Annotated in this window: 196 protein-coding genes and 7 pseudogenes (2 of these 203 only partly in view); 104 read left to right on the plus strand and 99 right to left on the minus strand. The window is 64.7% G+C overall.

Features of this window, described 5'->3' with window-relative positions; all coding sequences use genetic code 11:
* Positions 1-356 carry the 5' portion of a Maf-like protein gene (locus NYR97_RS00225; protein ID WP_006449950.1) on the minus strand. 217 nt of this gene lie to the left of the window's left edge, so the window shows 356 of its 573 coding nt (coding positions 1-356); it begins with the start codon at positions 354-356; its stop codon lies beyond the left edge, outside the window.
* A 122-nt stretch (positions 357-478) separates the two neighbouring features.
* On the opposite strand from NYR97_RS00225, the gene NYR97_RS00230 reads away from it, so the two are divergent.
* From NYR97_RS00230 to NYR97_RS00240, 3 genes are all read left to right on the plus strand, one after another.
* Positions 479-1,213 (plus strand): SIMPL domain-containing protein, encoded by a 735-nt coding sequence (locus NYR97_RS00230; RefSeq protein ID WP_205394312.1) that lies wholly within the window; start codon positions 479-481, stop codon positions 1,211-1,213.
* Between the two features lie 329 nt (positions 1,214-1,542).
* Positions 1,543-4,662: a TonB-dependent receptor gene (locus tag NYR97_RS00235; protein WP_316695916.1), complete on the plus strand. Its 3,120-nt coding sequence runs from the start codon at positions 1,543-1,545 to the stop codon at positions 4,660-4,662.
* 307 nt (positions 4,663-4,969) lie between these two features.
* The gene (locus NYR97_RS00240; protein ID WP_425613018.1) at positions 4,970-5,641 is read left to right on the plus strand and encodes an energy transducer TonB; all 672 of its coding nucleotides are present in this window, start codon (positions 4,970-4,972) and stop codon (positions 5,639-5,641) included.
* Between the two features lie 238 nt (positions 5,642-5,879).
* Here the strand turns inward: NYR97_RS00240 and rlmH are convergent, their stop codons facing one another.
* Positions 5,880-6,350 carry a 23S rRNA (pseudouridine(1915)-N(3))-methyltransferase RlmH gene (gene rlmH, locus NYR97_RS00245; RefSeq protein WP_168957765.1) on the minus strand — a complete coding sequence of 157 codons (471 nt, stop codon included), beginning with the start codon at positions 6,348-6,350 and terminating at the stop codon, positions 5,880-5,882.
* 121 nt (positions 6,351-6,471) lie between these two features.
* Between rlmH and NYR97_RS00250 the strand changes: the two genes are divergently transcribed.
* Positions 6,472-8,019: an alkaline phosphatase PhoX gene (locus NYR97_RS00250; protein WP_316695919.1), complete on the plus strand. Its 1,548-nt coding sequence runs from the start codon at positions 6,472-6,474 to the stop codon at positions 8,017-8,019.
* 326 nt (positions 8,020-8,345) lie between these two features.
* Here the strand turns inward: NYR97_RS00250 and NYR97_RS00255 are convergent, their stop codons facing one another.
* The 7 genes and pseudogenes from NYR97_RS00255 to NYR97_RS00285 all read right to left on the minus strand — a co-directional run bounded on the left by NYR97_RS00255 (position 8,346) and on the right by NYR97_RS00285 (position 16,196).
* A complete protein-coding gene (locus NYR97_RS00255; protein ID WP_316695920.1) occupies positions 8,346-9,461 on the minus strand; it encodes a J domain-containing protein in 1,116 nt (371 codons plus the stop codon).
* A gap of 12 nt (positions 9,462-9,473) precedes the next feature.
* A complete protein-coding gene (rsfS, locus tag NYR97_RS00260; protein ID WP_023903364.1) occupies positions 9,474-9,884 on the minus strand; it encodes a ribosome silencing factor in 411 nt (136 codons plus the stop codon).
* A 60-nt stretch (positions 9,885-9,944) separates the two neighbouring features.
* Positions 9,945-10,664: pseudogene (gene nadD, locus NYR97_RS00265) on the minus strand (nicotinate-nucleotide adenylyltransferase); the annotation flags it as partial.
* Positions 10,665-10,843: 179 nt separating this feature from the next.
* On the minus strand, positions 10,844-11,872 hold the full coding sequence (holA, locus tag NYR97_RS00270; protein WP_316695921.1) for a DNA polymerase III subunit delta: 1,029 nt from the start codon (positions 11,870-11,872) through the stop codon (positions 10,844-10,846).
* 21 nt (positions 11,873-11,893) lie between these two features.
* The gene (locus tag NYR97_RS00275) at positions 11,894-12,529 is read right to left on the minus strand and encodes an LPS-assembly lipoprotein LptE (protein WP_316695923.1); all 636 of its coding nucleotides are present in this window, start codon (positions 12,527-12,529) and stop codon (positions 11,894-11,896) included.
* Positions 12,530-12,869: 340 nt separating this feature from the next.
* Entirely contained in the window at positions 12,870-15,512 is a 2,643-nt protein-coding gene (gene leuS, locus NYR97_RS00280) for a leucine--tRNA ligase (RefSeq protein WP_316695924.1), read from the minus strand.
* 72 nt (positions 15,513-15,584) lie between these two features.
* On the minus strand, positions 15,585-16,196 hold the full coding sequence (locus tag NYR97_RS00285) for a DUF998 domain-containing protein (protein ID WP_316695926.1): 612 nt from the start codon (positions 16,194-16,196) through the stop codon (positions 15,585-15,587).
* Positions 16,197-16,449: 253 nt separating this feature from the next.
* Here NYR97_RS00285 and trxA point away from each other — a divergent pair, with 253 nt between their 5' ends.
* The 4 genes from trxA to NYR97_RS00305 all read left to right on the plus strand — a co-directional run bounded on the left by trxA (position 16,450) and on the right by NYR97_RS00305 (position 19,600).
* The gene (trxA, locus tag NYR97_RS00290; protein WP_316695928.1) at positions 16,450-17,307 is read left to right on the plus strand and encodes a thioredoxin; all 858 of its coding nucleotides are present in this window, start codon (positions 16,450-16,452) and stop codon (positions 17,305-17,307) included.
* 331 nt (positions 17,308-17,638) lie between these two features.
* Positions 17,639-18,088 carry a DUF4442 domain-containing protein gene (locus NYR97_RS00295; protein ID WP_104549671.1) on the plus strand — a complete coding sequence of 150 codons (450 nt, stop codon included), beginning with the start codon at positions 17,639-17,641 and terminating at the stop codon, positions 18,086-18,088.
* A gap of 171 nt (positions 18,089-18,259) precedes the next feature.
* Positions 18,260-18,499 (plus strand): DUF378 domain-containing protein, encoded by a 240-nt coding sequence (locus NYR97_RS00300; protein WP_316695929.1) that lies wholly within the window; start codon positions 18,260-18,262, stop codon positions 18,497-18,499.
* 192 nt (positions 18,500-18,691) lie between these two features.
* Positions 18,692-19,600, plus strand: a complete 909-nt coding sequence (locus NYR97_RS00305; RefSeq protein ID WP_316695930.1) for a peptidylprolyl isomerase — start codon at positions 18,692-18,694, stop codon at positions 19,598-19,600.
* A gap of 111 nt (positions 19,601-19,711) precedes the next feature.
* On the opposite strand, the gene NYR97_RS00310 is transcribed toward NYR97_RS00305, so the two are convergent.
* Positions 19,712-20,599 (minus strand): DMT family transporter, encoded by an 888-nt coding sequence (locus NYR97_RS00310; RefSeq protein WP_115040495.1) that lies wholly within the window; start codon positions 20,597-20,599, stop codon positions 19,712-19,714.
* A gap of 170 nt (positions 20,600-20,769) precedes the next feature.
* On the opposite strand from NYR97_RS00310, the gene NYR97_RS00315 reads away from it, so the two are divergent.
* Positions 20,770-21,762: a LysR substrate-binding domain-containing protein gene (locus NYR97_RS00315; RefSeq protein ID WP_023903351.1), complete on the plus strand. Its 993-nt coding sequence runs from the start codon at positions 20,770-20,772 to the stop codon at positions 21,760-21,762.
* A gap of 376 nt (positions 21,763-22,138) precedes the next feature.
* Positions 22,139-22,432, plus strand: a complete 294-nt coding sequence (locus NYR97_RS00320) for a hypothetical protein (protein ID WP_023903350.1) — start codon at positions 22,139-22,141, stop codon at positions 22,430-22,432.
* Positions 22,433-22,655: 223 nt separating this feature from the next.
* On the opposite strand, the gene NYR97_RS00325 is transcribed toward NYR97_RS00320, so the two are convergent.
* Positions 22,656-23,462, minus strand: coding sequence for a DUF4349 domain-containing protein (locus NYR97_RS00325; RefSeq protein WP_316695935.1), 807 nt, complete (start codon positions 23,460-23,462; stop codon positions 22,656-22,658).
* Positions 23,459-23,815, minus strand: coding sequence for a GFA family protein (locus NYR97_RS00330; protein WP_316695937.1), 357 nt, complete (start codon positions 23,813-23,815; stop codon positions 23,459-23,461). The genes NYR97_RS00325 and NYR97_RS00330 overlap by 4 nt, the downstream gene beginning before the upstream one ends.
* Before the next feature lie 98 nt (positions 23,816-23,913).
* Between NYR97_RS00330 and NYR97_RS00335 the strand changes: the two genes are divergently transcribed.
* Positions 23,914-25,719, plus strand: a complete 1,806-nt coding sequence (locus NYR97_RS00335) for a DUF885 domain-containing protein (protein ID WP_316695938.1) — start codon at positions 23,914-23,916, stop codon at positions 25,717-25,719.
* Between the two features lie 193 nt (positions 25,720-25,912).
* On the opposite strand, the gene NYR97_RS00340 is transcribed toward NYR97_RS00335, so the two are convergent.
* The 6 genes from NYR97_RS00340 to rraA form a co-directional block, all read right to left on the minus strand.
* Positions 25,913-27,745, minus strand: a complete 1,833-nt coding sequence (locus NYR97_RS00340) for an ABC transporter ATP-binding protein (protein WP_210763205.1) — start codon at positions 27,743-27,745, stop codon at positions 25,913-25,915.
* 121 nt (positions 27,746-27,866) lie between these two features.
* Positions 27,867-28,466, minus strand: a complete 600-nt coding sequence (locus tag NYR97_RS00345; protein ID WP_316695940.1) for a plasmid pRiA4b ORF-3 family protein — start codon at positions 28,464-28,466, stop codon at positions 27,867-27,869.
* Positions 28,467-28,716: 250 nt separating this feature from the next.
* On the minus strand, positions 28,717-29,982 hold the full coding sequence (locus NYR97_RS00350; protein WP_316695942.1) for a cation:proton antiporter: 1,266 nt from the start codon (positions 29,980-29,982) through the stop codon (positions 28,717-28,719).
* 331 nt (positions 29,983-30,313) lie between these two features.
* The gene (locus tag NYR97_RS00355; protein WP_316698455.1) at positions 30,314-31,885 is read right to left on the minus strand and encodes a serine hydrolase; all 1,572 of its coding nucleotides are present in this window, start codon (positions 31,883-31,885) and stop codon (positions 30,314-30,316) included.
* 199 nt (positions 31,886-32,084) lie between these two features.
* Entirely contained in the window at positions 32,085-33,668 is a 1,584-nt protein-coding gene (locus NYR97_RS00360; protein ID WP_316695945.1) for a serine hydrolase, read from the minus strand.
* A gap of 22 nt (positions 33,669-33,690) precedes the next feature.
* Positions 33,691-34,191, minus strand: a complete 501-nt coding sequence (rraA, locus tag NYR97_RS00365; protein ID WP_316695947.1) for a ribonuclease E activity regulator RraA — start codon at positions 34,189-34,191, stop codon at positions 33,691-33,693.
* A gap of 324 nt (positions 34,192-34,515) precedes the next feature.
* Between rraA and NYR97_RS00370 the strand changes: the two genes are divergently transcribed.
* On the plus strand, positions 34,516-35,349 hold the full coding sequence (locus NYR97_RS00370; protein WP_316695948.1) for a DUF72 domain-containing protein: 834 nt from the start codon (positions 34,516-34,518) through the stop codon (positions 35,347-35,349).
* A 109-nt stretch (positions 35,350-35,458) separates the two neighbouring features.
* Positions 35,459-36,406 carry a DMT family transporter gene (locus NYR97_RS00375; protein ID WP_316695949.1) on the plus strand — a complete coding sequence of 316 codons (948 nt, stop codon included), beginning with the start codon at positions 35,459-35,461 and terminating at the stop codon, positions 36,404-36,406.
* A gap of 115 nt (positions 36,407-36,521) precedes the next feature.
* On the opposite strand, the gene NYR97_RS00380 is transcribed toward NYR97_RS00375, so the two are convergent.
* The 4 genes from NYR97_RS00380 to NYR97_RS00395 form a co-directional block, all read right to left on the minus strand.
* Positions 36,522-37,655 (minus strand): GGDEF domain-containing protein, encoded by a 1,134-nt coding sequence (locus NYR97_RS00380; RefSeq protein WP_205394804.1) that lies wholly within the window; start codon positions 37,653-37,655, stop codon positions 36,522-36,524.
* A 61-nt stretch (positions 37,656-37,716) separates the two neighbouring features.
* Complete coding sequence (locus tag NYR97_RS00385) at positions 37,717-38,439, minus strand: pseudouridine synthase (RefSeq protein ID WP_176341416.1); 723 nt, start codon at positions 38,437-38,439, stop codon at positions 37,717-37,719.
* Between the two features lie 44 nt (positions 38,440-38,483).
* Complete coding sequence (locus NYR97_RS00390) at positions 38,484-40,892, minus strand: putative bifunctional diguanylate cyclase/phosphodiesterase (RefSeq protein ID WP_316695951.1); 2,409 nt, start codon at positions 40,890-40,892, stop codon at positions 38,484-38,486.
* A 274-nt stretch (positions 40,893-41,166) separates the two neighbouring features.
* The gene (locus tag NYR97_RS00395; protein WP_316695952.1) at positions 41,167-43,101 is read right to left on the minus strand and encodes a DEAD/DEAH box helicase; all 1,935 of its coding nucleotides are present in this window, start codon (positions 43,099-43,101) and stop codon (positions 41,167-41,169) included.
* 171 nt (positions 43,102-43,272) lie between these two features.
* Between NYR97_RS00395 and NYR97_RS00400 the strand changes: the two genes are divergently transcribed.
* The 4 genes from NYR97_RS00400 to NYR97_RS00415 all read left to right on the plus strand — a co-directional run bounded on the left by NYR97_RS00400 (position 43,273) and on the right by NYR97_RS00415 (position 45,165).
* Positions 43,273-43,773, plus strand: a complete 501-nt coding sequence (locus NYR97_RS00400; RefSeq protein ID WP_316695954.1) for an RNA polymerase sigma factor — start codon at positions 43,273-43,275, stop codon at positions 43,771-43,773.
* A 28-nt stretch (positions 43,774-43,801) separates the two neighbouring features.
* Complete coding sequence (locus tag NYR97_RS00405; protein WP_316695956.1) at positions 43,802-44,449, plus strand: hypothetical protein; 648 nt, start codon at positions 43,802-43,804, stop codon at positions 44,447-44,449.
* Positions 44,450-44,605: 156 nt separating this feature from the next.
* Positions 44,606-44,848 (plus strand): RNA-binding S4 domain-containing protein, encoded by a 243-nt coding sequence (locus NYR97_RS00410; protein WP_205394285.1) that lies wholly within the window; start codon positions 44,606-44,608, stop codon positions 44,846-44,848.
* Positions 44,845-45,165, plus strand: a complete 321-nt coding sequence (locus NYR97_RS00415; protein WP_316695960.1) for a hypothetical protein — start codon at positions 44,845-44,847, stop codon at positions 45,163-45,165. Before NYR97_RS00410 ends, NYR97_RS00415 begins: the two co-directional genes overlap by 4 nt.
* A 281-nt stretch (positions 45,166-45,446) precedes the next feature.
* Here the strand turns inward: NYR97_RS00415 and ubiM are convergent, their stop codons facing one another.
* The 5 genes from ubiM to NYR97_RS00440 all read right to left on the minus strand — a co-directional run bounded on the left by ubiM (position 45,447) and on the right by NYR97_RS00440 (position 49,443).
* Positions 45,447-46,625, minus strand: a complete 1,179-nt coding sequence (gene ubiM / locus NYR97_RS00420) for a 5-demethoxyubiquinol-8 5-hydroxylase UbiM (protein WP_316695963.1) — start codon at positions 46,623-46,625, stop codon at positions 45,447-45,449.
* Positions 46,626-46,801: 176 nt separating this feature from the next.
* Positions 46,802-47,203: an MAPEG family protein gene (locus tag NYR97_RS00425; RefSeq protein ID WP_316695964.1), complete on the minus strand. Its 402-nt coding sequence runs from the start codon at positions 47,201-47,203 to the stop codon at positions 46,802-46,804.
* Positions 47,204-47,228: 25 nt separating this feature from the next.
* The gene (locus NYR97_RS00430) at positions 47,229-47,771 is read right to left on the minus strand and encodes a DUF4019 domain-containing protein (RefSeq protein ID WP_205394281.1); all 543 of its coding nucleotides are present in this window, start codon (positions 47,769-47,771) and stop codon (positions 47,229-47,231) included.
* 168 nt (positions 47,772-47,939) lie between these two features.
* Entirely contained in the window at positions 47,940-48,188 is a 249-nt protein-coding gene (locus NYR97_RS00435) for a hypothetical protein (RefSeq protein ID WP_205394280.1), read from the minus strand.
* A gap of 64 nt (positions 48,189-48,252) precedes the next feature.
* Entirely contained in the window at positions 48,253-49,443 is a 1,191-nt protein-coding gene (locus NYR97_RS00440) for a COG3904 family protein (RefSeq protein ID WP_316695967.1), read from the minus strand.
* A gap of 147 nt (positions 49,444-49,590) precedes the next feature.
* Between NYR97_RS00440 and NYR97_RS00445 the strand changes: the two genes are divergently transcribed.
* From NYR97_RS00445 to NYR97_RS00460, 4 genes are read left to right on the plus strand one after another with little or no spacing between them, the layout of a single operon-like run.
* Positions 49,591-51,054: a DNA-3-methyladenine glycosylase 2 family protein gene (locus NYR97_RS00445; protein WP_316695968.1), complete on the plus strand. Its 1,464-nt coding sequence runs from the start codon at positions 49,591-49,593 to the stop codon at positions 51,052-51,054.
* Positions 51,051-51,596, plus strand: coding sequence for a methylated-DNA--[protein]-cysteine S-methyltransferase (locus NYR97_RS00450; RefSeq protein WP_210763196.1), 546 nt, complete (start codon positions 51,051-51,053; stop codon positions 51,594-51,596). Before NYR97_RS00445 ends, NYR97_RS00450 begins: the two co-directional genes overlap by 4 nt.
* Positions 51,597-51,632: 36 nt before the next feature.
* Positions 51,633-52,931, plus strand: a complete 1,299-nt coding sequence (locus NYR97_RS00455) for an alkaline phosphatase family protein (RefSeq protein WP_316695969.1) — start codon at positions 51,633-51,635, stop codon at positions 52,929-52,931.
* A 43-nt stretch (positions 52,932-52,974) separates the two neighbouring features.
* Positions 52,975-54,312 (plus strand): chloride channel protein, encoded by a 1,338-nt coding sequence (locus tag NYR97_RS00460; RefSeq protein ID WP_316695970.1) that lies wholly within the window; start codon positions 52,975-52,977, stop codon positions 54,310-54,312.
* 86 nt (positions 54,313-54,398) lie between these two features.
* Here NYR97_RS00460 and NYR97_RS00465 read toward each other — a convergent pair whose 3' ends face one another.
* On the minus strand, positions 54,399-54,692 hold the full coding sequence (locus tag NYR97_RS00465; RefSeq protein WP_425613019.1) for a 30S ribosomal protein THX: 294 nt from the start codon (positions 54,690-54,692) through the stop codon (positions 54,399-54,401).
* Between the two features lie 26 nt (positions 54,693-54,718).
* On the minus strand, positions 54,719-55,135 hold the full coding sequence (locus tag NYR97_RS00470) for a MerC domain-containing protein (protein ID WP_023904520.1): 417 nt from the start codon (positions 55,133-55,135) through the stop codon (positions 54,719-54,721).
* A 178-nt stretch (positions 55,136-55,313) separates the two neighbouring features.
* Here NYR97_RS00470 and NYR97_RS00475 point away from each other — a divergent pair, with 178 nt between their 5' ends.
* From NYR97_RS00475 to NYR97_RS00510, 8 genes and pseudogenes are all read left to right on the plus strand, one after another.
* Positions 55,314-57,380 (plus strand): TonB-dependent receptor, encoded by a 2,067-nt coding sequence (locus NYR97_RS00475; RefSeq protein ID WP_316695973.1) that lies wholly within the window; start codon positions 55,314-55,316, stop codon positions 57,378-57,380.
* Between the two features lie 361 nt (positions 57,381-57,741).
* Positions 57,742-58,164, plus strand: coding sequence for a MarR family winged helix-turn-helix transcriptional regulator (locus tag NYR97_RS00480; protein ID WP_205394273.1), 423 nt, complete (start codon positions 57,742-57,744; stop codon positions 58,162-58,164).
* On the plus strand, positions 58,161-59,384 hold the full coding sequence (locus NYR97_RS00485) for an MFS transporter (protein ID WP_316695975.1): 1,224 nt from the start codon (positions 58,161-58,163) through the stop codon (positions 59,382-59,384). The genes NYR97_RS00480 and NYR97_RS00485 overlap by 4 nt, the downstream gene beginning before the upstream one ends.
* 198 nt (positions 59,385-59,582) lie before the next feature.
* Complete coding sequence (locus tag NYR97_RS00490; RefSeq protein ID WP_316695976.1) at positions 59,583-61,958, plus strand: TonB-dependent receptor; 2,376 nt, start codon at positions 59,583-59,585, stop codon at positions 61,956-61,958.
* Positions 61,959-62,874: 916 nt separating this feature from the next.
* On the plus strand, positions 62,875-64,623 hold the full coding sequence (locus NYR97_RS00495) for a S8 family peptidase (protein ID WP_316698460.1): 1,749 nt from the start codon (positions 62,875-62,877) through the stop codon (positions 64,621-64,623).
* A 1-nt stretch (position 64,624) separates the two neighbouring features.
* Positions 64,625-65,239, plus strand: a complete 615-nt coding sequence (locus tag NYR97_RS00500) for a hypothetical protein (RefSeq protein ID WP_316695978.1) — start codon at positions 64,625-64,627, stop codon at positions 65,237-65,239.
* Positions 65,240-65,337: 98 nt separating this feature from the next.
* Positions 65,338-66,947 (plus strand): annotated as a pseudogene (locus NYR97_RS00505) (S8 family serine peptidase).
* A 1-nt stretch (position 66,948) separates the two neighbouring features.
* Positions 66,949-67,542 (plus strand): hypothetical protein, encoded by a 594-nt coding sequence (locus tag NYR97_RS00510; RefSeq protein WP_316695980.1) that lies wholly within the window; start codon positions 66,949-66,951, stop codon positions 67,540-67,542.
* A 97-nt stretch (positions 67,543-67,639) separates the two neighbouring features.
* On the opposite strand, the gene NYR97_RS00515 is transcribed toward NYR97_RS00510, so the two are convergent.
* On the minus strand, positions 67,640-68,671 hold the full coding sequence (locus NYR97_RS00515) for an aldo/keto reductase (RefSeq protein WP_205394267.1): 1,032 nt from the start codon (positions 68,669-68,671) through the stop codon (positions 67,640-67,642).
* Between the two features lie 58 nt (positions 68,672-68,729).
* On the minus strand, positions 68,730-69,941 hold the full coding sequence (locus tag NYR97_RS00520; RefSeq protein WP_316695984.1) for an MFS transporter: 1,212 nt from the start codon (positions 69,939-69,941) through the stop codon (positions 68,730-68,732).
* Between the two features lie 100 nt (positions 69,942-70,041).
* Between NYR97_RS00520 and NYR97_RS00525 the strand changes: the two genes are divergently transcribed.
* Positions 70,042-70,956: a LysR family transcriptional regulator gene (locus tag NYR97_RS00525; protein WP_316695986.1), complete on the plus strand. Its 915-nt coding sequence runs from the start codon at positions 70,042-70,044 to the stop codon at positions 70,954-70,956.
* Positions 70,957-71,623: 667 nt separating this feature from the next.
* Here NYR97_RS00525 and NYR97_RS00530 read toward each other — a convergent pair.
* The gene (locus NYR97_RS00530; RefSeq protein WP_316698461.1) at positions 71,624-71,827 is read right to left on the minus strand and encodes a hypothetical protein; all 204 of its coding nucleotides are present in this window, start codon (positions 71,825-71,827) and stop codon (positions 71,624-71,626) included.
* 236 nt (positions 71,828-72,063) lie between these two features.
* Between NYR97_RS00530 and NYR97_RS00535 the strand changes: the two genes are divergently transcribed.
* Entirely contained in the window at positions 72,064-72,972 is a 909-nt protein-coding gene (locus tag NYR97_RS00535; protein WP_210763187.1) for an AraC family transcriptional regulator, read from the plus strand.
* Positions 72,973-73,081: 109 nt separating this feature from the next.
* On the opposite strand, the gene NYR97_RS00540 is transcribed toward NYR97_RS00535, so the two are convergent.
* Entirely contained in the window at positions 73,082-73,555 is a 474-nt protein-coding gene (locus NYR97_RS00540; protein ID WP_205394262.1) for a (R)-mandelonitrile lyase, read from the minus strand.
* A gap of 188 nt (positions 73,556-73,743) precedes the next feature.
* On the opposite strand from NYR97_RS00540, the gene NYR97_RS00545 reads away from it, so the two are divergent.
* Entirely contained in the window at positions 73,744-74,643 is a 900-nt protein-coding gene (locus NYR97_RS00545; RefSeq protein ID WP_316695990.1) for a LysR family transcriptional regulator, read from the plus strand.
* 443 nt (positions 74,644-75,086) lie between these two features.
* On the opposite strand, the gene NYR97_RS00550 is transcribed toward NYR97_RS00545, so the two are convergent.
* From NYR97_RS00550 to NYR97_RS00570, 5 genes are all read right to left on the minus strand, one after another.
* The gene (locus tag NYR97_RS00550; protein WP_316695991.1) at positions 75,087-76,070 is read right to left on the minus strand and encodes an aldo/keto reductase; all 984 of its coding nucleotides are present in this window, start codon (positions 76,068-76,070) and stop codon (positions 75,087-75,089) included.
* A gap of 242 nt (positions 76,071-76,312) precedes the next feature.
* A complete protein-coding gene (locus NYR97_RS00555; protein ID WP_316695993.1) occupies positions 76,313-77,005 on the minus strand; it encodes a TetR/AcrR family transcriptional regulator in 693 nt (230 codons plus the stop codon).
* A complete protein-coding gene (locus NYR97_RS00560) occupies positions 76,998-78,512 on the minus strand; it encodes an efflux transporter outer membrane subunit (RefSeq protein ID WP_316695995.1) in 1,515 nt (504 codons plus the stop codon). The genes NYR97_RS00555 and NYR97_RS00560 overlap by 8 nt, the downstream gene beginning before the upstream one ends.
* Before the next feature lies 1 nt (position 78,513).
* A complete protein-coding gene (locus tag NYR97_RS00565) occupies positions 78,514-81,657 on the minus strand; it encodes an efflux RND transporter permease subunit (RefSeq protein WP_316695997.1) in 3,144 nt (1,047 codons plus the stop codon).
* A gap of 16 nt (positions 81,658-81,673) precedes the next feature.
* Positions 81,674-82,897 (minus strand): efflux RND transporter periplasmic adaptor subunit, encoded by a 1,224-nt coding sequence (locus NYR97_RS00570; protein WP_316695999.1) that lies wholly within the window; start codon positions 82,895-82,897, stop codon positions 81,674-81,676.
* A gap of 131 nt (positions 82,898-83,028) precedes the next feature.
* Here NYR97_RS00570 and NYR97_RS00575 point away from each other — a divergent pair, with 131 nt between their 5' ends.
* Positions 83,029-83,649 (plus strand): TetR/AcrR family transcriptional regulator, encoded by a 621-nt coding sequence (locus tag NYR97_RS00575; RefSeq protein WP_316696001.1) that lies wholly within the window; start codon positions 83,029-83,031, stop codon positions 83,647-83,649.
* 666 nt (positions 83,650-84,315) lie between these two features.
* On the opposite strand, the gene NYR97_RS00580 is transcribed toward NYR97_RS00575, so the two are convergent.
* From NYR97_RS00580 to creD, 7 genes are all read right to left on the minus strand, one after another.
* On the minus strand, positions 84,316-84,810 hold the full coding sequence (locus NYR97_RS00580; RefSeq protein ID WP_064630624.1) for a transcriptional repressor: 495 nt from the start codon (positions 84,808-84,810) through the stop codon (positions 84,316-84,318).
* Between the two features lie 15 nt (positions 84,811-84,825).
* Positions 84,826-86,229 (minus strand): glutamate--tRNA ligase, encoded by a 1,404-nt coding sequence (gltX, locus tag NYR97_RS00585; RefSeq protein WP_316696005.1) that lies wholly within the window; start codon positions 86,227-86,229, stop codon positions 84,826-84,828.
* Positions 86,230-86,296: 67 nt separating this feature from the next.
* A complete protein-coding gene (locus NYR97_RS00590) occupies positions 86,297-87,388 on the minus strand; it encodes a DUF3616 domain-containing protein (protein ID WP_316696006.1) in 1,092 nt (363 codons plus the stop codon).
* A gap of 162 nt (positions 87,389-87,550) precedes the next feature.
* Complete coding sequence (locus tag NYR97_RS00595; RefSeq protein WP_316696007.1) at positions 87,551-88,438, minus strand: carbon-nitrogen hydrolase family protein; 888 nt, start codon at positions 88,436-88,438, stop codon at positions 87,551-87,553.
* 59 nt (positions 88,439-88,497) lie between these two features.
* Positions 88,498-89,100: a GNAT family N-acetyltransferase gene (locus NYR97_RS00600; protein ID WP_316696009.1), complete on the minus strand. Its 603-nt coding sequence runs from the start codon at positions 89,098-89,100 to the stop codon at positions 88,498-88,500.
* A 43-nt stretch (positions 89,101-89,143) separates the two neighbouring features.
* Positions 89,144-89,566, minus strand: a complete 423-nt coding sequence (locus NYR97_RS00605) for a hypothetical protein (RefSeq protein WP_316696011.1) — start codon at positions 89,564-89,566, stop codon at positions 89,144-89,146.
* Positions 89,567-89,573: 7 nt separating this feature from the next.
* Positions 89,574-90,893, minus strand: a complete 1,320-nt coding sequence (gene creD, locus NYR97_RS00610; RefSeq protein WP_316696012.1) for a cell envelope integrity protein CreD — start codon at positions 90,891-90,893, stop codon at positions 89,574-89,576.
* A 439-nt stretch (positions 90,894-91,332) separates the two neighbouring features.
* Here creD and NYR97_RS00615 point away from each other — a divergent pair, with 439 nt between their 5' ends.
* Positions 91,333-92,145 carry a C1 family peptidase gene (locus NYR97_RS00615; protein WP_316696013.1) on the plus strand — a complete coding sequence of 271 codons (813 nt, stop codon included), beginning with the start codon at positions 91,333-91,335 and terminating at the stop codon, positions 92,143-92,145.
* A 136-nt stretch (positions 92,146-92,281) separates the two neighbouring features.
* On the opposite strand, the gene creC is transcribed toward NYR97_RS00615, so the two are convergent.
* Positions 92,282-93,730, minus strand: a complete 1,449-nt coding sequence (gene creC / locus NYR97_RS00620) for a two-component system sensor histidine kinase CreC (protein WP_316696014.1) — start codon at positions 93,728-93,730, stop codon at positions 92,282-92,284.
* Between the two features lie 48 nt (positions 93,731-93,778).
* Positions 93,779-94,483, minus strand: a complete 705-nt coding sequence (gene creB / locus NYR97_RS00625) for a two-component system response regulator CreB (protein ID WP_316696015.1) — start codon at positions 94,481-94,483, stop codon at positions 93,779-93,781.
* 34 nt (positions 94,484-94,517) lie between these two features.
* Here creB and NYR97_RS00630 point away from each other — a divergent pair, with 34 nt between their 5' ends.
* The 3 genes from NYR97_RS00630 to mfd all read left to right on the plus strand — a co-directional run bounded on the left by NYR97_RS00630 (position 94,518) and on the right by mfd (position 100,455).
* Positions 94,518-95,426, plus strand: coding sequence for a 23S rRNA (adenine(2030)-N(6))-methyltransferase RlmJ (locus NYR97_RS00630; protein ID WP_316696016.1), 909 nt, complete (start codon positions 94,518-94,520; stop codon positions 95,424-95,426).
* 193 nt (positions 95,427-95,619) lie between these two features.
* Positions 95,620-96,162 (plus strand): GNAT family N-acetyltransferase, encoded by a 543-nt coding sequence (locus NYR97_RS00635; protein WP_006450344.1) that lies wholly within the window; start codon positions 95,620-95,622, stop codon positions 96,160-96,162.
* Positions 96,163-96,984: 822 nt separating this feature from the next.
* On the plus strand, positions 96,985-100,455 hold the full coding sequence (gene mfd, locus NYR97_RS00640) for a transcription-repair coupling factor (protein WP_316696018.1): 3,471 nt from the start codon (positions 96,985-96,987) through the stop codon (positions 100,453-100,455).
* A gap of 76 nt (positions 100,456-100,531) precedes the next feature.
* Here mfd and NYR97_RS00645 read toward each other — a convergent pair.
* The 6 genes and pseudogenes from NYR97_RS00645 to NYR97_RS00670 form a co-directional block, all read right to left on the minus strand.
* A pseudogene (locus NYR97_RS00645) lies at positions 100,532-101,197 on the minus strand (hypothetical protein); the annotation flags it as partial.
* An 11-nt stretch (positions 101,198-101,208) separates the two neighbouring features.
* Complete coding sequence (locus NYR97_RS00650) at positions 101,209-105,720, minus strand: phospholipase effector Tle1 domain-containing protein (protein ID WP_316696019.1); 4,512 nt, start codon at positions 105,718-105,720, stop codon at positions 101,209-101,211.
* Positions 105,721-105,733: 13 nt separating this feature from the next.
* Complete coding sequence (locus NYR97_RS00655) at positions 105,734-106,294, minus strand: hypothetical protein (protein ID WP_023904555.1); 561 nt, start codon at positions 106,292-106,294, stop codon at positions 105,734-105,736.
* A gap of 310 nt (positions 106,295-106,604) precedes the next feature.
* Positions 106,605-106,724, minus strand: a complete 120-nt coding sequence (locus NYR97_RS00660) for a SymE family type I addiction module toxin (RefSeq protein ID WP_316696021.1) — start codon at positions 106,722-106,724, stop codon at positions 106,605-106,607.
* A 554-nt stretch (positions 106,725-107,278) separates the two neighbouring features.
* Entirely contained in the window at positions 107,279-108,259 is a 981-nt protein-coding gene (locus NYR97_RS00665) for an IS5 family transposase (protein WP_316696022.1), read from the minus strand.
* Positions 108,260-108,663: 404 nt separating this feature from the next.
* Positions 108,664-109,302, minus strand: a complete 639-nt coding sequence (locus tag NYR97_RS00670) for a hypothetical protein (RefSeq protein ID WP_316696023.1) — start codon at positions 109,300-109,302, stop codon at positions 108,664-108,666.
* Between the two features lie 193 nt (positions 109,303-109,495).
* Here NYR97_RS00670 and NYR97_RS00675 point away from each other — a divergent pair.
* From NYR97_RS00675 to NYR97_RS00710, 8 genes and pseudogenes are all read left to right on the plus strand, one after another.
* A pseudogene (locus NYR97_RS00675) lies at positions 109,496-109,627 on the plus strand (hypothetical protein); the annotation flags it as partial.
* A 506-nt stretch (positions 109,628-110,133) separates the two neighbouring features.
* Complete coding sequence (locus NYR97_RS00680) at positions 110,134-110,463, plus strand: STAS domain-containing protein (protein WP_006451387.1); 330 nt, start codon at positions 110,134-110,136, stop codon at positions 110,461-110,463.
* 18 nt (positions 110,464-110,481) lie between these two features.
* Positions 110,482-112,497: a chemotaxis protein CheA gene (locus NYR97_RS00685; RefSeq protein ID WP_316696027.1), complete on the plus strand. Its 2,016-nt coding sequence runs from the start codon at positions 110,482-110,484 to the stop codon at positions 112,495-112,497.
* A gap of 68 nt (positions 112,498-112,565) precedes the next feature.
* On the plus strand, positions 112,566-114,722 hold the full coding sequence (locus NYR97_RS00690) for a methyl-accepting chemotaxis protein (protein ID WP_316696028.1): 2,157 nt from the start codon (positions 112,566-112,568) through the stop codon (positions 114,720-114,722).
* 10 nt (positions 114,723-114,732) lie between these two features.
* Positions 114,733-115,251 carry a chemotaxis protein CheW gene (locus NYR97_RS00695; protein ID WP_316696030.1) on the plus strand — a complete coding sequence of 173 codons (519 nt, stop codon included), beginning with the start codon at positions 114,733-114,735 and terminating at the stop codon, positions 115,249-115,251.
* 28 nt (positions 115,252-115,279) lie between these two features.
* Positions 115,280-116,563 (plus strand): EAL domain-containing response regulator, encoded by a 1,284-nt coding sequence (locus NYR97_RS00700; RefSeq protein WP_316696032.1) that lies wholly within the window; start codon positions 115,280-115,282, stop codon positions 116,561-116,563.
* A gap of 2 nt (positions 116,564-116,565) precedes the next feature.
* Complete coding sequence (locus NYR97_RS00705) at positions 116,566-117,372, plus strand: CheR family methyltransferase (RefSeq protein WP_316696033.1); 807 nt, start codon at positions 116,566-116,568, stop codon at positions 117,370-117,372.
* The gene (locus NYR97_RS00710; protein ID WP_316698464.1) at positions 117,369-118,508 is read left to right on the plus strand and encodes a protein-glutamate methylesterase/protein-glutamine glutaminase; all 1,140 of its coding nucleotides are present in this window, start codon (positions 117,369-117,371) and stop codon (positions 118,506-118,508) included. Before NYR97_RS00705 ends, NYR97_RS00710 begins: the two co-directional genes overlap by 4 nt.
* Positions 118,509-118,532: 24 nt before the next feature.
* Here the strand turns inward: NYR97_RS00710 and NYR97_RS00715 are convergent, their stop codons facing one another.
* From NYR97_RS00715 to gpmA, 4 genes are all read right to left on the minus strand, one after another.
* The gene (locus NYR97_RS00715) at positions 118,533-120,095 is read right to left on the minus strand and encodes a phospholipase D family protein (RefSeq protein WP_316696035.1); all 1,563 of its coding nucleotides are present in this window, start codon (positions 120,093-120,095) and stop codon (positions 118,533-118,535) included.
* A 154-nt stretch (positions 120,096-120,249) separates the two neighbouring features.
* Positions 120,250-122,352, minus strand: a complete 2,103-nt coding sequence (locus NYR97_RS00720; protein WP_316696037.1) for a M13 family metallopeptidase — start codon at positions 122,350-122,352, stop codon at positions 120,250-120,252.
* Between the two features lie 221 nt (positions 122,353-122,573).
* On the minus strand, positions 122,574-122,891 hold the full coding sequence (locus tag NYR97_RS00725; protein WP_316696038.1) for a hypothetical protein: 318 nt from the start codon (positions 122,889-122,891) through the stop codon (positions 122,574-122,576).
* A 156-nt stretch (positions 122,892-123,047) separates the two neighbouring features.
* Entirely contained in the window at positions 123,048-123,797 is a 750-nt protein-coding gene (gpmA, locus tag NYR97_RS00730) for a 2,3-diphosphoglycerate-dependent phosphoglycerate mutase (protein WP_316696039.1), read from the minus strand.
* A 103-nt stretch (positions 123,798-123,900) separates the two neighbouring features.
* On the opposite strand from gpmA, the gene nfi reads away from it, so the two are divergent.
* From nfi to NYR97_RS00745, 3 genes are all read left to right on the plus strand, one after another.
* Complete coding sequence (gene nfi, locus NYR97_RS00735) at positions 123,901-124,614, plus strand: deoxyribonuclease V (protein ID WP_316696040.1); 714 nt, start codon at positions 123,901-123,903, stop codon at positions 124,612-124,614.
* Between the two features lie 111 nt (positions 124,615-124,725).
* A complete protein-coding gene (locus tag NYR97_RS00740) occupies positions 124,726-125,616 on the plus strand; it encodes a pirin family protein (RefSeq protein ID WP_316696041.1) in 891 nt (296 codons plus the stop codon).
* A 255-nt stretch (positions 125,617-125,871) separates the two neighbouring features.
* Positions 125,872-126,333: a hypothetical protein gene (locus NYR97_RS00745; RefSeq protein WP_316696042.1), complete on the plus strand. Its 462-nt coding sequence runs from the start codon at positions 125,872-125,874 to the stop codon at positions 126,331-126,333.
* Between the two features lie 108 nt (positions 126,334-126,441).
* Here NYR97_RS00745 and NYR97_RS00750 read toward each other — a convergent pair whose 3' ends face one another.
* Complete coding sequence (locus NYR97_RS00750; RefSeq protein WP_316696043.1) at positions 126,442-126,873, minus strand: OsmC family protein; 432 nt, start codon at positions 126,871-126,873, stop codon at positions 126,442-126,444.
* A 33-nt stretch (positions 126,874-126,906) separates the two neighbouring features.
* Positions 126,907-127,761, minus strand: coding sequence for a pirin family protein (locus tag NYR97_RS00755; RefSeq protein WP_316696045.1), 855 nt, complete (start codon positions 127,759-127,761; stop codon positions 126,907-126,909).
* A 254-nt stretch (positions 127,762-128,015) separates the two neighbouring features.
* On the opposite strand from NYR97_RS00755, the gene NYR97_RS00760 reads away from it, so the two are divergent.
* Both NYR97_RS00760 and NYR97_RS00765 read left to right on the plus strand, forming a co-directional pair.
* A complete protein-coding gene (locus NYR97_RS00760; RefSeq protein ID WP_316696046.1) occupies positions 128,016-130,088 on the plus strand; it encodes a carbon starvation CstA family protein in 2,073 nt (690 codons plus the stop codon).
* Positions 130,088-130,312 carry a YbdD/YjiX family protein gene (locus NYR97_RS00765; RefSeq protein ID WP_005926176.1) on the plus strand — a complete coding sequence of 75 codons (225 nt, stop codon included), beginning with the start codon at positions 130,088-130,090 and terminating at the stop codon, positions 130,310-130,312. Before NYR97_RS00760 ends, NYR97_RS00765 begins: the two co-directional genes overlap by 1 nt.
* Positions 130,313-131,034: 722 nt before the next feature.
* Here the strand turns inward: NYR97_RS00765 and NYR97_RS00770 are convergent.
* Positions 131,035-131,739: an HAD family hydrolase gene (locus tag NYR97_RS00770; protein WP_316698468.1), complete on the minus strand. Its 705-nt coding sequence runs from the start codon at positions 131,737-131,739 to the stop codon at positions 131,035-131,037.
* Positions 131,740-131,973: 234 nt separating this feature from the next.
* Here NYR97_RS00770 and NYR97_RS00775 point away from each other — a divergent pair, with 234 nt between their 5' ends.
* Entirely contained in the window at positions 131,974-132,738 is a 765-nt protein-coding gene (locus NYR97_RS00775; protein WP_316696076.1) for an ankyrin repeat domain-containing protein, read from the plus strand.
* A gap of 36 nt (positions 132,739-132,774) precedes the next feature.
* Positions 132,775-133,968, plus strand: a pseudogene (locus tag NYR97_RS00780) (Tle-like phospholipase domain-containing protein).
* A 175-nt stretch (positions 133,969-134,143) separates the two neighbouring features.
* Here NYR97_RS00780 and NYR97_RS00785 read toward each other — a convergent pair.
* From NYR97_RS00785 to paoA, 7 genes are all read right to left on the minus strand, one after another.
* A complete protein-coding gene (locus NYR97_RS00785) occupies positions 134,144-135,394 on the minus strand; it encodes a DUF819 family protein (protein WP_104591554.1) in 1,251 nt (416 codons plus the stop codon).
* A 231-nt stretch (positions 135,395-135,625) separates the two neighbouring features.
* Positions 135,626-135,841 carry a hypothetical protein gene (locus NYR97_RS00790; RefSeq protein WP_205394227.1) on the minus strand — a complete coding sequence of 72 codons (216 nt, stop codon included), beginning with the start codon at positions 135,839-135,841 and terminating at the stop codon, positions 135,626-135,628.
* A gap of 521 nt (positions 135,842-136,362) precedes the next feature.
* Positions 136,363-136,971 (minus strand): nucleotidyltransferase family protein, encoded by a 609-nt coding sequence (locus NYR97_RS00795; RefSeq protein ID WP_316696079.1) that lies wholly within the window; start codon positions 136,969-136,971, stop codon positions 136,363-136,365.
* Between the two features lie 555 nt (positions 136,972-137,526).
* Positions 137,527-138,573: an XdhC family protein gene (locus tag NYR97_RS00800; protein WP_316696080.1), complete on the minus strand. Its 1,047-nt coding sequence runs from the start codon at positions 138,571-138,573 to the stop codon at positions 137,527-137,529.
* Positions 138,570-140,777: an aldehyde oxidoreductase molybdenum-binding subunit PaoC gene (paoC, locus tag NYR97_RS00805; protein ID WP_316696083.1), complete on the minus strand. Its 2,208-nt coding sequence runs from the start codon at positions 140,775-140,777 to the stop codon at positions 138,570-138,572. The genes NYR97_RS00800 and paoC overlap by 4 nt, the downstream gene beginning before the upstream one ends.
* Position 140,778: 1 nt before the next feature.
* A complete protein-coding gene (locus NYR97_RS00810; RefSeq protein WP_316696085.1) occupies positions 140,779-141,729 on the minus strand; it encodes an FAD binding domain-containing protein in 951 nt (316 codons plus the stop codon).
* Positions 141,726-142,385 carry an aldehyde dehydrogenase iron-sulfur subunit PaoA gene (gene paoA / locus NYR97_RS00815; protein ID WP_425613020.1) on the minus strand — a complete coding sequence of 220 codons (660 nt, stop codon included), beginning with the start codon at positions 142,383-142,385 and terminating at the stop codon, positions 141,726-141,728. The genes NYR97_RS00810 and paoA overlap by 4 nt, the downstream gene beginning before the upstream one ends.
* A gap of 358 nt (positions 142,386-142,743) precedes the next feature.
* Between paoA and NYR97_RS00820 the strand changes: the two genes are divergently transcribed.
* Positions 142,744-144,309, plus strand: coding sequence for a GGDEF domain-containing protein (locus NYR97_RS00820; protein WP_425613021.1), 1,566 nt, complete (start codon positions 142,744-142,746; stop codon positions 144,307-144,309).
* 584 nt (positions 144,310-144,893) lie between these two features.
* Here the strand turns inward: NYR97_RS00820 and NYR97_RS00825 are convergent.
* The 3 genes from NYR97_RS00825 to ssb all read right to left on the minus strand — a co-directional run bounded on the left by NYR97_RS00825 (position 144,894) and on the right by ssb (position 151,343).
* Positions 144,894-148,211 (minus strand): amidohydrolase family protein, encoded by a 3,318-nt coding sequence (locus NYR97_RS00825; RefSeq protein WP_316696089.1) that lies wholly within the window; start codon positions 148,209-148,211, stop codon positions 144,894-144,896.
* Positions 148,212-148,309: 98 nt separating this feature from the next.
* Positions 148,310-150,508, minus strand: coding sequence for a TonB-dependent receptor (locus NYR97_RS00830; RefSeq protein ID WP_316696090.1), 2,199 nt, complete (start codon positions 150,506-150,508; stop codon positions 148,310-148,312).
* Positions 150,509-150,815: 307 nt separating this feature from the next.
* Entirely contained in the window at positions 150,816-151,343 is a 528-nt protein-coding gene (gene ssb / locus NYR97_RS00835; RefSeq protein WP_316696091.1) for a single-stranded DNA-binding protein, read from the minus strand.
* Positions 151,344-151,616: 273 nt separating this feature from the next.
* Here ssb and NYR97_RS00840 point away from each other — a divergent pair, with 273 nt between their 5' ends.
* Positions 151,617-152,615, plus strand: a complete 999-nt coding sequence (locus tag NYR97_RS00840; protein WP_316698471.1) for a polyprenyl synthetase family protein — start codon at positions 151,617-151,619, stop codon at positions 152,613-152,615.
* A 202-nt stretch (positions 152,616-152,817) separates the two neighbouring features.
* Here the strand turns inward: NYR97_RS00840 and murD are convergent, their stop codons facing one another.
* The 4 genes from murD to NYR97_RS00860 are packed head-to-tail and all read right to left on the minus strand — an operon-like array spanning position 152,818 to position 158,611.
* Positions 152,818-154,227, minus strand: a complete 1,410-nt coding sequence (gene murD / locus NYR97_RS00845; protein WP_316696093.1) for a UDP-N-acetylmuramoyl-L-alanine--D-glutamate ligase — start codon at positions 154,225-154,227, stop codon at positions 152,818-152,820.
* Positions 154,208-155,563 (minus strand): UDP-N-acetyl-alpha-D-muramoyl-L-alanyl-L-glutamate epimerase, encoded by a 1,356-nt coding sequence (gene murL, locus NYR97_RS00850; protein WP_316696094.1) that lies wholly within the window; start codon positions 155,561-155,563, stop codon positions 154,208-154,210. The genes murD and murL overlap by 20 nt, the downstream gene beginning before the upstream one ends.
* Complete coding sequence (locus NYR97_RS00855; protein WP_316696095.1) at positions 155,560-156,018, minus strand: hypothetical protein; 459 nt, start codon at positions 156,016-156,018, stop codon at positions 155,560-155,562. The genes murL and NYR97_RS00855 overlap by 4 nt, the downstream gene beginning before the upstream one ends.
* A complete protein-coding gene (locus tag NYR97_RS00860) occupies positions 156,002-158,611 on the minus strand; it encodes a bifunctional aspartate kinase/diaminopimelate decarboxylase (protein ID WP_316696096.1) in 2,610 nt (869 codons plus the stop codon). The genes NYR97_RS00855 and NYR97_RS00860 overlap by 17 nt, the downstream gene beginning before the upstream one ends.
* A 183-nt stretch (positions 158,612-158,794) precedes the next feature.
* Between NYR97_RS00860 and NYR97_RS00865 the strand changes: the two genes are divergently transcribed.
* Complete coding sequence (locus tag NYR97_RS00865) at positions 158,795-159,673, plus strand: PhzF family phenazine biosynthesis protein (protein WP_316696098.1); 879 nt, start codon at positions 158,795-158,797, stop codon at positions 159,671-159,673.
* 31 nt (positions 159,674-159,704) lie between these two features.
* Positions 159,705-160,586 (plus strand): PhzF family phenazine biosynthesis protein, encoded by an 882-nt coding sequence (locus tag NYR97_RS00870; protein WP_316696099.1) that lies wholly within the window; start codon positions 159,705-159,707, stop codon positions 160,584-160,586.
* Between the two features lie 142 nt (positions 160,587-160,728).
* Here NYR97_RS00870 and NYR97_RS00875 read toward each other — a convergent pair whose 3' ends face one another.
* The 5 genes from NYR97_RS00875 to NYR97_RS00895 all read right to left on the minus strand — a co-directional run bounded on the left by NYR97_RS00875 (position 160,729) and on the right by NYR97_RS00895 (position 164,111).
* Entirely contained in the window at positions 160,729-161,331 is a 603-nt protein-coding gene (locus NYR97_RS00875; RefSeq protein WP_316696100.1) for a glycine zipper 2TM domain-containing protein, read from the minus strand.
* A 153-nt stretch (positions 161,332-161,484) separates the two neighbouring features.
* Complete coding sequence (locus NYR97_RS00880; RefSeq protein ID WP_316696101.1) at positions 161,485-161,919, minus strand: OsmC family protein; 435 nt, start codon at positions 161,917-161,919, stop codon at positions 161,485-161,487.
* 201 nt (positions 161,920-162,120) lie between these two features.
* The gene (locus tag NYR97_RS00885; protein WP_205394209.1) at positions 162,121-163,068 is read right to left on the minus strand and encodes an aspartate carbamoyltransferase catalytic subunit; all 948 of its coding nucleotides are present in this window, start codon (positions 163,066-163,068) and stop codon (positions 162,121-162,123) included.
* Positions 163,069-163,084: 16 nt separating this feature from the next.
* Positions 163,085-163,552, minus strand: a complete 468-nt coding sequence (ruvX, locus tag NYR97_RS00890; protein ID WP_210763159.1) for a Holliday junction resolvase RuvX — start codon at positions 163,550-163,552, stop codon at positions 163,085-163,087.
* A complete protein-coding gene (locus tag NYR97_RS00895; protein ID WP_006448880.1) occupies positions 163,545-164,111 on the minus strand; it encodes a YqgE/AlgH family protein in 567 nt (188 codons plus the stop codon). Before NYR97_RS00895 ends, ruvX begins: the two co-directional genes overlap by 8 nt.
* A gap of 333 nt (positions 164,112-164,444) precedes the next feature.
* On the opposite strand from NYR97_RS00895, the gene NYR97_RS00900 reads away from it, so the two are divergent.
* Complete coding sequence (locus NYR97_RS00900; RefSeq protein ID WP_316696105.1) at positions 164,445-164,990, plus strand: DNA-3-methyladenine glycosylase I; 546 nt, start codon at positions 164,445-164,447, stop codon at positions 164,988-164,990.
* A 140-nt stretch (positions 164,991-165,130) separates the two neighbouring features.
* On the opposite strand, the gene NYR97_RS00905 is transcribed toward NYR97_RS00900, so the two are convergent.
* From NYR97_RS00905 to NYR97_RS00915, 3 genes are all read right to left on the minus strand, one after another.
* Positions 165,131-165,805 (minus strand): YitT family protein, encoded by a 675-nt coding sequence (locus NYR97_RS00905; RefSeq protein ID WP_316698474.1) that lies wholly within the window; start codon positions 165,803-165,805, stop codon positions 165,131-165,133.
* A gap of 295 nt (positions 165,806-166,100) precedes the next feature.
* A complete protein-coding gene (locus tag NYR97_RS00910; RefSeq protein WP_006448884.1) occupies positions 166,101-167,231 on the minus strand; it encodes a PilT/PilU family type 4a pilus ATPase in 1,131 nt (376 codons plus the stop codon).
* 122 nt (positions 167,232-167,353) lie between these two features.
* Complete coding sequence (locus tag NYR97_RS00915) at positions 167,354-168,391, minus strand: type IV pilus twitching motility protein PilT (protein ID WP_003489919.1); 1,038 nt, start codon at positions 168,389-168,391, stop codon at positions 167,354-167,356.
* Positions 168,392-168,931: 540 nt separating this feature from the next.
* On the opposite strand from NYR97_RS00915, the gene NYR97_RS00920 reads away from it, so the two are divergent.
* From NYR97_RS00920 to NYR97_RS00955, 8 genes and pseudogenes are all read left to right on the plus strand, one after another.
* A complete protein-coding gene (locus tag NYR97_RS00920) occupies positions 168,932-169,648 on the plus strand; it encodes an NPP1 family protein (protein WP_316696133.1) in 717 nt (238 codons plus the stop codon).
* A gap of 156 nt (positions 169,649-169,804) precedes the next feature.
* Positions 169,805-170,497, plus strand: coding sequence for a YggS family pyridoxal phosphate-dependent enzyme (locus tag NYR97_RS00925; protein ID WP_316696134.1), 693 nt, complete (start codon positions 169,805-169,807; stop codon positions 170,495-170,497).
* A 47-nt stretch (positions 170,498-170,544) separates the two neighbouring features.
* On the plus strand, positions 170,545-171,399 hold the full coding sequence (gene proC, locus NYR97_RS00930) for a pyrroline-5-carboxylate reductase (protein ID WP_316696136.1): 855 nt from the start codon (positions 170,545-170,547) through the stop codon (positions 171,397-171,399).
* Between the two features lie 437 nt (positions 171,400-171,836).
* Complete coding sequence (locus tag NYR97_RS00935; RefSeq protein ID WP_115040574.1) at positions 171,837-172,262, plus strand: HU family DNA-binding protein; 426 nt, start codon at positions 171,837-171,839, stop codon at positions 172,260-172,262.
* A gap of 135 nt (positions 172,263-172,397) precedes the next feature.
* Positions 172,398-173,015 (plus strand): M23 family metallopeptidase, encoded by a 618-nt coding sequence (locus NYR97_RS00940; protein WP_316696138.1) that lies wholly within the window; start codon positions 172,398-172,400, stop codon positions 173,013-173,015.
* Positions 173,016-173,106: 91 nt separating this feature from the next.
* A complete protein-coding gene (locus NYR97_RS00945; protein WP_006448891.1) occupies positions 173,107-173,415 on the plus strand; it encodes a DUF3861 family protein in 309 nt (102 codons plus the stop codon).
* A 75-nt stretch (positions 173,416-173,490) separates the two neighbouring features.
* Positions 173,491-174,022: pseudogene (locus NYR97_RS00950) on the plus strand (hypothetical protein).
* 55 nt (positions 174,023-174,077) lie between these two features.
* Positions 174,078-174,674, plus strand: coding sequence for a DUF1439 domain-containing protein (locus NYR97_RS00955; RefSeq protein WP_316696140.1), 597 nt, complete (start codon positions 174,078-174,080; stop codon positions 174,672-174,674).
* Between the two features lie 269 nt (positions 174,675-174,943).
* Here the strand turns inward: NYR97_RS00955 and NYR97_RS00960 are convergent, their stop codons facing one another.
* Positions 174,944-175,411: an SET domain-containing protein gene (locus NYR97_RS00960; RefSeq protein WP_006448894.1), complete on the minus strand. Its 468-nt coding sequence runs from the start codon at positions 175,409-175,411 to the stop codon at positions 174,944-174,946.
* 176 nt (positions 175,412-175,587) lie between these two features.
* On the opposite strand from NYR97_RS00960, the gene NYR97_RS00965 reads away from it, so the two are divergent.
* From NYR97_RS00965 to NYR97_RS00995, 7 genes are all read left to right on the plus strand, one after another.
* Positions 175,588-176,046, plus strand: a complete 459-nt coding sequence (locus NYR97_RS00965) for an SUF system Fe-S cluster assembly regulator (RefSeq protein WP_023904615.1) — start codon at positions 175,588-175,590, stop codon at positions 176,044-176,046.
* Positions 176,047-176,061: 15 nt separating this feature from the next.
* On the plus strand, positions 176,062-177,519 hold the full coding sequence (sufB, locus tag NYR97_RS00970) for a Fe-S cluster assembly protein SufB (RefSeq protein ID WP_316696142.1): 1,458 nt from the start codon (positions 176,062-176,064) through the stop codon (positions 177,517-177,519).
* 155 nt (positions 177,520-177,674) lie between these two features.
* Positions 177,675-178,439, plus strand: coding sequence for a Fe-S cluster assembly ATPase SufC (sufC, locus tag NYR97_RS00975; RefSeq protein ID WP_316696144.1), 765 nt, complete (start codon positions 177,675-177,677; stop codon positions 178,437-178,439).
* Entirely contained in the window at positions 178,439-179,701 is a 1,263-nt protein-coding gene (gene sufD, locus NYR97_RS00980; protein WP_316696146.1) for a Fe-S cluster assembly protein SufD, read from the plus strand. The genes sufC and sufD overlap by 1 nt, the downstream gene beginning before the upstream one ends.
* Positions 179,698-180,942: a cysteine desulfurase gene (locus NYR97_RS00985; RefSeq protein WP_205394198.1), complete on the plus strand. Its 1,245-nt coding sequence runs from the start codon at positions 179,698-179,700 to the stop codon at positions 180,940-180,942. Before sufD ends, NYR97_RS00985 begins: the two co-directional genes overlap by 4 nt.
* Positions 180,943-181,148: 206 nt before the next feature.
* A complete protein-coding gene (locus tag NYR97_RS00990) occupies positions 181,149-181,688 on the plus strand; it encodes a GNAT family N-acetyltransferase (protein ID WP_205394197.1) in 540 nt (179 codons plus the stop codon).
* Positions 181,685-182,014, plus strand: coding sequence for a non-heme iron oxygenase ferredoxin subunit (locus tag NYR97_RS00995; protein WP_316696148.1), 330 nt, complete (start codon positions 181,685-181,687; stop codon positions 182,012-182,014). Before NYR97_RS00990 ends, NYR97_RS00995 begins: the two co-directional genes overlap by 4 nt.
* 87 nt (positions 182,015-182,101) lie before the next feature.
* On the opposite strand, the pseudogene NYR97_RS01000 reads toward NYR97_RS00995, so the two are convergent.
* A pseudogene (locus tag NYR97_RS01000) lies at positions 182,102-182,297 on the minus strand (hypothetical protein); the annotation flags it as partial.
* A 525-nt stretch (positions 182,298-182,822) separates the two neighbouring features.
* Between NYR97_RS01000 and NYR97_RS01005 the strand changes: the two are divergent.
* The 8 genes from NYR97_RS01005 (at position 182,823) to NYR97_RS01040 (ending at position 191,576) form a co-directional block, all read left to right on the plus strand.
* Positions 182,823-185,141: a TonB-dependent receptor gene (locus tag NYR97_RS01005; protein ID WP_316696149.1), complete on the plus strand. Its 2,319-nt coding sequence runs from the start codon at positions 182,823-182,825 to the stop codon at positions 185,139-185,141.
* Positions 185,142-185,189: 48 nt separating this feature from the next.
* Entirely contained in the window at positions 185,190-185,876 is a 687-nt protein-coding gene (locus tag NYR97_RS01010; RefSeq protein ID WP_316696151.1) for a Fe2+-dependent dioxygenase, read from the plus strand.
* A complete protein-coding gene (locus tag NYR97_RS01015; RefSeq protein ID WP_316696152.1) occupies positions 185,869-186,627 on the plus strand; it encodes a tetratricopeptide repeat protein in 759 nt (252 codons plus the stop codon). The genes NYR97_RS01010 and NYR97_RS01015 overlap by 8 nt, the downstream gene beginning before the upstream one ends.
* Positions 186,628-186,634: 7 nt before the next feature.
* A complete protein-coding gene (locus NYR97_RS01020; protein WP_316696153.1) occupies positions 186,635-187,273 on the plus strand; it encodes a PepSY-associated TM helix domain-containing protein in 639 nt (212 codons plus the stop codon).
* Between the two features lie 22 nt (positions 187,274-187,295).
* Positions 187,296-187,811 (plus strand): DUF2271 domain-containing protein, encoded by a 516-nt coding sequence (locus NYR97_RS01025; protein ID WP_210763151.1) that lies wholly within the window; start codon positions 187,296-187,298, stop codon positions 187,809-187,811.
* 180 nt (positions 187,812-187,991) lie between these two features.
* A complete protein-coding gene (locus tag NYR97_RS01030; protein ID WP_316696157.1) occupies positions 187,992-188,795 on the plus strand; it encodes a DUF4198 domain-containing protein in 804 nt (267 codons plus the stop codon).
* A 67-nt stretch (positions 188,796-188,862) separates the two neighbouring features.
* Positions 188,863-189,837 carry an FAD:protein FMN transferase gene (locus NYR97_RS01035; RefSeq protein WP_316696158.1) on the plus strand — a complete coding sequence of 325 codons (975 nt, stop codon included), beginning with the start codon at positions 188,863-188,865 and terminating at the stop codon, positions 189,835-189,837.
* A complete protein-coding gene (locus NYR97_RS01040) occupies positions 189,834-191,576 on the plus strand; it encodes a flavodoxin domain-containing protein (RefSeq protein WP_316696159.1) in 1,743 nt (580 codons plus the stop codon). The genes NYR97_RS01035 and NYR97_RS01040 overlap by 4 nt, the downstream gene beginning before the upstream one ends.
* 617 nt (positions 191,577-192,193) lie before the next feature.
* Here NYR97_RS01040 and NYR97_RS01045 read toward each other — a convergent pair.
* Both NYR97_RS01045 and NYR97_RS01050 read right to left on the minus strand, forming a co-directional pair.
* On the minus strand, positions 192,194-192,934 hold the full coding sequence (locus tag NYR97_RS01045) for a HutD/Ves family protein (RefSeq protein WP_316696161.1): 741 nt from the start codon (positions 192,932-192,934) through the stop codon (positions 192,194-192,196).
* A 358-nt stretch (positions 192,935-193,292) separates the two neighbouring features.
* Complete coding sequence (locus NYR97_RS01050) at positions 193,293-193,667, minus strand: ComEA family DNA-binding protein (RefSeq protein ID WP_006452365.1); 375 nt, start codon at positions 193,665-193,667, stop codon at positions 193,293-193,295.
* 179 nt (positions 193,668-193,846) lie between these two features.
* Between NYR97_RS01050 and NYR97_RS01055 the strand changes: the two genes are divergently transcribed.
* The 4 genes from NYR97_RS01055 (at position 193,847) to murU (ending at position 197,622) form a co-directional block, all read left to right on the plus strand.
* Positions 193,847-195,340: a M20 family metallopeptidase gene (locus NYR97_RS01055; protein WP_316696163.1), complete on the plus strand. Its 1,494-nt coding sequence runs from the start codon at positions 193,847-193,849 to the stop codon at positions 195,338-195,340.
* Positions 195,341-195,562: 222 nt separating this feature from the next.
* On the plus strand, positions 195,563-195,835 hold the full coding sequence (locus NYR97_RS01060; RefSeq protein ID WP_006452367.1) for a GlsB/YeaQ/YmgE family stress response membrane protein: 273 nt from the start codon (positions 195,563-195,565) through the stop codon (positions 195,833-195,835).
* A gap of 57 nt (positions 195,836-195,892) precedes the next feature.
* A complete protein-coding gene (locus NYR97_RS01065) occupies positions 195,893-196,915 on the plus strand; it encodes an aminoglycoside phosphotransferase family protein (protein ID WP_316696167.1) in 1,023 nt (340 codons plus the stop codon).
* Positions 196,912-197,622 (plus strand): N-acetylmuramate alpha-1-phosphate uridylyltransferase MurU, encoded by a 711-nt coding sequence (gene murU, locus NYR97_RS01070; protein WP_316696169.1) that lies wholly within the window; start codon positions 196,912-196,914, stop codon positions 197,620-197,622. The genes NYR97_RS01065 and murU overlap by 4 nt, the downstream gene beginning before the upstream one ends.
* Positions 197,623-198,716: 1,094 nt before the next feature.
* On the opposite strand, the gene hda is transcribed toward murU, so the two are convergent.
* Genes hda through NYR97_RS01090 form a run of 3 tightly spaced genes read right to left on the minus strand, consistent with a single transcriptional unit; the run spans position 198,717 to position 201,693 of the window.
* Positions 198,717-199,418, minus strand: a complete 702-nt coding sequence (hda, locus tag NYR97_RS01080) for a DnaA regulatory inactivator Hda (protein ID WP_205394184.1) — start codon at positions 199,416-199,418, stop codon at positions 198,717-198,719.
* Positions 199,415-200,584: an AI-2E family transporter gene (locus NYR97_RS01085; RefSeq protein WP_023904621.1), complete on the minus strand. Its 1,170-nt coding sequence runs from the start codon at positions 200,582-200,584 to the stop codon at positions 199,415-199,417. The genes hda and NYR97_RS01085 overlap by 4 nt, the downstream gene beginning before the upstream one ends.
* Complete coding sequence (locus tag NYR97_RS01090; protein ID WP_316696173.1) at positions 200,581-201,693, minus strand: DUF2066 domain-containing protein; 1,113 nt, start codon at positions 201,691-201,693, stop codon at positions 200,581-200,583. The genes NYR97_RS01085 and NYR97_RS01090 overlap by 4 nt, the downstream gene beginning before the upstream one ends.
* Positions 201,694-201,715: 22 nt before the next feature.
* Here NYR97_RS01090 and purM point away from each other — a divergent pair, with 22 nt between their 5' ends.
* The 5 genes from purM to NYR97_RS01115 all read left to right on the plus strand — a co-directional run bounded on the left by purM (position 201,716) and on the right by NYR97_RS01115 (position 205,271).
* The gene (purM, locus tag NYR97_RS01095) at positions 201,716-202,849 is read left to right on the plus strand and encodes a phosphoribosylformylglycinamidine cyclo-ligase (protein WP_316696174.1); all 1,134 of its coding nucleotides are present in this window, start codon (positions 201,716-201,718) and stop codon (positions 202,847-202,849) included.
* A gap of 13 nt (positions 202,850-202,862) precedes the next feature.
* On the plus strand, positions 202,863-202,997 hold the full coding sequence (locus tag NYR97_RS01100) for a hypothetical protein (RefSeq protein ID WP_316696175.1): 135 nt from the start codon (positions 202,863-202,865) through the stop codon (positions 202,995-202,997).
* Positions 202,998-203,033: 36 nt separating this feature from the next.
* The gene (gene purN / locus NYR97_RS01105) at positions 203,034-203,687 is read left to right on the plus strand and encodes a phosphoribosylglycinamide formyltransferase (RefSeq protein ID WP_316696176.1); all 654 of its coding nucleotides are present in this window, start codon (positions 203,034-203,036) and stop codon (positions 203,685-203,687) included.
* 69 nt (positions 203,688-203,756) lie between these two features.
* Positions 203,757-204,584 (plus strand): DUF3108 domain-containing protein, encoded by an 828-nt coding sequence (locus NYR97_RS01110; RefSeq protein ID WP_316696177.1) that lies wholly within the window; start codon positions 203,757-203,759, stop codon positions 204,582-204,584.
* A gap of 3 nt (positions 204,585-204,587) precedes the next feature.
* Complete coding sequence (locus NYR97_RS01115) at positions 204,588-205,271, plus strand: DUF3108 domain-containing protein (RefSeq protein WP_205394178.1); 684 nt, start codon at positions 204,588-204,590, stop codon at positions 205,269-205,271.
* 857 nt (positions 205,272-206,128) lie between these two features.
* On the opposite strand, the gene NYR97_RS01120 is transcribed toward NYR97_RS01115, so the two are convergent.
* The 3 genes from NYR97_RS01120 to NYR97_RS01130 all read right to left on the minus strand — a co-directional run bounded on the left by NYR97_RS01120 (position 206,129) and on the right by NYR97_RS01130 (position 208,068).
* Positions 206,129-206,452 (minus strand): EF-hand domain-containing protein, encoded by a 324-nt coding sequence (locus NYR97_RS01120; RefSeq protein WP_316696181.1) that lies wholly within the window; start codon positions 206,450-206,452, stop codon positions 206,129-206,131.
* On the minus strand, positions 206,449-207,723 hold the full coding sequence (gene murA, locus NYR97_RS01125) for a UDP-N-acetylglucosamine 1-carboxyvinyltransferase (RefSeq protein ID WP_316696183.1): 1,275 nt from the start codon (positions 207,721-207,723) through the stop codon (positions 206,449-206,451). Before murA ends, NYR97_RS01120 begins: the two co-directional genes overlap by 4 nt.
* 117 nt (positions 207,724-207,840) lie before the next feature.
* Positions 207,841-208,068: a BolA family protein gene (locus NYR97_RS01130; RefSeq protein WP_016905061.1), complete on the minus strand. Its 228-nt coding sequence runs from the start codon at positions 208,066-208,068 to the stop codon at positions 207,841-207,843.
* A 53-nt stretch (positions 208,069-208,121) separates the two neighbouring features.
* Here NYR97_RS01130 and NYR97_RS01135 point away from each other — a divergent pair, with 53 nt between their 5' ends.
* The 15 genes from NYR97_RS01135 (at position 208,122) to NYR97_RS01205 (ending at position 221,051) form a co-directional block, all read left to right on the plus strand.
* Entirely contained in the window at positions 208,122-209,123 is a 1,002-nt protein-coding gene (locus NYR97_RS01135; RefSeq protein ID WP_316696184.1) for a KpsF/GutQ family sugar-phosphate isomerase, read from the plus strand.
* A gap of 48 nt (positions 209,124-209,171) precedes the next feature.
* A complete protein-coding gene (locus tag NYR97_RS01140) occupies positions 209,172-209,720 on the plus strand; it encodes a KdsC family phosphatase (protein ID WP_128417093.1) in 549 nt (182 codons plus the stop codon).
* Complete coding sequence (gene lptC / locus NYR97_RS01145) at positions 209,717-210,292, plus strand: LPS export ABC transporter periplasmic protein LptC (RefSeq protein WP_316696187.1); 576 nt, start codon at positions 209,717-209,719, stop codon at positions 210,290-210,292. Before NYR97_RS01140 ends, lptC begins: the two co-directional genes overlap by 4 nt.
* Positions 210,270-210,833, plus strand: a complete 564-nt coding sequence (gene lptA, locus NYR97_RS01150) for a lipopolysaccharide transport periplasmic protein LptA (protein WP_316696189.1) — start codon at positions 210,270-210,272, stop codon at positions 210,831-210,833. The genes lptC and lptA overlap by 23 nt, the downstream gene beginning before the upstream one ends.
* Positions 210,833-211,552, plus strand: coding sequence for an LPS export ABC transporter ATP-binding protein (gene lptB / locus NYR97_RS01155; protein WP_006451272.1), 720 nt, complete (start codon positions 210,833-210,835; stop codon positions 211,550-211,552). Before lptA ends, lptB begins: the two co-directional genes overlap by 1 nt.
* Positions 211,553-211,592: 40 nt before the next feature.
* The gene (locus NYR97_RS01160; protein ID WP_486684777.1) at positions 211,593-213,032 is read left to right on the plus strand and encodes an RNA polymerase factor sigma-54; all 1,440 of its coding nucleotides are present in this window, start codon (positions 211,593-211,595) and stop codon (positions 213,030-213,032) included.
* A gap of 87 nt (positions 213,033-213,119) precedes the next feature.
* Entirely contained in the window at positions 213,120-213,437 is a 318-nt protein-coding gene (gene hpf, locus NYR97_RS01165) for a ribosome hibernation-promoting factor, HPF/YfiA family (RefSeq protein ID WP_006451270.1), read from the plus strand.
* A gap of 21 nt (positions 213,438-213,458) precedes the next feature.
* Complete coding sequence (locus tag NYR97_RS01170; RefSeq protein ID WP_316696192.1) at positions 213,459-213,917, plus strand: PTS sugar transporter subunit IIA; 459 nt, start codon at positions 213,459-213,461, stop codon at positions 213,915-213,917.
* The gene (hprK, locus tag NYR97_RS01175) at positions 213,914-214,864 is read left to right on the plus strand and encodes an HPr(Ser) kinase/phosphatase (RefSeq protein WP_055823267.1); all 951 of its coding nucleotides are present in this window, start codon (positions 213,914-213,916) and stop codon (positions 214,862-214,864) included. The genes NYR97_RS01170 and hprK overlap by 4 nt, the downstream gene beginning before the upstream one ends.
* A gap of 23 nt (positions 214,865-214,887) precedes the next feature.
* On the plus strand, positions 214,888-215,736 hold the full coding sequence (gene rapZ / locus NYR97_RS01180; RefSeq protein ID WP_110090264.1) for an RNase adapter RapZ: 849 nt from the start codon (positions 214,888-214,890) through the stop codon (positions 215,734-215,736).
* A gap of 303 nt (positions 215,737-216,039) precedes the next feature.
* Positions 216,040-216,432: a PTS sugar transporter subunit IIA gene (locus NYR97_RS01185; RefSeq protein ID WP_128417100.1), complete on the plus strand. Its 393-nt coding sequence runs from the start codon at positions 216,040-216,042 to the stop codon at positions 216,430-216,432.
* Positions 216,425-216,694, plus strand: a complete 270-nt coding sequence (locus tag NYR97_RS01190; protein ID WP_016904613.1) for an HPr family phosphocarrier protein — start codon at positions 216,425-216,427, stop codon at positions 216,692-216,694. Before NYR97_RS01185 ends, NYR97_RS01190 begins: the two co-directional genes overlap by 8 nt.
* 58 nt (positions 216,695-216,752) lie before the next feature.
* Complete coding sequence (gene ptsP, locus NYR97_RS01195) at positions 216,753-218,483, plus strand: phosphoenolpyruvate--protein phosphotransferase (RefSeq protein WP_205394171.1); 1,731 nt, start codon at positions 216,753-216,755, stop codon at positions 218,481-218,483.
* Between the two features lie 291 nt (positions 218,484-218,774).
* Positions 218,775-220,136, plus strand: coding sequence for a magnesium transporter (mgtE, locus tag NYR97_RS01200; RefSeq protein ID WP_023904639.1), 1,362 nt, complete (start codon positions 218,775-218,777; stop codon positions 220,134-220,136).
* A 54-nt stretch (positions 220,137-220,190) separates the two neighbouring features.
* Positions 220,191-221,051, plus strand: coding sequence for a prolyl oligopeptidase family serine peptidase (locus NYR97_RS01205; RefSeq protein WP_205394170.1), 861 nt, complete (start codon positions 220,191-220,193; stop codon positions 221,049-221,051).
* A gap of 37 nt (positions 221,052-221,088) precedes the next feature.
* Here NYR97_RS01205 and cydB read toward each other — a convergent pair whose 3' ends face one another.
* The 7 genes from cydB to NYR97_RS01240 form a co-directional block, all read right to left on the minus strand.
* Entirely contained in the window at positions 221,089-222,105 is a 1,017-nt protein-coding gene (gene cydB / locus NYR97_RS01210; RefSeq protein ID WP_205394169.1) for a cytochrome d ubiquinol oxidase subunit II, read from the minus strand.
* Positions 222,105-223,502: a cytochrome ubiquinol oxidase subunit I gene (locus tag NYR97_RS01215; RefSeq protein WP_316696203.1), complete on the minus strand. Its 1,398-nt coding sequence runs from the start codon at positions 223,500-223,502 to the stop codon at positions 222,105-222,107. The genes cydB and NYR97_RS01215 overlap by 1 nt, the downstream gene beginning before the upstream one ends.
* 440 nt (positions 223,503-223,942) lie before the next feature.
* On the minus strand, positions 223,943-225,172 hold the full coding sequence (locus NYR97_RS01220) for a membrane dipeptidase (RefSeq protein WP_316696206.1): 1,230 nt from the start codon (positions 225,170-225,172) through the stop codon (positions 223,943-223,945).
* A 331-nt stretch (positions 225,173-225,503) separates the two neighbouring features.
* Complete coding sequence (locus tag NYR97_RS01225) at positions 225,504-226,892, minus strand: amino acid permease (RefSeq protein WP_316696208.1); 1,389 nt, start codon at positions 226,890-226,892, stop codon at positions 225,504-225,506.
* 277 nt (positions 226,893-227,169) lie between these two features.
* Positions 227,170-228,231, minus strand: a complete 1,062-nt coding sequence (locus tag NYR97_RS01230; RefSeq protein ID WP_210763139.1) for a pectate lyase family protein — start codon at positions 228,229-228,231, stop codon at positions 227,170-227,172.
* A gap of 775 nt (positions 228,232-229,006) precedes the next feature.
* Positions 229,007-229,948, minus strand: a complete 942-nt coding sequence (locus NYR97_RS01235; protein WP_210763138.1) for a proline iminopeptidase-family hydrolase — start codon at positions 229,946-229,948, stop codon at positions 229,007-229,009.
* A 185-nt stretch (positions 229,949-230,133) separates the two neighbouring features.
* A protein-coding gene (locus NYR97_RS01240; protein WP_316696211.1) for a LuxR family transcriptional regulator crosses the window boundary here: on the minus strand, positions 230,134-230,686 show its 3' portion. 212 nt of this gene lie beyond the right edge of the window; 553 of the gene's 765 nt are visible here — the last part of the coding sequence; the start codon falls outside the window, past its right edge; the stop codon is at positions 230,134-230,136.

The following is a 230,686-nucleotide window of genomic DNA, read 5'->3' on the forward strand; positions in this document are numbered from 1 at the left end:
TGTGCCGGGGCGCGTTGTGCGCAGACTAGAACCACCGCCGTGAGCACCTGGTGGGTGCGCCCTGACAGCAAGCTCAACATCGCGATCGCATCGGCCACATCGACCGGCTTGCCGAACACCCGCTCGCCCAACACCACCTCGGTATCGGAGCCCAGCACGATCGCATCGGGGTCGCTGGCCTGCACCTGCGCCAGCCCGGCGCGCGCCTTGTCCAGCGCAACGCGTTGCACGTAGTGCGCGGGCGATTCGTCGGGAGCGCGCAGCTCGGGCACGTCCAGTTGCAAGGTCTGGAACGGCACATCCAGGCGTTGCAGGAGTTCTTGTCGGCGCGGCGATCGGGAGGCGAGATAAAGCATCCTTCCAGCATACCTGTTGCCCATGCTCGCCCGCTTGCTTGCATGGCACACAGTGGTCGCGTTCGACTCACAACATGTTCATCGAACTCACAACACGCTCTGCAGACAGACAAGGAGATCTCATGCGTACCACCTTCAAGCCGTTGTTGCTGGCCCTCTCGATCGCTGCCGGAACCGCCATGACCGCCCATGCTCAACCTGCGTCGAGTTACACCATTCCCAACGACGGCACCTTGCTCAATGTGTCGGCCGAAGCGGAAGCCAAGCGCGTGCCGGACATCGCCACGCTGTCTGCCGGCGTGGTCACCCAGGCTGCCGACGGCAACGCCGCCATGCGTCAGAACGCCGAGCAGATGAACAAGGTGCTGGCCGCCGTCAAGGCCGCCGGCATCGCCGACAAGGACGTGCAGACCAGCGGCATCAACCTCAGCCCGCAGTACACCTACAAAGAGAACGAAGCACCCAAGATCAACGGCTACCAGGCCAGCAACACGGTCAACCTCAAGGTCCGCGACATCACCCGCCTGGGCAAGGTGCTCGATGCCCTGGTCGCCCAGGGCGCCAACGACATCAACGGCCCCAGCTTCTCGATCGACCAGCCCGAGCCGGTCTACGACGAAGCGCGCGTGGCCGCACTGAAGAAGGCCCAGGCCCGCGCCGACACCTACGCCAAGTCGCTCGGCCTGAAGGTGCGCCGCATCGTCAGCATCTCCGAAGGCCGCAGCGGCGGCGGCGTGCGCCCGATGATGATGGCCGCCTCGATGCGCTCGGCCAAGGCCGAGATGGACACCCCGGTCGCCCCGGGCGAAAGCACGCTGTCGATCAATCTGGATGTGACCTTCGAGCTGGGTCGCTGAAGAAGCAGAGATGCCGTCACGGACGCGTCCCGCACTGACCTCTTCGGAGGGCAGTGTCGTTTTGTGGACTGCTGTTGCAAAAGCCACCCGCAAACACGTGAAACCGGAGCGTGATACAGGGCGGCAACGTTCTTCCAAAACTTGAATACTTGGCAACTTGCAAGTGCCCCATGCCACACTTTATGGAGATGAATAGGCGCTTTGTTAGGTTTGTGCTTAAAAAAACATGAAATTTAGAGAAATCATTCTTTAAGCAGGCTCTACAGCTCTCTAGCATCGGTTGTCAGCGTACCGTCATATTCGTGATGGCGCTCCTCTGGAGAGAGATGATGACCGGCCACGCCGCTTCGAAGCGCACATTCCATCCCCCCTCGCGTCCTGCACCTTCGCGTGCACGCTATGCGCGCATCAGCGTGCTTGCGCTTGCGCTGAGCGGCGCCGTCGGTGGACTGGTCTCCGGCACTGCCGCCGCGCAGAGCACAACTGCAGGAATCTATGGCAGCGCGCCCGCTGCCGCCGGTGCAACCGTCACGGCGCAAAGCGATACCGGCTTTGCACGCACGGCGACCGTCGACGCCAACGGGCGCTACACCATCGGCAATCTTCCCGTCGGTACCTACACGGTCACCTTGCAACGGGAAGGCCGGGCCGTGGAGACACGCAAGAACATCGCCCTGCGCGTCGGTGCCGGCACCGATGTGTCGTTCGGCGGTGCTGACGCTAGCGATACCGCCACCCTTGGCACGATTACGGTGACCGGCAAGAACATCTCGCCGGTGGATGTGTCCGCCACTGCCTCGCGTATCGTGATTACCGCCGAGCAGTTGCAGCGCTTGCCACTGGCGCGCTCGGGCGAAGCCATCGCATTGTTGTCGCCGGGGGCCGTGCAGGGCAGCGGCTATTTCGGCAATGCGATTTCCTTTGGCGGCGCCGGCGTCACCGAAAACGCCTATTACCTCAACGGCTATCTCACCTCCAATCCGCTCTCCAACATCGGCGGCGTGACCCTGCCGTTCGGTGCCATCGACCAGCAGGAAACCTACACCGGCGGTTACAGCGCCCGTTATGGGCGTTCGGCCGGTGGCGTGCTCAGCCAGGTCGGCAAGCGCGGCACCAACGAGTGGCACTTCGGCGCGCAGGTGCTGTGGCGTCCGAAATCGCTGTCCAGCGACTACAAGAACGTGTTCTATCCCTCGACCACGCCGCCAGACGGTTATGAGTACAGCGACCCGACCCTGCCCGGCACCTTGTACCGCAGCCGCAAGGACGACCAGCTCTGGAACACGGTGTACAGCGTCTACGCTGGTGGGCCGCTGATCGAAGACCGCCTGTTCGTCTTCGTCGCCGCCGAGCAGGAACGCAGCGAAGGCGTGTCGACGGCGCGCCGCGACGACCCGGTGATCGGCCGCAACAACTACCGCATCGACGAGCCGAAGCTCTACGCCAAGATCGACTGGAACATCAACGACAGCAACATCCTCGAACTGACCGGCATCAAGAACAATTACCGCGAAGGCGGCGCCTACAGCGACTTCCTTGGCTACGAAGGCCTCGGCGGCGATGCCGCCGGCGCGTTCGCCGACACCGTCAAGGTCAACGACCGCTACTACATCGGCAAGTACACCAGCTACATCACCGATGACCTCACCCTGAGCGCGACCTACGGTAAGAGCCGCCAGACCGACTTCCGCAATAACCCCAGCACGGCACCCCAACTCAACAACACCAATCTGCAGGACCCGGCAATCACCGGCGGCAGCGAGATCCGCAACAACCAGACCTCCAGCCAGGCACGCGACGGCGAAAACACCACCCGCGGCCTACGGGTCGATCTGGAGTACGTATTGGGCACACACACGCTGACGGCGGGCGTGGACAACATGCACTTCGATGCCAGCAACGAAGGCGTGATCACCACCGGCCCCGGCTATACCTGGAGCTACGGACGCTCCTCGCGCCCCACCTCGCCGATCCGCGCCGGGCTCGGCGTTGGCCCGGCCGGTGGCAATGGTTATTTCGTCAACCAGACCGTGTTCAACACGGCCACCAGCATGTCGGTCGAACAGAAGGCGTATTTCCTTGAAGACAAATGGCAGATCACCGACACGCTACTGCTGACGCTGGGCATTCGCAACGACAAGTTCACCAACTTCAATGACGTTGGCGTCCCCTACGTGCGCAGTGGCGACCAGTGGGCTCCGCGCCTGGGCGTGAGCTGGGACGTGTTCGGCGATTCCTCGCTCAAGGTGTACGGCAACGCCGGCCGTTATTATCTGGCGCTGCCCAACAGCGTGGCGATCCGTGGCGCCTCGCCGTCCACGTTCACCAACGAGTACTTCACCTACAGCGGCATCGATGCACAAGGCAATCCCACTGGCCTGACGCCGGTAGCGGTGGATGCATCGGCAGGCTTTACCTGTTCCGGCAATGTGGTCTCCGCCGGGCTGGAATGCGGCCAAGCCCCGGATGCGGCCGGTATCGCCGCCACCGATCTGAAGTCGATGTACCAGGACGAGTTCATGCTTGGCTTCGACAAGACGCTTGGCGAGAACTGGGTGACTGGTGCCAAGGCCACCTACCGCACGCTGGGCGCCACCATCGACGATGTCTGCGATGCCGACCGGATGCGGACCAAGTTGACCGCGATCGGCGTGGATCCGAGCACCGTCAACGTGCCCGGCTGCATCATCTTCAATCCCGGCGAAACCAACTCTTTCAGCCTGGCCAACCTGGACGGTTCCGGCCGTACGTCGGTGTCGATGTCGCCGTCGGACTGGGGCTTCGACAAGAAGGCCAAGCGCACCTATCTGGCGGTTGACCTGTTCCTGCAACACCCGTTCGACGGCAAATGGGAAGGCCGCATCGACTACACCTGGTCGCGTAACTTCGGCAATACCGAAGGCCAGATCAAGTCCGATATCGGCCAGACCGATGTCTCCAAGACCCAGGATTGGGATGCCGCTGCGCTGATGTGGTATTCCGGCGGCTATCTGGCCAACGATCGCCGGCACCAGATCAAGATCTACGGCTCTTACCAGATCGCACCGGAATGGCTGATCGCAGGCAATATCCGCGTGCTCTCCGGCACGCCGAAGTCCTGCCTGGGCTATGTCAGCATCAACGGCATCAGCGAAGATTCCGACGCTGGCGACCCGATCGGTTATGGCTCCGCTCACCACATCTGCAACGGGCAGCCGTCGCGTCCGGGCGATGCCGGCCGCTTGCCGTGGACCAAGATCGTCGACCTGGGCCTGACCTATCGCCCGGCGTTCGCGGACAACAAGCTGGCCATGACCCTGCAGGCCTTCAACATCTTCAACGAGCGCAAGCCGCTGCAGGTCGATTCCACCTGGGAAGACGGCGCGTTCACGCTGTCGAACACCTACAACATGGGCAGGTTCTTCACCCAGCCCCGCTATGCCATGTTCTCGGTGTCGTACGACTACTGACGCACTCTCCCGTCAGCGTCGTTTCCCCAGCCCCGCAACGGGCTGGGCTTTTCTACCGCGAACGCCCAGCTTCGGCTGGGCGCTTGCATGCCAGTGCTCGTGCGTAACGGTGCCTTGAAAGGCAAGCCGGTCATCGATACCGACATGACGGCGAAATCGCTCCGGCATCCTTCGCAATATGGCGCGTCCCTGGCAGATGCACGCCGTGCTTGTGCAGCCACGCGCGCTGCGGTAAACCTACGCTACCGGATGGTGTACTGCGTCCGGGTCGCGCTGGTACTTTCCGCAGTTCCGTTCGAGGAGGTGGATGATGGTTCGCACGCAATCGCAGGTTTTCCCCCGATCCACAGGCATCGACACCTCGCGCGTTCTGGCGATGAGTACGGCCGTGGCGTTGCATTTGCTGGCCGGTGGGTTGTTGTTGATTCCGCTCTCGTACCGGGCGATTCCGCAGCAGCCCGCACCGAAAGAACGCTGGGTCATGCCCATCACCATCGAGACGCCGCCGCAACCGGTGTTTCCGATCGAGGTGAAGTTCAAGCCGAAGGCAACGCACACACCGCCGACCACGGCGCCGGTGCAGGTGCAGACCCCGGTGGTCAGTGAGCCGGCCGTGGTCGACAGCGCAACGTTCGCCTTACCTGCGGCCTCGGATGCGGTGTCTGACAGCGCACCGGCGATTGCCGCACCCAGCGGCCCGGTCGAGGCAGGCCAGCTGCAGTATCTGAGTTCACCGGCGCCGAGTTACCCGGTGGCAGCACTGCGTGCCGGGCAGAAGGGCACGGTGCTGCTGCGCGTGTTGGTCGGCACCGATGGGCGCCCGGCCGAGGTGAGCGTGCAGACCAGCAGCGGTCATCGTGCGCTCGATCTGGCGGCACGTAGCCAGGTGCTGCGCAACTGGCGCTTCCAGCCGGCGACGCAGAACGGCCAGGCCGTGCAGGCCTACGGTCTGGTGCCGGTGAGTTTTTCGTTGAACTGATGCGTCATCACCTGCGGCGACTCGGATGCCCGGTCGCCGCATGGTCTGGCGTTGCGCAGCCGGCTGCTGCGAGGCCACGGTTTCAGCTGTTGCATGCGCATCATTGCATCGCGCCTTGCGTGCACACGACGACGTGCGGTCTCGCGGATCGGGTTGAGGATGCGCCCGGCTACTCGCCCGCACACCCATCTCGAAAGCGCAGCGGCTACGCGCGGATTCCTGCCGTCGCGCATGCCGATTACGCACGGTGATACGGATGATTGGCCAGCATCGCCGCAGCGCGATACAGCTGCTCGGCGACGATCAGGCGAACCAGCATGTGCGGCAGGGTCAACGGGCCGATCGACCAGCTCTCGCTGGCGGTTTTCAGCACATCGGCGGAGTGACCTTCGGGACCACCGATCAGGAAGGCCAGATCGCGGCCCTGCCCGCGCCAGTGCTCCATGCGTTGGGCGAGCTGCTCCGAACTGAGCGGGCGACCCGGGATATCGAGCGCAACCACGTAGGCGTTCTTGGGCAGCGCGGCGAGCACGCGGCGGCCTTCGTCGTCGGTGGCGCGTTGCGCGTCGCGGCCCTTGCCGCGCAGGCCGGGTTCGATCTCGACCAGCTCCAATGGCATCCAGTGCGAAAGACGTTTCTGATATTCGGCAAAGCCCTGCGCCACCCAGGCCGGTGCGCGCTCGCCGGTAGCGATGAGTCGGCATTTCATCGCGACATGATATCCGCGTCACAGCCTGGGTATCGGAACCGGGTCGATCACAGCGGTGTCATGGTGCGGTTACAGCGGGCATCTAGCGTCGGCGCACTACCCAGCCAGCAGGAGTCGTTCGATGCCGATTTTCGATCCCGCCCGCCGCCAGGTGCTCAAGGGCAGCGCCGCCGTGATGGCCGCCGGTGCGCTTGGCAGCTTGAGCGCACTGCAATCGCGCCAGGCCCAGGCCGCCAACAGCGCCTCGTTGCCGCTGCAGCTTGCCCCGGTGCCCAGCCGGTATGGCCCGCTCGCCCCGGTCGCCGACCAGAGCACCGGGCTGCCGTTGCTGCAGCTGCCGCGTGGTTTCAGCTACCGCTCGTTCGGCTGGAGCGGCGATCGCATGGACGATGGCCAGCCCTGCCCCGACCGTCATGACGGCATGGCCGTGGTCGGCCTGCGTCGGCCCGACTGGCGCCCCGGCAGCGATCCGCTGCGCGGCCTGGAATATGTGCTGATCCGCAACCACGAGCGCGGCGCGACCACCCCGTTCCGCGCACCAGCGATGTACGACACCGGCATCGGCAGCGGCAGCGGCAGCCAACTGGCCGGTGGCGGCACCACCACCTTGAGCTACGGTCGCCGCGGCTGGGGCAGCCTGGAGCCGAGCCTGGGCGGCACGCTGGTCAACTGCGCTGGCGGCCCCACCCCCTGGGGCACCTGGCTGAGCTGCGAAGAGATCAAGACCAATGCGGTGTCCAGCACCGGCCGCAAGCACGGCTACGTGTTCGAAGTGGACCCGGACAGCCAGCGCACCACCGGCCGCCCGCTGGTCGGGCTGGGCCGCTTCAGCCATGAAGCGGTGGCGATCGATCCGCGCACCGGCATCGTCTATCTCACCGAAGACGACCGCAACAAGGCCGGCCTGTATCGCTTCATCCCCAACGACCGTCGCGGCCGCAATGGCTCGCTGGAAAATGGCGGCCGCCTGCAGGCCGCACGCGTGCGTGGGCGGCGCAATGCCGATCTCATCGTCGCCAGCATCGGCCAGCAGTTCCAGCTGGAATGGGTGGATATTTCCGAGCCCGATCTGGATGGCATCGCCGCACCGGCCGGCTTCCCCGATATCGGCGCCAACGACACCCTGAGCGGTCCGTTTGCGCAGGCGTGGGCCGATGGCGCGCTGCGCATGAGCCGTGGCGAAGGCATCTGGTACAGCTACGGCAAACTCTTCATCGTCGACACCAGCACCGGCGTGGATGCGCAGGGCCGCCGCGGTTACGGCAACGGCGCGGTATGGGTGCTGGATCTGTTTACGCAGCGCTTGAGCGCATTGTTCGTCAGCGGCAACCAGCTGGCCGCGCACAACCCGGACAACGTCACCGTCAGCGCGCGCGGTGGCGTGGTGCTATGCGAAGACGGCGGGGAGAGTCCGGACGAATATGGTCCCGGCGCGCGCCTGCTCGGGCTCACCCGTGGCGGCGAATCGTTCTATCTGGCCAAGAACAACGTACAGCTGACCTCGCAACAGATCGCCGATGCCGGCAAGACCATTGCCGAGGGCGATTACCGCGATACCGAGTTCTGCGGCGCCTGCTGGGACCCGCTGGCGCGCACCTTGTTCGTCAACATCCAGACGCCGGGCATCACGCTGGCGATCACCGGGCCGTGGGAGCGCGGGCCGTTGTAGGCGGTCCTTGCCAGACAAACGGCCGACGCCGCTGCCGGACGGACCGTCGTTCGCTCGGCAGTTTTCCATGATGCCGGAGCAGGCCTCACGCGGCCGGCAGAGACAACCTGCGCGAATGCAGATCTGCGGGAATACGGGCGCTCGAAGCATCACGCCCTAGCTGCAGGACAGCTGCGCGCTCACCACTAGCGGTCGCTGCGACGCAAACGCGACGACTGCGGCCGCTCGCTCCATGTGCACGGCTGGCACCACCGCCTGATGAACCGCTCAGCGGCGTGCGCTTTCAGTCGAGCGTGCAGGCAGCGCGCGAGTCGTGGGCCTGCGTGTCAGAACCAGGGCGCGTCTTGCGCGCTCGACATGGCGCGCTGCAATTTCAGCCAGCGCTTGAGCGAGTGCGGGTCGGCCAGTTCGCGCAGGCCCTGCCGCGCTTCCATCAGATCGTCTTCGACGTCGCGCTTGAGTTGGGCCATCAATCTACCCAGTCGCTCGGGCTTGAGCCGCGACGGCAGGTCCAGAGCATACTCTGCGCAAAAGTTCTCCGACTGCTCCTGCACCCGCTGTTGCAACTCCCTGCACTGCCGGTCCAGTTCGCGGTTGTAATCCTGCAGCCGCGCCGCGCTCATCGCATCCACACCTTGCGCGTCCAGCAGGCCGATCTCGGCCTGCAGTTCGAGCAGGCCGAGCAGATCGCCGGCCTTGTAAGCCGCATTGAGCCGTTGCATCAGGATGGTGCGCGAGGCGTGGTCGTCGGGGTCCTTGGCGCGGTCCGGATGCAGATTGCCGGCCAGTTTGCGATACAACTCGCGCAACGGTGGCGGCTCGGCATTCCCGGCAACCGCTTTTTTTTCGGCACGCTTGCGGCGCTGGGCGTTGCGCTGCTGTTGTTGCGCGTGTTCCTGCTCGAGACGCTCGCTGACGCGTTCGAAGAGTTCTTCGGGCGAATCGATGCCGTCCAGTTCGTCGGCATCCAGCCCATAGGCCTGGCCGAGAATCTGCTTCATCAGTGCATCGGATTCGGCCACTTCCTGGTCGTAGCCCATGACACTGTGGCGATCGTAGATCGGCCGCAATGCTTCATGTCCCGCTTCGATCAGCGGGCCGGCGATATCGCACAGCAGCTCTGACAGAAACGCACGCTCGGCCTTGCTCAGCTTGACCGTGGCATGCGCGCGATCGAGCTCTTCGACCAGCGCCACATCGGCCGCGCGCCGATGATCGAGCAAGGGCTGCAGCTCGGTGTGATAGCGCTCGCGCCAACGCGTGAGCGCCGTTTGCCAGGCCTGCAGTTCGTTGCGATGACGCTCCAGATCGCGCAGCAAGCGGTCGAAGCGTTTGCGCGCCGGCGACAACGGCTGCGCGGCGGCCTGCGCCGGCTGGCTGCGCAGTTGCTGCAGCGCCGGCGAGGCAGGTGTCTCCGTCTGGGCTTGGGATTTTCTCGCCATGCCGTGGGTCAGTTACGCCTCGGGATCGGCATCCACATCGTCCGGACGCTGGTCGCCTACGGTCCACAGGCGCTCCAACGCGTAAAACTCGCGCACGCGCGGCAGCATCACGTGTACCACCACATCGCCCAGGTCGACCAGCACCCATTCGGCTTCGCGCTCGCCTTCCACGCCCAGGGGCATCACGTCCAGACGCTTGGCGAACTTCACCACTTCTTCGGCGATCGACTTGACGTGGCGGGTCGAGGTGCCCGAGGCAACCACCATGTAATCGCAGACGCTGGACTTGCCACGCACATCGATTTCGACCACGTCCTTGGCTTTCAGCTCCTCCACGGCCTCGCGCACGGTGGCCAGCAGGGCCGGCACGGACGGCGGCGGGTTCGGAATGGAGGTCTTGATGACTTGGGCTTGGGTGGTCAAAGCGGGCAACTCGATGGAATTCGCGTGAATTATAGGCCGGTCCGGCCGGATGCGTGTTGAGCTAGACGGCTGCGCGCTGCCGTAAGGGCATTCGCGCGCGATAAACGCTGCCACCGACGGCGGCACCAGCGCCTGCCAGTCGCCGCCGGTGGCGATGCGCGAACGCACCGCGCTGGCCGACTCGCCGCGCAACGGTTGATGCAACCGCCACAGGCGGCCGGCCGGGGTGGTGCCCAGTTCGCCAGCGCTGGCAGCCCATCTGCCCTGCACCGCCTGGGCAAGCTGCGGCACATCTGCCAGATCCAGCGGCACGCCTGGACGCTCGGCAACGACGAAATGCGCCAGCTCGAACAGCGCCTCCCACCGATGCCAGCTGCTCAGGCCGACAAAGGCATCGGCGCCCAGCAACCAGGCGATCGGCGTCGCAGTGCCGAGTTCGGCGCGCAGTTCGCGCAAGGTATCGACGGTATAGGACGGTGCGCCACCCTGGCTGGCGCGGCGTAGCTCGCGGGTGTCCAGCACCAGCCCGGGCGTGTCGGCGAGCGCCAGTTCCAGCATGCGTGCGCGCTGCGCCGCAGTGGCGCCGGGTGCGGGGCGATGCGGCGGGTCGGCGGCTGGCACCAGATGCACGAGGGCGCCCAGTTCGTCGCGCGCGGCGCAGGCGATGGCGAGGTGGCCCAGGTGGATCGGATCGAAGGTGCCGCCGTAGTAGAGGTGGAGCCGGGATGGGGGATGGGGGATTGGGGATTCGGGGTGAAGCTGGGAATCGGAAATCGGGATTGGAGATTCGAAAAAGCGGGCATCCAGCGCTGGGGACTGCGAATCGAGGTTCGGTGAGATGGGAACAGCGAAAGCCTCAATCGCAGTCGCCTGCGTATCCTGGCTTGGGATTGCGCTGTTCTGAAGCTCCCGGTTCTCGGTCTCGACCTTCTGGTCTCCAGTTCCGGCATCCACCGCTTTCACGCCAGCAATCTCACCGCACGCGCTTCGGCCACAGCCACCAGCAGGCGTTCCAGGCCGACCCAGGCGTCGCCGTCGGCGCGGCCTTTGGCCATGCGATCGACCAGCCCGGCTTCGGCGACGAAGCGTTCCCAGCGGCGCGGTTCCGGGTGCCGTTGCAGCGCGCGCTTGAACGGGGCCTGGCGCGATTCCCACAGCCCTTGCGCCTTCATTTCGGCGGCGAGGTTGCCGCCATTTGCCTGCACTTTCGCCAGCGATGCGGTGCGCAGCAGTTCCTTGATCAGGATCGGCATCAGTGCAGCCACCGCCTCACCCTCGGCGCGCAGGCCGGCGAGCATGCGGATCACCGCCGTCGGCTGCCCGGAGAAGGTGGTTTCGGCCAGCCGGAACACGTCGTAGCGGGCGGCATCGGCGACCAGCGACTCCATCGCCTCCAGGTCCAGCACCCTGCCATCGGCCAGCAGCACCAGCTTGTCGATTTCCTGCGCGGCGGCGAGCAGATTCCCCTCCACCCGCTCGCTCAGGCGCTGCACTGCGGCAGCGTCCGCACGCAGGCCGTGGCTGCGCAGGCGGCGCTCGATCCAGTCGGACAATTCGTGCGGCTTGATCGCCCAGGCCACCGAGATGGTGCCGATGCGGCCGACCGCATCGGCCCACTTGCCCTGGTGCGCCTTGCTCCAGTCGTTGGCGGTGATCAGCAGCACCACGTCCGGCGGCGGATTGGCGCAGAAGCGGGTGATGACATCGGCACCGTCCTTGCCCGGCTTGCCGCTGGGCAGGCGTATTTCCACCAGCCGGCGCGGACTGAACAGACTGGGCGCGTTGAAGGTCGCATCCAGCTGGTTCCAGTCGAACTCGCGGCCATCGGCGTCGAAGACTTCGCGTTCGCTAATGCCTTCGGCACGCGCTCGGGCGCGCACCGCATCGGCCGCCTCCAGCACGCGCAGCGTCTCGGGGCCGGCGATCAGATAGACCGGCTGCAACGGCTGGTTGGACTGGCCGGCAAGCTGCTCGGGGCGGAGTTCCATGACTGCGAGCGCGCGCGACGCTTAGTTGTTCGACGCAGGCGGCAACGCGGCCGGCACGCTCGACTCAGGCGGGGTCGGCTGCACTGGCGGCGTGGGAGCCTGCGGTAGCGGCGCGGTCGGCGTGCTTTCCAGCGTCTCGCCACGCTGCACGCGCGCGCGCACCACGCTGTCGATACGACGCAGGATCGAGGCCGACATGTCCTTGCGCAACTCGTCGGCAAGGATCTCGCGCTCGGTCGCGGTACCGGTGGCGTCCACCGGCGGCGACACGTAGTCGCGCGACAGCTCGATCACCTGCTGCGGCACCAGCACCGCGCCATTGGCGGTGGTGACGGTGAAGATGGCGGCGTAGCGCAGGCTGTATTCCTGCGCACGGCCCTGGCTGTCGATGGCGATCGGCAGATCGCCCCAGCGCTCGGACAACACCTGCACCTGCGCAAAGCCGGTCTTGGCGTCTTCGTCGGCCAGGGTGGCGCCGGCAGCCTTGAGGCCACGCCGCAGCAACTTGGCCAGCTCGCTGTACTGCACTGCAGACTGCACCTTGACCGCTGGCGTGTCCGGCGGCAACGCCAGCGAATTGCGCAGATGGAAGCCGCAGGCGGTGAGGCTCGAGACGAGCACGAGGGACGCAGCGAAGGCAGTAGGAAATCGAATCATGGGCACAGTCTGGATGAGCGCCCCGGCGGCGGCAACAGGCGGCTAGCCTGACCGACACCGCGTGAATGGGGCTTGAGAGGCGCCGCAGTAAAACTGCGGCGCCCAGGATGAAAAACGCGTCGCCACGCGCCAGTGAAATGAATGACCAGAAGCCACCCCAGCAATCTCACCGGCGCGTCGTCACGCGCCGGTGCAGTGAATTGACCAAGACCGCTGCGGCAACCACCACACGCCTGTGTAACACATTGCCAAATTGCCGCAGCAGCCTTGCAACCGCGTTGCCACGCCGAGCCGGCGAACTACCCGGAACGGCGATGGCAACGCGACCGATCAACAACGATCACCCCGCCACGATGTTCACGATCTTGCCGGGCACGATGATGATCTTGCGCACGCTCATCCCTTCCAGGAACTTGGCCGCGTTCGGCTCGGCCTGCGCCAGCGCTTCGAGTTGCTCGCGCCCGGCATCGGCAGCCACCTCGATGGTGCCGCGCAGCTTGCCGTTGATCTGCACCGCCAGGGTTAGCGCGTCGCGCACCAGCGCGGCGGCATCGACCTGCGGAAACGCGACATCTTCCAGCAACGTTTCGCCACGGCCCAGCACCTGCCACAGCGCGTGGCTGGCATGCGGGGTAATCGGGTTGAGCAGCAGCACCATCGCCTCCAACGCTTCCTGGCGCACCGCCCTGCCCTGGTCGCTGGCGTCGTCGAACTTGGCCAGCGCGTTAGAGAGCTCCATCACCGCGGCAATGGCGGTATTGAAGCTGTGGCGGCGGCCGTAGTCGTCGCTGACCTTGCCGATGGTTTCGTGGGTCTTGCGGCGGATCGCCTTCTGCTCGGCGCTCAGGCTGGCAGCATCCAATGCAGCGGCGGCGCCCTCGCCTACATGCTTGTGCACCTGCACCCACAGCCGGCGCATGAAGCGTGCCATGCCGTCGACGCCGGCCTCGTTCCATTCCAGCGACTGCTCCGGCGGTGCGGCGAACATCGAGAACAGGCGCACGGTGTCGGCGCCGTACTTGGCCACCATCGACTGCGGGTCCACGCCGTTGTTCTTGGACTTGGACATCTTCTCGGTGCCGCCGATATGCACCGGCTGGCCGTCGGCGATCAACACCGCGCCGGTGACGCGGCCGCGCTCATCGCGCTGGATCTCGACATCGGCCGGGTTGATCCAATCCTTGCCGCCGTTGTCGGCATCGCGATAGAAGGTGTCGGCGATGACCATGCCCTGGGTCAGCAGGTTGGTCACCGGCTCGTCGCTGTCCACCAGCCGCGCGTCGCGCATGAGCTTGTGATAGAAGCGGAAATACATCAGGTGCAGGATCGCGTGCTCGATGCCGCCCACATACAGGTCGGCCGGCATCCAGTAATTGGCGCGGCGGTCGACCATGTCGCGTGCATTGGGGCTGGTGTAGCGCGCCACGTACCAGCTGGACTCCATGAAGGTGTCGAAGGTATCGGTCTCGCGCTCGGCCGGGCCGCCGCACTCCGGGCAGGTGGTCTGGCGCCAGGTGGGGTCGGTCTTGATCGGCGAACCAGTGCCGGCAAATTCCACGTTTTCCGGCAGCACCACCGGCAGCTGGTCTTCCGGCACCGGCACCGCGCCGCACTTGGCGCAATAGATCACCGGAATCGGGCAACCCCAGTAGCGCTGGCGGCTCACGCCCCAGTCGCGCAGGCGATAGTTGACCCGGCGCTGGCCCTGGCCCTTGCGCTCGAAGCGCTCGGCCAGCGCTTCGAAGGCGCCGCCGAAATCCAGCCCGTCGAATTCGGCCGAATTGATCAGCTCCAGTTCGCGGCTCTTGTCGGTGTACCAGTCGCGCCACTGGGTGGCGTCCCAGGTCTGCTCGTCGTCATTGCGCGGCTCGCGCAGCTTGACCACCTGCACGATCGGCAGAGCGTACTTGTTGGCGAATTCGAAATCGCGCTGGTCGTGACCCGGCACGGCCATCACTGCGCCGGTGCCGTAGCCCATCAGCACGAAGTTGGCCACCCACACCGGCACCTGCTCGCCGCTGATCGGATGCACCGCGGTCAGGCCGGTGGCCATGCCGCGTTTTTCCTGGGTTTCCAGTTCGGCTTCGGAGACGCCGCCGTGCTTGAGCGTTTCCAGCAGCGCGGCCAGTTCCGGATTGGATTTGGCCGCATGCAGCGCCAGCGGGTGCTCGGCGGCGATCGACACGAAGGTCACGCCCATCAGCGTGTCCGGGCGGGTGGTGAACACGCGCAGCGGATCCAGCGCAGCGCCATTGGTGTCGCGCACGTCGAACTGGATCTCCAGCCCTTCCGAACGGCCGATCCAATTGCGCTGCATGGTCTTGACCGAATCCGGCCAGCCGTCCAGCTGATCCAGGCCGTCGAGCAGTTCCTGCGCGTAATCGGTGATGCGCAGGAACCACTGCGGGATCTCGCGTTTTTCCACCAATGCACCGGAGCGCCAGCCGCGGCCGTCGATGACCTGCTCGTTGGCCAGCACGGTCTGATCGATCGGGTCCCAGTTCACCACCGCATTGCGGCGGTAGGCCAGGCCCTTGCGCATCAGCCGGGTGAACATGCGCTGCTCGTGCACGTAATAGTCCGGCGAGCAGGTGGCGAACTCGCGCGACCAGTCAATCGCATAGCCCAGCGACTTGAGCTGCCCGCGCATGTGTTCGATGTTGGCGTAGGTCCACTTGGCCGGCGCGGTCTTGTTCTTTATCGCGGCGTTTTCCGCCGGCAACCCGAACGCGTCCCAGCCCATCGGCTGCATCACGTTGTGGCCGGTCATGCGCTTGTAGCGGCTGACCACATCGGAAATGGTGTAGTTGCGCACATGGCCCATATGCAGCGCACCGGACGGGTACGGCAGCATCGACAGGCAATAGAACTTCGGCTTGTCCGAGTTCTCATCGACCTGAAAGGCGCGGGTGGCATCCCAGAACTGCTGGGCGGAGGTTTCGACCTGCTGCGGGTCGTAGACGTTCGGTTCGACGGTGGACATTGGGAGCGGATGCTCGGGCGGTGCAAAGCGGCACAGGGTACCGCAGTGCAGCAGGCGCTCCAAACGCGCGCGTCAGAAGGCGGCTTTGGCCGGCCAGCTCCAGCCGGCAACCGCCAGCCAGCCTACCCAGGCCAGGAACGCCACACGCTGGGCGATTGCCTGGCGCAGCAACCCCGGCGGCCCGAATGCCAGCACCGCCACCAGCAGCCCGGCGCCCAGACTTAGCAACGCCAGCGCGCGGGTATCGGACTGGTTGAGCAGCGCGGCGGCGATCAACAGCATGGCCGGCACGAACGCCACCGCCCATAGCAGCCAGGCGGTGGCGTGGGCCTGGCTGGCGCGGCCATCCAGGTCGGCGGGATCCAGCGGCAGCAGACCCATGCCCAGGAACGCCAAACCTGCCAGCACGATCAACTGCCCGCCCACGCGCAGGCTCCAGCCGGACTTGGCCGGCATGCGCGCCAGCAGACTGATGCCGGTGGCCATGCCCAACCCACCCACCAGCGCGAACGCCAGCAGATTGAAGCCCAGCGCGTGCGGAACGCCGTCTGCGCCCAATAACGCCACCGGGTGGCTGGCCTGCAGATAGCCGGGCAATGCCAGCCCGAAGCCGGCCACCGCCAGCACGAACACAGTTGCCGCGATCAGGCCCAGGGTGCGCTGCATGCCATCGATGCTCGCCATTCGTCTTGCTCCAACGCGGGCGCAGGTTGCGCCGCCATGACGCGGCATTGTGGTGCCGGGGGCGGGTGGCGTGAACCCCTTGTCTGATCCCGGCTGGCGTGATTGCTGGCGGCCTGGTCGTCGCCGGCCTCGGCCGGCCTTGTCATGACCGGCCTGGCGATAACCGCCGGTTGGCCCGATCCCGGCCAGCCTTGTGTCGGCCGGGTTTGCCACCATTACGTCCCACTGTTGCCGTCATCTTTTCAGGAAGCCCATGTCCGACAAGCCGCACGTATTCGATGCCACCACCGACACCTTCGAGACCGAGGTCCTGCAGAAATCGTTGACGACACCGGTACTGGTGGATTTCTGGGCCACCTGGTGCGGCCCGTGCAAGTCGCTGACGCCGATCCTGGAAAAGCTCGCCGCCGACTACAACGGTGCGTTCGAGCTGGCCAAGGTCGATGTGGACAAGGAACAGCAGATCGCTGCCGCGTTCCAGATCCGCTCGGTGCCGACGGTCTTCCTGGTCAAGGGCGGCGAGTTGGTGGATGGTTTCCCCGGCGCGATGCCGGAAGGCCAGATCCGCGAATTCCTGACCCAGCACGGCGTGTTGCCGGCCGAGGCGCAGGCGGTCGAAGAACTCCCGCCGGCGCCGCTCGACCCGCAGGACCAGGCCGCCGCGCTGCGCGAGGCGATCGCCGCCGAGCCGGACAAGGACGAACTCAAGCTGGACCTGGCGCTGGCACTGCTCAAGACCGGCGACACCGCCGAGGCCGAGCAGCTGATCGACGCCCTGCCCGCCAACCTGGCCACCGACGACCGCGCGGTGCGTGCCAAGGCGCGGCTGAGCTTTGCCAACGTCCTGAAAGACGCGCCGGATGCGGACGCGCTGCAGGCCGCCGTGGCCGCCAACGGCGCCGACCTGCGTGCGCGCCATCTGCTCGGCGTACGCCATCTGCTCGACGGCAATGACGAAACCGCGCTGGAGCAGTTTCTGGAAATGCTGCGGCAGGACCGCGCCTTCGACGACAACCTGCCGCGCCGCAGTCTGATCGATGCATTCCGCGTGATCGAGGACGAAGACCTGGTCGGCCGCTATCGCCGAAAGATGTCGTCGTTGGTGTTCTGACAGCCGATGGCGCTGCGGCGCCACATGGATACGTAGGAGCGGACCCGGCCGCGACGAGGCGTTACCCGCCAGTCGCCGATAAGGTGTTCCCGGGTAGCGCGCCGTCGCGGCCAGGTCCGCTCCTACGAAGGCTGCCCCGCAACGGCGGGCCCTTGCCCGGGTGTGCACCAAGCGGCGAGGCACAGCGCGCGACTGCTCGGCCGGCGATGACGCGCCGTCTGGACCGGCTCGCAGCACGGACACGACTGCTTCGATGTCGACCTGCGGCACGCCACCATACGCATGCGAATGTTATGCTGAGGTATCTGCCCTTGCCATGGAACCTGGCCGCATGCGCGCTTCACTGTTCAAGCTCGGCATCAACCTGTGGCCGCCGTATCTGTTCGCCGGCATCCACGTCACCGTGCTGTCTGCCGATTACCGCTATGCACGCGTGGAGTTGCGCCAGCGCCCGTGGAATCGCAACTACGTCGGCACCCATTTCGGCGGCAGCCTGTTCGCAATGACCGACCCGTTCTGGATGCTGCTGACCATGCAGAACCTGGGGCGCGACTACTACGTCTGGGACAAGGCCGGCAGCATTGAATTCATCAAACCCGGGCGCGGCACGGTGAGCGCGGATTTCGTCATCGACGACAGCATGCTCGCCGAAGTGCGCCAGGCCACGGCCAGCGGCGAAAAACATCTGCGCTGGTTCGAAAACGACGTGCACAACCGTGCGGGCGAGGTGGTCGCGCGGGTGCGCAAGCAGTTGTACGTCAAGCGCAAACCTGCACGCTGAAGCGCGCATCCACCGCATCACTGGCTGGCGCAAACACACGTACCGGTTCCAGGCGCGTCCGCGCGATGTGATCGTGGCGTGCGCAACACCGTCATCGCAGCGCGCACGCTCACGAGCTGTTGCGCACTGCCTGCAGATTCTGAGGGCTCTCAACCCACATGGACTGCCTGCATGAAAGCGATCAACGTCATCACCCTGGTGCTTCTTATCATCGGCGGCATCAACTGGGGCCTGGTTGGCCTGTTCCAGTTGGATCTGATCGCCACGCTGTTTGGCGGGCAGGACGCGCTGCTGTCGCGTGTGGTTTACACGCTGGTCGGCGTCTCTGCGTTGTGGCAGCTGGTCCCGCTGTTCCGCAACGACCACACCGCGACCGATCACCACACCAGCCCGCACGTGCGTAATTCGTAAGCGTGCATCACCCGGCATGCAGCGTTGAGATGTCGCTGTCAGCCTGCAGCTTTCAATCCGCAATTGCAGTAGGCAACTGATCGATGACACGACGCCGGCACACTCGCCGGCGTCGTGCTGTGTGGCGCACGTGCTTTGCGTCTTGGCGCGTGGTCGGCAAGAATCAGTCACCTTCTCCGCTTGGCTGCCTTCATGCTCCTGCGCACCTTAGCTTCCGCCTGCCTGCTCGCGTTGTTGTTGCCCGCTGCCGCCAATGCGGCCTATCGCAGCCCGCAACAGATTCTGGACAGCTCGCCGGCCAGCGCATGGCGTGTGCTCGATCCGGATCGCACGCTGTACATGGAACTGGACGGAGGCCGGGTGATCATCGAATTGGCGCCGCAATTTGCGCCCGCGCATGTGGGCAACATCCACACCCTGGCGCACGAGCGCTTCTGGGACGGGCTGACCATCTATCGCTCGCAGGACAACTTCGTGGTGCAGTTCGGCGACCCGGACGGCGAAACCCCGGCCAAGGCCAAATCGCTGGGCTCGGCGAAGACGCATCTGCCGGCCGAATTCGAACGCGCATCGCAGGGCCTGGATTTCCAGCGCCTGCCCGATAGCGATGGCTGGGCGCCGCAGGTCGGCTTTGTCGATGGCTTTCCGGTCGGGCGCGACAGCGCCAGTGGCAAGACCTGGCTGGCGCATTGCTACGGCACGCTGGGCGCTGGCCGCAACAACGACGAAGACAGCAGCATCGGCGCCGAGTTGTATGTGGTCACCGGGCAGTCGCCGCGCCAGCTGGACCGCAACATCACCGTGGTTGGCCGCGTGGTCAAAGGCATGGAATTATTGAGCGTGACACCGCGTGGCCCGGACCCGATGGGTTTCTACGAAGACCCTGCGCAACGCGCACCGATCCGCGCCATTCGCCTGGCCAGCGAAGTGCCGCTGCCCGAGCGCACGCCATTGCAGTTATTGCGCACCGATAGCCAGACCTTCCGCGATGTGGCCGAAGCGCGCCGCAATCGCAAGGACGATTTCTACAAGCGCCCTGCCGGACATATCGATCTGTGCAATGTGCCGTTGCCGGTGCGCGCGCCGCACGCGGCCGGCTGATTCGGGATTCGGGATTCGGGATTCGGGATTCGGGATTCGGGATTCGGGATTCGGGAAAGCATAGCCAAGCTCAGATATTTTCAGACCTGCGCGCCCGCTTGGCGTGCTCGCTCAGCGGGCGCGCTGACTGAAGGCCACGCTGCCCAGGATCAGCACCGCGGCCACCAGCATGGTCCAGGTCAACGGCTCGCCCAGCAGCGACCACGCCAGTAATGCGCCGAACACCGGCACCAGATAGGTCACCGTGGAGGCCCGCGCCGGGCCGATGCGCTGGATCAACCGGTAATACATCAAAAACGCCAACCCGGTGCACACCACACCGAGTGCGGTGGCGCAGGCCCAGGCCACCGCCGGCACCGGCGTGGTCGGCCACTGCCACCACGCCAGCGGTGCCAGCAGCAAGGCGCTGCAGCCCAGCGTGGATGCCGCCGATGCGGCAGGTGGCAGATCGCCCATATGGCGCTTCACCAGGTTGTAGCCGATGCCGTACAGCAGCGACGCGGTGGCGCCAGCCAGTGCCGCAGGCCCCACGCTCAACCCGGCCGACTTGCCGGTGGCCAACACCAGCACGCCGATGAAACCGATCAGCAACGCCAGCGCGCGACGCGTGCCGATCTTCTCGCCGAAAAACAGAAACGCGATCAATGCGGTGAACAACACCGTCATTGCATTGCAGATCGCACCGACCGCGGCCGGCGCGTGTTGCGCGCCCCAGGCGAACAACAAAAACGGCAATGCCGAGTTGAGCACGCCGATCGCTGCCAGCATCGGCCAGCGCTGCAAGGGGAAGCGCTCGCGCGCCAGCCACAGAAACGGCAACAACACCAACGCACCCAGCGCCAGGCGAATTTCCACCAGCACCACGGTGCCGAACTTCGGCGCGGCTACGCGCATGAACAGGAACGAGCAGCCCCAGACGATGCCGAGGAAACCCAGTTCCAGCGGGGTGCGCCATTCGCGTGTTACCGCTCCCGGCTGTGTCGACGGTTGCGCACTCATGAACGTGCCTCCGGACGCTGCCTTGATGTGCTGAAACCGCAGGAAACAACACCAGGCAGGCAAACGGACATGGCACGATCATCGCGAGGGGGTGATGCAGCATCGGCTGCAACCGCAGGCACGACAAGCGCGTAGTATCGAGGCGAGCCACAAATCTCACTCATGCCTCGATGAATCTGCGTCCGACCCTGTTACCTGCGCTGGGCGTGTTTGTCGCCGCTGCGCGCCACCAGAACTTCGCGCATGCCGCCGAAGAACTGCACCTCACCGCCAGTGCGGTCAGCCACCACGTACGCAAGCTCGAAGCGTTGCTTGGCGCAACCTTGTTCCAGCGGCTGCCGCGCGGGGTCAAGCTCACCGCCGAGGGGCGTCAACTGGCCGATGCCGCCAGTGCCGCGCTCGCAGAAATCGCTGCAGTCGCCGGCAACCTGCATCCACGCGAAGACGCCATCCCGCTGCGCGTGACCACACTGCGTTCGCTATCGTATTGCTGGCTGTTGCCGCGGCTGCCGCGCTTTTGTCGCGCGCACCCGCATATCCGCATGGACCTGCAATCGGACGCGGCGTTTTCGCGCTTCGAAGAAGGTGGCCCGGACCTGGGCATTCGCTATGGCCAGGGCGCATGGCCCGGGTTGACCTCGCATCATCTGATGGACGACGAGTTGTTCCCGGTGGCCTCGCCGTCCTTGCCGGAGGTCGCCGCACTGCGTACACCGGCGCAGATCGCGCAATTGCCACTGCTGAGCGACATGTCGCCGCAAGGCTGGCGCGACTGGTTCCGCGCCGCGCAGGTGCGCGGCACCACGCTGCCGCCGATGCACACCTTCAACGACAGCACCGATGCCATGCGCGCCGCAGTCTATGGCCTGGGCGCAGTGCTGGCGCGCAAGCACATCGCGCAACCATATCTGCAGCGCTACGAACTGGTACGCCTGCCCGGCCCCACCCTCAAGGCACGCTACGCCTACTACATCGTGCACCCCAGCCATCGCGTCCCCAGCCCTGCGGCAACCGCCTTTATCGACTGGCTCAAACGCGAAGCACTGGACGAACGCACGCCGATGCCGGCGCTGCCGGCCGAGTTGGTGACGTTGCCGGAAAGCGAGACCTTGAGTGAGGCGCGTGTGGGTCGACGATCGCGCAAAGCGTCGGCGTCGGAATGAGGTCGCGCAGGAATCGTCTTTGCATACAACACGGCGCGAGCATTCCTTCTGCCTCCGGGACATTGCCTTCTTCATGGGAAAAGGTGCCCGAAGCAGCAGCAGCGAAGTCTGGAGCGGCTGTCCCTTCTCCCTCCGGGAGAAGGTGCCCCGAAGGGGCGGATGAGGGTACGAGCGAAGCCTGGTGGAGTTTGAGTGCAAGTGTGGCTTCGCCCCGTACCCTCACCCCAACCCCTCTCCCGACGGGAGAGGGGCTTTATCTCGAGCGGCAAAAGCGCTCGATGAATGGAACGGTAGATGGAGCATCTAACGCGCACCATCACCTCGTTTTTTCCTCTCGATGCCTAGGCTTTAGCTCCCAAACCCCTAGGACATTCCCATGCCAACTCTTCGCATGCGTATCACCGGCACCGACGACGACGCGCGTGCCATCGCCAATCTGCTGCAAAGCATCGAAGGCATCGAGCACGTGGAAGAAGTCGACGATCTGATGCCGCATCTGGACGACGACGATTCCAGCTCCGCCGGTCTGTCCGACGACGAAGGTCCGGGCAGCCACGAATTCGAAGTGGAAGCCGGCAACGAAGCCACCGCGCAGAAGGTGCGCGATGCCGTGCAGGAACTGGCGCTGCAGCTGGATGTGTTTGTCGAGTACGAAGTCGACGAAGGCTGAGCACGCCGTAGCGACGACTGCGCGGCCATGGCGCACGCGCGGTCGTCGCTCAGCGGCGTTGCATCACAGCGTTCGCTGCAATGCCGCCTGCGTCAGGCGGGCGGCGCGCACACGCACTCTCGCTTTCTAAATAAAGCCGAGCACGTGCAAGCTGGTGCAGCATCGTCGACCAGCTTGACCACCAGACCGAAAATGCTGCGCTGAGCCCAGCAGCTTCTCGACGTCACCGCGTAATGCGGCGCCGCCGCGCGCGCCAGCGCCAGGCCTGCAGCAGCAACCAGCCGGCAATCAGCGCGACCACCACGACCGGCAGCAATGCCGCAACCGCGCGAATCACGAAGGCCACGCTGGACGCGAACACCTGGCCGAACTCGGCGCCCGCTTCGGCAATCTCGCCCCTGCCCTGCTCGCCGCCGGTGCTGCGGAAATTGAGCGTGAGCAGTTGCGTGCGCACACGGCGTTGTTGCTGCGCCGCTTCTTGCTGAGTCTGTTGCGCTTCGGCTTCGATTTCGGCCAGGCGCTTGGACAACGCCAGCAGATCGGTCACCGCCAGATCGCGGCGTTGCTGCAATTCCAGCAAGCGTGCGTGTTCTTTCTGCAGACGCGCCTGCGCCAGGCCGGTGTCGGCGATCTGCTGCGCCAGGTCCTCGGCGCGCGTGCTGCGCGCGGCGACATCGCCGTGCTGGCCGGCCAGTTGCACCATCGGCTCGATGCCATCTGGCGCCAGCCGCACGCTGACGCTGCCGCTGGGGTCGCGACCACCCGTTTGTTCGACCGCCAGCAACGCGCAATCGCCGAACTGCGCCGCCTGGCAGGCATTGCGCACCGCCACGATGCGTTGGCCGATCTGGTCGGCGGGCAGCTCGATGCGCACATCGTGCTCATACGCCAATGCATTGCCTTGCGCGGCGGGCGGTGCCGGCGCCGGAGCGCCACCGTCTGCGGCCATGTCCGCCGAGTGCCTGGCGCACCCGCTCAGCGCCCAGCCCAGCAGCAGGCCGACCGCGTAACGCTGCACGCCGCGCCTCATCGGCTGGCTCCATCGACCGCATGTACCTGCAACGCGGACAGATCCAGAGTGGGAAGGCAGCGCACATTGACCGCCACACTAGACTCGCCGGTTCGGGGATTCATGCCCTCGCTGAACGGGGCAATGCCGCAGTGCGGGCAATGATGATGGTCGAGATGATGTTGATTGAAGCGGTAGGTTCCCAGCGCCTCCGGCTCACTCTGCAGACGCAGTTGCGTGCGCGTCCCGAACCACAGCAGGCCGCCGCGGCGGCGGCACAACGAACAATTGCAGTCGTACGCCTCGGTGATCGGCGCATCGGTCTGAAGATCGAACGCGATGCGTCCGCAATGACAGCTACCGGCGTAGTGCATGGTGATCCTCCTTGGAATCAGGCCACTCTAAACCAATGGCGGATGCGGACAAGCGCATAGCTGCCTATGCTTGCGCTTTGATTCCATCAGGATCCACGATGCGTCAACGCCTGCTCGTCCTCGCCCTGCTCGCCGGCCTCGGCGCCTGCCAACAGCAACCCGAATCACCGCGCGCCGGCACCAGTGATGCCGGCACCCAGGAGGCGCAGACGCCGGACGCGCGCTTTGCCGCACTGTCCAGGCGTGCACTCGACACCTGGATGCAGCTGTCGCCTGTCACTGCCACCCAGACCGGCGATCACCGCTTCGACACGCAGATCGACGACCTCAGCACCGCCGGCCGTCAGCGCAGCCTGGATGCGGGCAAACAACTACTGGCCGAGCTGGATGCCATCGAGGTGGCCAAGCTGTCGCGCGAGAACCAGGTCGATGCAGCCATTTTGCGCAATCAGCTGCAATCGGAAATCTGGAATACCGAGGTGCTGCAGAGCTGGGCCTGGGACCCGCAGGTCTACAACGGCCTGGCCGGCAGCGCGCTGTACGGCCTGATGGCGCGCGAATTCGCGCCGCTGCCCGAGCGGCTGACCTCCGCCACCCAGCGCATGGAGAAGATTCCAGGCATCTTTGCGCAGGCCCGCGAAAACCTGGACCCGGCCCGCGTGCCCAAGATCCATGCCGAAACGGTAGCCAAGCAGAACAAGGGCATCCTCAGCATCGTCGATACCTTCATCGCGCCCAACATCGGCCAGCTCGGCCCGATCGAAGCCGCCCGCGCGCAGGCCGCCATCGACAAGCTGCGCAAGGCCGTGGCCGAGCAACAGACCTGGCTGGATACCGTGCTGGTGCCCAATGCCAAGGGCGATTTTCGCGTCGGTGCGCAGATATACGATCAGAAGCTGAAATTCGCGCTGCTGTCGTCGCTGTCGCGCGCCGAGATCAAGCAGCGCGCCGAGTCCGAACTCAAGCGTGTGCGCAGCGAGATGTACGGCATCGCCCGCACGGTGCTCAAGGACAGGCCCGGCGCACCGAAGCTGCCCGAGACGCCCAACGACGACCAGCAGCAGGCCGCCATCGAGGCGGCGCTGGAACTGGCCTATGCCGACAAGCCGGCCCGCGACAAGGTGGTGGACGACGCCAAGGCCGCACTGGCGCAGTCCACCGAGTTCGTGCGCCAGAAGGATCTGATGACGCTGCCCGATTCGCCGGTGGACATCATTCTGATGCCGGAATTTCAGCGCGGCGTGGCAGTGGCGTACTGCGATTCGCCCGGCCCGCTCGACAAGAATCTCAAGACCTTCTACGCGGTGTCGCCGATTCCCGACGACTGGAACGAGAAGCAGGTCGACTCCTTCCTGCGCGAATACAACAGCCGCATGATCCACCTGCTCAGCATTCACGAAGGCACCCCTGGCCATTACCTGGAAGGCTGGCATTCGGGCAAATTCCCCTCCACGCTGCGCGCAGTGCTGCGCTCGGGCATGTTCGCCGAAGGTTGGGCGGTGTATACCGAACGCATGATGCAGGAGCAGGGGTATCTGGATAACGACCCGTTATTCCACCTGGTGCAGCTCAAGTTCTACCTGCGCACCATTGCCAACGCCATCCTCGACCAGGGCGTGCATGTGGACGGCTGGGAGCGCGACAAGGCGATGCACCTGATGACCCACGACACCTTCCAGCAAGAGAGCGAAGCCTCGGGCAAATGGGTGCGTGCGCAGCTGTCTTCCGCACAATTGCCGACCTATTTCGTCGGCGTGCAGGAACATCTGGATACGCGCAAGGCAGTGCAGGCCAAGCTGGGCGACAGCTTCAATCTCAAGGCCTACCACGACCAGATGCTGTCGTACGGCGCACCACCGGTACGCTTTGCGCGCGAGTTGATGCTGGATCAGCCGATCGAGTGACCGCGTCCTTCTTCCCTCGGGAGAAGGTGCCCTAAAGGGGCGGATGAAGGTACGGGCGAAGCTTCGTGTAGTCCAACTAGCGAGTGGCTACGCCCCGTACCCTCACCCCAACCCCTCTCCCGGCGGGAGAGGGGCTTGCCAGTGTCGTCGCTGCCGTTGTTGCGCGTTTTAAGCAATCTACCAACCAACTACATCACCCATCCGCCGCAACGAACCCTCCCGTCTGCCGCGCCCACAACCGCGCATACAGCCCGCCCTGCGCGATCAATTCCACATGCGTGCCGGTTTCAACGATGCGTCCCGCATCCATCACCACCAGCCGGTCCATGCGCGCGATGGTGGAGAGCCGGTGCGCGATCGCGATGACGGTCTTGTTGCCCATCAACGCATCCAGGCTGTCCTGGATCGCCGCTTCCACTTCCGAATCCAGCGCCGAGGTGGCTTCGTCCAGAATCAGGATCGGCGCGTCCTTCAGCAGCACGCGCGCAATCGCGATGCGCTGCCGTTGACCGCCCGACAGCTTGACCCCGCGTTCGCCCACATAGGCATCGAAGCCGCGCCGGCCTTCGCCATCCACCAGCGTGTCGATGAAGCTCTCGGCGCGCGCCTTGCGCACAGCCTCCAGCATCTGCGCTTCGGTGGCCTGCGGCCGCCCGTACAACAGGTTGTCGCGGATCGAACGATGCAATAACGAGGTGTCCTGGGTGACCAGGCCGATCTGCCCGCGCAGGCTTTCCTGCGTCACCTGCGCGATGTCCTGCCCGTCGATCAGGATGCGCCCCTGCTCCAGGTCGTACAGCCGCAGCAGCACGTTGACCAGGGTCGACTTACCCGCGCCGGACGGCCCGACCAAACCGATCTTTTCGCCGGCGCGCACCTGCAGATCCAGCCCGGCAATCACGCCGCCGCGCTTGCCGTAATGGAAATGGATGTGCTCGAACTGCACCTGCCCCTGCGTTACCTGCAGCGGCACCGCATCGGGCAGGTCCTGCACCAGCACCGGCTGCGAGATGGTCTGCATGCCGTCCTGCACGCTACCGATATCTTCGAAGATGCCGTTGACCGTCCACATGATCCAGCCGGACATGTTGTGGATGCGGATCACCAGGCCGGTGGCCAGCGTGATCGCGCCCACGCTGATCTGGCCGCGGCTCCACAGCCACAACGCCAGCCCGCAGGTGCCCACGATCAGAAAGCCATTGGCCACCGCAATGGCGGTATCCATCGCGGTGGTCACGCGCGTCTGCCTGCGATGCTTCACCGCCAGCTCGTCGATCGCATCGCGCACATACGCCTGTTCGCGGCCGGCATGTGCGAACAACTTGAGCGTGGAGATATTGGTATAGCCATCGACGATGCGCCCGGTCGCCTTGGAGCGCGCATCCGAGGCGATCCAGGCACGCGCCTTCATGCGCGGCACGAAAAACGCCATGAGCGCCACATACACCACCAGCCAGATCAGCAGCGGCACCATCAACCACGGGTCGGCTTGCGCGAACAACCACAACGCGCTGCCGGTATAGACCACGATGTACCAGAGCGCATCGACCATCTGCACCGCCGATTCGCGCAGCGAGGTGCCGGTCTGCATCACGCGATTGGCAATGCGGCCGGCAAAATCGTTGTGGAAAAAGCCCAGGCTTTGCCGCACCACGTAGTTGTGCATCAGCCAGCGCGAGCGGTTGCTCAAGCCCGGCACGATCGCCTGATTGACCAGCAGGTTATGCAGGCCGGTGAACAGCGGCCGCGCCACCAGCGTGATCAGCGCCATCCACACCAGTTCGCTGGCATGGCGACGGAAGAACGCCGGTCCCGGTCGCTCGGCCAGCATGTCGACGATGCGGCCGAGGAAGTCGAACATCGCCACTTCCACCAGCGCCAGCAACAACCCGGCGATCAGCGTGGCCAGCAGGATCGGCCACAACGGCCGCAGATAATGCAGATAGAACCGCCACACGCTGCGTGGCGGCATCTGCCGCTCGATCGGCGGGAAGATATCGATCAGGGATTCGAACCAGCGGAACATTGCAACCACGTCACTGACACCGGGACGTCAGGCTAGCCGATCGCGCGTCAAGCCGCAGTGGCGTCGGCGCTGGATGGCAGTGTCATCCAGGGTGCCGTTCGCTACGCGGTGTCAGCCACGTTCAGTCGCGGACGCGCGCAAGCAACCGATTGACTTCGTCCAGATCGAAATGCGCCGGATCGAAGCGGCCACCCAACGTCGCCAGTACTTGCACGTGTTGCGCGTGGCCTGGGTCGGCGATGATCTGCAGAAATTCCAGGTAGTGCTCGATGCCTTCGCTGTTTTCCGGCGGGCAGGCATTGGCGCCGTCCACACAACGGGCGCCACGCAGGCCCGCATCCGGCGGCAGGATCGCCTCGACCTGCAGGCGATGCTGCCAGCCCGCGCCGCTGCCGTAGAAATAGTCGAACCACTCCAGATCGCCCACCGCACTTTCCAGCGTGACGCGGGCGGCATGCTTGAGCCGTGGGCGGTCGGGAACATCCAGCCCGGACTCGCCGTAGCGGCCGCCCCCCAGGTCGAACTCGTACGGGTGCGCGCTACTCCAGCCCATCGCCGGCTGCAGCACGCGATGCAGCGCGGCCAGGCGCAGCGACCCGGCCACCAGCAATCGGCGCCACACCAGCGGCGTGCTGCCCACCAGCGCGAGATGCAACTGATAGATCGGCACAGGCGTTTGCACCACCTGCTGTGCGGCTTTCTTTTTTTTGGCCTTGCTCATCGTGTCTTGGCTACCTGTCTGCGGTGCAAGTATGCAGCGATGCGCCACCGGCTGCATCGCAGCATACTTGCAGCTGCCCAATTGCAGGCGGCCACTATCGATGACGCATGCAAGGACGCAAGCAAGCGCACGCAGGTGGCAGACGCGCTCTCAGGACCTCGCAGCGTGGCGTGGCGGCATCAAGTAATTCCACTGCACTACAGCGCCACGTCACTTTTTCCCCTGTATCTGCAGGAGCTGCGAAGAACCCTCAGCGCTGCTGCAGACTCGGCACCGCATCGCTCACGTGCGCGTGGCGGCGCATGATCCAGTTGAACAGCGGCGTGGCCATCAGCGTGGACAGGATCGCCATCAGCACCAGCACCGAGAACAGGCCTTGTTCGATCACACCGGCCTGCAAGCCGATGTTGATGATGATCAGCTCCATCAAGCCACGTGCATTCATCAACGAACCGATCGCCATCGCATCGCGGTTGTTCTCGCCGGTGGCACGTGCAGCCGCCCAGCAGGCCAACCCCTTGCCGATGAACGATGCGGCCAGAATCGCCACGCCCGCCAGCATGATCTGCGGCTGCAGCAGCACGCTGAGCTGGGTCTTGAGACCGGAATAGGTGAAGAACATCGGCAGCAGAAAGACCACCACGAACGGCTGCATCGTCTCGCGCAGTTTTTCGGTCAACGCGCCCCTGGGCAGGCAAACGCCGAGCAGGAAGCCGCCGAACACTGCGTGGATGCCGATCGCATCCATGGCCCAGGCGCTGAGACAGAACAGCATCAGGATCACCGCCAACACGCCATTGCTCAGCGGTTGGTCCGCCACCACGTAATTCTCGAGCCGCAGCAGCAGATGGCGGCCGACAAAAATCATGAACAACGCGTAGGCCACGCCACCACCGATGGCCAGATACGCGCCCCCCCAACTGCCGCCGAAACTGGCCAACACGATCGCCAGAATGCACCACGCCGCCGCATCGTCGAACGCGCCGGCCGTCAACGCCAGCGTGCCCAACGGGCTGTTGGTCAGACCGCGCTCGTGAATGATGCGCGCCAGCATCGGGAAGGCAGTGATGGCAATGGCCGCGCCCAGAAACAGCGAAGCTTCCGTCAACTTGGCTTTTTCCGAAAACAAGCCATCCACGTTGATCAGCCACGGACACATCGCAAAGGCCAGCGCGAACGGCACCGCGATCCCCGCCAACGACACGCTCATCGCGCTGCGATAGCGCGCGCGGAAATGATCGCTGCGGAAGTCGGTACCGACCAGGAACATGTACAGCCCCACGCCGAACTGGGCCAGCACGTAGAGCACGTCCAGCGTCTGCTTGGGAAACAGCGCCGCCTGCACATCCGGCAGCAACATGCCGAACAACGAAGGGCCCAACGCCACGCCGGCAATCATCTCGCCCACCACTTGCGGCTGCCCCACCCGCTTGGCCAACAAACCCACCAGACGACAGATCAGCAGGATCACTGCAGCCTGCAAGAAGAAATACACCGACATCTGCGGAGTGGTCATGCGTTCGGCAACATCCCTGAAAAGTGTCGGGATCATAACGAGCCATGCCGGCAGGCGATAGCCATCGTGCCGCTGGCGCCCGGGCATCATCTGCCGTCGGCACGCCAGCCTGCTCCGGCAGGCAGCACCAAGTGATGCGCGCGCGCCGAGCTCGGTTGCCGGCACGCGCCGTGATCAATACCTACCGCAGTCCGCATTGCGGCGCAGATGGCACCCCAACGCACTGCAATCGGTTGGGGACAGGGTGGACGCTGCGCCGATGCTGCCGTGGCCGCCGGCCACTACGCGCTCCGTGCAGTGAGCGTGACCCGCTTGCAGGACGGATGATGTGTCACTTGCGCCCCGGCTGCTCAGGCTGCCCCGCTGCCACCGGCGTCAACACCAGATCCTGGAAATCGAAGCTGAAATCGGTCAGCGGCGAGATTGCCTCCATGCGCATCTCGCGCACCGCGCCATCCGGGGTCAGTACGAAATTGACGAAGGCATCGGCATTCAAGCTGCGGTCGTCCCAGCGCACGATGAAGGTATCGTGTTGCCAGTGCTCCAGCGTGCCGACCAACTGCGCGGTCTTGGAAAACTGCATCCGCAGGCGCTTGCCGTTCTGGCGAATCACCACATCGCCGTACCACGGGTCGCGATAGTTCGCTGCATAACTGCGCAACGGCAACGACGGCGTGGAGCGCGCCGCGCGTGCATCGAGATGCGTCTTCCAACTGGCCTGCGCATTGTCCTTCGCCATACCCTCCGCCTTGGCATAGGCGGCAGTCCAGTCGGTCGGCGGTGCCTGCAAGAACGCATCCAGCACCTCCAGCGTCACTGCCTGGAATGCCTCCCCGGACTCCTGGTTGGTCAGTACCACCACCCCCAGCTTTTGATCGGGCAGCATGGTCACCCGAGACAACATGCCTGGCATGGCGCCGGAGTGCAGGATCATCCGATGGCCGCGGTAGTCGCCGACCATCCAGCCCTCGCCGTAGCCGGCGAAGTTGGGCCGTGCCGCAGCAAGTTCGGGCAAGCGCGGCTCGGGAACGCTGATCGGGGTGATCATCGACCACATCTCGCGCTGGCGCGTGGGACTGAACAACGGTTTGCCGTTGGCAAGTGCGCCACCGGCCAGCTGCACCTTCATCCACAACGCCATGTCGTGTGCGCTGGAATAAATGCCGGCGGCGCCGGAGTTGTTGGACAGCGTCATCGGTGGAACCGTGCGCAGTTTGCTGAAATCGTACTTGGCATGCGCCACCGCAGCGACATCGCCCGGCTGCAGATGATCGGCATTGAAGCGGGTACCACGCATGCCGACCGGCGCGAAGATGCGCTGCTGCAGGAAGTCCGCATACGACATGCCGGATGCCTGCTCGACCAGTTTCTGCGCCACCGCATACAGGATGTTGTCGTAGGCGTAGCGGTCGCGGAATCCGCCCTTGAGCGGCACCTTGGCAAGCCGTTGCACCACCTCTTCGGTGGTGTAGCTGGTGGCCGGAAAGTACAGCAGATCGCCGGCGCCCAGGCTCAAGCCGCTGCGGTGCGCGAGCAGGTCGCGTACGCGCATTTCCCCGGTGACGTAGGTGTCGGACATGCGGAACCACGGCAGGTGGTCGATGACCTTGTCGTCGAGCGAGAGCTTGCCCTCGTCGGCCAGGATCGACAGCGACGCGGCAGTGAACGCCTTGGTGTTGGACCCGATGGCGAACAAGGTATCGGCTTGCACTGGCGCAGGCTTGCCGATCTCGCGCACGCCATAACCGCGCTCCAGCACCACCTTTCCATCCTTGACGATGGCCACCGCAATACCGGGCACATCGAACTGTTTGCGCACCCGTTCCACCTGCGCATCGAACTGCTGCATGCCGGCCGGCAACGCGCCCGCCTCCACCGCTGCGGTGACCCCGCTCGCGGTCATGCCTGCCAGTGCGATCGCTGCCGACACCATCCACGTCGTCAGTGTCATGCTTCGCTGTGTTTGCATCGATTGATTCCCCAAGCTGGCGCTAACCGGTGACATAAACGTCCGAGAGCCAATGGTAGCTGCGGCTTGGGGATGCACGGGCAGAGGGTTCCGTTTGCGCACCACGGCTTCGCTTCGACTCCGTCGGCAGCGATCAGCGCAGCTCTGCCACCGGCGTCAATACCAGATCCTGGAAATCGAAGCTGAAATCGGTCAGCGGCGAGATTGCCTCCATGCGCATCTCGCGCACCGCGCCATCCGGGGTCAGTGCGAAATTGACGAACGCATCGGCATTCAAAGAGCGGTCGTCCCAGCGCACGATAAAGCTATCGTGCTGCCAATGCTCCAGCGTGCCGATCAGCTGCGCGGTCTTGGAAAACTGCAGACGCAGGCGCTTGCCGTCCTGGCGAATCACCACATCGCCGTACCACGGGTCGCGATAGGTCGCTGCATAACTGCGCAGCGGCAGCGATGGCGTGGAGCGTGACGCGCGCGCGTCCAGATGCTTCTTCCAGCTGGCATCGGCATCGCCGTCGGCCTTTTCCAAGGCCTTGGCATAGGCAGCAGTCCAGTCGGTGCCCGGCACCTGCAAGAACGCATCCAGCACCTGCAAGGTCACCGCATTGAACGCGGCGCCGACTTCCTGATTGGTCAGCACCACCACGCCCAGGTGTTGATCGGGCACCAGGGTCAGCCGCGACACCATGCCCGGCCAGCCACCGGTGTGCCACACCAGCCGATGCCCGCGATAATCGCTCAGGCTCCAGCCCTCGCCGTAGCCGGCGAAATTGGGGCGCGCCGCGGCCAGCTCCGGTACCGCCGGCTCGGTGATCGCAATCGGCGTGATCATCGACCACATGTCCTGCTGCCGCTTGGCACTGAACAACGCGGTGCCATCGGGCAACGCGCCAGCGGCCAGTTGCAGCTTCATCCATAGCGCCATGTCGTGCGCGCTGGAATAGATACCGCCGGCACCGGAGTTATTGGACCAGGTCAACGGCGCAACCGTGCGCAGCTCGGTGAAGTCGTACTTGGCATGGCCCACCGCCACGTTGTCGCCAGGCTGCAGGTGATCGGCATTGAAACGCGTACCGCGCATGCCGACCGGGGCAAAAATGCGTTGCTGCAAAAACGCCGCATAGGTCTGACCGGACACCTGCTCGATGACCTTCTGCGCAACTGCATACAGGATATTGTCGTAGGCGTAGCGATCGCGAAAACCGCCTTTCAACGGCACGTTGGCCAAGCGCTGCACGACTTCTTCGGTGCTGTAGCTGGTGGTCGGCCAGAACAGCAAATCGCCCGCGCCCAGGCTCAACCCACTGCGGTGCGCAAGCAGATCGCGCACGCGCATCTCGCCGCTGACATACGGGTCGGACATGCGAAACCACGGCAAATGATCGATGACCTTGTCGTCGAGCGACAGCTTGCCCTGGTCGGCCAGCATCGACAGCGAGGCCGCAGTGAACGCCTTGGTGTTGGATGCAATGGCGAACAAGGTATCGGCCTGCACCGGCGCGGCCTTGCCGATCTCGCGCACGCCGTAGCCGCGCTCCAGTACCATCTGTCCATCCTTGACGATGGCCACCGCAATCCCGGGCACATCGAACTGTTTGCGCACGCGCTCCATCTGCGCATCGAACTGCTGCATGCCGGCCGGAAGCTCGGCTGCCTGCGTTGTCGTCATCACGCCTGCCAGCATCAGCACGCCTCCACTCAGCCATCGGTTCAAGGTCACTGCCACGTCCTTATTTTCTCGATCAAATCGGTCCGCCGGCACTGTCCAACGACAGCGGCAGCGCTGCCACCAACACGCCGTTGGCATCGGCGTACAGCCAATGGCCCGGCACGAACGCCACCCCGGCGAAATTTACCGGCACCTCCACCTCGCCCAGATCGCGCCGCTCGGTGCGGCGCGGGCAGGCTCCCAGTGCCAGCACGCCCAGCGACAGCGTGGCGAGAATCTCCACATCGCGCACGCAGCCATGGATCAACACACCGGCCCAGCCATTGGCCACTGCCTGCGCGGCGATCTGGTCGCCCAGCAACGCGTGCTTCAACGAGCCTTGCCCGTCCACCACCAGCACGCGACCATCGCCGGGCGTGGCGGCCAGCTCGCGCACCCGCGAGTTGTCCTCGAAGCAGCGCACCGTCACGATCGGCCCGGAAAACGCCGCACGCCCGCCGAAGTGGCGAAACAGCGGCTCGGCGACATGCACCTCTGGGAAGCGGTCACACAGATCGGGCGTGGTCCAGGTCATCGGTGCGATCTCGAGCGGCGATATCCGATGGTAGCGGCATGGCAACGTCCGTGTAAGCCGATGGTCGGCTGGTAGGCAGAAGGTGTGGCTGCGGCGCTTACGCCTTGCAAGTGCGCGTCGCCGTTTTTTTGAATGGCCACAACGATGCATGACGTCACCGGACCAACTCGATCACCCGTGCATGCCACATGCGCACTCAACAGTCCCTGGCCGCAGCGGACTTCATCCCTGCACGCCGGGCGACGCTATCATCCAGCCAGGCATGCCTCGATCTACCCGCAGCTGGGCACACGTGGCTGTCATTACGCCACTGTGGAGTCCGCCATGACCGACCTATTTGACGCACCCCCGCCCGCGCTCGATGGCATCCATGTCGGCATTGGCGGTTGGGTGTATGCGCCGTGGCGTGCCGGAATGTTCTATCCGCAAGGGTTGGTGCAGCGGCGCGAGCTGGAATACGCCAGCCGCCACGTCACTGCGATCGAAATCAACGGCACTTACTACGGCGCGCAAAAACCGGCCACGTACGCGAAGTGGCGCGATGAAGTGCCGCCGGGATTCATGTTCTCCGCCAAGGCGCCGCGCCGTATCACCCAGTCGCGCAAGCTGGCGGGCACCAAGGCGCAGGTGGAAGACTTCATCGGCGGCATTGTCGAGCTTGGCGCCACGCTCGGCCCGTTGGTGTGGCAGTTCGAGCAGGGGCATTGCCTGCAGGCCGATGACCTGGATGGTTTTCTGTCGCTGCTGCCCAAACGCGCCGGCAAGCGCATGCTGCGGCATGTACTCGAAATCCGCGACCACGCTGCGGTGGATGCATCGTTGCTGGCATTGGTGCGCCGGCACGGCGTGGCCACGGTGTTCACCGATTCGCAGGAGCATCCATCCTTTGCCGATCTGTCCACCGATTTTGTCTATGCGCGCCTGATGCGCAGCCAGGCGCGTCTCGCTGCAGGTTATCCGGCGCCGGCGATGGCGCGCTGGGCCGAGCGTATCCAGGCCTGGCGGCGTGGCGAGGATCCGGCGGATCTACCGCACATCGAAGCCGAGCCTCAAGCCAAAGCCACACCGCGCGAGGTGTTCGTATTCTTCATCAGTGCCGCGAAAGAGCGTAATCCCGCTGCTGCGATGGCGTTGCTGCAGACGCTGGGTGCGCGCTAGTCCCGCCAGCGCGTGCCGCCGTCGGCAACCCCCGTGCATGGCCGCTCGACGTGGTTGGCGCGCAACCGGCGCGTGTTTGGTGGCATGACGAATTAGGCGACAATGGCGCATGCCCACGACCGATCTGCGCAAGGCGCAACTGCAAATCCATTTCTGCGTCCTGCTCTGGGGCATCACCGCGATCCTGGGCAAGCTGATCACGCTGCCGGCGTTGCCGTTGGTGTGGTGGCGGATGTTGATCGTGGTGGTGGCATTGGCACTGTTGCCGCGGGTGTGGCGCGGGCTGCGCGGCTTGTCCGGGCGGGTTGTGCTGGGCTATTGCGGCATCGGCGCACTGGTGGCCTTGCACTGGCTGACCTTCTACGGCGCGATCAAGCTGGCCAATGCCTCGGTGGCAGCGACCTGTATCGCCCTGGCGCCGGTGTTTACCGCCGTGATCGAGCCGTGGGTGACGCAGCGGCCGTTCCGCCCGCGCGAATTGCTGTTCGGGCTGGCGGTGTTGCCGGGCGTGGCGCTGGTGGTCGGCGGCGTGCCGGACGGCATGCGTGCCGGCGTGGTGGTTGGCGCGATTTCGGCGGTATTTGTCGGATTATTCGGCTCGCTCAATAAGCGCATGGTGGCGCATGCCGACCCGCTCACCGTCACTGCCTTGGAGCTCGGCGCCGGCACGTTGACCTTGACCTTGCTGGCACCGGCAATGCCGCTGCTGTTGCCGTCGTTGCATGGCGATCTGCTGATTGTTCCCGGCGTGCACGATGGCGTGCTGCTGCTCGTACTGTCGCTGGCCTGCACCTTGCTGCCGTTTGCACTGGCGCTAGTGGCCTTGCGCCATCTCAGCGCCTACTCGGTGCAGCTGGTGACCAACCTGGAACCGGTCTACGCCATCGTGCTGGCAATCGCGCTGCTCGGCGAACAGCGCGAGCTGACCCTGCAGTTCTATCTGGGCGTGACGATCATTCTCGGCGCGGTGTTCCTGCATCCCATGCTGGAACGCCGGCGCAAGATCGTGCACCCGGAACTGCTCGGCACCGCCGAAGCGAAGAACATCGTCGAGTGACTGCGCAGCGCAGTGCGTCCGAGCATCGACAACTCCCATCGAACGCCATCGTAGGAGCGGCCCAGGCCGCGACAGGCGTTATCGATGAAGCATCGGCGCGCGCAGCAGCACCGCCCTACCCCAATGCCACCACCTGATCGCGCCCACCGCGCTTGGCCGCATACAACGCCTGGTCGGCACGCTTGATCACCGCTTCCACGTTTTCCTGCGGATGCAGCGTTGCCACGCCGATGCTTACCGTCACCGGCAGCGCGATCGTCATCACCGCCACGCTCTGGCGCAGGTATTCGCATTGCACGCGCGCCTGCAGCAGATCCACATTGGGCAGCAGCAACACGAATTCCTCGCCGCCGTAACGGGCGATGGTGCCGGCACCGGCGACATGCGCGCGCAGCAACGCCGAGAGCTCACGCAGCACCACATCGCCCTGGTCGTGCCCATGCACGTCGTTGACGGTCTTGAAGTGGTCCACGTCCAGCAACGCCACCGACAACGGCTGGCCTGCCGCACGGGTCTGCTCGGTCGCCGCCGCCAAGGCAGCCGCAAAGGCACGCCGGTTGGGCAAGCCGGTCAATGGATCGGTGCGGGTCTGTTCGACCAGATCCGCGTTCAACGCATCCATCTGCGCGTAATAACCGGCCATCTGCTGCTCGTACCATTCGCGCTCATGCAACTGCTGACGCAGGCGCTTGCCGGCCAGGCGCAGCTCCAGCAGATACGAAGCCTGGCGCGATAACGCCTGCAAGGCGTTACGCTGCTCATCGCGCAGATGCGTCGGGCTCTGGTCGAAGACGCACAGCGAGCCCAGCGCCATCCCTTCGCTGGTCACCAACGGTGCACCGGCGTAGAAGCGCACCGCAGAAGTACCGGTCACCATCGGGTTGTCGTGGAAGCGCGGGTCGAGCAAGGTGTCGTCGACCATCAACACCTCGTCCGGACGCAGGATCGCGTGCGCACAGAACGAGATGTCGCGCGGTGCTTCGCCGCGTGGCGCGCCATGCGCAGACTTGAACCACTGGCGGTCTTCGTCCACCAGCACCACGGCCGCCATCTGCGTCTCGCACAGCGTCGACGCGATCATGGTGAGGTCGTCGAACGCGCGCTCAGGCGGCGAATCCAGCACCTCGTACTGGCGTAGCGCTGCAAGCCGCTCGGCCTCGTTGTCCGGCAATTCCGGTTTGATCACCTGCCCGCTCCCCAGCTGGCTATTTGCGGCGAAAGTATGACCGAGCGCGTCAAGCTCGACTATCGGGGTGCGCCGGACCACCCGAGACACTGTGTCGCTTCCGTTCAGCCCATGCCTTGCGGCGTCACCACTCGGTGCGCTGCGGCAGCAAACCGCGCAGTTCCGCATCGCTGAGGTTGCGCCATTGCCCCGGCTTGAGCGCAGCCAGCTTGATGTTGTCGATGCGCACCCGACGCAGCTGGGTCACGCGGTAGCCGAATTCGGAGGCCATCAGGCGGATCTGCCGATTCAAGCCCTGCTCCAGCACGATGCGGAAGCCGAACTTGGCGATGCGCGCGGTGCGGCACGGTAACGTGGTCTCGTTGTGGATGCGCACGCCGCGTGCCATGCCACGCAGGAATTCGTCGGTGACCGGCTTGTTGACCGCCACCAGATATTCCTTCTGGTGACGATTTTCCGCACGCAGGATCTCGTTGACGATGTTGCCGTTGCTGGTCATCAGGATCAGCCCCTCGGACTCCTTGTCGAGCCGGCCGACCGGGAAGATGCGCTGCTCGTGGCCGACGAATTCGACGATATTGCCCTTGACCGAGCTCTCGGTGGTGCAGGTGATGCCGACCGGCTTGTTGAGCGCGATGTAGACATGCTTGCGGCCACCGGGCTTGCTGGCAGCGCGGGTGCGCAGCGGCTGGCCGTCCACCAGCACGGTATCTTCCTCGCCCACCACCGCACCGGTGCCGGCTGGCACGCCGTTGACGGTGACGCGGCGTTCGCCGATCAGCCGATCGGCCTCACGGCGGGAGCAGAAGCCGGTTTCGGCGATGTATTTATTGAGTCGGGTTGTCATTTGCCGATTATCGGCGATTTGTCGGCGATCGTGAGCCATCGCACCTAGCCGGTCACCACCTGCAGCGGCATCGAGACGTGCAACAGGTCTTCCAGCGGGCATGGGCGATGCAGGCTGAAGCCCTGCACCTGGCCCACGCCGGCCTCGCGCAGGCCGGCAATATCGGCCTCCGACTCCACCCCTTCGGCCACCACTTCGATCCCCAGCGCCAGGCCGACCTGCGCGATCGAATGCACTGCGGCGCGATCGACCGCGTCGTGCGCGTAATTGCGCACGAAGCCGCAATCGATCTTGAGTACGTCCACGGTGAACTGCTTGAGGTAACCGAACGAGGCCAGACCGCTGCCGAAATCGTCCAGCGCCACATGGCAGCCACGCGCCCGCACGCTCTGCACGAAGCGCTGCGCCTGCTCCAGATTGCCGATGACCGCGGTCTCGGTGATCTCCATGCACAGCTTGGGCACCAGCGTGGGGTAGCGCTCGAACAAGGCGCACACGAAGTCGAGAAAATCCGGCTGGGCGATCGATTGCGCCGACAGGTTCACATGGCACAGATCCAGTCTCGCCACATGCAGCGGGTTGGCCGCCAATTGCGCGCACAAGGTTTCCAGCACATGCACATCGACCATGCGACCCAGGCCATAGCGCTCCACCGCAGGCAGGAATTCGCCCGGGCTCAACACGCGGCCGTCGCGCGCGCGCATGCGCACCAGCACTTCGTACTGCAGGCGTCCCGGTTCGCTCAGCACCTGGATTTTCTGCGCATACAGCAGCAAACGCTGTTCGGCGATGGACTGCTGCACCGCGCTGATCCAGCCACCGTCGTGGCGGCGCCGCGCCAGCGCCAGATCGTTTTCGTCGAAACAGCGAATGCGGTTGCGCCCTTCTTCCTTGGCCGCATAACAGGCCAGATCGGCGGCGGTCATCAAGGCGTTGAGATCACTGGCGCCCTGGCGGATTTCCACCACGCCGAAACTGCAACTGGGCGTCAGCGGCTTGCCGCCCTGATGGCTCCACGGCTGCCCGAGCACCCCGTGCATATGGGTAAGCAAGGCCTGCGCCTGCAGCAGATCGGTATTGGCCAGCAGGATCGCGAACTCGTCGCCGCCCAGCCGCCCCAGCCAATCGCCGGGGCGCAACTGCATGGTGATCACGTCGGCGAAATGGCACAGGAATTTGTCGCCGACCGCATGCCCGAAGGTGTCGTTGACCAGCTTGAAATGATCCAGGTCGACAAAGCACAGCGCATGGCACAGCTGCGGCGATTGCGGTGGCTCGATCAGGCGCAGCAGCCGGCGTTCGATCTCGTGGCGATTGATCAAGCCGGTCAAGGCATCGTGGCGCGCGTGGAAGGACACTTCGTCGGCCAGCTCGTGCGCATGCGAGACATCTTCGATCACCGCCAGCACCAGCGTCGGTTCTTCCGGGCCCGGCTCCACCAGCGAGGCGCTCCAGCGCCCCCACATCACCCCGCCGTCGGCGCGCAGAAAGCGCAGTTCGCCGGACTGCATCAATCTGGGCCAGTCGATCATGCCGCGGCTGTCCAGCGCGATATCGTCCGGGTGCATCACCTCGGCCAGCGTGCAGGCCTGCAGTTCCTCAGGCCGGTAGCGCAGGATGTTGGCCAGCGAGGTGTTTGCATCGAGCACGCGACCGCGCAGGTCGAACTTGACCATACCCAGCGCCGCCTGCTGAAACGCAGTGCGGAAGCGGCCTTCGTGCGAGAGCAGATAATCGCGGATGCGGCGCATCGCCAGCATGCAGGTGGTCAGCACCAGCAGCAAGGTGGCCACGCTGCAGAACACCATCACATCGTGCAGCAGTCGTGCGCAGCGGATCAGCAAGGCCTGAAATTTTTCGGCATCGCCGCGCATGCGCGCATCCAGCAGATGCAGGTCCTCGCGCAGGTTCTGCAGTGCGCGCGGATCGGGCCGGCTGGTGGCTTGCGCCGATGCCGCCCTGTCGGCCAGTACGCTCAGCTGCAGGATGTCGGCATCGGTGTGTTTCCACAGTGCGATCGCCTCGCTCAGGTACGGAAACACCTGGCCGTAGCGGTACAGTCGCACCATTTGCGGCATGTCCTGCCGGGCATTGCGCCCTGCGGCCAGACCGGCGTACACCGCGTCCCAGTCGATCACCGGCTGTTCGACCGCCTGACGCGCCGCACGATCGCCCAATGGCACCTCCAGTGCGCGACAGGCGGCCTGCAGGTCGGCCGGATCGCCGCTGACGAGATAGCGCTCCAACCAGTACACCGACTCCTGCTGGGCATTGGACCAATGGCTTTGGCCGACGATCCAGGCGGTGGCGCCGGACTGGACCTCGATCATCAGCGCCGAGAGCATCGCCATGCCGACAGCCACACCGATCAGCAGTGCCAAGGGAAGTGTCAGCCAGCCGCGCACCATGTGCATGGTCCGACCACCGCTTTTGCCGCGTGCCGCCTGCGCCATCGCCATCCTCGTCCCCCACCGCTGCCCAATGCGATTCAGGCGCCCAGTGGGCGCCTGAAGGCAGTAGCGGCCGCAACGACCGAGTCTGTATGGCAATGCGCACCCGGCGAGCGCAACTGCCTCACGGACTTAGCATGACTAACAAAGCATGGCTGGCGATGGACGCCTATTGAAGAACAAGACGCGGGAACCGGTATGCGTCAATAAACATATCGACTCCGGACGCCGACTGCGTGGACCGGGCGGCCGCACGCAGCGGGTTTGTCAGCTGCGCTTACTCGCCGCGCGGCTTGGGCGGACCCTTGCGATGCGGTGCGCCGGCACGGTCCATCGGACGACCCGGGCCATTCGGACGACCGGCCGGCTTGCCGCTACGCGGGAAGCGCGGCTTGGAGGGCGACGCAGCGGCCTCGCCCTCTTCCAGCTTGCGCATGTTGAGCTGCTGACCGGACACCCAGACCTTTTTCAGGTGGGTCAGCAATTCGCGCGGCATGTCGGCCGGCAGATCCAGAATCGAATAATCGTCCTGGATGTCGATACGGCCGATGTAGCGGCTTTCCAGACCCGCTTCGTTGGCGATCGCGCCGACGATATTGGCTGGCTTCACGCCGTGGGTGTGGCCCACTTCGATGCGGTAGCTCTCCATGCCGACCTCCGGCTCGCCACGCGGGGCGACCGGCTCGCGACGCGGACGCTCGGCGCCAGCGCCGTCACCGCCAAACGCAGGGCGCTCGGCACGCGGCGGACGCGCAGCGCGCTCGCCATCGGCACGCGGGCCACGCTCGAACTTCGGCTCGAAGCGTGGACGCTCGCCACGCTCGCCGCGATCGCCGCGCTCGTTGCGCTCGCGCGGTGCGAATTCCTCGCGTGCGCCACGCACCGGTGGGGTCAGCAGGAACGGCGAGTCGCCTTGCAGCAACTTGGCCATTGCCGCGGCGATATCGATCGCCGGCACGTTGTTCTCGCTCTCGTAGCGCTGCAGCAGATCGCGGTACATCTCGATCTGGCCGCCGGCCAAGGTCTCGGTGATGCGGGTCATGAAACGCGCCACGCGGGTGTCGTTGACCGCGTCCACGCTGGGCAGCTGCATTTCTTCGATCGGCTGGCGGGTCGCGCGCTCGATCGAACGCAGCATGCCCTTCTCGCGCGGAGTGACGAACAGGATCGCATCGCCGGTGCGGCCGGCACGGCCGGTACGGCCGATGCGGTGCACATAGCTTTCGGTGTCGTACGGGATGTCGTAGTTCAGCACGTGGCTGACGCGCTCCACGTCCAGGCCGCGTGCGGCCACGTCGGTGGCGACCAGGATGTCCAGCTTGCCGTCCTTGAGCTGGGCAATGGTCTTCTCGCGTGCCGCCTGCTGCATGTCGCCGTTGATGGCGGCAGCGGCCAGACCGCGCGCCTGCAGCTTCTGCGCCAGTTCTTCGGTACCGGCCTTGGTGCGCGCGAAGATGATCATGCCGTCGAACGGCTCGACCTCGAGAATGCGGGTCAGCGCATCCAGCTTGTGCAGGCCGCTCACCCACCAGTAGCGCTGGCGGATGTTGGCCGAGGTAGTGGTCTTGGCCGCGATGGTGACTTCGGCCGGATCCTTCAGGTATGTCTGCGCGATACGGCGGATCGCCGGCGGCATGGTCGCGGAGAACAGCGCCACCTGGCGCTTTTCCGGCAGCTTCTTCAGCACCGCTTCGACGTCGTCGATGAAGCCCATGCGCAGCATTTCGTCGGCTTCGTCCAGCACCAGCGTCTTGAGCTGGGACAGATCGAGCGTGCCGCGATCCAGGTGATCGATCACGCGGCCGGGAGTGCCCACCACCACATGCACGCCGCGCTTGAGCGCGCTCAGCTGCTGGGCGTAGGGCTGGCCGCCGTAGACCGGCAGCACCCGGAAGCCGGGAATGGCTTCGGCATATTTCTGGAATGCCTCGGCAACCTGGATGGCCAGCTCGCGGGTCGGGGCCAGCACCAGCGCCTGCGGCTTGAGCTGGTTCAGATCGGCGTTGGACAGCACCGGCAGCGCGAACGCGGCGGTCTTGCCGGTACCGGTCTGCGCCTGGCCGAGGACGTCGCGGCCGGCAAGCAGCGCGGGAATGGTGGCAGCCTGGATCGGCGACGGCGACTCGTAGCCAACGTTGGCTACGGCTTTCATCACAGCGTCCGAGAGGCCGAGGTCTGCAAACAGCAGCGGCGCGGAAGATTCTTGGGTCATTGGTAACTCCGGAGGCGCCGCACGGATCCGGCAGGCGCAAAGCAGCATAGTGTGCGCCTTCAGGCCCCCTGCTGTCGAAATTTCCGTAACAGTCCGTTCAGGTTGTGAGGATTCGCCCTGTCTGGCGAATCATCTCTTCGAACCTTCTTATCTCCTTGCGCGGCCGGAGCCATGTCCCTGGAAACAGACCTGCACACCCGCTTCAACGCCTTGCTGCAGCATCACCGCGGCATCGTCGTGAAGGTCGCGGCCAGCTATTGCTGGAACCCGGACGACCGCGCCGAGCTGGTGCAAGACATCACCGTGCAGTTATGGCGCGCGTTTCCTGGCTACGACCCAAACCGGCGTTTTTCCACCTGGATGTATCGCATCGCATTGAACGTGGCGATCAGCGATCTGCGCGGCCGCAGCCGGGCTGCGCACAACCCGGTGCCGCTGGAGGCGGTGGCCGACAGCATCGCCGATCCACTGGCACGCGACCCGGCGCACGAGCAGCAGATCGCCGCGCTCTACCGCTTCATCGCGCAACTGCCGCAGCTGGAGCGCGCACTGATGCTGCTGTACCTGGACGACCACAGCTACCGCGAGATCGGCGAGGTGCTCGGCATCAGCGAGACCAACGTCGCCACGAAACTCAGCCGTCTGAAAGCGCGCATCCGCGCCGAACTCTGACCCACACGACCCGCAAGAGGACCAGCACATGGAACTGGACGACATGCAACGCACCTGGCACGCAGTGCACCAACGCCTGGATCAGCAAACCGCACTTACCGGCCAACTGCTCGGCGAGGTGCGCGGCCACGCAGCGGGCGCCAGCCTGCGCCCGCTATGGGCGAGCCAGACCGCGCAATTGCTGTGCGCCATCGCGCTGAACATCGTGATCGCCCGCAGTTGGCTTGCCCACGCGGACCAGGCTGCGGCGATCATCGGCGGCGTGCTGCTGCAGGCGTGGAGTATTGCGCTGGCGATCTCCGCACTACGTCAACTGCAATTGGTGTCGCAACTGGATTTCGCCGGACCGCTGCTGCAGACGCAGCAGGCGCTCGCGCAACTGCGGCGCTGGCGAACGCGGGTGGCGCCGTGGCTGGGCATCGCGTTCTGGGTACTCTGGGTCGCAGTGGCCGATGGCCTATGGCGCACGCTCACCGGCATGACGCTGCCGCACAGCTGGCTGCTGATCAATGCGCTGGTGGGCGTGGTCGGCGCCATCGGCACCTGGCTCGGCTACCGTCGACTGCAACGCACCCAGCATCCGTGGCTGGAGCGCATCGACAACGCGCACGCCGGAGCTGGCGTCATCCGTGCCCAGAGCATGCTGGACGAAATTGCACGCTTTCGACGCGAATAAATCCACTGGCGCCACGCGCGAGCCACAGCGTGTTGGATGCTGCCGACGCGCTTGCGTGGTGACGGATTGATCCAGCCGCCGCCCTTCACCTTGCCGCAGTGGTGTTGTCGCCAGCGACAGGCGGATAATCGCCGTCTTCCTGTTAGCGAGCGCACCATGCAATTCCTGGAATTCGACCTGGACGGCGAGTACATCGAACTCAACCAGCTACTCAAGCTGGCCGGCATTGCCGACAGCGGCGGCCAGGGCAAGGCGATCGTCGCCAGCGGTGCGGTCAGCGTCGATGGCGTGCAGGAACTGCGCAAGACCGCCAAGATCCGCCCCGGCCAGCTGGTGCAACTGGACGATGTGGAAATCCGCGTACTGGCGCTGGACCCTGATGCGGACCCGGCAGAATGAAGGTGGTGGAGGTCAGCTGGCGCAATATCGCGCCCTCGGCAGAAGATCCGGACCACGATGTCTATATTTTCTCGATCGATGCCGATTCGGCGACGCCGTTCTGGTTCGAGCAATCCATCCGTGGCGGCCACGCCGAGCGCGGCGGTTGCAGCATGCTGGCCTTGCACGAGCTGGAGGGCTGGCGCGGCGACTGGCGCGCAGATGTGACCAAAGCCGGCTGCGCCTGGGTGATTCCCCTGCTGGAAGAAGCCTTGCGCAGCGGCGATGCGCAGACCGCGATCGATGCGATTCTTGCGCGGGTGGGCGCAGCTGCCTGAGTGCAGTCTGTTTGGCGGCAGTGAGCATGCGTGCATCACGGGCAACCCCGGATGATCGGCCGATCATGGTGTCCGCTCACGCATTGAAAACCCTTGCAACGCAATCTCGCAGCGCGGTGGAACCCCCTTGCGTAATGCGTGACGCCTACATGGCGACAGCCTGATGATCGCCTGACACCGCTGTCCGCTCACGCATTGAGAGCCATCGCAACACAACCTGGCGCAGCGATGCACCAACGTGGCAAGGCAGGTACTGCTTCCACCGTGACCCCTTCAATGCATCAAACGCTCCGCTGCGTCAGATGCGCCGCAATTGCCTGTTTGAACGGTGCCACCGCATGCGCCGCACGCAAGGCACCACGTCGCAGCAGGCGGGCCGGCGCACGATCGTCGGTATACAGCGCGGCCAGTGCATTGGTCGCTTCGTACAGCGGCCGTGTTGCCAGCCGATGCGCGCGTTCGTAGCCGTGCAACAGCGACGCAGCGCCGATATCGCGCCCTGCACCTGCGGCGGCACGCACGCGCTCGGCCAGGCGTGCCTGGCCCTGCAAGCCGAAGTTGAAGCCATGCGCAGTGACCGGGTGCATGCCCACTGCCGCATCGCCGATCAGTGCGGCACGCTCAGCCACGAAACGCTGCGCGTACGCCGCCACCAACGGATACGCATGCCGGCTGCCGTCCTGCTGCATCGGGCCAAGCCGATGTTCGAATGCCTGGGTCACCGCCGCGCTGAAGTCCGCCTCGTTCATCGCCAGCAAGGCCTCGATCTGTCGCGGCGGCAATGTCAGCACTGCGCCAGCGCTGTTGCCCTGCAGCGGCAACAGCGCCAACGTCTTGCCATAGCCGAACCACTCCCATGCCGCCTGCCGGTGCGGCAGCGCATGCCGCATGCGGCACACCAGCATGCTCTTGCCGAAATCGCGCAGCTGCGCGCCGATACCAAGCAGGCGCCGGGTGCTGGAAAATCGACTGTCGGCCGCCACCAACAGGCGCGCCGACAGTGTTGCCCCATCGGATAACTGCAGCACCACGCGGTCGCCACGCTGCTCTACAGCCTGCAGCGTGCATGCGCAACGGATGTCCAACCCAGGTTGTGTCTGCACGGCCTGCCAGGCGGCGCGACGGATCAGATGATTCGGAACCAGCCAGCCCAGATCGCCAGCACCGGGCGCGGAGGCCGCAAAGGTCAATGCGAACTGCGAATGCCCATCCATGACGCGTGCATCGCGCAGCGGGGAGATTGCATCTGCGGAAAACTGCTGCCAGATCCCCAGCTGTTCCAGCAGCGCACGCGAGGCGTGCGTCAATGCGATCTCGCGCCCGTCGAATGACGGATCGGCGAGTTGCGCGCGCGGCTGTTGGTCGACCAACACCACCGACAGGCCACTGCCGGCCAACGACCGCGCAAAACTCAGGCCCACCGGCCCCGCACCAATGACCGCGATATCCACCGATTGCATGCTGCGCTCCGCCACCACCGATACGCCTAGTTTAGCGGCAGCGGTGTTGGCGGCCCTTTGATCAGGATCAAGGAGACTGAAAGCCGCCGGCGACATCGCTGCAGCGGCCAGGCGACGGCTTGCAACGTTCCGTCAGCAACGCCTCAGCGGTCTGCGTGAACGCAACCTACGGCACATCACCAGCCCAACAGCGCCCGCACCAGCTTGACGATGCCCCAGAACGACACCACCCAAATCGCACTACGCAGGTAAGGGATGCCTGCTGCATAAACCGGCACATAGGCAACGCGCGCCCACAGATACAGCTGCACGGCGAGCGCGGTCTCTGCGTTGGTGCGTCCGGCAACACTCACCGCCAGCACTGCAGCCGCGAAGATCGGAAAGGTTTCCTGATAGTTGCGGAAGGCGCGGTCCAGCCGCGCCGCAACGCCGGTCAACGGCTTGATCTCGCCATCGCGCGCGCTGGCGTTCCACTTGCTGCCGCGCTGGGCGGTCATGCTGGCCGAGGCGGCCAGCAATTGCACCAGGCCGAGCACCATCGCCCAGCCCAGCATCTTTAGTTCGATTGTCAGTTCCACTCAGAGTCTCCGGTTGGCAGCTGCATCACTTGATCGACGCGCGCAGGCTGTAGCCGGCAAGCCGCCAGGTCTTGTCCTCGTCCAGCCGAAACGACACCAGCTCGCGCACCGGTTGCTGGGCCTTGGCAAACCGGGTCGGGAAGCTGACGTTGACGTACAGCCCTTCCGGCACCTGCGCGCCGGGGCCGTACTTGACCCGTGTCACCGAGCCCTGCCCGCGGCCGACCACTGCGCCCAGGCGCGTGCGCTCGGCGCCGATCTGGCTGACGAACACATCGCGCTTGACTGCCGTCTTGGCCACCGTGGAGGCGCCATCCCATAGCGGTGCGACCTGATTGGTATCGACCATCTGCGCCACACGCAATGCGGCCTGGGTCATTTCGGTGTTCTGCTTGACCAGCTGCGCCTGCTGCGCGGTAGTGGCTGCAGGCGTGCCTGCGGTTGTTCCGGAGGCCGTTGTTCCGCCAGCAACCGGTGCGGCGGCCGGGCGCGCGCCGGTCTGAGGGTGTTGTGCGAAGGCAAGCGACGGAGCCAACACCAGCACGGCAAGCAAACGGGGACGGAACATTGGGTAGATGACCTTGTGCGTATATCGACGGAGAGAGAACAGTCGCACGCTGGGTGCGCCCGGAACGGCAGTCTAGTGCGTGTTGCGTCTATGACGTTGAGCGAGCAGCGCCATGGCACATCGACATCAGGCGTGCCGGCAACAAGCTTCACTGCATGACCGGCAGCGTCAGGCGTCTCCGCTCGGCGGGACCGTCGCAACGCTGCGCGGCCGCCACAACCGCCAGCTGATCCACAGCGCACGCGCCGTGGCTGCAATCAACGCGACCAGACTCAGCCAGACCGCCAGCGTGGCCGGCCATTGCACCTGTTTGGCTGCGGCGAGCATCTGCAGGAGCTCGGCAATTCCGAATCCACCCAGCACCAGCAGGGCCGATGGCAGGTACGCCAGCATCACGCCTTTCGTTTTCCCGATCATGTTGCCCCCCGGCGCCGTTGTCTGCAGCGACGATAGGCAGCGGACGGTGCGGTGCGCGTGAAGCTCAGCCTTCGCGATGAACAGGGGCCGGCGCCGGCTCGGAGACCGATTCGGCAGCGGACGGTGCCGGGGCCGGCGTGGCGAGCTGGGTGTCGCCCGCAGCCGCGTCCGCCGCCTCCGCCGGGTCGGAAGTCGCAGGCAAGGCGGCGGCATCGGTTTCGGCCAGCGGGCTTTCTTCCGGGCAGGTGGCATCCGGGAAACCGAAGCGCTGCTTCAAGGCCAGGCCGCAGGCGTTGACCGCCTCCAGATCGGCGCCGGCGCCCTTGCACTTCTGATCGAAGGCGACCAGAAACGCATCCTTGCGCCGCACGAAGGCGTCGCCGCACTTGCGCATCTGGCGGATGCGCTCCAGATCGTCCTGCACCGCGTTGGTGCCATCCAGGCCGTACTCGCGCAGCTCGTCCATCGTCAGCAGGCGCAGGCTGCGGTTGGGCACGGTCATCATCAGGTCGGCCACTGCCACCGCCACGCCGTTGCGCTCCAGATAATCCTTGACGTTGCCGTAGACCTCGCGCAGTTCGCGATTGAGTTCCGCGCGCGAGGTGGCCTTGGAACTGATCCGCATCATGCGATGGATGCCGATCTTGCCGGCCACCAACCGGTTGTCGCCGGCAGCCAGCACGAACACGCAGGCGCTGTGGCAGATCGAGCCTTCGCGCACCCAGATGGTCCAGTTGGATTCGCCGATCGTATCGCCGGCGCGGATCGCCGCTTCCACCTGCCCGCCGCTGGAATCCAGATCCAGGATGCGATGCGGCAGCTGCAGTTGCTCGGCCACTGCCGCCAACCGCCATACCAGCGCAGCGAAACCGGCGTTGATCTTGCCGGCGTAACGCACCCGCAGCAGCGCGGTGTCGCGACACGGCGCCAGCGCCGCTTCCACACTGGCGCGATCCAGCGCCGGCAGCAGCGTGCCGTCGCCGGCGGCGCTGCTGTAATCGGTGGCGCAGCTGATCCAGGCCTTGCCTGCGTCCAGCTCCGCCTGCGGCCACCCCGCCTCGCCTGTTTGGGCGGCACGCGGGCGCGGGGGCGTCGCCACCGGTTCGGGCGTATCCACCGAGACCATATGGTCGCCATCGCCGGCCTGCCCCGCGCCGTTCTGCTGCGCACCCGCAGCATCGGCCGACGTGCCGGTGCGATCGCAACCGGACAGCGCAAGCACGCAGCAAAGAGAGAGGCAAAACAGTTTCAGCATGAGGTAGGACACAGACCGCGACCGAGATCACCCTCAGTCTATGGCTGAATGGGCCAACCGGTTGACCCTGCCATGAACACGCATACCCTACGCAGCGTTGTCCGAAAACGGCCAGCCCGGGTCGGAACGAGCGCATAGACTGGGACCATGCAAACCGCCTCGCCCGACCGAATTCAATGCGACCGCGCCCGCTTGGCGCGCGATGCACGCTTCGACGGGCTCTTCTTCACCGCAGTGCGCAGCACCGGTATCTACTGCCGGCCAGTATGTCCGGCGCCGCCGCCCAAGCCGGGCAATATCAGTTACTACACGACTGCGGCAGCGGCCAGTGCGGCCGGCTACCGGCCATGCCTGCGCTGCCGGCCGGAACTGTCGCCGCAGGCGCAGCAGCATCTGGGCGAAGAAAGCGTGCAGCGTGCGCTGGCGATGATTGTCGAAGGCGCCCTGCAGGAGCAGCCGGTGCAGACGCTGGCCAATGCGGTCGGTTTAAGTGCGCGCCAGCTGCAGCGGCAGTTCGTGCAGCAGCTCGGCGCCACGCCGATCCAGGTGCATGGCACGCGCCGGCTGCTGCTGGCCAAGCAACTGCTGACCGAAACCGCATTGCCGGTCACCGAAGTCGCACTGGCGGCCGGCTTCAACAGCCTGCGGCGCTTCAACGCGGCGTTTCTGGATGGCTGTGGGATGCCGCCGTCGGCGTTGCGCAAGCAGCGTGCCGAGGTGCCGGGTGGCGAGCTGACCTTGCGACTCGGCTATCGGCCGCCGCTGGATCTGCCCGCAATGCTGGCGTTTCTGCAGCGGCGTGCGATTCCCGGCATCGAGCAGGTCGACGACTGCAGCTACCGGCGCGTGATCGGCACACCGGGCAAGGCGACGCTGATCGACGTCAGCGCAGCGCCGCAGCGTGCGGAGTTGTTGTTGCGCATCGGTGCGACCGACCCGCGCCAGATTCCGCAGATCGTGCGACGCGTGCGCCGGTTGTTCGATCTGGATGCGGATCTGCAGGCGGTGCACGCCACGCTGGCGTCCGAACCGTTGCTGGCCGAGGCGATCGCGCGCCGCCCCGGCCTGCGCGTGCCGGGTGGCTGGGACGGCTTTGAAGTGGCGGTGCGCGCGGTGCTGGGCCAGCAGATCAGCGTGGCCGGTGCGGCGACGCTGGCGGCGCGGCTGGTCGAGCGCCATGGCGGCCATCATGTCGACATGCCGCCGGGCCTGGATCGCATCTTTCCCACGCCGGAACAGCTGGCCGAGGCGCCACTGGAACACCTCGGCCTGCCGCGTGCACGCGCCGCCACGCTGCGTGCATTGGCATCGGCATGCGCGCAAGGCCAGCTGCATTTTGGCGCCGGCCAGCGCCTGCCCGAGTTCGTCGCCGCCTGCACTGCGTTGCCCGGCATCGGGCCGTGGACAGCGCAGTACATCGCCATGCGTGCGCTATCGCATCCGGATGCGTTTCCAGCCGGCGACCTGATCCTGCAACAGGTGCTCGGCACGCCCGAGCGCCTGAGCGAACGCGCCACCGAAGCGCGCTCGCAGGCATGGCGGCCGTGGCGCGCCTACGCCGTATTGCACCTGTGGCATCTCGCCGTCGATCGCAAGGACACCCGTTCATGAGCACGTTGTATTACGACACCTTCCCCTCGCCGATCGGCGCACTCAGCGTGGCCGCCGATCACGCCGGCGTGCACCACATCCTGTTCGCGCAGAATCGCTACGACGCGCTCGGCCGCGCGCGTTGGTTGCACGATCCCGATGCACCCTTGGTGCGCGAGGCGCGCGAGCAATTGCTCGATTATCTGTACGGCGGGCGGCGCAGTTTCGATCTGCCGTTGATACCGACCGGCACGCCATTTCAGCTGCAGGTCTGGCACACGCTGGCGCAGATTCCGTTCGGGCAGACCTGGAGCTATGCGCAACTTGCACATGCGGTGGGACGGCCGGCCGCCAGCCGCGCAGTCGGTGCCGCCAATGGCCGCAATCCGCTGCCGATCGTGCTGCCCTGCCATCGCGTGATCGGCGCCAACGGTGCGTTGACCGGCTTCGGCGGCGGCCTGCCGACCAAGCAGGCGTTGTTGCAGCTGGAAGGGTGGTCGCCGCGCCAGAGCGCACCTGCCGACGATCTATTCGCCGAACTCTCTGCAACCAAGGTGCGCTGACTTCGCCAAGTCATTGCCACGCCGTAAACTGGCGCGATGATCGATCGACGTTTTGTGTTTGCCGCCACCGCGTTTGCGCTGCTCACGGCCTGTACCAGCACTATGCCGCGCAGCGCGCCACCGGCCGCCTCCAGCGAATCGGCATCGGCGGAAGCGCCATCCAGCGACACGCCGCATCCCTTGCTGCTGATTTCCATCGACGGCCTGCGCGCCGACATGCTCGATCGCGGCATCACGCCCAACCTGTCGCAGCTCGCGCACGACGGCGTGCGTGCGCGCTGGATGACCCCGTCGTATCCGTCGCTGACCTTTCCCAATCACTACACGCTGGTCACCGGCCTGCGCCCGGACCACCACGGCATCGTGCACAACAGCATGCGCGACCCGGTGCTCGGCAGCTTCTGGCTGAGCAAGCCCGACGCCGTGGGCGATGCACGCTGGTGGGGCGGTGAGCCGATCTGGGTGGGTGCCGAAAACAACGGTCTGCATGCAGCGACCTGGTCGTGGCCCGGCAGCGAGGCAGCGATTGCAGGCGTGCGCCCCACGCGCTGGCGCCACTACGAAGAAGGCACCGGTCTGGACGCGCGCGTGGACGAGGTGCTGGGCTGGCTGGACGCATCAGGCGCCGCAACCAACCGCCTGGTCACGCTGTATTTCGAACACGTGGACGAAGCCGGCCATGACCATGGCCCGGAGTCGCGCGAGTACGCCGACAGCGTGCGCGCGGTGGATGGCGCGATCGGCCGCCTGCTGGCCGGCATGCAGCGCAACGGCACGCGCAGCCGCACCAACATCATCGTGGTCTCCGACCACGGCATGGCCGAGGTGCCGCCCGGGCATGCGCTCAGCGTGGAAGACCTGGCGCCGCCCACCATCGCCACTGCAATCACCGAGGGCCAGGTGATTAGCTTCGATCCCTTGCCCGGGCAGCAGGCGCGCGCCGAAGCCACCCTGCTCGGTGCGCATGCGCAGTACGACTGCTGGCGCAAGGCAGCGCTGCCCGCACGCTGGCAGTACGGCACGCATCGGCGTATTCCGCCGATCGTGTGCCAGATGCACGAAGGCTGGGACGCACTGTTTCCGGACAAACTGGCCAAGCGCGTGCCCGGTCAGATGCGCGGCTCGCACGGCTTCGATCCGGCGCTGCCGTCGATGCGCGCGGTGTTCCTGGCGCAAGGCCCGGATCTGGCGCAGGGCAAGACCTTGCCGGGTTTCGATAATGTCGATGTGTATTCCCTGATGACGCGGCTGTTGGGAATTCCCGCCGCGCCCAACGATGGCAATCCCGCCAACTTGTTGCCGGCCTTGCGCGTGCCGCCGGCCGACGCACGCTGAGTGACGCGTCGCGGCTACGGCGCGCCGATGCGACAATAGCGGCATGTCTGCTTCCGATCCCTCGCCGCGCCGGCTGCGGCCGTTGTTATCCAGCGAAGGCTGGCGTCGCCGCGCCGCACTCTGGGGTGGCGCCATTGCGGTGGCGCTGGTGGCGATCGTGTTCGCCAAGGCCAGCGATGCGGCCTTCCAGTTGTTTCAGGGCATCACCGCGCATTCGATCTGGTGGGCGCTGCTGCTGACGCCGGGCATCTTCGCCTTGCTGGCCTGGCTCACCTCCGGCGCGATGCGACCCACGCGCGGTAGCGGCATCCCGCAGGTCATCGCCGCGCTGGAACACAACGGTCCGGCGTTTCGCGAAACCAATCTGTCGTTGCGCGTGTCGATCGGCAAGCTCGCCCTGACCACCTTGTCGCTGTTCGGTGGCGCATCGGTGGGCCGCGAAGGTCCCACCGTGCATGTCGGCGCCAGCCTGATGCATGTGTTCGGGCGCTGGTTCGGATTTCACGATCCGCGCGAGCTCTCGCATTTTCTGCTTGCCGGCGGCGCGGCCGGTATCGCGGCGGCGTTCAACACGCCACTGGCCGGCGTGGTGTTCGCGATCGAAGAATTGAGCGGGCGTTTCGAGCACCGCTTCTCCGGCACCTTGCTCACGGCGGTGATCGTCGGTGGCGTGGTGTCGCTGGGCCTGTTGGGCAACTACACCTATTTCGGCAAGGTGGCGGTGGCGTTGCCGCTGGGTCAGGCGTGGTTGGCGATTGCGCTGTGCGGCGGCGTGGCCGGTCTGCTTGGCGGGGTGTTCGCGCGCCTGGTGCTGGCCAGCGTCAGTGGCAAGCCGCGCTGGCTGGCGACGCTACGCCAGCGCCATCCGGTGCTGCTGGCCGCGCTGTGCGGGGTGGCCCTGGTCGGCCTGGCGCTGGTGTTCGGGCAAGGCGCGTTCGGCACGGGCTACGAGCAGGCGCGCAGCCTGGTGCAGGGGCATGCGGTGGTCGGTCACGAATTCGGGCTGATGAAGCTGGTGGCCAATCTGGTCTCGTATCTGGCAGGCATCCCAGGCGGATTGTTCTCGCCGGCACTGGCGGTGGGCGCCGGCATCGGCCACAACCTGTCGGTGCTGATGCCGGGCGTGGACCCGCGCACCTTCGTGCTGCTGGGCATGTGCGCCTATCTGACCGGCGTGACCCAGGCACCGCTGACCTCGGCAGTGATCTCGCTGGAACTCACCGACACCAGCCAGATGCTGCTGCCGATCCTGGCCACCGTGCTGATTGCGCGTGCGGTGTCCGGGCTGGTGTGCAAGACGCCGATCTATCGCGGACTGGCCGAACAGTTGCTGGCGCCGGCGGCGGCCAGCCAATCGCCGGTTGCGGAAACGACGCGCTAGCAACGACGCGGGCGTTTGCGCTGACCTCGGACATAAAAAAACGCGGCGCAAGCGCCGCGTTCTGGTGTCGCGAAGCGGGCTAGGAATCAGCCGGCCTTGGCGACGGTCTTCTTGGCTACAGCCTTCTTGGCCGGGGCCTTGACCACGCCCTTCTTGGCAACCGGGGAAGCTGCACCCACGACAACCTTGCTCACCGCGTGCGAACGCGAATTGCCGTAGCTGGAATTGTAGCGCTTGCCCTTGGCGGTCTTGCGGTCACCCTTACCCATGTTCGTCGACTCCTGAATGTGAATACTGAATACAAAAATCCCCGCGCTGAACACGGGTCTGGCGAGGTTTACGCCGGCGGCGCCCTCGCGCAAGGCCGGCAAGCCTACCACGACGGCCGCGGCCAGCGCAGCCTGGGCTAGTGTGCGCAGCTGGCGTCGTGAACGTGGGCATGCCCGTGGTTCAGGCGCAGATTGACCAGATGGGCGATGCCGACCAGCGCACCGCCCAGCGTCATCACTACCGCATGCGGGATCGCCGAATGGTGCAGCGGGTCGTACAGCAGGCCGGCCCACAGCAGCAGCAACCCCGGCAGCAGCAGCGCCAGCGCATGCAGCGCCTTATGGCGGCGATAGCCCAATACCAGGCTGAAAAGACCCAGCAGGCTCACGAACACCACAATCGCCAGCTCGACGCCATCGCCCAGCCAGAACGACAGGCCTAACGACGGCGCCAGCGCCAGCACCAACGGCAGCACGGCGCAATGCACGGCACACAGCAGCGAACCGGTCGCACCGAAGCGGTCGAGCACATGGCGAAGGGACGGTAGAGGCATGACTTCCAGCAGGTGTTCGCGGCGACGTGGAATAATATAACATCTTGCTTGTTCCAGAGCTTACTCGCTTCCGGATCCGCGTCACTGCACTGTGCAGCCGCAGATCTCGCCGTCGGCCCAGCAGCCAAGCTGCGCCTTATCATTGATATAAAGTAACAATCACAGAGTCCGGCCCGCCATGCATCCTCGCCTCGCTTCCTCGTTCCGCCGCTCCACGCTCACGCTGGCCCTGACCAGCCTGCTGACCCCTGTCCTGGCCATGGCCGAGGACGCGCCGGCCCCGGCCGACCCGCAGACCCCGCCCAGTTCGGACACGCGCCACGACGCCACCGCTTCCAGCGGCCGCCACATCAAGGACCTGGACAAGGTCGTCGTCACCGCCAGCCCGTTGCGCGATGCGGCCGGCGAGTTGAGCCGCCCGGTCGAAGTGCTGGCCGGCGAGCGTCTGGACGAAGTGCGTAGCGAGAGCCTGGGCGAAACCGTGTCCAGCCTGCCCGGCGTGCAGAGTTCCAACTTCGGCCCCGGCGTCGGCCGGCCGATCATCCGCGGCCTGGACGGCCCGCGCGTGGCGGTGCTGCGCGATGGCCTGTCCACACAGGACGTGTCAACGGTCAGCCAGGATCACTCGCCGGCGATCGAGCCATTCCTGGCCAACCAGATCGAAGTGTTGAAAGGTCCCTCCACCCTGCTGTACGGCTCCGGCGCGATCGGCGGCGTGGTCAACGTGGTCGACGGGCGCATTGCCGAAACCCCGGTGGACGGCTTCAGCGGCCGCGCCGAAGTGCGCTTCGACGGCGGCGACAAGGACGGCAACACCGACATGTTCCGCGTCGATGCCGGCAATGGCAGCGGGCTGTCGATCCATGCCGACGGCGTGTATCGCAACCAGAACGATTACGACACCCCGCAAGGGCGCCAGGCCAACTCCTGGATCGACTCCAAGGTGGGCTCGATCGGCGCCTCGCTGTCGGGCGATTGGGGCTTTGTCGGCCTGTCGGCGTCCCGCTTCCGCGACAACTATGGCAACCCCGGCGAACCGGGCGATCTGTCGATCGGCGAGCGCGGCGTGTCGTTGAAGCTGCAGCAGGACCGCTACGACCTCAAGGGCGGGCTGACCGATCCGTGGGGCGAAGGCAGCGCGTTGCGCTACAGCTTCGGCCATACCGATTACGCGCACACCGAATTCGAAGGCGACGAAGTCGGCACCGTATTCACCAAGCGGGCAAACGAAGGCCGCGTGGAAGCGTCCTTCACCTTCAGCGGCGGCTGGCAGACGGCGTTCGGCCTGCAGGGCAGCGACACCACCTTCCAGGCAGTGGGCGAAGAATCCTTCGTGCCCAAGACCGACACCCGTTCGCTCGGCGTGTTCGGCGTTGCGCGCAATAGCTGGGATCGCGTTACTGCGGAACTCGGCGCACGCGTGGACAAGGTCAAGTACCAGACCGACATCGGCGTGGACCGCGACTTCACCCCGACCAGTTTCTCGCTCAGCGGTGGTTTCCGCTTCAACGAACAATGGCGCTTGACCGCCAACCTCGACCACGCCGAACGCGCGCCGGCCGAAGAAGAGCTGTTCGCCAATGGCCCGCATATCGCCACGCTGGCCTTCGAGATCGGCGATGCGAATCTGAAGACCGAAAAGGCCAACCAGGCCGAGCTGGGCCTGAACTTCCAGAACGAGTGGGTGGATGCCAAGGTCGCCGCGTACTACAACCGCTACAACGACTTCGTCTACATCGTCGACACCGGCAACCAGTGGTTCAATGAGGAAGACAACGACTTCCTGCCGATCCGCCAGTGGACCCAGGCCGATGCGATCTTCCACGGTTTCGAAGGCGAGGCCACCTTCCATCTGGCCAACAACGACACCGGCGCGTGGGATCTGCGCGTGTTCGGCGACACCGTGCGTGCGCGCCTGAACGATGGCGGCAACCTGCCGCGTATCGCCCCGGGCCGCGTCGGCGCTCAGATGCGCTGGAATGCCGACCAGTGGCGCGCTTCGCTCGGTGCCACCCGCACCATGAAGCAGGACAAGATCGCCGTGAACGAAACCGCGACCGATGGCTATACGTTCGTCGATGCGCATCTGGCCTACCACGTGGACCGCGGCAGCAATGCGTGGGAAGTGTTCCTGGATGGCAACAACCTGACCAATCAGGACGCACGCGTGCACACCTCCTTCCTCAAGGACGACGTGATGCTTCCTGGCCGCAGCGCTTCGTTCGGCGTGCGGATGTTCTTCTGACGGCGCACTCTCTCCCGCCGTCATAAGCGAGGCCGCCTTCGGGCGGCCTCTTTTTTGGCGTTGCCTATCCGATCGCTGCGCCAACATTGCATCGCGTACCGAAAAGTGCATCGTGCCGCTGCGACCTGCTCAGCGCCCGAGGCCGGCCCGCTGCGGGCTCTGCTGCCTGGTGGGTCGGTGGGTCGGCGTCGGACGCAGTACTGGACCTCTCACGCACAACCAGGCGACACGGCTGGAGACCGCAAGCCATCGACAGCGGCCAGCGTTCGCATGGATGGCGACAGCATCCTGGAACGTTCCAACTGGAACTTGCCAATAGGTGCATATACACGCATTCTGCTTGCCACTGTGGAGGCATCCCATGTCCAAGCTCAGCGGCTGTACCTGCTTTCATCTGCGCCGTGCTGCACGGCGTACCTCCCAACTGTACGACCGCGCGTTGGCGCCGGTGGGTCTGAGCCTCAACGAGTACTCGATCCTGCGCCGGCTGGACGCGGCGCAATCGCTGGGCGCGCTGGCACACACGTTGGGCATGGACCGCACCACCCTCACCCGCAACCTCAAACCGCTGCTGGCGGCCGGATGGATCAAGACCCAGCGTGGCGAGGATGCCCGGCAGAAATGGCTGGTCCTGAGCCGCAGCGGCCGTGGGCTGCTGGTGCGCGCACGGCCGCACTGGTTGGCGGCGCAGGAACAGCTCCAGGCGCTGTTCGGTGCGGCACCGACCGCACAGTTGCATGCGACGCTGGAACGCCTGGATGCCTTGCTGGAGACAGCCGCATGAGCGCCCCGGTGACAGCGCGTGCCAGCGCGCATTGGGGGTTGCTGCTCACCGCCTCGGCGATGCTGATGCTGACGATGGGCGCGCGCCAGACCACCGGCTTGTTCGTGGAGCCGATCCATCGGCAGGCCGGGATCGGCATCGCGTCGATCAGCTTCGCGCTGGCGGTGGGGCAATTGGTCTGGGGCGCGGTGCAACCGGTGTTCGGAGCGATTGCCGACGAGCGCGGCCCGTTGCCGGTGCTGCTGTTCGGTGGCGTGTTGTTGTCGCTGGGCTTGGGGCTGAGCCCGTGGATGGCCAGCGAATGGGGGCTGATCGTCTCGCTCGGCATTCTGGCTGCCGCCGGCGCGGGCGCAGGCAGTTTTTCGGTGCTGATCGGTGTCACCGCCGGGCGTATTGCGCCGGAGCGGCGTTCGTTCGCGGCCGGGCTGATCAATGCCGGCGGCTCGCTCGGGCAGTTCGTGTTTGCGCCGCTGGTGCAGTTGATGATCGGCGCAGCCGGTTGGGCCAGGGCGATGACCGGGCTGGCAGTGATCTCGTTGTTGACCTTGCCGCTGGCCTGGCCGCTGCGACGCCGATCATCGCCGTCAGCCACGCGCAGTGCGGTCGCAAACGACGACATCGGTTTGCGTGCGCAGTTGCGCCTGGCAGTGCGCGATCGCAGTTACTGGTGCCTGCATCTGGGCTTTTTCACCTGCGGGGTACACATCGCGTTTCTGGTCACGCACCTGCCCGGCGAAATCGCACTGTGCGGCCTGCCCGCCAGCGTGTCGGCGGTATCGATCGCGCTGATCGGCTTGTTCAACGTGGCCGGCAGCCTGGTCGCCGGCAAACTGGGCGAACGCATCCGCATGAAGTGGTTGCTGTGCGCGTTGTACGCCAGCCGTGCGGTGTTGATCGGCCTGTACCTGATTGCGCCGCCAACGCCGCTGACCTTCTACCTGTTTGCCGCGGCACTGGGCTTTACCTGGCTGGGCACGGTGCCGCCGACGGCAGGATTGATCGGCAAACTGTTCGGCCCGCGCTATCTGGGAACCTTGTTCGGCCTCACCTTGCTGTCGCATCAGGTAGGCGGTTTCTTCGGCGCGTGGCTGGGTGGGCTGGCGCTGGAGCGCTTCGGCGATTACAGCTGGATGTGGTACGCCGACATGGCGCTGGCAGTGGTCGCCGCACTGATCAATCTGCCGATTCGGGAAGCGGCACCGGTACGCGCAGCGGTGTGAAGCGCGGCAAGCGCGCGCGGGCATCGGTTGACGCGGCGCACAACAGCTTTTGCTGGCAACTCCGTTAGAACAGCAACGCAACGTGCGTTACCGCGTTGCGCTACCGGCGCGGTGATGTGCTGCCGGTCACTTTGTTGGCAGAGCGCGCGCGACTGCACGCATCGCTGCCAGTTGCGACGCTATCTCAGGAGAGCTTTCATGTCGTCATCGATGCCACGCTATGCCTTGTCCCTTGCCATTGGCGCACTGCTTGCGCCCGCTGTGCATGCGCAAACCTCGACAGCAGAACCGCACAGCGACGCCACCACATTGGATGCAGTGATCGTCAGCGGCACAGCGCGCTTCAAGGGCCTGGCCAAGCGCGATGCCAGCTTTTCGATCACCACCGCCAGCGCAGAACAGATTCAGCAGGCGGTGCCGCAGAGCACCGCAGACCTGTTGAAGATCGTGCCGGGCGTGTGGGCCGAGCCCAGCGGCGGTGGCACTGGTGCCAACATCTTCGTGCGCGGCATGCCGTCCGAAGGCGACGCGCCGTTCGTGACCATGCAACTGGATGGTTCGCCGTTGTTTCCGCCGCCGACCTTGTCGTTTCTGGAAAATTCCACCTTGTTCCGCGTCGACGACACGGTCGAGCGCATGGAGGTGTTGCGCGGCGGTTCCAGCCCGATCTTTTCCAACGGGCAGCCGGGGCTCACGGTCAATTTCATCCAGAAAAAAGGCCAGGACGAACCCGAGGGTAGCGTGCGCCTGACCGGCGGCAACAACGACCTGCGCCGCATCGACATGTTCAACAGCGGGCCGATGGGCAACGGTTGGTACTACAGCGTGGGCGGTTTTTTCCGCGAAACCGATGGCGTACGCGACCCGCAGTTTTCCGCCGACAAGGGCGGCCAGTTCAGCGCCACCTTGAGCAAGCGCTGGGACAGCGGCGAAGTGTCGTTGTACGCGCGGCATACCGACGACAACAACGCCTTCTATACCGCCATTCCACTGCTATCGCGCAACAACGGCAACGACCTGTCCAGCTTCCCCGGCTTGAATGCGCAGACCGGCACCCTGCTCGGCAGCGACTTCCGCAATGTCGATCTGCTGGTCGGGCCGAATGGACAGACCATCCGACGCGATCTGGCCGACGGACGCGGCGTCAATATCGATGTGTTCGGTGGCGAATTGAACTGGGAAACCGGCGCCTGGACCATCGCCGATCGCTTCAACGTGATGAGCGGCAGCGCGCCCACCTATGCGCTGTTCACCGGCGACGCACCGCAGCGCTTGAGCGATTTCATCGCCAGCTACGGCACCACCGGCAGCGGCAGTTTCACCACCGGCGGCGGCGCGGTCGATCCGAATCAGCAGGTGCTGGAAGCCGGCCGGTGGTCGGTGGACAAGCGCTTGAACTCGGTCACCAACGACCTGCGCCTGAGCCGCGAACTGTTTGCCGGCAATACGATTACCGTGGGCACGTACTACGCCAAGTATTCCTCGGCCGACACCTGGTATCTGGGCAACACCATGTTGCTCACTGCACAGAACAACGCGCGGCGTATCGATCTCACTCTGGACAATGGACAGCAGGCCACGCGTCAAGGCTTCACCAGCACCGCATTCTTCAACCTGCGCGCGAACTACGACGGCGAGAATATCGCCGCCTTCGTTGCCGACGAATGGGAACTCAACGAGCGCTTGCGCCTGGACCTGGGTGCCCGTTACGAACGCCAGAGCGTGACCGGCGACGTGCACGATACCGCCAGCGTCGATCTGGATGCCAACCCGGCCACGTTGTACGACAACGCCACCTCGCTGGCACTGGCCAGCACGCGCCGCATCGATCAGGACGACGAAGCGTTTTCGTGGACTGCGGGCCTCAACTTCACACTGGATGATCGCAACAGCCTGTTCGCGCGCATCAACTCCGGGGTGAAGTTTCCCGGCTTCGACAATCTGCGCGATGGACAGAATCGCGTGCAGGAAGTGGATCAGTACGAACTCGGTCTCAAGTCCGGCGCCAGCAACTACGATCTGTACCTGACCGCGTTCTATAACACCTTCAAGAACTCGCCGTTTCAGGCGTTCCTGGCCGATGGCACCAACTTCACCGCAGTCGGCGATTCGCGCGCCTACGGCATGGAAGTGGAAGCGGCAGTCCGCCCGTTCGGCGGTTTCGAGCTGGCCGGTACCGGCGTCTGGCTGGATGCCAAGTACCGGGATTATCAGAACTTCACCGGCAACCAGGTGATGCGCCAGCCCAAGCGCCAGTTCCGCATCACGCCCAGCTATTACTGGATGCTGCCGTTCGGCGATCTCAAACTGTTTGCCACCTATTCCTACGTGGGCGAGCGCTTTGCGGATCTGGCCAACAGCCAGCGCCTGCCCTCCTACGACATGGTGGATATCGGCGCCAACCTGCATGTGGGCGAGCATTGGGAAGTGACTGCCAGCGGCAGCAATATCACCGACACGCTGGGCCTGACCGAAGGCAATGTGCGCGTGCAGGGAGCGGCAACCGGCGGCGTGTTCATGGGCCGGCCGATTGCCGGGCGGCAGTACCAGATGTCGGTGGCGTATCGCTGGTAGGCGGTGCAATCGAGAAGTGCAGGCGCTGACGCCTCGCCACGCGCGGCATCGGCGCCTGCGTTGGTCCTGCTGGCAACCGACGTTGTCACGTTGGAGGTGCGTGCACGTGCGCAGCGCTGAACGGTGCGAGATGCATGGCGGCGCAGGTACTAGCGACCGTTCTTCATAAAGCACGACAGGAGCGACGCAGCTGATGCGTGCATGCTGCGACCAGGGCGCATTGCCTTCGCAATCGGCGTAGCGCATCGATCCAAATGCGAAGCAGATTCGCGCATTATGATGTTTTCTATCAATAGATTCCGGATAGATCGCAAAATATAGCAGCCAATCTCGTGCCGAAAACTTCGCATTGCGCGCGTGAGTCGGCATGCCTTGCATAAACTGCGCAGCGGGTCACGTGCATGTCACCTGGTGCCTGGCTTGCGAACAAGAATTGACCAGTCTTTAATCGGATCGCTGCCGATGCATGCGCATCGCCAGCGTCGGTTGCGCGGACGCGTACAGGGGAGCCGACGGACGACCTGGTCGCATCCATCCAGCGTTTCGGACGGATGCGTTTCACTGGCTCTTTCGGGATACACGGACATGCACCTTGTTGCTGCCTGTTGGCATTTTTCTCTTGCACGCTGCATCCAACCCGACCTGGTACTGACGGCTTGCCCGTACTGCCAGGCGCATGCCTCCGGCGTTGCCTGATCGGGTTTCCTCAACGCGGCCATTGCCGCGTGAATTCACTTTTCAACGTCTACTGACTCTGCCGATTCGGGCTTGATAGGCACGGCCCGAATGTGTTGAAGCAGTTGCACTGGCCGATCGCCTGATCGACCGGACGGGGAACTGTGTCGCTTTGACCGTGCCTACCCTTTGACCGGAATCAAACGGAATGAACCTTTTTCACAGGCGACACCTCGCACTGCTGATCGGCGCCGTGCTGATCGGCAGCCCACCAATCGCTGCGCTTGCCGCACAGCCGGCGACCGCTGCCCGGGCCAACGCAGGCGATCCGCTGCTGCGTTATCAATGGCACATCTCCAACCAGGGACAGGCCGTGATCGGCGACAGCCGCCCGGTCCCTGGCGTGGATATGGATGTGGATATCCTGCACGCCATCGACATTCGCGGCCGCGGCGTGCGGGTTGGCGTGGTGGATGACGGCCTGGAACTGCGCCACGAGGATTTGGCCGACAATATCCTGCCGAATGGCTCGCACAATTTCGAAGACGGATCGCACGACACAACTCCCATCGATCCCGAGAATGCGCATGGCACGTTGGTGGCCGGCATCATCGGTGCGGTCGGCTGGAACGGCCGCGGTGGGCGCGGCGTCGCACCGGAAGCGCTGCTTGCCGGCTTCGATTTGTTCGGGCGGGCGTCGTCCATCTCCGATGCCAGCGTGCGCTATGCGTGGGGCGATGGACCCGAGGCGCGCAACATCGATGTGTTCAACAATAGCTGGGGGTCGGTTGCGCCGATCTACTTCGACTTTCCGGTAGAGGAGCAGCAGTCCTGGGAAGCCTTGATGCGATCGACCCGCGGCGGTCTTGGCGGTATCTACGTCAAGTCTGCGGGCAACAGCTTCAGGCGCCTGCGCGTGCCGGACCAGACAGGAAAGCCCGTCAACATCTGCAGCGCGCTATCGCGCACATTGAATGTCGGCTGCGCCCTGGCCAACATCGATCCGCTGGCCAACCTGCCGGGCACCATTGTCGTTGCCAGCGTCAATGCCAAGGGGCAACGCGCCTCGTATTCGTCGTCGGGTTCTGCATTGTGGGTGTCCGGTCTGGGTGGCGAGTTCGGGCGACAGCGCAAGTTCTATCCCAATGCAGCGCAGATTTTCGCGCCGGATACCGCACCGTTCGCTTACGACCCGGCCATCGTCTCCACCGATCTGAGCGGCTGCCAGGCAGGCTATAACGTCGACAATCCCGAGGCGGTCTTGAACGCGCTGGACGGTAGTGCTTCCAGGATCGATGCATCGTGCAATTACAGCGGCATCATGAATGGCACCTCGGCAGCGGCGCCTACGGTCTCCGGTGTGGCCGCGTTGATCCTCAGTGCCAATTCCAGCCTGAGCGCGCGCGACGTCAAGTACATCCTGGCCACCACCGCGCGGCAGATCGATCCGTGGCAACCACGTGTGGCCTATCAGGGCAGCGTGATCGATCCGGGCTGGATCACCAATGCCGCCGGGCATCGCTTCAGTAACTGGTATGGCTTCGGGTTGGCCGATGCGGCGGCGGCCGTTTACAAGGCCAGCAACTTCACGCCACTGCCGCCGATGCGCGACACACGCTGGGTCAAGTCCGGCAATGCAGGCAGCCAGATCGGGGGCCCGGCCCGGCCGGCCACGCAGCGGATTCGTATCAAGCAGGCAATGAAGGTCGAATCGGTGCAACTGTCGCTGGAAACCGCGCATCTGACGCCCAGCAATCTGCGGGTGGTGCTGGTATCGCCCAGTGGCACACGCAGCTATGTGCTCACGCCGTTCTCGGCGTTGGATGCCGATGCCTATGCCAAGACCGGGTTCTACATCGACCTTACCTCCAGCAACGCGTTTCTGGACGAAACCTCGCAGGGCGTGTGGACGCTGGAAGTCACCGACATGAGCGAGCCCAGGACCACTGCTGCACTCAAGACGTTCAAACTCCGCATCGTGGGGCACTGACATGAAGAACACACTTGTTGTTTCGTTGTTGCTCGGTTGCGTTGCAATGTCCGGCCTGGCGCAAGCCGCACAGTACATGGATGCCAATACGCTCAGCGCCGCGGCCACCGGCGAGCGTTTCAAATCCGGAGCCGACATGTTCCGCATGCTGCCAGGCTCGGTGGTCGCCGAGACCCTGCCGGCTGACGATGCGGAACGCTCAGCGCCTTTTTCCGGCAAGGCGCGCGCAGGTGCTACTTCTTCAGTCGCCACAGGCAAGGTTGCCGCACGCATCGGCCCGTATGCCGTGGTGCTGGACAACACCGCGGGCGCTGCGCGCAGCGCTGGCGTCTCCGGCACCGAACGCACATTGGCAGCGGCAGTGAACGAGCGCACCGGACGCGTGGTGCTGGTCAGGCCGCAACTGAAATTGACCGGCACCACGCCAGCCACCGCAACCTCGCTGGCAGGCAGCTCCGGCGGAATCATCGCCTATGCCTCCGAGGTGGATGGCAGCGCGGTGATCACCTATCCCTCGATCGAACAGGCACAGCGGGCGGTGGCCCGTCTGCAAGGCAGCAGCGGCATCGCGCAGGTATCGCTGGTGGTGATGCAGGCGGTCATGCAACCGATGTGAGTGCAACGGCCGCAGGCACACGCCTGCGGCCTGGTTGCATGACGGCGCTGTCCGCGGTGTCGGCGCCGCATCCTCCTTTCTCCTTCCGATGAGACCTCATGACGACTCCCGCTTCCAGGCGATCCGCGCTGTGCTCGGCTGTGGCATTGGCGCTGTGCCTCTGCGCATGTACCGCTACCGCCGTGGCGCAACCGGCTACCACTACCCCGCCCTCTCCCAAGGCGAAACAGGGCGACGACCCGCTGTTCCGTTATCAATGGCATCTGCGCAATCAAGGCCAGCCGGTGTTCGGCGATGGCAGACCGGTCGCGGGTGTGGACCTGGATGTCGACATACTGCATTCGCTGGGAATTCGCGGCGCAGGTGTCAAGGTCGCGGTGATCGATGACGGCCTGGAGATCGCGCACCCGGACCTGTTCGACAATATCTTCGCTACGCCTGGGGCGACGGGCCGGAAGGGCGCGCCATGGAGGTGTTCAACAACAGTTGGGGCGGTGCGTCGCGCGTGTATCCCTACACCGAGGTCGACGAACAACAGTCGCTCGAAAGACTGATGCAGGCGCAGCGTGGCGGGAAAGGCGGGGTGTATGTCAAAGCTGCCGGCAACGAGTTCTTTGCCCTTATCGAGAACGATGCACAAGGCAATCCGGTGGATCGCTGCGCAGACCGGACCCGCAAGCTCGGTGTCGGCTGCGCACTGGCCAACACCGACCAGTTCAACAACCTGATGACCACGATCGTGGCCGGTGCCGTCAACGCCGATGGCGTGCGGGCGTCGTACTCATCTTCAGGCTCTGCGCTGTGGGTCTCCGGGCTGGGTGGCGAGTATGGGTTTCAGCGCGCCTTCGATCCGCACCCGGAAACAGCCCGGCCCTCTTATGGGCTCACCAACCTTCTGCCACTGCGGCGCTTCTATAAAGCCGCAATCGTCACCACCGACCTCAGCGGCTGTGCAGCGGGCAACAACCGTGATCGCACCCGCCAGATGCAGAACGCGCTCGACAGCAGCCGCTCCAAGATCGATGCGTCGTGTAATTACACCGCGCGCATGAACGGCACCTCGGCGGCATCGCCCACCGTGGCGGGCGTGGCGGCGTTGATGTTGGGCGCCAATCCGCAACTGACCCTGCGCGATGTCAAATACATCCTGGCCACGACCGCGACCCAGGTCGACCCGGCTCAACCCAAGGCCGTCTACAACGGCACCGTGATCGACCCGGGTTGGGTCACCAACGCGGCAGGCCATCGTTTCAGCAACTGGTATGGCTTCGGGCTGGTCGACGCCGCTGCGGCTGTGGAACGTGCAGTGCATTTCACCTCGCTGCCCACCCAGCAGGACACCAGCTGGAAAGTGTATGAAGGCAACAGCAGCACCATCGGGGGTGTCGCGGCACCGGCCAGGTTGTCACTGAACATCACCCAATCCTTCAAGGTGGAAGGCGTGCAACTGTATTTCTCGGCCACCCACAAGGACCCCAGTCACCTGCGCGTGGTGCTGGTGTCGCCCAGCGGCACGCGCAGCACGGTGATGACGCCGTTTTCCACACTCGATCAGACCCCCGACGGCACCGTGGTCTGGCTGACATCGAGCAACGCCTTCCTGGACGAACCCTCGGCCGGGCGCTGGACCCTGGAGGTCGACGACATGCTCGCCGACCAGGGCAAGGAACAACTGGAGGAATTCGAAATGCGCGTGGTGGGCCACTGACATGAAGACATCCTTGCTCACTCTGCTCGCTGTCGTTGCAGCCGGCGTCTGCGCTCCCGCATCGGCGCAGCTGGTCGAAAGCAAACGCCTGCACGCTGCGGCGACCGGGCCGACCATCACTGCAGGTCGTACAAGCTTCCGGCTGATTCCCGGCGCAGTGGTCAGGCTGGCCGACGGCGCGCCGGCAACGACCGCCGCACGCGCGGTGCCGGCGTCGCAAACCACCACAGACGCCCCGGTTGGACTCTTCGACCGCTACGCGATCTATCTCGATGCCGGCACTGCCGCACGCAAGGCCGCCGCGGTTCCGGCCGGGCAACAGCCGCGTGTGGCCGCAGCGCTCGAAACCCGCAGCGGCCAACTGATCTTGCTGGGCTCCTCAATCAAACTGTTCAATACCACGCCCGCTATCGCCGGTGCATTGGCCGCACGTACCGGCGGCACACTGGTATATGCCTCGGCCATCGATGGCAGCGCGATGATCGGCTACGACTCGGTGGCTACCGCGTTGGACAACTGCAGGCAGCTGCAGGGCAGCAAGGGCGTGGGATCGATCATGCCCGAGGTGATTCCGCGGGCGGCACGGCCGTTGTGATGCGTCACTTATGACGCGGCCGTTATGAAGCGGCTGTGGTGACGCAGGCCACGCTGCAGCGATCGGGTTGCAGCGTGGTGCAATGACGCAGCCCGGGTTACACCTGCAGCGGGCTGCGTTCGGCAAAGTGCCCGCGCCAATAGGGGTAGTACGGATACGGCGGCTCCACCGCACTCACCGCATCCAGGCGCGCACGCTGCTCCGGTGTCAGCGACCAACCGACCGCGCCCAGGTTCTGGCGCAGCTGCGCCTCGTCGCGCGCACCGATCAGCACCGTGCTCACGGTCGGCCGTTGCAGCAGCCAGTTGATGGCAAGTTGCGGCACGCTGCGGCCGGTTTCTTCGGCAATGGCGTCGAGCACATCGACGATGTCGAACAGGCGTTCGTCGCTGATCGCCGGGCCAGCGGCGGCAGTGGCATGCAAGCGGCTGTGTTCCGGTAGCGGTTGGCCGCGGCGCACCTTGCCGGTCAGCCGGCCCCAGCCCAGCGGGCTCCACACCACCGCGCCCACGCCTTGATCGATACCCAGCGGCATCAGCTCCCATTCGTAATCGCGCCCGGCCAGCGAGTAATAGGTCTGATTGGCGACGAAGCGGTTCCAGCCCTGCGCATCGGCCACTGCCAACGACTTCATCAGCTGCCAGCCGGCATAGTTGGATGCGCCCAGGTAACGCACCTTGCCGGCGCGCACCAGCGCATCGAGCGTGGACAGGGTCTCTTCCACCGGCGTCATCGCATCGAAGGCATGCAGCTGCAGCAGGTCGATATAGTCGGTGCGCAAGCGTCGCAATGAAGCATCCACGGCACGCAACAACCGGAAGCGCGAAGCGCCTGCATCGTTGGGCCCATCGCCTAACCGCAAGCCGGTCTTGGTGGAGATGATCACCTGATCGCGGCGGCCCTGCAGTGCCTGACCGAGGATGTCCTCAGAAGCGCCATCGGAATACACATCGGCGGTGTCGAACAGGTTCAGGCCTGCCTCCAGACATAGATCGATCATGCGCCGTGCCTGCGCCACATCGGTGTCGCCCCATGCGGAAAACAGCGGCCCCTTGCCGCCAAACGTGCCGGCACCCAGACCAAGCACCGGCACCTTGAAACCGGAACGGCCGAGAAAACGTGTGTCCATTACATGCTCCTGGAAATCGAAAGAAACGCGCGCAGTGCCGGTCGATCGAAGGATCGAATCAACCCGCCTGTACGCATGCGGCGGGCGCGTTCGCCCCACGACGCTGCAGATGCACGCTCCACAACGCGATGCCCAGGCCCACGGCGGTGAGCAATGCGGCAACCCACGGCGTCGCCACCAATCCGGCGCGCGTGGCGATGACCAGCCCGCCCAGCCACGCACCCAGTGCATTGCCCAGATTGAACGCGGCGATATTGAGGCTGGAGGCCAGGTTCTGGCCGGCGCCGCGTGCATGCTCCAGCACGCGCAACTGCAGCGGCGCCACGGTGGCGAACGCGGCCACGCCCAACAGGCCGACGAACATCACCATGGCGATCTTGCTATGCAGGAAAAAGCCCATCGCACCGAGTACCACCACCAAGGCGGCCAAGCTGCCCAGCAGGGTTGCGGTGGGGCGCCGATCGGCCAGGCGACCGCCCAGCAGATTGCCGACGATCATGCCCATGCCGAACACCAACAACACCGGCGACACCGCCGCCTGCGCGAAGCCGGTGACATCCACCAGCAGTGGCTGGATATAGGTGAACACCGCAAACACACCGGCATAGCCGATCACCGTCATCGCCAATGCCAGCAGCACCTGACCGCGTGCCAGCACCGCCACTTCCTGCCGCCACGGCACCGGCGCGGCAGCGCCTGCGGCCGCCGGCACCCATAGCGCCACCGCAGCCGTGGCCAGCACGCCGATCACCGTCACTGCCCAAAACGTCGCGCGCCAGCCCAGTTGCAGACCCAGCCACGCGCCGGCCGGCACGCCCAGCAAGGTGGCGACGGTGAGACCGGCAAACATCAGCGAAATCGCCGAGGCGCGGCGGTCGGCCGGCACCAGCGAGGTCGCCACCACCGCGCCCACGCCGAAGAAGGTGCCGTGGGCGAGCGAAGTCAGCACGCGCGCGGCCATCAGACTGGCGTAACCGGGCGCCAGCGCGCAAGCCATGTTGCCCAGGGTGAAGATCGCCATCAGCCCGACCAGCACCGCTTTACGCGGCAGCCGCGCACTGGCCAGGGTCAGCACCGGCGCGCCGACGAACACGCCCAGCGCGTAGCCGCTGATCAACAGGCCGGCGGCGGTCAGCGACACATTCAGATCGGTGGCCACCTGCTGCAGCAAGCCCATGATCACGAACTCGGTGGTGCCGATGCCGAACGCACCGATGGTCAGCGCGAGCAACGCCGGAGGAAAACGGGAAGAACGCACGGAAGCGGACATGGGAGTGGGCCAAGGAGGACTGCGCACAGCCTGCGCCGCTGCGTCTTTCGTAAAAACCCCTAGTATCCTGATTCACTATCAACGCAGCATTGAGAATCGTATGGACCGTCTCGGCGACATCGCCCTGTTCGTGCGCGTGCTCGACGCAGGCTCGATCACCGCCGGCGCACGTAGCCTGGATCTGTCCGTGGCCGTGGCCAGCCAGCGCCTCAAGCGGCTCGAACGCGATCTGGGCGTGCGCCTGCTGCACCGGACCACGCGCCGCCTGCACCCCACCGCCGAAGGCCAGCAACTGGCCGAACGCGGCCGCGTGCTGGTGGAAGATCTGGATGCGCTGGCCGACGATCTGCGCGAGAGTGCGCACGATGTCGGCGGCACCTTGCGGGTGACGCTGTCGGCCTCGTTCGGGCGGCAATACGTCTCGCCGTTGCTGCCGGAGTTCCAGGCCCGCCATCCACGGGTGCGCATCAGTGCGCACCTGAGCGACGACTTGGTGGATCTGGTCAAGCAGGGTTTCGATCTGGCGATCCGCATCGGTACGCTGGACGACTCCGGGCTGGTGGCGCGGCGCATCGCCGACAACCGCCGCACCCTCGCCGCCTCGCCCGACTATCTACGCCGCCACGGTACCCCGCGCACGCCGGACGATCTCGCCGGGCATGCCGGCGTGCTGCTGATGGGCCGCGACGGCCGCCAGGACGTCTGGACACTGCAGACGCCCGAAGGCGGTCTGGTGCGGGTGCGCATGCAGAGCCGCTTCGAGAGCAACTTCGGCGAGCTGATCCGCGATGCGGTGCTCGCCGGCCAGGGCATCGCGCTGCATTCGTACTGGCATATCGCCGATGAGCTGCGCGCCGGCAGCCTGGTCGCAGTGATGCCGGATTACCCACCGCCCACCTCGCAGATCAGCGCGGTGATGCCGGCACGCCAGCTGCAACCGCCGCGCGTGCGCGCGTTCGTGGAGTTTCTGCTGGAGCGCCTGGGCGAGGTGCCGCCATGGGAAGTGGCTACTTGAGCGTTGGCGCGGTGGTCGCTTCGGCAGATGCTGGCAGGGTGTGGATCGATGCGTGCTGTTAGAGCCGGATGCTTTCAACAATCGCAGCCTTGCGCTCGCCTTGGGAGGTGAGCGAACGGTGTGGATTGGTTGGTTGTAGAGCGGATGATTTGCGGGTTTGCTTCAGGGCCCTTTCCCGCCCACCGTCGCGGGACACGCCGCAAGTACGTCCGTGTAGGCTCTTACGCGGCATCCATGCCGCGTAAGGTCCCGCGACGGTGGGCGGGCAAGGACCAGTGGAGATGGTCGGTGTGCATGTTGTAAGCAGGGCATGACGCCCGTTGTTCGGATAACGGCGCGTTCGGTCATCTTCCCAATACAGGTCGAGCAACGCACAAGCTTTTAAGAAAGCAGCCGACCAACTCTCTGGTGCGGTGTCCTCGCCGATTGCGGGACCGTGTGGCGGCATGGATGCCGCCACCGAGCCTACATGGACGTACTTGCGGCGTGTCCCGCGAGCGGCGAGGACACCGCGCACTCGACCAACCAAGCTTTTGATCGCAGCTAAAACGGCGCAACGACTCAAAATCTCTGTATTTGATCTCTGCACTTCATTCGTCAACAAAGGCGAGTGTGACCAACATTCGCGGCCATCGATGCAGCACTCCAGAGGCCTGACTAGCCGCTCTTAGCGCCCGGCACGCAACAGGCGCTTGTGCAATCCGCGCCGCTGCGCGTCGCTGAGCAGATGCCCATGGGTGGTCAACAATCCCAGGATCTGCTGATGCGCCTGCTCCGTGCGCCGGGCCAGTTCAGCGCTGGCGGCGGCCTCGAGCGCCTTCCAGTCGGCGGGGCTCGTCGGTGCGGGGATGGTCGAACGTTTTGCGGGCATGGGCGAGACGATCACGGAAACAGACGCCCATGATACGGCGCGCGCGTGAGCGCCCTATCAGATCGTGGCCGACCCTTCATTTTTGAGGCGCTGGGCGCGCGAGGGCCTGAACGCAGGTGCCGGCGCCAAGCGGCGCTGCCGTGGCCTGCCGCTGCTACGGACATGCCGGCTGCATGACATCCGGTCTTGTACGATCGACGGCATCGCGGCCGCCTGGTGCCACTGCCGAGTCCTGCATGTCCGCATTGACCGAGATGACCGACATCCTGCTGCGCCACGCCCCCGGCGACGGCATGCACGCCACCCGGATTGCCGGGTTGCAGATCATGCGCAGCGCCTCGCCAACCGTGTCGGTGCCCACGGTCTATACGCCGATGCTGTGCCTGGTGGCGCAGGGCCGCAAGCAGGCGATGCTGGGTGCGGCAGCGTATCTCTATCACCCCCAGATGTATCTGGTGGCCTCGGTCGATCTGCCGATCGTCGGCTCGGTAATCGAGGCCAGCGCCGCGCAGCCATATCTGTGCTTCTGCCTGGATCTGGACACCGCTGTACTCAGCGATCTGGCCATCAATCACCCGGAGCTGGTGGAGCCACGGCGCGATGCGGCGCAGGCAGGACTATTGCTTAACCACAGCACCCCGCAATTGCAGGACGCTGCATTACGGCTGGCGCGTCTGCTCGATCAAGCGCACGAGATCGCCGCGCTCGCGCCGCTGATTATCCGCGAAGTGCTGTACCGCCTGATGGCCGATCCGGCCAATGCTGTGGTGCGCCAAATGGCCATCGCCGATAGCCGCCTCAACCAGATTTCCAAGGCCATCGCGTGGCTGCGCGAACACTACGCGCAGCATTTCAGCATCGAGCAGATTGCCGATCTGTCGGCGATGAGCCGCTCCACCTTTCATGCGCATTTCAAGACGGTCACCTCGATGACGCCGCTGGAATACCGCTCGCATCTGCGTGTGCAGGAGGCGCGCCGGCTGATGCTGGCCGAAGCGCTCAACGCCGCCGATGCCGGCTTCCGCGTCGGCTACGAAAGCGCATCGCAGTTCAGCCGCGACTACGCGCGCATTCTCGGCGTACCGCCTGCGCGCGATGCGCAGCGGCTACGTGCAAGTGGGCAGGATGCGACCGAGGCGGCGTAAATCCTGCGCGCACGCAGCGGAGCGTCGTCACACGTGCGGCGCGAGACATCAAACAGGGCGCCAGCGATGACGCGGCGATCTGATCGCACGCCTCATCGCCGACGACCGTTCACTCCGCCGCGTACTGTGCCTCGCTGACCTGCTCCAGCCAGGTCACCGGCGAGCCGTCCTGCGCTTCGGCGATGGCGATATGCGTCATCGCCACTGTCGCGTTGGCGCCGTGCCAGTGCTTGACGCCCGGCGGAATCCACACGATATCGCCGGGGCGGATCTGCTGCGCCGGCTTGCCCCATTCCTGCACACGCCCGGCACCGGCGGTGACGATCAGCGTCTGGCCCAATGGATGGGTGTGCCAGGCAGTACGCGCGCCCGGCTCGAAGGTCACCGTGGCACCGCCCACCCGCGCCGGCGCGTCGGTCTGGAATGGCGCATCGATACGCACCTTGCCGGTGAAATACCCGGCCGGGCCGACTGCAGAGGCCACGCCACCGGCCTTGCTCACCCTGATCGGTTGTTGCTCTTCGCCGCCGGGCACGGTAGCAGCCATCATCGACAGCGACATCGCAGTTGCGAACAGATTCATTGCAGTGCTCCTTGATCCAGTGCTTGAACTGTAGCGCGCATGCGTACACCGACTACTCACCCGATTGCGCATGCACCTAGAAACACAGCGCATCAATGCGGGCAATGCACTCGGATTTGAAGCCATCACGTACTATCACGCATGATGCAGCCGCATGAATGGCATGCCTGACGCCGGCATTCGCATCGATGGCGCGTGAAAATCTCAACGATTTGCAGGTCTTCGTCACCGTGGCACGCGAAGGCAGCTTCACCCGCGCCGCCGCGCAACTGGGCGTCTCGCAGTCCGCGCTGAGCCATACGGTGCGCGCGTTGGAAACGCGCCTTGGCATTCGTCTATTGACTCGTACCACACGCAGCGTGTCGATGACCGAAGCCGGTGCGCGCCTGTTCGACACCGTGGCACCGCGCCTGGAAGAAATCGACGACGAACTCTCGGCGCTCACCGAATTTCGCGACAAACCGGCCGGCACCATCCGCATCACCACCGCCGGCCATGCCGCCGATGCCTACATCTGGCCGGCGCTATCGAAGGTGCTGCCCGACTATCCCGATCTCAAAATCGAGGTCACCGTCGATTACGGCCTGGCCGATATCGTCGCCGAACGCTACGACATCGGCATCCGGCTCGGCGACCAGGTGGCCAAGGACATGATCGCAGTGCCGATCAGCTCGATGCAGCGCATGGCGGTGGTGGCGGTGCCGAGCTACTTCGTGCATCACACCATCCCGGCGGTGCCGGCCGAGCTGGCGCAGCACAACTGCATCGGCTTGCGCCTGCCCACGCACGGCGGCTTGCTGCCCTGGGACTTCGAAAAAGACGGCCGCGAAGTCAAGGTGCGGGTGGACGGGCAATGGACCTTCAACGGCAGCAGCGCGATCCTGCGCGCCGCGTTGGCTGGCGGTGGACTGGCGTTTCTGCCGGAAACCATGGTGCTGGAGCATATCGCCGCCGGCCGGCTGCGCCGCGTGCTGGACGACTGGTGCGACCCGTTCGACGGTTATTACGCCTATTACCCCAGCCGCCGCCAATCCTCCAGCGCTCTCAAGGTGGTGATCGATGCGCTGCGGCACGATCTGGTGCGTTGACGCGGGCACAAGGGGCGCCATGGGTGCCGCCCTGGAGACAAGCACGTACTTACGGCGTGTCCTGCGATGGTGCGCAGGCATGACTCTGCAGCCACGCCGCAGATCAGCCGCTCTACACCTGATTTATCCGCACTGCTCAATCACTCCAAGACAACCGAGACTTCGCGTCGTCGCGTCGTTTGGATGTAGCCGAATACTCAATCGCCTGGTTAGTCGAGCGCGCGGTGCCCTCGCCGCTCGCGGGACACCGCACCAGAGAGTTTCCTGGCTGCTTTGTTCAAAGTCATGCACCGACCAACTCGACTGGTCCTTGCCCGCCCACCGTTGCGGGACCTTACGCGGCATGGATGCCGCGTAAGAGCCTACATGGACGTACTTGCGGCGTGTCCCGCGATGGTGGGCGGGCAAGGGCCCTGCAGCAAACCCACAAATCAGCCGCTCTGCTAATTACCAACCAGTTTCTGCCGCTCGGGGCTGTACCGCTCACCGATAATCGCCACGGCATCCAGCGCCTGTTGAATCCGCGCAAGATCCTCGCCGCTCAACGCCACAGCAGCGCCGCCCAGATTCTCTTCGAGTCGATGCAGCTTGGTGGTGCCGGGAATCGGCGCGATCCACGGCTTGCGCGACAGCAACCACGCCAACGCGACCTGTGCCGGCGTTGCGCCCTTGTCGGCGGCGATGGCCTGGATGCGTTCGACCAACGCCTGATTGGCCTGACGCGCCTCGGCAGCAAAACGCGGCACGCTGTTGCGGAAATCGTCATCGGCAAACTGCGTGTCGGCCTGGATGGCACCGGTCAAAAATCCCTTGCCGAGTGGGCTGAACGGCACAAACCCGATGCCGAGTTCTTCCAGCGTCGGCAGCACGCTGGTCTCCGGCTCGCGCCACCACAGCGAGTATTCGCTTTGCAACGCGGTCACCGGTTGCACCGCGTGCGCGCGACGAATGGTGTCGGCACCGGCTTCGGAGAGGCCGAAGTGTTTGACCTTGCCTTCGGCGATCAAATCCTTGACGGTCCCGGCGACCTCTTCGATCGGCACCGCCGGGTCCACGCGATGTTGATAGAACAGGTCGATACGGTCTGTCTTCAGGCGTGCAAGGCTGGCCTCGGCCACAGCACGAATCCGTTCGGGGCGGCTGTCGAGGCCGGCATCGGCATGTCCGTTCTTGAAACCGAACTTGGTCGCAATCACCACCTTGTCGCGATGCGCGGCCAATGCCTCGCCCAACAGTTCCTCGTTGACGAAGGGCCCGTAGGCTTCGGCAGTGTCAAAGAAGGTCACGCCCTGCTCCACCGCCGCATGCAGCAGCGCAATGGCGTCCTTGCGCGCAGTCGCCGGCCCGTAGCCGTAGCTCAGGCCCATGCAACCCAGGCCCAATGCGGACACCTGTAGCCCACTGTTTCCCAACTGTCGTGTTTGCATCGTTTACTCCCGCAGCACACGGCCGCATTGGATGAGTCGGCCGCAGGCGGCATCACCGCTGCAGCACCGATGCCACACCATAATCCCGCGCCACGCGCACATTGCACAGCGGCTGGCGCTAACGGTTATGAGCGCGCTTCATCAACGCAATGGTCGGCATGCGTGTCGTGAAGCGAGTGATGGCCGTATACAAACGCGATGGACACGCGCAAACAGACCCCGCAAGCGCGGTTCCAGCGCGCCTAGAACCCGCTCGGCACTTCGCGCCTGGTTGTGCCCACCGTGCGCGCAACATCCAGCCGATACGCACGCAAGAACAGCGCGACCGCACCGCTCACATAGCGATCCTGCTGCACAAAATCCGCATCCACGCCACCGCCACGCATCGCCGCATTTGCAGGCAAGCCGGTCATCAAGCCGAAAAAATGCACCGAGGCATCGGGCAGATTGTCGATGACCAGGCTGCCCCGCTCCACTTCGCGCGCCAGCAGCGCGCGCATCATGTTGTCGTAGCGCTCGAAGGACAGTGTCCACATCTCTTCGCGCATCTGGCTGGGCAACAACGGCGGCCGCACCAGGCCATACGCCGCATCGTCCAGCGCGCCGCTGGTGGAGATCCGCAGCACCACCTTGGCGACCGCCGCCAGGCGCTGCTCCAACGGCGCCTGCATCTCCAACAACGCGTCCCATCGATTGGGCGATGCATGCGCCAGCGCTTCCAGCGTGGTGCGGAACAGCACCTCCTTGGACGCGAAATGCGCATACACCGTGGCCTTGGACACCATCGCACGCTCGGCGATGGTGTCCATGCTGGTCCTGTCGAAGCCTAGCTGCGGAAACAACTGCCGCGCCGCCGCCAGAATCGCGTCACGTTTGTCGTGTGGCGCGCGTCTGGGCGGGCGTGCAGGCGCGGCATCAACGTCCGTCTCAGCCATTGGGCTGACCTGTCGCGGTGGTGGCCACACTGGGCTCTGCCGATTGCAGCCAGCCGCCGCCCATCGCCTTGTAGAACGTCGCCAGGTTGGTGAAGCGCGACAGCTGCGTGGTGATCAGGGTCTGCTGCGCGCTGTAGAGCGAACGCTGCGCATCCAGCGCCTGCAGATAGCTGTCCACGCCGCGTTCGAAGCGCGCCTGCGACAGCCGGTAGCTGTCGGCAGTGGCATCCACCAGCGCCTGTTGCGCCTGCAATTGCCGGCCCAGGGTCTCGCGCTGCGCCAGCGCATCGGACACTTCGCGGAATGCGCTCTGGATCGCCTTTTCGTACTGCGCCACTTCGATAGCGCGATTGGCCTTGGCCATGTCCAGGTTGGCGCGGTTACGCCCGGCGTTGAAGATCGGCAACGTCAGCGTAGGCACGAAACTCCAGGCGCGGGTACCGGAATCGAACAGGTTGGACAGACTGCTGGTGGACGAGCCCTGCGATGCGGTCAGGCTGATGCTGGGAAAGAACGCCGCGCGCGCCGCACCGATATTGGCATTGGCCGCACGCAAGTTGCGCTCGGCTTCCAGGATGTCCGGGCGGCGTTGCAGCAACTGCGACGGCAATCCGGCCGGCACGCTGGCCAGCACGTTGCCGTCCACGCTGGCGCCATCGGGCAAGGCACGCGGCAACAGGTCCACCGGCACCTGCGTGCCCACCAGCAGCACCAGGGCATTGCGATCCTGCGCCACCTGCGCGGTATAACGCTCCACATCCACGCGCGCGGTTTCCACCGTGGTCTGCGCCTGGCGCAGGGTGAGCTGCGAGGCCACGCCCAGCTCGAAGCTGCGTTGCTGCAGGCGATAGCTGTCGCTCTGGCTGCTCAAGGTGGACTGCGCCAGTTGCAGCAACTGCTGATCGGCCGCCAGCGTCAGATAGGCGGTGGCCACTTCGGCCACCAGGCTGATGTGCGTGCTGCGGCGGGCCTCGGCGGTGGACAGAAACTGCTGCAGTGCCTGTTCCTTCAGGCTGCGCACGCGCCCGAACAGATCCAGTTCGTACGCACTGACGCCGATGTTGGCGCTGTAGGTGCGAAACACCTGCGGCTGGCCCGGAATCGCCAGCTCCGACGGTGTACGCGCGTTGTTGGAAGTGCCGGTGCCCTGCACCGACGGCAGCAGCGCAGCGCGCTCCACCCGGTACTGCGCGCGTGCCACTTCGATGTTGAGCGCAGCCACGCGCAGATCGCGATTGTTCTCCAATGCCAACGCGATCACCTGCTGTAGCGCGGGGTCGGTAAACACCTGGCGCCAACCGATGTTGGCGATATCAATCGCCTCGCCGGTGCCGGTGCCGGTGCCGGTGCTGGCGGCGTCGGTGGCGTGCGAAGCAATCGTGATATCGGTGCCGGCAAAATGTTCCGGCACCGGCGCGTCGGGCCGTGCATAGCGCGGCATCAGCGTGCAACCGGACAGCACGCTGGCCACCGCGATCGCGGTCAATGTCATGCGAATCGGGGTCATCTCAGTGTCCTGTCGGTTGCGGGGCGGGTGAAGTGGGCTGGGCGCGGCGCTTGAACAGGCCCATCACCAGGACGAAGAACAACGGTACGAAGAAGATCGCCAGGACCGTGCCGGACAACATGCCGCCGATCACGGCCGTGCCCAACGCATGCTGCGCGCCTGCACCGGCACCACTGCCGAGCACCAACGGCACCACGCCCAGGATGAAGGCCAGCGATGTCATCAGGATTGGCCGCAAGCGCATGCGTGCCGCTTCCAATGCCGAGTCGATCAGGCTCTTGCCGCTTTCATGCAGCTCCTTGGCGAACTCCACGATCAGGATCGCGTTTTTCGATGCCAGGCCAATGGTGGTGAGCAACCCAACCTGAAAGTACACATCGTTCATTTTCCAGGTCAGCATCGCGCCCAGCAGCGTGCCGAACACACCCAGCGGCACCACCAGGATCACCGAGAACGGAATCGCCCAGCTTTCGTACAACGCGGCCAGACACAGGAACACGATCAGGATCGACAATCCGTACAACAAGCCGGTCTGACCGGTGGAAGATTTCTCCTGCCGCGACAAGCCGGTCCACTCGAAGCCGATGCCCGGCGGCAACTTGGCCGCCGCCGCTTCCACGATCTGCATCGCTTCGCCACTGGATGCCGCGCCGGGCAGCGCCATGCCAAGGATTTCCACCGACGGCACGCTGTTGTAACGCTCCAACCGCGGCGAGCCCGACTGCCAGCTGGCGGTGGCGAAGGCGTTGAACGGCACCATGGTGCCGGCGCTGTTGCGCACGAACCAGCGGTCGATGTCCTGCGGATTCATGCGGTACACCGCATCGGCCTGCAGCATCACTTTCTTGACACGTCCCTTGTCGATGAAGTCGTTGACGTACACGCTGCCCCACGCACTGGAGAAGGTGTTGTTGATGTCGGCGATCGACACGCCCATGGCCTGCGCCTTGTGCGCATCGATCTCCAGCTTGAACTCGGGCGTGTCTTCCTGCCCGTTCGGGCGTACCGCCACCAGGCGCTTGTCCTGCGACAGCTCGCCCAACAATTGATTGCGCGCCTGCATCAAGGCGGCGTGACCAAGATTGGCGCGGTCCTGCAGCATCAGGTCGAAACCGGTGGCATTGCCCAACTCGGACACCGCCGGCGGTGCGAACGCGAACACCCTGGCATCGCGGATGCCGGCGAAAAAGGCACCGGCCTTGGCCGCAACATCGGTGACGCTCTGCCCCTTGCCGGTACGTTCGTCCCACGGCCGCAATTTGACGAAGGCAAAGCCCACGTTCTGGCCGGTACCGGCAAAACTGAAACCGGACACGGCGAACACGCCGGCGACCGAGTCTTTTTGGTCGACCAGAAAGTGATGTTCCACCTGCTTGAGCACCTCACCGGTGCGCGCATCGGTGGCACCGGGCGGCAACTGCACCAGCACGAACAGCGTGCCCTGGTCTTCGTCCGGCAAAAACCCCACCGGCAATTTCATGAAACCGAACACCACCAACGCCAGCAACACCGCGTAGGCCAGCATGTAGCGCCAGCCCTTGCCCAGCATGTGCCGCACCACGCCCTGATAGCCGTTGTTGCCGCGATCGAACACGCGGTTGAACCAGCCGAAGAAGCCGGTGGTCGCCAGGCCATGGCCTTTTTCCACCGGCTTGAGCAAGGTGGCGCACAAGGCCGGGGTCAGGATCATCGCCACCAGTACCGACAAGGTCATGGCAGAGACAATCGTGATCGAGAACTGCCGATAGATCACACCGGTGGAGCCACCGAAGAACGCCATCGGCACGAACACCGCCGCCAGCACCAACGCCACACCCACCAGCGCCCCAGAGATCTGATCCATCGACTTGCGCGTGGCTTCCTTGGGCGACAGGTGTTCTTCGCCCATCACACGCTCGACGTTTTCCACCACCACGATGGCATCGTCCACCAGCAGGCCGATCGCCAGCACCATCGCGAACATGGTCAGGGTATTGATGGTGAAACCGAACACCGCCAGCACACCGAACGTGCCCAGCAACACCACCGGCACCGCAATGGTGGGGATCAAGGTGGCGCGGAAGTTCTGCAGAAACAGATACATCACCAGGAACACCAGCACCACCGCTTCGATCAGCGTATGCACCACCTGCTCGATGGAGATCCGCACGAACGGCGTGGTGTCGTACGGCTTTTGCACCTTCATGCCGGGCGGGAAGAATTTCTCCTGCTCCTCCAGGCTCTTGTCGATGGCGCGTACGGTATCCAGTGCATTCGCGCCGGTGGCCAGCTTGATCGCCAGACCGGCCGCCGGCTTGCCGTTGTAGCGGCCCACCGTGTTGTAGCTCTCGCTGCCCAGTTCGATGCGTGCCACGTCGCGCAGGCGCACCTGCGCGCCATCGGACTGCGTGCGCAGCAAAATGTTCTCGAACTCCTCGGCGGTCTTCAGCCGGGTCTGCGCGGTGATGGTGGCATTGAGTTGCTGATTGGCCACCGCCGGCAACGCGCCCAACTGACCCGCCGAGACCTGCGCGTTCTGCGCCTGAATTGCGGTGCGTACATCCACCGGAGTCAGGCTGAAGTTGTTCAACTTGTTGGGGTCCAGCCACACCCGCATGGCGTACTGCGAACCGAACAAGGTGGTGTCGCCCACGCCTTCGACGCGGCTGATGGTTTCCTGCACGTTGGCAGCCACATAGTCGGACAGATCCGAATCGCTCATGCTGCCGTCTTCGGAAGTGAAGGCCAGCACGTTGAGGAAGTTGGTGGCCGACTTGGTCACGGTGACGCCTTGCTGCTGCACTTCCTGCGGCAACAACGGGGTGGCCAGCGACAACTTGTTCTGCACCTGCACCTGCGCGGTGTCCGGATCGGTGCCGTTGTCGAAGGTCAGCGTGATGGTCACCGCACCGCTGGATTCGCTGGTGGAGGCCATGTAGCTGAGGTGGTCCAGCCCCTTCATCTTCTGCTCGATGACCTGGGTGACGGTGTCTTCCAGGGTCTGCGCCGAGGCGCCCGGGTAGTTGGCGGTGATGGCGACGGCGGGCGGTGCGATGCTGGGGTACTGCGCAATCGGCAGTGTGGCGATGGACAGGATGCCGGCCAGCATCACGATGATGGCCAACACCCAGGCGAAGATCGGACGATCGATAAAGAAACGTGCCATGACGTGTGATCCCGCCTCAGTTGGCCGCACGCGGTGCGGTCGGGGCGGAAGCGGTGCCGGCTGCATTACCACCAGCAGTCGCGGGCTTGCCCTTGGGCTGCCACGGCACGGTCTTGACCTCGATGCCGTCGCGGGCGCGCGAGACGCCTTCGACCACCACTTGCTCGCCGGTCTTCAGGCCGCTGCGCACCAGCCACTGGTCGCCGACCTCACGGTCGGTTTCCAGCACGCGCAGCTGCAGCTTGCGGTCGGCACCGACCACGAAGGCGGTCGGCTTGCCGGCGCCATTGCGCGAGACCGCCTGCTGCGGCACCAGCACGCCCTGCTCCTTGATGCCCTCCTGCAGCACCGCACGCACGTACATGCCCGGCAGCAACTCCGCATTCGGGTTCGGGAACACCGCGCGCAAGGTGATCGAGCCGGTGTTCTGGTCGACGGTGACATCGGAGAACGCCAGCTGGCCCTGCAGCGGATAGGTGCTGCCGTCTTCCAGCAGCAGCGACACCTTGGCCGCGTCGTCGCCGGCCTTTTCCAGATCGCCGCGCGCCATCGCCTGCCTGAGCCGCAATAACGCCGCGCTGGGCTGGGTGACGTCGATATAGATCGGGTCCAGCTGCTGGATGGTGGTCAGCGCGGTGGCCTGGTTGGCGGTCACCAATGCACCGGGGGTCACACTGGAGCGGCCGATGCGACCGGAGATGGGTGCATCCATGCGCGCGAACGCCAGGTTGATGCGGGCAGTCTCCACGCTGGCCTTGCCGGCGGCCACATCGGCCTCGGCCTGGCCCAGCGCAGCATCGGTGTCGTCGCCCTCCTGCTGGCTGATCGCCTTGATCTGCACCAGTTCGGTATAGCGCTGGGCCTTGAGTTTGGCGGTGCGCAGATTGGCCTGCGCCTTGGCCAGGGTGGCCTGGGCGCTGGCGTAACTGGCGCGATAGGTCGCCGGGTCGATCTGGTACAGCGTCTGCCCGGCCTTGACGTCGCCGCCCTCGGTGAACTGGCGCGTCTGCACGATTCCGCCCACTTGCGGGCGAACTTCGGCGATCAGGTAAGGAACGGTGCGTCCGGGCAGCTCGGTGGTGAGCGTCACCGGCTGCGGTCTGACGGTCAGCACGCCCATCTCGGGCATGCCCTCAGCCGGCGGCGGACCTCCCGGCGGGCTGCCGCAGGCACTCAGCAGAACGGTGGCGGCAACGGCAGCGGCAAGCACAGGCAGGCGAAACGAAGCATGAGGACGCACAAGAAGGTCTCCGACGGAACGGATGAGGAATAAATCTAAACGGTACGGTTTGGTATCCTAATAAGCTCATCCGTAGCCGTCAAGCATTTCTGCCCAGTCGGTATACTTAAAGTTCAAAGTGGAGTGAGTTGATGCGGGTCAGAACCGAAGAAAAACGCGACGCCATCGTGCAGGCGGCCAGCGAGGTCTTCCTCGAGCTGGGCTTCGAAGGCGCCTCGATGTCGCAGATCGCCGCCCGCGTGGGCGGTTCCAAGCGCACGCTGTACGGCTACTTCCCGTCCAAGGAAGAGCTCTTTATCGCCTTCGCCCAGGACACGTCCGACAGCTACATCGATCCGATGCTGGATGCGCTGACGCGCAGCAGCGGCCCTGTCGCCCAGACGCTGCAGCGCTTCGGCGAAGATCTCCTTGGCTTCCTCTGCGCACCCAGCTCGATCACGATCTGGCAGACCATCATCGGGGTGTCAGGACGCTCGGAGGTCGGCGCGTTGTTTTTCAATGCCGGCCCCGAAGAAGGCATGCAGCGCATGGCCGAGTATCTGCAGCAGCAGATGGACCTGGGCCTGATGCGGCGCAGCGACGCGACCCTGGCCGCCAAGCAATTGGGCGCGCTGCTGGAAGCGCAAACCCTGATGCCCTGCCTGTTCGGCGCACTCAAGGATCCCTCACCGGAGTATCTCCGCGATGCGACGCAGCGCGCAGTGGAGCTGTTTCTGGCGGGCTATGGATGCAGGAACACCGCCGCAGCGTGATGATCGGCGGTGTTCGATACGTTGGGTAAGCGATGAGTCGCTAACGCTCTGGCTTCTGCGGCTGCTGCACAGCATTCGTGCACGCGCGTGATGTTCGAGGCCTTGTTGGTGTGACAACAACAGCGCATTTGTCTGCAGCGGATTGCTGCGTCTGCGCACTGCCGGCAACTAAGAGCGGCTAACAAAACTACTTCACGTCAGCCTACTGCAAGCCGGCTGATCTGCTGCCTGGCTGATCTGCGGCCTGGCTGCAGGGCCCTTGCCCGCCCACCGTCGCGGGACACGCCGCAAGTACGTCCATGTAGGCTCTTACGCGGCATCCATGCCGCGTAAGGTCCCGCGACGGTGGGCGGGCAAGGACCTGTCGAGTTGATCGGTGCGCATGGCTTTCAATAAAACAGCCGGCAAACGTTCTGGTGCGGTGTCCTCACCGCTTGCGGGACCGTGTGGCGGCATGGATGCCGCCACCGAGCCTACATGGACGTACTTGCGGCGTGTCCCGCGAGCGGTGAGGGCACCGCGCGCTCGACCCACGCAGCGTTCTGGACCTCTGACTGCATCCACCAAGATACCGCCGACAAAACCAGTGCACTCACTGACAGGCGCTAGCTCGCTAGGTTTTGTCAGCCGCTCCAAATGAACCGCCCTGCGCTTGCCTGGCGATCCTTACTCGGCCACCGCGCACTTGGCGCACAAGCCATGCACTTCCAGCGTCTGCGCCTGCGGCTGAAAACCCAGCGCCTTGGCGCGGGCTTCCAGTTGCGAGACCACGTCGCGGTCTTCCAGCTCCACCGCGCTATGGCAGCGGTCGCAGATTAGAAACGGCACCGAGTGCTGGGCGCTGTTGGGGTGGTGGCAGGCGACGAAGGCATTGACCGATTCGAGCTTGTGCACGAAGCCATTGGCCATCAGGAAATCCAGCGCGCGATACACCGTGGGCGGCGCGTCGGCGCCGACGCCCTTGCCTTCGCGCACCCAGTCCAGCAGCTCGTAGGCCTTGACCGGCTTGCCGGCATCGGCAATCAGGCGCAGCACATTGGCGCGGATCGGCGTCAGCCGCAGGCCGCGCTCGCTGCACGCACGCTCCACCGCGCGCACGAAGCCGTTGGCGTCGTCAACGTGGTGATGCGGTGCAGTGCAGGCGTGTTCGTTGGTTTTCATCACAGGCTCCGGCGGTCAGCCCGCTCCTATCTTGATGAGTGCCGCATCGATGCGTTTCAAGGCGCCCTCGCGTCCGGCCAGGTACACCGTCTGCGAAATGTCCGGGCTGACCTGGGTGCCGGTGATGGCCACGCGCAGCGGCTGGGCGACCTTGCCCATGCCCAGTTCCAGCGCAGCGGCCGCATCGTGCAGCGCGGCCGAAACGTTTTCCACACTCCATTCGCTGACGCTGGCCAGCAGTTCGCGTGCCTTGCCCAGCGGCACTTCGGCGCCCAGCTTCAGGTGCTTGATCACCGCGGCTTCGTCATAGATTTCCAGCGGCTGGTACCAGACCACGGCTTTTTCGGCCATTTCCCTCAAGGTCTGCACGCGCTCGCGCAGCGCCACCACCACATCGGCGGCGGCCGGGCCGGCGGCGACATCAATGCCGAGCTTGGCCAGCTGATATTCCAGCTGCGGGGCGATGCTGGCCGGGTCGTCGGTCTTGAGGTAATGCTGGTTGACCCAGCCCAGCTTGGCCATGTCCAGCCGCGCGGCCTTGGAGTTGACGTCCTTGACGTCGAACAGGTCGAGCAATTCCTGCTGGGTGAACAACTCCTGGTCGCCGTGCGACCAGCCCAGACGCGCCAGATAATTGATCAACACATGCGGCAGATAGCCGGCGTCCCTGTACTGCATCACGTCGGCCGCACCGGTGCGCTTGGACAGCTTGGCGCCCTGCTCGTCCAGGATCATCGGCATGTGCGCGAATTTCGGCACCGGCGCGCCCAGCGCTTCGTAGATGTTGATCTGGCGCGGGGTGTTGTTGATGTGGTCGTCGCCGCGGATCACCTCGGTGATGCCCATGTCCCAGTCGTCCACCACCACCGCGAAGTTGTAGGTGGGGAAGCCGTCCGGGCGGAAGATCACCATGTCGTCGAGCTCGCTGTTGGCGATCTCGATGCGGCCCTTGATCAGGTCGTCGAACACCACCGTGCCGGCTTGCGGATTCTTGAAGCGGATCACCCGGTTGGGGTCGTCGCGGTACGGCAGGTTCTGCTCGCGGGCGGCGCCGTTGTAGCGCGGTTTTTCCTGCCTGGCCATCGCGGCTTCGCGCATGGCGTCGAGCTCGGCGCGGGTTTCGTAGGCGTAATAGGCCTTGCCCTGCGCCAGCAGCTGCTCGGCGACCTCTTGATAGCGGGCCACGCGCTGGGTCTGGTAGATCGGGCCTTCGTCGTAGCCCAGGCCCAGCCACTCCATCGCCTCCAGGATGGCGTCGATCGCCTCCTGGGTGCTGCGCTCACGGTCGGTGTCTTCGATGCGCAGCACGAACTGCCCGCCACGACGGCGCGCCTCCAGCCAGCAATACAGCGCGGTGCGGGCGCCGCCGATGTGCAGGTAACCGGTGGGGCTGGGGGCAAAACGGGTGCGGCAGGTCATGGAGCGCTCGGCGAAACGGGGATCGGCCGATTTTACCTTGACCAGCACGGACCTGCCCGCACGCGGCTCAGCGGTTGCGCAACAGGTCGCCGTAGACCACGTCATCGCCGCCGCTGCGCGCCGGGCCTGGCGCGTCGTACAGCACCAGCCACGTGGGCGCGTTGCCGGCAAGGTGTTTGGGCAGATTGCAGATCGCTTCGGCGCGGTCACTGTCGGTGCCATGCGGCAGCACCGCCGATTCCAGCAGGTCGTGCTGGAAACGCACCGGCGCCTGGTTGGCGGCCAGCACCGTGCGCGCGTCCGGCCATTTGAACAGGCGGATTTCGCCGTTCAGCACCATGGTCGGCCCGGCTAACAGGTACAGATCGTCGCCGGAATAATGCAGGTCGCGGATGCCCAGCCCGCCCAGTTGCAGGAAGTGCTTGCGCAGCAGCGTGCCGTCTTCGTCCAGCGGCGCCAGGCGCAGATGGTCGCCATGCGCCTCGACCCGGATCTCCAGCATTGCCGACCAGCCGCGCAACACCGGCCCACGCAGGCCCAGCAACAAGCGCTGGCCGTCCACCACGATGCCTTCGATATCGAAGCCGTTGTCCTTGCCGGGGATTTTCAGAAACGGGCCGAAATGCGGGTCGTCGGCCAGCAGGTCGGTGAGCTGGTTGTGCTTGGCATCGCCCTTGAGCCGCAGCGCGCGGCGGCCGTCGGCGGCTTCGCGCACCAACCGTGGCGTGCCGTCGGCATCGCGTTCGATCGGCAGACAGGCCAGCAGGCGACGGTTGGCATCGAGTTTGAGCTTGGTCAGGCGCTTGGCGTTTTCGGCATCGTCGCGACTGCGTTTGGCGTTCTTGCGCTTGAGCCCATGCGAGCCGATCACCCACAGAAATCCATCCGACAGCGCCATGCCTTCCAGATCCGCCTCCTCGGCCGCCTCGCCCGGCAGATCCAGCAGCTCGGCCAGCGCAAAGCTCTGGCCTTGACCGAAGCGCAGCGTCTCGCGCTGCACGGGGTCGAGCTTGCGCAGACGATCCACCGCGCAGGCCTCGTCGCCGGCCACCCACAGCCAGTCGTCGGTAAAGGCCGCGCCGGACAGATTGCTGTGCACCAGCGCACCGGGCGCGAATTCGAGACGGACGCTGTGCGGAATCAGGGTTTTCTTGGCCATGGGAACCTGGTGGGTGGCGATGCAAGGAAGGAACGTGGCTGAAATACCGGAGCGCTGCCCGCGTTGGGGCGCGCGCGGAACATTGAGCGTACAGGTGACAGCTGCCGTCGCGAGTACCGACTGCGCGCGCCCGGCGATGCGCATCGTCCGTTGATGGTCGCGCTATCCGTCGAAGCTGGCCAGCGTGGCGCGCGCGAGGTAAGCACCCAACTGCCCATGCCAATCGCGGTCGTTGGCGACCTGCGCGTGTGCGCGGCTGGCTTCGAAGGCGTCGAAGTCCAGCTCCGCATAGGCCCACACCGTATCGCCATGCGTTTGTGCCAGCACGCCATCGGCCGGGAAGCCGACATCCATCGGCGCGAACACCGCCGCCTCGCCGGTATTGACGTCCAGTGCCGGGCTCCATGGCGCCTCGCCGGCGGTGACCGATTGCGCCACGAACACACGATTCTCCAGCGCGCGCGCCAGGCAGCCGACGCGCACCCGCATCGCCCCGGCGGCGGTGTCGGTGCAGCTGGGCACGATCAACAGCCGTGCGCCGGCTTCGTATTGCGCACGCACCGGCAGCGGGAACTCGCTGTCGTAGCAGATCGCGATCGCCGCGCGCACGCCATCCAGCTCGAACACCCTCAGCGCATCGCCGGGATCGATCAGCCCGGTGGCCTTTTCGAAGCCGGTGAGCTGCAGTTTGTCCTGCCAGCCGTGCCGGCCCTCGGGCGTAAACCAGTCGCTGCGATTGCGGTAGCGGCCCTGGCCCAGATCCAGCAGAAAACTGCCGGCAATCAGATGTACCTGATGCTGCCGCGCCAATCCGGCAAACAGCGCCAGCCACGGCGCACGCAGCGCCTGGATCGCCGCCAGCGACTCCGGCAAACCGGCAGAAATATGCGTACCGAAGGTTGCGCCCAACTCCAGCGCCAGATACTCCGGCAGTACCAGCACACGTGCGCCGGCAGCGGCGGCTTCACTCACCAACGCGGATTGACGCGCAGCGAAGGCAGCGAAATCGGCGGGTTTGCCGATCGGGTATTTGGCGACGGCGATTTTCATCTGGTGGCCTTGTTCTGATCGATCGAAGAATGACGACGCGGCGACAGGGTCGTCAGTAATTAAGACGACAACCCCCGCGTCCATACGCTCAAACTGTGGTCGATCTCGCCGTGTTGCAACTCCGCCCACGCGAGCTGCACGCGCATGCCCGGTTGCGGTACATAGCCACGCTTGCGCCAGAACACATCATTGGGTCGGTAGTCGGCCGGCTTGCGCGGATCGTCGAGCGCGCGCTCCACCGAGCAAAACGCACTCAATGCGAAGCGATTCAACGCCCGTGCATGCGCTTCGCGCCGGTCGAAAAAGGCGTGACCGATCCCCTGCCCGCGATACGCCGGCAGCAACACCGATTCGCCGAAATAGAACACGCTGGCCGGGTCGATGCCGGCCGCGCGAAACGGCACGTGAAAAGCCTCGCTGTCGTCGAGCAGCGGCAAACCGGTAGAGGCGCCGATCACCGCATCGCCATCGCGTGCCAGCACGAACACGCTGTCTGGCGAGGCCGCATAGGCAGCCAGATAACCGCGTTCGTAATCGGCATCGCCGTCATACAGATACGGCCATGCGCGGAACACCGCGATGCGCAGCTGCGCCACCGCAGCCAGATGCGGCAACACGTCCGTGCCGCGCACCGTTTCGACGATCAGGGAGGAACCAGTCATGCCTGCATGGTAAGCGAGCCTGACCCGCCTGCCACATCGCGCCTCACCGCAGCCAACGGCCGTTGCCCGGACCCGCCGCATCGGGTTGCTGCCATAGCAGCCACACCGCCGCTTCTTCGGCGGCCAGCAGCACCCCGAGCAGTGCATCGGTACTACGAGTCCAATAGCTGCCGTTGTTCAACCGCTGCCATGGCCCGTAGCGGTGCGTCGGCGCCGTGCTGGGCGGGGCTTTGTGCTGCTGCGCCGCCTGCAAAAAACCGGCTCCGCCCGTGCGCAGCGCCTGTGCAGTGGCTGCATGCAGGCGCAGGCCGATCACGCCGCCGCGCCCCTCACGGCCGAGCGGCAACGCCGACAATGGCGAACATTCCCAGCGTTGCAGTGGCGCTGCGGGAAGCAGCGCCACCGTGTCGATCCCGGCGGGCAGCAAACGCTGCGCCCGCCGGTGTACCTGTGCGTGAGCGAGCATGCCGGCCTCAGCGCAGACTGTTGCCAAGCTCGTACCAATCGAGCTTGCGGGTGACCCACATGATGCTGGCCAGGATGCCGAACAACAGTAACGATCCCATCAGCAGCGCGTTGTCTTCGGAGACCAGCAGGCTGTAGAGCACTCCATACAACGCAGTGAGCATCACCGAGAACCCCGCAGCGCGCGCCCAGCTGCGCAACACCCCGGACAGATAGAAGAACTGCAAACCGATACACGCAGCGGCCGACACCAGATACGCCTGCCAGAACGCGATGTGCTCGGAAAGGCTCAACAACAGCAGGAAGAAGATCGCCAGCGCCAGACCCACCAGCAGGTATTGCAGCGGATGAATCGGCAAACGCTTGATCAGCTCGAACAACACGAACGCCACAAACGTCAGCACCACGAACAGGATGCCGTACTTGCTGGCGCGGTCGGCCTGGGTATACACATCCACCGGATCGACCAGCCGCACTTCCAGCGTATCCAGCGACGATTGGCTGGACTGCAATTGGGTCTGCGCCCCGGTGGCCAGCGACGACAGCGACCAGCTGGCATCGAAGCCCTTCGGCCCGATGCTCGGCGCGTTCGGCAGGAAGCGGCCGCCGAAGGACGGGTGTTGCCAGCTGGAGCGCAAGGCGATCTCGTTGTTGTCGGCGATCGGTGCGATGGCAAGCCGGCGCGTGCCGTCCAGCACGAACTGCATGTCCACCACGTTGCCGTCCTGCACGCGGCCGGCGACCGGGTCGGCCAGCGGGCTCAGTTGGGCGTGGATCCCTGCCGAGCGATCGGCCAATGCGCCTGCGCCGCTTTCCAGTGCCAGCGTGCGTCCATCCACCTGCAGGCGCGGTGTGCCCACCAGCCCGCGCACATCGGAAATGCCCACCGCCAGGTGCGGCCGGCCATACACGCGGGTCGGCGCGGCAGCGTAGTCAAACGGCGCGTACTCGGCATGCAGGGTTGCTTTCCAGGAATACACCTGCACGCGATAGAGGCCCACTTCGCGCACCGACGGCACCATGTTGCCGCTGAGTTTCAGGCTGCGCGGGGTCTGCAGCAGCGCGCCTTCGCGCTTGCGCCACACCTTGCGCTGGTTGCCCTGCTCATCCGGCTCGGTGACCTGCACGTCTTCGGTATACGGCAGCACCCGCACCGGCGCGATGAATTGCTGCTCGCCAGCCTTGCTCTGCGCCACCCGCTCCACCGCCTCGTCGCGGTAACGCGCACGGTCCTGCACCGTGCTGCGGATCAACAGCAACGGAATCAGCAGCAACAGGATCAATCCGCCAATCGTGGCGAAGCGCAACAACAGTTTCAGGGATTTCATCGACCATCCTCATTCGGGGAGGTGGCCAGGGTGCGACGCGCCGGTGTCGGGGGTTTGAGGCGAATTTGAAGCGAATGTGAAGTGGGCGACCGGCAGGATCGGCGACCGGCACTGTGACCCAGTTAGGAAATGCAGTTTTCACACTGCAAAAATGCAACAAAGGCCCAGGACATGCTTCCGTTGCATCGCCAAGGTTTCGCATCACCGCCGCGCGCCTGGCCGCCAGGCGCAACGATGCGAATGCAGTTTCGCATCACGGGGCCATTGCTTTTTTTCGAGTCTGTGTTGATCACGGCGTTCTAGTTCCGTCGTTCTGCGGCGTCCTCATTCAACGTTACGCGCACCGCATCGGCGGTGTCGCACACGCATGCCCGCTTGCCGGCCGTGGTTCCAGAAGTGCGCACCACTGCATTCCTCTCTTGCCTGGAGTTTGCCTTTCATGAACAAGCAACGTTCACTCAGCCTCTGCCTGCTCGCTGCGCTGAGCCTGTCCTCCGCCGCCGCACAGGCGGCAATGCACGGGATGGGCCTGAAACCCTCGGCATTGATGCAGCCGGTCACGCCCTTGTTCGGCATTGCCAGCGCCGCCAAACCCCTGCCCGCCACGGTGGACCTGACTGCCTGGGCCATCACCCCAGGCGACCAGGGCCAGGTGGGGTCATGTGCGTCATGGGCAACCGCCCACACCCTGACCGGTTGGTATGCCAACGCCAACAAGCAGGCGCAAACCCGCTTCGCCCCGATGTATCTCTACAGCCAGGTCAACAACGGCGTCGATGAGGGATCCACGCTGGAAGCGCCGCTGGACGTCGCGCTGGCCCAAGGCATCGACACCGAGCAGCACTACTCGTGGGGCAACTACAACTGGAAGAACCCACCCACTGCAGCCGACCGCGCCAACGCTGCCAAGAACCCCACGCCGTACCGCAAGTACACCGTGCTGTATTCGGGCGACGGCAATGGCGGGCGGGCCCTGATCGAACAGATCAAACTCGCGCTGGCCTCGTCCACGCCGGTGGCCATCGGCTTCTATGTCCGTCAGGGGTTCGAAGACCTCACGCCGAAAAACCAGGTCGACTACGACACCAAGACGCCGATCCTGGGCGGGCACGCGGTGATCGCGCTGGGGTACGACAGCGAGGGGCTGATCGTCGAAAACAGCTGGGGCACCGAGTGGGGCAACAAGGGCTTTGGCAAGCTGTCCTGGTCGGTGGTCGCCAAGGACGTCATCGGGGCCGACGTGGTGCACTAGCACACAGCGGCTGCGCACCGTGGTGATGCGCGGCTGACACGGATGCGGCATGTGCCCTGGCGCATGCCGCTTCAGTGCCACCGCGATGCCGCCGCCATCGGCAGCCGGCCTGTGCACATACGGCATGCAAAGCCGTTTAGCCGATGGGCAGGCGCAGGGTCGCGACCGCACCGCCACCGTCCCGATTGCCCAGTGTCGCCTCGCCGCCGTGCAGGCGCGCGACTTCGCGCACGAACGGCAGGCCAAGGCCGGAGCTGCGTTGTCCGGTCTGCGGGCGGGCCAGCGAGTAGAAACGCTCGAACACCCGTTCCAGTGCGTAATCCGGCACGCCGCTGCCGCGGTCTTCTACCACCAGCTGCACCTGTTCCTTCAGCACCTGCGCACGCAGCTGGATGGTGCTGTCTTGCGGCGAGAACGCGATGGCGTTTTCCAGCAGGTTGATCAGCGCCTGACGCAGCAGGAATCCATCGCCCAGCACGTACTGCCCGCGCGCCGTGTCGGAGCCGGCATCGCTTTCCAGCCGCACGCCGGCCGCTGCCGCGCGCGGCAGCACGGCGTCCATTGCTGCCTGCAGCAGGCCGGCCACCGCGATGCGCTCGCGCGTCTGCAGCCAGCCATGCTGTTCCACCTCGGCCAGCGCCAGCAGCTTGTCGATGGTTTCGGTCAGGCGCAGCTCCTGCGCGCGGATGCTGGCGACGAAGTGTTGGCGATCGGCTTCCGGCAGTGGCTCGCTCAACAGTTCGGACGCCCCGCGGATTGCCGCCAGCGGGCTTTTCATCTCGTGCGTCAGCGACTGCACGTACTGCTCCACGTAGGCCTTGCCTTCGAGCTTGCGCCGCATGCTTTCCAGCGCCTGGCCCAGGTCGCCGATTTCATCGCCGCGCGGTTTTGGCGGCGGCACCGGAATGCCCGCGCTCACCGCCTGCGCGTAGCGATTGAGCCGGCCGATGCCGCGCATCAGCCACCAGGTCATCAAGATGCCGATCAATGCGGAAATACCGATCAACCAGGCACCCCGCTGCAGGATGTTGCGCTGGCTGGCTTCGATAAACGGGTCGATGCTGCGATTGGGCTGGGCCAGCGTCAGCACGCCGATCAATTTGCCTGCATCGTTGGGTGCATAGATCGGTGCGGCCACATGCATCACCGTGGCGGTCGGGTCGCCATCGACCTCGGGGCTGGAGCGCGCGCCGTATTCGCCGCGCAAGGTGCGATAGACATCGTTCCAGCGCGAATTGTCGCGGCCCACATCGCGGCCCAGCGAATCGAAGACGACCATGCCGCGCGCATCTGTCACGGTGACGCGGTATGCCACGTCGTTCTTGCGGAACCGCCACACCCAGGCCTTGGGATCGCGCCGCTGCGCCTGCGCCACGTTGCGCGCAAAGCTGCCGGTGGCGATGGTGCCGACGGCCAATTCGCCGCTGGCCATTTCCGCCAGCACATTGGCCGCATCCACCAGCGTGGATTCCATCGCCTGGCGCACGCCCGGCTTGACCTCGTTGACGAACACCCGCATCACGAAGAACGCGGCCAGCCCGACAATCAGAAAGAAGCCCAGGAACAGCTTGAGACCGAGCCGCATGTCAGACCCCGGCCTGGAGAACAATGCGACGCCTGCGCTCACCCATGCCTACAGCTCCAGCGCGTAGCCAAGGCCACGGTGGGTGCGGATCGGGTCGGCCGGTACGCCGGCCTGGCGCAGCTTGCCGCGCAGCGTCTTGATATGGGTATCGACGGTGCGGTCTGCACTGTCGGCGCTGGCATCCCAGCCGCGATCCATCAGTTGTGCGCGGCTGAGGATCGCGCCGGGGCGCTGCAACAATGCCGACAGCAGCGCGTATTCGTAGCGGGTCAGCGGCAGCAGCGCCTCGCCATAGCGGATGCGGCTGCCCTCGCGATCGATCGCAAACGCACCATGCGGCTGCCAGCCCGCCTCCGCGACTGCGACCACGTTGCGGCGACGCAGCCGCGCGCGCACCCGCGCCACCAGCTCGCGCGGGGAGAATGGCTTGGCCATGTAGTCGTCAGCGCCCAGCTCGAAGCCGAGCACGCGGTCGATCTCGTCGTTGCGCGCGGTCAGGAAGATCACTGGCACGTCGCTGAAACTGCGCAACGCGCGGCACACCTCGAAGCCGTTGATGTCCGGCAGGCCCACGTCCAGCACCACCACATCGGCCGGGTCGGCGCGCAGCCGCGCCAAGGCATCGCGACCCAGCAGGCAATGCTCGGGCGCATAGCCTTCGCTACGCAGCGCGTACAGCACGGGGTCGGCAATGGCGGCTTCGTCTTCGACGACGAGCACGCGGGCGGGGGACTCGGACATGGCGCGCAGCATAGCCGCATGCTGGCGCGGCCCGTACACTGCCGCGATGAACTATCGTCACGCCTTCCATGCCGGCAACCATGCCGACGTGCTCAAGCACATCGCCTTGCTGGCGCTGATCGACACCCTCAAGCGCAAGGACACCCCGTTCTTCGTGCTCGATACCCACGCCGGGCGCGGGCGCTACCAGCTCGGTGGCGAAGAGAGCCGCAAGACCAACGAGGCCGATGCCGGGGTGATGCGGCTGATGGCCGAGTCGACCCTGCCCGAGGTGGTGGAACGCTACCTGCGCGCGGTGCAGGCCGACAACCAGACCGTCGCCCGCCCGGCCACGCCCGGTCAGAAGCCGGCGCGCGCCACCGCGGGCATCCAGATCAATCACTACCCGGGCTCGCCGTTGCTGGCGGCACAGGCGCTGCGCGAGCAGGACCGCATGGCGTTTTGCGAGTTGCAGCCGGAAGAGGCCGAGGCGCTCAAGCGCCTGTTCGCCAGGGACAGCCGCGTGCGCGTGCATGCCGGCGATGGCTATGAGGCGATTCGCGCCTTCGTGCCGCCGCGCGCGGGCGAGACCAGGATCGGCCGCGGGCTGGTGCTGATCGACCCGCCGTACGAGTCGCAGGAGGCCGAGTACCCGCAGGTCATCCACAGCGTGCGCGAGACCCTGGCGCGCTGGCCGCAGGCGATCTGCATGGTGTGGTACCCGATCAAGCTGCGCCGCAGCCTGCAGCCGTTCATGCGCAAGGCCGCCACGCTGCCGGCCAAGTCGGTGCTGGTGGCCGAGCTGCAGGTGCGCCCGGACGACTCGCCGCTGCGCCTGACCGGCAGCGGACTGCTGATCGTCAATGCGCCGTGGCAGTTCGACCAGGTGCTGGCGCCTGCGCTGCCGGTGCTGAAGAAGCACCTCGGCGAGGCAGCTGCCTCGACCCGGCTGGAATGGCTGCGCCAGGACGCCTGAGGTATCAGGGCTGGGCGCCCCTGTGCGCCGGCAACCGCAGCTGCATACTCACGACTGGATCACGGTATCGCTCGGTACAGTGAGGTGGGAAGCACTGCCACCCTCCAAACGGCCCCCAGCGGCGCACCGGATTCATTCACGGTTGTGCGCTGGGCTGGTGCCAGAATCTTCCGATCTTCAAGGAACACCGGTCATGGCCATTCGCAATCGCATGCCTCCCTGGCATGAAAACTTCAGTCTGCCCAATGGCCGCACCCTTCTGCTCCGACCGATCCGTCCCGAGGACGGTCCGCCGCTGCAGGGGGCTTTCAGCCTGTTGGGACCGGAGGAAATCCGCGAGCGCTTCGTGCGCTCCTCCGCCGAAATCACGCCGGAGATGGTGCAGCGTCTGACCCACCCCAATCCCAAGAGCGAGATCGTGCTGGTCGCTGCCGAGCAGTTGCCGCCAGGCGAGGCGCTGGTTGGCGCAGTCGCGCGCGCTGCATTGGTGCCGGGCACCCGCCAGGCCGAGTACACCATCCTGGTCAGCAGCTTCGTCGCCGGCCAGGGCCTGGGGCGGCAGCTGATGCGCAAGCTGGTCAAGTGGGCACGGCGCAAGTATCTGGACTGCCTGTTCGGTGACGTGCTGCAAAGCAACGTGCCGATGCTGCAACTGGCAGAGTCGCTGGGCTTCAAGCCGCAGCCGCATCCGGATTCGCCGGAGCTGGTACGGATGGTGCTCGAGCTGGATGCTTGAGGGGCTGGGATTCGGGATTCGGGATTCTGCCTAAAGCCGATGATCTGTCGCTTGGTTGCAGGGCCCTTGCCCGCCCACCATCGCGGGACACGCTGCAAGTACGTCCTTGTAAGCTCTTACGCGGCATCCATGCCGCGTAAGGTCCCGCGACGGTGGGCGGGCAATGACCAGTCGAGATGGTCGGTGTGCAGAGCTATTTGAAATGCCGCTTGGTGTGTAAGTGATTGAATACTGCGGATAGGGCAGTTGCAGAGCGATTGATCTTCCGCTTCGCTGGAGGGCCCTTGCCCCCACCATCGCGGGACACGCCGCAAGTACGTCCATGTAGGCTCTTACGCGGCATCCATGCCGCGTAAGGTCCCGCGACGGTGGGCGGGCAAGGACCAGTGGAGACGGTCGGTGTGCAGGGTGCAAGCAAAGCACGACCTGCGTTGAGTGGATAACGGCGCGTCCGCTCAGCTTCCCAAAACAAGCCGAGCAACCGACAAGCTTTTAATAAAACAACCGACTGACTGTCTGGCGCGGTGCCCTCACCGATTGCGGGACCGTGTGGCGGCATGGATGCCGCCACCGAGCCTACATGGACGTACTTGCGGCGTGTCCCGCGAGCCGTGAGGGCACCGCGCGCTCGACCAACCGGGCTTTTGACCTACGCTTCCGACTGTATCTTGCACCACGGGGTGCTTTCCAAGGTTTGCCAGGTGCCAGAAAGGCGGTACGTAACGCTAGACCCTGCAGCGCCCTTCTGCGCAGATGGCCAGACGCCGGGTTTCACACCGGATGGACCGGTCGCAGCGGGCGCTCTGATAAAATTACGGGCTGATGCCGTCGCCAACCACCTTCCCCTCTCCGCCGCTGCCCAAGTCCGGCCAGCTTCGTGCCTATTGGCGCGCCCCGTCTTCTCCGACTGCGCTGGCCTGGTCGATCGCGCGCGCCGCCGAGGCGCATGCCGGCCCGCTGCTGGTGATCGCGCGCGATAACCAGAGTGCGCACCAGATCGAATCGGATCTGCACGCCCTGCTCGGCGAACACGCCACGCTGCCGGTGGTGCCGTTTCCCGATTGGGAGACCCTGCCCTACGACCAGTTCAGCCCGCACCCGGAAATCATCAGCCAGCGTTTGGCTGCGCTGCACCGTTTGCCCACACTGACCCGTGGCGTGGTGATCGTGCCGGTGCAGACACTGATGCAGCAACTGGCACCGCTGAGCTACATCGTCGGTGGCAGCTTCGATCTGAAGGTCGGCCAGCAGCTGGATCTGGATGCGGAAAAACGCCGCCTGGAAAGCGCCGGTTACCGCAACGTGCCGCAGGTGATGGACCCGGGCGATTTCGCAGTGCGCGGCGGCTTGCTCGACGTGTTTCCGATGGGAGAGGCCACACCGTTGCGTGTGGAGCTGCTGGACGAGGATATCGATTCGATCCGCGCCTTCGACCCGGAATCGCAGCGCTCGCTGGACAAGGTCGATGCCGTCAAATTGCTGCCCGGCCGCGAAGTGCCGATGGACGATGCCAGCATCGAGCGCGTGCTGGCCTGCCTGCGCGAACGCTTCGATGTGGATACCCGGCGCAGCGCGCTGTATCAGGATCTGAAATCGGGTCTGGCGCCCTCGGGCGTCGAGTATTACCTGCCGATGTTCTTCAGCAAGACTGCCAGCTTGTTCGATTATCTGGACAAGCGCACGTTGCCGTTGATCGCCACCGGCGTGTCCAACGCGGCCGACACGTTCTGGGCGCAGGCGCAGGATCGCTACGAGCAGCGCCGCCACGATGTGGAGCGCCCGCTGCTGACGCCGGACGAGTTGTATCAATCGCCGGATGCACTGCGCGAGCGGCTCAACAAGCTGGCACGCATCGAAGTCTGGGCCAGCGATCACCCGCGCATCGACGAGGCCGCCGCACTCGGCGACCAACCGTTGCCGCCGCTGCCGGTTGCGGCAAAGGACGCCCCGGCCGGTCAGGCGCTGGCCTCGTTCCTGAGCCATTACCCGGGCCGCGTGCTGGTGGCATCGGATTCGGCCGGTCGCCGCGAGGCCTTGATGGAAGTGCTGGCCGCCGCGCAGTTGAAGCCGGAGGTCGTTGCCGACCTGCCCGCCTTCCTGGCTGCCGGCAAGCTGCGCTTCGGTATCACGGTAGCGCCGTTGGAAGACGGCTTTGCGCTGGACACCCCGCAGATTGCGGTGCTGACCGAGCGCCAGCTGTTTCCCGAGCGGGCCAACCAGCCGCGTCGCACGCGACGTGTGGGCCGCGAGCCGGAAGCGATCATCCGCGATCTGGGCGAGCTGTCCGAAGGCGCGCCGATCGTGCACGAAGACCACGGTGTGGGCCGCTACCGCGGGCTGATCGTGCTCGATGCCGGTGGCATGCCCGGCGAGTTCCTGGAGATCGAGTACGCCAAGGGCGACCGGCTGTATGTGCCGGTGGCGCAGTTGCATCTGATCAGCCGTTATTCCGGCGCCTCGGCCGAGACCGCGCCGTTGCATTCGCTGGGCGGCGAGCAATGGACCAAAGCCAAACGCAAGGCGGCCGAAAAGGTGCGCGACGTGGCGGCCGAATTGCTGGAAATCCAGGCCCGCCGACGCGCGCGTGCCGGGCTGGCGTTGCAGGTGGACCGCGCGATGTACGAGCCATTCGCAGCCGGTTTCCCCTTCGAAGAAACCGCCGACCAGTTGGCCGCCATCGATGCGACGTTGCGCGATCTGGGCAGCAGCCAGCCGATGGACCGCGTGGTCTGCGGCGATGTGGGCTTCGGCAAGACCGAAGTTGCGGTGCGCGCCGCGTTTGCTGCGGCCAGCGCCGGCAAGCAGGTCGCGGTGCTGGTGCCGACGACGTTGCTGGCCGAGCAGCATTACCGCAATTTCCGCGACCGCTTCGCCGATTACCCGATGAAGGTGGAAGTGCTGTCGCGCTTCAAGAGCACCAAGGAAATCAAGGCCGAGCTGGAGAAGGTCGCCAGCGGCGATATCGACGTCATCATCGGCACGCACCGCCTGCTGCAGCCGGACGTGAAGTTCAAGGATCTGGGCCTGGTCGTCGTCGACGAAGAACAGCGCTTCGGTGTGCGGCAGAAGGAAGCGCTCAAGGCGATGCGCGCCAACGTGCATCTGCTCACGCTCACTGCCACGCCGATTCCGCGCACGCTGAATATGGCCATGGCCGGCTTGCGCGATCTGTCGATCATTGCCACTCCGCCGCCGAACCGGCTCGCCGTGCAGACCTTCATCACTGCCTGGGACAACGCGTTGTTACGCGAGGCCTTCCAGCGCGAGCTCAGTCGCGGCGGGCAGCTGTATTTCCTGCACAACGATGTGGAAAGCATCGTGCGCATGCAGCGCGACTTGTCCGAACTGGTGCCGGAGGCGCGCATCGGCATCGCGCATGGGCAGATGCCCGAGCGCGAGCTGGAGCGGGTGATGCTGGATTTCCAGAAGCAGCGCTTCAACGTGTTGCTGTCGACCACGATCATCGAATCGGGCATCGACATTCCCAACGCCAACACCATCATCATCAACCGCGCCGACCGCTTTGGCCTGGCCCAGCTGCATCAGTTGCGCGGCCGCGTCGGTCGCTCGCATCACCGCGCGTATGCGTATCTGGTGGTGCCGGACCGTCTCTCGATCACCGCCGATGCCGAGAAGCGTCTGGAAGCGATCGCCTCGATGGACGAGCTCGGTGCCGGCTTCACCCTGGCCACGCACGATCTGGAAATCCGCGGCGCCGGCGAGCTGCTGGGCGAGGACCAGAGCGGGCAGATGGCCGAGGTCGGCTTCAGCCTGTACACCGAGTTGCTGGAACGCGCGGTGCGCAGTATTCGCCAGGGCAACCTGCCCGATCTGGATGCCGGCGACGAGGTGCGAGGCGCCGAAGTCGAACTGCATGTGGCCTCGCTGATTCCCGCAGATTATCTGCCCGACGTGCATACACGGCTGACGCTGTACAAGCGCATCTCCAGTGCGCGTAACAGCGATGCCTTGCGCGAATTGCAGGTGGAAATGATCGACCGCTTCGGCCTGCTGCCGGATCCGGTCAAGCATCTGTTCGCCATTGCCGAGCTCAAGCTGCAGGCCAACGCGCTGGGTGTGCGCAAGCTGGATCTGGGCGAAAACGGCGGCCGTCTGGTATTCGAGGCCAAGCCGTCGATCGACCCGGTGGCGGTGATCCAGATGATCCAGAAGCAGCCCAAGATCTACACCATGGACGGCCCGGACAAGCTGCGCATCAAGCTGCCGCTGCCGGAAGGTGTGGACCGTTTCAACGCTGCGCGTGGCTTGTTGACGATGCTGGCGCCGAGGTAACGCCGGGGCGATGTCTGCAAACAGGCCGGATGCAGATAGATCGGACCTCGTCGGAATCGGAGACGTCTGCGGGCATTTATTGCGAAGTGGATTTGCGAAGCGTGATCTCACGATACTGACCGCGATCACCGTATCGCGGTCCTTTCTTCTCGAACTCGGCACATAGCCTGCCTTCGCCGCAGGCAACGAGGTTGGCGCGGGTCACACGATCCAGATAGTCGATCTCTGCACGACGCTCTTTGGCTTCGGCCAGAATCGGCGTTGCGCTTTTGACAGCGTAACCAGCCGCGCCCACGCACATGATCGCCCCAACGATCATCGCAGCGAATCCGATCCACATGCGTCGCGTGGCTGTTGTTTCCAGGGAGTGCTGTGCCTGAGCATAGTGCCGGGTGGCCTGCTGAAGGGTTTGCTCCGCATGGGCCATCTTCTTGTTGAACCGCTCGGCCGCAGGTTCCAGCGTCTGCGCCAATGCCTGATGGGTCAATTGCGTGAGCCGTGGGAGGGCGTTCTCCACCACCCGATTGACGCGTTGATCGGCGTTATTGATCGCGCTCTGTAGCAGCTGCAGTTGTTGCCGCACGAGATTTTCCAAGGCCTGTTCTCGCTGTTGCAGCACCGCGATCAGTCCTGCCATGGCCTTGATTGATTCTTGCGTCGCATGGTCCAGCTGGCTGGCTTCAGGCAGCGCCGAGGTGTTCTGCATGCCCATGATGTTTTCCTCAATATTCCACCGAGTACAAGGCCTTTCCGCTACCCACCTCCACCGTCGCCACCCCCACCTCCGTCACCCTGCGGGCCGCTTTGCATCGCAGATCCATGGGCGAACTGCGGCAGCGTCATCACCATCACCGGGCCACGGCTGGTCTGCACCTCTGTCGAGACGTCCATGCCCAACGCCTGCTGTGTAGCCACCTGTTCCTGTGCTTCCTGCAGTGCTTTAGCTTCCAGGTGTTCGCGGCCCTGCTGCGCTAACGCATTGGTGTGCGCACTTTTGGCGATCCGGCTCAAGGCGTGCTCGATTGCAAGATCATTCTTGGAGTCGATGGCGTACAACAGATCGTCCACATCCCGATCGCCGGTAATGTTCTTGCGCGTTGGCTGCGGCCGATCGTCCTGCTCGCCAACCGCTTGCGCATCGGCAGCAAAGGCATGACGTTGCGGCACGGCGTCCACCAGCGCGGGGGCTGGTTGTCTTAGCGCAGAGGGGCCGTCCGGATCGTACCCATTACGTAATTCCAGCTCGGTAAACGGCTGCTCACCGCGCTCCACGCGCGCTTGCCGCGCTTCTGCGACGCGGGTTTCTGTTTCGAGATCCTGTTCGATCTGGATGCGGAGCTCACGCATGGTGCGCGTTATTTCCTCCCAGGAGTCTGGATCCGCAGGGACATGGGTGGCAGGCAGATCTTGCTCATCTGCTTGGGACACGGAAGGCAACTGCCGCGCATCGGCCACACCCTCGGGCATATCGGTAGAACGGTCAGCCGTCGGCATGGCCAGGGATGGCGCTGCCGCTCGTGCAAGGTGTGCAAACGATGGCAACGCTGCTGGGGCATTGGGCGCTTCCAGCACGGAAGGCAGCGGCGTCTGTTGCTGTTGCTCGTCGCTGCTTTCTGCAACGATCGATGTAACGAGCGATGACGCAGCAGGTGGCGCGCTTCTCATCTGAGCAAGATGCGCGTGCGCTTGCTCTTCTGTCAGCTGCGCCAACGCTTCATGATGCGCAGCCGAGGCTTGCATCGTCGGCAGCTCTTTGCCGGGATGCGCACCCGCATCCTGCTGCGGATATGCCGGCGATGCATGCGCGGTCGCGGTGGTCTGCTGTGACGGTTGCGTGGCTTCTCGTGTGCCGGACTCTAGCGTTTGCGGGCCTTGCGCCTGTTGCGGAGCGATATCGATCGTATGCAATTGCCCGAGCTGGGCCTGCTGCTCTGGCGTGGTTTGGGCGAGCTCAGTCTGGACCTGACGCTGCTGCTGTTCGCGCGCGTGAATATCCTGCGTTTGTAACTGCGATGGCTGGTACTGCTGTGCGTCCCGTGCCTGATACTGCTCGCGCTCTTGAACACTCTGCGTATGGATGGACGGCAGCTCGCGCTGCTGCGCGTGTTGTACCTGAAGCGATTGCGCCTGCTCGCCTTGCGGCGCCTTCGGACCATGAAGCGGCTGTTGTTCATGCCGTTGAGCGTTCTGCGCTTGTTGCTGTTCCTGCTTGTGTTGCTGGGCTTCCTGCACCTGATGTGTCTGGGTTTCGCGCTGCTGAACCTGGCGCTGTTCTTGTTGGATCTGTTGTGTGTCCTGCGCCTGGCGTTGCTGCTCACGCTGTTGGGTGTGCTGTGTATGCTGTGCTTGCTGTTCCTCTTTTTCCCGTTGCTGCAGCACCTGACCCTGATGCGCAAGCGTTGCGTGGGCTTGCAGCGCCTGTGCGGCGCGCCCACGTTCTTCATGTGCGGACTGCGCTTGCAACATGTGCTCGCGCACCTGCGCAGCCTGCTGCTCCTGTGCCTGGCGCTCCTGCTGCTCGCGTTCCTGACGCGCCTGCGCCGCGCCGGCTGCCTGCATCCGCACCTGCATATCAAGCACCAGCTGGGGGCTGGCAGATGCGTTGGAACTCGACGTGTCGCTGTCGTTCGACCCGTCGGGTGCTTGCGCGGTGGATGTCGGTCGCTGCGCAAGCACATCGGCAGCGGACGAACGCGTTTGTCGTTGCGCCTGCACTTCACTCAGGGCCTGGCGAATATCCTCGGTACTAGTCACGGCCGCAATGCGATCCACGCCATCGGCCCCGCGCTGAAAATGGGCGACGGGGCTGTCGGCCCCGAACGCGCCGCCTGGCCCGCGCTGCAATTGCATCGCGCCATCGCCGGAGAGCCCCGCTGTTTCGCGCGTGCGCTGCATCGCCAACTCGATCGCCTCGCGCCACTGCGGCTGCAACTCCGTTCCAACAAGACGGTAGCGATACAACGTCTGCTCGCGGTGCACGTCCTGCGGCGATGACGGCGATTGCTGGATGAACGCAACCGCCTGTGCATGCTCGGCCAAAGCCGGTTGCAGGATCGCGCGAGTGGTGTCGAGTTCCAGCGCGACATTGCCTGCCGCAGCACCATCCTCACCGGCCCAGCGGCCGTCTGCATCGCGGCGATACTGCTGGCCGTCCGATGCGGTCAGTGCATCTGGATTCGGCAATGCCTTCTGTACCGCTGCCGACATCGCAAGGCCGTCGGCAGCCCAGCCACTGCGGTGATACGCCAGCTCATAACGCGCCGCAATCGCGTCGGGGCTGTTGGCGATGTTGCGGGCGATCACCGCCTCGGCTTGCGCGTCCAGTTCTGCCGCGCGCGCAGGCGCTGCGGTTTCCTGCGCGTAGACGCCGCGATCGTTTGCGCCCGCGATGCCGGTCTTGATCTGGCGATGCCATTGGCCATCCGATGCATCGCGCATCCAGTCGGCGGCGCTTAGGCTCGGGGTGTCGGTGTCGCTCGCAGGAAGGCGATAAGGATTCTGCTGCGGCGGCGCGTCCCGCAACGCCAGTTCTGCCGCCGCATTGGTGGCCTGAAAATTCAGTTCGCGCGCCTTCTCATAACTGGCCACTATCAGGGTGCGGGTCGGGTTGCCCACCGCATCATTGCTAGCATCGGCCATGCCCTCACGCGCCCAGGCGGTGCCGTTGAAGGACCATTGCACGCCCTGGCGATCGGCCTGCTGGTAGATGGCGCGGCTGTCGAACAGGTCGGCAGCCTTCTCGCCGGCCTTGCTCATGAAATACGCATCGGCGGCGATCAGCGCCATCGGCCCAGCGCCGGAGGCACCCAACGCATACGCAGCGGCCGTGCCACCGGCCCAGCCGCCGACATTGCGGCCGGCAAAATGCGCCAGCTCCGAGCGTGAGGCCAAGGGGTTGTCTTGCGAGAGGAATGTGGCGATCTTCTCGCCGGACTGTGTCGCTTCGTAGAGCGTGGCGGCTACGCCCAGCGCCCCGGCGGCTTTGACGCCGGGGCGGTCGAGCATAGGGGGTGGGTAAGGCCTGACTTCGACACCGGGCGCGCGCAACAAGCGTGCCGTCAGCGAATCGCCCTCTGTCAACGCGGCATCGGCCACCTGCGCGCTGCGTTGCACAGGCCGTGCGGTCTGTGCCATAGGCGCAAATGTGCTGTGCAGCGGTTCGGGCATATGCGAAGGCAGTTGCACCACCTCGCCCGGTTGCGCATAACGTGCGTAGTCGGCGGCAAGTTGATGCACCTGCCCGGCGGCCGTGGCTCGGTCCATCTTCGGCGTGCTGCGGAACAGCACATTGCCCTCTTCCGAGCGGTGAATCACATTCATGCGCGCATCGGTGGGCTCGTACATGCGCGGCAGCAATGACTCGCTGAGCAAGCCGTTGTGGTAGTCGGTCATCAGGTTGAGGCTGCGCACGCCCAGCCCACCGCGCAGGTAGCTGCCGCCGATGTCCGAATGCGCACCGGCCACGGTGACATGCAGGAAGCGGCCATCTTCCGAGGCGCCATGCGGAATGATTTGATCCACCGGAAACAAGCCCCGCCGTTCATCCGCGGCGCTGACCTGAAAGCCGGACACCACCGACGGCGGCAGGCGCCGGTCGAACAACTCCATGTAGCCGGTAGGCACCGGATCGTACAGGCTCAGGCTCATCGGCGTCAGACCGGGAGCCTGGTGATAGCGGTTGTAGAGAGGCAGCCCGTTTTCATGGATGCCTCGGATGCCGCCGTCAGGGTTGGGAATGCCCCGCGCATCGATCATGCGGGCCAGCATTGGGACCTGGCTGGCGCCACGGCTGAAACCTTCCAGATGGAAAGCAATCTTGGCTTGCGGGTCGGTCTGGAAGATTTCTTGCGATTGCGTTCTCATCCGCTCATACATCTCCTCTGCACGCGCCAGGCTAGTGCGCCCGGTGGCACCGTCTACGGTGCGCGCCAGTATCTGGTCCTGGGTGCCGGCACCTTCGATGTATTCGACGCGGATGCGTTCCACGCCAGCGTCTTTCAAATCTCTAACTTGCTGACGAAATTTGGCGACATTGGTGGCATGCAACGGATCTTTGTCGGCATCGTTGCCGGTGCCATCCATCAGGCCAACGATCAGATACGAATGCGGGTCGGCACGGTCGAACAGCTGCGGCACCTTGAAGCGATACAGGCCCTGCGCCGCCTGATCGTAGGTTTGCAGATGCTCCGGCGTGGCCGCGTAGTGCGACACATCATCCAGCGGCAGGCCGTCTTCACCCAATTGCAGAACCGTCTTCTTGTCCATGGCGAACGTTCCGTCAGTAGGTCTTGGTCCAGGCCAGGATCAGTTCCCCTCGGCTGATTTTCAGATTGGGATCATGCTCTGGATCAGCCAGGTGTTTCGTCAAAATCCGGCTACGCATATACACATTGATCGTGCGGTCATTGACTTCCAGCAAGATGTAAACGTGATGCCGCCCGTTTGCCGAGTAGCCATAGACCAAGAAAAATTCATCAACATCCTCTTTGGGGACGTTGTGCAAGATCAAATGGCCTGGAAAGATCGTCTCAAAATCGATCTCGACATAGCGCTCCACGCCGTCCATTGCGGTCCAGCGGATATCCACCGTCGATGGAAACCCGCGCGTCTCGAACTCTTCGGTACTGCCGAAGCCGCCTGTCCAGTCATCTTTCCAGTTCGGCTTGGGGGGCGCACCAGAGGGCTTGTCTAGATAACTGGAATGCTGCTGCCGCGCAAAGATGATGCTGCACCGCATAACGTGATAACACCGCGGATCAAACGAATAACTATCAAACCGCAGCGGCCACGGCTCGCCCGGCTTTTTTCTTGCCAGATGCAGATTAGGAATGTTGAACATGTCGGGGGGACTCCATGTCGAGGGGCGCGGGAGTAAATTAGGTGGGTATCAGACAATGCACACTCAGCGGAATATAGCAAAGCGGGCTCTTCCTGCATCCAAGAAACACAACGCTGCGACGCCAGCTCGATCGCCTCGCGCCACTGTGGCTACAACTCTGTCCCCACAAGGCGGTAGCGATACAACATCTGCTCGCGTTGCACTTGCTGCGACGATGGCGGCGAGTGCTGGATGAAGGCAACCGCGTGAGAATGCTCGACCAAGGCCGGTTGCAGGATCGCGCGGGTGGCGATGTTGCACAGCAAGCTGCTCAGTCCTTACGGGCCAAGCTCACCACCAGTTCGCCGTCGCGCATGCGGATATCAAGCTTGCTGCCAATGACAAAGCCCAGTTGCTCCAGCCAGCGGCCGCGCAGGCGCAACGTCGGCACGCGTTGCTGGCTGGCAGCATAGTAGCCATAGCCAATGGTGCACTGCTGTGGTGGACGCGGGCGGCGCGCGGCGCGTTGCTGACGTGCAAGATCTGCGGCATTTGCTGCCCTACTTCGCCGGCTGTGAGCATGCGAGGAGATGATGACTCCACGATGCGCCAGACCGCGTCGCGCTTGGGCTGATGTGGTACACGCTTGCGCGCATTGTTGGGGCTGGACGGCGGTTGACGCATGACAAATCCTCCTTGCCGAACAGGCCCCGCCGCCACGTGGCGACGGGATATCGGGAGGTTAGAAACCGCTAGTAGTCGGCGGGCGTATTTCCCCGAAGGGTGTTGTATTAGCCGCCGTCCCGACGCAGGCATCACGTCGGCTGCACCTGCAAAAAAATGCAGGCACAAAAAACCCACCGGTTTGACGGAGGTGGGTACCGCTACTAGGGATGGTCTGATCAATGAGACCTGAGGACGCGGGACGTGCATTTCTCCAAGGAACTGCGTTTGGATCGTCGGAATTTGCACATTTTTCGGCGCGATCCGGACGTCATATCCCGATTACAGGCGCACGCCCCCCGCGGCGGACAGTAACTGCTTGCGCTTCATCCACAGGTTTGACAGCGCAAACAACGTCAGCACCTGCGCCGTGTTCTTGACCAGGCCGCGATAGCGGACCTTGGTGTAGCCGAACTGGCGCTTGATCACGCGAAACGGATGTTCCACCTTTGCGCGCACACTGGCTTTGAAGTGTTCCCAACGCGCTTCCTGAGCACGCTCACGTTTGTTGCCAATGGCTTGCATCGTCGAGCGTTTAGCGGCAATGAAAAATGCTGCCTCGCAGGTCTGCAGTTCTTCGCGTTTGTCTGCACCGGTGTAGCCGCTGTCGCCAAACACACTGTCTTCCTTACCGTGCAGGAGCGCGTGCGTCACCGTGACATCGGCGACATTGGCCGCTGTGCAATGGACGTGGTGCACCAGCCCGGAAAACTCATCCACGCCGACGTGCGCCTTCATCCCGAAATACCACTGACTGCCCTTCCTGGTCTGATGCATTTCAGGGTCGCGCGCATGGTCGGCGTTCTTGGTCGAACTGGGCGCAGCGATCAGCGTTGCATCGACGATCGTGCCCGACCGTAGGCTCTGACCCTTGCGCGCCAGATGCGCGTTGACGGCCTCCAGCATCTGCGCGGCAAGGCCATGGGTTTCCAGCAGACGGCGAAAGTTGAGAATCGTGGTCTCGTCAGGAACATTGTCCAAGCCGCCGAGCTGGGCAAAACGCCGTAAGGTCGGGATCTCATGCAACGCTTCTTCCATCGCCCGATCGCTCAACACATACCAGTGCTGCAGCAGATGAATCCGCAACATCGTCGCCAGGGCGTAGGGCTGCCGACCCGGCCGACCCGACATCGGGTAGTGCGGCGCGATCAGACCGAGCAATTGCTCCCACGGAACCACCTGCTCCATCTCGGCCAGAAAGATCTCGCGCCGTGTCTGCTTGCGCTTGCCCAGGCCCTCAGCGTCACCGAACGTCAGTTGCATGGATCACTCCTCAACATGAGGCGGGTAGTGTCGCGTATCTGTGGTGCGTTGTTCAGAGGTTACTTAGGTCTCCCCCCTTCTAGGCGTTCGAAAAGTTTGTTGGTTGTTAGCGTTCACCTTGACCCCATAAATGACGATATCGTCATTTAATCTCCTCACAGACATTTGCCGGGCAATCTATTGGACGCAGATACCGTTTAAGCAAGCTTTACCGACATTGAGCGAAAGCGCGATATCGGCCCCTCCTGCGCTGTCAGCAAGCGTGGCCTGCAGCAGGCTCGCCGCTCCGTCAAGCTCAGATACCGCAAACCATCTGCACGGCTTAGCTAGCCACGGAGCTGAGAAAACACATCGCCAGAAGTGCATCACGCGCAGGTACGCGTGAATTTCACCCGGCGATTAGCTCAGTAGGCCTGCCCAATGACATCTGACATGTCCTCGCAAAATCTTTCGAATCCAGCGCCTCCATCGTTCTCGTCAGCGGTCCAGTAGAGCGTGGACGTTGCAGTGAGCGCGAGTATTCTGCCCCCGGCTTTTGCATCGAAGTTTAGCCACTCTGCGTCGGCGTAAAGTTGCTGCAGATGATTGAACACGAGCTCGTTGATAGGGTCGAGACGACGACTCTCTCCAAAGTGGCAGTACTGGTTTCTCGCCCCATGAACGATGACGCCTAGGGGCAGGTGTCCCACTTCTCTGCCAACGCAAAATTTCAGAGGAAGTTCGAACTTCTTCTTGATCCGGGCACCCGGATAATCGTGGATTAGACGGTTGATTTCAGATTCAAAGTGCAGCGCACCTGTTCCCTTAACCGGCGAGGCGCCATGCAGGTCAATGATTTTGTGAGCCAGCACTATCAACGATCCTGCTAGCATTTCGCAGGCCACATACTCAGACCCTGAAGAGTTAAAATCCTTTAAGGAAATCTTAGGCTGGCAAAGTGCGGTGAGCGCTTTGAATTGCGAGGATTGCCGCTGATGCTTGATCGCATCGAACAGTATCTTGGCCGCTACTTTGCTGCCGGCCAAGAACTCGTCCTTTTCCACCGCATGGGTCCAGATCCCTAGTCGTTCCTAATGTTCTCAGTGTCGAGGCTAACGCAAATTTTGCGTGAGAGTGGCGACCTGCGACCTCTGGTCTAGGCGCCTTGCCTGGCGGACCACTGGCTAAGAGCCTGTTCAAAGGCTCGTTAACAGCAACGCCAGAGACGCCGAGTGGATCATCTGTAAGCTGGCATTAGTGGTCCAGAAGCAGCCCAAGATCTACACCATGGACGGCCCGAACAAGCTGCGCATCAAGCTGCCGCTGCCGGAAGGTGTGGATCGTTTCAACGCTGCGCGTGGCTTGTTGACGATGCTGGCGCCGAGGTAAAGGCCTGCTTCATCGGTTGCGTTTGCTTCGCGCACCGATCTCGACAATAGACGACGCAAGGACGCGTCGATCGCGTTGCAATCGCGGAGCAAGGATATGCGAACTCGATGCGGCACTTTCACCAAAACCCATCGCACTCTGCGATGCCGGCCCACGACACGGTTGCCTTTTTAATGCGTATTCTCTGCAATGGCACTGCAGAAAATCCATCCCACACGCATTAAAGAATTCGGCCGGAATGCGGCTATCTGTCCCGCAGGACTGTCCGGGACATTCGACTCCCGAGCCTGCTTGCGACAAACCTGAGCAATTAATGCCCAGGCAGTGATGGATTTCTCAAATCCGTCACCGCACTGAATTTTGCCTAAATATTCCCGCCGCGCGCCGATACCTGCATAGACCGGCATGTCCCCGTGTGCAGAGCTGCCCACGCAAGCCCACGCCGGAGCGACCTTCTTCCGCGTCATGGCGCGCATCCGTGCGCCATCGCATCGCTTGAGGCATCAATGAACACGCCACTGTCCGCTCTACCCGCGCCACTGACACTCGCCCTGGAAGGCGAGATGACGATCCGTCGCGCTGCAGAACTCAAGCCGCTCTTGCAGCCGGCATTGCTGCACCCGGGTGGATTGCATCTGGACCTCGCTGCGGTCAGCGAGATCGACACCACCGGCCTGCAGTTGCTGCTGGCCACCAAGCAGGCGATCCAGGCCGATGGGCGGCCATTTTCGCTCACCGATTCCAGCCGTGCGGTGGTCGATGTGATCGAACTGCTGGGCCTGCTCGAAGCGCTGTACCCGCATGCGGTCGCGTGCCTCGGCGAACGCATTCACTAACGGACAGGTAACACGCGCATGGACATGAACCAGCTGATGCAGACCTTTCTGGCCGAGAGCCGGGATCTGCTCGAAGACATGGAACGCCATCTGCTCGAAGCCGAGCGTGGCGAGTCTTCGCCCGATGCGGTCAACGCGATCTTTCGCGCGGCGCATACCATCAAGGGCTCGGGCGGCTTGTTCGATTTGCCGCAGCTGGTCGGCTTCACCCATGTGCTGGAAAGCGTGCTGGATCTGGTGCGCGATGAAGCGCTGAGCCTGAGCTCTGAATTGATCGCGCTGCTGCTGGTGTGCTGCGACCACATCCATGCCTTGGTGGAAACCGCGGCCGATCCAAGCCACGCCGATGCGGCCGCATTGGCGACCGAGGCCGAGCCATTGCTGGCGCAACTGCAGACCTATCTGCAAGGCAGCGTGTGCGGCGTCACTGAGGCCGCCATCCAGCTCGGCACACCTGAAAAACAAAGTGGTTACTGGCGTATTTCGTTGACGCTGTTTGCCGATGCGCTGCGCTTCGGCAACTCGCCGCTCAAGCTGATTCGCAATCTGCGCGGCCTGGGTTCGGTCGAATCGATCAGCACCGACTACAGCCAATTGCCGAGCTTCGAAGCGCTCGATCCGGAAGCCAACTATCTCGGTTTCCAGATCCTGTTGCGCAGCGATGCCGACCGCGCCGCAATCGAAGACGTGTTCGAGTTCGTGCGCGAGGATTGCGATCTTGAGATCACCTCGGTGCCGGCACCGACCGAGGCTGCCGCCCTTCTCGTCAGCGAGCCTGCGGCTAGTGCACCGGTCGCCAGCACGCTCGCGGCAGTGCCCAATTCAACCTCGGCTGCAACGCCGCCACGCGCCCCCCAGGACCCCGCCTCACGCAACGCCGAAGCGCGCTCGATCCGTGTGGACGCCGACAAACTCGATCGCATGATCGATCTGGTCGGCGAACTCATCATCGCGGTGGCCGGCACCAACGCCAACGCGCAGCGCACCGGCGACGCCCAGTTGTTGGAATCGGCCTCGATCCTGGCCGGCCTGGTGGAAGACGTACGCGAGAGCGCCCTGCAACTGCGCATGGTCAAGATCGGCGGCACCTTCGGCCGCTTCCAGCGCGTAGTGCACGACGTGGCGCGCGAACTCGGCAAGGACATCGCGCTGGTGGTGGCCGGCGAAGACACCGAGCTGGACAAGTCGGTGGTGGAAAAGATCGGCGACCCGCTCACCCATCTGGTGCGCAACGCGATGGACCACGGCATCGAGCCGGCAGATGTGCGTGTGGCGTGCGGCAAGCCAGCACGAGGCACCGTGGGCCTGAACGCCTATCACGACTCCGGCAGCATCGTCATCCAGATCACCGACGACGGCGGCGGCTTGAACCGCGACCGCATCCTGGCCAAGGCGCTGGAACGCGGGCTGATCGAGCCGGGCCGCCAGCTCAGCGACCGCGACGTGTTCGCGATGATCTTCGAGCCAGGGTTTTCCACTGCGGAAAAAGTCACCAACCTGTCCGGGCGCGGCGTTGGCATGGACGTGGTCAAGCGCAACATCACCGCGCTGCGCGGCACTGTGGAGATCGACAGCGCCGCCGGCGTGGGCACCACCATTTCGGTGCGGCTGCCGCTGACGCTGGCCATCATCAACGGCTTCCAGGTCGGTGTCGGCAAGTCGGTGTTCGTGGTGCCGCTGGATGTGGTGGAGGAATGCGTGGAGTTCACGCCCGACTACGCCAGCGACTACATCGATCTGCGCGGCAGCGTGCTGCCGTATGTGCGCCTGCGCGAATTGTTCGCGCTCGGCGGCAAGACACCTGCACGCGAAAGTATCGTGGTGATCCGCCAGGGCGCGCAGCGCTTCGGCCTGGTCGTGGACACGCTGCTGGGCGAATGGCAAACCGTGATCAAGCCGTTGTCCAAGGTCTTCGCACAGGTCAAGGGCATCAGTGGCTCCAGCATCCTGGGCAGTGGCGATGTCGCGCTGATTCTGGATGTGCCCAGCCTGCTCCAGCAATTGCATCCCAACCAGGACGCCCTGGCGGCCTGAGCGTTTACACCATCACTCCCCACATCACCGCGTTATTCGTTGTTCCCTGACCCCAGGAAGCTGCCGCCATGTCACACCGTCTCCCAATCGCCACCCAGTTGTGGTTTACCGCCGCCCTCGCCCTTGTTCTGCCCGTCGTCGTGGTCGTGGCCGGCTTTGCGCTGACGCTGTCGCACGGCGCCCTGCTCGCCGCCAGCGTGGTGGCCGCCCTCGTCAGCGGCGCATTGCTGGCCTGGTCGATCCGCATCGCCAACGACTCGTTGAGTATCGCCACCACCACCCTGGACGCATTCGCACGCGGCAACTTCGATGTGGCCATGCCGCAGGTGCGCGATGAGCAGGCTTGTGAGGTCTTGCGTGCACTGCGCAAGGTGCAAAGCAGCATTCGCCATGTCAACGACGAGATCAACCGCGTCTCGCAGGAACACGACGCCGGCGAGATCGATGTCCGTATCGACGTGGCGCGTTTCGACGGCGACTTCCGCACGATGGGCGAAGGCATCAACCGCATGGTCGCCAACCATATCGCGGTGAAGAAACAGGCCATGGCCTGCGTGGCCGAGTTCGGCCGCGGCAACTTCTCCGCCGAGCTCGAGCGCCTGCCGGGCAAGAAGGCCTTCATCAACGAGATCGTCGACCAGATCCGCGGCAACCTCACCGGCATGGTCGCCGAGGTCAACCGCATGGCGAGCGAGCACGATGCCGGCGATATCGACGTGGTCATCGACACGCAACGTTTCACCGGCGATTTCCGCCGCATGGCCGAAGGTATCAATGCGATGGTCGCCAGCCACATCGCGGTCAAGAAGCAGGCCATCGCCTGCGTGGCCGAGTTCGGCCGCGGCAACTTCACCGCGCAGCTGCCGCTGCTGCCGGGCAAGAAGCGCTTCATCAACGACACCCTGGAACAGGTGCGCGGCAACCTCACCGGCCTGATCCGCGAGATCAACCACATGTCGGCCGAACACGAAGCCGGCGATATCGATGTGGTCATCGACAGCAGCGGCTTCGATGGCGATTTCCGCAGCATGGCCACCGGCATCAACCAGATGGTGGGCGCGCATATCGCGGTGAAGAAACTGGCGATGGGCGTGGTGGCCGAATTCGGTCGCGGCAACTTCGATGCCCCGCTGGCGCAGCTGCCGGGCAAGAAGGCCTTCATCAACGACACCGTGGAGCGGGCACGCGGCAACCTGCGCAGCATTTCCGAGGTGATCCAGGTGATGGGCGCGATGGCCGACGGCGACCTCACCCACACCGTGGAAGGCCGCTACGAAGGCGCCTTCGCCGACATGCAGCGCTACGTCAACACCACCATGAGCCGGCTGACCGAGATCGTCGATGAGGTCAACCGCAACGCCGAGAACCTGGCCAGCGCCTCGGAACAGGTCAGTGCCACCGCGCAGGCGCTTGCACAGGCCGCCAGCGAGCAGGCAGCCGGCGTGGAAGAGACCAGCGCCTCGCTGGAACAGATGACCGCCTCCATCGCACAGAACACCGAGAACGCGCGCGTCACCGACAGCATGGCCGCCAAGGCCGCCAGCGAAGCGGCCGACGGCGGCGACACCGTGCGCGCCACGGTGGTGGCGATGAAGGACATCGCCAAGAAGATCGGCATCATCGACGACATCGCCTACCAGACCAATTTGCTGGCGCTCAACGCCGCCATCGAGGCCGCGCGCGCCGGCGAGCACGGCAAGGGCTTTGCGGTGGTCGCGGCGGAAGTGCGCAAGCTGGCCGAGCGCAGCCAGATCGCCGCGCAGGAAATCGGCGAGGTGGCCGGTTCCAGCGTGGAGCTGGCCGAAAGCGCCGGCCGCGTGCTCGGCGAGATGGTGCCCTCGATCCGCCGCACCTCCGACCTGGTGCAGGAAATCGCCGCTGCCTCCGAAGAACAGACCGCCGGCGTCAGCCAGATCAACACCGCCGTCGGCCAGTTGAACCAGACCACGCAGTCGGCCGCTGCCAATGCCGAAGAACTGGCCGCCACCTCGGAGGAAATGAGCGCGCAGGCCGAGCAGCTGCAGCAGTTGATGGGCTTCTTCCGGCTCGGCAACGGCTCGCGTGCGGCGGCATCGCCCAGCAACAAGCCTGGCCCGCGCCGGATCGCAACGCATGGCAGCAGCACCGCGGTCAGCGCACCGCCGCGTCGCAGCAACGTGCGCCAGATCAGCGCGGTGGCGGCCACCGCCGATGCGATCGACGAATCGCAGTTCGCCAGCTTCTGAGGAACCGACGATGCAATCGCACAGCGCAGCCATCACCACCAGTGCGCCGTCCTCGACGGCACCGCAGCAATACCTGACCTTTCTGCTGGGCACGGAGATGTTCGGCCTGGGCATTCTCGGCATCAAGGAAATCATCGAGTACCGCACGCCCACCGACGTGCCGATGATGCCGCCGGCCCTGCGCGGGGTGATCAACCTGCGCGGCGCTGTGGTGCCGGTGGTGGATCTGCAGCAACGCTTCGGCCGCAGCGCCAGCGCAATCACCAAGCGCAGCTGCATCGTGATCGTGGAGATCGCCCATGGCGGTACGCAGCAGGTGCTCGGCTTGCTGGCGGATGCGGTCAGCGAAGTGCTGGACATCGCGCCCGACGACATCGCCGGCGCGCCCAGCTTCGGCGCCGGCATCGCCCGCGATTTCATCCAGGCCATGGCCAAGATCGGCGAGCGCTTCGTGATCCTGCTCGATGCCGATGCCGTGCTGAGCAACGACACCCTCGCCCAGCTTCCTGTCGCCGAGCTGGCGGCCTGACATGCTCCGCATGCACGCAAGGACTCCCATGCGCCCCACCCTTCTCTCCTGCAGCTGCGCGCTGGACGGCCCGGTATTGGTCGTCGACGACAGCGTGGTCCAGCGCGAGCATGCGATGGCGCTGTGCCGCCAACTGGGTGCCGTTGCGGTCGATGGCGCGGTGGACGGCCACGCTGCGCTGGCCTGGTTGAGCAGCGCCATCGCACCATCGCTGCTGCTGATCGATCTGGAAATGCCAGGCATGGACGGCGTGCAGCTGCTCGACGCGCTGGCGCGCGGCAAGTACAGCGTACCGGTGGTGGTGGTCTCGCAACGCGGTGGCGCCCTGATCGATGCGGTGATGCAGCTCAGCCGCAGCGCCGGCGTACGCGTGCTCGGCGGCATCGAAAAACCGATGCATCTGCAGGACCTGGCCACCGTGCTGGAGTGCGAACCCGAACTCGCCGCCAACCCGACGGTATTTGCGCCGATGCCGATCTCGCCGCTGATGTCCAGCGGTGGCGCGGCCGCGTCGCGACTGGACCGCGCCATGCGCCGCGGCGAAATCCGTGTGGCCTATCAACCCAAACTCGATCTCAAGGATGGCCGCCTGCGCGGTGTGGAAGCGCTCGCCCGCTGGCGCCGCCCGCAAGGCGACATGATCGGACCGGACCGCTTCATCCCGCTGGCCGAACGCGAAGGCCTGATCCACGCATTGACCCAGCAGGTGATCGACAAGGCGATCGCGCAATTGGTGGACTGGCGTGCAGAAGGCTTCGCACTGAGCCTGGCACTGAACCTGTCACCCAATCTGCTCAGCGAGCAGGGTTTTCTCGAACAGCTATGCGCCAAGCTGAGCGACAACGGCCTGAGCCCCGCCGATCTAGTGCTGGAACTCACCGAAAGCGCCATCGTGGAGCCGGCCAATGCCTTGAGCATGCTGGCGCGACTGCGTCTGCATGGCTTTGGTCTGTCGATCGACGATTACGGCACGGGATTCTCCTCGCTGCAGCGCCTGGCCAGCATTCCGTTCACCGAACTCAAACTGGACCGCAGCTTCGTGCATGCCGCGCATCGCAGCCGCAGCCAGCGCACCGTGCTCGAATCCACATTGGAACTGGCGCACCGGCTTGAACTGACTGCCGTGGCCGAGGGCGTGGAAACACCCGAGGACTGGCGCCTGCTGCGCGAGCTCGGCTGCGATCTGGCGCAAGGCTATCTGATGGGCTCGCCGATGCCCGGGCCGATGCTGTCGGAATGGTGGCGCGAACACGCCGTGCGCATCGCGCGCCTGAGCGACAGCGCGCTGGCCAGCGATGCGGATGTCGCCTGACCATGAGCACCGCCACCGCCATCACCGAACAGGAATTCGGCCGCTTCCAGCGCTTCATCTTCGAAGCGGCCGGCATCAGCATTTCCTCCGGCAAAAAAGCCATGTTGTGCGGCCGCCTGGGCAAGCGCCTGCGCGAACATCAGTTCAGCAACTACACGCAGTATCTGCAGTTGCTGGAAAGCCGCCAGGATCGCGCCGAGATCCAGACCGCGATCGACCTGCTGACCACCAACGAAACCTATTTTTTCCGCGAGCCCAAGCACTTCGAGCTGCTGCGCAAGCTGGCTGGCGACCATCGCGGCGGCCTGCCGCTGCGGTGCTGGAGCGCAGCCAGCTCCAGCGGCGAAGAGGCCTACAGCATGGCGATGGTGCTGGACGACACCTTGCAAGGCCGCCCGTTCGAGGTGGTTGGCAGCGACATCAGCACCCGCGTGCTGGCCAAGGCACGCACCGGGCATTACGCCCTGCAGCGCATCGACGGCATTCCGCAGGCGTATCTCAAACGCTATTGCCTGCGTGGCCAGGGCGAGTACGAAGGCACCTTGCTGGTGGAACGCCGGCTGCGCGATCGGGTGAAGTTCGTGCACGCCAACCTCAATACCGCGTTGCCGGCGCTGGGCAGCTTCGATGCGATCTTCCTGCGCAACGTCATGATCTATTTCAATGGCCAGACCAAGCGCGAGGTGATCCTGCGCGTGCTGTCCAATCTCAAATCGGGCGGGCATTTCTGCATCGGCCATTCGGAAAGCCTGAGCGAACTCGACATCGATCTGGTCCAGGTGGCACCCTCGATTTTCCGCAAGGCCTGAGCCAAGGATCGCCCGTGTCGACAGCCTTCAACCGCCCCGCCGCCAGCCCGGCTGCCAGCACCAAGACCATCAAGGCCATGGTCGTCGACGACTCGGCGGTGGTGCGCCAGGTGCTGGTGAGCGTGCTCAATGACGCGGCCGACATCGAGGTCATCTCCACTGCAGCCGACCCGCTGCTGGCGATCGAGAAGATGCGCAAGCAATGGCCGGACGTGATCGTGCTGGATGTGGAAATGCCGCGCATGGACGGCATCACCTTCCTGCGCAAGATCATGAGCGAGCGGCCTACGCCGGTAGTGATCTGCTCCACGCTCACCGAAAAAGGCGCGCGCGTCACCATGGATGCGCTGGCCGCCGGCGCGGTGGCGGTGGTGACCAAACCGCGGCTGGGGCTCAAGCAATTCCTCACCGATTCGGCCGACGAACTGGTCAATACCGTGCGCAGCGCCGCACGCGCCAACGTCAAACGGCTGGCCGCGCGCGTCACTGCGGTGCCGTTGGAAGCGGAGGTCAAGCACACCGCCGATGTGATCCTGCCGGCGCAGAGCGGGCGCGCGCTGGCGCAGACCACCGAGCGCATCGTCGCCATCGGCACCTCCACCGGCGGCACCCAGGCGCTGGAAGAAGTGCTGACCGCGTTGCCGCGCGTGTGCCCCGGCATCGTGATCGTGCAGCACATGCCGGAGAAATTCACTGCTGCCTTTGCCGCGCGCCTGAATGGTTTGTGCCAGATCGCAGTGAAAGAGGCCGCCAACAACGATCGGGTGATGCCGGGCCGCGCGTTGATCGCACCCGGCGGCAAGCACCTGCTGCTGCGCCGCAGTGGCGCGCAGTACTTCGTCGAGGTCATGGAAGGCCCGCCGGTCAACCGCCATCGTCCGTCGGTGGATGTGCTGTTCCGCTCCGCCGCACGCGCCGCCGGCAGCAATGCACTGGGCATCATCATGACCGGCATGGGCGACGACGGCGCTGCCGGCCTGCTGGAAATGCGTCAGGCCGGCGCACGCACCGTGGCGCAGGACGAGCACACCAGCATCGTGTTCGGCATGCCCAAGGAAGCGATCAAGCGCGGCGGCGCCGACCGCATCCTGCCGCTGGGCGCGATGGCACGCGAGATAGTGACGCAGCTGCAGTAACGCGCTGCGCAAAGAGCACGGGCGTTACAACTGCGACTCCAACGGCAACCAGCCCATCACCGTCGCTGCACCACGCCGCCACACGCTCGCTGCCGGCTCTTGCGACCACACCTCGGGCGGTTGCGCCGCATCGTCGTGCCAGCGCAGCTCACCCTGGTCCAGGGTCACGCGATAACTCAGCGCTGCACTGACCTTGTGGCTGTACAAGCGTTCCAACTCTGCGGTCACAGTGCGGTCGTCGAACAGCAAACCCATCTCGGTATTGAGGTTCATCGAGCGCGGATCGAGGTTGAACGATCCGATGAAACCGCTGCTGTCGTCCACCACAAACGCCTTGGTATGCAGGCTGGCACCGCTGGAACCGAACAGGCTGCCGTCCGGCTTGCCCATCGGCTTGAGCTCGTGCAGGCGCACGCCTTGCGTGAGCAAGGGCACCCGGTAATCGGCGTAACCGCTGTGCACCGCCACCACATCATTGGCAGCCAACGAATTGGTCAACACGCTGACGCGCACATCGCGCCGACGCAACGCGCCGATCCAGCGCATGCCTTCTTCACCCGGCACGAAATACGGCGAAATCACTTTCAATTCGCGCTGCGCGTGCGCCATCTCGCCGATCAAGGTCGGCGTCATCCAGTCCGCTTGCGGCGGCGCGCCCTCGGCCTTTTGCGGCGGGTCGGAGACGATGCGCGCCCGATCCAGCCAATGCACCTTGCGCTCGCCCTGCGTCAACGCCTGCACGCTGGGCGATCGACGCAGCCGCTCCACGTAGGGATGCGCGCGTGCCGATTCCAGCCCGGCATCCAGACTGCCGCGCAACGCATCCAGTGCCTGCGGCTTGGCCGTCACCAGCGCGGCCAGCGGCAGCGCATTGGGGCTGTTCCAGTAGGCATCGAACACCTGCTCGGCCTGGCCCACGGCCGGCCCCATCACCGCTGCGTCCATGTCCATGAAGTTGGTGTCGCGCGCCGCGTCGAAATACTCGTCGCCCACATTGCGGCCACCTACAACCGCGATGCGGCCATCGGCGATCCAGGCTTTGTTGTGCATGCGTCGGTTGATGCTGAACATGCGCAGCACCATCTCCACACCACGCATCAACGTGCCTTCGCGCGCGCGGGTGGGATTGAACAAGCGGATCTCGATCAACGGATGACTATCGAGTGCTGCCAGCACCGAATCGCTGCCGTGGATGTTCATGTCGTCCAGCAGCAGGCGCACGCGCACGCCGCGATCGGCCGCGTGCAACAGTTCGTTATGCAACAGGTTGCCGGTGAAATCGGCATGCCAGATGTAGTACTGCAGATCCAGGCTACGCCCGGCCGCACGCGCGGTGAGCGCGCGCACCGCAAACGCATCGATATTGTCGGGCAGGATCACCATGCCGGTTTGATCGGCATGCGCCTGCTGCAACGGCGCGACGACGTGATCGATCGGCGTCGCCAATGCGGTGGCTGGCAACGCATGACTCGCCGGGCCACGCTGGCGATCGGCAAAGCGGCCGTAACCGTACAGCGACAGCACGCTACCCAGCACGAGCACCAGCGCCCCGATGCCGATCCATTTGAAGATGTTTCGCTTTGTCACTGCCGGCCCCGTATTGCAGAGCGCGGCAGTCTAGACGCTGCACATGCATGCCGATGTGCAGACGCTAGCGCACAAGCGAGCTCGACAAACCCCGCAAAAACAGCGGGTTTTCGGCGAGCACTGCCGCAACAGTGCTCGCCGGATGCAATCACGCTTACCAGATCGCGACGCGATCCTTGTCCCCACGCACCATCGCATCGCCCGGCTTGCACTGGAATGCCTGCGCAAACGCCGGCATGTTCGACGGCGCACCATTGGCGCGGAAATTGGCCGGCGCATGCGGGTCGGTGTTCAAGCGCACGCGCAATTCGCCATCGGTGAAGTTGCGGCGCCACACCGTGGCCCAGTTCATGAAGAAGCGCTGATCCTGCGTATAGCCATCGATCTGTTTGTTGGCGTCCGGCTGTTCCTGCAATGCCATCTGCAATGCATCGAAGGCCACGGTCAGGCCACCGAGATCGCCGATGTTTTCGCCCAGGGTCAGCTTGCCTTTGACGTGTACGCCAGGGATCGCCTCGTAGCCATCGAATTGCGTCACCAGCTGATCGGTGCGCTGAGTGAACAGCTTGCGGTCCGCATCGGTCCACCAGGTATCGAAGTTGCCCTTGGCATCGAACTGGCTGCCCGAATCGTCGTAGCCATGCATCATCTCGTGCCCGATCACCGCGCCGATACCGCCGTAGTTCAACGCCGGGTCGGCCTTGGGATCGAAGAACGGCGGCTGCAAAATCGCCGCCGGAAACACGATCTCGTTGCGGGTGGCGTTGTAGTACGCGTTCACCGTTTGCGGGGTCATGTGCCACTCGCGCTTGTCGACCGGCTTGCCGATCTTGTCCAGCATGTAGCGATAGTTGAACGCCTGCGCGGCCTGCATATTGGCCAGAAACCCATCGCCACGGGTTTCCAGGCCCGACCAATCGCGCCACTGATCCGGGTAGCCGATCTTGGGCGTGAAGCTGGCCCATTTTTCCAATGCACGCTGCTTGGTTTCCGCGCTCATCCAGTCGAGTTTTTCCAGCCGCGCCTTGAGCGCGACGGAGAGGTTCTGCACCAGCTGCTGCATCTGCTCCTTCGACTCGGCAGAGAACGCAGATTGCACATAGAGCTGGCCCAGCGCCTCGCCCATTGCCTCGTTGACAGCGTTCAAGGTGCGCTTCCAGCGCGGCAGCATGTCTTTTTGACCACGTAGCGTCTTGGCGTAGAAATCGAAGTTGGCCTGCTCGAACGGCTTGGCCAGATACGGCGCTGCCTCATCCACGCTGTGGAAGCGCAGGTACGCCTTCCAGGTCTCCAGCGGCGTGTCGGCCAGCATTGCATCGAGCTCGGCAAAGTAGCCCGGCTGGCTCAACGAGAAGGTCACTGCCGGTATTTTGAGCGCGCTGAAAAACGCCTGCCAATCGAAGTGCGGCGTCACTGCGTTGGCGCCGGCCACATCGACCGGGTTGTAACGCTTGGCCGGGTCGCGCAGTTCGATGCGCGACAGCGAGGCATTGGCCAGGCGCGTTTCGAACGCCATCACCGCCTTGGCCTGCGTGGCCGCCTGCGCTGCCGGAACGCCGGACAATTCCAGCACGCGTGCGATGTAGGCCACGTACTGCTCGCGGATCCTGGCCTGCGCCGGATCGGTGTAATAGCCCTTCTCGGGCAGGCCCAGACCGCCCTGCCCCGCGTAGGCGATCATCTGCTCGGAATGCTTGTAATCGGCATTGGCGCCGAACGAGAACATGAAGCCCTGGCCCTGCGCATAGCTATTGCGCAACCACGCCGCGATGGCCGGCGCATCGGTCAGCGCGTCGATGGCCTTCAACTGCGGCTGCAGCGGGGCGATGCCGGCCTTGTCGATCGCCGCCTCGTCCGAACCGGTGCGCCACAGGTCGGCGATCTTGGCATCCACCGAGCCGGCCGACAGATTGCCGCGCGCAAGTTGCTCCACCAATGCATGCTGGATGGTCAAGGAACGCTCGGCCAGCACTTCGAAACTGCCCCAGCTGGTGCGATCGGGCGGCACCGGGTTGGCCTTGAGCCACTTGGCGTTGACGAATCCGTTGAGGTCCTGGCACGCGTTGATGGCCGGATCCAGATCGTTGATGCCGAACGCCACGATCGGCGCATCGAGCTTGGAGACATCCACCCTGGTCGGCGCGGCCTGTGGCGCAGTAAACGCCGGCTTTGCAGCGTCATCGGATTTGCCACACGCCGACAGCATCACCGCGATGGCCACCGCAAGCGATAGCGGGGCGAACTTGCTCAACATCATTGAATTCTCCAAGGCACAAGACCGCGTCATGCGCAGTCGAAAAGTAGGCGATCGTCCGAAAGACAACCACGCAAGTCATTGCAGCGACACCACGACGCCCTGACGTCAGAAATCGCGCTTTGGGGAAAAATCATCTATGCCATCCAACCGGGCGCTCACGACGTCCTGTCGTCAACTGATCGAACGCTGCGTTCCGGCGCATGACGCGCCATCGAATGCAGTTACTTGCGTGCGTAAAACGGTGCCATCAACAGGTACACCGGATACGCCAACACCATCAGCACCAGCGCGATCTCATGCCCGGAAGCTGCGTCCGCCCAGGATTCCATCTGCCGCGACGGCCCAAACAGCCCGAACGCCAGCAGCAACACCCCAACGACGCAGATCAGCAGCGCCACCCCCATCGCCGAACCGGACACACGGCCATTGGCCAGCACACCGAACGCACCGCCCCCACCGGCCAACAGCAGCCCCAACGTCACCAGATACGCGCGGCAGTAAGTGGCACTCATCTGCTGCGTTTTACGTTTGCCGGACATCATGTCTCCCCTGCAAGAACACCCGCATGCGGCGCCTGTTCGATCCACGAACAGGCACCGCTCACGCTTCAAACCCGCAGGCCTCATCGACCGCGCGAAGCGAAACCCGCGACGCGCTACGCGCAATGCACGCAGCGCAGCCAGCGAACGCCGCGCTTACTTCGCCTTGCCCTGATTGGCCACCGCTTCGGCAGCGCGCTTGGCCGCTTCCGGGTCGCCCAGGTAGCGAAAGCTCTGCACCTGCAGCTCGTCGTCCAGCTCGAACAGCAAGGGGATGCCGGTCGGGATGTTGAGCTCCAGGATCTGCTCTTTGGAGACAGCGTTGAGGTACTTGTACAGCGCGCGCAGCGAGTTGCCGTGCGCGGTCACCAGCACGGTCTGCCCGGCCTTCAACTGCGGCGCGATCGCGTCGTGCCAGTACGGCAGCACGCGCACCAGCGTGGTCGCCAGCGACTCGGTGCCCGGCAATGCATTGCGATCCAGCGTGGCGTAACGGCGGTCGTGGCACGGATGACCCGGATCGTCGACGTCCATCGCCGGCGGCGGAATGTCGTAGGAACGGCGCCAGATCTTGACCTGTTCCTCGCCGTGCTTGGCGGCGGTTTCGGCCTTGTCCAGGCCCTGCAGGCCGCCGTAATGGCGCTCGTTGAGGCGCCAGCTCTTGGAGACCGGCAGCCAGTCCTGGTCGAGCTCCTTCAAAGCGCCCTGCAGCGTGTGGATGGCGCGCTTGAGCACCGAGGTGTGGGCCGCATCGAACTGCAGGCCCTCGTCCTTCATCAGCTTGCCGGCGGTAGCGGCTTCCTGGCGGCCCTGCTCGGTGAGTTCCACATCCACCCAGCCGGTGAAACGGTTGTCCAGATTCCATTGGCTCTGGCCATGGCGCAGCAGTACGAGTTTGCGGGTCACTCAGGTTCTCCGATGGGGGGCCGATCAGTCTGCGATTGTAGCGGCAGCCAGCGCATCGCTGGCGTGCACGAGATCGCCACCTGCGGCGCGCGATGCTGTGACCATGCAAGCGACGAACACTCCCGTCTTTGCCGGTTGGGACGGCAGCATCCTTCAGGCAAGACAGTTGCAACAGCAACTGGCACAGCGCGTGGTGGTGCAGGATCAAGTCAGTACGGCACCGCGGGTGCTGGCCGGTTTCGACGTCGGCTTCGAAGACGATGGCCAGACCACGCGCGCCGCAGCGGTGCTGCTGGATGCGCACACGCTGCTGCCGCTGGAAACGCATGTGGCGCGCTTGCCCACCTCGATGCCGTATGTGCCCGGCCTGCTCAGTTTTCGCGAACTGCCTGCGTTGCTGCAGGCACTGGCGTTGCTCTCGCGCACGCCTGATCTGGTCTTCATCGACGGCCAGGGCATCGCGCATCCGCGCAAGCTGGGCATCGCCGCGCATTTCGGCGTGGTGACCGGGTTGCCGTGCATCGGGGTGGCCAAGCAGCGCCTGGCCGGCAGCTTTACCGAACCCGGACCCGAACGCGGCGAGCACAGCCCGATCCTGCTCGGCGGCGCGCAGATCGGCTGGGCGCTGCGCAGCAAGCCGCGCTGCAACCCGCTGATCGTCTCGCCCGGGCATCGCGTCTCCATGCAGGGCGCGCTCGCGTGGACACTGCGCACGCTGCGCGCGTATCGCCTGCCCGAGCCCACGCGTCTGGCCGACCGGCTGGCCTCGCGGCGCGGCGAGGTCATGTCCGACGTGCAAGGCGACCTGCTGGGCTGACCGCCGGCGCCGGCAACAACGCGCAACGTACCGTCTTGCCCAACCACTCGGCCGCCATCGCGCGCGCGTGCGAAGCTTGCGTTCTCTTTACGATCGCCACGAGCCGCCGCCATGACCACGATCATCGCTCCACGCGTCCATGACATCGGCGGGCTGGAAGTTCGCCGCGCCGTGCCCACCCTCCAGGCGCGCAGCATCGGCCCGTTCGTGTTCGTCGACCAGATGGGCCCGGCCGTGCTGGAACCGGATCACGGCATCGACGTGCGCCCGCATCCGCATATCGGCCTGGCCACGGTCACCTTCCTGTGGTCCGGCGAGATCGGCCACCGCGACACGCTCGGCTCCGATCAGGTGATTCGCGCCGGCGACGTCAACTGGATGACCGCCGGCCGCGGCATCGCCCATTCCGAACGCACGCCCGGCCCCGAGCGCGCCCGCGCGCATGCGTTGCACGGCATGCAGACCTGGGTCGCGCTGCCGCGCTCGGCCGAAGAAACCGCACCGGCGTTCTATCACCACGCCGCCGCCAGCCTGCCGCAACAACGCCGCGATGGCGCCTTGCTGCGCGTGATCGCCGGACGTGCCTATGGCGAAGAATCGCCGGTCAAGGTCTTCAGCGATACGCTCAACGTGGCGATCGATCTGCAGCCCGATGCCGAAATCGATCTGGACACCGGCCACCTCGAACGCGCGCTCTACATTCTGGAAGGCGATGCGCAACTGGACGGCGCGGATGTTCCCGCCCGCCATCTGATCATTCCCTCGCCCGGCGCGCGCGGACGGCTGCGTGCCAGGACGCCGGTCAAGGCGATGCTGCTCGGCGGCGAGCCGCTGGATGGCCCGCGTCACCTATGGTGGAACTTCGTGTCCAGCTCCAAGGAGCGCATCGAGCAGGCCAAGGACGACTGGCAGGCCGGTCGTTTCGGCAGCATTCCCGGCGACGACAAGGAATTCATTCCATTGCCGGAAACCCCGGCGCCCAAGCCGGTCAACTACCCCTGAAGACAGCGATACGGGCGCGGTGATGCGCCAAGTCTCGAATCGATCCCGAAGCCCGGGTGCCCCTGCGCACAGCCAATTCCAGCCATGCTTGCGACCACGCTTGAGCTTGCAGACAAAACTGTGGTAGTGATGTCGCTCTAGGTCGGGGGCATGTTGCGTGCGAGGCACAGCCGGGCGGGGAGCGCACGGGCTGTGACGACGACACGCTGGAAGGCATCGCCCCTGCGCAGTCATCCATCGCCGGGGAACACTTGAATGAAGTCCGCATCCTGCCTTGTCGGCCTGAGCTTGCTGTTGGCCGCCGTTACCGCTTACGCACAAACCTCGCCGGTCTGCCCGCCACTGCCGCCGGCCTCCGGCCTGCAATGGAACGAACTCGCAGGCGCCGACTATCTGGTCTGCAAGGCCGTGACGGCCGACGGTCGCCAGGTCGTGGGCGTCATGCTCACCACCCGCGACCCGGCAATGACGCTGGCACGTGACCGACGCGCCGAAAAAGGCCAGATCCAGCAGGAAGACTTTTACTGGTACAAGCTCGATCTGGGCGGCCGTCAGCTGCCGGGCATGGAATCGCGCCGCGTCACCGTGGTCGAACTGGGCAAGAAGCGCTACGCACAGCTGTGGATCGACGGCGCCAATACCGAAGAGCTGGCCTTGATGCAGTCGCTGGTGCAGAACATGGATCTGCAGCCGGCCAGCCTGGCGTTACAGCGCTAAACCCATCCGGGCTGCAATCCACGCGGCATGGTACTCAAGCAGCGATGAGCGATGACCAGCGACGAGCTAACCGTCGCTGATCGGCCGGCCGGGCCGCGTCGCGCATTCTCAGGTTTGGGTTGTTCCAGTGTCTGCCACTGTGCCGGTTTGCAATGCGCTGTCGATTTGCAACTGCCCGGTCAGCAGGCGATGGATCGGGCATTTCTCGGCCACTTCCAGCAGGCGCGTGCGCTGATCCTCATCCAGCGCACCGTCGAGCACGATCTCACGCGTGATCACCGTGCCCGCAGCGCCGCGCTGGGCGTAATGCAGATGCACATGCACCGCCGTCAGCGGCCACTGCTTGCGCGTTGCCACCATCGACACCGTGATCGCAGTGCAGGCACCCAACGCGCCCAACACCTGCGACTCGGGATCCGGCCCGGCGTCGGCACCGCCGTTGGCCGGCCGGGTGTCGCCGCTCCAGGTGTGCCGACCATCGTGGATGCTCACGGTGTACGGCACTGCGCCGGTGCTGACGCTGACGGGTCTGTCACTCATGACGCTCTCCCACGGTGGATCGAGCGGGCCGGTTCAAAACCGACCCTCCTGGAAATCGACGAAGGCCTGCATCAATTCCTGCTTGGTATTCATCACGAACGGGCCGTGCCGCATCACCGGCTCGTTGAGCGGGCGGCCCGCGACCAGGATCAGCTGCGCACCGTCTGCACCGGCCCGTAGCGTCAAACGCTCGCCACCGCCCAGCACCGCCAGCTCCTGCGCCGGCAGCGCACGCGCGGCATCGCCCTCGCCCACCGTCAGCGCGCCTTCGAAGGCATACGCAAACGCGTTGTGCCCGCTGGGCAGCACGTAGTCCCAGCTGACGTTCGGCGCGAGTGCGATATCCAGATACAGCGGGTCGGTGGCAGGTTGCACGATCGGCCCGCGCACCTGGCCCACGGTTCCGGCGATCACCTTGACCGTCACACCGGGCGCCGGCTGCGCGACCGGAATGCTCTCCGGTGCGTATTCCTGATACTTGGGCTCGGTCATCTTGTCGCGCGCCGGCAGGTTCACCCACAGCTGGAAGCCGCGCATGCGCCCGGATTCCTGCTCGGGCATTTCCGAATGGATCAGCCCGCGCCCGGCAGTCATCCACTGCACGCTGCCCGGGGTCAGCAGGCCCTCGTTGCCGTGGTTGTCCTTGTGCCGCATGCGGCCGTCGAGCATGTAGGTCACCGTCTCGAAGCCGCGATGCGGGTGGCTGGGGAATCCGGCCAGATAGTCTTCGGCCTTGTCGGTACCGAACTCGTCCAGCATCAGAAACGGATCCAGGTCCGGCAGCTGTTGGGTGCCGATCACGCGGGTCAGCTTGACCCCGGCTCCGTCGGAGGTGGGCATGCCGCGAATCGTGCGCAGCACCGCTGCGGTGGTGGAGGTGGCGCTCATCGAACTCTCCCTGTGCGGATTGAATAGCCTCACATGATGGATGCGCGCGACAGGCGTCCCAACCGCGGCCGGCGCAACCGATCGTTCTATTGCCTGGCTGCCGCGTCCGGCTGCTGCGGCTGACTGCCACGACGCGATCGCCCACTGCAGCCAAGACGCTCTACAACTAAAGTTTTACTCCGGCCCGGAACGGCGCCATTGACCGCAGGCAGGCAGGGGGTGACCCTTAAGTGAATCGTTCCTGAGGGGCATGCATGAAAGGGTTCTCGAAGTTGGCCTGGGGCGCGCTGGCGCTGCTGGCCGCGTTCTGTCTGGGTACCGTGGCGCTCAGGCGCGGCGAACATATCAACGCGTTGTGGATCGTGGTTGCCGCCGTCTCGATCTATCTGATCGCCTACCGGTTCTACAGCCTGTTCATCGCCGACAAGGTGATGCAGCTGGATATCACCCGCGCCACGCCGGCGGTGAGCAATAACGACGGCCTGGACTACGTGCCCACCAACAAGCATGTGCTGTTCGGCCACCACTTCGCCGCGATTGCCGGCGCCGGGCCCTTGGTCGGCCCGGTGCTTGCCGCACAGATGGGCTACCTGCCCGGGCTGCTGTGGCTGGTGGTCGGCGTGGTGTTTGCCGGCGCAGTGCAGGACTTCGTGGTGCTGTTTCTGTCCAGCCGCCGCAACGGCCGCTCGCTGGGCGATCTGGTGCGCGAGGAAATGGGCCAGGTGCCCGGCACCATCGCCTTGTTCGGCGCCTTCCTGATCATGATCATCATCCTGGCGGTGCTGGCGATGGTGGTGGTCAAGGCATTGGCGGAAAGCCCGTGGGGCATGTTCACGGTGATCGCCACGATGCCGATCGCGTTGATGATGGGCGTGTACATGCGCTACATCCGGGTCGGCAAGATCGGCGAGATTTCGGTGGTCGGGCTGATCCTGTTGCTGGGCGCGATCTGGCTGGGCGGCAAGGTTGCCGCCGACCCGAGCTGGGGCCCGGCCTTCACCTTCACCGCCAAGCGGATCACCTGGATGTTGATCGGCTATGGCTTCGTCGCCTCGGTGTTGCCGGTGTGGCTGCTGCTGGCACCGCGCGATTACCTGTCCACCTTCCTCAAGATCGGCACGATCCTGGCGCTGGCGATCGGCATCCTGGTGGTCATGCCGGACCTCAAGATGCCGGCCCTGACACAGTTTGCCTCCACCGGCGACGGTCCGGTGTGGAAGGGCGGCATCTTCCCGTTCCTGTTCATCACGATTGCGTGTGGCGCAGTCTCCGGCTTCCACGCGCTGATCGCCTCGGGCACCACGCCCAAGCTGCTCGCCAACGAAGGCCACATGCGCTACATCGGCTATGGCGGCATGTTGATGGAATCGTTCGTGGCGGTGATGGCGCTGGTAGCGGCCTCGATCATCGAGCCGGGCATCTACTTCGCGATGAACAGCCCTGCTTCGCTGGTCGGCAGCGACACCGTGGCGGTAGCCGCAAAAGTCTCCGAGTGGGGCTTTGCGATCACTCCCGAGATTTTGGAAGCCACCGCAAAGGACATCGGCGAGCACAGCATCCTGGCACGCGCCGGTGGTGCGCCCACACTGGCCGTGGGGATCGCGCAGATCCTGCACCAGCTGCTGCCGGGCGAAGACACCATGGCGTTCTGGTACCACTTCGCCATCCTGTTCGAAGCGCTGTTCATCCTCACCGCGGTGGATGCGGGTACGCGCGCGGGCCGCTTCATGCTGCAGGACCTGCTGGGCAACTTCATCCCGGCATTGAAGAAGACCGAGTCGTGGACCGCCAACATCATCGCCACCGCCGGGTGCGTGGCGCTGTGGGGGTATCTGCTTTACACCGGCGTGATCGATCCGTTCGGCGGCATCCAGACCTTGTGGCCGTTGTTCGGCATCTCCAACCAGATGCTGGCCGGGATCGCGCTGATGCTGGGCACGGTGGTGCTGTTCAAGATGAAGCGCGACCGCTACGCCTGGGTCACCATCGTGCCAGCGCTGTGGCTGCTGATCTGCACCACGTATGCAGGGCTGATCAAGATCTTCGACAGCAACCCGGCGCAGGGTTTCCTGGCGCAGGCGCACAAGTATCAGGACGCGATCGCCAGCAACACCATCACCGCGCCGGCCAAGACGGTGGCGCAGATGCAGCAGATCGTCACCAACGCCTACGTCAACACGGGGCTGACGGTACTGTTCCTGTTCGTGGTGGGCTCGATCCTGATCTACGCGGTCAAGACCATCGTGATTGCGCGCCGCAACCCGCAGCGTAGCGACCGCGAAACCCCCTACGTGGCCTTGCAGCCACATCAGATGGCGGACCTGTAATGGGCACCCAACTCGTCCTTGCCAGCCAATACCAGGTGCATCGCCGCATCTGGCGACGCCTGATCCAGACCGCACGCCTGTGCTGCGGCATTCCCGATTACGATAACTACGTGCGCCACATGCTGGAAAAACATCCCGACAAACCGGTGATGGACTACCCGGCCTTCTTCCGCGAGCGCCAGGACGCGCGGTACGGCGGCAAGAGCGGGTTTCGTTGCTGTTGATCGGTGATCGGTTGATCAAGAAGTAGAAACGCAACAGGGCGCGATGCGAATCGCGCCCTGTTGCGTTGATGTGGACGCGAGATCGCGGTTTTCTTTACGCGATTGGACATTTCGGCAGATTGGTTGCAGAGCGGTTGATCTGCGGATTTGCTGCAGGGCCCTTGCCCGCCCACCATCGCGGGACACGCCGCAAAGCAGAGCGGCTGATCTGTGTCTTGGCTGCAGGGCCCTTGCCCGCCCACCGTCGCGGGACACGCCGCAAGCTGACAGGCTGATCTGTGGCTTGGCTGCAGGGTCCTTGCCCGCCCACCGTCGCGGGACACGCCGCAAGTACGTCCTTGTAGGCTCTTACGCGGCATCCATGCCGCGTAAGGTCCCGCGACGGTGGGCGGGCAAGGGCCGATCAGGATGGTCGGTGTGCATGGTTGCAAGCAGTGCAATACGCGCGTTTTTTAGATGACGGCGCGAATGATGGCGCTCTTGATCAGCGTCGCAACGCGAACGAATAACAAACAGGCTTTCAACGAAGCGGCCTACGAACTCTCTGGTGCGGTGCCCTCGCCGCTTGCGGGACCGTGTGGCGGCATGGATGCCGCCACCGAGCCTACATGGACGTACTTGCGGCGTGTCCCGCAAGCGGTGAGGGCACCGCGCGCTCGACTAACCAGGCTCTTGATCTAACGCATTTGACTGCAGCTAAACCAAACGACGACTCGACCTCCTCAGCCAGCGCGCTTTTGCGCGAGCCGCTCGAACAACGCGGGCAAATCGTGCATATCGTCGAACACCTCCAGCACGCCGATCCGTCGCAGGGTGTCGCCGTGCCCTTGCGGAATATGGCTGGCACCGGTAAAGCCCAGCACCTGCATGCCCGCCGCCAATGCGGCAGTCGCACCGGTGGGGCTGTCTTCGATCACCAGACAGCGCTGCGGCGCCACGCCCAGTGTGCGGGCGGCCAGCAGATAGACATCCGGCGCCGGCTTGGGCCGCTCCACCATATCGGCACTGAAGATATTGCCCGCCGCGCGTGCGGTGAGGCCGACGCGTTCGACCGAGGCGATCACATTGTGACGGCGGCTGTTGGAGGCTACCGCCAGCGGTAACGGAATCTGCTCCAGCGCGGCGCGCGCGCCTGCAATCGGCTGCACCTGCGCCTTGATCAAGGCTTCGCTGCGCGCCTGAATCTGAGCCAGCAACGTCTCTGGCAACTGCACCGAGAAATGCTCCTGCACCCGCAGCAACACCTCACGCGTGGTCTGCCCGAACGTGGTCCCCAGCAAATGCTCCAATGCCTCGGCCGGCACGAATGTAGCCAGTGCCTCACGCATCACTTGGTCTGCCAGTATCTCGCTGTCGACAAGCACACCATCGCAATCGCTGATCAATAAGTCGTAGACCATTGCACCCATCTGCTCGCAAAGCACCATTATGCCGGCCACGTTGTGACCGTTGGCTGTGGCCGGTTGCACGCGTGCGCGATGCCCGTCGTAATGCACAGACCAACGAGCGGCGGCAAGCGGACTGAACAAGTGAAATCCGCAGCGCCGGCCCATGTCACACAATCTTACCGCGCGCCCTTCGGGCAGCTGATAGGATCGGCCCCGCTGCGGAAGGACTTCATGCAGCGTCATCAGGAATGCGATCAGGAGAAGGAGATTTCGATGCAACCGCGATTCCCTGCCCTGCTCGTTCTTGCGACCTCGTTTCTCGCGGTCTCATGCACCGCCTCGCCCGGTGCCAAGGAGCAAACCACCATGTCAGCTACGCTGCAGGACCACACCGTCGCCTTCCGCGACCCCAGTCTGAGCGACATCGCCAAGGCCATCGCCCACGGCGACGTCGCCCGGATTCGTGCACTCGCCCCCACTGTCGATCTCGCCGCACACGGCGATCAGAACGTCACCTTGCTGGAGTGGGCGATCTGGAACGAACAACCACGCGCACTGGCCGCATTGCTCGACGCAGGCGCAGACCCGTCGTTGCCGGGCATGGATCAGGAAACGGTCGTGCATATGGCCGCGATGGCGCAGGACCCGGAGTATCTGCAGATCCTGTTGCAGCACGAGGCGCCGATCGATGTGGTCAGCGCGCGTGCGGGTTGGACGCCGCTATTCCGCGCGGTGCAGAGCAAGCGCGATGCGCAGATCGATTTGCTGATCAAGGCCGGCGCCGATGTGCAGCGCGTCGACCACACCGGCAACAGCGTGCTGCATCTGGCCGCGCAGAGCGGCGCGGCGAGTGCTGCAGTGCTGCAACTGCTCAACGCCGGTGTGGACCCCACGCTGCGCAATGCGCAGCAGAAAACCTTCCAGGCCTATTTCTTCATCACCCCGGATCGCCTGCTCAATGCCAGCGGTCAACAGGTCAGGTCGGATGTGCGCGCGTGGCTGAGCGCCCACAACATTCCCGTGGAAAGCAGCCGCTAAGCGGGCTTTTCGCACGACGAACGCAAGGAGCCGCGCATGAGCCCGTCCAATCCCACTGATTCCTCCACACCGTTCGCAGAGTCGATCCGCGGGCAACAGCCACGCCCGGAAGACCAACAGTTTCCGGCAGTGTTGCAAGACCTCTAAGCCACCGCTGCGCAACGTCGCGCTAGCGGCGCCGAAACTTTTGCCAGCTTGCCCAATGGCTGGTCGCGCATGGACGACAGCGCGCTCCAACAAGCCGGCATCGACCCCGGCTTGCTGCACGACGCGAAAAGCGGTTTCGATGCCGCGTTCTACCGCAACGATCGAGGCAACGTGGTGCTCGGCTTTTGCGGCACCGACGAAGGCAAGGACTGGAAGCACAACATCGGCCAGGGCCTGGGCTTCGACGACGCGCAGTACGCCTCCGCAATTCAACTGGGCAGCCAGGCCAGGCAGGCATTTGGCGACCAGGTGGTGATCACCGGTCACTCGCTCGGCGGCGGTCTGGCGGCGGCATCGGCAATGGTCAACGACATTCCCGCCGTGACCTACAATGCCGCAGGCGTCAACGACCGCACGCTGGAGCGGCAAGGTCTGGATGCATCGGCGGCCAAGGACTATGCCAGCAGCGAATTGATCCGCGGCTATCACGTCAAGAACGAGATTCTCACCCATCTGCAGGAAGACAGCATTCCGCTGAAGTGGACGATGCCCAATGCGGCCGGCCACCAGATCGAGTTGCCGGAGCCGGATCCGTTGTCGTTCGGGCAGCGCCTGGTGCCGGGCATGATGCTCAAGCATCGGCTGGACCTGCATGGCATGGAGTCGGTGATCAAGGCGCAGGACATGCAGTCGCCGGGGCAGGCGCAGGGCACGACCCTGCACACCGGCAGCCAGCTGTTCAACGACGCGGTGGTGCAACTTGACGGCCAGCGCGACCGCCTGGGGCTGCGCGACGATACTGCGTTTCTCAACACGGCCGCCAGCGTAGCCGCGCGCGCAAGCAGCGATGGTCTGCAGCGGATCGATCATCTGGTACCCAACCGTGACGGCGACAGCCTGATTGCGGTGCAAGGCCGGATGGACGACCCGGCGCATCTACGTAGCCAGGTGCAGACTGCGGCGGCAGCCAACGAGCCGGCGTACGGCAATGTCGGTCAGTTGCAGCAGCAGAATCAGCAGCAGGCGCAATCGCAACAGCCTTCCCAGCAGCAGGAAGCGCAGCGGCGCGGCCTTCAGCAGTAATCGCGACCGGGCACTGGCGCTGACCAGTGCCGGCTCGAGATGGCTGCCAACACTCCGCAAGCGGTCCTCGAACGGATACGGCAGTGCATTCGGCGTCACGGCAAACGCGTGATAGCTCTCGCGTAATGCCGACACGCTTCCCCCGACGGCGCCCCAGTCACCGCGACAGGCTTTATCAGCCCGCCCCAGCCATCGCGCGCAAGGTAATCCCAACCAGATAGGCCAGATAGGTGCCGGTGGCATAGCCCATCGTGCCGAGCAGCACACCGACTGGCGCCAATGCCGGATGGAAGGCCGCAGCGACCACCGGCGCGGACGCAGGGCCACCGATGTTGGATTGCGAGCCGATCGCGAAATAGAAGAACGGCACCCGCAGCAACCGGCCCAGACCCCACAGCAGCGCGATGTGCACGGCGATCCAGATCAGCCCGAGCAGGAACAGCCATGGCCGGTCCAGCAGCGCCAGCAGATCCATCTGCATACCGATGCAGGCGATCAGGAAGTACAGCAGCAGCGTGCCGATTTTGGAGGCACCAGCCCCCTCCAGCGTACGGGCGCGGGTGAAGCTCAGCAGCAAGCCCAGGCTGGTCGCCAACACCACCACCCAGACGAACGGGGTGTCCAGACTGAACTGGCTGGCCCAGCTCAAGTTGGCCTTGCACCATGCCGCGAGCGGATTGGCCAGCGCATGCGCCAGGCCGACGCCGCCGAACGCCACCGCCACGATCACCATCAAATCGGCCAACGTGGGAATGCGCGCGTGTTCGGCCTGGAAGCGCGCCATGCGCTCCTGCAAGGCATCCAGCGCGCGGGTATCGGCACCGCTATGCGCATCGATGTTGCGCGCCCGCCCGGCCAGGAAAATCAGCACCGCCATCCACACATAACCGACGCCGACATCGACCACCGCAAACTGGCCGAAGGTGGTGGCATCCACATCGAACACTTCGCGCATCGCCAGCATGTTGGCGCCGCCGCCGATCCAGCTCCCGGCCAGCGCGGCCATGCCGGCCCAGGTATCGCCCGCCACGGTGGCCGGATGCAGCCAGCGCATCACCCAGAACGCGACCACCGCACCCAGCATGATGCTCAGCGAAGCGCCCAGGTACATGGCCACCAGCTTGGGCCCCAGCCCCAGGATCGCGCGCAGGTCGATGCTCAGGGTGAGCAGGATCAGCGCGGCCGGCAGCAGCACGTCGCGGGCGATCGGGTTGTACAGACGGGTGTTGGCACCGTCGATCAGGCCGACGGTGTTGTAGATGCCCGGCAGCAGATAGCACAACAACAAGGCCGGCACCACGGCATAAAAGCTCCGCCACGGGCCGCGCTCGCGCGAGGAGGTCCAGAACACCGCCCCCAAGGTGGCGGCGATCAAGCCGAAGACGACGATATCGTTTTGGATCAGCGCAGAACCGGCGACATTCACTACGGGCGGACATCCAGAAAGTGGCCGCCAATGCGCGGATCGACCTACAGCGGCCGATGGCATGAATCTAGCCGACCCGGGCCTCTACGCACACCCTGGTATCGATGCTGACACCAGCATCGTCACTACGAGCTTGCCGCCGAGATGATTCGTGGGCGTGCGGGAAAGCCAATCGCCGATGTCGCAGATGTAAAGCGAACAGAGGGAGTTCTAGATGTTTGTCAGACGCTCTCAGCCATACCGCCGCACCACGCGTTCGCCCTCGGCGGTCTTCAACACCACGCCGCTGGGCTGGCCAGTGGTCAGGCAATGCAGTCTGGCCATCGCCTCGGCGTTTTCCAACGCGCCCTGCTCGCGCAGATAACGCAGCGGCGACCACTGCGGCCGGGTGACCCACCAGCCGCCCTGCTCGGGATGAATGCGTACAACGTAGCGGGACTCGTCCATCAGGCCTCCGGCCAGTGCGTGCAGCGATCGAACGATGGTGGGTAACGCGTGCGGGCTATCCCAGCGCGCTGCGTGGGAACGCGTTCTTCCATCAGCATGCCGACGTGCCCTTACTCAAGGGGCCGCGGGAGAGTGGCCAAGGGCCCCGCGTCCGGCATAGCCAGAATGTTCTTTCAATTATGGGAATACCGTCGGGTGGACACTGGCAGTGCGGTAGGAAAATTCTTACATGACACCGGTCAGGCGCAGCGCTACAGTCGATCCCGAGCGGCGAACAGACGTCGCGAGCGGCCGTCAGGTAGCGCGGACGGTGGCAGCGGGGAGGTCAATCGCGCTTGGGAAGTGCCTCGGGGGAGGAGTTGCATGCATCTGCTCAGGAAGTTCCAGTTTCCGGTCAAGTCCGCGCTGGTGGTGGGTTATGTCCTGGTGATCCGGGAAGCGATCGTGCTGTGGTCGTGAGTACGTCGGGCCTCTGACGCTCAGGCTGCCGCATCGCACGGACCGAGACCCGTCATGGCGTCTCAGTCCGCATCCACCCAGCCACGCTGTTGTGCAGCTGCCAGGTCGGCGGGCGTGTCCACGTCCAGGGCGAGCGCCGGTGCGCTCACGCAGCCCAGCGTCTGCACGTCCAGGCTGGCGAACAGGCCGCGCAGGCCGCTATCGGCCTGCAACGGCACTTCTGCCCACGCGGCATGCGTCACCACTGCGGGGATGCCGCGTACCCCGGCGTAGCCGCTGGTGGCACACCCCGAGACTGCATGACTGGCCTCTTCGAGTAGCGCACGCAGATGCGGCGCGTCCAGCGCGGGTTGATCGCAGCCCAGGATCAGGCTGCGCCGCAGCGTGGTGTCGTCCTGCACGTAGTGCCGCAACGCGGCCAGGCTGGAGCCCATGCCGGCTGACCAGTTGCCGTGCCGCAGCACTTCCACTTCCAGGCCTTGCAGGACATCGGTCAGTGCATCGGCCTCTGCGCCCAGCACCACCACGCAGCGGCGCGGCGCGGTCTGCAGCGCGAGACGCGCGAAGCGACGCAACAGCGGCTCACCGTCGCGCATCAGCAATTGCTTGGAACGGCCCAGACGACGGCCGGCGCCTGCCGCCAATATCAGTGCAGCATGATCGCTGCTCATGCGCTCGATGCCGTGTGGCGTGGCGACGAATTTCGCGGTGTCGGCTGTGACTCGCGCTGTGGACTGCCGACCTGCACAGTGCAGGCGGGAACTGTGCTTGCAGGCGACGGACATTGGTCAGCGTCGCGAGAGGCGTCGTCATAGTGATCAGAAAATACGGTCATGGCGACGTCGTGCGTATTGGGAATGCGCTCAGCGTAGAGATCCGAATGTGCGTGCGGGGTGACTACGTGCTGCGTGTCTACCGCGCATGTTTGTCAGGAGTACGCATCTCATCGGAATTGCGCTGTGGGCTATAGCGCCACGTTGCTTATCGAGCCGGAAATTCGCTGTATTCGTGCATCCACGCAGCGATTCGACGAATCAGTAGGCAAGCACTGTTGAACCAACCCGGGCCTTACATGCTGACGAATCTAATGCATGCCTATTAATGCATATTAGAAATAATTCGAATCAAGCAACGCGTGGATTGGATGAAATTCGGCGCTTCCGCTTTCAGGCAACCATCGGATCTGGAACGCTCGTGCACCAATTCAAGCGCAGCGGCATATCGCGTTACGCAACACGCGCATCAATACCGCGAGCCGCCGCGTCACTTACCGCGGCCGCCTGCAGATCGGCCACCACCTGTGTCGCCTCGGCGATGATGCCGAGCGCAATGGTGTGCGGCGACGAACGCCCCATGCGCCAGCCGGCCGGCAGTCGTAACCGGGCCAACGCTGCATCGTCGTGGCCGAGCGCACGCAGTGCCTGCAGGCGCGCTTCGCGTTTATGACGGCTACCCAGAATGCCGATACAGGCGACGTTGGATGCCAGCCCGCGATGCGCGACCTGCAGATCGATATCGCTGTCATGGGCCAGGCTGTACAACGCGCTGTCTGCATCCAGCACCAGATCCTGCAACGCCTCGCTCAACGCGCGGCGATCGTAGTGTTCCGGGGCCAGGCCAGGCGGCGGTTCGCTGGGGCCGTGCGGTCGCAGCACGCGCAGCTCGATGCCCATCTGGCTGGCCAGGGTCACCAACACCAGCAGCGCAGGATCGGCGCCGACCAGCACCAATCGCAATGGCGGCCGATGCGTTCGCAGGAATTCGCTGGCGCGTACATCTTGCGTATTCGCCGGGTAGCGCACTGCGCCGGACGCTCGATCCAGCGCGACATGGAACGCGCGGCGATGCTGACGCGCATTGCGCCAGCGCGCCAGATGCTCGCCCAGATCCGGCACCGGCCAGACCAGCACGCCGATGCGTCCGCCACAGCTGAGCTGGATGTCGAGCACCTCGCTGCCCTCGCCGTAATCGAGCCAACGCGGCTGGCCGTCGCGCAGTGCCGCGATGGCTTCGTGCGCCACCGCCGCTTCCACGCACCCGCCGGAGACATAACCGGCCACCCGGCCGTCTGCGCTGATCGCCATCTCGCTGCCCAACGGGCGCGGCGACGAGCCTTGCACGTCGATCAGCGTGGCGATCGCCACCCGCTGCCCTGCCCGATGCCAGGCGGTGAGCATCGGCAGCAAATCGTCGTGCAACGCATAGCTCGGCCATGCCGGCCACGCCGGCTCGACCGGCGTGGCATGCGCGACCGGGGCCACCAACGCACTCACGCGCGCAGCAACTCGGGCATGTGCGGCAGCAGCTTGTCGAGCGTGACCGGATACTCGCGCACGCGCACGCCGGTGGCGTTGTAGACCGCATTGGCGATGGCCGCAGCGACGCCACAGATGCCCAATTCGCCCACGCCCTTGGCCTTCATCGGCGAGGACAGCGGGTCGTTTTCTTCGAGAAAGATCACTTCCTGATGCGGGATGTCCGCATGCACCGGCACTTCGTAACCGGCCAGGTCGTGATTGACGAAAAAGCCCAGTCGCTTGTCGACCGCCAGCTCTTCCATCAAGGCGGCACCTGCGCCCATGGTCATGCCGCCGATCACCTGGCTGCGCGCCGATTTGGGGTTGAGGATGCGTCCGGCCTCGCACACCGCGAGCATGCGCCGGATGCGTACCTCTGCAGTGGCGATATCCACGCCGACTTCGACAAAGTGCGCGCCGAACGTGGAGAGCTGATGCGTCTTGGACAAATCGCCGAATTCGATCTTGTCTTCCACCACCAACGCACCGTTGGCCGCCGCATCGCCCAGCGCGATCCGCTTGCCGCCTGCGCGTACATGGCTGTCGGCGAATTCGGCCTTGGCCGGATCCAGACCGAGTTGCTTGGCAACGGCTTCGCGCAGCTTCACCGACGCTGCATACACGCCGGCCGTCGAGCTATTGGCGCCCCACTGACCGCCGGAACCGGCCGATGCCGGAAAGTTGGAATCGCCCAAACGCACGTCCACCCAATCCAGCGGCACGCCCATCATCTCCGCAGCGGTCTGCGCAATGATGGTGTAGGAGCCGGTGCCGATATCGGTCATGTCGGTTTCCACCACCACGCGCCCGCCCTGCTCCAGGCGCATGCGCGCGCCGGAGGTCATCGCCGGTGAATTACGGAATGCGGCTGCCACCCCCATGCCAACCAACCAGCGACCATCACGGGTGCTGGCCGGCTTGGCCTTGCGCTTGGACCACTCGAAACGCTTGGCGCCGTCTTCCAGACACTTGACCAACTGCCGCTGCGAGAACGGACGCTGCGGATTTTCCGGATCCACCTGGGTGTCGTTGACGATGCGGAACGTGACCGGATCCATGTCGAGCTTTTCGGCCATTTCGTCCATGGCCACTTCCAGCGCCATCAGCCCCGGTGCTTCGCCGGGCGCACGCATGGCGTTGCCTTCCGGCAGATCCAGCACGGCCAGACGCGTGGCAATCAGGCGATTGGCACCGGCATACAGCAACTGCGTCTGCGCAGCGGCGTTCTCGGCACCGCCCTCAGGCAAATCGCCCGACCAGCTCTCATGCGCAATCGCGGTGATCTTGCCGTCGCGCTGCGCACCGATGCGGATGTGCTGCACGGTGGCCGGGCGATGCGTGGTGTTGTTGAAGATCAGCGGCCGCGGCAACATCACCTTGACCGGGCGCCCCACCTGGCGTGCAGCCAACGAGGCCAGCACCGCATCGGCGCGCAGGAACAATTTTCCACCGAAGCCACCACCGATATACGGCGACATCAGGCGGACGTTTTCGCGCGGAATATTCAGCGTTTTCGCCAGATCGCCGGCACTCCAGTTGATCATCTGATTGGAGGTCCAGACGCTGAGCTTGTCGCCTTCCCACTGTGCGATGGATGCATGCGGCTCCATCATCGCGTGCGAATGGTCGGGCGTGGTGTATTCGGCATCCAGCTGCACCGGTGCGGCTGCGAAGGCGCCGGCGAAGTTACCGACCGCACTATTGGGCGCGCCGCCTTCCTTGGTGACCTTGGCGCCATCGCGTGCTTTTTCCAGATCGTAGGCGCCAACATGGCGACCGTAGTCGACCTTGATCAGCTGGCCTGCGGCACGCGCCTGTTCGAAACTCTCGGCAACCACCACGGCAATGGCCTGGTGGTAGTGCTGAATCTCCGGCCCGCCCAGCAATTTGGCCGTGTTGTATTTGCCTTTGTCCAGCTTTCCTGCGTTCTGCGCAGTGACGATGCCCAGCACGCCGGGTGCATTGCGTGCAGCACTCAGATCGATGCTGCGGATGGTGCCTTTGGAGATGCCTGCACCGACGACATGGCCGTAGGCCGCGCGAGCAGGCAGGTCGTGGTGTTCGTACGCATACGGCGCCTGGCCAGTGGTCTTGAGCGGACCATCGATGCGATCGACAGGCTTGCCGACGACCTTGAGTTGATCGATAGGATTGGTACCGGCGGGAGTGTCGAATTTCATATCAGGCCCTCGTGTCGGCCAGGATCGCGGTCAAGGTGCGCTCCACCAGCGGCAGCTTGAATGCATTGTGTTCGGTCGGCTGTGCGCCATCGAGCAGCACAGAGGCGATGGCACGCGCGCCTTGGCGCGACTGCGCTTCGGCGGCTTCGCTGCGCCAGGGTTTGTGCGCAACGCCGCCCACACCCACACGTGCGCTGCCGTCGCGCTGCACGACTGCTGCAACCGACACCAATGCAAACGCATACGACGCGCGGTCGCGCACCTTGCGATAGACATGCGTCCCGCCGATCGGCTTGGGCAAGCTCACCGCAGTGATCAGCTCGCCGCGTTCCAGTACGGTTTCCAGATGCGGTGTCTTGCCGGGCGCGCGATAGAACTCGGACAACGGCACGGCACGCGTCTGCCCATCGGGGCGAACCGTTTCCACCACCGCATCCAGCACGCGCATCGCAATCGCCATGTCGCTTGGATGGGTGGCGATGCAGTCTTCGCTGACACCGATCACTGCAAGCTGACGGTTGAAACCGCCGATCGCCGCGCAGCCGCTGCCAGGCAGGCGCTTGTTGCAGGGCTGATTGGTGTCGTAAAAATACGGGCAGCGGGTACGCTGCAGCAGATTGCCGGCGGTGGTCGCACGGTTGCGCAACTGCCCCGAGGCGCCTGCCAGCAAGGCACGCGACAACAGCGCGTAATCGCGGCGCACGCGCGCATCTGCGGCCAGATCGGTATTGCGCACCAGCGCACCGATCCGCAGGCCACCCTCCGGCGTAGCGTCGATCGTGTCCAGGCTCAGGCCGTTGACATCGATCAGGTGCGAGGGGATTTCGATCTGCAGCTTCATCAGATCCAGCAGATTTGTACCGCCTGCGATGAACTTGGCGCCCGGCTGACGCGCAGCCTTGGCTGCCGCATCGGCTGGCGAGGTGGCGCGCTCGTAGCTGAAGGCCTTCATGCGCGGTCTCCGGCGACATCGTTGATCGCGTCGACTATGTTGGAATACGCGCCGCAGCGGCAGATATTGCCGCTCATGCGTTCCTGAAGTTCGGGAGTGGTGAGCCTGGTCTTGCCAGTGAGATCTTCAGTGACGTGGCTGGGAATGCCGCGCTTGACTTCGTCCAGCACCGCCACCGCCGAACAGATCTGGCCCGGCGTGCAGTAGCCGCATTGATAGCCGTCGTGTTTGACGAACGCGGCCTGCATCGGATGCAGCTTGTCGGGCGTTCCCAGTCCTTCGATGGTGGTGATCTTGCCGCCCTGATGCATGACGGCCAGCGACAGGCAGGCGTTCATGCGCTGCCCATCGACGATGACCGTACACGCACCGCATTGGCCGTGGTCGCAGCCCTTCTTGGTGCCGGTCAGGTGCAAGTGCTCGCGCAAGGCGTCCAGCAACGTGGTGCGATTATCCAACGTCAATGTCACCGGCTTGCCGTTGACCTCGAAGGCAACCTGGCTCGACGGATTGGCCGGTTCGACCGCTTGACGCTGCGACATCGCATTGGCGGCAGTCGCCGCCATCGATTGGGTTGCGGCAACGCTGGCTGCCGACGCCGTGCCAGCGATCAGTACCTCGCGACGGGTCATCTTGATGTCTCTCATGGCTGGCATCTCCAACAATGCTGGCTTATTCAGTTCTTAAATAATGTGAAGCGTGGCCGGTCACAAGCGCGTGAGTAAGTGCCATCGGCGCGGACTGGAACACGGAGGTGAACCACAGGAATGGGCCGAGTTTAGTGCCGGTCTATGCGCACATTGGCGGCATGGGGTGCATGCGCCTATGAACCCCGCTCATCATTGCGGCCAAGGATTTCACGACGTGTTCGCATGCGCGCAGCAGGCGAGTTTCTCGTCATCCAACCACGCGCGTGGCCGCTCGCAGGCAAGCCGGACAGTACAACTTCGGTCGATCAAATGACCGCTGCCGAGCACATGCGGTGACAATCACAGATTGGTGCAGTTCTATTGAATGCCGTACAGCTGCGGTCCAGGGCAACGCGTACGCTGGCACACCCATTGCAGGGTTTTGGTGTCCAGACAGGTAGCCACAGTGACATCAGTCAGCAAGCAACGGCGACAACGTGCACAGCGCATTGCGCTGCACTTCGTGCTGATCGCCTCTTGGCTGCTACTGCTGGGTTCGGAGTACTGGTCGATCCACGAGGAACGCGCCACCGCGTTGCGCACCGCCGAAGCGCAGTCCTCGAACCTGGCCAACTCGCTTGCGCAACATGCCGGCGACACTATGGCGATTGCAGATGCAGTGTTGTCGGGTCTGGTTGCGCGGGTAGAACACGATCAGGCCTCGGCAGCCGCGCGATCGGCGATGCATGGATTTCTGGTGCGCGAGGCACGCCGCTCGGATCGGCTGCATGGCATTTTCATCTACGCCGCAGATGGCAGTTGGGTGAGTTCGTCGTTGAACAGCGCACCTAGAAAGCAGAACAATGCCGACCGCGCCTACTTCAGATATCACCGCGATCATCGCGATGCCTTGTCGCTGGTCGGCCCGCCCGTCCAAAGCCGTTCCGATGGCAGCTGGGTGCTTACCCTGAGCCGGCGACTCAACACGCCCGGTGGCGAGTTTGCAGGGGTGGTATTGGTCACGCTGCAACTGAAGTATTTCCAGAACTACTACAGCACTTTTGAAGTGGGACCCAATGGCACGATCGGCATCATCAACGACGATGGCATCGTGCTGGTACGCCGGCCCGACAAACAGGGCGTGATCGGCACCTCGATCGCCGGCACCGCGATCTACGTCAACATCCGCGCGCACAAACATGGCACTGCGACCTATCGCTCACCGATCGACGGTGTGAAGCGCATTTCCAGCTTCGCTCCCGCACGCCCGTATCCGTTGACCGTGCTGACCGGCGTGTCGGTGGACGATGCATTGGCAACCTGGCGGCAATCCGCACGCCAGCGGATCGTGATCGCCACGCTGGGGTTTGCACTGTTGCTGGCGGTCGGCCTCTGGCTGGATCTGCAATTGCGCCGCATGCATCGCAACGAAGCCAAACTCAGCTCCGAAGCGTGGGTGGACGCGCTGACCGGCATCGCAAACCGGCGTGCATTCGACTACCGGCTGTCGCGCGCGCTGCAGGACGCGGTGCGTCTGCAGGCGCCGTTGTCGGTGCTGATGATCGATGTCGACCACTTCAAGCTCTACAACGACACCTATGGTCACGTGAACGGCGATGCCTGCCTGCGTTTGATTGCGCGTGCGATCGCCGAATGTTCGCGGCGCAGCGACGACGTTGCCGCGCGCTATGGCGGCGAAGAATTCGGCATGATCCTGCCGCACACCGACGCTGCCGGCGCGCTGCGCTTGGCCGATGCCGTGCGCAGCGCGGTCGCCGGACTCGGCCTGATGCACCTGTCCAGCCCCACCAGCGCGCACGTCACCGTGAGCGTGGGCGCGGCGACGTTCGAACCGGGCGAAGCGCCACTGACACCCGACGCGTTCGTGCACGACGCCGACTCGGCACTGTATCGCGCCAAGCAGAGCGGGCGGGATCGGACGTCGGCCTGAGTAAGAGCGGCTAACAAGACTACTTCACGCCAGTCTACCGCAGGCCGGCTGATCTGCTGCCTGGCTGCAGGGCCGTTGCCCGCCCACCATCGCAGGACACGCTGCAAGTACGTCCTTGTAAGCGCTTACGCGGCATCCATGCCGCGTAAGGTCCGGCGACGGTGGGCGGGCAAGGACCAATCAAGATGGTCGTACTCAGCTCTTCTCAAAGCGACCAGCAACCTGTCTGCTGCGGTGTCCTCACCGATTGCGGGATCGTGTGGCGGCATGGATGCCGCCACCGAGCCTACATGGGCGTACTTGCGGCGTGTCCCGCGAGCGGTGGGGGCATCGTGCATTCGACCCACTCAGCGGTGATCTGGACTTCCGACTGCATCCACCAAGATGCGGCTGACAAAACCACTGCACTCACTGACAGGCGAGCGCTCGCCAGATTTTGTTAGCCGCTCCAAGCCGTCGCACGCATCAGATGCCGACAAGCAAGGCAATTGGTGCAAGCCGGTCGGTCGGCTCTCATCGCATGGTTGGGCCACCCCATTGCGGGATTCGCCCGGCCAGAAACACCGCGGCTTGCCACGCTCAACCTAGTTCAATGCTTCGCGGTGATGCCACAGCGGGGGAATGCTGGTTTCTCTAGGCCAGAGTTCATCCAGTGTTGGCACCTCGCGCAAACGGCCGCCCAGCATCACCGCGTCGATCTTTTGCGCGTTACGGATATCCAGGCGCGGGTCGGCTTGCAGGATCACCAGATCGGCCAGCTTGCCCGCCTCCAGGCTGCCCAGTTCCGCACCACGGCCGATGCTGCGCGCACCGCCCAGCGTGGCCGCCTGCAATACCTCGGCCGGGGTCATGCCACCCTCCACATGCGCCTGCATTTCCCAGTGCAGGCCGGGCCCGGCGATCTCGCCATGCGAGCCCATCGCCACCAGCCCGCCCGCACGCTGGATACGCGCCACGTCGCCGGCGATGCGCGGATAAAGCATCAGCGACGGATCGATCCAGCGCTGCGACTGCACCTGCTGCATGGCCACCTCGTACGGGCGGGTTGCGCGGAACGTGGCATCGCCCAGCGGCCGATCGCCAATGACGTAGTTGTTCTGCGCCGCAGGGCCACCGTTGGCGATCATCAGCGTTGCGTCGTAGCTTGTGCCACTGCGTGCCATCAGCTCGATCACGTCGCGGTACAGCGGTGTCGGCAGTGCGTGTTCGTGCCCGGCATAGCCGTCCATGACTTGATTGAGGTCGAGTTTCAGCGCCAGCGAGCCCTCGCTGGTGGGGCGCATGCCCAGCTCGTGCGCCGCCTGCACCAGCCACTGGCGCTGGCGGCGATTGCCGAGCAGATATTGTTTGACGGTGCGTGTGCGGTAGTGGTCGCGATAGCGGTGAAGCAAGGCGCGCGCCTCATCCAGCGAGGCGATGCGGTTGAACGAGAACATCGCCATGCCCGTGGTCGGCGCGCGCGCGCCCACTACCCTCCCGGCATCGACCAGATCCTGGTAGGCCAGCATGTCGATGCTCAGCGACGATGGATCGAAGGCGGTGGTAATCCCGTAAGCCAGTCGCGCGCGCAGGCCCCAAGGCCGCATGTCGAGCAGGTCGCGGCGAAAATCGGCGACGTGGTCGTGCACATCGATCAGGCCCGGAATGATGAAGCGCCCACTGACATCGCGCAGTTGCGCGCCGGCCGGCACTTCCACGCTGCCGCGCGGGCCGATCGCGGCGATGCGTCCATCGCGCACCAGCAGGTCGGCATCGGCAATGGCCTCATCGCCACGCTGCGTGAGCGCAGTGGCGCCCCGCAGCAGCAGCGTGCCGCTGGCCACATCGCGCGGGACGTCCACCCTGGCTTGCACAACCTGCGTGTTCCGCCCTGGCGTTGGCACGTCTGCATCCCAGCCCGGCGCATCGGCAGCATGCAGGGCGATGTCGGCGCGTGCACGGCGGTAGACGCTGGAACCGATCGACCAGGTCATCGTGCGGCCGTCCGCACTCCACCCGAAATAATCCGCGCCGACATCGGTGATGCGCCGATGGCGCATGCCCGGCGCCAGCAGATCGACCGTTGCTCCCTTCTTCGGCACCGGCAGCAGGTGCAACTGCTGGGCGACCTGGGCAAGCAGCCACTGCCCGTCGGGACTGATCCGCAGGTCGTCCACCGGCACGCTGCCGTCCTGGAAGTACCAACCCGGCCCCTTCACCACGATGGGTGCATCGGCAAGGCCGCTGCGCAGATCGATGCCGAGCAGGCCGCCGCTGCCCATCGCGTAGACGCGATCGGTATCCGCACCGAAGTGCAACGTGCCGCCCAACGTCCCGCGATGGAGGACCCTGGCCTGGCCGCCCTGCGCCGACAGCCGTTGCAGCTGCGCCTCACGCACGCTGCCAAACACCATCGAGGCCTGCATGCGCGCCACGTTGTCGGAGGCCACCACCAGCACGTCGCGCCCATCACGGGTGAACACCGGATGGGTGTAGTACGCGCCAGGCCCGCGGCTGAGCTGGCGCGGCGCCGTGCCGCCGGGCTGCAGCGACCAGACCTGACCGCCCTGCCCGCCTTCCCAAGTGACGTAGGTCAGCGCGTTGCCATCCGGCGCCCAGCTGGGATGGAAGGCCGGCACATCGCCGGTGGGCAGCCGCTTCGGCAGCGCGCCATCTTCCATGTCCATCAGATAGAGCGCGCCCAACGCGGAGAACGCCACCCGCCTGCCGTCCGGCGACACCGCAGGATCCTGGATCAGACGCGCCTGTACCGGGCCGGCGTCCTCACGGATGTCAGCGCCGGTCAACGGCCCCAGCTCCAGGTCGACCGAGGCGACGAACGGAATCGCGCGTGAGGCCTGCCGATCCAGCGCGATGCGCTCGAAGCGGCCGTTGCGGCTCAGCAGCAGCGCACGCCCGTCGCGCGTGAAGGCATAGCGCGGCACCAGATCCTGCCAGCTTTGCGCCTGGCTCTGGTCGTGTTCGATCGGGAAGGCGATCCAGCGGTCCTCGCCGGTGGCGAGCGTGCGCAGGCGCAGACCGGTCTGGCCCTGCTGGCGAGTGGCATAGGCCAGCTGCTTGCCGTCCGGCGAGAGCTGCGGTCTGAAATAGGTACCGGGAAACGGCCGGCGCCCCGGAACGCCGGGCACCGGCAAGACCGTTTCTTCCTTGCTGGTGGCCAAATCGCGTCGCACGATCGACCACAGCTCCAGCTCGGCGCTGTCCTTGTCGCCGCTGCGGCGCGCGGCGTAAAGCTGCCTGCCATCTGGCGACACCACCGCGCCCAGCGTGCTCTGCTTGCTGCCGGCGCCCTCCGCGCGGACCGGTGCGACCAGGCGTTCGCTGCCATCCAGTCCGTAGCGCCACAGCTCGTAATCGTTGACCGACCAGCGGAAGCGGCTGGCGTACAGGGCGCTGCCATCGGGCGCCCAGGCCGGCGACACCAACACGGTATCGTCGTTGCCGAAAGTGAGCTGCTGCGCATCGCGGCCATCGGGCCGCATGCGCCACAGGTTTTCCGCACCGCTGCGGTCGCTGACAAAGGCGATCCAGTGTCCGTCCGGCGAAAACGTCGGCTGGCTGTCGAAGCCCAGGCCGCGGCTGATCGCCTTGGCCCGGCCGCCACCAGCGTCCAGCGTGTACAGATCCCCGAGCAGGTCGAACACCAGCCGGCCATCGCGCGGCGACACGTCCAGCCCCATCCAGGTGCCTTCATCGGTCTCGAAGGCGATGCGGCGCGTAGCCTGCAACGGCAGCGTCTGTCCCGGCGCCTGCTGCGGGCGCGGCAGGCTGGGCGTGGCCGCTGCACCGGCCGCATCGGCCAGCAACGGCAGCGGCAGGTGCTCGGCGGGATCGTGGGCAAACGCGGCAGCCGCAGCGATCGACAGATAGCCCATCAGGGCAAGACCGAACCACTGACGCACGCCACGCTCCTTCATCAAGGCGCCACCCTCCTCAGGCGGCGTCGGATCATGCCAGAGTCCTGCGCGGTTGCATGGCGCAGGCCGGTTTCAAGCACGACTCACAGATCGATCGAGAACGAGACGGTGAACGTGCGCGGTGCGGCCAGGACCAGATAATTCGCACCCGAAGCGCCACCGACCGATGACCAGAAGCTGCGGTCGAACAGGTTGTCCACGCGCGCACGCACGCCCCAGGCCTTGCCGGCGGCCTGGAACGCATAACGTGCTCCCAGGTCGAAACGCGTCCAGGACGGAATTTCCAGCACGTTCACCGCATCGGCGTATTGACGATCGGTGTAGACAGCGCGCCCGTCGACCGTCAGGCCCGGCAGCGCAGCGATATCCCATTCCAGGCCCAGATTGGCCTGTTTTTCCGGCACACCGAGCACGTCATTGCCTTCGTTCACGCCGTCCTGGGTCTTGTTGTAGCCGGCATCCAGCAACGTGATGCCGCCCAGTGCGCGCAGGCCCTCGATCGGCTGGCCGTAGAAGCTCAGCTCTAGGCCCTGGTTGCGCTGCTCGCCGTCGCTGGTCAGGCGTGCATTGCTGACCACGGTATTGGGCTGGTTGATGCGGAACAGCGCCGCGGTTGCGCCGTAGCTGCCGGCGTCGTACTTGGCGCCTACTTCGACCTGCTTGGACTTGAACGGCGCCAGCAGTTCGCCGGCATTTTCCAGCGGCGTGCTGCCGGACACGGCGGGCACTTCCTGGCCGGGCAACAGCGCTTCGGCGTAATTGGCATACAGCGACACCGCCCGGCCGAACTTGAAGACGACCGCGCCGACCGGCGTCACCACGCTGTCGCTGTAGCTGCTGAGTTGCGCGCCGGTGTTGTAGTCGTAGCCGTACTGTTCCAGCTTCTGGTGGCGTGCGCCCAGGGTCAGCAGGATGCGGCCGTCATCGAAGGCCAGCGTGTCGGCGATGGCGACGCTGCGGGTCTCGTTCTTGCTGGTGGTCAGCGGCTCGAACAGCACGCCACCGGGGAACAGGCCACCCAGCGGTGCCACCGCCACCGGGTCGTACAGCGTACCGACCGCCGTGCCGTAGCTGCCGAATGCAAAGGCATTCTTGGAGTCCAGCTTGAAGGCCGACGCCGATGCACTCAGGCGATGACCGACGCGGCCGGTGTCGAATGTCGCGCGGATGCCGACATCGCCGGTGGTGACCTTGTCTTCCCGGTAGTTGTCGAAGCGGCCGGTGTTCAAATTGCCGGCAGCATCGGCGTTGGGATTCGCCAACACGTTGTGCTCGTCACTGTCGCGCATGCCGACCGCCGCCCAGGCCATGACGCTATCGGTCAGGTCGTATTCGGCACGGATCACGCCGAAGGTGTCGCGCTCTTGGGCGAAGGTCCAAGGCTGGGCGAAGTTGATATCGGCATCGGGTGCGATCGGAATTCCACCCACCGGAGTGATGCTCGGACGCGGACGGTCGGTACGCTGGTCCTGCCAGCCGATGTCAGCCGACAGGCGCAGCCGCTCGCCACGATAATCCACGCCCAGCGAACCCATGCCCAGCTCGCGATCCTCGTCGGTGGCGTTCTCGCCATCGCGGCGCGCGAGGTTGGCGCGCAGCCCCCAGGCACGGTCCGGGCCGAAGCGGTAGGACGCATCGGCCGCGGCATACACCTGCCCGCCGGTTTCGGTACCCAGCGTCAGCCGGGTGACGTCGCTCTCGCCCGCGCGCTTGGGCACCAGGTTGAACGCGCCACCGACCCCGCTGCCGCCGGGCGCGGCGCCGTTGATGAAGCTGTTGGCGCCGCGAAACACTTCCACCCGCTCCAGGAACTCGGCCGCCACGTATTGGCGCGGCAGCAGGCCGTACAGGCCGTTGTAGCTCATGTCGTCGGAGAACACGGGGAAGCCACGCACCACGTACAACTCCTGGAAGTTGCCGAACCCACGCGCCACCCGCACCGCCGGGTCGTTCTGCACCACGTCGGCCACGCTGCGCGCCTGCTGGTTGCGCATCAACTCGGCGGTGAAGTTCATGCTGTTGAACGGCGTGTCCATCACGTCGAGGTTGCCGAACAGACCGACGCGACCGCCGGTAGCGACCTGGCCGCCGGCATAGTCGGGCGGCAGTTCGACCTGCGAACCGTCGGCAGTGACGGTCAACGTGTCGAGCGTCTTGGCAGTGTCGAGAGGCGTTGCAGCTTGCTGCGACCACGCGATCGGTGCGGCACAGCAACAGGCGATGGCAACGGCAAGTCGCGCGCGCGGACGCAGCGACAGGAAATGCGGGACATAGGCGCGCATGCAGGGGACCTGGTCAGCTTGAAGTGAGACGCTGGCTGGGGACGCGGGTTCCCTGGCTGAGTAGCCGTCCAGAAGCACGCAGACGACGGGCGATTATTGCATCTTTCGCCTGGCGCCCCGACTTGATGACATCGGCGTGGGCAAGACGTTGGGCATCGGCGTTGGGGTTCGAACTGCCTTGGCTGGGCCGCCGCGGCTGCGCGCCACGAGCACGTACCCAGCGCGCGCAATAGCCGGCATCAACAGCAAAAATCCCGGTAGGCGCAAGACGTTATCGGGATTCTGGTGACACAAAGTGCTGTCGAGATCAGAACGGAATATCGTCATCCGCAAAGTCGTCCATCGGCGGCGCGGACTGCTGCTGGGCCGGCTGCTGACGACGCGGTGCGTAATCCTGACCGCCGCCCTGACCGCCACCGCCGCCACCCTGCTGCTGGCGCGGAGCCTGCGCGCGCTGCGGGCGATCGCCGCCCATGCCGCCACCGCCACCGCCGCCTTCACCACGGCCGCCGAGCATCTGCATCTCGTTGGCGACGATGTCGGTGCTGTACTTTTCCACGCCGTCCTGGCCGGTGTACTTGTCGTAGCGCAACTCGCCTTCGACGTACACCTGCGAGCCCTTGCGCAGGTACTCACCGGCGATTTCGCCCAGCTTTCCGAAGAACACCACGCGGTGCCACTCGGTGCGCTCCTGGTTGTTGCCTTCGCGGTCCTTGCGCATGCTGGTCGTGGCCAGGCTCACGCGGGTGATCGCCATGCCGGCCTGGGTGTACTTGGTGTCGGGATCGTTGCCGAGGTTGCCGACGAGGATGACTTTGTTGATGCCGCGGGCCATAGATAGTTCCGAGATGGTGCGCCGGCGCCAATGGGGCGCGGCGGTGAATGTCTTGGCGCCAATGTTACCGCACTCCCCGCGCCCGACACCGGCGCGTTGGCGCACCTGCGGGCCGGGGAATACCGCGCGGACAGGTCGGGATCCTACATCTCTGCGCCATGCCGGCATCAAGTGTCACAAGGGTTTGCGACCGATGTGAAGGCCGGCGACAGCGCCGGCGGGACGGATCTGGCCCAGGCACCTATAATCCACGTACATCACGAACGCCTGCGCATGACCATCGCCGAAGACCTCCCCACCGTTCTGGGCCTGCCCCAGATCCAGTCCCTCGCCGCGCCCGACATGGCCGCGGTGGATGCGTTGATCCGCCGTCGTCTGGCGTCGGACGTCGTGCTGATCAACCAGATTGCCGATCACATCATCTCCGCCGGCGGCAAACGCCTGCGTCCGATGCTGGTGATGCTGGCCGGCCACGCCGCCGGCGGCTCCGGCCCGGAGCACCATCAGCTGGCGGCGATCGTCGAGTTCATCCACACCTCCACGCTGCTGCACGACGATGTGGTGGACGAATCGGATCTGCGTCGCGGCCGCAGCACCGCCAATGCGCTGTGGGGCAATGCGCCCAGCGTATTGGTGGGCGATTTTCTGTATTCGCGCAGCTTCCAGTTGATGGTCGAGCTGGACCGCATGGAAGTCATGCAGATCCTGGCCGACACCACCAACCGCATCGCCGAAGGCGAGGTGCTGCAGCTGCTGCACGTGCACAACCCCGACACCGACGAAGCCGCCTACTTGCGGGTGATCGAGCGCAAGACCGCGGTGTTGTTCGCGGCCGGCACGCGCCTGGGCGCGTTGGCCTCGGGTGCGGATGCGCAGGTGCAGCAACGCCTGTACGACTACGGCATGCAGTTGGGTTTTGCCTTCCAGATCGCCGACGACGTGCTCGACTATGCCGCCGACGCCAGCGACCTGGGCAAGAACCTGGGCGACGATCTGGCCGAAGGCAAGGCCACGTTGCCGCTGATCCACGCCATGGCGCACTCGGATGCAACCACCAGGGAGCGTCTGCGCCAGATCGTCGAACAAGGCGATGCGAGCGCAATGCCTGAGGTGCTGGCGGCGATTCACGCCACCGGTGGTTTGGACTACAGCCGCCAGCGTGCCGCCGAATATGCCGCCGCCGCCGAACAGGCATTGGACGGCTTGCCGCCCAGCCCTGCGGTTGCGGCATTGCGCGGCCTGGCGCGTTACGCCGTGGAACGCACGCATTGATCGAGCGGCGTTGGCGCCGCACCGGTCGCCAGCGCCTTTGTTGAAGAAATCTTCTAGCGCAGGGAATGCGTAGTTGGCTGCGCGCAGGCCCTACAGGCACACGGCGCCAACGCACTCGCCAGAGTGACGCGGGATGGACGAAACCGCGGCTGGTGCGAATGTTGTGATGCGTTGATCGGCACCTGATCGGCGCCGATTGAACCTACTGCACACCCAATCCAGAAATCGCACTGATCGCGGCCGGGTCGAACCCCGCCAGCTGCGCGAAGTGCCGGCCCCGCGCGACGTAGTCGCCATACGCGCCGAAGCTGGGCGCCCCTGGCGATAGCAACACCACTCCGCCCTGCTCTCCCAGCGCATCGCGCGCCAACTGCATGGCGTGCTCCAGATCGTTGGCAGCATGCAAACCGAAGCGACCGGCTTCCGCCAATGGAGCCAGCAGCGCGTGGATACGCGGCCCATTGGCCCCCATGGTGACGATTTCCAGCGGGGCGTGATGCGCCATCTGTTCGGCAAAATCGTGCCAATCCAGCCCCCGATCGTGCCCGCCAATCAGCAAGGCCACGCGACGCTGCGCAAAGCACGCCAGCGCCGCCAACGAGGCATGCGGCGTAGTGCTGATCGAGTCGTTGACGTAGCTGATGCCATCCACGCTGCCAAGCAACTGCAGGCGGTTAGGCAACGGGCGAAACGTCAGTGCGGCCGCTGCCAGTGCTGCGGCGTCCAGACCCAGCGCTTCTATGGCAGCCAACACTGCACACAGATTGCGCCGGTTGTGTTCGCCCGGCAGCGGTACGTCGGCGGTATCGAAGATGGCCTGTTCGCCGCGATAGACCACATCGCCGCGCAGATGCCAGCCATCGGGATGGTTGAACCAGCGCACGTCGCTGTCGGGCAGTTGTAAATGGACAAGATGCGGGTCGGCGGCGTTGAGCAAGGCGATGCGCGGGCGGCCTTCGGTCACCAGCGACAGCTTGTCGCGCACGTAGCGCGCCTCGTCGCCATGCCAGTCCAGATGCTCGGGAAAAAGATTCAAGACCAACGCCAGTTCCGGACGCGCGCCGCTGCGCCCGACTTCGCCGGTCTGGTAACTGGACAACTCGATCGCCCAGTATGCAGGCGGCGGTTGTGGTGCCAACACTTCCAGCAACGGCTGACCGATGTTGCCGACCAACGCGGTGCGATGCCCGGCCGCGCGCAGCAGATGCGCCAGCAACGCGGTGGTAGTGCTCTTGCCTTTGGTGCCGGTGACGCAGATGGCGCCGGACACGCTGCCGTCAGGCTGCGCGTGTTCGGCAAACCACAATGCGGTGCCGCCGATGAACAGCGTGCCGTGCTCGGCTGCCGCAGTTTGCGCTTGCGCGCCATACGGGCTGATACCGGGCGACTTCACCACGATGTCGAACCGGCCCAGCGCCTGCGCGCTGGCCTCGGTTTCTACATGCAACGCGGGGTCGGCCAGCGCATCGAGCTCGCGCGCTTCTTCGGCGTTGCAGAACACTGTCAGCGATTGCGTGGGTAGCACGGCGCGCAGCGCGCGATATGCCGCGCGTCCTTCGCGCCCCCAGCCCCATAACGCAACCGCCCTGCCTTCAAGCTGCGAAATTCGCACGCACGCGCTCCCACAGCGCCGACGGAATACGGTGCTCGCCATCGATGGCCATCAACGGCTCCACTTGCAGCTCCTGCTGGTCCAGTTGCGGCTGTATCTCACGGCTGAAGCGCATCACCAACGCGTCTTCCTTCCACTCGGCACGGCTGGCCAGCACCGCCATCGCCGCGCGCGATTCGCGGCCTTCGCCGACGCATTCGAACGGCTTGTGATCTTCGAATTCCAGCAGCGCATCGTAGCCGCCGGCCTGCGCGGGATCGTCGAGCAGATTGCGCCCGAAGATATTGACCAGGCGCGTCTTCGGCATGAACGGTGCCAACGCCAGAAACACGAAATGGCACTTCGGGCACACCCCGCACCAGCGATGCACCGGGCGCTCGCCCATGATGTGGAAGTTGCGGTTGCAGCTGGAAAAATGTGCGTCGTAGTGGTCGGTCTTGGCGAACTGACGCGCCACCGCCAGCTCCGACAACGGCCGCAGCAACGAGTAATAACGCAGATCCGCGGCCACATGCCGCTGCACGTAATCGCCGAACGCCTGCTCGAACGCCCAGCCCTTGGACCATTGGTGATTGACCTCGCCGGTGCCGGGAATCTGGCTGCCGTAACTGGCCGAACGTTCATTGGAAAACACCACCTGATCCACGCCATTGAGCAACGCAGCCAGCACAAGAATCGCCGAGTTCACCGCAGTGACCGGAATATGCCCGTTCCACGCGCCCTGGCGATTGAGTTCGAACAGCTCCGATGCAAGCACGCGGCCGATATTGAGCACCGGCAAACCGGTGCGCTCGGCGCAGGCGCGGATCAGCTGCGAGCCACCGATCCAGCTCACGGTCTGCTCGATGCCGGCATGCCGCAGCGCTTCGATACTGACCAGCGAATCCTTGCCGCCACCGATCGCGACCAAGGCATGCTCGCGCAGGCCGATCGCAGGCGCATCGCCAGCAGTTCGTGTGCCGACCGGAAAGTTGATCTTGCCGTGCAGGTTCAAGCCATTGCGATAGGCGAACTCGCCCAACCCGTGCAGATAGACGCTCTCCACCAGCGCAGCGGTGTCGGCATCGATCGCATATTCATCGATCTGGATGGTCGGCGGCACCGCCGCCTTGAAATAACTCACGCCCGCGATGAGATGCAGGATGCGCAGCGCCTGCTGCACGGCAACGGCATGCGCACCGTCCAGCGCGAACGGTGCGCCCGGCACCGCGACGGTCTCGACCAGCTCCGGGCCTTGGTCGAAGGCATACACCAGCGTCGCCACGCCGGTCTGCGCATCGAGTGCGCAACGCACGAAACGAAAAGTGGAGATCTGGTGTTTGTCGAAAGCGCTCATGGACTACCTGCAGGAACACGTACGCGACGCAGATAACGTCGGCACAGGACATATTCAATCATGGAAAACGGCACCGCAGCCCACAGCAACGGCAGGCAACCGAACAGCACCGCCAACAACAGCACATCCAGGCGTCCGGCCGTTGCATCGCCAGACACCGCGAAGGCGATTGCGAGATACAGCGCCACCACCGGCACATAACTCAGCGCGCTCAACAACACCGTGCGCACCGCCATCCCGCCGCTGCGACGCGTGGAAATCCGCGCATCGCCTCGACGTTGCCAACGCAAGGCCAACCACGCACCGCTACCGGCGGCGACCAGCGCGGGTAGCGCCCATTTGAGCGTATCGGACCACAGCATGCCAAAGCTCAGTTGTTGGAGCGCGGTGGCGAACATCATCGCAACACCACCGGCCAGCGTGCTGAGCGCGATGAACTCAGCCTGCGGGCGCATCGATCACCTCTTCGCGCGGCAATTCGCGCTGGTTGTAGGTGCTGGCCATCGAATACCCGTAGGCACCGGCATCGGCCAGCAGCATCACATCGCCCGGTGCGGTCGCCGCAGGCAGACGACGGCGCTTGCCGAACACATCGGAGGATTCGCAGATCGGCCCGACGATATCGAATGCGCTATCGGCAGGCGCGTCGAGCTGGCTGAGGTTTTCGATGTCGTGCCAGGCGTCGTACAGCGCCGGGCGGATCAACGTGTTCATGCCCGCATCCAGACCCACGCGCTGCACGCCGTCCTTTTCGATCACCTGGGTCACCTGCGCCAGCAGCACGCCGGCTTCGGCCACCAGATAGCGGCCCGGCTCGATCGCCAGCCGGTAGCCTGGATGCACCGCCTTGACCTCGGCCAGCCCCCTGGCCCACAGCTCCAGATCGAACGGCTCGTCTTCGGCGCTGTATGGAATCGGCAGGCCACCGCCGATGTCGATGGTTTCCACCGTGCCGATGCGTCGCGCAAAGCCGGCCAGTTCGTCGTACATCATCCGCCAGTGTTCGCCGGTCTCCACGCCACTGCCCAGATGCGCATGCACACCAGTGATGGTGACTTCGAGCGTGCGCGCCAACTCGACGAACTCATCCACGCGCGTGGAGGACAGGCCGAACTTGGACGCCTTGCCGCCGGTATTGACCTTCTCGTGATGCCCGTCGCCATGCCCCAGGTCGATGCGCAGCCACACGTTGCGGCCGCGGAACACCTCAGGCCAGCGCTGCAATGCTTCGACGTTGTCCACGGTGACGGTCACGCCCAGCGCGAAGCCGGCTTCGTATTCGGCCTTGGGCGCGAAACTCGGGGTGAACAACACGCGCCGCGGCGACAGCTCGGGCAAGGTGTCGAACACGCGGCGCAACTCGCCGTGCGAGACGCATTCCAGCCCGAAACCGGCCTGCTCCAGCGCCATCAGGATCGCCGGATGCGCATTGGCCTTGATCGCGTAATAGCGCTGGTCCACTGCAGCAATCTGCGCCAGTGCATGCGCCCGCGCACGCACGGTGGGCAGGTGATACACATAACGCGGCGTACCGGCCTTGGACAGCGACAACAGATGCGCGCGCTCGGCATGCCACCACGGTGTGGGCCGCGGGCGCACCGAGCCGATGATCTCGCGCCAACGCGGGCCGAACACTTCGCCTTCGCTCACAGGCATCGCGCCGCTGTCGATCAACTCCGCATGCAGGATCGGCAGCAGGCCATCGGCATCGGCTTCGTCGATGACGAAGGTCAGATTCAGGTCGTTGGACGACTGCGAAATCATGTGCACGCGCTCCTGCCCGAACGTGGCCCACACATCGGAGAGCTTGTGCAGCAGCGAACGCATGCCGCGCCCGACCAGCGTGATTGCCGCGCAAGGAACAATGATCTTGACCTTGCAGATCTGCGACAGATCGGCCGACAGCGCCGCCAGCACATCGGTGTTGACCAGGTTCTCGCTCGGATCCAGCGACACCGTGACATTGGTCTCTGCCGAGCCGATCAGATCCACCGACAACCCGTGTTTCTTGAACAGCGTGAATACATCGGCCAGGAAGCCGACCTGCTGCCACATGCCGATGCCTTCCATCGACACCAGCACGATCCCGTTGCGGCGGCTGATCGCCTTGACGCCCAACACCGGCTCGGCATTGCCGTCGATGCTGGTGCCCGGCAGATCGGGGCGCTCGGTATCCAGAATCGCCATCGGCACGCCGGAATCGCGGCATGGTTTGATCGAACGCGGATGCAGCACCTTGGCGCCGGTGGTGGCGATTTCCTGTGCTTCGTAATAGTCCAGGCGGGTCAGCAGCCGCGCATCCGGCACTTCCTTCGGATTGGCGCTGAACATGCCAGGCACGTCGGTCCAGATTTCCACGCGGCTGGCGCCGAGCAGCGCACCGAAATACGCCGCCGAGGTATCCGAACCGCCGCGACCGAGAATCGCGGTGCCGCCATCGGCGTGCCGCGAAATGAAGCCCTGGGTGATCAGCAGGCGCGTGGGCTGCGCATCGAAACGCGTGCGCCACTGCGCATCTGACTGCCACTGGCAGGATACCGACAAACGCTTGGACCATTCGCTCTGATTGGGCTGCGGCGGCAATGCCGACAGCCACTGGCGCGCGTCCAGCCAGCCCATGTCCAGGCCATTGGCATGCAGATACGCCGCGCCGATGGTGGAGGACAGCAACTCGCCCTGCCCCAGCACCTCGGCCTGCCAGTCCAGCGTGCGTGTTGCCGCGCGCGCATCGCCCAGCAAGGCATGCAGCGCGGCGAGTCGCTTGCCCAGCACCGCATCGGCGTCCAGTTCCAGCTCGGCCAGGAATTCGCGATGACGCTGCTCCAGCGCAGCCACGCGCTGTGCGCTGTCGGCGGCGCCATCGGCGATCGCGGTGAGTTCGTTGGTCACGCCCGACAGCGCAGACACCACCACCAGCACGCGGCCGCCGGTCTCGTTCGCCCGTTTGCTCGCCAGTGTTCCAATCGTGTCCCAGCGATGACGACGCGACACCGAAGTGCCGCCGAACTTGAGGACGATCCAACGATCGGTAGTGTGGGGAGCTGACATTGAGATAGGCGTTTAGAATGGGGGAAAGATGCCCGGTACGCCGGGCGGAACCTCCGATTCTACTGCCAATATCGCCCGCATGACCCCGGGTGCGATCACAGCACGCCGAGCGCTGCGTCCACTGCCGTAACGGTTTGCGCTGCAACCATCGCCGCGCATTCCATCGATCGGAACTCACCCCCCATGAGCAAGTACCGCTACCTGCAACTGGATGTCTTCGGCGGCCAACACGGCAATGGCAATCCGTTGGGTGTGGTCCTCAACGCGCAGACGTTGTCGTCCGCGCAGATGCAGCAGATGGCCGCCTGGTTGAACCTGTCGGAGACGATCTTTTTCCTGCCGGTCAGTGCGCCCGATGCGGACTACCACATCCGCATCTTCACGCCGCGCGCCGAGCTGCCGTTCGCCGGCCACCCCAGCGTGGGTGCGGCATGGGCGGCGGCAACGCACGGGCTGGTCGCGTTCGAGCCGGACGGCCTCATGCGCCAGCAATGCGCTGCGGGCGTATTGCCGGTGCAGGTGATCGACCGGCATGGCGCACTGCTGGTGCGGCTGCGGGCACCGCGCGCGCGGGCGATCGCGACCGGCGAGGTGCATGTTGCGGCGTTACGCAATGCCTGCGCAGGACTGCGTGTGGCCGAACATCCGGCAGCACTGTGGAACAACGGCCCCAACTGGTGGCTGCTGGAACTGGCCGATGCGCAGGCGGTGCGCCAGGCAACGCCCGATCTAACCGCCATCACCCGCCTGACCCAGACCAGCGCAGCCACCGGGCTGGCCATTTACGCGCCGGATCCCCATGGCGACGCCGACCTGGTGGTGCGCGCATTCTGCCCTGGCGACGGCATTCCGGAAGATCCGGTCACCGGCAGCGCCAACGCCTGCATCGCCGCGCGCCTGCACGGCGAAGGTCGCTTGCCGGGCACCGGGTTGCGCTATGTCGCCAGCCAGGGCCGCGAGGTCGGCCGCGATGGGCGCGTCCACATCGACGTCGATGACGAAGGCGAAGTGTGGATTGGCGGAACGACGCGACAAGTGATCGAAGGTCGTATCGATTGGTAAGCTGCCGCGCCCTGTCCGCAGATCAGTCACCATGACCACCCGCCGTTTTCTGCAACTGGATGTGTTCTCCGCCCGCCCCGGCAGCGGCAATCCGCTGGCCGTGGTGCTGGATGCCGAAGGCCTGGACGATGCCGCGATGCAGGCCATCGCACGCTGGACCAAGCTGCCGGAAACCACCTTCGTGTTTGCGGCGCCGGACGTCCACAGCAGTTATCGGCTGCGGATGTTTTCCCCACAAAAGGAAGTGCCGTTTGCCGGCCACCCCAGCGTCGGCACCGCGCATGCGGTGCTGGAGGCCGGCCTGGCCGCGCCGCACGACGGCGTGCTGATCCAGGACGGTATCGCCGGCCAGTTGCCGCTGCGCGTGGAGCAGATCGACGATCACCGCAGCATCGCCATCCGCACCCCGCGCGCGCGCGTGGCCGAGCAGGTGCAGGCCGACGATCCGCGCCTGCGCGATGCCTTGCGTGACTGGCCGCTCGGCAGCCTGCCGCCTGCACTGATGGACGGCGGCCGTACCTGGTGGGTGGTGGAGCTGGCCAGCGAGGCCGCGCTGCGTGGTCTGCAACCGGAGTGGGAGGCAATCGCTGCGCTGGCCGAATCCACCGGCAGCATGGGCGTGTTCGCTTACGCCCGCGCCGCCGCGCCGGGCGCCTACGACCTCGCCGTCCGCGCCTTCGTCGGCAACGGCCGCCGCTTCGAAGATGCCGCTTCCGGCGCGGCCAATGCGGTGCTCGCCGCATGGCTGGACAGCCGCCAGGCATTGCCTGGCAAGGCGCGACGCTATGTGGTCAGCCAGGGCCGCGAGATCGGCTTCGATGCCTTGCTGGAATTGCGCATCGATGCCGATGGCGATGTATGGTCCGGCGGCCAGGTGCAGACGGTGATTCGCGGGACGCTGGATTGGGCTTGATTGCTTGATCGAGCGATCGCACACGGCACTGCATGCGCACCGTGGGTTGCGCAACAAAAAACGCTGCGAACGATCGCAGCGTTTTTTGTTTTCGACAACGCAGCGTTCGTCAATCGACACACGCCACGCCTTCTCGCACCGATCAGTCGGGACGCACGTCCACGCGCACGCGGATGCGATCGCCAGGGTTGTAGTCGCTACGCGTGTGATAGGTGCGGCCCGCATATTCGTATGTCACATCGTAACCTTCCACACGATCGCTCTCACGACGGTAGGACACCGGCTCGCATACGCTGACGTTGCCTTGGTAATTGCGATTGTTGGCTTCGTAGATCGAGCGGCCCGCCGCAACACCGGCCATGGTGCCGACCGCAGTACCGACCAGGCGGCCATTGCCGCCGCCAACCTGGCTGCCAAGCACCGCACCGGCGATACCGCCGATCACGCTGGCCACACCGCGATTGGACACACCCGACTGGCCATAACCGCCACCATCGCGATAGTAGCCATCGTTGCTGGTGTAGTAGCCGTTGGACGGGCGGTTGTAGCAGCGTTCGCTGCTGCGCTCTTGATACGAATCGGTCACGATGATCGGATCGACACGCACCACGCGTGCGTATTCGTAACGTCCGTCCTCGTAGCCACTGCGGCCGCCATCGCGGTAGCCGCTGTCATAGCGCTGTGCCGTTGCGTTGCCCGCAACTGCCAGACCCATCACCAGAGCACCAAGCACAAGAGTTTTCATTGCGGCAGCTTCACAGGGGAGGACACGATGCCGATGCTCGGCCTGCACCGGTGAAACCGCCCTGAACCAAACCGGCCTTGCAAAGCCCTATTCAGGTTGCCGCCAGCTGCGCGCGCCGGCATGCAGCACCGACGCGTCGCAGCCTGCGCTGGATCAGCTGGAGAATTCGGTTTCCAGGCTGATCGGCACTGCGCTCAATGCCTTGGACACCGGGCAATTCTTCTTGGCGACGTCGGCCAGTTCGCGGAACTTGGCTTCGTCGATCCCCGGCACCACGGCCTTGAGCTTGAGGCGAATCTGCGACAGCTGCGGGCCGCCTTCCATCGACAGATCCACGTCGGCGCGCGTGTCCAGCGAGGTCGGCGGAAAGCCGGCTTCGCTCAGCTGTGCGGATAGCGCCATGGTGAAGCAGCCGGCATGCGCGGCGGCGATCAGTTCTTCCGGATTGGTGCCCTTCTCGTCGCCGAAGCGGCTGCTGAAGGCATAACGCGTGTTTTCCAGCAAACCACTTTGCGGCGTGCTGAGCTGACCCTTGCCGGTCTTGAGGTCGCCTTCCCAGTGAGCGGTGGCGTGACGTGAAATACCCATTGCGATCTCCTGCGATGAAAGGAGCTGCCACGATAGGCCAGTGGGTGTTACGGCTTGGTGCCGAGATGGGGGATTGGGGATTGGGGATTCGCAAAGGCGACGCGCGCTGCACGATCTTGGCAGCAAGGTTCTAGGTACTTGCGATGCCTATCCGAGCAACGACCGCGCACTATGGCTACGCGGTCGCCTTGCTGCGTTTGCTTAGCCGAGCAAGGTTTCCAGCACGGCCATGCGCACGGCGACGCCGTTGGCGACCTGGCGCAGCACGCACGACTGCGCGCCGTCGGCAACTTCGTCGGTGATTTCCACGCCGCGGTTGATCGGGCCCGGATGCAGCACCGCGGCATCGCGACCGGCGCGTGTCAGGCGCTCGCGGGTGAGCCCGTAATCGGCGTGGTACTGCTCCAGCGACGGCACCAGGCCTTCTTCCATGCGCTCACGCTGCAGGCGCAACATCATCAGCGCATCGACACCTTCGAGCATCGCGTCGAAATCCTCGCCGACCACGCAGCCGGCCAGCATGTCGTCATCGGGCAGCAGGCTGGCAGGGCCGCAGACGCGGATCTCGCCCACGCCCAGGGTGCGCAATGCGTGCAAGTCCGAGCGCGCCACACGCGAGTGCTTCACGTCGCCGACAATCACCACCTTGAGCCTGGAAAAATCGGTGCCCTTGGCCTGACGCAGGGTGAGCATGTCGAGCAGGCCCTGGGTGGGATGCGCGCTGCGTCCATCGCCGGCGTTGATCAAGGCGGTGCCCTCGCCTGCGGCCTCGGCCAGCGCTTCCACCGCGCCGTCGTCGGGATGGCGCACCACAAAGCCGCGCACGCCCATCGCTTCCAGATTCTTCAAGGTGTCGCGCGCGGTTTCGCCCTTGCGGGTGGACGAGGTGGACGCATCGAAATTGAGCACGTCCGCGCCCAGCCGCTGCGCGGCCAGATGAAACGAGCTGCGCGTGCGCGTGGACGGTTCGAAAAACAGCGTGCACACCGCAGTACCGGCCAGCACGCTGCGCTTGCCGACACGCCCTACCGCCGCGTCGCGGATCTGACCGGCACGATCGAGCAGTTGCAGCAGGGTGGTGCGCGGCAGTCCTTCCAGGGTGAGCAGGTGGCGCAGGCGTCCGTCCGAATCGAGTTGCATGGTGGTCATCGCAGGTCGGGAAATATCAGGAAAGAGGAGTGGCTTGGTCGGGCGCGGCCAACCAGCGTTCGACGATCACCGCCGCCGCCATCGCGTCCAGCGCCTCGGCATCGCGGCGGCGCTTGCGCCCGTCGGCGCGCTCGCGCGCGAAACGCTGCGCGGCCTCGACCGAACTGGAGCGCTCGTCGATCAGCACCACCGGCAGCGCATAGCGCTCGCGCAGTTGGCGAGCAAAGGCATGGGCGCGCTTGCGTGCGGGTTGGTCCTTGTCGTCCAGGGTAAGCGGGTCACCGATCACCAGGCCGTCTGGTCGCCATTCCTTGTGCACACGATCCAGCGCGGCCCAGTCGGGACCGGTGGCATGCACATTGATGACGGCGACCGCGCGCGCGCCGGCACCGAGCGCGGTGCCAACGGCCACGCCAATCCGGCGCGACCCTACGTCGAAGCCCAGCACCGTGCCATCCGGGCGGATCGCGCCCGCCTCAGGCATGCCCGGAATAATCCGTCAGCCGGAACAGATCCACGCCGATGCGCCCGGCAGCGGTCTGCCAGCGATCTTCCAGCGCAGTGGCGAACAGCACATTGGCATCCGACGGCGCGGTGAGCCAGCTGTTCTCGCCCAGTTCGAACTCGAGTTGCCCCGCGCCCCAGCCGGCACAGCCCAGCGCCACCAACGCATTGCGCGGGCCGTCGCCGGCCGCCATGGCTTCGAGAATATCGCGCGAGGTAGTCAGGAACACGCCCTGCCCCACTTCCAGGCAGGAATCCCATTCGCGCGCATCGTCGTGGATGACGAAACCGCGCTCAGGATGCACCGGCCCGCCGCTGAGCACGATCTGCTCGCGCAGGTGCTCGTCGACGGTGTCGATGCCCATCTGCGACAGGACTTCGCCCAGGGTGTATTCGGAGGGCCGATTGACCAGCACGCCCATCGCGCCGTTCTCGTCGTGCTGACAGATCAGCGCGACGCTGCGCGAAAAGGTGGGGTCGGACAGCGCCGGGAGCGCAATCAGCAGTTGGTTGGCCAGAGGCGTGGGCAAAACGGACATGGCCGCATTCTAGCCGTTCGCTCCGCCGCGCGCAGAGCCGCTGCCATACTTGCTGCATGCTGGCGGCACCGGACTGCCGATGCTACCGATGACAGCGGCCTCGCAGACGCCACCGATGGCATCCGGCAGGCAAGGCCGGCCCGTTCAGATTGCTGGCGGCTTCGCGGCGCGGACCTCGAGCTGCGCCGTGCTGCGATTGATCTGCTACGGCACCGCAGTCGATGCGTGCACCCACGCGTCGCTGTTCGGTCGCTATCGTGGCAGGCCCGACTCCCGGCCATCGCGCCGGCCGCTGGTCCACCTACACCTGCTCCACCTATCAACAGGCATCTCATGAGCGGCTACTGCAGCATCGCCCCGGGGCATCCGGTCCACGGGCACTACCACGACCACGAATACGGCTTTCCGCAGCGCGAGGAGCGCGAGCTGTTCGAGCGCCTGGTGCTGGAGATCAATCAGGCCGGGCTGAGCTGGGAAACCATCCTGCGCAAGCGCAGCAACTTCCAGCGCGCCTACCACGGCTTCGACGTGGACACGGTGGCCGCCTATGGCGAGAGCGACATTGCGCGGCTGCTCGGCGATGCCGGCATCATCCGCAACCGGTTGAAGGTGCTGGCGGCCATCCACAATGCGCAGGTCATCCAGCAGTTACGCGCCTCGCACGGCAGCTTCGCGCACTGGCTGGATGCACAACATCCGCTCGCCAAGCCAGACTGGATCAAGCTGTTCAAGAAGATCTTTCGCTTCACCGGCGGCGAAATCACCGGCGAATTCCTGATGAGCCTGGGCTACCTACCTGGCGCGCATCATGAAGGTTGCCCGGTGTTTGGGCATATCCAGGCACTGTCTCCGCCGTGGATGCTGAGCGAAAAAGCGTAGCGGCGACAAGATCAAGCGCATGCTGGCCGCTAGAAGCAGTGTGCACACGTTGCAGTGCGATGCGTTACATACCGCCCCGGGCACAACCCACACAGTTGCCGATCACTGATCCGCCGGCCACGCGCAAACGACCGCCGGGATCACACGCCCATATAACGATGCGGACGGTGATTGAACATCAACACCAGACTCAGCATCAACGCACCCAGTGCCGAATACAGCACCTTGTCCGGGGTGAGGATGGTGAAGGCCACCAGCATCAGCATCGCATCGAAACTCATCTGCACCTTGCCCGCGCTCCAGCCGCGCTCGCGCTGCAGATACACCGCCAGGATGCCGATGCCGCCCAAACTGCCGCGATGGCGGATGAAAAACAGGATGCCCAGGCCCGCCAGCGCACCGCCAACGATGGCCGAAAACAGCGTGTTGATATGCGCGTACTCGGCCCAGCGCGGCATCAGGTCGGTGAGCGCACCGCAGGCACCCACTGCGGCGAAGGTCTTCAAGGTGAATTCCCAGCCCATGCGGCGCATGCTCAGCCAATAGAACGGCAGATTGACCAGCACGAACACCAGACCGAAATTCCAGTGCAACGCGTAATGCAGCAGGAATGCCACACCGGCCATGCCACCGATCATCAGGCCGCCCTTGGCGAAGATCGCCAGGCCCAACGAGGCCACCAGCGTCGCCAGCACCATGCCTTGCGCGTCTTCGGCCACCGAGTGGTGATAGGCATGATCGTCGGCCCCAGTGCCTGCCGAATCCGGCGGCGGCGTCAACGGGCCGGAGGTGACCACAGCGCCGTCATCGGGCAGCGGCTCTTGCTCCGGACGCAGATCGGAATCGGGAAGGCTCACAGGTTCGGGCACTGCAATGGGGTGCGATATTAGACACTATCGGCCCGCCTGGTTACATCTGAAACGTCATCGCATGCGCGCACTGCTGCGCTGCATGCCATCGACCACAGCGCGATCTTTACCCTGTCTTTTTTGCAGCAGACGCCTGCGCGCAGAGATGAGGTGCCAAGTTCCGGCAACCTTGTGCAGGTGAATTTCTTCAGCGTGCTACGCCACACCATGCACCGGAATGCACCAATGCGTCCTGGGCGACTCACCGAACCTCGGCAATCTCCACACCATCCATCCCCTGCGCCAGCGTCTTGGCGTCGCCGCCCTGCGAGAGTTTGATGCGCAGGCGCACTTCGTTCTGCGAGTCGGCGTAACGCAGCGCGTCTTCGTAGCTGATTTCGCCGGCCTGATACAGCTCGAACAGGCTCTGATCGAAGGTGCGCATGCCCAGGTTGGTGGACTCCTTCATGATCTCCTTGAGCTTGTGGATCTCGCCGTCGCGGATGTAATCCTGCACCAGCGGGGTGCCCAGCATGATCTCCATCGCCACGCGGCGGCTGCGCCCGTCCGGCGTCGGAATCAATTGCTGCGCGACCACGCCCTTGAGATTGAGCGACAGATCCATCAGCAGTTGGTTGCGGCGATCTTCCGGGAAGAAGTTGATGATGCGGTCCATCGCCTGGTTGGCGTTGTTGGCGTGCAGGGTGCACAGCACCAGGTGGCCGGTTTCGGCAAAGGCCACGGCGTGATCCATGCCTTCGCGGGTGCGCACCTCGCCGATCATGATCACGTCCGGCGCCTGGCGCAGGGTGTTTTTCAGAGCGTTTTCCCAGCTGTCGGTATCGATGCCGACTTCGCGCTGGGTGATGATGCAGCCTTCGTGCTTGTGCACGAATTCGATCGGATCTTCGATGGTGATGATGTGCCCGGTCGAATTCTGGTTGCGGTAACCGATCATCGCCGCCAGCGAGGTCGACTTGCCGGTACCGGTGGCGCCGACGAAAATGATGATGCCGCGCTTGGTCATCGCCAGCGTCTTGATCACCGGCGGCAGGCTCAACTCTTCCACTGTGGGAATGCGCGTTTCGATCCGGCGCAGCACCATGCCGACCTGGTTGCGCTGATAGAAACAGCTCACACGAAAACGCCCGACCCCTGACACGCCGATGGCGAAGTTGCACTCGTGCGTCTTTTCGAATTCTTCGCGCTGCGATGGCGTCATCACGTTCAACACCAGATCGCGACTTTGCTGTGCAGTCAGCGGTGTCTGGGTGATCGGGCTGATCTTGCCATTGACTTTGATCGCCGGCGGCATTCCCGAGGTGATGAACAGATCCGACGCCTTCTGGTGCGCCATCAGCTTGAGGAACGAGGTGAAGTCGATAGTGCTCATGGCGTGCTCCTTCGGAGCCGGAAATGGGGAATCGAGAATCGGGAATTGGAAAAGCCGGGAGCCGGGACCGGTCAGGGGTGCGTGCTTTTGCGATTCCCCATTCCCGACTCCCTATTCCCGAATCACTCGAATATCCGCTTGTCCTTGGCGTACTCGCGCGCCTGGTTGCGTGTGATCAGGCTGCGCTTGACCAGGTCCTGCAGATGCTGATCCAGCGTCTGCATGCCGTATTGCTGGCCGGTCTGGATCGAGGAATACATCTGCGCCACCTTGTCCTCGCGGATCAGGTTGCGGATCGCCGGGGTGCCGACCATGATTTCCCAGGCGGCGGTACGTCCGCCGCCGACCTTCTTCAACAACGCCTGCGAAATCACCGCGCGCAGCGACTCGGACAGCATCGAGCGCACCATCGGCTTTTCGCCGGCCGGAAATACGTCGATGATACGGTCGATGGTCTTGGCCGCCGAGCTGGTGTGCAAGGTGCCGAACACCAGATGGCCGGTTTCCGCAGCGGTCAGCGCCAGGCGGATGGTTTCCAGATCGCGCAACTCGCCGACCAGGATGATGTCCGGGTCTTCGCGCAAGGCCGAGCGCAGCGCCTCGTTGAAGCCGTGCGTGTCGCGATGCACTTCGCGCTGATTGATCAGGCACTTCTGCGAGGTGTGTACGAACTCGATCGGATCCTCGACCGTGAGAATGTGGCCGTATTCGTTCTTGTTGATGTAGTCGATCATGCCGGCGAGCGTGGTCGACTTGCCCGAACCGGTCGGGCCGGTGACCAGGATCAGGCCCTGCGGCTGGTCGATCAGCTGGCGGAAGATCGGCGGGCAGCCCAGGTCTTCCAGCGTCAGCACTTCGGAAGGAATGGTACGGAACACCGCACCGGCACCGCGGTTCTGGTTGAACGCGTTGACGCGGAAGCGCGCCAGCGACGGAATTTCGAACGAGAAGTCGACCTCGAGGAATTCCTCGTAATCGCGGCGCTGCTTGTCCGACATGATGTCGTACACCAGCGCGTGCACCTGCTTGTGGTCCAGGGCCGGAATATTGATGCGACGGACATCGCCATCGACACGGATCATCGGCGGCAAGCCGGCCGACAGATGCAGGTCCGACGCCTTGTTTTTGACAGAAAACGCCAATAGTTCAGCGATATCCATGCGCTGCTTTTCCCCTAGGCTGCGATTGGAAGGTACTCCCCGAGCGGCAGTATAGCGTTCTGCCCCCGCCCTGGAAGAGCCCGCGCATCGGTTTCATTGCAGCGAACTGGCCGCCTGCTGCCGGCATCCACTGCGGCCAGCCCAGCCCGCCAGATTCACGGCAGAACCTGCCTACGCCTAACAATCGTCGCGCCGGCAGCCATGCCGGCATGAACGGTAAAGCTGCGAGGCCGGTTCTCCAGCCCCCGCAATCATCCCCAGCTTGCGCAAGCGCCGGCCATGCGCCGATCGCCGCACGACGCAGCGCGATCCAGCTGCACGCCGATTGTGCGCAAACGCACCGTCCGGCCGCGCAGTTGCGCCTGAAATTCAAGCTGTCATCCACACAACATCGTGACGCAATCCGGCTGCGCACAATGACGCAGGCAGAGCGGACTGAACGATGACGCGTTGCCCGGGCCGGCACATGTACAGCCCGTGGCACACGTTGGCGACCGCCCCTGCATCCGTTGCAGCGCCCTCCCCAATGAGTGAAACACCATGAAATCGCTGCTGATCGCCAGCGTCGCCGCTTTGCTTTGCCCTTTTGTCACACATGCGAACGAAGCCTGGAACCACGACGACATCAAACCCATCCCCGAGAAGGTTCCCGCAGGCCCGATCGGCCAGCGCGACTGGGATTACCGGCCGTACCTGTTCGTGCACAACGGCTGCGTGCCGTTTCCTGCAGTCGATCAGTGGGGGCATCCGAGCAAGGGTTTGAAGCCCACCGGGGCGTCCAATGGCGGCTGCAGCCACAGTCCCGGCCAGGTGTACGTGCGCTCGGGCTGGTACCGGGGCGTCTGGGCCATCATGTACAGCTGGTACTTCCCGAAAGACTCGCCATCCAGTGGTTTGGGACATCGCCATGATTGGGAAAGCATCGTCGTCTGGATCAACAATCCATCGGTGCCGCGGCCGACGGTGTATGCCCTTTCCTACTCGGCACATGGCAACTACTCCTACCTGCGCAATCCCGCTGCCAGCCTGCGCGACAATCACCCCAAGGTGGTCTACGGCAGCACCTGGCCGACCAACCATGAGATGTTCATCGGGCCCTACAACCCGGTCGGTGGCATGCAGCCGCTGATCGCATGGGAATCGATGGATCAATGGGTAAAGGATGCATTGACGTACACAAACTTCGGTGCCGCCAACGTTCCTTTCATCGACAAGAACTTCAACCAGAATCTCGGCAAGGCCTGGTACTACAACTGACCCGGCACCTGCATAGATCGCGTGCGGCAAACCGATGTCCGGTGGTCAACGGACCGGACATCGGCGCCCATGCGCTGCCCAGAACGCACCACCTGCTGGAAGGACCAGGGCGCTGGCCTCACTATAGGCGGCCATCCCTCAAGCCAAGGGCGCCACGTGCCGGCATCGTCGCTGCAGCAGATTCTCGACCGCATCCGAGTCGCATCGGAAAACGCCGCTGGGCGTCCCGCCCGGCTACTGGCGGTCTCCAAGACCCAGCCCGCCGGCGCAATCCAGGCGCTGGCGGCGCAAGGCCAGCGCGCGTTCGGCGAAAACTACGTGCAGGAGGCGCAGGCCAAGATCACCGAACTGCATGCGCTGGGGTTGGAATGGCATCTGATCGGCCACCTGCAATCCAACAAGGCCGAACTGGCCAGCCACTGCTTCGACTGGGTACAGACCGTGGACCGCGCCAAACTGATCCCGCTGCTGGCGCGCTACCGGCCGGACGATCGTGTGCCGTTGAACGTGCTGATCCAGGTCAATATCGACGACGAGGACAGCAAGCACGGTTGCGCGCCGGAGGCGATCGATGCGCTGGCCCGGGACATCGCGCTGCAACCGCGTCTGCAGTTGCGCGGGCTGATGGCGATTCCCGCGCCGTTACCCGAGCAGGCACGGCGCGCGGCTGCGTTTACGCGGATGCAGGCGCTATTCGAAGACCTCAAGGGCCGCTATCCGCAGGTGGATACCTTGTCGATGGGCATGAGTTCGGATTTCGCCGAAGCGATCGCGGCCGGTGCCACCATGGTGCGCGTCGGCACCGCGTTGTTTGGCGAACGCGCCTCGTCGCCGGCCGCCGCTTCCTGATCGGCCTCGCGTGCCGACCACCGATCTTTATGACCTAAGGTGCTGCAATGACTCTGCCCTCTTCGTCCGCGTCTTCGCATCCCAGCGCTGCAATCACCGCGTTCGTCGGTGGCGGCAACATGGCGCGCAGCCTGATTGCCGGGTTGATCCGGCAAGGCGTGCCCGCAACCAGCATCCGCGTGGCCGAGCCGATTGCCGAAGTACGCGATGCGTTATCGCGCGACTTCGGCGTGCACGCCGTGGAAGACGCCCGCACCGCCGTGGACGGCGCGGCCATCTGGATATTGGCAGTCAAACCGCAGGTGCTGCCTTCGGTGTGCGCACAGCTGGCCGACCTTGCGCAGGCGCAGCAGCCGCTGCTGCTGTCCATCGCTGCCGGCATCACTGCAACGCAACTGCAGCGCTGGTCGGGCGGTGACGTGGCAGTGGTGCGCGCAATGCCCAATACGCCCGCCCTGCTCGGCGCCGGCGTCACCGGGCTGTACGCCACTGCGCGCGTTTCCGACGCGCAACGCGTGCAGGCGACCCGCTTGCTGGATAGCGCCGGCGTCACCGTGTGGATCGACGAGGAAGCGCAGATGGACGCGGTGACCGCCGTCTCCGGCAGCGGCCCGGCCTATGTCTTTCTGCTGGCCGAAGCGATGGAGGCTGCTGCGCAGGCGCAGGGTCTGCCCGCCGACACCGCACGCACGCTGGTGCTGCAAACCGTGCTTGGCGCCGCGCGCATGCTGACCGAATCTGGCGAAGCACCGGAGCAGCTCCGCCACCGCGTGACCTCGCCCAACGGCACCACGCAGGCGGCGATCGAGGCATTCCAGGCCGGCGGCTTCGAAGCGCTCACCGCAAGGGCAATCGCCGCAGCCACCGAGCGCGGCCGTAGCCTGTCGGCCGCCAACGATTAGCGAATCCACTATCGAAGAAGCGCAGGATTTGCTCGCAACCAAAGTTGATCGCAGGTCTGCAGTCGATCCGTCGGCACTGCAGAGATCCTGCACAACGGCGATCCATCCGCACTTGCCACGCCGACCAACGCCATCAGCCAGCCGCAGATTTCGGCAACACCCAGCACCAGATCGCCTGCTCGATCATGCGCGCAAGCTCGCGCTGAAGACCTGCTGCTCTGCGTCAGACGCTTCGTCAACGCGCACACCGCAACCGACTCGACAATGCGTTTCGTACGCGTTTTCTGCCGCTGGTGAACGAATCCCCGTCGGAAGACGCTTTTTTCGCGTTGTTTCATCGTTTGCCTATTGGCGGCGCGCAGCAGTTGCCCTACATTTCGCGTTGCCGACTGGGTCGGCAGACCCAACACCACCTACGAATACGGAATACATAACTCATGGCAAAAACCGCCGCTAAGAAGGCTGCCCCCAAAAAGGCAGTGAAAAAGGTCGCCGCCACCAAGACCGCAAAGCCGGCGAAGGCCGCCGCTGCCAAGTCCGCCGCGCCGAAGCCGATCAAGGAAGCACTGAGCAAGACCGGCCTGGTCGCGCACATCGCCGAATCCACCCAGCTGGCTCCGAAGGACGTCCGCGCCGTTCTGGCTTCGCTGGAAGCCACTGCACACGCCTCGCTGAGCAAGAAGGGTGCTGGCACGTTCACCCTGCCTGGCATGCTGAAACTGACCACCGTGCATGTGCCGGCCAAGCCGAAGCGCAAGGGTATCAACCCCTTCACCAAGGAAGAGCAGACCTTTGCTGCCAAGCCCGCCACCACCAAGCTCAAGGCGCGTCCGTTGAAGAAGTTGAAGGACTCCGCGCTCTAATCGAGCACGCATCCGGTGTAACGAAGGCGGCCTGCGGGCCGTCTTTTTTTTGCGCGCGCGATACCGCATGCGTGACTACCCACATGCCGCTCATCGCCGCTTGCCTACCCTGCGTGCTGATTCGCAACCCAGCAGGTGCATGTGACCGTTCCATCGCCCCACCCTCCATCGACTACACCGCCGGCCACCGCCAGCCCCGCACGCCGCGTGCGCCGCCTGCTGGTGTCGGTCGCCCTGATGTGCGCCTTGGGTGTGGCCGCACGCTGGGCCTGGCAGTTGCCGATCGCCGAGCAGCTGCGCACCAGCTGGGAGCTGTCGCGGATGCCGCCGCCGACGTCTTTGCAGATCCCGGTCGAAGGCGTGCAGGCGCGCCGCATCGCCGACACCTTCGGCGCTCCGCGTGGCCGCGACCGCAGCCATGCCGGTGTGGACATCTTCGCGCCACGCGGCACGCCGGTGCTGTCTGCAACCCGTGGCGTGGTCAGCGCCATTCGCGATCAAGGCCTGGGCGGCAAGCAGGTCTGGGTGCTGGGGCCGGCCATGCAGCGGCATTACTATGCGCATCTGGACGACTGGGCCGCAGGCTTGGAGGTCGGCGATGTGGTCGAGCCCGGCACACCGCTGGGCATGGTCGGCACCACCGGCAACGCGCGTGGCACGCCGCCGCATCTGCACTATGGGGTCTATGGGCGCAACGGTGCGTACGATCCGCTGCCGCTGCTGCGCAAACCCGCACCACAGCCGGCACAGTAAACATGTTGGAACACTGCGTCATGGCATGCCCTATCGAGGCCACCGCACGCTGCGCCTATGGTGGAGACAGCCCAGCAACGACGCCATCTCCATGCCCCGAAAACGCTATCGCATTACGGTCACGCCCATCGAAAGCGATGGCCGCCCCTGCGACGACCGCTGCACCATTGAGTTCGAACAGCGCTCGCGCGCAGACTGGATGCGGCTGCTCGAAGAGTTGCACCTGCGCCGCGACCTGAGCAGCGACGAATGCGCCGCGCTGACCGTAGGCTCGCAGCTGCTGGAAGATCTGGCCGCCCGCCCGCGCGCGCAGCCCAGCGATGCGCTGGATGTATTGCGACCGAAGCTGCAACTGCTGCTGGAGCGCCTGCAGCGCGTACACCCAACGCCAGGCGCTTGAGGCCTGGATCGCCGCATTGCGCGGACCGTTACACTGCGCGCATCGGGGATGGGACGCGCCATGCACTGGGGTGGAATCGTAGTATTTGCCGCTGCAATCGCTGGCTGCAGCTGTCAGCGCACCGAAGACAAACGCACGCCTGTTGCTGCGCCATCGTGGCCGACCCAGGCTGTGACAGGCACTCCAAGCACAGTCACCGACGCTGGAGCGCCAGCGCCACTGGTGCCGGCACCGGATCCCAACGACGGCACAGCGCGCGCCGACTTCGCCAAAGCAAGCGCCACCGTGCAGCGGTATCTGGGCGCACTACCCGGTGCGGCACGCGCGGATGCCGATGCGCTGTGGACCGGCGGTCGTCCCTCACCGATGCCGGACGACGCAGCGCTACGCGGCATCACCAATATCCGATCGATGCACATCAACAACGCCCCCCCCCTTTGCCTTGGACCAGCAGCTTCCGCCCAAGCTGATCGAAGTGCCGGTACACCTGACCGTGCGCACCACCGTCGGCACGCAGCCTCTGGTCGGTACGTATCGACTCCAACCCCGTGCCGGCAGCGACACATGGGAGATCTATTCGGCAACCTTGCAACCGGTGCTGCGCTAACCCGTGGTTCACCGGCGCGAGCTAAGGTGATCTCATCTGCTACCGGAGTCACCCGATGAAACTGCGTTCGCTTGCCGGATCCATGCTCGCCCTCGCCCTGGCAATGCCCGTCGCCGGTGCCTGGGCCACGCCGCAGATCCAGGGACATCAAATCAGTGTGCAGGGCAGCGATCTGCAGCAATTCCTGGGTGGCCGCTTCCCGCAGACGCATGACGCACTGGGTGGCCTGGTCGAAATGAAGGTCAGCAATCCGGCGCTGTCGCTACCGCCGGGCGACCGGCTCAAGATGGCCTTCGATCTGGCCCTGGCCACCGCAGGCGGCGCGCCGGCACCGGTCGGCAATGTGACCTTGACCAGTGCGCTGCGCTACGACGTGGCCAAGCAAGGCTTTTATCTTGATCAACCCAGCATCGATGACTTCCGCCCTGCCAATGCCGGCGCCAAGCTCGATCACAGCACCCGCCAGTTGCTCAATGCCTGGCTGGCCGATTACGCGCGCAAGGAGCCGATCTATCGCATCGACCCGGCCATCGCTGCGGTGATGGGCAATGTGCAGGTGGAGTCGGTGGGTATCCAGAACGGACGGGTGGCGGTGAACTTCAATCAGAACATCGAGCAACTGGTGCCGGCGACAGCGCTTTCCGGCAAGTAGACGATCCGCGCTGCGCCAGCGCGGGGCTCGCTGACCGGCGCCACTGCGCGGAAAGCGTTGCATACACACAAAGGCCCGGTGCATCGATCGCCGGGCCTTTGTTGCAAAAGACGTCTGGTAAGACGGCAATGCTGTTGTTGGAAGCGATCCACTAACAAGTGAATCGACTGCGTCAGCATGCAGGTCGAACCCGCGTATTGGGCATTCCTGGTTGCGCACTCCTGAAAGAGAGTGCGCATCGCATCATCGCAATGCCGGCACGCGCATGCTCAGCGCTTGGGCTGCAGCATCGTGCCGGTGCAGTTCTTGGAGCCGCAGCGACATTCCCAGATCTTCTTCAAACGCGGCGTGTGACGCTCGGCCAGCGTGATGCCGTAGTTATAGGTGAGCTCTTCGCCGGCCTTGATTGCACGCTTGGCCTCGATGAAGATCTTGTCCTTGCTGCGATCGTCGCCTTCGGCCTCTTCGATCACCGCTTCGCAATTGGGCTTGCAGCTGTGGTTGATCCAGCGCGCCACGTTGCCTTCGTAGTTGGCATCCAGCACGTAGTCGTCGCTGAGCGTGAACAGGAAGGTGTGGCCACTTTCCACATCGCCGGTGTCATCGGCGTCCACTTCCGCATGCGTGCGCAGGCGCCCCTTGTATTGAATGATGCGCTCGCCCTTGCGGAGCGCGGCGAGGGCGAACATGCCATTGCCGTGGATACGTGACTTGCGGGCGGCAACTTTGCGCGACATGAACGGGGTCCAGTGATGGGGCCGCTCATTGTGACCGCAGCGCGACGATGCGCCAAGCACAAGCGCATTGCCAACGGCAACGCCCAACGCTTGCCGGCGGCTGAACCGCGCGGTTGGCCCTGCCCCACTCGAAAGAGTACAATTTCGGTCCGCTTTAGGATTTATCTGGCCTCCTCATGTTGCGCGTCACCAAACTCACCGATTACGCCACCGTCGTGCTGACCGTACTGGCTGCACGCGGCGATCAGGTGCTCAGCGCGAGCGAGCTGGCCGAGCAGGCCGGCCTGGAAGCGCCGACCGTGAGCAAGATTCTCAAACCGTTGTCGCAAGCGGGTCTGGTCGAAGGTTTGCGCGGCGTGCATGGCGGCTACCGGCTTGCGCGCGCGGCCAGCGAGATCACGCTTGTTGAAATCGTCGAGGCAATGGAAGGCCCGCTGGCGATCACCGAATGCAGCCAGGACCACAGCCAGTGCGGCATCGCGCAGACATGCGGTGTGCGCTCCAACTGGCGTTTGATCAACGACGTGGTCGGCGATGCATTGCGTCGCGTCACGCTCGCGCAGATGTTGCAACCCCTCTCTCTCCCTGGCGACAGCAGTCGGCGTTCCATCGCCGCACGCGTCGCGACCACCTGACCTGTAGGCAGCCCGATGGCCACCGAACTTGCTCCCCCGCAGAACGCCGAGATTATCGAACGGCTGGGCCGACGTTACGACGCCGGCTTCATCACCGACATCGAATCGGACTCGCTCCCGCCCGGCCTGGACGAGGGCGTCATCCGTGCCTTGTCGGCCAAGAAAGAAGAGCCGCAATGGATGACCGACTGGCGTCTTGAGGCGTACCGGCACTGGCTGAAGATGCCGATGCCGGAGTGGGCGAAGTTGCAGATCTCCCCGATCGATTTCCAGGCGTTGAGCTATTACTCCGCGCCCAAGGGCCCCAAGTACGCCTCGCTGGACGACGTGCCCAAGGAACTGCTCGATACCTACGACAAGCTTGGCGTGCCGTTGCACGAGCGTGCCCGGCTGGCCGGCGTGGCGGTGGATGCAGTGTTCGACTCGGTCTCGGTCGGCACCACGTTCCGCAAGGAACTGGCCGAAAAGGGCGTGATCTTCTGCTCGATGTCCGAAGCCATCAAGGAACATCCGGAGATCGTCAGACAATATCTGGGTAGCGTGGTGCCGGTTGGCGACAACTATTTCGCCGCGCTCAACTCGGCGGTGTTCTCCGATGGCAGCTTCGTATTCATTCCCAAGGGCGTGCGTTGCCCGATGGAGCTGAGCACCTATTTCCGCATCAATGCCGGCCATACCGGCCAGTTCGAGCGCACCTTGATCGTGTGCGAAGACAAGGCGTATGTGTCGTATCTGGAAGGCTGCACCGCGCCGATGCGCGACGAAAACCAGCTGCATGCGGCGGTGGTCGAGCTGGTGACGCTGGAAGACGCCGAGATCAAGTATTCGACGGTGCAGAACTGGTACCCGGGCGATGAAAACGGCGTTGGCGGCATCTACAACTTCGTCACCAAGCGTGCCGAATGCCGTGGAGACCGCAGCAAGGTGACCTGGACCCAGGTCGAAACCGGCTCGGCGATCACCTGGAAGTACCCCTCGTGCGTGCTGCTGGGCGACGATTCGGTGGGCGAGTTCCACTCGGTGGCCCTCACCCATCATCGTCAGCAGGCCGATACCGGCACCAAGATGATCCACATCGGCAAGCGCACCAAGAGCAAGATCGTCAGCAAGGGCATCAGCGCCGGGCGCGGGCAGAACACCTATCGCGGTCTGGTCAAGGTGGATCGCAACGCCGATGGCGCGCGCAACTACACCCAGTGCGATTCGCTGTTGATCGGCAAGCAGTGCGGCGCGCATACCTTCCCCTACATCGAGGTGAAGAATCCCGGCGCCACCGTCGAGCACGAGGCAACCACCTCCAAGATCAGCGACGACCAGCTGTTCTACTGCCGCGCGCGCGGCATCAGCCAGGAAGATGCGGTGTCACTGATCGTCGACGGTTTCTGCAAGCAGGTGTTCCGCGAACTGCCGATGGAATTTGCAGTGGAAGCCAAGAAGCTGCTGGAAGTTTCCTTAGAAGGCAGCGTCGGCTGACACCTTTCCCCTTCTCCCCTCGGGAGAAGGTGGCGCGCAGCGCCGGATGAGGGTACGGGCGAAGCCAAGTGCACCCAAACAGCACGCTGCTTCGCACGAACCCTCACCCCAACCCCTCTCCCGGCGGGAGAGGGGCTCAATCACTGGATACGAATATGCTCAAGATCAACAATCTCCACGCCAGCATCGCCGGCAAAGAAATCCTCAAAGGCCTGTCGCTGGACATCAAGCCGGGCCAGGTGCACGCCATCATGGGGCCCAACGGCGCGGGCAAATCCACGCTGGGCAATGTGCTCGCCGGGCGCGACGGCTACGAAGTCAGCACAGGCAGCGTGCTGTTTGAAGGCAACAATCTGCTCGACCTGGCACCGGAAGAACGCGCCGCTGCGGGCCTGTTCCTGGCCTTCCAGTACCCGGTTGAAATCGCCGGCGTCAACAACACCTATTTCCTGCGTGCCGCGCTCAACGCGCAGCGCAAGGCGCGTGGCGAAGAAGAGCTGGACTCGATGCAGTTCCTCAAGCTGGTGCGCCAGAAATTGGCGGTGCTGCATCTGAAGGACGAGCTGTTGCATCGCGGCGTCAACGAAGGTTTCTCGGGTGGCGAAAAGAAGCGCAACGAGATCTTCCAGCTGGCCGTGCTCGAGCCCAAGCTCGCCGTCCTGGACGAAACCGATTCGGGCCTGGATATCGACGCACTCAAGAGCGTGGCCGACGGCGTCAACGCGCTGCGCTCGCCGGAGCGCTCGTTCCTGGTGATCACCCATTATCAGCGTCTGCTCGACTACATCACTCCGGACGTGGTGCATGTACTGGCCGAGGGCCGCATCGTGCAGAGCGGTGGCCCGGAACTGGCGCTGGAGCTGGAAAAGCACGGCTACCAATTCCTCAAGGACCGTGTGGTACCCGAGGCGGCTGCCTGATGAGCGCCCTGCTGGAATCCCTCGCACGCGGCTTCTGCGGCAACGATGTACGCCGTGCCGAACTCGATGCCGCGCTGCAGACCGGCCTGCCCGGCCCGCGCGCCGAAGCCTGGAAATACACCTCGCTGCGGCAGCTGGAGCGGCGCAGTTTTCAAACGGCGCCCTTGGTACCGACGCTGGTCGATGCATCCTTGCTGGACGATATCGCCTCGCCACGGCTGGTGTTCGTCAACGGGCGCCCGTCCGAAGCACTGAGCGACTTGTCGACGCTGCCCGACGGCGTGCGGCTGGAGACCTTGTCCGCCTCGCTGGCTGCCAGCGATGACGCGCAGCAGCTGCTCGGTCGCCGTTTCGAAGGCAGCGATGAAATCTTCGCCCGCCTCAATGCCGCGCTTGCCGACGAAGGCGTGCTGGTGCGCGTGCAGGAAGGCGCGCAGATCGATATTCCGCTGCACCTGGTCTTTATCAGCGTGGCCGGCGAGCACGACCTGTCCTGGCACCACCGCCACTTGATCGAACTGCGTGCCGGCGCTGCGCTGAACGTGGTCGAGCACCACCTGCATGTCGGCGATGCCGCGCATCTGGATAACAGCCTGATGCATGTGCATCTGGCCCAGGATGCGGTGCTGTCGCATGCGCGCGTGCAGGCCGACAGTGCCCACGCCACTTCGCTGCTGCGCACCGATGCCGTGCTGGCACGCAATGCGCGCTACCAGCGCGTGGATCTGGAACTGGGCGCCAACCTGTCGCGGCACGAGCTCAACGTGCGCCTGGAAGGCAACGACGCCCAGCTCACCGCCAATGGCGTGCTGCTCGGCAACGGCCGCCGCCATGTCGATACGCGTCTGGGCATCCAGCACATCGCACGCGATACCAGCTGCGAGCTTGTCTGGCGCGGCGTGGGCGCCGATCGCAGCCGGGTGGTGTTTCATGGCGGCATCCACATTCGCCCCGGTGCAGACGGCAGCGATGCGCGGCTGTCGAACAAGAATCTGCTGCTGTCGGCCAACGCCGAGATCGACACCCAGCCGGTGCTGGTGATCGATGCCGAAGAAGTGCAGGCCGCGCACGGTGCCACCGTCGGCCAGCTCGACGACAACGCCCTGTTCTATCTGCGCTCGCGCGGTCTGCCGCAGGCCGATGCACAGCGGTTGCTCAGCGCCGCGTTCTGCCACGAGCCGCTGCGTGTGCTGCCCACCGCGCTGACTGCGGTCCTGGCGCTGCAGCTGGACCGCGCCCTGACCTCGGCAGGCGTGGCATGAACGCGCCCGCCGTCCCGCAACTGGCCGTGCCGGATTGGGAGCGCGTGCGCTCGGATTTCCCGTTGTTGATGCGGCAGGTGCACGGCAAGCCGCTGATCTATTTCGACAACGCCAACACCGGCCAGAAGCCGCTGCAGGTGATTGCCGCGACCGACGAGTTCTATCGTCGTCAAAACGCCAATGTGAGCCGCGCGGTGCATGCGCTGGGCACCGAAGCCACCGATGCGTTCGAAGGCGCGCGCAGCAAGCTCGCACGTTTTCTCAATGTGCGCGCCGACGAGCTGGTGCTGTGCAGCGGGACGACCTTTGCGATCAATCTGGTCGCTTATTCCTGGGCGCTGCCGCGCCTGGGCGCCGGCGATGTGATCCTGATTTCGCGCATGGAGCACCACGCCAACATCGTGCCGTGGCAACTGGTGGCGCAACGCACCGGTGCGACCATCCGCGTGGCCGAGATCACCCCAGACGGCGCGCTGGATCTGGATGCCTTGCGCAAGGCGATGACGCCGGAGGTCAAGCTGCTGGCGATCACGCACGTGTCCAATGTGCTGGGCACGGTCAACCCGGTGCGCGAGATCTGCCGCGAGGCGCGCAAGCGCGGCATCGTCACCGTGGTGGACGGCTCGCAAGCCGCGCCGCATCGGCGTATCGACGTGGCCGGCATCGGTTGCGATTTCTACGCCATCACCGGCCACAAGATGTGCGGGCCGACCGGCACCGGCGCGCTGTGGGCACGTCGCGAACACCTGCAGGCGATGCCGCCGTTTCTGGGCGGCGGCGAGATGATCAAGGAAGTCAGTTTCGAGGGCACGGTGTTCAACGATGCCCCGCACAAGTTCGAAGCCGGCACGCCCAACATCGCCGGTTTCATCGGCCTGGGCTCGGCGGTGGATTACCTGGAGTCGGTCGGGCTGGCGCACGTGGAAGCACGCGAAGCCGAGTTGCTCGCACACTTCACCGAAGAACTGCAGCGTATCGAGGGCCTGCGCATTTTCGGCACCACGCCGGACAAGGCCGCAGTGGTGTCGTTCCTGATCGAAGGCGCGCATGCGCATGATCTGGCCACCTTGCTCGACCTGGAAGGCATCGCCATCCGCTCGGGCCAGCACTGCGCGCATCCATTGCTGCAGTACTACGGCGTCGCCGCCACCTGCCGCGCCTCGCTGGCGTTCTACAACACGCACGACGAGATCGAGCGCTTTGTTGCTGCGTTGGTGAAGGTGCGTCGGCTGCTGGCTTGAGGCAGTGATTGGTGAGTCGGGATTAGGGATTCGGAGAACCTTTCGCCGAGTTGCGGTGCTTGCGCCAGACGTCCGTGCGCTAGCGCACGTGCACCCACGTTAGACTCAGAGCAACGCCCCAATTCGGGCATCCGGCAAGGCATAAGAAACAGCGTTTCTTGCGCTTTGACCAATCCCCAATCCCGACTCCCGCTAAACTGCTCCCCATGCAGACCACTACTTTCCGCACCGCCACCGTCGACGATATCGACGCACTCGTATCGCTGGTGACTTCGGCCTATCGCGGCGATGTCAGCCGCGTTGGCTGGACCACCGAAGCCGACTTTCTCGACGGCGCACGAATCGATCCCGCCGTGCTGCGCGAAGACCTGTTGCGTGACCGCAGCCTGGTGCTGCTGGTCGAACAGGACGGGCGACTGCTGGCCTGCGCGCATATCGCCGACGACCACGGCGCCGGGTATTTCGGCATGTTTGCCGTCGACCCGTCGCTGCAAGGCAGCGGGCTCGGCAAGACGCTGCTGGCCGAAGCCGAACGCATCGCTTTCAGCGAGTGGCAGCTCCCGGTGATGCGCATGACGGTGATCGACATCCGCGATGAGCTGATCGCCTTTTACGAGCGACGCGGCTATCGCCGCACCGGCATCACCAAGCCGTTTCCGTATGGCGACGTGCGTTTCGGCGTGCCGCTGCGCCAGGACCTGCGCTTCGAGGTACTGGAAAAACCGCTCGGCGGCGCAGCGCTGTGAGCGAGACCTGGACCTTCGTCTGCGCCAGCGAGGCGCTGCTGCCCGGCGAGTTGCAGACCGTCTGGGATGAGGTGACCGACGCCCCGATCGTGGTCTTCAACCTCAACGGCGAGCTGTATGCGCTGGAAGACCGCTGCAGCCACGAAGACTACGAGCTGTCACCTGGGACGTTCGACCCGGCGGCCGGCACCATCGAATGCCTACTGCACAGCGCCCGCTTCGATATCCGCGACGGCCGCCCGCTGTGCGCGCCGGCCTATACCGCCGTGCCCAAATTCCCGGTCAAGCGCGAACACGGCGGCATCTGGGCACGCGACGACCGCTGAGAGCGGTGAGATCAGTGGGTGCGGTAGGTCGGCTGTGGCTGTGATCGTGGCTTTAGCCGTAGAAGCCAAGGTCAAAAAGCCTAGTGAGTCGAGCGCGCGGTGCCCTCGCCGCTCGCGGGACACGCCGTAAACCCATCCTGGGGGCTCGGTGGCGGCATCCATGCCGCCACACAGTCCCGCAATCGGCGAGGACACCGCACCAGAAAGTCTGCTGGTTGCTTTGTTGAAAGCCATGAAAACCGACCATCTCGACTGGTCCTTGCCCGCCCACCGTCGCGGGACCTTACGCGGCATGGATGCCGCGTAAGAGCTTACAAGGACGTACTTGCACCGTGTCCTGCGATGGTGGGCGGGCAAGGGCCCTGCAGCGAAGTGGCAGATCAGCGGCCGCAGACAGGCGTGAGTAGGTTGGTCCGCCAATTGTAATTTGGTCAGCCAATTTAATAGCGCACAACCTTTCTGCCACAACGCTTCATGCAGCGGGAACCACCGCGCGACGTCGGACGACGACAAAGATTGCAAAGAAGAATGATTTGCATTTAAGATCGCAGCCCTTCAGACCTTCTTAACAACTGGCCTGCCCTGCGATCCCATGCGCCCAGCTCTGCCAGACCGTTTTCTCCTGCGTTCGCCCCGCCTGCGCCCTTCCGCGCGGCGCCTCGACGTGCGCGACATCGGGTCATGTCAGCACATCGCATCGGGCTAGCCGGCGCGCACCGTCGATCCACCTCTTTCAATCCTTAGCCCATCCCCGCATCCGCCGAGCCGTCGCCAGGCCGGAGCCTCGCTTCCCTCTTCGAGACGCCTCATGACTCCCAGGATTTCCCCGCTCACCTCGGCCGTGCTGCTGACGCTGTCCGCTCCTGCCTTCGCCCAGCCCGGCGATGCGCCGGCACCTCCGGGCGCGGTGGATCTGGATGCCATCCGGGTGCAGCAGGAACGCGCACAGAAGCCGTCCTCGCCCAAGTACACCGAGGCCCTGCGCGACACGCCGCAGACGATCACCGTGGTCACCAAGCAGACCATGGACCAGCAGAACCTGCTGTCGCTGCGCGATGTGCTGAGCACCCTGCCCGGCATCACCTTCGGCGCGGGCGAAGGCGGCGGCGGCTATGGCGACAGCATCAACCTGCGCGGCTTCACCGCCAGCAGCGATATCACCACCGATGGCGTGCGCGACAGCGCGCAGTACAGCCGCAGCGACACCTTCAACCTGGAAGCGGTGGAGCTGATCAACGGCGCCAACTCGGCCATGTCCGGCGCCGGCTCGGTCGGCGGCAACATCAATCTGGTCACCAAGACCGCCGGCCAGGGCGACTTCACCAATGTCGTGGTCGGCGGCGGCAGCGACCGCTACGGCCGGCTCACCGCCGACAGCAATTACGACTTCGAAAACGGCACCGCCGTGCGCTTGAACGCGATGGGCCATACCCAGAACGTGCCGGGCCGCGATGAAGAATTCCGTCACCGCTGGGGCTTTGCGCCGTCGGTCGCGTTCGGCCTGGGCTCGGATACGCGCTTTACGCTGAGCTATCTGCACCAGCACGACAACAACCTGCCGCAGTACGGCGTGCCGTTCGCGCTGAGCCCGTTCAACAACGGCCCGCTGCCGGGCGTGGACCGCGAGACCTATTACGGCTACCGCAATGTGTCGCGTCAGGAGATCGACGTGGACATGCTGACCGGCGTGCTGGAAATGGACTTTGACGACAACGTCAAACTGCGCAGCCTGGCGCGCGTGCAGCGCGTGGATCAGACCACCACCGCGACTGCGCCGGAAGGCACCTGGTGCCTGCCCAACAACACCAACGCCTACACCGGCCGCGCCTGCGTCGGCCAGCCGCCGGCCACCTGGAACCCCAACAGCGGCCCGCGCGGCCTGGTGCGCGAGACCGAGAATTTCATCGCGCACAGCCAGACCGATCTGACCGCCACCCTGCATACCGGCGCGATCGAGCATCGCCTGGTGGCCGGCGTGGCCTTCAGCAAGGAAGACTTCGAGCTCAACAGCGGTTCGATCTTCCGCAACGCCGATGGCTCCACCACCGGCATCACCTATCCGCTGCAGTCGTTCGACAATCCGTACAACATCTGGACCGGCCCGCAGAACTACTTCCGCACCGGCCGCAGCAAGGGCAGCCTGACCAATCAGGCGGTGTACCTGTTCGACACGCTGCAGTTCAACGAGCAGTGGATGCTCAACCTGGGCGGCCGCTACGAGCACAACGAGGGCGACAGCACCACCTACACCGTCAACGCCGCCGGCAATGTCACTGGTGTGACCCCGGGCTTCCCGGCCGGCAGCGAAGAAGACCTGTTCTCGTATCGCGCCGGTCTGGTGTTCAAGCCGGTCGAGAACGCCAGCCTGTATCTGTCCTACGCCAACAGCAAGACGCCGTCCAAGGCCTCGGTCAACGGCTCGTGCACGCCGATCGCCACCGCCACGGCGGGCGCCAATTGCAATGTCGAGCCGGAAAGCGCAGTCAACATCGAACTGGGCGGCAAGTGGGACGTGTTGAACGAGCGTCTGGCGCTGACCGCTGCGGTGTTCCGCAACGAGCGCGAAAACTACAAAGTGAACAGCGGCGACCCGCTGATTCCCGAGCAGGTGCTGGACGGCAAGGCCCGCGTGGACGGCATCGCACTCGGTGCGGCCGGCTACCTGACCGAGCGCTGGTCGATCTTCGCCAACTACACCTTCCTGGACAGCGAAGTGCTGCAGAGCGTGTCCAACCGTACCGCCAGCCTCACCGGCGACCCCATCGCCGGGCGCGAACTGGTACAGACCCCGCGCAATGCCGGCAATCTCTGGACCACCTATCAGCTCAACCAGTGGACCTTCGGCTACGGCGCCACCTACCAGGGCAGCTTCTATCCGAACAACACCTCGACCGCGGTCTACCGCAAGACCGACGCCTACTGGGTACACCGGGCAATGGTCGGCCTGCGCGTCAACGACTGGCTCAGCCTGCAGTTGAACGTCAACAACCTGTTCGACAAGGAGTACTACACCAGCATCCGCAACAACCTCACCGTCAACGCCGCAGGCACCGTCACTGCCGGCAGTGGCTGGGCGTTGCCGGGCGATGGCCGCTCGGCGGTGTTGAGCGCCACTTTTAGTTTCTAAGCCTCCGGCACGCCCTCCGCACAGTGCGGGCGGCGTGGAGATCTGCGCATGTTGCTGCCCATTCCCGATGTCCTCACTCCCGCACAACTTGCCGAGTTGCATGCGCGGCTGGACGCGGCCGACTGGGCAGACGGCCGCATCACCGCCGGCCATCAGTCGGCGCAGGCCAAGGACAATGCGCAGTTGCCAGAAGACAGCGCTGTGGCGCGCGAGGCCGGGGCACTGGTGCTGGAGGCACTCGCGCGCAGCAGCACGTTCTTTTCGGCGGTATTGCCCCGGCGTATCTATCCGCCGCTGTTCAATCGCTACAGTGGCGGGCAATCGTTCGGGTATCACGTCGACAACGCAATCCGCTACGACCGTAGCCGCGGCGGCGCAGACCCTGTGCGCACCGACGTTTCCGCCACGTTGTTTCTCAGCGACCCGGACAGCTACGACGGCGGCGAGCTGGTGATCGAAGACACCTACGGCACGCAATCGGTGAAGCTCCCGGCCGGGCACCTAGTGATCTATCCCGGCACCAGCCTGCATCGGGTGATGCCGGTGACCCGCGGCACCCGCGTGGCGTGTTTTTTCTGGACCCAAAGCATGCTGCGCGACGATGCGCAGCGCCGCCTGTTGTTCGAGCTGGATGTCTCGATCCGTCGGCTGACACAAGACACCCCCGGCCATCCCTCGCTGATCCAGCTCACCGGCGTGTATCACAACCTGTTGCGGCAATGGGCCGATGTCTGAGCACGCACCGGACACCGCGCAACTGATCGACCTGCTGCGCACCCAACCCCATCAAGCGCTTGCACTGCTGCGCAAGGCCGCTGCACGCCAGGACGTGGAGGCACAGCTGCTGCTCGCGCAGATATACGCCGAAGGCCGCGGCGTCGCGGTCGATCCGGCCATGGCGATGCTGTGGTACGAAGTCGCCGCCAATGCAGGGCATGCGGAAGCGATGAATCAGCTGGGGCGTTGCCACGAACTCGGCTTCGGTACGGCGTGCAATATCGTATTGGCAGCGCTGTGGTATCGCCGCGCCGCCGAGCACGGGCTCGATTGGGGCATGTACAACCTCGCGCATCTGTACGGCTCCGGCCGTGGCGTGGCGCAGGACCACGCGCAGGCGTTGGCGCTGTACCGCACCGCCGCCGAACGCGGGCATGCCAAGTCGATGAACTTTCTGGCGCGCTATCTCGACCGGGGCCTGGCCTGCGATGCCGATCCAACCGCTGCGCGCGACTGGTATCGCCGCTCTGCCGAAGCAGGCGATTTCCGCGGCCAGGCCAGTTACGCCACCTCGCTGGCAGATGATGGCGACCTCGATCAGGCCGAGCACTGGATGCGGCGTGCGATCGCAGGCGGACATGCCGGCTTTCTGCAACAACTCACACCGCTGCTGGCAAGTGCGCGCCAGCCACGCTTGCAGGCATTGCTGAGCGAGGTCGCTGTTCGGCAAGCGCTGCTGCAGGTATCCGCCGCGGCGGATGCGGCCTGAGCGCGCCATGTCGCCCCCCAACGACACCATTGCCACCACCCAGCAACGTCGCGGTTTCTGGCTGCGCATGCTGCATCAATGGCACTGGATCAGTTCGGCGCTGTGCCTGATCGGCATGCTGCTGTTTACCCTCACCGGGCTGACCTTGAATCACGCCGCGCGCATCGAAGCCAGCCCTTCGACCGAACACCGCACGCTCACGCTGCCGCCTGCCTTGCTCAAGACTTTGGGCAACCAGCAGAACGGCAATGCACCGCTTCCGCCGCGCGTGGCGCAATGGTTGGGGCGCGAACTGGATATCAGCGTCGGCACACGCAGCGGCGAATGGTCGGCCGACGAGGTGTATGTCGCGTTGCCGCGACCTGGCGGCGATGCGTGGTTGAGCCTTGACCGCAGTACCGGCGCAATCGAGTACGAACATACCGGGCGCGGCGCCATCGCCTATCTCAACGATCTGCACAAGGGACGCAATGCCGGGCCGGCCTGGGGCTGGTTCATCGACGTGTTCGCCATCGCCTGCCTGGTGTTCTGCATCACCGGGCTGTTCCTGCTGCACCTGCATGCGCGCCAGCGCCGGATGACCTGGCCGCTGGTCGGCCTGGGTCTGCTGATTCCGTTGCTGCTCGCCCTGCTGTTGATCCACTGACTTTTTCCCACCGGAGACGACTATGCGCGCCACCCTGACCATCGCCCTGAGCGGCCTGCTCGCCATGCCGGCATACGCGGCCACGCTCGACATCAACGTCGAGATCCCCAAGCTCAACGTCGCCGAATATCACCGCCCGTACGTGGCGATCTGGCTGGAAGGTGCAGACCAGAAGGTCGCTGCCAATCTGTCGGTCTGGTACCAATCCAAGGACACCGCCGAAGGCCACGGCACCAAGTGGCTGCCGGACCTGCGCCAGTGGTGGCGCAAGAGCGGTCGTACCCTGGATGTGCCGGTCGATGGTGTCACCGGCCCCACCCGTCCGGCCGGCGCGCATGCGCTGTCGTTCTCCGACACCAAGGGCGCGCTGAAGTCGCTGCCGGCCGGCCAGTACACGCTGGTGGTGGAAGCCGCGCGCGAAGTCGGCGGACGCGAGTTGGTCAAGGTGCCTTTCACCTGGCCGGCAACGACTTCGCAAACCGCAAAAGCCAGCGGCAGCAGCGAGCTCGGTGCTGTCAGCCTGGTCGCAAAACCCTGAGCGTTGCGCAGGCTGTTGTTGCGGTCGCACACCGTGTGCGCGGCGAGCAACGGCGCAATGCACGCGCACTCTTTTGCTCGAAAATAACGCATCCACGCATCCACGCATCCACGCAGCGCCACACCCTCGCGCTGATCAGACACGTGATCCACCGTCCTCATCGTCCTTCAAGGAGTTGTCATGAAACGTTCTCTCGTCCTGATCGCCATGCTCGCCGCACTGCCGGTCAGCGCACTCGCCCACAAGGCCTGGTTGCTTCCATCGCAGACCATCATCGCCGGTGAGGCACCGTGGATCACCGTGGATGCAGCGGTCTCCAACGATCTGTTCTACTTCAATCACGTGCCGCTGCGCCTGGATAATTTGAGCATCACCGCGCCGGATGGCAGCGCGCTCAAGCCGGAAAACCCGGCCACCGGCAAGTACCGCAGCGTGTTCGACCTGCAACTCACCCAACCCGGCACCTACAAGCTCAGCATCGTCAACGCCGGCCTGTTCGCCAACTGGAAGGAAGACGGCAAGCCCAAGCGCTGGCGCGGCGACGAAGCCCGCTTCGCCACCGAGGTGCCGAAGAATGCGCAGGACCTGCAGGTCTCGCAGTCCTTCAATCGCGTGGAAACCTTCGTCACCCGTGGTGCTCCCACCACCACGGTCTTCAAGCCCAGCGGCAAGGGCATCGAGTTGATCCCGGTGACCCATCCCAACGATCTGGTCGTCGGCGAAGCGGCGCAGTTCACGCTGCAACTGGATGGCAAGCCGGCAGCAGGGCTGGAGATCGACATCGTGCGCGGCGGCACCCGCTATCGCGATGCGCAGAACGAGATCAAGCTGAAGACCGATGCCAAGGGCGGCTTCAGCGTGACCTGGCCGGAAGCAGGTATGTACTGGCTGGAAACCACCACCGAAGACAAGAAAACCTCGCTGCCGCAAGCCAAACAGCGTCGCCTGGGTTACGTCGCCACGCTGGAAGTGCTGCCGCAGTAATCGGCACGCATGCGGCAGGGCTGCACCCAGCGTGCATCCTGCCGCACCGCCTTCATAAGATTTCTCCATGCCTGCATCGTCTTCCGCCGACCACGCCATCGCCACCCTCGGCGGCCGCAGCATGGGTACCACCTGGAGCGTGAAACTGATCGCGCCGCGTGGGCGCGATCTGCATCCGTTGCATGCCTGCATCCAGGCCGCACTCGATCGTGTGGTCGCGCAGATGAGCACCTGGGAAGCGGATTCGGATATCAGCCGCTACAACCGCGCGGCTGCTGGTCAGTGGCAAACCCTACCTGATGAATTCCATACCGTGCTGAGCGCAGCGCTGCAGATCGCACAAGCCAGTGAGGGTGCCTTCGATCCCACGGTCGGCCCGATGGTCGAGCTGTGGGGCTTCGGTGCCTCGGGCGGGCGACGGCAGGTGCCTGCAGTCGATCAGATTGCCTTGGCCAGCGCACGCTGCGGCTGGCAACGTGTGCAACTGGATGGCATGCGCGTGCGGCAGCCCGGCGCACTGGCGCTGGATCTATCCGGCATTGCAAAGGGATTCGGTGTGGACTGCGTGCATCGCGCGCTGCTGCGGGCCGACATCGACAGTGCATTGATCGAAGTGGGCGGCGAACTGTTCGGTTACGGACGCAAGCCCGATGGCAATGCGTGGCGCGTGCTGGTCGAATCCGCACCCGACGAAGACGCCGGTGCTGCATTGCCAGCGCGCGTGCTCGCGCTGGACGGGTTGGCGGTCGCCACGTCCGGCGATCGTTGGCACCGCTTCGATGCCGGCGGCACCCGCTATGCGCACACCTTCGACCCACGCATCGGCGCGCCCGTTCCGCATGCGCCCGCAGCGGTGAGCGTGCTCGCACGCGATGCGATGCAGGCCGATGCCTGGGCCACCGCGATGACCGTGCTTGGTGCCGATGCCGGGCTTGCCTATGCACGCACTGCAGCGTTGGCCGTGCGTTTTCTTACGCGCAAGGACGGCGTTCTGCTTGAATCGATGAGCCCGGCCTTCAAGCAGCAGTTGGCTGCGTCATGACCGCCACCAACCTACGCATGTGGCTTGGCAACGGGCTGGTTCTACTTGCCCTTGCAGCCATCGTCGGCTGGCTCGGCGGCTTGCATGCTGGTGCATGGTGGAGCGCACCAACCCCACATCGCTGGCAGCTGGCAGGTCTTGGGTTGACGCTCTACCTGGGCATGTGCGCGGTCGTGCTGTTGCTCGCACGCCGGCGCGTGGGCGCACAGCGCGCAGACGCCAGCGGCGTGCTGATCGTCTGGGCAAGCCAGACCGGATTTGCGCGTGAACTGGCCGAACGCAGCGTCGCTGCGCTGCAGTTCGCAGGCGTCGGTGCGTACGCACTGCCACTGGACGCCGTCGATACCGATCAACTTACGCGTGTGCCGCGGCTGCTGTGCATCGTCAGCACCACCGGCGAAGGCGATGCACCCGATCATGCGCAAGCAGCCGAGCGCGATTGGCTGGCCGGCGATGCGCAGGATCTGACGGCCGTGCAGTACGCCATGCTGGCGCTGGGCGACCGTGGCTACGCGCAATTTTGCGCATTTGGCCGACGCATCGACGATCGCCTGCAGGTACGCGGCGCCACCCGTTTGTTCGAGCGCATCGAGGTCGACAACGCCGACCCGCGCGCCCTGCAGCAATGGCAACGGCGTCTGGCAGAGCTGGCGCCAGCGCTTGCGACACAACCCGACTGGAGCCTGCCGGCCTACACCGCCTGGCAGCTACGCGAGCGTGTCCGCGTCAATCCCGGCAGTGCGGGCGCACCGATTTACCGACTGCGCTTGACGCCCAGCGATGGACCGTTACCGCAATGGAGCGCAGGCGATATCGCGGAGATCGTTCCGCACAACGCACCGAATGCAGTGGAGTCCTGGCTGCAACGCAACCAGCGCGATGGCGCCCAGCGCATTGGCGGACGCACGCTGCGCGAATGGCTCAGCGGCGCGCAACTTCCCGTCGATGTCGATGTCGATGTGGGTGCCATTGCCGGCCCCGGCCCAAGTGCTGGTGCCGGCACCGATGCCGATACCGATGCCAAAGTCAAAATCGGCCCGGGTACTGACACAGTCACAGCCACTGATACAGGTGCAACTACAGGCACAACTTCATCGCTAGACGCAGATGCATTGGTGCGCCGCCTTGCCGCCCTGCCCCATCGCGACTATTCGCTCGCATCCATTCCCGAAGAAGGCCACGCCGAACTGCTGGTGCGCGAGCACCGGCACGCCGACGGCAGCCTGGGTCTGGGTAGTGGTTGGCTCTGCATCCATGTACCGATCGGCGCGCCCATCGCGCTGCGCCTGCGCAGCAACTCCGGTTTCCACCCGCCTGCACCCGAGCAACCAATGTTGCTGATCGGCAACGGCACCGGCATCGCCGGACTGCGCGCGCATCTACGCGCCCGTATCGCAGCCGGCGCACGTCGCAACTGGCTGCTGTTCGGCGAACGCAATGCCGCCCACGATGCGCTCTATGCTAACGAGCTGCAGCAGTGGCAACGCGATGGCTGGATCGAACGCCTGGATCTGGTGTACTCACGCGATCAACAACAGTCAGTGCGCTACGTACAACACGCACTGGCCGCTTCCGCCGACCACTTACGTCTGTGGGTCGATCAAGGCGCCTGCATCTACGTCTGCGGCAGCCTGCGCGGCATGGCACCCGAAGTCGACCAGACGCTTGGGTCGATCCTCGGCACCGATGTCAGACAAGACCTGCTGCGCAAAGGGCGCTATCGCCGCGACGTGTATTGAAGGTGGCTAACACCACCTGACGAACGGCCACCAACGGAGTATGCGTCGATGTCCTAGATGTCCAGAATGAATGCTGCCCGGAACCGCGAGTAGCGTTGGTTGTCACTAGAGCGGCTAACAAAATGTCAAAGTCTGGTTGATCGAGGGCGCGGTGCCCTCGCCGCTCGCGGGACACGCCACAAGTACGTCCATGTAGGCTCGGTGGCGGCATCCATGCCGCCACACGGTGCCGCAATCGGCGAAGACACCGCACCAGACAGCTAGTCGGTTGTTTTATTAAAAGCCTGTCCGTTGCTTGGCTTGTTTTGGGAAGCTGAGCGGACGCGCCGTTATCCAAGCAACGCAGGTCGTGCTTTGCTTGCACCCTGCACACCGACCATCTCCACTGGTCCTTGCCCGCTCACCGTCGCGGGACCTTACGCGGCATGGATGCCGCGTAAGCGCCTACACGGACTTACTTGCGGCGTGTCCCGCGAGGGTGGACGGGCAACGGCCCTGCAGCCAAGCGCAGATCAGCCGCTCTGCAATAGACCGGCCTGAAGTAGTTTTGTCAGCCGCTCTTAAACCAGACCTCGATCAATACACGGACACTGCGTCATCGCACGCACGACCGACAACTAAACGGGACTCACCCGGATCGCCAGCAACTCGCCACCGCCATCGAGCACGTAGCGGGTGCGCGTGGAGGCACTGAGCCAGGCAGTATCTCCGGCCACCAAAGGTGGCAAGCCGCTATCGCGCCCAAAACTGGCCTGGCCGGCGAGCAGATGCAGCGCCCAGGCGCTACCCGGATCTGCAAAGAACAGCATGGTGCCGACCAGCGGACGATGCAGCAGCTCGGCCTGCAGCACATCGCGCCGCCACATCAGGTTGAAATCCTGGGTCGGCCCGTCGAGCAGCGTTGCACTGACCGCTTCTTCGCCAGCGAATCGGACGCGTTGGTAAGGCGGCAGCAAGTCGTAGCTGCGCTCACTGCTGCCGGGAGCATCGGTACCGCCGTCGGCGCCTACGCCATGGCCGCTGCGGTCCGCGCCGCTGCCGTCATTGCTACCGCCGCCATCGCTTTCATTACCACTGCCACTACCAGTGTTGCTACTGCCAGTGCCGGTGACACTCGCACCATCACCAAACCGTAGCCGCATGCCATTGCCATGCAACAACACCAATTCGCGATCGATGCCTGGGAAAGCAGAAAACGCCGCATTCTGCTCGATCTCGGCGATCGACAAGCGCAGCGACCACGCGTCGGCATCGCCGAAGCGCAGGATCTCGCGCGTCCAGCCCAGTCGATTGCGCCATCGCTCGCGCCGGTAGTCGGTGGCCGGAATCACCCGGCTGCTCAGATCTGTCAGCTGCATTGGCGCATTGTGCCCCAAGCGTTGCGCTGGGGCCGTCATGTGTGACCAACATGCCGCTGCGTTATGCGTATCAGCAGTACACGCACAGCGACCTATACCTCATGCCAGATGCTGTGACTTACGCTTCATGCCCTGACTGGCGCCGCATGCTGCCACCGCCACTTCCCTGCAGTCACCTACGCATGTGTACGCTCGCAACTCATGCGACCCCAAAACGAAAAACGCCCGGCTGCACATCCAAGTGCAACACCGGGCGATTCCACGTCCTTGTCGGCTTCCAGCCATCCCCCGGACATCCTGTCCAGTTAGGTTGCGGCCACGCATCCTCGCGTCGAACCGTATCTCGGATCCCTTCCCCTTAACGCCGTCCCACCGGTTTCACCGCCGCCCCCTTGGCAGCCTTCTTGGCGGGAGCCATCGTGGCTCCTACTTCGATCAGGTCTCGATTCCGTTCGACCGTCTTGAGTCCGATGCCCTTGACCAGTGCCAGTTCCTCGGCACTTTTGAAGGGACCGTTTGCCTGACGGTGCTCGACGATTGCCTCGGCTTTTGATCGCCCGACATTCGTCAGCACCTTGTCCAATTCCTCAGCAGACGCGGTGTTGATATCGACCTTGTCGAGTGCATACGCATTCGAGGACAACAGCAACGCCAGTAGCAGGGACTTCAGGACTACGGTAAATGACTTCATTGCAACGCTCCTTGTGGCTTGGGTGATGGTCCTAGCCAGCATTCCTGCCGGCGGAGCCAGTGTCCCGCGCCACATGCAGCAATCCTATCGCCAACGAACTTTTCACACAGCAGGTGAACTGCGCGCCACCTTGTAGGGAAATACCTACCCCCTCCCCTCGCAAAGGCGGCCAGCAGGCCCAGGCGTAGAATGTGCCGTTACTTCACGCATTCGGAGCCTTCATGGACAGCGCCAAGATCGACCAATTCATCAGCGACACGTGGGATCGGGAGATCGTCCCGCAATTGGTCGATTACATCCGCATTCCCAACAAGTCGCCGATGTTCGACACCGATTGGGTGGCGCACGGCTACATGGAGCAGGCGGTCACCCTGATGGAAACCTGGGCGCGGGCGCAGGCGATCGAGGGCATGCAGGTCGAGGTGGTGCGTCTGGAAGGCCGCACGCCGTTGATCTTCATCGAAATTCCGGCCACCGGCGCCGAATCCGGTGACGACACCGTGCTGCTGTACGGCCACCTGGACAAGCAGCCGGAAATGACCGGCTGGGACGCCGACCTCGGCCCGTGGAAGCCGGTGCTGCGCGACGACAAGCTGTACGGGCGCGGTGGCGCCGACGATGGCTACGCGATCTTCGGTTCGCTGGCGGCGGTGCTGGCGCTGCGCACCCAGGGGCTGCCGCATGCGCGCTGCGTGGTGCTGATCGAGGCCTGCGAGGAATCCGGCAGCTACGACCTGCCGGCCTATGTCGATCATCTGGCCGCACGCATCGGCAAGCCATCGCTGGTGGTGTGCCTGGATTCGGGCTGCGGCAACTATGAGCAGCTATGGTGCACCACCTCGCTGCGCGGGCTGACCGGCGGTAACCTCAGCGTGAAGGTGCTGGAGGAAGGCGTGCACTCGGGCGATGCCTCCGGCGTAGTGCCTTCCAGCTTCCGTTTGCTGCGCCAGTTGCTGTCGCGCATCGAGGACGAAGCCAGCGGCCGCATCCTGCTGGAAGGCCTGCATGTGGAGGTGCCGGCCGAGCGACTGACCCAGGCCAAGGCCGCAGCGGCGACGCTGGATACCGCCATCTTCGACAAATTCCCGATGGTCGAGGGCCTGGTGCCGATGCATGACGACCTCACCGAGCTGGTGTTGAATCGCACCTGGCGCCCTGCGCTGTCGATCACCGGTGTGGACGGCATGCCGCCGCTGGCCTCGGCCGGCAATGTGCTGCGCCCACAAACCGCTGTGAAGTTGTCGTTGCGCTTGCCGCCGACCGCCGATGGCAAGGTGTGCGGCGAATTGCTCAAGGAAGCGCTGCTGCGCGACCCGCCCAACGGCGCGCAGGTGACTCTGGAACTGGAAAAGGCATCGTCCGGCTGGAATGCGCCCGAGATGGCGCCGTGGCTGGAAAAAGCCATCGACGACGCCAGCCTGGCGTTCTTCGACAAGCCTGCCATGTACATGGGCGAAGGTGGCTCGATTCCGTTCATGGGCATGCTGGGCGAGAAGTTCCCCGGCGCGCAGTTCATGATCACCGGCGTGCTCGGCCCGCATTCCAACGCACATGGTCCGAATGAGTTCCTGCACATCCCGATGGGCAAGCGCGTGACCGCCTGCGTGGCCAAGGTGATTGCCGAGCATCATGCCGCCTGCCTGCGTGGCGAGACCAGCGGCTCGCCGGTGGCCGCCGACAGCGGCACCCGTCACGGCGGGCATGGCTGTTGCTGAGGTGGCGGTTTAACCGATGTAGGCCATTGGCGTGCGTTCACTGGTGCTAGATCGCACTGGTGAGGGTTCGCGCGCAGGTGCGTGGGTGGTTTGGCTGGGTGATTTTTACGCATCGCCTTGCTGCGTACTCTCACCCCAACCCCTCTCGCGATGGGAAAGGCGTTTAGAGCTTGCTCTTAGTGAAGTGCTAGTCTGCCGATCCCACTTACCTCAGTGCCTGCGATGAACAATCTCTTCGGTAGCGACAGCTGGCTTTACATCATTCTGGTCGGTTTCGTGGTCGGGCTGCTGGCCCGTTTCATTACGCCGGGCACGCAGCGCCTGGGTTGCCTGCTGACCATCGTGCTGGGCATCGCCGGTGCAGTGGTGGCCAGCTGGTTCGGGCGCTACATGGGCTGGTACCACGCAGGCGAACCGGCCGGCTTTCTCGGTGCATTGCTGGGTGCGATCGCGATTCTGGCGTTGCTACGGCTGTTCAGCGGCAGCAAGCGTTGATCGACCCGCCGCCACTCTGACGTGGCGGCGCCTCACTTCACGACACAGCATTTACTCATGACGTCATCGTTGCTTCCCGATACCGCGCGCGATGCGCTCCGTCTGCAATGGGCGCGGCACGCGTTGAACGATCCGCAGGTCACACTGCAACGCGCGTCGGTCGATGCGGGATTTCGCAGTTATTGGCGTACCCAAGGGAGCGGCATGGATCGCATCCTGATGGATGCGCCACCGGAGCTGGAAAATGTGGCGCCGTGGTTGCGCATGCATGCACTGCTCGGCGAGCACGGCGTGCGGGTGCCGCTAGTGCTTGCGCAAGATCTTGAAACCGGATTCTTGCTGTTGGAAGACCTGGGCGTACCGACGCTGGCGCAGGTACTGACCGACGCTAATGCCGACGCGTTGCTGGATGACGCGATCGATCAGTTGTTGCTGCTGCAGCGCATTCCACCGCCCGCCGACAGCGGTGTATTCGGCGAGGCGCTGCTGCAACGCGATGCTGGCCTGTTTGAAGAATGGTTTCTCGGTCGCCATCTGGGGCTGCAGCTGGGCTGCGAGCACACCGAGCAACTGCAACGGGTGCAGCGCCGTTTGATGGACAACGCACTGGCGCAGCCGCGCGTGTTCACCCATCGCGATTTCATGTCGCGCAATCTGATGCCGGTCAGCAATGGACCGGCGGTGCTGGATTTTCAGGACTGCGTGATCGGCCCGATCGCCTACGACCCGATCAGTCTGTTCAAGGACACCTCGGTCAGTTGGCCGATCGCACGCGTGGATGCTTGGCTGGAGCGCTATCACGCACGCGCCCTAGCGGCCGGATTACCGGTGCCGCCGCTGGCGCAATTCCTGCGCGATGCGGACTGGATGGGCGTGCAGCGGCACCTGAAGAATCTGGGCATCTTCTCGCGCCTGAGCCATCGCGACGGCAAGCATTGGTATCTGGATAACGTGCCGCGCTTCATCGCCTATCTGGACGACGTGCTGCCGCGCTACAGCGAACTGGCGCCGCTGATCGGGCTACTGGAAGACCTGGTCAAACCTGCCTTGGCGGCACGCTCCACGCAGGCCGGCGCATGAAGGCCCTGATCTTCGCGGCCGGATTTGGCGAGCGCATGCGCCCGCTCACCGAACGCACGCCCAAGCCGTTGTTGAAGGTCGGCGGCACGCCGCTGATCGTCTGGCATCTGCACAAGCTGGCCGCGCTGGGCGTGGACGAGGTGGTGATCAATACCTCGTGGTTGGCCGAGCAATTTCCGCCACTATTGGGCGATGGCAGCGCGTTCGGGCTGCGTCTGAACTATTCCTACGAGGGCGCCACACCGCTGGAGACCGGCGGCGGCATGCTGCATGCGTTGCCGTTGCTGGGCGATGCCCCGTTTCTGTTGGTCAATGGCGATATCTGGACCGACTTCGATTTCGGGCGGCTGTCGAGCGCGCCGGCAGGACTGGCGCAACTGGTGCTGGTCGATCAACCTGCGTATGCGGCGCGTGCAGATTTCGCGTTGCAGGCTGATGGCAAGGTCAGCGCCGTTCTGCCTGCAACCCACACTTACGCCGGCATCGGTGTCTATCGGCCTGCACTGCTGCGCGATTGGCAATCGGTCATCGGTCAGCTACCGGAGCAGACCGGCACGGCACCGCGGTTTGCGCTGGCACCGATCCTGCGCGCGCAGATGGCGGCAGGTTTGATCGACGGACTCCACCATCCGGGGCGCTGGACCGATGTGGGCACACCGCAGCGGTTGGCGGAACTGGATGCGCAATTGCTGCGTGATGGCAGTTGATTGCACCATGCCGCTGCAAAAAACCGCAATCGAGAGCGGCTGACAAAACCTCTTGAAGGTTGTATCGATGGCGGCAACGTGTTGGCCGCCGAGATTTCGAGTCGTCGCGGCGTTTAAATGCAGGCGAATGCTTGGGCCAACAGCCTGGTTGGTCGAGTGCGCGGTGCCCTCGCCGCTTGCGGGACACGCCGTGAATCCGTCCCTGGAGGCTCGGTGGCGGCATCCATGCCGCCACACGGTCCCGCAATCGGCGAGGACACCGCAGCAGAAAGTGAGCCGGTCACTTTGTTGAAAGCCTGCCTGTTGATCTCGTTGCGTTGCGAAGCTGATCGGACGCGGCATTATTCAAACAGCACCCGTCATGCCTTGCTTGCAACCATGCGCACCGACCATCTCGACTGGCCCTTGCCCGCCCACCGTCGCGGGACCTTACGCGGCATGGATGCCGCGTAAGAGCCTACACGGACGTACTTGCGGCGTGTCCCGCGATGGTGGGCGGGCAAGGGCCCTGCAGACAAACCGCAGATCAGCCGCTCTGCAGCCGACGCATCAATACCGTTCAATCAGCTCACAGCAACAAAGATATCGACTTATGTTGTTTAGATGCATTCACACGCTGTAAGTCAAAAGCATGGTCAGTCGAGTGCGCGGTGCCCTCGCCGCTCGCGGGACACGCCGTGAATCCGTCCGTGGAGGCTCGGTGGCGGCATCCATCCCGCCACACGGTCCCGCAATCGGCGAGGACACCGCACCAGAAAGTGAGCCGGTCACTTTGTTGAAAGCCTGCCTGTTGATCTCGTTGCGTTGCGAAGCTGATCGAACGCGGCGTTATTCAACAGCACCCGCCACGCCTTGCTTGCAACCATGCGCACCGACCATCTTGACTGGCCCTTGCCCGCCCACCGCCGCGGGACCTTACGCGGCATGGATGCCGCGTAAGAGCCTACACGGACGTACTTGCGGCGAGTCCCGCGACGATGGGCGGGCAAGGGCCCTGCAGCCAAACAGCAGATCAGCCGCTCTGAAACTGATCTATCAGTAGTGTTCAGCGCCTCTCGGAACACGCGGCGCACGCAGTGGCTTTGTCAGCCCCTCTAAGAATCGCGATCCTCAAGCACGCGCCGCAAAAATGGCACCGTGATACGGCGCTTGGCAGCCAGCGATTCGCGATCCAGCCGATCCAGCAAGGCCACCAGCCCAGCCAGTTCGCGTTCGCTATGGGTCAGCAGCCAGTCGATTGCTGCCTCGTCCAGTGCCAGCCCACGCCGTTGCGCACGATCGCGCAACACCGCCGCGCGCCCTGCGTCATCGAGCACAGGCAGGCTGATGCGGATGCATTGCGACAGCCGCGAGCGCAGATCCGGCAATACCAACGCCAGGCCATCGGGCATCTGCCGCGCGGTGTAAAGCAGCGTCGTGCCGGCAGCGCGCGCACGGTTGTGGAAATCGAACAAGGCCACTTCGTCGTCGCGCTGCCCGGCAATGGTGTCCAAACCATCCAGCACGACCAGGCTGCGCCCTTCCAGTGCTTCGAGCGCATCGCGCAATCGACCTGCCGCCGCATGCAGCGGCAGATAGGCCGAAGCGCGACCGGCCTGCTCGGCCGCCGCGCACAGCGACAACGCCAAATGCGTCTTGCCGGTACCGGCGGGGCCAGCCAGATACAGCCAGTCGCTCACCTGCCCCGCCGCCAAGGCCTGCAATTGCGCGAGTAACCCCTCGGGCGCGGCGACATAACTATCGAAGCGCTGATCCGGCGGCGCGCGCAACGCCAGTGGCAACTGCGGAACACTCACAACCGATCTGCGTCCTTGCCGGGTTCGACGATCACGCTGCGCTCGGTAGTACCCGATTGCAGCACGATGCCGGCGCGCTCGCCTGCGTACAGATCGCTGTGGGTGTACTGCTCATGTGCGTAGCGCAGCAACACGTTGGCCACCGCTGCCACCGGCAGCGCCAGCAGCATGCCGAGGAAGCCGAACAACTGGCCGCCCGCCATCACTGCGAAGATCACCGCCACCGGATGCAGGCCGATCTTGTCGCCGACGATACGCGGGGTCAGCACATAGCTTTCCAGCAACTGGCCGACCGTAAACACCACGCCCACGCCGATCAGCAACTTCAGATCCAGACCCTGTGCCTGTACCACGGCCGCCAGCAGGGCGAGCACGATGCCGGTGGTGGCGCCCAGATACGGAATGAAGCTGATGAAGCCGGCAATGATGCCGATCAGCAGCCCCAGATTGAGCCCGATGATGGACAGGCCGGTGGCGTAGATCACGCCCAGCGCCAGCATCACCAGGAACTGGCCGCGGATGAAGCCGCCGAGCACGTCGTTGGACTCCAGCGCCAGCCGGCTCACGGTGCCGATGTAGGCACGCGGGATGACCGCCGCCACGCGCTCGACCAGGCGGTCCCAGTCGCGCAGGAAGTAGAACGCCAGGATCGGCAGCAACGCCAGGTTGATCACCCAGGTCACCATCGCAAAGCCCGAGCGCTGCACGTAACCGAAGAAGGTCTTGGCGGCGCCACCAGCCTGCTCCCAATGGCTGCGGATCCAGTCGATCAGGCGCTCCGGGTCCAGCCAGCCCATCAGCTCCACGCCGGTCTTGGCTTCCAGCCACGGAATGGCGGTACTGATCGCCCAGGTGCGCATCTGCGGTAGCGCATCGATCAAGGTCATGATCTGGCGCTCGATCATCGGCACCAGGATCATCAACGCCAGCACGAACAGCAGCAGCGCCAGCACGAAAACCAACGACACCGCCATGTTGCGCGAGCGCCCGGCACGCTCGATGCGATCCACCAGCGGGTCGCCCAGCCAGGCCAGCAGCAACGCCAGCACGAACGGCGTCAGGATCGGCGACAGCAGCGAGACCACCCACAGCACGCCGACAATCACCGCCACCCATTTGAGGCGGCGCAGGAACAGGGCAATTTCGGCTTCGGGAGTCAAAGTCATTTCAGGCGGTACTCGGCGTGCTCGTTTTCGAGAATGATCGGGCCCTCGGTCGGTACCGACACCGGTACCAACGGGCTGTTGTCGCCGAGCATACGGTTGAGGCCGGAAATGCCCGTGAGCAATTCCAGATCCACTTCCATGCGGTCGCCGTTGGCGCTGACCGGGCGGATGCTGCGCACCACCGACACGCCCTGCAGCGCGGCCGAGACACGCAGGTAATCGTCAGCGCTGGTGATACCGGTGATCACCGCGCGATAGACGCCGGGCACGCCCGAGTCCACCCGCTTGGCATAGCGCTTGACCAACGCATCAGCCGCGCCGTCGGCACCGGCGGCCATCGCGCGTCGCGCGTCGCCGTCGTTACTGGTCCAGCTGGACAGCACGTTGCCGTTGTCGGCGAACACCCAGTCGGCAGTCCAACCGGCGTCGGTGCGGTAGAGCTTGCCGATCAGCTGCATCGGCGGGCTGTATTTGGCCGATGCGCGCGACACCGCAGCGGTGTCCTTGCGCCAGATTGCGCCGGCCAGTGCCTGCTCGGCGGCCGCGCCACTTGGCAGGCCGAGCCGGTAGCCACGCTCGATGGCCCGGTCCAGCACGCTGCGCGCCGCATTGGCCTGGGTCACGCTGACCAGACGCGGGCCGCTGCCGTCGTCGATGGCCAACCATAGCACCGGCTTGGGACGCGGCAGTGGCCACACCGGCAAGCCCAGCGCCGCGATCAGACTATCCACATCGGTTTGCCGGAAGCGCGCCACCAGGGTGGTACGGAAGGTCGGCGCACCGGTGCGCGAGGTGCCCTGATCCTGGCGGTAGTCGTAGTTTTCGACGTAGTTGGGCGCATTGCGCAGCGCCTGCGACACCCCGGGGCGACTCATCGCGCCGCGATCGCCGGAGACCTTGCCCAGTACCGCGCCCAGCGCGCGCGCCAGGGCGCCAGGGCGATCGGACTCGCTCTGGCTGTTGACCGGTACTTCGGCATCGTAGGCACTTTGCGCCTTGGCGACATCGCCTTCGGTACGCAGATCGGCCTGTGCGAAGGCCGGCAGCACGGGCGCGGCGACCACGAGGGCGAGAAAGAAAGCGAGACTGCGGCGCATCGACGGTTCCATGACTTAAGCGTATCCGGGTGAATTGTTGCCCGAATGGGACGCCAGCGCCAACGTGGCTGCTAAAATCGCCGCCTTTACAGCCGAGCCCTCCCCGCCCGTGACCAGCCCAACGCCTTCCAATCCCTCGCCCATGACCTACCGTGAGGCGGGTGTCGACATCGATGCCGGCAACGCGTTGGTCGAACGCATCAAGCCGCTGGTCAAGCGCAGCTTCCGGCCGGAGGTGATGGGTGGCCTGGGCGGTTTCGGCGCCTTGTTCGACCTGTCGGGCAAATACAAAGAGCCGGTGCTGGTGTCCGGCACCGACGGTGTGGGCACCAAGCTCAAGCTGGCGCAGCAACTGGGCCGGCACGACACCATCGGCATCGATCTGGTCGGCATGTGCGTCAACGACGTGCTGGTGCAGGGCGCCGAGCCGCTGTTCTTTCTGGACTACTTCGCTACCGGCAAGCTCGACGTGGACACCGCCGCGGCCGTGGTCGGCGGCATTGCGCGCGGCTGCGAGTTGTCCGGCTGCGCCCTGATCGGCGGCGAAACCGCCGAAATGCCCGATATGTATCCGCCGGGCGAATACGACCTGGCCGGCTTCACCGTGGGCGCGGTGGAAAAATCGCAGTTGCTGGATGGCGCGCAGGTGCGTGCAGGCGACGTGCTGATCGGCATTGCCTCTTCGGGCCCGCATTCCAATGGCTATTCGCTGATCCGCAAGATCTACGAGCGCGCCGGCGCCCCGGCCGAGCTGGTGTTGGAGGATGGCGTCAAGCTGATCGATGCGCTGATGGCGCCGACCGCGCTGTACGTCAAGCCGATCCTGGCGCTGCTCAAGTCGCACGGCCCGACGATCCACGCCATGGCGCACATCACCGGCGGTGGGCTGACCGAGAACATCATCCGCGTGATCCCGGACGGCCTGGGCCTGAACATCGACGCCAGGGCCTGGACGTTGCCGCCGGTATTCGCCTGGCTGCAGCGCGAAGGCGCGGTGGCCGATGCCGAAATGTGGCGCACCTTCAACTGCGGCATCGGCTTCGTGCTGATCGCCGCGCCCGAGCAGGCCGCCGCGCTGGAGCAGGCCCTGGATGCGCAGTCGCTGGCGCATTGGCGCATTGGCCAGGTAGTGACGGCGCAGGGCGACGAGCGCGTGCGGATCGGTTGATCCAGGAGACTGCATGGACGCCTCCCCACTCACCCGGCAGTTACTGCTCCTTCCTGCCATCGGCACCGTGCTTGACGTATTTAAGCCGGTAGTGCTGCAGCGTCCGCAGGTCAGGGCACTGTTCGTGCCTGTCACCGCTGCAGCGTGACACGCACTGCCCCATGACATCAGCGAATCCGACCGAATGAGTCTGCGTCTGGCCGTGCTGGCTTCCGGCCGCGGCAGCAATCTGCAAGCCATCCTCGATGCGATCGCCTGCGGCCGCCTGCAGGCCGAAGTGGTCGGGGTGTTTTCCGATCGTCCGCAAGCACCGGTCCTGCAGAAGGTGGGCGAGGAACGGCGCTGGAGCGCCAGCCCGCGCGACTTCGCCGACCGCGCTGCCTTCGATGCCGCGTTGGGCGATGCCATCGCAGCCGCGCAGCCGGATTGGGTGGTCTGCGCCGGTTACATGCGCATCCTCGGCGAGCCGCTGGTGCGTCGCTTCGCCGGGCGCCTGCTCAATATCCACCCCTCGCTGCTGCCCAAGTACCGCGGCCTGCACACCCACGCCCGCGCACTGGAGGCCGGCGATGCCGAGCATGGCGCCAGCGTGCATCTGGTGGTGCCGGAACTGGATGCCGGCACGGTGATCGCACAGGCGCGCGTGCCGGTGCTGCCCGACGACACCGCCGAGCAGCTGGCCGCCCGCGTGCTCGCGCGCGAACACCCATTGCTGCTGGCCACGCTGGACCTGCTCGCCAGCGGGCGCGTGGAGGTGCACGGCGATAACGCCCACATCGACGGTCAGTGCCTGTTTACGCCACTGCGACTAGAGTCCGATGACACCGCACTTGCTTGAATGCGGATACGCCCCCCCCTTCATCCTGCCTCGGACATCCTTGCGGGCCTCGTGCCTCGCTCTCAGCGCATGAACGTCATCCCGATCGCCGCCGCGCTGTTGACCACCGCCCTGCTCGCCCAAGCCGGTACCGGCCGTGCGCAACAGGCCCCTGCCGTGCCTGCGCAAGCTGCTCCTGCTCCGGTTGCGGCGCCGCCGGCTGCGCCGGCCTCTGCAGCTGCACTGCCTGCCAGCACCTGGACGCCACCGCCACTGCAACCCTTCGTGGCGACTTACCAAGCGTTTTATCGCGGCAAGGAAGCCGGCGATGCCACCATGCAGGTCAGCCACGGCGAGGGCAGTCAGTGGCGCATCGACATGTCGGTACGCGGCCGCAAGGGCTTTGCCAGCATTCTGGGGTTGAACCTGGAGCAGAGCACCGTGTTCCAGGTCGATGGTGACACCTATGTGCCGCTGAGCCAGAGCACCGTGCGCAAGGCGATGTTCTTCGGCAAGAAGGTCACCGGCGTCTACAACTGGCAGACCGCCAGCGCGCAGTGGGACGGTGATCTGAAGAAAGAGCGCCAACAGCCGATTCCACTGCAGCGTGGCGACCAGAGCGCACTGTCGTTGAACCTGTCGCTGATGCGCGACGCGCAACCCGGGCGCAGCCTGAGCTATCGCTACGTCGATGTCGGCCGGGTGCGCAAATACGATTACAAGGTCGCCGATGCCACCGAAGTGGTGCAGGTCGGCGATCTGAGCTACGACGCGTTGCGCGTGTACCGCGTCAACAGCGGCGACAACGAAACCATCCTCTGGATCGCCAACGGGGTTCCTACGCCGGTGCGCATCCTGCAACGTGACAAAGGTGAGGATCAGGTCGATCTGCGCCTGGTCGAATATCAAGGAGCCTGACCCATGAAATCCATTTCTCGCACGTCTTCGCTGATTGCCGCTGCCGCACTGGCCGTGGCCAGCCTGCCCGCATTCGCCGTGCAGCCGTTCCAGGCCGATTATTCGGCCAACTACATGGGCATGCAGGCCAACGGCACCATGACCCTGGCCGCGGCCGGTGACAAGCAGTGGCGCTACACGCTCACCATCCAGAACCAGCTGGCCAATCTGACCCAGAGCACCGTGTTCGAAGAGAGCAACGGTCAACTGCGCCCGGTCAGCAGCAACGACACCTCGTCGATGATGGTCAAGCGCCGCAACGTCACCGCCAATTACGACTGGAAGACCAGCCAGGCGACCTGGGGCGGCGACATCAAGCCGGACCGCCGTGGCCCGGTCAAACTGCAGCCGGGCGACATGGACGCGTTGCTGATCAACTTGGCGATCACCCGCGACCTGGCCGCCGGCAAGCCGCTGAACTACCGCATGGTGGACGAAGGCCGCATCAAGCCGATGAGCTACAAGGTTGTCGGCAAGGAAACCATCACCGTCAACGGCAAGCAGGAACAGGCGACCAAGGTCTCGCGCGTGGACGGCGACAAGGAACTGATCGCCTGGGTGGTCAAGGACCTACCGGTGCCGGCGCGTTTGCTGCAGAAGGAAAAGGGCCAGGACGCGCTGGACCTGACCATCAGGGCGCTGCGCTGAGCGCGCTAAAGCTTCGACCAGAGGCTTCATTGCCAGCGTAGTTCCGGTCGTAAAGTTGTTTAGCGCAGTCAAATGCTACTGAGTCGAGGGCGCGGTGCCCTCGCCGCTCGCGGGACACGCCGCAAGTACGTCCATGTAGGCTCGGTGGCGGCATCCATGCCGCCACACGGTCCCGCAAGCGGCGAGGACACCGCACCAGAAAGTCTGCAGGCTGTTTTATTGAAAACCATGCACACCGACCATCTTGACTGGTCCTTGCCCTCTCACCATCGCGGGACCTTACGCGGCATGGATGCCGCGTAAGAGCCTACAAGGACGTACTTGCGGCGTGTCCCGCGATGGTGGGAGGGCGAGGGCCCTGCAGCAGAGCCGCAGATCATCTGCTCTAAAAGCGATCTATCCGCATTGTCCAACTACTCAAAGCCAACCAATCTTTCGAGTCGGCGCGTCGTCATAGATGCAGTCAAATGCTTGGGTCAAAAGCCAAGTTAGTCGAGCGCGCGGTGCGCTCACCGCACCAGAGAGTTAGTCGGTTGCTTTCTTAAAGCTTGTTGGTTGCTTGGCTTGCGTTGGAAAGCTGACCGAACTCACCGTTATCCGAACAACATGCATCGTGCCTTGCTTGCACCATGCACACCGACCATCTCGGCTGGTCCTTGCCCGCCGCCGTCGCGGGACCTTACGCGGCATGGATGCCGCGTAAGAGCCTACACGGACGTACTTGCGGCGTGTCCCACGATGGTGGGCGGGCAAGGACCCTGCAGCCAAACAGCAGATCAGCCGCTCCACAAGTGATCTGTCCGCACAGACTGATCACTTGCTCCAAAGGTGATCCATCCGCACCCACCTATCACCCCTCAGGGCTTGGCCGCAGCCTTGTCATCGCTGGTAGTGAACACCGTGCGGCAATCCACGCGGATCTGCGCATCGGTGCTGCGCCAATAGAACAGGTCGCAATGGCGCTTGCCTTCGACCGTCTTCTTGACCGCCACCGCGTAGAACGACTGCGCAATCTCGTCACGGCTGGCGGTGCCGTCGTTGTTCCAGTCCATATCCTTGAACTCGACGCCCTGGGTGATCGCCATGCCCACCGACCAGGCGTAGGCCAGCCATGCCAGGATCAGCACGATCACGCCAAGCAGGATCTTGCGGCGGGTGGTGAAGCGTCCGCGCAGGATCATGCGGTGCGCTGGATGGTCGCGCCCAGCGCCCCCAGCTTCTCCTCGATGTTTTCGTAACCACGGTCCAGGTGGTAGATGCGATCGATGGTGGTATCGCCGTCAGCGACCAGGCCGGCCAGGATCAACGACGCCGAAGCGCGCAGATCGGTTGCCATCACCGGCGCGCCGCTGAGGCGTTCGGCGCCGCGCACGATCGCGGTGTGGCCTTCGACCTGGATATCCGCACCCAGCCGCAGCAGTTCGTTGACGTGCATGAAGCGGTTTTCGAAGATGGTTTCGTTGATCACGCCCACCCCGTCGGCCACGCAGTTGAGCGCCATGAATTGCGCCTGCATGTCGGTCGGAAACGCCGGATACGGCGCAGTGGTCAGACTCACTGCGCGCGGGCGCTTGCCGTGCATGTCCAGGGTGATGCTGTCGGCGGTGGTGGTGATGGTGGCGCCGGCTTCGGTGAGCTTGTCCAGCACCGCATCCAGGGTTTCCGGACGCGCGCGACGCACGGTGACGCTGCCGCCGGTCATTGCCGCAGCGACCAGGAAGGTGCCGGTTTCGATACGATCCGGCAGCACCGCGTGGTGCCCGCCACCCAGGCGCTCGACGCCCTGCACCACGATGCGCGGCGTGCCGGCGCCTTCGATCTGCGCACCGAGCGCGATCAGGCAATCGGCCAGGTCGGTGACTTCCGGCTCCATCGCCGCGTTCTCCAGCACCGTGGTGCCTTCGGCCAGCACCGCAGCCATCAGCACGTTCTCGGTGCCGGTGACGCTGACCATGTCGAACACGTAGCGCGCGCCCTTCAGGCGCCCATTGCTGGTGGCCTTGATGTAGCCGTTTTCCACGTTGATGTCCGCACCCAGCGCCTGCAGGCCCTTGATGTGCTGGTCGACCGGACGCGAGCCGATCGCGCAGCCGCCAGGCAGCGACACTTCGGCATTACAGTAGCGCGCCAGCAGCGGGCCCAGCACCAGGATCGAGGCGCGCATGGTCTTGACCAGCTCGTAGGGCGCGATCTGGTGGGTGACCGAGCGCGGGTCGACCAGGATAGAGCGCCCCTTGGCCAGCGTGCCCTCGTCGATGGTGACCTCGGCGCCGAGCTCGCTGAGCAGCTTCACCGTGGTGATCACATCGTGCAGGTGCGGCACGTTGCTGATCTCCACCGGCGCATCGGCCAGCAGGGTCGCGCACAGGATTGGCAGCACCGCGTTCTTGGCGCCGGAAATATTGACCTCACCGTGCAGCGCTTGGCCGCCGGTCACTACGATTTTTGCCATGGGATCTAAGGGAATCTGAAAAGGATGTCGGGGGAATGAGATGAGTGGCCGGGAGCCTGTCGGGCGCTTGCGATGGAGGCGGATGAGCAGCCCGACCAGCCAAGGCCCGACAAACGCTCAGCCTTCGTCGGGGGTCAGCGTCTTGAGCTGCAGCGCGTGGATCGCCCCGCCCATCAGCTCGCCCAGGGTCGCGTAGACCATGCGGTGGCGCGCCAACGGGGCCTTGCCGGCAAATGCGGGGCTGATCACGGTCGCCTCGAAGTGCACGCCGTCGTCGCCGTGCACGTCGACGCGGGCTTCGGGCAAGCCGGATTCGATGAGTTTACGGATGGTTTCGGCGTCCACAGGGCGTTTCCTCATAAAATGAGCGCACATTCTACTCTTCACCCGAGTCCCGCATGGCCGTCTCGCACCTGCCCACCGCCACCGTCAGCGACGCCAGCCTGGTCGCCAGCGGCCAGCGCGTGCTCGAGATCGAGCGCGAAGCGCTGGCCGGCGTGGGCGCGCGGATCGGCAGCGACTTCGCCGCGGCCTGCCGGCTGGTGCTGGCCTCGCGCGGGCGTGTGGTGGCTACCGGCATGGGCAAATCCGGACATATCGCGCGCAAGATCGCCGCCACCCTTGCCTCCACCGGCACCCCGGCGTTCTTCGTGCATCCCGGCGAAGCCGGCCATGGCGACCTGGGCATGATCACCGAGGCCGACATCGTGCTGGCGCTGTCGTATTCCGGCGAATCCGACGAAGTGCGCATGCTGCTGCCGGTGCTCAAGCGCCAGGGCAACCCGATCATCGCCATGACCGGGCGGCCGAGCTCTTCGCTGGCCCAGGCTGCCGATGTGCATCTGGACGTGAGCGTCTCCGCCGAAGCCTGCCCGCTGCATCTGGCGCCCACCTCCAGCACCACCGCCTCGCTGGCGATGGGCGATGCGCTGGCAGTGGCGCTGCTGGACGCGCGCGGCTTCACCGCCGATGACTTTGCGCGCTCGCATCCGGCCGGCAGCCTGGGTCGGCGCCTGCTGCTGCATATCACCGACGTGATGCACAGCGGCGATGACCTGCCGCGCGTGCGCGAGGACGCCAGCCTGAGCGAGGCGCTGATGGAAATGAGCCGCAAGCGGCTGGGCATGACCGCCGTGGTGGACGCAAACGAACGCCTGATCGGCCTGTTCACCGACGGCGACCTGCGTCGCGCGCTGGACAGCGACATCGACGTGCGCAGCGCCGGCATTGCGCAGGTGATGACGCGCAACCCCCGCACCATCGGCGCCGACCAGCTGGCCGCCGAGGCCGCGCGGCTGATGGAGGATTACAAGATCAATGGCTTGATCGTGGTCGATGCGCAGCAGCGCGCGGTCGGCGCATTGAACATTCACGACCTGTTGCGCGCCAAGGTGGTTTAACAGGTTCAGTTTCAAACGTTGGAACCCCGTTCTCACCGATTCGTACCGATGCCCTATTCCCCACTGCAGCATCTGCCCGCCGAGCTGATCGACCGCGCCGCACGCGTGCGTCTGGCCTGTTTCGACGTAGACGGCACCCTGACCGACGGCCGCCTGTATTACGACCACGCCGGTAACGAGAGCAAATCCTTCAACGTGCTCGACGGCCAGGGGCTCAAGCAGCTCGACCACGCCGGTATCCATGTGGCGCTGATCACCGCACGCGCCAGCCTGTCGGCAGAAAAGCGCGGCCAGGATCTGGGCCTGCATGTGCAGATCGGGGTCAAGAACAAGCGCCTGGCGGTGCTGGCCCTGTGCCAGGAGCACGGCCTGTCGCTGGACCAGGTGCTGTTCATGGGCGACGACCTTCCCGACCTGCCCGCCTTGCTGGCGGTCGGCCTGCCGGTGGCACCCGCCAACGCTCATCCGTGGATCGCCGAGCGCGTGCAGTGGCATACCCGGGCACGTGGCGGCGAAGGTGCCGCACGTGAAGTCTGCGATGTGGTGCTGGCTGCGCAAGGCCAGGTCGAGGGCATCATCGAAAGGTTCTCCGCATGAGCTGGAACTGGCGCACCACCCTGGGCGTGGTGCTGTTCGCCGCCGCCGTGATCTCCGGCTGGTCGGCCTGGCAACAGCGCGCGCGCCCGGTCGCGGCGGCGGTCGACGACTCACGCGCCGATTACGTGTTGCGCGATTTCGAACTGATTGCGCTGGACAAGCAAACCGGCAAGGAATCGATGACGCTGCGTGCGCCGGAAATGCACCGCAACCGCGCCGACCAGACCTCGGACATCACCACGCCGGTGTTTCTGCTGCCCGACAACGCCAATCAACCGTGGACGCTACGCTCCAAGACCGGCTGGATCAGTCCCAAGGGCGACGAATTGCGCCTGCGTGGCGATGTCTCCGGCGACAGCCCCACCACCGGCGCGACGCCGCCGACCACGTTCCGCACCCAGAGCCTGGACGTGTTCCCGCAGCAGAATCTCGCCAAGACCGCTGCCCCGGTGAGCATGACCCGGCCGGGTATCATGCAGAGCGGGGTCGGCTTCGAGGCCGACCTCAAATCACGCCAGTACAAGCTCCTTTCTCAGGTCAAGACCCGCTATGAACCGAATGCTGCCCGCTAAACTGGCGTTTGCCGCGCTGCTGCTGCCCGCCCTTGCGATGGCCAAGACCAGCGACCGCAATCAGCCGATGGCGATCGATTCCAACGCCAACGATTGCAACATGCTCGACGACAGCGGCAAGTGCCGCTTCAGCGGCAATGTGGTGATCACCCAGGGCACGCTGGAAATCCACGCCGACACCGCCGATATCTTCCAGAAGAACGGCCAGACCGACCGTGTGGTGCTGGTCGGTAAGCAGGCCACGCTCAAGCAGCAGATGGACGACGGCGCGATGATGAACGGCCAGGCCGACAACATCGAGTACCAGGTCGCCAACGAGATCATCGTGCTGACCGGCAATTACAAGGTCGACTCTCCCAAGGGCACCAACGCCGGCCAGCGCATGGTCTACAACACCAAGACCGGCAACATGCAGAGTGGCGGCGACGGCAGCCGTGTGCGCACCATCATCCAGCCGAAGAATGCGGCGCCTGCGGCGGCGACGCCTGCTCCGGCACCTGCCGCAAAGCCCGCCGCGGCCAAGCCGCAGGGGAAGAAGTAATGCTGGTCGCCACCGGTCTGCGCAAGAAGTACAAGCAACGCGAAGTGGTCAAGGAATTCGGCCTCACGCTCGAGGCCGGCGAAGTGGTCGGCCTGCTCGGCCCCAACGGCGCCGGCAAGACCACCTGCTTCTACATGATTGTCGGCCTGGTCGAGGCCGATGCCGGGCGTATCGAGCTGGACGGCCGCGACCTCACTGCCGAGCCGATGTACGCACGCGCCAAGCTGGGCGTCGGTTATCTGCCGCAGGAGCCCTCGATCTTCCGCAAGCTCACCGTGGCCGACAACATCCGCCTGGTGCTGGAGCTGCGCGAAGACCTGGACAGTGCGGGGCGCGAGAAGGAACTGACCTCGCTGCTGGAAGAACTGCAGATCACCCATGTGGCCGACCAGCTGGGCGCCAGCCTGTCCGGTGGTGAGCGGCGCCGTTGCGAGATCGCGCGCGCGTTGGCCGCCAAGCCGCGCATGATGCTGCTCGACGAACCCTTTGCCGGCGTGGATCCGATTTCGGTCGGCGAGATCCAGCGCATCATCATCCACCTCAAGGAACGCGGCATCGGCGTGTTGATCACCGATCACAACGTGCGCGAAACCTTGGGAATCTGCGATCGCGCGTATATTCTCGCTGAGGGGGGCGTGCTGGCGCAGGGGGCACCAGATGCATTGCTAGCCAATCCCGACGTCCGTCGCGTGTATCTGGGGGAAACTTTCCGCCTTTGAGCGCCGCGCCGCGCCATCGATTTTCTCAGTCAGTGCCTGCATGAAAGCCCGGCTTCAGACATCGCTAGGACAACAGTTGGTCATGACGCCGCAATTGCGTCAGGCGATCAAGCTATTGCAGATGTCCACCACCGAGCTGGAACTGGAAATCGCCGAAGCGGTGGAGACCAATCCGCTGCTGGAATGGGCCGACGAAGCCGCGCATGCGGCAAGCGAATCACCGATCGCATCGTCGTCGGCCTCCTCCACCGACGACACCCCACGCGAAGACCCGACGCCTGCAGAGCGCGACGACGACTGGTCGCAGGACGAACTGCAGTGGACCGGCTCGGGCAGCGGCGGCAGCTTCGACGACGACGAGTCCGGCGATGCCGCCGAGCGCGTGGCCGAATCCGAAACGCTGGCCGATCACCTGCTGTGGCAATTGCATCTGTCGCCACTGTCGCCACGCGACCGCCAGATCGGCGCGATGCTGATCGACGCGCTGGACGAAGACGGCTACCTGCGCGAACCGCTGTCGGCCATTCTCGAAACGCTCGCGCTCGGCGCGGTGGTGGACGAGGCCGAAGTGCTCACCGTGCTGCACCAGATCCAGCGCTTCGACCCGGTTGGCGTGGGTGCGCGCACCCTGGGCGAATGTCTTGCGCTGCAGCTGGCCGTGCTCGACCCCGCCACCCCGAACCGCGAGTTGGCGTTGCAGATCGTCGCCGGCCCGCTGGAGCGTCTGCCGCGCAGCGGTGTATCCGGGCTGGCCCACGAACTCAAGCGTTCCACCGCCGACGTGGACCAGGCAGTGCAACTGGTGCGCTCGCTGGATCCGCGCCCGGGCAAGCAGATCGGCGACCTGTCGCAGGACACCTACGTGGTGCCGGACTGCGTGATCTGGCGCCAGCGCGGCGTGTGGCGGGCCTCGCTGGCCGGCCGCGCGCAGCCCAAGGTCACCATCCACCGCGGCTACGAGAACCTGATCCGCAGCTGTGGCGAGTCCGATGCCGGCTATCTGCGTGGGCAGTTGCAGGAGGCGCGCTGGCTGCTCAAGAGCCTGGAAGCGCGCGGCGAAACCCTGCTGCGGGTGGTGCGCTGCCTTCTGAAGCACCAGTCCGGGTTTCTGGAATTCGGCGCGCAGGCCTTGCGCCCGTTGACCCTGCGCGAGATCGCCGGCGAGCTCGGCCTGCACGAATCGACCATTTCCCGCGCGATCGCCCGCAAATACGTGCGCACCCCGCGCGGCACCATTGCGCTGCGCTCGTTCTTCGCCTCCGGCATCGACACCGACAGCGGCGGCGAGGCCTCCAGCACCGCCATTCAGGCGATGATCCGACGCCTGATCGATGCGGAAAACCCGCGCAAGCCGTTATCCGATGCCAAGTTGGCAGATCTGCTGAAAACTTCCGGCGTACCTGTAGCGCGGCGCACCGTTGCGAAGTATCGTGAAGCCATGAACATTTCCGCCTCCCACGAACGCGTGCGCATCGCCTGACGTTGCAACCACCGCAACGCCGGCCTGTGCCGGGTTTGTCGGACCACCGGAAAGGTTCATTGGCCCACCGACCAATGGAGGTATCCGATGCGTATCGAGACGTATGGCCACCAGCTTGAAGTGACCCCCGCCCTGCGGGAGTACGTGGCAAGCAAGCTGCAGCGACTGCAGCGCCATTTCGACCAGCACTGTGAAGTTCGAACGCAGCTGGCCGTTCGCAAGCCAGACCACCATGTGGTCGCCACCGTCAACCTTCCCGGTCGCACCCTGCACGCAGATGCCAGCGGCTCCACCATGTATGCGGCCATCGACCTGTTGGTCGACAAGCTGGACCGCCTGGTGCTCAAGCACAAAGAAAAGAAATGTAACCACCACGCACGCGAGGTGCGCGACAATCTCGCATGACGCTTCTCGCTTGATGCCCTCATGCCTTTAACCGATCTGATGGCGGCCGTGCGCACCGTGGTGTCGCCGGCCGCCGATCGCGACACTATCCTGCATACCGCCGCCGATCTGCTGTCCTGTCGTCAGGCCGGCGCAGACGAGCTCTACGCCAACCTGTGCGAACGCGAGGCGCTGGGCAGCACCGCCATCGGCCACGGCATCGCCATTCCACATGGGCGCTGCCCCAACCTCACCGAGCCACGCGGCGCGCTGCTGCGGCTGGATACGCCGGTGGCCTTCGGCGGCGATGAACCGGTGGATCTGATCTTTGCAATGGCAGTGCCTGCGCATTACACCCATCAACATCTGATGCTGCTGTCGGAACTGGCCGAGCGGTTTTCCGATGCGGAATTTCGCCTGCAATTGCGCGCCGCACCCAATGCGGACGCCTTGATGGCGTTGCTCATCGACGCGCCACCACCACAGGCCAGCGCCGCATGAATACCAGCATCACCGCACGCGAACTGTTCGACCAGCAGCGCGACAAACTGGCGCTGCGCTGGGTGGCCGGCCAGAAAGGCGAACACCGCGAGATCGAGGCCGGCAGCAACAATGCGCGGCGTCCGTCGCTGGCCGGTTATCTCAATGTGATCTACCCCAACAAGGTGCAGATCCTGGGCACCGAAGAGCTGGCCTGGCTGGACTCGCTGGATGCACGCCAGCGCTGGGAGACGATCGAGAAGATCATCCAGGTGCAGCCGCTGGCACTGGCGCTCAGCAAGAATCAGTCGTGCCCGGAAGACCTGCGCGCGGCCGCGGACGAATCCGGCACGCCGTTATGGATCTCGCCCAAGCGCGGCCACGAGCTGCTCAATCATCTGTCCTACCACCTGGCGCGCACGCTGGCGCCACGGGTCACGTTGCATGGCGTGTTCATGGAGATCTATTCGATCGGCGTGCTGATCACCGGCGAGGCGGGATCGGGCAAGAGCGAGCTGGCGCTGGAACTGCTCAGCCGCGGCCACCGCCTGGTGGCCGACGACGCGCCCGAATTCACCCAGATCGCACCCGATGTGCTCGACGGCACCTGCCCCGAATTGCTGCAGGACCTGCTGGAAGTGCGCGGCCTGGGCGTGTTGAACGTACGCGACATGTTCGGCGACACCGCGGTGAAGAAGAACAAGTACCTGCGCCTGATCGTGCACCTGACCCGCCCGATGAACGAGCCCACGCCGTCGGGCTACGAACGCCTGACCGGCGATTCCGGCAGCCGTCACGTGCTGGATCTGGACGTGCCGCTGATCACCCTCCCCGTGATGCCGGGCCGCAACCTGGCCGTGCTGACCGAGGCGGCGACGCGGCTGCATATCCTGCGCACCAAGGGTATCGACCCGGCGGCGATGTTCATCGCCCGCCACAGCAACCTGCTGGAGCGACGCACGCCATGAGTAGTACCGCGCCCTCCACGTTAATGATCGTGAGCGGGCTGTCCGGCTCGGGCAAATCGGTCGCGTTGAAGACCTTCGAAGATCTCGATTACTACTGCTCCGACAATCTGCCGGTGGAACTGCTGCCGGATTTCGTGCGCAGCCGGCTGCGTGGCAACCCGCTCGGCGATCAGCGACTGGCGGTAGGCATCGATGTGCGCAGCCGCAGCGATCTGACCCAGCTGGCGCAATGGCGCCAGGCCGCGCAGGAATACGGCATCGAAGCACGGCTGCTGTTTTTCGAAGCCAGCGACGAAGCGCTGATCAAGCGCTATGCCGATACCCGCCGCCGCCATCCGCTCAGCCACCTCGGCCTGGCGTTGCCGGAAGCGATCACCCGCGAGCGTCAGTTGACCGAACCGCTGCGCGCGCAGGCCGATGCCATCATCGACACCAGCGCGCTCAACGTGCACCAGTTGCGTCGCCGCGTGGTCACCGAGTTCGCGCTCGGCACCAGCGACCGGCTCTCGCTGCTGTTCGAATCATTCGCCTACAAGCGCGGCGTGCCGGCCGAGGCCGACTTCGTATTCGATGCGCGCGTGCTGCCTAATCCGCATTGGGACCCGGAGCTGCGCCCGCTCACCGGCCGCGATGCCGGCGTGCGCGAGTATCTGGACGGGCAACCGGACGTGGTGCGCTACAGCGCCCAGATCGTCGACCTGCTCGATACCTGGCTGCCTCGGTTGCGCAACGACACCCGCAGTTACGTGACCATCGCCTTCGGCTGTACCGGCGGCAAGCACCGCTCGGTGTATCTGGCCGAGCGCATGGCGCGGCATGCGCGCGAGCAGGGCTGGCCGGAAGTGGCGACGTTCCATCGCGAGCAGGATTGAAATTCCGGGATTCGGGAATCGGGAATCGTCAAAGCGGTGCCTTGCAGTTCTGTGAGGTCTGTAACCAGGGCGTCGCTGCAACTTCGCAGCGCAACAGATGCGGACTGCAGCGCTCGCTTGCGGTTCGACACGCATCACGACACACCCCACATCACAAGTCATCACGACACAGGCAGCAGCGCGCTGCCTGCACGCGTCGTAGCCAACCTGTTGCAGCGCTCGCCTAAACGGCTATTCATCTCGCAACACATCGGTGCCGGCAAACGCTATCGCGCGGTCATGCCGACCTGTTAACGTTTCGGCATGGCCTGTGGCATTCTCCTCATTACTCATCCCGGCATCGGCGCGGCGTTATTGAACGTGGCGACGGGGCTGTTGCGGCAGTTGCCGTTGAAGACCGAAGCATTCGATGTACCGCTGGATGCAGACCTGGACGCCTTGCTGCCCCAGGCGTCATCGGCGATGCGTCGGGTCGACAGCGGCGACGGCGTGCTGGTCATGACCGACCTGTACGGCGCCAGCCCCAGCAATCTCGCCAACCGGTTGGCCAAGCTGGGCACGCCGGTTCGCCGGGTATCCGCGCTGAGCCTGCCGATGCTGCTGCGGGTGATGAACTATCCCGAACAAGGTTTGCAGGAGCTGCCCGCCACCGCGGCGGCAGGCACCCGCAACGGAGCGATCATCGACGATGCTTGAACGCGAACTCATAGTTTCCAACCGACTCGGACTGCATGCGCGGGCAACCGCCAAGCTGGTGCAGACGCTGTCGTCCTATCGCAGCAACGCCACCCTGGCGGCCAAGGGCCGCGAGGTGAATGCCAAGAGCATCATGGGCGTGATGTTGCTGGCCGCCGGCCAAGGCACCAGCGTGGTGGTGCGGCTGGATGGCGAAGACGAAGCGCAGGCCCTGCAGGCGCTGGTGGACCTGTTCGAGCGTCGCTTCGACGAGGACAGCTGAGCATGCGCCACCTCGCTGCGGTGCACACGGACACCACGCGGCTGCGCCAGGGCCGCGCATGAGTCTGCGCTTGCGCGGACACGGTGCCTCGCGCGGCAACGCACTCGGGCGCGCACGCGTGCGCCAGAGCCACATGCTGGAAATCGCCGAGCAGCGCGTGCCCGCCAACCAGGTGGAAACGCAGCTGCAGCGCCTGCATGTGGCCATCGAAGCGGCGCGCACCGAGATGCAGCAACTGCGCGACCGCCTGCATGGCGCGCTGGCGCGCGAGGTCGGCGAATTCCTCGAGCTGCATGCATTGCTGCTCGACGACCCGGAGCTGCTGCAAGGCCTGGACGAATTGATCCGCACCCACCGCTACAGCGCCGACTACGCCTTGCGCGTGCAGCGCGACCGGTTGGCGGCGGTGTTCGACGGCATGGAGGATGCGTACCTCAAAAGCCGCATGGACGATCTGGATCATGTGATCGGCCGCATCCACGCGTTCTTGCACAAGCGCGCGCCCGACCTCAAGGGCGTGGCCGGCGAGATTCTGGTCTGCGACAACGTGGCGCCGTCCGAACTGGCGCAGCTGCAGTCGCAGGGCGTAGTCGGCATCGTCACCACCGCCGGAAACACGCTCTCGCACAGCGCGATCCTGGCGCGCAGCCTGCATCTGCCGTTGGTGGTGGGCGTGAGCGATGCGCTGCAGCGCATCGACGATGGCGATGTCTTGATCGTCGATGCCGGCTCGGGCCAGGTGATCGTCGATCCCAAGCCCGAGCATCTGCGCGACTACCGCGAGCGTCTGCGCGCGCTGGCCAAGGAACAGCGCGAGCTGGGCCGGCTGCGTTCCAAACCCACGCGCACGCGCGACAACGTCGATATCACGCTGCTGGCCAATGCCGAATCGCTGGAAGACGTGGCAAAGGCGCATGCGCTCGGCGCCAGCGGCCTTGGGCTGTATCGCACCGAATTTCTGTTCCTGCAGCGCAACGAATTGCCGGACGAAGAGGAACAGTTCCACACCTACCGCGACACCGTGCTGGGCATGAGCGGCCGCCCGGTCACCATCCGCACGCTGGATCTGGGCGCCGACAAGGCCGATCGCACCGGCCTGACCCTGAGCGATGAAGACAACCCCGCGCTGGGCTTGCGCGGCGTGCGGTTGTCGCTGGCCCGGCCTGCGGTGGCGCAGGCGCAGTTGCGCGCGATCCTGCGTGCCTCCGGCTACGGGCCGGTACGCATCCTGGTGCCGATGGTCAGCGGCCGCGAGGAAATTCAGCTGCTGCGGCGACAGATCAAGAAGCTGGCCGTGCAACTGCGCGAACAAGGGCACGAGATCGCCGAGCACATTCCGCTGGGCGCGATGATCGAAGTGCCTGCTGCGGCGCTGGCGCTGGACTGCTTTATCGACGATATCGATTTCCTGTCGATCGGCACCAACGATCTGGTGCAGTACCTGCTGGCGGTGGATCGCAACAACGAAGCCTTGGGCGAGTTGTATTCGCCATTGCATCCGGCGGTGCTGCGGCTGATCGCGCAGGTGATCGCCACCGGGCGCGCGTATGGCAAACCGGTGGCGGTGTGCGGCGAGATCGCCGGCGACCCGCGCTTCGTGCCGATGTTGCTGGCGTTGGGGCTCACCGAGTTCAGCCTGCATCCGGCCACATTGCTGGAAGTGCGCCGTGCGGTGCGCGACACCCATCTGGGCGAGTTGCGCGTGCAGGGCGAAAAACTGCTGCGCGCGCGCGACCGCAAGGGCATCGAGAAGTGGTTGGCGGCCGTTGCGCAGGGTTTGCTGCGCTGAGAGCCCCAGCAAACCTGCTGCGCTTACCGCCAGACGGGTGCAGCCGATACTCGGCATCCTCATGTATCGCGGATAGACGCCGGCTCCGAGCGCGCCTTCCCTTCTCCAGCTGACGACCGCTCGCCAGGTTTCTTTCAGCCGCTCCGGCTTGGCGGCTGCATCGCGCAGGCGATGTTCAAGCGCGTTGCGCGCGGCACTGTATGTTTCGTCACCATGCGCAAGCGATAATGCCGTGCTGACTCAGCACCGCGTCTTCCATCGGGACGTGTCCACTCTTCCAGGGAGCCGCGCATGGCCGAAGCCGTCCGCCACGACAAGACCGCGCGCCAGCTCCGATTGCTGTCCGACGCACTGGATAGCGGGCGCCTCGGGCCGGTACGCCGGCTGGTCAATACGCTGGCGCCGGCGGAGATCGGCAACCTGCTCGAATCGCTGCCGCCCGGCAAGCGCGAAGTGGTGTGGGGGCTGGTCGACCCGGAAGACGATGGCGAAGTGCTGCTGCATGTCGGCGATGAAGTGCGCGAAAGCCTGCTGGCCGACATGGACACCGACGAGATCGTCGCCGCGGTCGAAGACCTCGATATCGACGACCTGGCCAATCTGGTCGAAGACCTGCCCGACACCGTCATCGACGAAGTGCTCAAGTCGATGGACCGCGAGAACCGCGAGCGGCTCGAGCAGGTGTTGTCGTACCCGGAGTACACCGCCGGGCGATTGATGAACCCGGACGTGGTGACGGTACGCGCCGACGTCAATGTCGATGTGGTGCTGCGTTACTTACGCCTGCGCGGCGAGCTGCCCGACCACACCGATCATCTGTACGTGGTGAGCCGGCGCCATCAATACCTGGGCCGCGTGTCGCTGGCCGCGTTGGTCACGCATGAGGACAACACGCCGGTCAATCGGCTGATCGACGACGAACAACCGGCGATCGATGTGGGCGATGGCTCCGATGAGGTCGCACGGCGCTTTTCGGATCACGACTGGATCTCCGCGCCGGTGGTGGACGACAACAACATCCTGCTCGGCCGCATCACCATCGATGACGTGGTCGACATCATCCGCGAGCAGGCCGAGCACCAGGCCATGAGCGCGGCCGGTCTGGACGAAGACGAAGACATGTTCAGCCCGGCGCGGCGCGCATTCCGCCGCCGCCTGATCTGGCTGGGCATCAACCTGTGCACTGCGTTTCTGGCCTCCAGCGTGGTCAGCAAGTTCGAAGGCACCATCGAAAAACTGGTGGCACTGGCGGCGCTGATGCCGATCGTGGCCGGCATGGGCGGCAACGCCGGCACGCAGGTGTTGGCGCTGATGGTGCGCGGCCTGGCGTTGGGCCAGATCGGCTCGTCCAACGTAATGACGCTGCTCAAGAAAGAGCTGACCGTGGCGCTGATCAACGGTGTGGTGCTGGGCGTGAGCCTGGGGCTGATCGTGCTGGCCTGGTTCCAACAACCGATGCTGTCGCTGGTGATCGGCACCGCGTTGACCTTGAACATGCTCACCGCGGCGTTCGGCGGGGTGCTGGTACCGGTGACGTTGAAACGCCTGGGCTTCGACCCGGCGCTGGCCGGCGGCGTGATTCTGACCACGCTGACCGATGTGATGGGCTTCCTGAGCTTCCTCGGCCTGGCCACGCTGATTCTGCTGCCGTAGCGCGTGCTGTGCACGTTGGGACGACACTGCAACACAAAATCGTCGCACCGCGACATGCCAGCGCACCTGCGTGCGGCGATACTGCAGGTATGTCATCGGTTCGGTCAGGAGTGCTGCGTGATTCGTCGCTGCCTTGTTCTTGTGGTCTTCGCGCTGGTGCTTGCCGGCTGTTCCAGCATGGGTGAGCGCCACCACGATGCGCGCCGTGGCCACTTCGTCACCCGCACGCTGGAGATCGAAGGACGGCTGTACCGCTATCAGGTATTCGTGCCGGCCTCGAAGATGCCGCAACCGCTGCCCATCGTGCTGTTTCTGCATGGCTCGGGCGAGCGCGGCGACAACGGGCGCGATCAGGCCGAAGTGGGCGTTGGCCCTTACCTGAGCGAACACACGGCCGAGTTTCCCGCGTTGGTGGTGCTGCCGCAGGTGCCCGACGATGAAGAGTGGCTGGGCGTCAATGCACGCATGGCAATCGCTGCATTGGATGCGACCAGCGCCGAGTTCGCTGCCGACCCGCAGCGCACCTATCTCACCGGCATCTCGATGGGCGGCTACGGCGCCTGGGAAATCGGGCTGATGCAGCCGCAGCGTTTCGCGGCGATCGTGCCGATCTGCGGCGCGCTCAAGGCACCGCGCGATGAGCGTCGCACGCTGTACGTCAGCCTGGTGGCAAAGGAAGCCGACCCGTACACCGCCGCAGTCACCCAGCTCAAGCACGTGCCGATCTGGATGTTTCATGGCGCCAAGGACGATTCGGTACCGCCGCACGACGACCGCGCGCTGTATCGCGCCGCCAAAGGCATCGGCGCCAATGTGCGCTACAGCGAATATCCCGAGGGCAACCACAACGCCTGGGACGCGACCTACGCGGATCCGGCCATGTGGGAATGGATGTTCAAGCAGCGCCTGCGTTGAGCAAGCCGCTCATCGCGCGGATGCCGTCTCCGCTCGATCAATGGTGGTACCCGGTGTCCGCCGTGACCTTGCCACGGAACACGCGGTACGACCACACCGTGTAGCCCAGGATCAGCGGCAGCAACACCACCAGGCCGACCAGTGCGAACAACTGCGAAGACGGCGGCGCAGCAGCCTGCCAGATCGTGTAGACCGGCGGCACCAGATACGGCCACATGCCCAACACCAGGCCCGCAAAACCGAGTACGAACAAGCCCATCGCCAGCAGAAACGGCGGCGTATCCGGCCGCCCCGCCTCAGTCGAACGCCAGAGCGCAACCCCCACGAGGGCGACCAGCACCGGCACCGGCATCAGCCACAGATAATGCGAGCCGCTGAACCAACGCTCCATCACATGCGACTGCAGCGACGGCAGCCAGGCGCTGACCAGGCCGATAAAGATCAACACGCTGATGGTCAGCGGCCGGCTCAACTGACGCGCGAGCTGTTGCACATGGCCTTCGGTCTTGAGGATCAGCCAGGTGCTGCCGAGCAAGGCGTAGCCGAACACCAGCGCGGCACCGGTGAGCATCGCGAACGGGCTGAACCAGCCCCAGATGCCGCCGACATAGCGGTCGTTCTCGATCGGCAAGCCCTGTACCAACGCGCCCAGAATCACGCCTTGCGCAAAAGTGGTCAGGATCGAGCCGGCGGCGAAGGCATTGCTCCACAACCGCCGCGAGCGCTGCGCCTTGAAGCGGAACTCGAACGCCACGCCGCGAAACACCAGCGCCATCACCATCAACAACACCGGCAGATACAGCGCCGACAGAATCACCGCATACGCCTTGGGAAACGCGGCCAGCAGCCCTGCCCCGCCCAACACCAGCCAGGTTTCGTTGCCGTCCCAGATCGGCGCGGCGGTGTTCATCATCAGATCCAGTTGCGCCTCGTCCTTGCGAAACGGCGCCAGGATGCCGATGCCGAGCACGAAGCCATCCAGCACCACGTACATCAGCACCCCGAAGCCGATCACCGCGAACCACGCCACAGGCAAAACACTCGTCATGTCCATCAGGCGGCTCCGTCGATCGGTTCATCGGCCGCGGAGAGCGGCCGTGCAGGCGTGTGCTCGCCGTGGTCCAGCTGCGGCGCGTCGTGCGGGGTCGGCCCGATCTTGCCGATCTTGACCAGGTACCAAATGCCCCAGCCGAACACGAACGCATAACCGGCGACGTACACCGTCAGCGAGATCGCGGTCATCAGCATAGACTGCGGACCCACCGCGTCGGCGGTACGCAACAGCCCATAGACCACATACGGCTGCCGCCCCATCTCGGTGACGAACCAGCCCGAGACCAGTGCGATGAAGCCGCTCGGCAGCATCCAGCGCCAGATCGCCAGCAGCCAGCGCCACTGCAGCAACTTGCCGCGCCACCACGCGAACGCCGACACCCAGGCCACCAGCAGCATCAACGAGCCGATCCCCACCATGATGCGGAAGGCGAAGAACACCGGGGTCACCGGCGGGCGATCGGCCGCCGGCACCGAAGTCAATGGCGCGATGCTGCCGTCCAGGCTGTGGGTCAGGAGCACACTGCCCAGGCGCGGAATCGCCACCTCGTAATCGTTATGTTCTGCCTGCGCATCGGGCAGCGCAAACAGCACGAGCGGGAAACCCTTGCCCTGCTCTTCGTCATGCCAATGCGCTTCGATCGCCGCGATCTTCATCGGCTGGTGCTTGAGCGTGTTCAAGCCATGCATGTCGCCGACGAAGATCTGCAGCGGCACGGTGATCGCCGCGAAGGCCACCGCCAGCTTGAGCATGCGCAGGCCGGACTCACGATGCACGCCGCGATGCAGGTACCACGCACCCACCGCACCGACCACAAAGCAGGTGGTGATGAACGAGCCCAGCGCCATATGCGCAAGCCGGTACGGGAACGACGGGTTGAAAATGATCTGCAGCCAGTCCTGCGGATGCACGATGCCGTCGACCACTTCATACCCGGCCGGGGTCTGCAGCCAGCTGTTGGATGACAGGATCCAGAACGTGGAGAACAACGTGCCCAGCGCCACCATGCAGGTGGCGAAGAAGTGCAGGCGTTCGGAGATACGCCCCCACCCAAACATCATCACACCCAGGAAACTGGCTTCCAGAAAGAACGCGGTGAGCACCTCGTAGCTCAGCAACGGGCCGATCACGCTGCCGGCGATCCGGCTCAGCTCCGGCCAGTTGGCGCCGAACTGGAAGGCCATCACGATACCGCTGACCACGCCCATGCCGAACGACACCGCGAAGATCTTCTGCCAGAAGAAATACAGCTCGCGCCACACCGGCAGGCGGGTGCGCAGCCAGCGCCATTCCAGAAAGGCCAACAGGCTGGACAGCCCGATGGTGAATGCCGGAAACAGCACGTGGAACGCGATGACGAACCCGAACTGGATTCGCGATAACAGCAAGGCATCCATGGAGAGCCCTCCTGGAAAGTGAGGAAGCATCCGCGCGCAGACGGCAGGTCAATCGCCGCAAGACAGTGCGGTGTTCGATCGCAACGTCTGCGCTACCTGATCATCATAAGGACGGTCGTGCTCGTTCCCGATGCGACACGGCGTCGCATCTGCGGCAAATTGCCGCGCTTGCGCTGCAACGCGATGCTACGCCCGGCGTGCGATGCAGCACGGATTTGCTGGGCGCGAATGGGATCGCAGCGAGGCTGCTGCAGCAAGCCGCCACGTCGCTGACCAGCGCACTGAGCGCATGCGAGCCGAATCGACGGCAACCGCGCGCAGGTGCCTGCCGACGACGCCGACAGCGCCGCCGCATCCTGACGGCCGTCACCTTAAGGTACGCAACACCGCAGGCCTACCCTCTTACCTCTCCCATCCGAATACGGGTGTACTGGAAAACGCTACGGCCGCACCCGCTCCCAGACCCGCAGGAAATTGCCGCTATACACATCGACGATGCGTTGGGTGGGCCAGCCGGCATCCATCATCGCCTGCGTGAGCCTGGGCAGATCCGCACCGCTGCGCATCCCGGTCGGCAAGCTGGAAATGCCGCCATCGAAATCGCTGCCGAAACTCAGGTGTTTCCACGGATCTTCGACAATCCCCATGTCGGCGATCTGTCGGGCGAAGGCTTCGTAATAGCCGATGACAAACGCCAGATCGGCATCCATGTTCGGCTTGCCGTCCGCCAGATAGGAATGCCGCAAAAAGTACGGCGCCAGAATGACGCTGATGCAACCGCCGGTCTGCACGATGGCGCGGATCGCCGCGTCGTTGAGCCCGCGGTCGAGATGGCGCGACGGCCGCGTCTGCGCACCACGGGTGACGCTGCGCGATGCGGCATGCGAGGCGAAGGCCGGCACGTTGCGGCGCGCGCAAATGGCGCACGCATCGAGTATTCCCTGGCTCGACGTATGCGAAAGATCCACCAGCAGTCCAACCTTGATGCAGCGCTCCACGACGTCCCTGCCGAACTCCGACAGCCCCGCGCCCTCGATCCCGCGCCATGGATTGAGCGGCGCATAGCCGGACTGGGAGATGTCGGTATGGCTGAAATGGTTGAGCGTCACATAGGCAGCGCCGGCCTTGGCAGCCAGGTCCAGGCGCTCCAGTCGCAGCGCCTGGCTGCGGATCCCGCGTGGCCCAAGCATATGCGCCCCCTCCAACGACAGGATGGCGCAGCAAAGACCGTCGGCCCGAATCGCGCGTAGCTCGGCGGCGCTGCGTGCCAGCCGCATCCGACCGTTACTTGCCGCCACCACCGCCTCGACATAGCGCTGGTGATCCACCCAGTGTTTCCAAGGGTCGAGAAAAGGCGCGCCGATCAGGTTTTCCCATAGTGCGTGGGCGCTGAAACACGCACCTCCGTAACCGCCCGCGAGAAAGTCCGGGCCACTCACGTGGTGCATCAGCGGTTGATTGCGACCTCTCGGCGAGGTTTTGAACATCAGCCAGATGATCAGCGAGCGTCGATGCGCTTTCCAGTCGCCCTTCCAGAAATCGTAACCGGCCAGGCGCGACAGAAACAGGGAGTCCAGATGTGTATCGACTGGATAGGCCAGCGCATGCACTGCATCCAGCGTATCGGCGGCAGACAAGGCAGCAGAATTCTCGGACGAAACGGCATGCATGCACGAACCCCGGCGATGACTCCTGAAACAATCAAAGAATTAAGAGCGGCTACCAAAACTACTACGCACGTTTTTTTAGCCACTCTAACGCGATGCGTTTCTATCGTTATTTAGCAGTAAATCGATATACCCTAGGCAATTCGATGCAACGAACAAGTTCGACCAAACGACAGTAGCTGACCTGGATCAGCAGATCCAGAGGCTCGCCTGCTGGATGGCAAAGAAACCGCAAGACTGCTCGCGCGTTCTCGCTTCGAAGGTGTGCACAAGCTCACTGCAGCCTGCTTTTCGCTGCTGCATGATCACGCGCTCCGCACGTGGACCCAGATGGTCACGGCCGGCTACGGACGCGTCGCGCCACTTCGCTGACCACCGCAATGACCGCAGTCAAACCGACCATCGACAGGAACTGCGCACGGGTGTCTGCCGACGAGGCCAGCAGCACGAAGATCACCGCCAGGATCGCCAGCGCCAGCAGGGTCAGAAACGGATACCCGCGCATACGGAACGGCAACGTGATGCCGGCGCGGTCGGCGCGTGCGCGCAGAATCAGCTGCGACAGCAACGAGATCGTCCACACCAGCAGACAGGTGGCACCGACGATATTGAGCAGCATCGGCAATACCTTGTTGGGATACAGCAACTCCAACGCTGCTGCCGCGAAGCCGAACAACACGCTGGCGATCACCGCCACCAGCGGCACCTGCTCGCCGCTGGTCCTGCCGAGCAGGCGCGGCGCTTCGCCGCGTTGTGCCAGCGAAAAGATCATCCGCGAGGCGCCATACAGATTGGCGTTGAGCGCCGACAACAAGGCCACCACGGCGACCAGGGTGATGGCGGTGGCCGCGCCGGGGATGCGCGCCACCTCCAGCACCGCGGCAAACGGCGAGCTGAGCGCCGCACTGGTCCACGGCACCACCGCCACGATCACGCTGATCGAGCCGATGTAGAACACCAGAATGCGCCAGGCCACGGTACGAATGGTGCGTGCCAGGCTGCGACCGGGGTCTGCGGTTTCCGCGGCGGCCACCGCCACGATCTCGGTGCCACCGAAGGCGAACACCACCACCAGCAACGCCGAGCCGACGCCCACCAGACCCTTCGGGGCGAATCCGCCGTGCTGGGTGAAGTTGGACAGCCCCGGCGACACCACATCCGGCAACCAACCCGCCAGCAAGGCCACGCCGATCAGCAGGAACACGATGATCGCGGCGACCTTGAGGATGGCGAACCAGAATTCGAACTCGCCGAAGTTGCGCACGCCCAGCAGATTGATCGCCGTGAAAGTGGCCATGAACAGCACCGCCAACAGCGGTACCGGCAACGCCGGCCACACCGAGGCGAGCAAGCCTGCCGCACCGACCGCTTCGGCCGCGATCACCACCACGATCTGCAGCCACCACAACCAGCCCACCGTCGCACCGGCGGTCGGCCCCATCGCATCGGCCGCATACACCGAGAACGCGCCGCTGGTCGGCTTGGACGCGGCCATTTCTCCCAGCGCATTCATCACGATGATCACCAGGGCCCCGGCGATCAGGTACGACACCAGCACCGCCGGTCCCGCCGCGTGGATGCCCACGCCCGAGCCCAGAAACAGCCCGGCACCGATTGCCGTGCCCAGGCCCATCATCATCAATTGCCGCGGTTTCAACGCATGGCGCAACGCGGGCGCGGCGGACGGAGCGTTCTCAGCAACGGGATCGGTCGGAAGCGGCATGGACGGGCTTGAAGAGATGGAATCGCGACACGATACCGCGTCGCGGCGCCTGCCGCGCCTCTTGACGCGGGCCTGGCGAAAGAGTGGACAAGCCAGGCAATCGCGCCTTGCCTCATCGTACCAGCAGCTCGTTCGCACTGGCCTCCAAGTGCGTGACACGCTCCAGACCCGCTTCACTGCACGCAGCTGGTGGACAAATCCGCCGCACGCTGCATGCCGCATACAAAGACCCCCGGGCAAGCCGGGGATCGGTGTCACTGCAACGTCTTGTGGCCGATCATTCCGCCAGGTTCTTGCCGGCACCTGCAGTGGCGATCACCTTGGCCTTGACCTGCGCGGCCGGGGTGATGCTGTAGGTGTAGCCCAGCGGTTCGGGGAACACCTTGGTGGTGATCCAGTTGGTGGCGTTGGCGTAGGGCTTGCTGCCATCCGGCGTGCCCCAGGTGATGCCGCTGCCGACGTAGTTGTTGATCAGGTCCCAGTAGCCGATCTCGCTGCTGTCGCGTGAGGTCACCGGGTTCTTGATGTTCTCGAAGTAGTTGGATTCGATCTTCGCCACGCCGCCCATGCGCACATTGATGCCCGAGGTGGTGACGTTGTTGAAGTAGTTGTTGTAGATGTGGCTCAGCCCGCGACGCTGCAACGGCACGCGCGACTCGACGTTCTCGAAGCGGTTGTGGTGATAGGTGGTGCGCGCGGCCGAGTTCTTGGTGTCGCTGTCGCTGAATCCGTTGAGCGCGACCTTCTGGTAGTTGTAGACGTGGTTGTAGGACACGGTGACGTGGTGCACGCCCTTCTTCATGTCGATGCCGCCGTCGAACGAGGCATCGCCGGCGCCGGAGCACTTGGTCAATGAAGCGAACACGGTGTTGTGGTCGACCCAGATCCTGGACGGCGAACCGCTGGAATTGCCTTCCAGCGAAATCGAATCGGCGTCTTCGCCGCCCTGCAGCAGGCCGATGGTCATATTCTGGATGATGATGTTGTTGGCGTTGCCCACCACCCACACACCGAAGTTGGCGGCCGAGCCGTTCGCGCCCTTGATGGTGACGTCGCTCTTGTTCTTGATCTGCACCGTCCTGGCCGGCAGCTTCCACTGCGCGCAGACGTCCTTGATGGTGCTGAAGTCGAACTTGCCGGTGTAGTTGAGCACCAGCCCGCCACTGCCGGAATAACTGTCGATGGCGGCCTGCATCGCTTCGAACGTGGCGACGTTGACCGGGGTCTTGTTGCCGCCGCCGGTGGTGGCGGCACCGTACCCGACCGGGCCGGCGATGGCACTCGCAGCGCAAGCGGACAGTGCAAGCGCGAGTGCGCCATTGCGTGTCTTGATGATCATGCAGCCTCTCCCAAATGAAATCGAAAAGCGATGCGTGGCGTCGGCGCAATGGCATCGACGGCGGCAAAGCGGTGCGTGGGGGCCGCATTCTTCGCGCGGTTTAAAACATAAAACAATTATCCATCTCTGAAACTTTGACGCACCACGGTGTTCTCCTTGCAGGACATGCAAAAGAGACAGCGGGAGACATGCAGGACAGGACACTGCTGCAAGGTGCGCGATGTTGTTTTCATGTCTGCAAACGCATGCCGATGCGGCACTTGCTCACGCGCGCGTTTGATTGCGCGTGGTAGTCGCAGATGGGACGCTGCAGTGCCGGCCGCATGGCGACGCGCTGCACGTCAGTGGAGGTGCAGGACTATCTGCATCGAAGTGAGTGATGGTGCGAAGCGACAGACTGCTATCAGGCGCACGTGCCTGCGTTATGACGTGCGGTCTTGCTGGAGGTGACGCGCACTTGATGCTGCAGCTCGATCACAACGGCTGGCGAGTGCTGCACGCACCACTATCGCGATGGACAACGTCGTAGCGCTTGAGCGCGACAACGTCGTGGGTCAGACCATGTTCGACCTGGGCTCGCTGCTCGGCACCGCATTGCGGGGATGCAATGCCGCGCTACTCGCGCATGGCGACACCAGCCACTGCCGAATCCACGTCAACCATTGCTCGCGCAGACGCATGCGATGCGAAAGCAGCGCAGCGCAAGTTCAGTCGATACGAGGAAGCGCTGAAGCGTCAACGCGCCAGGCACGCCGCATGCACAGACACCGGCAGCTCAAACAGCGCGACTCGCCAGCGCCGATGTATGCACCAGCTGCTCGCCGGGCCACGGCGTGTGGTCGTCGAGGAAGTTGCCCACCAGCCGCATGCAGGCAGCGCGTTCTTCCACGTGCGGCATATGGCTGGAATTGGCGAACACATGCCAGTGGGCGTCCGGGATCAGGCGTGCGTAAGGCTCGACGGTTTCCGGCGTGGCCTCATCGTATTTGCCGGACAGCACCAGTGCCGGCGCGGTGATGCGATGCAGGCGTTCGATGATGCTCCAGTTGCGCAGGCTGCCCACCACGTGGAATTCGGTCGGGCCGTTCATGGCGTGGTAGACGGTGGGGTCGGCATCGATGGCGGCGAAGGTGCGCGCCACTTCCGCGGGCCATGGCAGCAGCCGGCAGACGTGCTGCGCGTAGAACACCTGGCTGGCGGCGCGGTACGCCGGATGCTCCAGCGTGCCGGCGGCCTCGTGCTCGTCCAGTGCCGCCTGGATGTGTTCGGGCAGGCGTGCACGCAAGCGCAGCGCGGCGGCGCGCCACAGGCCCATCGATGCCGGCGAGTTGGCGATCACCAAGGCACGCAGACCGGCCGGCCGGCGCACCGCATGCTCGGCCGCCAGCATGCCGCCCCACGACTGCCCCAGCAACGCGTATTGCGACAGGCCAAGGTGGGTGATCAGGGTCTGCAGCTCGTCCAGAAACAGCCCCACCGTCCAGAAACCGGGGTCGGCATTGGGAAGATGGGTGGAGTTGCCGTTGCCGAGCTGGTCGTAATGGATGACCGCGCGGCCATTGGCAGCCAGGTCCCTGAAGCTGTCCACATAGTCGTGGGTGCAGCCGGGGCCGCCGTGCAGGACGATCAGCGGGCAGGCGTCACTGCGCAGGTCGCCGGTGATGCGGTACCAGGTGCGGTACCCACGGAATTGGACATAACCCTCAGTGGACTGCATGACCTGCGCCTGCCTACGGCAATAGTGAGCGCTCAGCCTAGCGACCCGGCCTGCGCACGCTAACTGGTAAAACTCTCAGGTTGATGGCGGTTTCAGACGCGCGGTTGGGCGCGCAATGCCGTTTCAACCAAATAGGCGATCCAGCCTGCCGATCGCATGCTGCGATCGATAGCCGCAGACTTCGTTTACGGCTCCAGCAATCGATAATGCATCCCGCGCACCACCGCCTCGACGCGATTGCGCGCGCCCAGTTTGCGTGCGGCCGAGTTCAGATGCAGATTCACCGTGGCGGTAGAGCGATTGAGCGCGGCCGCGATGCTTTTGGCGGTCAGCCCCTTGGCCGAGTACTGCAGGCACTCGCGCTCGCGGCGGGTCAATGCGATGTGGTGACAGCGGCGTTCCTGCGGATCCAGCAGTTCCTGCGCGCGGGCCTGAAACGCGTGTGCCAGTAACAAGAATGGCGACAGCTGCGCTTCGGCCAGCCGTGGTGCCTCGGCCGCAGCCGCATCGACTGCGCCACTGAAGGTCGCGAAAGCACCGCCAGGCAAATGCAAGGGCACGGTGACACCGGTTCCCATGCCGCTATCGCACAGATAACGCGTCACCTGCCGATGCTGGCCGCCGACATATTCCACACCTTCCTGATCGCCGTCGGTACGGTACGACCACACGAATGGCATCATGCGCCGCGTTGCGCGCTGCTGAACAGGGTCATGTTGGTAGTACCCATGCTCGCAC

Origin of the sequence: Xanthomonas hydrangeae, from assembly GCF_032697525.1 — a bacterium.
Lineage (GTDB): Bacteria > Pseudomonadota > Gammaproteobacteria > Xanthomonadales > Xanthomonadaceae > Xanthomonas > Xanthomonas hydrangeae.

What these genes read in the sequence shown, in the direction of transcription:
- NYR97_RS00985 (WP_205394198.1), top strand. Translation starts at nt 179,698, where the DNA reads ATGAACGCGCCCGCCGTCCCGCAACTGGCCGTGCCGGATTGGGAGCGC.
- NYR97_RS00240 (WP_425613018.1), top strand. Translation starts at nt 4,970, where the DNA reads ATGATGGTTCGCACGCAATCGCAGGTTTTCCCCCGATCCACAGGCATC.
- NYR97_RS01230 (WP_210763139.1), bottom strand. Translation starts at nt 228,231, where the DNA reads ATGATCATCAAGACACGCAATGGCGCACTCGCGCTTGCACTGTCCGCT.
- NYR97_RS01010 (WP_316696151.1), top strand. Translation starts at nt 185,190, where the DNA reads ATGTTGCTGCCCATTCCCGATGTCCTCACTCCCGCACAACTTGCCGAG.
- NYR97_RS00665 (WP_316696022.1), bottom strand. Translation starts at nt 108,259, where the DNA reads ATGCAACTGACGTTCGGTGACGCTGAGGGCCTGGGCAAGCGCAAGCAG.
- NYR97_RS00655 (WP_023904555.1), bottom strand. Translation starts at nt 106,294, where the DNA reads ATGTTCAACATTCCTAATCTGCATCTGGCAAGAAAAAAGCCGGGCGAG.
- ssb (WP_316696091.1), bottom strand. Translation starts at nt 151,343, where the DNA reads ATGGCCCGCGGCATCAACAAAGTCATCCTCGTCGGCAACCTCGGCAAC.
- NYR97_RS00370 (WP_316695948.1), top strand. Translation starts at nt 34,516, where the DNA reads ATGACCGACCTATTTGACGCACCCCCGCCCGCGCTCGATGGCATCCAT.
- NYR97_RS00275 (WP_316695923.1), bottom strand. Translation starts at nt 12,529, where the DNA reads ATGATTCGATTTCCTACTGCCTTCGCTGCGTCCCTCGTGCTCGTCTCG.
- NYR97_RS00490 (WP_316695976.1), top strand. Translation starts at nt 59,583, where the DNA reads ATGTCGTCATCGATGCCACGCTATGCCTTGTCCCTTGCCATTGGCGCA.
- NYR97_RS00345 (WP_316695940.1), bottom strand. Translation starts at nt 28,466, where the DNA reads ATGAGCAAGGCCAAAAAAAAGAAAGCCGCACAGCAGGTGGTGCAAACG.
- gltX (WP_316696005.1), bottom strand. Translation starts at nt 86,229, where the DNA reads ATGACCTGCCGCACCCGTTTTGCCCCCAGCCCCACCGGTTACCTGCAC.
- NYR97_RS00530 (WP_316698461.1), bottom strand. Translation starts at nt 71,827, where the DNA reads ATGCCCGCAAAACGTTCGACCATCCCCGCACCGACGAGCCCCGCCGAC.
- NYR97_RS01020 (WP_316696153.1), top strand. Translation starts at nt 186,635, where the DNA reads ATGTCGCCCCCCAACGACACCATTGCCACCACCCAGCAACGTCGCGGT.
- NYR97_RS01215 (WP_316696203.1), bottom strand. Translation starts at nt 223,502, where the DNA reads ATGGATGCCTTGCTGTTATCGCGAATCCAGTTCGGGTTCGTCATCGCG.
- NYR97_RS00840 (WP_316698471.1), top strand. Translation starts at nt 151,617, where the DNA reads ATGACCATCGCCGAAGACCTCCCCACCGTTCTGGGCCTGCCCCAGATC.
- trxA (WP_316695928.1), top strand. Translation starts at nt 16,450, where the DNA reads ATGTCCGACAAGCCGCACGTATTCGATGCCACCACCGACACCTTCGAG.
- NYR97_RS01190 (WP_016904613.1), top strand. Translation starts at nt 216,425, where the DNA reads ATGCTTGAACGCGAACTCATAGTTTCCAACCGACTCGGACTGCATGCG.
- NYR97_RS00595 (WP_316696007.1), bottom strand. Translation starts at nt 88,438, where the DNA reads ATGAAAATCGCCGTCGCCAAATACCCGATCGGCAAACCCGCCGATTTC.
- NYR97_RS00745 (WP_316696042.1), top strand. Translation starts at nt 125,872, where the DNA reads ATGAAGTCCGCATCCTGCCTTGTCGGCCTGAGCTTGCTGTTGGCCGCC.
- NYR97_RS00750 (WP_316696043.1), bottom strand. Translation starts at nt 126,873, where the DNA reads ATGAGTGACAGACCCGTCAGCGTCAGCACCGGCGCAGTGCCGTACACC.
- NYR97_RS00705 (WP_316696033.1), top strand. Translation starts at nt 116,566, where the DNA reads ATGAGCACCGCCACCGCCATCACCGAACAGGAATTCGGCCGCTTCCAG.
- NYR97_RS00965 (WP_023904615.1), top strand. Translation starts at nt 175,588, where the DNA reads ATGTTGCGCGTCACCAAACTCACCGATTACGCCACCGTCGTGCTGACC.
- NYR97_RS00955 (WP_316696140.1), top strand. Translation starts at nt 174,078, where the DNA reads ATGAAACTGCGTTCGCTTGCCGGATCCATGCTCGCCCTCGCCCTGGCA.
- creB (WP_316696015.1), bottom strand. Translation starts at nt 94,483, where the DNA reads ATGCTGCGCGCCATGTCCGAGTCCCCCGCCCGCGTGCTCGTCGTCGAA.
- ubiM (WP_316695963.1), bottom strand. Translation starts at nt 46,625, where the DNA reads ATGCAATCGGTGGATATCGCGGTCATTGGTGCGGGGCCGGTGGGCCTG.
- NYR97_RS00400 (WP_316695954.1), top strand. Translation starts at nt 43,273, where the DNA reads ATGTCCCTGGAAACAGACCTGCACACCCGCTTCAACGCCTTGCTGCAG.
- NYR97_RS00795 (WP_316696079.1), bottom strand. Translation starts at nt 136,971, where the DNA reads ATGAGCAGCGATCATGCTGCACTGATATTGGCGGCAGGCGCCGGCCGT.
- NYR97_RS00300 (WP_316695929.1), top strand. Translation starts at nt 18,260, where the DNA reads ATGAAAGCGATCAACGTCATCACCCTGGTGCTTCTTATCATCGGCGGC.
- NYR97_RS00350 (WP_316695942.1), bottom strand. Translation starts at nt 29,982, where the DNA reads ATGACCACTCCGCAGATGTCGGTGTATTTCTTCTTGCAGGCTGCAGTG.
- NYR97_RS00690 (WP_316696028.1), top strand. Translation starts at nt 112,566, where the DNA reads ATGTCACACCGTCTCCCAATCGCCACCCAGTTGTGGTTTACCGCCGCC.
- murU (WP_316696169.1), top strand. Translation starts at nt 196,912, where the DNA reads ATGAAGGCCCTGATCTTCGCGGCCGGATTTGGCGAGCGCATGCGCCCG.
- NYR97_RS00405 (WP_316695956.1), top strand. Translation starts at nt 43,802, where the DNA reads ATGGAACTGGACGACATGCAACGCACCTGGCACGCAGTGCACCAACGC.
- NYR97_RS00680 (WP_006451387.1), top strand. Translation starts at nt 110,134, where the DNA reads ATGAACACGCCACTGTCCGCTCTACCCGCGCCACTGACACTCGCCCTG.
- NYR97_RS01185 (WP_128417100.1), top strand. Translation starts at nt 216,040, where the DNA reads ATGGCCTGTGGCATTCTCCTCATTACTCATCCCGGCATCGGCGCGGCG.
- NYR97_RS01205 (WP_205394170.1), top strand. Translation starts at nt 220,191, where the DNA reads ATGCCAGCGCACCTGCGTGCGGCGATACTGCAGGTATGTCATCGGTTC.
- NYR97_RS00410 (WP_205394285.1), top strand. Translation starts at nt 44,606, where the DNA reads ATGCAATTCCTGGAATTCGACCTGGACGGCGAGTACATCGAACTCAAC.
- NYR97_RS01025 (WP_210763151.1), top strand. Translation starts at nt 187,296, where the DNA reads ATGCGCGCCACCCTGACCATCGCCCTGAGCGGCCTGCTCGCCATGCCG.
- NYR97_RS00770 (WP_316698468.1), bottom strand. Translation starts at nt 131,739, where the DNA reads ATGGTGCTTTGCGAGCAGATGGGTGCAATGGTCTACGACTTATTGATC.
- NYR97_RS00320 (WP_023903350.1), top strand. Translation starts at nt 22,139, where the DNA reads ATGCCAACTCTTCGCATGCGTATCACCGGCACCGACGACGACGCGCGT.
- NYR97_RS00960 (WP_006448894.1), bottom strand. Translation starts at nt 175,411, where the DNA reads ATGTCGCGCAAAGTTGCCGCCCGCAAGTCACGTATCCACGGCAATGGC.
- NYR97_RS00330 (WP_316695937.1), bottom strand. Translation starts at nt 23,815, where the DNA reads ATGCACTACGCCGGTAGCTGTCATTGCGGACGCATCGCGTTCGATCTT.
- creD (WP_316696012.1), bottom strand. Translation starts at nt 90,893, where the DNA reads ATGAAATCCCTGAAACTGTTGTTGCGCTTCGCCACGATTGGCGGATTG.
- NYR97_RS01060 (WP_006452367.1), top strand. Translation starts at nt 195,563, where the DNA reads ATGAACAATCTCTTCGGTAGCGACAGCTGGCTTTACATCATTCTGGTC.
- lptA (WP_316696189.1), top strand. Translation starts at nt 210,270, where the DNA reads ATGAACCGAATGCTGCCCGCTAAACTGGCGTTTGCCGCGCTGCTGCTG.
- NYR97_RS00540 (WP_205394262.1), bottom strand. Translation starts at nt 73,555, where the DNA reads ATGAATCTGTTCGCAACTGCGATGTCGCTGTCGATGATGGCTGCTACC.
- NYR97_RS01050 (WP_006452365.1), bottom strand. Translation starts at nt 193,667, where the DNA reads ATGCTGGCTAGGACCATCACCCAAGCCACAAGGAGCGTTGCAATGAAG.
- NYR97_RS01055 (WP_316696163.1), top strand. Translation starts at nt 193,847, where the DNA reads ATGGACAGCGCCAAGATCGACCAATTCATCAGCGACACGTGGGATCGG.
- mgtE (WP_023904639.1), top strand. Translation starts at nt 218,775, where the DNA reads ATGGCCGAAGCCGTCCGCCACGACAAGACCGCGCGCCAGCTCCGATTG.
- NYR97_RS00630 (WP_316696016.1), top strand. Translation starts at nt 94,518, where the DNA reads ATGAACTATCGTCACGCCTTCCATGCCGGCAACCATGCCGACGTGCTC.
- NYR97_RS00740 (WP_316696041.1), top strand. Translation starts at nt 124,726, where the DNA reads ATGACCACGATCATCGCTCCACGCGTCCATGACATCGGCGGGCTGGAA.
- NYR97_RS00435 (WP_205394280.1), bottom strand. Translation starts at nt 48,188, where the DNA reads ATGATCGGGAAAACGAAAGGCGTGATGCTGGCGTACCTGCCATCGGCC.
- NYR97_RS00475 (WP_316695973.1), top strand. Translation starts at nt 55,314, where the DNA reads ATGCATCCTCGCCTCGCTTCCTCGTTCCGCCGCTCCACGCTCACGCTG.
- holA (WP_316695921.1), bottom strand. Translation starts at nt 11,872, where the DNA reads ATGGAACTCCGCCCCGAGCAGCTTGCCGGCCAGTCCAACCAGCCGTTG.
- NYR97_RS00865 (WP_316696098.1), top strand. Translation starts at nt 158,795, where the DNA reads ATGAGCAAGTACCGCTACCTGCAACTGGATGTCTTCGGCGGCCAACAC.
- NYR97_RS00880 (WP_316696101.1), bottom strand. Translation starts at nt 161,919, where the DNA reads ATGGGTATTTCACGTCACGCCACCGCTCACTGGGAAGGCGACCTCAAG.
- NYR97_RS00250 (WP_316695919.1), top strand. Translation starts at nt 6,472, where the DNA reads ATGCCGATTTTCGATCCCGCCCGCCGCCAGGTGCTCAAGGGCAGCGCC.
- leuS (WP_316695924.1), bottom strand. Translation starts at nt 15,512, where the DNA reads ATGTCCACCGTCGAACCGAACGTCTACGACCCGCAGCAGGTCGAAACC.
- NYR97_RS01170 (WP_316696192.1), top strand. Translation starts at nt 213,459, where the DNA reads ATGCCTTTAACCGATCTGATGGCGGCCGTGCGCACCGTGGTGTCGCCG.
- NYR97_RS00255 (WP_316695920.1), bottom strand. Translation starts at nt 9,461, where the DNA reads ATGGCGAGAAAATCCCAAGCCCAGACGGAGACACCTGCCTCGCCGGCG.
- NYR97_RS00305 (WP_316695930.1), top strand. Translation starts at nt 18,692, where the DNA reads ATGCTCCTGCGCACCTTAGCTTCCGCCTGCCTGCTCGCGTTGTTGTTG.
- NYR97_RS01090 (WP_316696173.1), bottom strand. Translation starts at nt 201,693, where the DNA reads ATGGAACCGTCGATGCGCCGCAGTCTCGCTTTCTTTCTCGCCCTCGTG.
- NYR97_RS00720 (WP_316696037.1), bottom strand. Translation starts at nt 122,352, where the DNA reads ATGATGTTGAGCAAGTTCGCCCCGCTATCGCTTGCGGTGGCCATCGCG.
- NYR97_RS00460 (WP_316695970.1), top strand. Translation starts at nt 52,975, where the DNA reads ATGTCTGCTTCCGATCCCTCGCCGCGCCGGCTGCGGCCGTTGTTATCC.
- NYR97_RS00920 (WP_316696133.1), top strand. Translation starts at nt 168,932, where the DNA reads ATGAAATCGCTGCTGATCGCCAGCGTCGCCGCTTTGCTTTGCCCTTTT.
- NYR97_RS00390 (WP_316695951.1), bottom strand. Translation starts at nt 40,892, where the DNA reads ATGGCGCAGGCGGCACGCGGCAAAAGCGGTGGTCGGACCATGCACATG.
- NYR97_RS00650 (WP_316696019.1), bottom strand. Translation starts at nt 105,720, where the DNA reads ATGGACAAGAAGACGGTTCTGCAATTGGGTGAAGACGGCCTGCCGCTG.
- lptC (WP_316696187.1), top strand. Translation starts at nt 209,717, where the DNA reads ATGAGCTGGAACTGGCGCACCACCCTGGGCGTGGTGCTGTTCGCCGCC.
- NYR97_RS01160 (WP_486684777.1), top strand. Translation starts at nt 211,593, where the DNA reads ATGAAAGCCCGGCTTCAGACATCGCTAGGACAACAGTTGGTCATGACG.
- NYR97_RS00755 (WP_316696045.1), bottom strand. Translation starts at nt 127,761, where the DNA reads ATGAGCGCCACCTCCACCACCGCAGCGGTGCTGCGCACGATTCGCGGC.
- NYR97_RS00375 (WP_316695949.1), top strand. Translation starts at nt 35,459, where the DNA reads ATGCCCACGACCGATCTGCGCAAGGCGCAACTGCAAATCCATTTCTGC.
- proC (WP_316696136.1), top strand. Translation starts at nt 170,545, where the DNA reads ATGACTCTGCCCTCTTCGTCCGCGTCTTCGCATCCCAGCGCTGCAATC.
- NYR97_RS00545 (WP_316695990.1), top strand. Translation starts at nt 73,744, where the DNA reads ATGGCGCGTGAAAATCTCAACGATTTGCAGGTCTTCGTCACCGTGGCA.
- NYR97_RS00515 (WP_205394267.1), bottom strand. Translation starts at nt 68,671, where the DNA reads ATGGACACACGTTTTCTCGGCCGTTCCGGTTTCAAGGTGCCGGTGCTT.
- NYR97_RS00310 (WP_115040495.1), bottom strand. Translation starts at nt 20,599, where the DNA reads ATGAGTGCGCAACCGTCGACACAGCCGGGAGCGGTAACACGCGAATGG.
- NYR97_RS00765 (WP_005926176.1), top strand. Translation starts at nt 130,088, where the DNA reads ATGGGCACCCAACTCGTCCTTGCCAGCCAATACCAGGTGCATCGCCGC.
- NYR97_RS00700 (WP_316696032.1), top strand. Translation starts at nt 115,280, where the DNA reads ATGCGCCCCACCCTTCTCTCCTGCAGCTGCGCGCTGGACGGCCCGGTA.
- NYR97_RS00445 (WP_316695968.1), top strand. Translation starts at nt 49,591, where the DNA reads ATGCAAACCGCCTCGCCCGACCGAATTCAATGCGACCGCGCCCGCTTG.
- paoA (WP_425613020.1), bottom strand. Translation starts at nt 142,385, where the DNA reads ATGCCAGCCATGAGAGACATCAAGATGACCCGTCGCGAGGTACTGATC.
- NYR97_RS00605 (WP_316696011.1), bottom strand. Translation starts at nt 89,566, where the DNA reads ATGCTCGCTCACGCACAGGTACACCGGCGGGCGCAGCGTTTGCTGCCC.
- NYR97_RS00575 (WP_316696001.1), top strand. Translation starts at nt 83,029, where the DNA reads ATGCGGGTCAGAACCGAAGAAAAACGCGACGCCATCGTGCAGGCGGCC.
- NYR97_RS00355 (WP_316698455.1), bottom strand. Translation starts at nt 31,885, where the DNA reads ATGACCGCGAGCGGGGTCACCGCAGCGGTGGAGGCGGGCGCGTTGCCG.
- NYR97_RS00695 (WP_316696030.1), top strand. Translation starts at nt 114,733, where the DNA reads ATGCAATCGCACAGCGCAGCCATCACCACCAGTGCGCCGTCCTCGACG.
- NYR97_RS01085 (WP_023904621.1), bottom strand. Translation starts at nt 200,584, where the DNA reads ATGACTTTGACTCCCGAAGCCGAAATTGCCCTGTTCCTGCGCCGCCTC.
- NYR97_RS00285 (WP_316695926.1), bottom strand. Translation starts at nt 16,196, where the DNA reads ATGGCGAGCATCGATGGCATGCAGCGCACCCTGGGCCTGATCGCGGCA.
- ruvX (WP_210763159.1), bottom strand. Translation starts at nt 163,552, where the DNA reads ATGCCTGAGGCGGGCGCGATCCGCCCGGATGGCACGGTGCTGGGCTTC.
- NYR97_RS00990 (WP_205394197.1), top strand. Translation starts at nt 181,149, where the DNA reads ATGCAGACCACTACTTTCCGCACCGCCACCGTCGACGATATCGACGCA.
- NYR97_RS00875 (WP_316696100.1), bottom strand. Translation starts at nt 161,331, where the DNA reads ATGAAAACTCTTGTGCTTGGTGCTCTGGTGATGGGTCTGGCAGTTGCG.
- NYR97_RS01030 (WP_316696157.1), top strand. Translation starts at nt 187,992, where the DNA reads ATGAAACGTTCTCTCGTCCTGATCGCCATGCTCGCCGCACTGCCGGTC.
- NYR97_RS00550 (WP_316695991.1), bottom strand. Translation starts at nt 76,070, where the DNA reads ATGCAAACACGACAGTTGGGAAACAGTGGGCTACAGGTGTCCGCATTG.
- NYR97_RS00340 (WP_210763205.1), bottom strand. Translation starts at nt 27,745, where the DNA reads ATGTTCCGCTGGTTCGAATCCCTGATCGATATCTTCCCGCCGATCGAG.
- NYR97_RS00500 (WP_316695978.1), top strand. Translation starts at nt 64,625, where the DNA reads ATGAAGAACACACTTGTTGTTTCGTTGTTGCTCGGTTGCGTTGCAATG.
- NYR97_RS01140 (WP_128417093.1), top strand. Translation starts at nt 209,172, where the DNA reads ATGCCCTATTCCCCACTGCAGCATCTGCCCGCCGAGCTGATCGACCGC.
- NYR97_RS00430 (WP_205394281.1), bottom strand. Translation starts at nt 47,771, where the DNA reads ATGTTCCGTCCCCGTTTGCTTGCCGTGCTGGTGTTGGCTCCGTCGCTT.
- NYR97_RS00945 (WP_006448891.1), top strand. Translation starts at nt 173,107, where the DNA reads ATGCCCCGAAAACGCTATCGCATTACGGTCACGCCCATCGAAAGCGAT.
- paoC (WP_316696083.1), bottom strand. Translation starts at nt 140,777, where the DNA reads ATGAAATTCGACACTCCCGCCGGTACCAATCCTATCGATCAACTCAAG.
- NYR97_RS00760 (WP_316696046.1), top strand. Translation starts at nt 128,016, where the DNA reads ATGAAAGGGTTCTCGAAGTTGGCCTGGGGCGCGCTGGCGCTGCTGGCC.
- NYR97_RS01225 (WP_316696208.1), bottom strand. Translation starts at nt 226,892, where the DNA reads ATGCCGCTTCCGACCGATCCCGTTGCTGAGAACGCTCCGTCCGCCGCG.
- NYR97_RS00860 (WP_316696096.1), bottom strand. Translation starts at nt 158,611, where the DNA reads ATGTCAGCTCCCCACACTACCGATCGTTGGATCGTCCTCAAGTTCGGC.
- rraA (WP_316695947.1), bottom strand. Translation starts at nt 34,191, where the DNA reads ATGACCTGGACCACGCCCGATCTGTGTGACCGCTTCCCAGAGGTGCAT.
- NYR97_RS00535 (WP_210763187.1), top strand. Translation starts at nt 72,064, where the DNA reads ATGTCCGCATTGACCGAGATGACCGACATCCTGCTGCGCCACGCCCCC.
- ptsP (WP_205394171.1), top strand. Translation starts at nt 216,753, where the DNA reads ATGAGTCTGCGCTTGCGCGGACACGGTGCCTCGCGCGGCAACGCACTC.
- NYR97_RS00450 (WP_210763196.1), top strand. Translation starts at nt 51,051, where the DNA reads ATGAGCACGTTGTATTACGACACCTTCCCCTCGCCGATCGGCGCACTC.
- sufB (WP_316696142.1), top strand. Translation starts at nt 176,062, where the DNA reads ATGGCCACCGAACTTGCTCCCCCGCAGAACGCCGAGATTATCGAACGG.
- NYR97_RS00855 (WP_316696095.1), bottom strand. Translation starts at nt 156,018, where the DNA reads ATGCGCCCGCAGGCTGAGTTCATCGCGCTCAGCACGCTGGCCGGTGGT.
- NYR97_RS01115 (WP_205394178.1), top strand. Translation starts at nt 204,588, where the DNA reads ATGAAATCCATTTCTCGCACGTCTTCGCTGATTGCCGCTGCCGCACTG.
- hprK (WP_055823267.1), top strand. Translation starts at nt 213,914, where the DNA reads ATGAATACCAGCATCACCGCACGCGAACTGTTCGACCAGCAGCGCGAC.
- NYR97_RS00560 (WP_316695995.1), bottom strand. Translation starts at nt 78,512, where the DNA reads ATGACCCCGATTCGCATGACATTGACCGCGATCGCGGTGGCCAGCGTG.
- NYR97_RS00555 (WP_316695993.1), bottom strand. Translation starts at nt 77,005, where the DNA reads ATGGCTGAGACGGACGTTGATGCCGCGCCTGCACGCCCGCCCAGACGC.
- NYR97_RS00635 (WP_006450344.1), top strand. Translation starts at nt 95,620, where the DNA reads ATGGCCATTCGCAATCGCATGCCTCCCTGGCATGAAAACTTCAGTCTG.
- NYR97_RS00900 (WP_316696105.1), top strand. Translation starts at nt 164,445, where the DNA reads ATGAGCGGCTACTGCAGCATCGCCCCGGGGCATCCGGTCCACGGGCAC.
- NYR97_RS00315 (WP_023903351.1), top strand. Translation starts at nt 20,770, where the DNA reads ATGAATCTGCGTCCGACCCTGTTACCTGCGCTGGGCGTGTTTGTCGCC.
- NYR97_RS01120 (WP_316696181.1), bottom strand. Translation starts at nt 206,452, where the DNA reads ATGATCCTGCGCGGACGCTTCACCACCCGCCGCAAGATCCTGCTTGGC.
- NYR97_RS00470 (WP_023904520.1), bottom strand. Translation starts at nt 55,135, where the DNA reads ATGCCTCTACCGTCCCTTCGCCATGTGCTCGACCGCTTCGGTGCGACC.
- NYR97_RS01035 (WP_316696158.1), top strand. Translation starts at nt 188,863, where the DNA reads ATGCCTGCATCGTCTTCCGCCGACCACGCCATCGCCACCCTCGGCGGC.
- cydB (WP_205394169.1), bottom strand. Translation starts at nt 222,105, where the DNA reads ATGGACATGACGAGTGTTTTGCCTGTGGCGTGGTTCGCGGTGATCGGC.
- NYR97_RS00790 (WP_205394227.1), bottom strand. Translation starts at nt 135,841, where the DNA reads ATGGACGAGTCCCGCTACGTTGTACGCATTCATCCCGAGCAGGGCGGC.
- NYR97_RS00600 (WP_316696009.1), bottom strand. Translation starts at nt 89,100, where the DNA reads ATGACTGGTTCCTCCCTGATCGTCGAAACGGTGCGCGGCACGGACGTG.
- NYR97_RS00455 (WP_316695969.1), top strand. Translation starts at nt 51,633, where the DNA reads ATGATCGATCGACGTTTTGTGTTTGCCGCCACCGCGTTTGCGCTGCTC.
- NYR97_RS01220 (WP_316696206.1), bottom strand. Translation starts at nt 225,172, where the DNA reads ATGCATGCCGTTTCGTCCGAGAATTCTGCTGCCTTGTCTGCCGCCGAT.
- NYR97_RS00870 (WP_316696099.1), top strand. Translation starts at nt 159,705, where the DNA reads ATGACCACCCGCCGTTTTCTGCAACTGGATGTGTTCTCCGCCCGCCCC.
- murA (WP_316696183.1), bottom strand. Translation starts at nt 207,723, where the DNA reads ATGGCAAAAATCGTAGTGACCGGCGGCCAAGCGCTGCACGGTGAGGTC.
- NYR97_RS01235 (WP_210763138.1), bottom strand. Translation starts at nt 229,948, where the DNA reads ATGCAGTCCACTGAGGGTTATGTCCAATTCCGTGGGTACCGCACCTGG.
- NYR97_RS00485 (WP_316695975.1), top strand. Translation starts at nt 58,161, where the DNA reads ATGAGCGCCCCGGTGACAGCGCGTGCCAGCGCGCATTGGGGGTTGCTG.
- NYR97_RS00440 (WP_316695967.1), bottom strand. Translation starts at nt 49,443, where the DNA reads ATGCTGAAACTGTTTTGCCTCTCTCTTTGCTGCGTGCTTGCGCTGTCC.
- creC (WP_316696014.1), bottom strand. Translation starts at nt 93,730, where the DNA reads ATGCGGCTCGGTCTCAAGCTGTTCCTGGGCTTCTTTCTGATTGTCGGG.
- NYR97_RS00775 (WP_316696076.1), top strand. Translation starts at nt 131,974, where the DNA reads ATGCAACCGCGATTCCCTGCCCTGCTCGTTCTTGCGACCTCGTTTCTC.
- hpf (WP_006451270.1), top strand. Translation starts at nt 213,120, where the DNA reads ATGCGTATCGAGACGTATGGCCACCAGCTTGAAGTGACCCCCGCCCTG.
- NYR97_RS01040 (WP_316696159.1), top strand. Translation starts at nt 189,834, where the DNA reads ATGACCGCCACCAACCTACGCATGTGGCTTGGCAACGGGCTGGTTCTA.
- NYR97_RS00295 (WP_104549671.1), top strand. Translation starts at nt 17,639, where the DNA reads ATGCGCGCTTCACTGTTCAAGCTCGGCATCAACCTGTGGCCGCCGTAT.
- NYR97_RS00415 (WP_316695960.1), top strand. Translation starts at nt 44,845, where the DNA reads ATGAAGGTGGTGGAGGTCAGCTGGCGCAATATCGCGCCCTCGGCAGAA.
- NYR97_RS00325 (WP_316695935.1), bottom strand. Translation starts at nt 23,462, where the DNA reads ATGAGGCGCGGCGTGCAGCGTTACGCGGTCGGCCTGCTGCTGGGCTGG.
- lptB (WP_006451272.1), top strand. Translation starts at nt 210,833, where the DNA reads ATGCTGGTCGCCACCGGTCTGCGCAAGAAGTACAAGCAACGCGAAGTG.
- NYR97_RS01045 (WP_316696161.1), bottom strand. Translation starts at nt 192,934, where the DNA reads ATGCAGCTGACAGATCTGAGCAGCCGGGTGATTCCGGCCACCGACTAC.
- mfd (WP_316696018.1), top strand. Translation starts at nt 96,985, where the DNA reads ATGCCGTCGCCAACCACCTTCCCCTCTCCGCCGCTGCCCAAGTCCGGC.
- sufC (WP_316696144.1), top strand. Translation starts at nt 177,675, where the DNA reads ATGCTCAAGATCAACAATCTCCACGCCAGCATCGCCGGCAAAGAAATC.
- murL (WP_316696094.1), bottom strand. Translation starts at nt 155,563, where the DNA reads ATGAGCGCTTTCGACAAACACCAGATCTCCACTTTTCGTTTCGTGCGT.
- NYR97_RS00910 (WP_006448884.1), bottom strand. Translation starts at nt 167,231, where the DNA reads ATGAGCACTATCGACTTCACCTCGTTCCTCAAGCTGATGGCGCACCAG.
- NYR97_RS01015 (WP_316696152.1), top strand. Translation starts at nt 185,869, where the DNA reads ATGTCTGAGCACGCACCGGACACCGCGCAACTGATCGACCTGCTGCGC.
- NYR97_RS01065 (WP_316696167.1), top strand. Translation starts at nt 195,893, where the DNA reads ATGACGTCATCGTTGCTTCCCGATACCGCGCGCGATGCGCTCCGTCTG.
- NYR97_RS00395 (WP_316695952.1), bottom strand. Translation starts at nt 43,101, where the DNA reads ATGACCCAAGAATCTTCCGCGCCGCTGCTGTTTGCAGACCTCGGCCTC.
- NYR97_RS00615 (WP_316696013.1), top strand. Translation starts at nt 91,333, where the DNA reads ATGAACAAGCAACGTTCACTCAGCCTCTGCCTGCTCGCTGCGCTGAGC.
- NYR97_RS00335 (WP_316695938.1), top strand. Translation starts at nt 23,914, where the DNA reads ATGCGTCAACGCCTGCTCGTCCTCGCCCTGCTCGCCGGCCTCGGCGCC.
- NYR97_RS00480 (WP_205394273.1), top strand. Translation starts at nt 57,742, where the DNA reads ATGTCCAAGCTCAGCGGCTGTACCTGCTTTCATCTGCGCCGTGCTGCA.
- NYR97_RS00915 (WP_003489919.1), bottom strand. Translation starts at nt 168,391, where the DNA reads ATGGATATCGCTGAACTATTGGCGTTTTCTGTCAAAAACAAGGCGTCG.
- NYR97_RS00385 (WP_176341416.1), bottom strand. Translation starts at nt 38,439, where the DNA reads ATGACAACCCGACTCAATAAATACATCGCCGAAACCGGCTTCTGCTCC.
- NYR97_RS00510 (WP_316695980.1), top strand. Translation starts at nt 66,949, where the DNA reads ATGAAGACATCCTTGCTCACTCTGCTCGCTGTCGTTGCAGCCGGCGTC.
- rapZ (WP_110090264.1), top strand. Translation starts at nt 214,888, where the DNA reads ATGATCGTGAGCGGGCTGTCCGGCTCGGGCAAATCGGTCGCGTTGAAG.
- sufD (WP_316696146.1), top strand. Translation starts at nt 178,439, where the DNA reads ATGAGCGCCCTGCTGGAATCCCTCGCACGCGGCTTCTGCGGCAACGAT.
- NYR97_RS01005 (WP_316696149.1), top strand. Translation starts at nt 182,823, where the DNA reads ATGACTCCCAGGATTTCCCCGCTCACCTCGGCCGTGCTGCTGACGCTG.
- NYR97_RS00895 (WP_006448880.1), bottom strand. Translation starts at nt 164,111, where the DNA reads ATGTCCGTTTTGCCCACGCCTCTGGCCAACCAACTGCTGATTGCGCTC.
- NYR97_RS00810 (WP_316696085.1), bottom strand. Translation starts at nt 141,729, where the DNA reads ATGAAGGCCTTCAGCTACGAGCGCGCCACCTCGCCAGCCGATGCGGCA.
- NYR97_RS00935 (WP_115040574.1), top strand. Translation starts at nt 171,837, where the DNA reads ATGGCAAAAACCGCCGCTAAGAAGGCTGCCCCCAAAAAGGCAGTGAAA.
- NYR97_RS00580 (WP_064630624.1), bottom strand. Translation starts at nt 84,810, where the DNA reads ATGAAAACCAACGAACACGCCTGCACTGCACCGCATCACCACGTTGAC.
- purN (WP_316696176.1), top strand. Translation starts at nt 203,034, where the DNA reads ATGAGTCTGCGTCTGGCCGTGCTGGCTTCCGGCCGCGGCAGCAATCTG.
- NYR97_RS00685 (WP_316696027.1), top strand. Translation starts at nt 110,482, where the DNA reads ATGGACATGAACCAGCTGATGCAGACCTTTCTGGCCGAGAGCCGGGAT.
- NYR97_RS00235 (WP_316695916.1), top strand. Translation starts at nt 1,543, where the DNA reads ATGACCGGCCACGCCGCTTCGAAGCGCACATTCCATCCCCCCTCGCGT.
- nfi (WP_316696040.1), top strand. Translation starts at nt 123,901, where the DNA reads ATGCAAGCGACGAACACTCCCGTCTTTGCCGGTTGGGACGGCAGCATC.
- NYR97_RS00725 (WP_316696038.1), bottom strand. Translation starts at nt 122,891, where the DNA reads ATGTCCGGCAAACGTAAAACGCAGCAGATGAGTGCCACTTACTGCCGC.
- NYR97_RS00830 (WP_316696090.1), bottom strand. Translation starts at nt 150,508, where the DNA reads ATGCGCGCCTATGTCCCGCATTTCCTGTCGCTGCGTCCGCGCGCGCGA.
- NYR97_RS00820 (WP_425613021.1), top strand. Translation starts at nt 142,744, where the DNA reads ATGCCGTACAGCTGCGGTCCAGGGCAACGCGTACGCTGGCACACCCAT.
- NYR97_RS00590 (WP_316696006.1), bottom strand. Translation starts at nt 87,388, where the DNA reads ATGGCCAAGAAAACCCTGATTCCGCACAGCGTCCGTCTCGAATTCGCG.
- NYR97_RS01100 (WP_316696175.1), top strand. Translation starts at nt 202,863, where the DNA reads ATGGACGCCTCCCCACTCACCCGGCAGTTACTGCTCCTTCCTGCCATC.
- NYR97_RS00525 (WP_316695986.1), top strand. Translation starts at nt 70,042, where the DNA reads ATGGACCGTCTCGGCGACATCGCCCTGTTCGTGCGCGTGCTCGACGCA.
- rlmH (WP_168957765.1), bottom strand. Translation starts at nt 6,350, where the DNA reads ATGAAATGCCGACTCATCGCTACCGGCGAGCGCGCACCGGCCTGGGTG.
- NYR97_RS00885 (WP_205394209.1), bottom strand. Translation starts at nt 163,068, where the DNA reads ATGACCACCATGCAACTCGATTCGGACGGACGCCTGCGCCACCTGCTC.
- NYR97_RS00520 (WP_316695984.1), bottom strand. Translation starts at nt 69,941, where the DNA reads ATGTCCGCTTCCGTGCGTTCTTCCCGTTTTCCTCCGGCGTTGCTCGCG.
- NYR97_RS00230 (WP_205394312.1), top strand. Translation starts at nt 479, where the DNA reads ATGCGTACCACCTTCAAGCCGTTGTTGCTGGCCCTCTCGATCGCTGCC.
- NYR97_RS01110 (WP_316696177.1), top strand. Translation starts at nt 203,757, where the DNA reads ATGAACGTCATCCCGATCGCCGCCGCGCTGTTGACCACCGCCCTGCTC.
- NYR97_RS00565 (WP_316695997.1), bottom strand. Translation starts at nt 81,657, where the DNA reads ATGGCACGTTTCTTTATCGATCGTCCGATCTTCGCCTGGGTGTTGGCC.
- NYR97_RS01135 (WP_316696184.1), top strand. Translation starts at nt 208,122, where the DNA reads ATGGCCGTCTCGCACCTGCCCACCGCCACCGTCAGCGACGCCAGCCTG.